Raw genomic sequence first — 226,651 nt, forward strand, 5'->3', positions numbered from 1 at the left:
CTGACCCTGCCCCTGGACCCTGCGCGCCTTGAACAGCCGCCTGCTGACCCCGACGGTCCCCTGCGCGATGCCCGCGTGCTGGTCGTGGACGACAACGACACCTGCCGCAAAGTACTGGTGCAACAATGCAGCGCCTGGGGCATGAACGTGAGTGCAGTGCCCTCAGGCAAGGAAGCATTGGCTTTATTGCGCACCAAAGCGCACCTGCGCGACTACTTCGACGCCGTGCTGCTGGACCAGAACATGCCTGGCATGACCGGTATGCAACTGGCCGCCAAAATCAAGGAAGACCCAAGCCTCAATCACGACATCCTGGTGGTGATGCTCACAGGTATCAGCAACGCACCGAGCAAGGTCATCGCCCGCAATGCAGGGGTCAAGCGTATTCTGGCAAAACCGGTGGCCGGGTATACCCTCAAAACCACACTGGCCGAGGAGCTGGCCCAACGCGGCCGTGAGCAGACGTTGCCCGTATCAGTGCCGAGTTCGCAACCCTCGCTGGAACTCCCCGGCGACTTCCGCGTATTGGTCGCCGAAGACAACACCATTTCCACCAAGGTAATCCGCGGCATGCTGGGCAAGCTCAACCTTGAACCAGACACTGCCAGCAACGGCGAAGAAGCCCTGCAAGCCATGAAAGCCCAGCGCTATGACCTGGTGCTGATGGACTGCGAAATGCCGATACTCGATGGCTTCTCCGCAACCCAGCAACTGCGCGCATGGGAAGTCGCCAATCAGCGCCAGCGCACCCCGGTAGTGGCGTTGACAGCGCACATTCTTGCCGAACACAAGGAGCGCGCACGGTTGTCTGGCATGGATGGCCATATGGCCAAGCCTGTGGAGCTGTCGCAACTGCGAGAGCTCATTCAATACTGGGCTTGTCACAGAGAAGCCAAGGCGGATGACCCCCTGCAAACCTCCTGATCTATAGTGGCTGCATCGGCCCCGCCAGGAACACTTCCCATGCTCCATGAGTTATTCAGCGTCTACCTCAAGATGCTTGTGCTCTACAGCCCGTTTTTCGTGCTGTCCTGCTTCATCAGCCTTACCCGTGGCCACTCCAGCAAAGAGCGCAAGCACCTGGCCTGGAAGGTGGCATTCGCCGTGCTGGTCGCCAGTGTGTTGCTGTATCTGTTTGGCAGGGTGATTTTTGGCGTTTTCGGCATCACGGCCGATGCCTTCCGCATTGGTGCCGGCAGCGTGTTGTTCATTTCGGCCTTGGGCATGGCCCAAGGCAAGCCAGCCGTACAGGCGGACAATGTGCAGCAGGATGTAACCATCGTGCCCTTGACCATCCCGCTGACGGTAGGCCCGGGCACCATCGGTGCCCTGCTGGTAATGGGGGTTGGCCAGCCGCATTGGGACGATAAACTGCTGGCCATCATCAGCATCGCGCTTGCCAGTTTTACCGTGGGCCTGGTGCTGTACCTTTCGCACGGTATAGAGCGGCTGCTTGGCGACCAGGGCCTGCAGATCGTCAGCCGCCTGATGGGGCTGTTCGTCTGCGCCCTGGCGGCGCAGATCATCTTCACCGGGATCAAGGGTTACCTGGCACTTTGACTTGTGTGGCTTAATTACGACACATCGTTAAGCAGTGATACGGGAAATTTACCCTCGGTTTCCAACGTGAGTGATACCCGGAAGTAAAATGGGGCAGATGTACTGATCACGCAGATCCTCTAACCGCTCCTCCAACAGCGGGCTGATTTCGCGCAGCACACTTTCTTGCACCATATAAGTACCCGAGTACGTACTCACATCCCGTACATAGGTGTTTTCAAAGCACCGCCTTGGCGCTGAATGCACCACTGGCTCGGAGCTGCAAAATGAAAGCTCACTGCTGACAATCAGCGCATCGGGTAAGAGCACCCGGCATTCCAGCGTTATCCGGGCGCCGCTCGAGCAGCCCATGGCGTTAATGCATTCCGCCCATAAAGCCTGTTGTGCAGGGCGCCCCTCCAGCGCAACGAATGCGTTCAGACAGGTGTCTACCTTGGGATGCCACTTTCTGGCCAATTGCCTGGACAAGTTGCGGTGCAAAGTATCGAACACGTCCAGCGCCGGTTCGTTTTTCAGCGTTGATGCCGTATGGCTATCCGAGACGGTACTTACGCACCCAAGTGAAGCCTGGGTGGCATGGTAATGCCTGTACCAATCGCTGATATCACCTGGCGCGGATACGTTGTTTTTGGTATCGAGGTAAGCGCACAACTGTACGTTCAAAAGGTCTTTAACCTGATGGTCACTCAACGCTGCCGATGCCAGCACCAGACTGTTGCCGTTGAGCCAAAGCTTGAAATCCTGCGACATGGGGCCTCCTGGGTCAGAAGCACCGGCGCTGGAGCACCGGTGCGGCATATCAGCGCTTGAGTTTCAGCGACAGCAGCGTTGCACGGGCATTACCGTGAACACGGCTGATCAGGACATCGCGATTCGCTTCATACAGGCTACGATGCAAGGAAAGCGCCGCCGAGCCCGTATAGTTGCTGGTACCACTGCTGCTCCACTTGAACAGCAGATAGTTCGCATCTTTATCAGGTTCGGCATCGGTCTGAATTGCACTCAGCAGCATGACCACTTCGCCCGAAGCAGACTCGTCGCACTTGGCGAGCGAGAGCCCGGTTCTATCTTCTTCGTGGCTTTTACGGTTCAGAATTTCGACGGCTTCCTCGCTGTTCGCGAGCGTCGAAATGATCGACTTGCCCAAATCCAGCGCGCCTGCGGCACCATTCCCGGAAATGAAGCCAATTGCAGCTTGCAGCCCTTTACCGACAAGATTGCTCAGGTCAAGCTTCATGTTGCTGTCAGAAATCTGGGACAGTTCGTAATTGATGGGCAACCAGCCGCACTGCTGCATGACCTGGATGTACATGTCGAACCACTCGGCAGTCTGCTTCTTCGGATGGTACTCAGCAGTTGCCGCCTGGTTAGCAAAAACATGGCACTCTTTTGCCGCGTTTTTGCTCGCCTCGCTCATGTGATCCTGAAACAAGAACACATTCTTGTCTTCGAGCACTTCGATGTGGTGATTGGCGTCGGTCATTACAAACTCCTTGGTAGATTTAGGCAGGCGTATTGCCCCCTGCGCCTAATCAACCTACGAGAAGTAACCCGCTCATCCTTGAGCGAAATGCTTCCTTTGACACAGGGTTTACTACCTGTGTCAGGGTTTGCTGCCATACCAGCGAGGTGTATATACCCAACGCTTGCCGTCTGGGCGCTCGAAGGTGCAGGTAGTCGATGAGCCCACCAGCACCATGGTGCGCATATCGACCATTTCCGGCACCAGTTCGGCCAGTTCGATGACACGCAGCGTCTGCCCCGGCCTACCAATGTCTCGGCCAAGGACTACCGGGGTATGCCCGTCGCGGTGTCGGCGCACTACCTCAAGCGCCACCCCCAACTGGTTGGGCCTGGCTTTGGAGATCGGGTTGTAGAATGCCAACACCAAGTCCGCCTGGGAGGCCAGGTCCAGGCGTTTCTCAATGATTGACCACGGTTTGAGGTTGTCCGACAGCGAAATGACGCAGAAATCGTGCCCCAACGGCGCACCCGCTTGCGCTGCTGTGGCAAGCGAAGCGGAAACCCCCGGCAGTATCTCCAGATCAACCCGATGCCAAGCCGGGTCCGTTGATTCATGCAACGCTTCAAGCACGGCGGCGGCCATGGCAAAGACGCCCGGGTCGCCCGAAGACACTACGACCACCGAACGGCCTTGGGCTGCCAGCTCGAACGCATGCCGGGCTCGCTGCATCTCTTCACGGTTGTCGGTGCAGTGCAGCACCTGATCGTCCCTAAACGGGCCAGCCATTCGCACGTAGGTTTCGTAACCCAGCACGTCCTCAGCGCGTGCCAATTCGGCCTTGACCGCCGGCACCATCAATTCGGCAGCTCCGGGTCCAAGGCCGATGACTGCAAGGCGACCCCGACGCCGGCCAACTCGCTCAACGTCAACAGGCGAAGAAGCCACGGCGACCACCACGCTTCCCTGTTCGATCAGCCGGGCGTTTGGCAACACCTGCGAGACCATACTCGCCAAAGTCTCGCTCTCGGCGGCAAAGCGCAACGCCACCCCGAGTTCGGCTGCAGCCCCGTGCAGCGCCGACTCAGCCATGTTCGCTTCACTGGCCAACAGGCTGGCCAGGGATGCCTGGGCAATGTTCGCCTCACGCAAAGCGCTTCGCACCTGCTCAGCCAAGCCAGTACCGCCTGCGTCAACTGCAACCACCACCGAGCGCGGGTGGATCAGCAATTCGTCCCGATGCGGCAGGCGTGCTTCGCTGCTGACATGAATGGTGCGCTGCGCCACTTCGCTGGCTGGCAGGCAGGCACCTTCGAGCCAAGGGGCTTCACCCTCGACACGCACCGACTCACCCGCCAGCAGGTCGGAGACGAAACGTTTGCCCTGCTCCAGGTCTGCCAATGCATAGCCCTGCGGAGGGTTCAGCAGGCAAGTGCCGAAGCGCAACTCGCCGCTGGTGGTGATGGCTGCGGCCACGCCCAGCGCTTCACCGATTTCACGGGCCATGACGTTGACACCACTGAGCCCGCCCAGCAACGGCACAACCGCGCTGCCATCCTCGGCCACTGCAAGCACCGGCGGCTCTTCGCCCTTGTCGCCGAGCAGGCAAGCCAGGCTACGGATGACGATGCCTGCCGCGCACAAGGCAATGATCGGAGCACCCTGCTGATAGAGTGCACGCAACGTATCGCCGAAAGCCTGATAGTAATGGTCAGCGCCTTCGACCCGACCACTCAGGCCGTATAGGGCCGCCTGTGGATAACGCTGTTGGATACGCTGCGCCGTTGCCAGGCTGCCTGCGCCCAACAGCACGATTGCCGGTGCTTTCTGCATGCTCACCCCTGCCATTTTTCACCCGGCACGATGATCAGCGAAAAATACGGGGAGGACTGCGGGTCAACCTCCTCCAGTGGCACGATCTTCTGGTTGGCCATCGTTGCGCGCTCCACGTAAAGCGCGCGCTGCGCCAGCCCCAGCTCGCCAAGCACATCACGGACCTTGGGGAAATTACGGCCCAGTTTCATGATCACGGCGGCATCGGCATCAGCCAGGCGGCGCTTGAGGTCTTCGGCAGGCAAGACGCCCGAGAGCACCGACAGGCTCTGGTTGCGGTAGACCAGCGGTGCACCCAGTACTGACGCACCACCGAGCATCGAGCAGACGCCCGGGATCACTTCGGCCTCATGGTTTTGCGCCAGCCGGTCATGCAGGTACATGTAGGAGCCGTAGAAGAACGGGTCACCTTCGCAGATCACTGCCACATCGCGGCCGGCGTTCAGGTGCTCGGCAACCTGCACGCTGGCTTCATCGTAGAAGTCGCTGATCACTTGCTCGTACGACAGCGGAGCTGGCAGCACTTCGGTGGTCACCGGGTACACCAGCGGCAGCAAAATCTGCTCTGCCTGCAAGTGTGCCTCAATGATCCCGAAAGCATTGCCCCGCTTGCCCTTGGCTACAAAGTAAGCGACCACTGGAGCCTCGCGCAGCAGGCGCAATGCCTTGAGGGTGATCAACTCAGGGTCGCCTGGCCCTACGCCCAGGCCTAGCAGACGTCCACGCGGCGCCATCATTCCACCTCCGTGGCCAGGGCGTTGACGGCAGCAGCAGCCATGGCGCTGCCCCCCAATCGGCCCTGCATGATCACAAACGGCACACCACGGCTATCGGCGGCCAGCATTGCCTTGGATTCGGCAGCGCCCACGAAACCGACCGGGAAGCCGAGAATCAACGCAGGTTTCGGCGCACCGGCGTCGAGCATTTCGAGCAGGTAAAACAGCGCCGTCGGTGCATTGCCGATGACCACCACACTGCCCTCAAGGTGCGGCCGCCACAGTTCAAGTGCCACGGCCGAGCGCGTATTGCCAGCTTCCTTGGCCAGGCCTGGAACACTTGGGTCACGCAGGGTACAGATCACCTGATTGTCGGCTGGCAGGCGGGCGCGGGTAATGCCCTCGGCGACCATGTGCGCATCGCACAGAATTGGCGCGCCATTGGCCAAGGCTTCACGCCCGGCGCGGCCTGCCCCTTCGGAAAACTGCAGGCCATCGATGGCCTCGACCATGCCGCAGGCGTGGATCACCCGTACGGCTAGCTTTTCCAGGTCGGCGGGAATCCGCTCAAGCCGGGCTTCCTCACGGATGATCCGAAAGGAATTGCGATAGATCTCCTGACCATCGCGGATGTAGTCAATCATCAAGGTGCTCCGTGGGCAGGGCGAGCATGGCGCCTGCCTCGTTCAAGGTAAGGTGGGTGGCGCGCAGGGCACCCAGGCCCGGCAAGCGCGCGTCACGCAAATAGAGGTCGTAGCGGCCCGGCGAGCGGGCCAGCAAGGTAGCCGGGGCGACATGAGCCACGGCGCAGGATCGGTGGCACCCGGACAGGTGCACGCTGGCTGGAGCACCCGGGGGCAACAGGGTTGCCAAGGTTGCAGCGTCGGCCTTTGTCTCGCCGTGGGCCTTGGCGCAGCCACTGCTGCCGGTGCAAGCGACGAGGCGCGCCAGTGGATGACCGTCCTGAAGCAGGCCGGCAACTGATAATGCTTGCCGGGCAGGCTCAATGCCCGCAGGGTCGATGTTGGTCAGCACCAGGCTTTGCCATGGGCTCATACGCAGGCTGGCGTCGCCCCATTGGCGGGCAACCTGCGCAGCGGCGCGCAGCATGGCGGGGGTAAGCCTGCCAAGGGGGGGCGCAACACCCAAAGCAGTGCCTTGATGCTGCGCCAGCACACCCAGCCACCGGCTCATCAACGCCTCACGACGCCAGTCAAGGACGGCGGCATCGCGGCGAATGCTCAAGCCAAGGCCGTCGATGAAGCGCTCGGCCGGGCAGGTTTCGAGCAACTGGCGCATGCGCGACTGCTCGGGGGTGGCCAGGTCAAGGAAGCGCTCCAGCACGGCACGTACCAGTTCCAGCCCGTTCTCGACCGGCACCGCCCCCGCTACCCGGCCATCTGCCGGGCACCCGGCCAGGCCGAATGCCAGCCAGGTACGTTGCTCCAGGCGCATCGCCGAAAGCCAAAGATCGTGGGGGTGCTCAAGCATCGCCACGCCTTCACCGCCGTCCAGTTGCACCGCGAACTTGGCCGACAGTTGGTGAAACCGCTGTGTGCCTTGAAGGGTTTGCAGAATGTGCTCGGCCAGCGGCCGCACATCCAGCAGCATGGCAGGATCATGCCCGGCCAGCGGGCTGAGCATCAGGTTGCGCACATCGTCGCTTGCCGCATCCCGAGAGCCGAGGCCGGCTGCCAGCAGGGTGTCGATCAAACCTGTGTGGTCGCTTCCGATGCCCCGAATCTGCAAGTTACCGCGGTTGGTCGCCTCGATCACGCCCGTGGCAAAACGCTCGGCGGCGTCGGCCACCGCATCCGCCTGGTCGGCCAGCAACAGGCCACCGGGCAGCTTGATGCGGCAGATGCCGCCATCGCGGGCACTGACGATACGCCACAACCCCGGGCAGGCCGAGGGGCGGAGCGAAACAGTGGGGGCGTGAGGCTGGTTCAAAAGGGCGTCCGACAATCGCTGAAAATGCGCTTGAGTGTAGAAGGCGCGGTATTATGCCTGCTTTGTCCGGCGGCATGAAAAGCCGGTGGTCGAGCATCATTGGCGGATTGGAACAGATGGCACCCTGGTTGACAGTAATTGGTATCGGCGAAGACGGCTACAGCGGCCTGGGCAAGCAGGCCCGGCGCGCCCTGCTGGCGGCTACGCGAGTCATCGGCAGCCCGCGCCAGCTGGCCTTGCTGCCCCACTGCATCAGCGCCCTCAAACAAGAATGGCCAAGCCCGTTTTCCCTGGCCCCGGTATTGGCGCTGCGTGGCGAACCGGTGTGCGTGCTGGCCAGCGGTGACCCGATGTTCTATGGCGTTGGCGCCAGCCTGGCGCGGCAAGTGCCTGCCGAAGAAATGCAGGTGCTGTCGATGCCCTCTTCCTGCTCCTTGGCCGCTGCCTGCCTGGGCTGGCCACTGCAGGACGTACAGGTGGTATCACTGGTCGCCCGTCCGCTGGCTGCACTCAATGCCCACTTGCACAGCGGCCTGCGCCTGTTGGTGCTGAGCAACGACGGTGGCAGCCCCGCCGCCATCGCCGCCCTGCTGTGTGGGCGCGGGTTCGGGCCAAGCCGCCTGCATGTGCTCGAACACCTGGGTGGCCCCGACCAACGCCAGCTGACGGGGAGTGCCGAAGACTGGCCGCACACGCAAGTGGCCGCGCTTAATCTGGTCGCAATCGAATGTCAGGCCACATCAGATGCCCCCCGCCTGCCACGCGTGGCAGGGCTACCGGACAGCGCGTTCCGCCACGATGGTCAGTTGACCAAACGGGACGTGCGCGCTATCACCCTCGCTCGCCTGGCGCCACAACCGGGCGAACTGCTGTGGGATGTTGGCGCGGGGTGTGGCTCGATTGGCATCGAATGGATGCGCGCCCACCCGGCATGCCGTGCCCTGGCCATCGAGGCCGACGAAGGCCGCCAAGGATTTATCGAGCACAACCGCGATGCCTTGGGCGTGCCGGGCTTGCACCTGGTTCGCGGCAAGGCGCCGCAGGCGCTGGCCGACCTGGAGCGCCCCGACGCCATCTTCATCGGCGGCGGCGTCACCCGTGAAGGCGTGCTACCGCTGTGCTGGGAGCGCCTGCGCCCGGGCGGCCGGCTGGTCGCCAACGCGGTGACCCTGCAAAGCGAACTGGCCCTTGCGCACTTTCGTGAACAACATGGCGGCGAACTGACCCGCATCCACGTCGCCCAGGCCCAACCCCTGGGCGCGTTCGACACTTGGCGCCAGGCCTTGCCGATCACCCTGCTCGACGTGGTGAAACCCTTCGATGCGTGAAGAAACCCGCGAGCAACCTGCCCCGCTGCGCAGCGGCCTGACCACCGGCAGCTGTGCAACCGCCACCAGCCTGGCAGCCGCACGCCTGCTGCTGACCGGCCAGCACAATGACGCGGTGGACATCACCCTGCCCAAGGGCAAGGTGGTGCAGATGCGCCTGGAGTTCTGCCGCCTGGCGGGCGAGCGCGCCGAAGCGGGCACGCTCAAGGATGCCGGTGACGACCCGGATGTCACCCACGGGGCGTTGCTGTACAGCCAGATACGCCTGCTGCCTGAACCCGGCATACGCTTTGTTGCAGGCCAGGGCGTCGGCACGGTCACCCGCCCCGGGCTGGTGCTTGCCGTGGGCGAGCCGGCGATCAACCCAGTACCCCGGCGCATGATCACTGAACACCTGCAGCAACTGGCCGACGATTGCGGCTACCCCGGTGGCTTCGAAGTCACCGTGAATGTGCAGGGCGGCGAGCAATTGGCATTGAAGACCATGAACCCGCGCCTGGGCATACTCGGCGGGTTGTCGATCCTGGGCACCAGCGGCATCGTGCGGCCATTCTCGTGTTCTGCGTACATCGCCTCCATCCATCAAGGTATCGACGTCGCCCACACCAACGGCTACACCCACATCGCCGCCTGTACCGGCAATGCCAGTGAAGACACCATGCGCCGAGTGTATGGCCTGCCGGAAATCGCCCTGATCGAAATGGGCGACTTTGTCGGCGCAGTGCTCAAGCACCTGCGCAAAGTCCCGGTTCCACGCCTGACGTTGTGCGGCGGTTTCGGCAAGATCAGCAAGCTGGCTGCCGGGCACATGGACCTGCATAGCCGCCATTCCAGCATCGACTTACCGCAGCTTGCGGGCTGGGCGGCAGACATTGGCGCCGGTGCTGACTTGCAAGCAGCCATCATCGGCGCCAATACCAGCCAGCAGGCGTTGGCGCTGGCCCACGCTGCCGGCATAGCCTTGGGTGACGCCGTGTGTGCCCATGCCTTGGCATTCACTTGCAGCGTGGTGCCGGCGCAGGTGCAAGTGGAAGTTTTCGCCATCGACCGCCAAGGCGGCATCGTCGGCAAGGCAGGTGTGCAATGACACGGCGTATCCTGCTGCTAGGCGGCGTCACCGAGGCGCTGGCCATTGCCCGCACGCTCGGGCCGGAACATGTCTACAGCCTGGCGGGCATCGGCCGGGTACCGCAAGACCTGCAATGCCAGGTGCGGGTGGGCGGCTATGGCGGGGCCGAAGGTTTGGCAAACTACCTGCGCGAGGCGGGCATCACGTTGCTGATCGATGCCACCCACCCCTACGCCGCGCAAATCAGCCGCAATGCTGCAGCGGCGGCCCAGGCCGTGGGCATTCCCTGCTGGGCCTTGCGCCGCCCCGCCTGGCAGGCACAGCCAGGGGACGACTGGCGCGAAGTGGCCGACTGGGCCGAGCTGGTTGAAGCGCTCAAGCCATTCAAGCGGCCGCTGTTTACCCTTGGGCGCGAACCGCTGCAGCATCTTGAAGAGATTCCGCCGGGGCAGTTCTGGACGTTGCGGGCATTGGAAGCGTGCCAGGGCAATGAGCAGTGTGAAGTGATTGCTGCCCGAGGGCCGTTTCACATTGACGATGAACGCCGCCTGTTCGAACGCAGGCAAATCGACGTACTGGTGAGCAAGAACAGTGGCAGCGTGGCAACTGAGCCCAAGCTTGATGTGGCGCACGAACTGGGGTTACCGGTTTTGATTCTCAAGCGGCCAGCATTGCCCTTGACCGACCAGACATTTACTGAGTTAAACGCCTTGCTGGAATGCCTGAGCTAATGAGCGCTCAACAGGCATAACGTATATCCCATTGACATATACCGACTTGCACTTAAACTTCAGTCACAGTTTTCTGCTTTCCAGGAGCCTAACCATGGAGCAAGGTGCTGTCTTCAAAAGCAACCGCAGCCAGGCAATCCGCCTACCTAAGTCCGTTGCTCTTCCCGATGAGGTCACACGCGTGGATATTGTCGCCGTAGGACGTACCCGTATCATCACACCTGCTGGCGAAGCGTGGGACAGCTGGTTTGATGGTAATGACGTGAGCCCAGACTTCATGGCTGAGCGCGACCAACCTGACGATCAGGAGCGCGAAGGGTTTTAATGCTCAGATACATGCTCGATACGAACATCTGCATCTTTACTATCAAGAACAAGCCACAACAGGTACGTGAAGCTTTCAATCGGCACCACGGCCAGATGGCAATCAGCACCGTCACTTTGATGGAGTTGGTCTACGGTGCAGAAAAATCAGCATACCCGGATCGCAATCTCACGATTGTGGAAGGTTTCGCTGCCCGCCTGGAAGTAGTCGAATATGACAGCCTCGCGGCTGAGCACAGTGGTCAGTTACGAGCAGAATTGGCCAAAGCGGGCACGCCCATTGGCCCCTATGATCAACTGATTGCCGGCCATGCCCGGGCACGAGGCCTTGTGCTCGTAACAAACAACCTGAGGGAGTTTCAGCGTGTTCCGGGACTTCGGGTGGAAGACTGGCTGATTTCTCCGACAGACTCAGCCTAAGATCCAATCCCCTACAACATTCGCCTCCATTTCTCATCAGCTACCCTGAATTTTCTGAGTGGTCATCCGCCTAGTACCGGCTTTAGACTCAAGCCCATTCTTCGGATGGTGGAACCCATATGGAAATGCAATGGTGGATCTGGCTGGTCTTCGGCATCGGGCTGATCCTGCTCGAACTGGTCCTGCCCACGTTCTTCATCATCTGGTTCGGCATCGGCGCCGTGCTGGTTTCGCTCATCTCGCTGGCAATGCCAACGCTGCAACTGGACATGCAGGTGTTGCTGTGGGTGCTTTTCTCTTCTGCCACCACGGCGCTGTGGTTCAAGCTGTTCCGGCGCAAGCAGCCGGATGTGCGCTGGACGGCCGAGAGCGTCATCGGCGAAGTGGGGCTGTTGATCACCAACGTATCGGAATTCCAGAAAGGCCGTGTGCGCTTCCAGAAGCCGATCCTCGGTAACGAGGAATGGACCTGCGTCGCCGACAGCGACATCCCGTCCGGCGAGCGCGTAAGGCTCGTCGCCATCGAAGGTAACACTGCCCGGGTGATTCGGGCCTGACTGCAGCCAAAAGGACACTGCCATCATGACCAGCCTCATCGTTGTTGCCGTACTCGCTGTATTTGTTCTCATCACCGTGTTCAAAGGGGTACGCATCGTGCCTCAGGGCGAAGAGTGGATCGTCGAGCGCCTGGGCCGCTACCACAGCACCCTCAAGCCCGGCCTCAACATCGTCATCCCGTACATGGACGTGGTTGCCTACCGCCTGCCTACCAAAGACATCATCCTCGATGTGCAGCAGCAGGAAATCATCACCCGGGACAACGCCGTGATCGTTGCCAACGCCCTGTGCTTTGCCAAAGTCGTGGACCCGCAAAAGGCTTCCTACGGGGTGCAGAACTTCTCGTTTGCCGTGACCAGCCTGACCATGACGTCGCTGCGTGCCATCGTCGGTGCGATGGACCTGGACGAGGCGCTGTCGAGCCGTGAGCAGATCAAGGCGCGCCTGCGCGAAGCAATGTCCGAACAGACCGAAGACTGGGGCGTAACCGTGCGTTCGGTGGAGATCCAGGACATCAAGCCGTCCGAGAACATGCAAATGGCCATGGAGCGCCAGGCCGCCGCCGAGCGGGAACGTAAGGCCGACGTCACCCGCGCCGAAGGCGCCAAGCAGGCCGCCATCCTTGAGGCCGAGGCGCGGTTGCAAGCGGCCAAGCTGGATGCAGAAGCGCAGATCAACCTGGCAGAAGCATCGGCACGGGCAATCGAGCTGGTCAAGGAAGCCGTAGGCAGCGAAACGGTGCCGGCAATGTACCTGTTGGGTGAGCGTTACGTAGGGGCGATGGAGAACCTGGCCAGCAGCAACAATGCCAAGGTTGTGGTGCTGCCAGCCGACCTGCAGGAAACCGTGCGCGGGTTGATGGGCCGTAACAAGGCTTGAAATTGCCGGGGCCGCTTTGCGGCCCACCTGCGTCACTTCACCGCACCCCCGCATTTTTACCTATACTCCGCCTTACAATACCGCCCACGATTCCTGACCGGATCTCTCCATGCCCCCACGTCGGCACATCGCCTGGATAGCCTGCTTGGCAGTGCTGTTCAACCTGCTGGCCATGCCGCTGTCTTCTGCCGCGCCCAAGGGCCCGGCCGAGCAGCTGCTGTGGGGGGCTTTCTGTTCCAGCGTTGCGGGCAAGGCCAAGGTTGATGTGCAGGCCCTGGCCAAGATCGACCTCGGTACGCAAAGCGACCAGCATGCCAACATGCAGCACTGCTGGTGCTGCTCTGGCACAGGCCCTGTGCTGGCCCTGCCTGGCTACCCGCCACAGTTGCACAACCCGCCCACGCTACTGGCCGGCAATGCCCCATCACTCGTAACCTACTGGCCCACACCGCGCCAGCAATGGCCTGCGCTCAATCCCCGTGCCTCTCCCATCGCCTGAGTTCATCACGCTGTCTGCCTGAACCTGAACCGATCGGAGATACACACCATGCTCAAGCAAGCTCTCGCAGTGGCCGCCTTGTTGCTACCCGCCGCCTTCGCCAACGCCCACGAATACACGGTGGGCGACCTGCACATCGCCCACCCGTGGTCGCTGGCGCTGCCACCCAACGCGCCGAACGTCGCGGCCTATTTCATCGTGCACAACAATGGCAAGGCCGATGACCGCCTGCTGAGTGTCGACAGCCCCATCAGCAACGATGCCCAGTTGCACGAACATGCCATGACTGCTGCTGGCGCCATGAAGATGCAGCAGGTGAACAGTGTGGCGGTGCCCGCCGGCAAAGACCTGACCTTCGCCCCCAGCGCCTATCACGTGATGCTCATGCAGCCTAAGGACCGCAGCCTGCTGGCCGATGGCAAGCGCTTCCCGCTGACCCTGCATTTCGAAAAGGCAGGCGACATTACCGTGGAGGTGGCCGTGCAGAAGCAGCCGCCAACGGACCAACCCCAGGCCCACGAACACGCGCACTGACCCACGCTGACAGGCGCTCGCCATCATGAGCCTGCCGCGCAACCGCCTCAGCCGTACCACCCGCCCTGAACGCAGGCGCATCGGTGGCGGCTGGCTGAGCCTGTTCGCCATGTGGATGATCTTCATCGGCCCGCTGGTTTCCCAGTCGATGCCGATGGAACACCACGCTGGCATGCAAATGCCAATGGACATGCAGATGCCCGCCGGGCACGAGCATGGTGCGCACCACGGCCACGGCAATGATGGCCAACTGCATGTGATGTGGGAAAAGTGCGGTTACTGCAGCCTGCTGTTCAACTGCCCCGCACTGCCGCAAACCCTCAGCCCGCTCAGCGTGGGCATCGTCGTACCCGCCACGCTTCTTTCTATCCCCACACACCATGGCCACGCCCGGCAGGCCGTGTTTCCGGGTGCCCGCAGCCGCGCGCCCCCACTAATGATCAGCGTCTGATACCCCCGTTGCTGCACGGAGCCTGAAGGCTTCGCGCCCACTCATGACTGATCGACTGGAATCACTATGTCCGGCTGCACCTCCGTTTTCCCTCCCGCCCTGCGCGGGACATTCGCCGCCCTGTGCGGCACCCTGCTCGCGCCCATGGCCCTGGCCGCCGACCCCGGCCATGAAGGCCATCAACACGAGCAAGCCGAACTGAGCCCGACGGTAATCACTGCCATCGCGCCCAGCTCGCCGCTGACCGTGGTCACCAACCCGAAAGACCCGCGCCAGCCGGTGCCGGCCAGCGATGGTGCCGACTACCTGAAGACCATCCCCGGCTTTTCGGCGATCCGCGCCGGGGGCACCAATGGCGACCCGGTGCTGCGCGGCATGTTCGGCTCGCGCCTGAATATCCTCACCAACGGCGGGATGATGCTGGGTGCCTGCCCCAACCGCATGGACGCGCCAACGTCCTACATCGCGCCGGAAACCTACGACCGCCTTACCGTAATCAAAGGCCCGCAAAGCGTGATCTGGGGGCCGGGCGGTTCGGCGGGCACCATTCTGTTCGAGCGCGAGCCAGAGAAGTTCGGCACCTTGGGCAGCCGGGTCAACGCCAGCCTGTTGGCCGGGTCCAACGGCCGCTTTGACAAGGTGCTGGATGCCGCAGCCGGCAACAGCCAGGGCTACGCCCGCTTTGTCGGCAACCAGTCGCGCTCGGACGACTATGACGATGGCAAAGGTGACACCGTGCCGTCACGCTGGGAAAAATGGAACGGCGACGTGGCGCTGGGCTGGACCCCGGACGAGAACACGCTGCTGGAACTGACCGCGGGCAAGGGCGATGGCGAGGCCCGTTACGCCGGGCGCGGCATGGACGGTTCGCAGTTCAAGCGCGAAAGCCTGGGCCTGCGGTTTGAAAAGTCCAACCTCGGCGAAGTGCTCGACAAGGTCGAGGCGCAGGTCTACTACAACTACGCCGACCACGTAATGGACAACTACAGCCTGCGCACCCCATCAGGCACCGGCATGATGGCCGGCCCCATGGCTGCCGCCGTAGAACGCCGTACCTTGGGTGGGCGCATCAAGGCAACCTGGCGTTGGGCAGATGTGCAACTGATCAGCGGCATCGATGCGCAAACCAACGAACACCGCGCACGCAGTGCAATGGGTGTAGACACCTACAAGAACGAGCCATGGACCAAGGACGCCGACTTCCATAACTACGGAGTCTTCGGCGAGCTCACCTGGTACGCCACCGGTGCCGATCGCCTGATTACCGGCGCCCGCCTGGACCGCGCCTCGGCACGGGACTTCCGTGAAGACAGCGCCACCAACGGCAACACCCGGGCTGACACCCTGCCCAGTGGCTTCGTGCGCTTCGAACACGACCTGGCAGCCCTGCCAGCCACCACCTACATCGGCCTCGGTCACGCGCAACGCTTCCCCGATTACTGGGAGTTGTTCTCCCCTGACCAAGGCCCGGCCGGCTCGACCAACGCCTTCGACAGCATCAAGCCCGAGAAGACCACCCAGCTCGACTTCGGCATCCAGTACCGCGACGAGCGCCTGGAAGCCTGGGCATCGGGCTACGTGGGGCAAATCCGCGACTACATCCTGTTCGACTACCGCACCGGCATGATGGGCATGAGCACTACCCAGGCGCAAAACATCGACGCACGCATCATGGGCGGCGAGCTGGGCGCGGCCTACAAGCTCACCGAAAACTGGAAGGCCGATGCCACCCTGGCCTACGCCTGGGGCAAGAACAGCAGCGATGGCAAGGCACTGCCGCAAATGCCACCACTTGAGAGTCGCCTGGGCCTGACCTACAGCCGCGACACCTGGAGCGCCGGCGCCTTGTGGCGCTTGGTGTCCGCACAAAACCGCATCGCCGAAAACCAGGGCAATGTGGTGGGCAAGGATTACGAGAAAAGTGCCGGTTTCGGCGTGTTCTCGCTTAACGGCGCCTACAAGGTCAATCAAAACCTCAAGCTCAGCGCAGGCGTCGACAACCTGTTCGACAAAACCTACGCCGAGCACCTGAACCTGGCCGGGAATGCCGGGTTCGGCTACCCGGCCACGGATCCACAGCCGGTGAATGAGCCAGGCCGTACCTTCTGGACCAAGGTCGACTTCAGCTTCTGACAACAACAACAACAACGGGCGCGGCACCTGTCGCGCCCCTCAGCTGGTCAAACAGGAGGTTCCCATGAGCGGAACACGCGTTTCCTTCTATAACCTGGCTTGGCGCTGGCACTTCTATGCCGGGCTGTTCGTTGCCCCTTTCATGATCCTGCTGGCGATCACCGGGATCATCTACCTGTTCAAGCCGCAGCTTGACCCGATCATGTACCGCGACCTGATGGTGGTCGAAGCCGGGCATCACCGCCAGGGCGCCGATGTGATGCTGGCCGAAGTCCGCCAGGCGTACCCCAAGGGCCATGTCGGGCAGTACCTGCCACCGCTCGACGCCGAACGAAGCGCGCAGTTCGTGGTGCATGACACCGGGCGCGAGCTGAACGTGTTCGTCGACCCGTACAGCGGCAAGATCCTCGGCGAGCAGGATGCCAAGCAGAACCTGCAAGCCATCGCCCGCGCCCTGCATGGCGAGCTGATGGTTGGCACGGTTGGTGACCGGCTGATCGAGCTGGCGGCGGGCTGGGGCATCGTGCTGGTGGTGTCCGGCCTGTACCTGTGGTGGCCGCGTGGCCGTAAAAGCTCGGGGGTGCTGTGGCCGCGGCTGTCGGCCAAGGGCCGAGTCTTCTGGCGCGACCTGCACGCGGTAACCGGTTTCTGGGGCTCGGCCCTGCTGCTGCTGATGCTGATCAGCGGCATGACCTGGACCGGCCTGTGGGGCAAGCAGTATGCAGACCTGTGGAACCGCTTTCCGGCGGCCATGTGGAATGACGTGCCCAAATCCGACCAACAGGCTGGCGAGCTGAACAGCGCCCATCGCCAGACGGTGCCCTGGGCGATGGAGAACACACCGATGCCGCAATCCGGTGCACACGCCGAGCATGCCGGGCACCACATGATGTCGAACATGCCGGCCGCGCCACAGGTGAGCCTGCAGCAAGTGGAAGACTTGGCCACCTTGCGCGAGGTGGAGCCGGGCTACAGCATCACCGTGCCGACCACTGCCGATGGCGTGTACACCATCGCCGTGTTCGCCGACGACCCACGCAACGATGCCACCCTGCATGTGGACCAGTACACCGGCAAGGTGCTGGCCGATGTGCGCTGGCAGGATTACAGCCCGGTCGCCCGAGCCACCGAGCTGGGGGTGATGTTGCATGAAGGCAAGATGTTCGGGCCGCTGAATCAGGTCATTATCCTGTTGGTGTGCCTGATGATTCTGCTGGGTTCGGTGAGCGGGTTGGTGATGTGGTGGAAGCGTCGGCCGGAAGGCGGGCTGGGTGTGCCGCCGCTTCGCCATGACCTGCCGCGTTGGAAAACGGCGGTGGGGGTGATGCTGGTGCTGGGGGTGATGTTCCCGCTGGTGGGGGTGTCGATGGTGGTGATGTGGGTTGTGGATAGTCTGGTGGTGCGGCGCCGCGTACTGGTTGGGGCTTGAGAGTGCCGGGGGCTGCTTTGCAGCCCATCGCGGATAAATCCGCTCCTACAACGCGCGATCGCCTGTAGGAGCGGATTTATCCGCGATGGGGCGCAACGCGCTCCCAGTATCGCGGTGTCGATCTGCCGCGCCCCGAATTGGGACACGCGTGTTAGCCTACACGGCTTTCAGAAAAAGACTGACCCGAAATGGAATGCAGCCAATGACCCGGACCTCCTCCCCTCCTGCTGAAGACCAGCACCTGCAACGCAACCTGACCAACCGCCACATCCAGTTGATCGCTATCGGTGGCGCCATCGGCACCGGCCTGTTCATGGGCTCGGGCAAGACCATCAGCCTGGCAGGCCCTTCGATCATCTTCGTCTACATGATCATCGGCTTCATGCTGTTCTTCGTCATGCGCGCCATGGGCGAACTGCTGCTGTCGAACCTCAACTACAAATCATTCATCGACTTTTCCGCCGACCTGCTAGGCCCCTGGGCCGGGTATTTCACCGGCTGGACCTACTGGTTCTGCTGGGTGGTCACCGGTATCGCCGACGTGGTCGCGATCGCCGCCTACACGCAGTTCTGGTTCCCCGACCTGCCCCAGTGGATACCCGCGCTCACCTGCGTTGCGGTACTGCTGTCGCTGAACCTGGTGACCGTGAAAATGTTCGGCGAAATGGAATTCTGGTTCGCCCTGATCAAGATCGTCGCCATCCTCGGCCTGGTCGCCACGGGCCTGTACATGGTCATCACCGGCTTTGAATCGCCCAGCGGGCGCACTGCACAGCTGGCCAACCTGTGGAACGACGGTGGCATGTTCCCCCATGGCTTGATGGGCTTCTTCGCCGGCTTCCAGATTGCCGTGTTCGCCTTTGTCGGCATCGAACTGGTCGGCACCACTGCCGCAGAGGCAAAAAACCCCGAGCGCACCCTGCCACGGGCGATCAACTCGATCCCGATCCGCATCATCGTGTTCTACGTGCTGGCGCTGGTTGCGATCATGGCCGTTACCCCATGGCGCGACGTGGTACCGGGCAAGAGCCCGTTCGTTGAACTGTTTGTGCTGGCGGGCCTGCCGGCCGCGGCAAGCATCATCAACTTCGTGGTGCTGACTTCGGCCGCTTCGTCGGCCAACAGCGGCGTGTTCTCCACCAGCCGCATGCTGTTTGGCCTGGCCCAGGAAGGTGATGCTCCACGGGCGTTCGAAAAACTGTCGTCGCGTTCAGTGCCGGCCAACGGCCTGTACTTCTCCTGCACCTGCCTGTTGCTGGGTGCGGTACTGATTTACCTGGTACCGAACGTGGTCGAAGCATTCACCTTGGTCACCACTGTTTCGGCGGTGCTGTTCATGTTCGTGTGGACGCTGATCCTGCTGTCGTACCTCAAGTACCGCACGCACCGCGCCGCGCTGCATGAGGCATCGACCTACAAGATGCCGGGCGGGCGTTTCATGTGCTACGTGTGCCTGGTGTTCTTTGCCTTCATCCTGGTGCTGCTGAGCCTGGAGGCGGACACCCGCTCGGCGCTGGTGGTAACGCCGATCTGGTTTGTGCTGCTGGCGGTGACCTATCAGTTTGTGCGTAGCAAGCGGCATCCGCGCACGGCTGTGCGTAACGGTTGATTCTGCCGGGGCTGCTTTGCAGCCCATCGCGGCTGAAGCCGCTCCTACAGGCTGTAGGAGCGGATTTACCGAGACGTCGGACCGCCGCGATGGGCTGCAACGCGGCCCCAATGCTGTGCACGCAAATGCGCCAGGCACCAACCTGGATCCACTTCACGCCCTAATACCTCGCACAACCCTTCTATTACATGCCTCCCAGACTAGGCACACCCCTTGCAACGCCCCTCCCCGCTTGCCCAACACCAAAAAAACTCAGCGGAGAGAGCACATGAAGCGTCGCAGTCTGATCAAGGCCTTTACCCTCAGCGCATCGATTGCGGCGATGGGGCTTAGCTGGAGCATCCAGGCCGCCGAAACCATCAAGGTCGGCATCCTGCATTCGCTTTCAGGGACCATGGCGATTTCCGAGACTTCGCTCAAGGACATGGCGCTGATGACCATCGACGAGATCAACGCCAAGGGCGGGGTCAACGGCAAGATGCTCGAACCGGTCGTGGTCGACCCGGCTTCCAACTGGCCGCTGTTTGCCGAAAAGAGCCGCCAGCTGCTGACCCAGGACAAGGTCGCGGTGGTGTTCGGCTGCTGGACCTCCGTGTCGCGCAAATCCGTGTTGCCAGTATTCGAAGAGCTCAACGGCCTGCTGTTCTACCCCGTGCAATATGAAGGCGAAGAGATGTCGCCGAACGTGTTCTACACCGGCGCCGCGCCGAACCAGCAGGCGATCCCGGCGGTGGAGTACCTGATGAGCGAAGACGGTGGCAGCGCCAAGCGCTTCTTCCTGCTGGGCACCGACTACGTGTACCCACGCACCACCAACAAGATCCTGCGCGCGTTCCTGCACAGCAAAGGCGTGGCCGACAAGGACATCGAAGAGGTCTACACCCCGTTCGGCCACGCCGACTACCAAACCATCGTCGCCAACATCAAGAAGTTCTCCGCTGGCGGCAAGACGGCGGTCATCTCCACCGTCAACGGCGACTCCAACGTGCCGTTCTACAAGGAGCTGGCCAACCAGGGCCTGAAGGCCACCGACGTACCGGTGGTGGCGTTCTCGGTGGGCGAAGAAGAACTGCGCGGCATCGACACCAAGCCGCTGGTGGGCCACCTGGCCGCATGGAACTACTTCGAGTCGGTGGATAACCCGGTCAACCAGAAGTTCGTCGCCGACTGGAAGGCCTACGCCAAGGCCAAGAACCTGCCGGGTGCCGACAAGGCCGTGACCAACGACCCGATGGAAGCCACCTACGTGGGCATCCACATGTGGGCCCAGGCAGCCGAGAAGGCCAAGTCCACCGATGTGGACAAGGTGCGTGAAGCGCTGGCCGGGCAAACCTTCAAGGCACCGTCGGGCTACACCCTGACCATGGACAAGACCAACCACCACCTGCACAAGCCGGTGATGATCGGTGAAATCCAGGATGACGGGCAGTTCAGCGTAGTGTGGGAAACCGAGCAACCACTGCGTGCACAGCCTTGGAGCCCGTTCATCCCGGGTAATGAGAAGCGTCCGGATTACGCGGTGAAAGGTAACTGAGTGCATCAGGGCCGCTGCGCGGCCCTATCGCGGATGAATCCGCTCCTACAGAGTTCAGCGCCGCCGTTGTAGGAGCGGATTTATCCGCGATGAATCCACTGCCGATTTACAGGATTACCCGCATGCTCAGACTCCTGCTAAGCCTCCTTCTTCTCCTCCCACTGGCGACACAGGCCAGCGAAGGCGAATTCTTCCTCACCGCCAAGCCCGCCGAGCAAGCCCGCCTGCTCGAAGGCTGGGCGGCACAACCCGATGCCACGCGCCTGCCACTGCTGGAAAACCTGCGCCAAGGCCGCATCGCAACTGACGACACCCGCAAAGTCCGCCTGAACAACCGCCTGCGCGGCCTGATCGACAACGCCCTGGCCAGCCACCAGTTGCTCAGCGACAACAGCGACACCCGCCTGGCCGCCGCCCTGCAACTGCAGAAGAGCGCCCAACCCGCCCAAATGGCCTTCCTTGACCGCCGCTACGCCAGCGAACCAGACGCCAACGTGCACGCGGCGCTTGGCCTCGCCCTGGCCAACCTGCAACTGGGCGCCAGCGAACCTGCCGTGCGCCTGGCCGCCGTACGCCTGCTTGGTGAAACCGGCGACCCGCTCGCCCGCACGCGCCTCGAAGCGCTGCTGCAACCCGACGCAGAAACAGACGCAGCCGTGCGCACCGCCGCCGAAACCAGCCTGGCCCAGGTCAAACGCAAACTGCTGGTGGGCGAACTGCTCGGCCAGGCCTTCAGCGGCCTGTCTCTGGGCTCGATCTTGCTGCTGGCAGCCCTGGGCCTGGCAATCACCTTCGGCTTGCTCGGCGTAATCAACATGGCCCACGGCGAAATGTTGATGCTGGGCGCCTACAGCACCTACATGGTCCAGGTGTTGCTGCAGCGCTATGCGCCCGGTGCCATCGAGTTTTACCCGTTGATCGCCCTGCCGGTGGCCTTCATGGTCAGCGCCGGGGTCGGCATGGCGCTGGAGCGCACGGTCATCCGCCACCTGTATGGCCGCCCGCTGGAAACCCTGCTGGCCACCTGGGGCATCAGCCTGATTCTGATTCAGGCCATCCGCCTGCTGTTCGGCGCGCAAAACGTCGAAGTGAGCAACCCGGCCTGGTTGTCGGGCGGCATTCAACTGCTGCCCAACCTGGTACTCCCTTACAACCGCCTGGTGATCATCGGCTTCGCACTGGCCGTGGTACTGCTGACCTGGCTGCTGCTTAACCGCACGCGCCTGGGCCTGAACGTGCGTGCCGTCACCCAGAACCGCAACATGGCGGCCTGCTGTGGCGTGTCCACCGGGCGCGTCGACATGCTTGCATTCGGCCTGGGCTCCGGCATCGCCGGGCTGGGTGGCGTGGCCTTGAGCCAGGTCGGCAACGTCGGCCCGGACCTGGGCCAAAGCTACATCATCGACTCGTTCCTGGTGGTGGTGCTCGGCGGGGTCGGCCAGCTGGCCGGGAGCCTCTGGGCCGCCTTTGGCCTTGGCATTGCCAACAAACTGCTGGAGCCGCAAATCGGCGCGGTGCTTGGCAAGATCCTCATCCTTGCGTTGATCATTCTGTTCATCCAGAAGCGCCCGCAAGGCCTGTTCGCCCTCAAGGGACGGGTAATCGACTGATGAACCAGCCACTGCTTGTCACCGCTTCGCAAAAAGTCGGGCCGCGCCTGACGCTGGCCATCGGCGCTGTTGTCGTGCTGCTGCTCGTGGCGCTGCCGCTGCTGTCGCTGCTGCCGGCGGATCACCCGCTGCAAGTGTCGGCCTACACCCTCACGCTGGTGGGCAAGATCCTTTGCTACGCCATCGTTGCCCTGGCTCTGGACCTGGTCTGGGGCTACGCCGGGCTGCTGTCGCTGGGGCACGGGCTGTTCTTTGCCCTCGGCGGCTATGCCATGGGCATGTACCTGATGCGCCAGGCCGCAGGTGACGGCCTGCCAGGGTTCATGACCTTCCTGTCATGGACTGAACTGCCCTGGTACTGGGCCGGCACCCAGCATTTCGCCTGGGCCATGTGCCTGGTGGTGCTGGCGCCCGGTTTGCTGGCATTTGTGTTCGGCTTTTTCGCCTTCCGCTCGCGGATCAAGGGCGTGTACTTCTCGATCATGACCCAGGCCCTGACCTTTGCCGGCATGCTCCTGTTCTTCCGCAACGAAACCGGCTTTGGCGGCAACAACGGCTTCACCAACTTCCGCACCATCCTGGGCTTTGACATCACCGCGCAAGGCACCCGGGCGGTATTGTTCCTGCTAACCGTGGGCCTGCTGCTGGGCAGCCTGTACCTGTGCTGGCGCCTCACCCAAAGCAAGTTCGGCCGCCTGCTCACCGCCGTGCGCGATGCCGAAAACCGCATGATGTTCTGTGGCTATGACCCGCGTGGTTTCAAGTTGCTGGTGTGGGTGCTCAGCGCGGTGCTGTGCGGCCTGGCTGGTGCGCTTTATGTGCCGCAGGTAGGCATCATCAATCCCAGCGAAATGTCGCCGACCAACTCCATCGAAGCCGCCGTGTGGGTGGCACTGGGCGGGCGTGGCACGCTGATCGGCCCGCTGCTTGGCGCAGGCCTGGTCAATGGCATGAAGAGCTGGTTCACCGTGGCCTTCCCGGAGTTCTGGCTGTTCTTCCTGGGTGCGCTGTTCATCCTGGTGACCCTGTACCTGCCCAAAGGCGTGGTCGGCCTGCTGAAGAAAAGGAGCCAGCCATGAAAGGCATCCCGCCGGTACACCCGGAATTCATGCTCGAACCGGTATTCGACAACCTTGGCAGCAGCCGCGACGCCATTGGCCTGGGTAGCCGCCGCGAAGCCGGCCTGGACACCCGCCACGGCACGGTGCTGAGCCTGGAAGACATCAGTGTCAGCTTCGACGGTTTCAAGGCCCTCAACGCGCTCAACCTTTACATCGGCGTGGGCGAGCTGCGCTGCATCATCGGCCCCAACGGCGCCGGCAAGACCACCATGATGGACGTGATCACCGGCAAGACCCGGCCCGACACCGGCAGCGCGTTCTTCGGTGACACCCTCGACCTGACGCGCATGAGCGAGTACCAGATCGCCCAGGCCGGCATTGGCCGCAAGTTCCAGAAACCCACGGTGTTCGAAGCGCTGACCGTGTTCGAGAACCTGGAGCTGGCGCTGAAGACAGACAAATCGGTGTGGGCCAGCCTGGCCGCGCGCCTGAGCGGTGAACAGCGCGAGCGCATCGAGGAAGTGCTGACCACCCTGCGCCTGCTGCCCCTGGCCCAGCGCCAAGCAGGGTTGTTGTCCCACGGGCAGAAGCAGTTCCTGGAGATCGGCATGCTGCTGGTGCAGGAGCCGCAATTGCTGCTGCTCGACGAGCCGGTGGCCGGCATGACCGATGCCGAGACCGAATTCACCGCCGAACTGTTCAAAGGCCTGGCCGGCAAGCATTCGCTGATGGTGGTGGAGCACGACATGGGGTTTGTGGGCAGCATTGCCGACCATGTGACGGTGCTGCACCAAGGTAGCGTGCTGGCGGAAGGGTCGCTGGAGCAGGTGCAGGCGGATGAGCGGGTGGTCGAGGTGTATCTCGGTCGTTGAACCATTGGAACCTGTGCTGGCCCTATCGCGGATGAATCCGCTCCTACAATGGCGCGTGATCCCTGTAGGAGCGGATTCATCCGCGATCAGGCCGGCACAGGCAAAGCAGATTTTCCAGGAACCACACATGCTGAAAATCGACACCCTGCACCAGTTCTACGGCGGCAGCCACATCCTGCGCGGCCTGTCCTTCGAAGCCAAAATCGGCGAAGTCACTTGCCTGCTGGGCCGCAACGGCGTGGGTAAAACCACCCTGCTGCGTTGCCTCATGGGCCTGGTACCGGCCCGCGAAGGCAGCGTTGAATGGGAAGGCAAACCCATCACCACGCTGAAGCCGCAACAGCGGGTTCACGCTGGCATCGCCTACGTGCCCCAGGGCCGTGAAATCTTCCCCCGGCTGACCGTGGAAGAGAACCTGTTGATGGGCCTGTCACGCTTCCCGGCCCGCGAGGCCAAGGAAGTGCCGGCCTTCATCTACGAATTGTTCCCGGTGCTGGAGCAGATGAAACAGCGCCGTGGCGGCGACCTTTCCGGCGGCCAGCAGCAACAGTTGGCCATCGGCCGCGCCCTGGCCAGCCGCCCGCGGTTGCTGATCCTCGATGAGCCCACCGAAGGCATTCAGCCGTCGGTCATCAAGGAAATCGGCGCAGTGATCCGCCGCCTGGCCGAACGCGGCGACATGGCCATTCTGCTGGTCGAGCAGTTCTATGACTTTGCCGAAGAGCTGGCCGACCAGTATCTGGTGATGGCCCGTGGCGAGATCATTCAGCGTGGCCGTGGTGAAAACATGCAAGCGGAGGGTGTACGCGGGCTGGTAACCATTTAATCTGCTGGCATCGACCTTGCGAGATGCAGTGATGAGTTACGAAATTCGCGACGCCTTGCCCGCCGATGTACCGGGCATTCTCGACATCTACAACGATGCCGTGCGCAACACAACGGCAATCTGGAATGAAACCCCGGTGGACCTGGCCAACCGCCAGGCCTGGTTTGAAGCACGGGCCCAGCAGGGTTACCCGATTCTGGTCGCCGTGGATGACACGGGCGTGCTGGGCTATGCATCGTTTGGCGACTGGCGGCCGTTCGAGGGTTTTCGGCAAACCGTGGAGCACTCGGTCTACATTCGCTCCGACCAGCGTGGCAAAGGGCTTGGGCCAGTGCTGATGGCAGGGTTGATCGAGCGGGCCCGGGGTTGTGGCAAGCATGTGATGGTCGCGGCCATCGAGAGTGGTAATGCGGCGTCGGTGCGGCTGCATGAGCGGCTGGGGTTTGTGGTGACCGGGCAGATGCCGCAGGTGGGGGTGAAGTTTGGGCGGTGGCTGGATTTGACGTTTATGCAGTTGGTGTTGAATCCGGGGGCTGAGCCTGGCTGATGGTGAAGGTTACAGGCCCGGCCTATCGCGGATAAATCCGCTCCTACAAGCGTACGTCCTGTAGGAGCGGATTTATCCGCGATAGGGCCGGGCCTGCAACCTTCACATCTGGGTAAACCTGCCCAACCGCTGTTTCAACATGCTGTTCTCACTGCGCAACTGCTGCACCTCCTGCAGCAGTTCCAGCGCCAGCGCCACCCCTTCCCATTCCAGCTCAAGTTCCTGATGCAGCTTGACCGCTCGCTTTGCCAACAACGGCGCCTGGTCATCGAACACCCAATCCTCCGGCGTTCGCCCCGAAGGCTCAACAATGCCGTGCTCGACGATTTCGATCACGTAGTCGGCCGTGATGTCGGCCTCCTGACACAGGGTATGCATGTCCAGTTGAACGATCAGGGTGCTGCTCATGATCACTTACTCCATTGTGTCCTCGGATTGAACGCAGCCTTCTCGGAAAGCTTGGTCCACAGTTCGCGGGTAGACGCGTCGGATGTCGGCGGCATGACCACCTTGAGCTGGGCATAAAGGTTGCCGCGCTCGCCCTGCTTGTTGGCCAGGCCCATGCCCGGTACGCGCAGGCGCTGGCCGCTCTGGCTGTCGGGGCGGATGGTCAGGTTGATCTTGCCGGTCAAGGTCGGTACTGCAACCTTGGTGCCCAGCGCAGCCTCCCACGGTGCCAGCGGCACGGTGATGATCAGGTCATGGCCTTCGACATCGAACAGCGGGTGCGGTGCCATGCGGATGGTCAGGAACAGGTCGCCATTGGCGCCACCACCACTGCCCGGCGCACCCTGGCCCTTAAGGCGGATGCGCTCGCCGTCGGTCACCCCGGCCGGGATCTTCACGTTCAGGGTCTTGGTGGTGAAGCCGGTGCGCTGGCCTGCCGCGTTGGTTTGCGGCACCTGGAAGCTGATCTGCTTCGATTCCTTGCTCAGGGTTTCTTCAAGGAAGATGGCCAGTTCCAGTTCCACGTCCTGCCCTCGCCTGCCGGCGCTACGTTGTTGACTGCGGCCACCACCGAACGGGTTGCCGCCACGGGCGCCGAAAATCGAGCTGAAGAAGTCAGAAAAATCGCCGCCCTCGAAGCCTCCGCCCGCACCACCACGGTTCTCCCAGCCCGGCGGGGCCTGGAACGGCCGGCCATGCTGGCCACCGTATTTGCGGATCTCGTCAAATTCGGCGCGCTTCTGGGCATCACCCAGCACTTCGTAGGCCTCGTTGGCCTCCTTGAATTTGTCCTCGGCGTCCCGCTCCTTGCTGACGTCGGGGTGATACTTGCGCGCCAGCTTGCGGTACGCGGCCTTGATCGCCTTCTCGTCCGCCGTGGGCTCTACGCCGAGTATCTTGTAATAGTCTTTGAAGTCCATCTGTGGATCACCAAGTGTGAATTTTCGTGTTGCATCTGAAGATAGGGTCCAAGCATAGCCTTTCAAGGTTCGCTTGGCTTTGCCCCAAGGCAGACGATCGGTCTTGATTCTGTTGCCAACTGGCATAAACTGCGCGGCCGTTTTGCCTCCGGAAGCCCTTTCCCATGTCTGACGTATCACCGGCCCGTGCCCTTGGCATCGACTTCGGCACCTCCAACTCCACGGTCGGCTGGCACCGCCCGGGCGTCGAATCGCTGATTGCCCTGGAAGACGGCAAGATCACCTTGCCTTCGGTGGTGTTCTTCAACATCGAGGAACGTCGCCCGGTGTACGGCCGCCTGGCCCTGCACGAGTACCTGGAGGGCTACGAAGGCCGCCTGATGCGCTCGCTCAAGAGCCTGCTCGGCTCCAAGCTGATCAAACATGATACCAGCGTGCTGGGCAGCGCCCTGCCCTTCAAGGACTTGCTTGGCATGTTCATCGGCGAGCTGAAAAAGCGCGCCGAAACTTCTGCAGGCCACGAATTCGACCAGGTGGTGCTGGGCCGCCCGGTGTTTTTCGTCGACGAAGACCCGGCTGCTGACCAGGAGGCCGAAGACACCCTGGCCGAAGTGGCCCGCAAGATCGGCTTCAAAGACGTGTCGTTCCAGTACGAACCCATTGCCGCGGCGTTCGACTATGAATCCGGCATCAGCCGTGAAGAACTGGTACTGATTGTCGATATCGGCGGTGGTACTTCGGACTTTACCCTCATCCGCCTGTCACCCGAGCGCCACCAGGTGGCCGAGCGCCAGAGCGACATCCTGGCCACCGGCGGCGTGCACATCGGCGGTACCGACTTCGACAAGCAGCTGAGCCTGCAAGGCGTAATGCCGCTGTTCGGCTACGGCAGCCGCATGAAAAGCGGCGCACTCATGCCCACCAGCTATCACCTCAACCTGGCCACCTGGCACACCATCAACGCCCTGTACTCGCAGAAGTCGCAGCTGGCCTTGGGCAGCATGCGCTACGACATCGAAGACACGCTGGGCATCGACCGCCTGTTCAAGCTGATCGAGCAGCGCGCCGGGCACTGGCTGGCGATGGAAGTGGAGGCCAGCAAGATCGAACTCACCGACTGCGAAAGCCGCCGTGTAGACCTCGGCCGTGTGGAGCGCGAACTGGGTGTGGACCTGACCCGTGCCGTGTTCGAAGGTGCCATTGAAGGTTTGCTGGAGCGGGTACGCGGTAGCGTCAGCGAACTGTTGGCCAAGGCAGGTGTGAGTGAGGGCCAGGTTGACACGGTGTTCTTCACCGGCGGTTCGAGCGGGATTCCGGCTTTGCGTAACAGTGTTGCGGCGATGCTGCCGAATGCGCGGCATGTCGAAGGGAACATCTTTGGCAGCATTGGTAGCGGGTTGGCGATTGAGGCGCGCAAGCGGTACGGATCGGTCTGATATCCGCGTTGGCGCCATCGCGGCTAAAGCCGCTCCTACAAGGGACGCACACCCCTTGTAGGAGCGGATTTATCCGCGATGAGGCCAGCCCCTAAATCAAACCAGCTCCGCCCGCTTCAACTCGCTCTTCAGGTAGGCATAATAAACCGGCCCCGCCACCACTCCCGGCAACCCGAACGCCGCCTCGAACACCAGCATCGCCAGCAACAGCTCCCACGCCTTGGCACTGATCTGCCCACCCACGATCCGCGCGTTGAGGAAATACTCGACCTTGTGGATAACGATCAAATACCCCAGCGCAGCCGCCGCAACCCAAATCGAAAGCGACAGGCCGACAATCGTGATCAGGGTGTTGGACATCAGGTTGCCGATCACCGGCAGCAGCCCCAGCAAAAAGGTCAGCACGATCAGCGTCTTGGTCAGCGGCAGGTGCACGCCAAACAGCGGCAGAACCACCGCCAGGAAGATGCCCGTGAACGCCGTATTCAACAGCGAAATCTTGATCTGCGCGAAAACGATGTTGCGAAACGCTTGCACCAGCAGGCTCAGGCGCTCGAATAACGCAGCCGCCAACGGTTTGCGCCGTGAAATGTCCGGAATGCGCTGCAGCGCAACGATCGCGCCGAGGATCATGCCAATCAGCAAGGTCACGAACATATGCGCCATGCCCTTGCCGACCAGTTGCAGGTCGCTCAGGTGGCTCCTGATCCATTCCCCGATGGCCACCTTGAACTCCGCCGCACTGGCCGGCAGGTAACCTTCGATGAACGGCGGCAGCTGGCCACGGGCACGCTCGACCAAGGCCATGAACTTGTCCAGCGAGGCGCCCGGGTTTTCCGCCTCGTGCAGCAGGAAGCTGAATGCCCCGGCTATCAGCAAGGTCAGGGTGCTGACCACCAGCGTGCCAAGCAGGGCAACAGCCAACCAACGCGCGCGCTGCCCGGCAATCACCGGCTGCAGGCGTGGCGTGAGCATATTGACCAGTTCGAACACCAGCAGCCCGGCCAGCAGGCTGGGCAGCAGTTTCAGGGGCAGCGCCAGCAGCAGGCCGGCAAATACGATGATCCAGCTGGCCAGGGTGACCTGGCGGGGGGTGAAGGTCATACAGCCTCAGGGGCAGACAGCGGAATTTACCCGCAGTCTGCCAGCCTTCGTCCTACACGCATAGGCGCAGGTCATTTCTTCTTCAGGCAGTCGCTCATGAAAGCCTTGCGCTCGTCACCCTTGAGGGCCTTGGTGCTGGCGTCGGCGTTGCAGGTCTTCATTTTTTCCTGCTGGGTTTGCGGCACGTCCTTCTTCAGACAGGTGCTCATGAAGGCTTTGCGCTCATCACCTTTGAGGGCCTTGGCAGTGGCGTCGGCGTTGCAGGTTGTCATCTTCTGCTGTTGTGCGGTGGCAGCAAAGCCTTGCGCACTGAACAACACAGCCAACGCCAGCAATGGCACGTGCAGCATCTTCATGGAGTGGTCTCCCGGTGCCCGCGCCCTGTGCGCGGTGGTGCTGGTGAGTGTAGCCAACATTTTCCTACAGCCCGGCAGCCTTCAGGCGTGCAGCGTGCTCGGTAAACAAACGCACAGGTTCGGCACCCTTGCCTACCGCGCCGAGAGACTGGTTGACGATGTCGAGGTGGTCTAGCGGGTAGTCGTCACCAATCACTTGGCCAAGGTGCGAGCTGAAACGCCCGACCATGCCGTCACACTGGCCCTTTTCCTTGACGAAGCTGCGTGCAAACAGGCGGCAGAAGCGGTTGCTGCCATCAAAACGATTGCGGCCCTGGTCGGTGATGCCTGGCTGCAAGGTGCCCGACCAGGAGTAGTAGCGCACGCCATTGACCTCGCCCGGCCCCTCGCCGCCCCACGTGGTCGGCAGGCCCTGTGGATAAGCCTGGTTGAACAGCGCTACCCCAGGGCTGGTCAGCGACTGGTGCGAGGCGTGCACGTCGATGGGCAGCGGATCACGACGCCAGCCGGTTTCGAGCCACACCAGCAGCACGGCCAGGCCATGCAGCACCGCCCTGAGGATGCGCCCTTGGGGTGAGTCACCCGGCGCCGTGCGTGCCAGGTGGTCGGCCAGCTCCGAACCATGGTTGGGGCCGGCCACCGAAGTCACCGACGCAACGCGATCCGGGCGCTTGGCTGCCGCGTAACGGGCACTCAACGCACCTTGGCTATGGCCAATCAGGTTGACCTTTTCGGCACCCGTGCGCTGGCAGATGTCCTCGATGATCGCCAGTAACTGCTCACCCCGTACTTCGCTGGCGTGCAACGGCGAAATCTGCACGGGGAATACCTGTGCCCCGCCTTTGCGCAAGGCCGGCACGATGCCGAACCAGTAAGGGTAAAGCACCAGCCGGACAAAACCGAGCATGCCCGGCACCAGCACCAGAGGGTATCGCGTTGCCAGTTCCTGTTGCATTGCCCCAGCCCCTTTCCGTGGTCGACCGGCCAACACTACCCCTCTGCTGATGACGATCGCAATCGAACTCCCGGCGCGCCGCGCGGTTCCAACCAAAACAGACCCTGAGCAAGGAGCGGGACCATGTACAAACAGACCCTGGCAATCCTTCTGGCAAGCGCAACCCTGGCCGCCTGCGGCAGCCGCCCGGAAAACCCGGTGGATTACGTCACCTACCGCGACGAGCCGCTGGTCAAGCAGGTGGAAAATGGCATGACCATGCAGAAGGTCATTGCCATCGGCGGCAGCCCATCCAACGTGATCGACCTGCCCCATGGCGGCACCTGCAACGACTACATCCTCAACCGCGACGGCCACCAGCAGCCTTACTACGTGCGCTTCGACGCCACCGGCCACGTGGATGCCAAGGGCTTCAAGACCTGTAAACAACGTGAAGAGGACAGCGATGCCGTAAAAGGCGCGTAAGCCTCCCGCCCACCCTGACCACCTGTCCTGATCTGTTTGGAGACAACCATGAGCAATGTTGAACTGACCGATGTGCAAACCCTGCGCAAGCGCGCCCGCCAGCATGTAGAAGATGGCGCGGTGACCGAGGGCTACCAGGCGGATCGCCAAGAGATCCTGCGCCTGCTGAATGAGTCGCTGGCAACCGAACTGGTTTGCGTGCTGCGCTACAAGCGCCACTACTTCATGGCCAGCGGTATCAAGGCGAGCGTGGCGGCCGCGGAATTCCTGGAGCATGCCACCCAGGAAGCCGAGCACGCCGACAAGCTGGCCGAGCGCATCGTGCAGTTGGGTGGCGAGCCGGATTTCAACCCGGACAACCTGACCAAGAATTCCCACGCCCAGTACGTGGCGGGCAGTTCACTAAAAGAGATGGTGCTGGAAGACCTGGTGGCCGAGCGGATTGCGATCGACAGCTACCGGGAAATCATTCAGTACATTGGTGACAAGGACCCGACCACGCGACGCATCTTCGAGGACATTCTGGCGCAGGAAGAAGAGCACGCAGACGACATGTCGGATTTGCTGCAGGGGCTGTGATTGCTGCCGCGCAGGCCAGTTGTACCCGCAGCCTCCGTCAGGCGAACAGTTCGCCCTGAATCCGCTCCAGCAGCTTCTGGATTTCTTCCAGCCGCTGCTGGGGTGAATCGATCGCCAGCAAATCGAGCTTGTCCTCTTCCATGAACGGCAACAGATACGCCAGCTGATTGGCCAACGCCTGGCGCCCATCGACCTCGCGCGGCATGTCCAGGGCCTCGACCATCGGGTGCTCGCCAAGCGCCACCAACAGCGCCAGCAGGTCGTCATCGTGCTCGGTCAAGGGGCTGTCTGGCTGCTCTGGCAACCAACTCACCTCCCCTACCAGCAGCTGGTCCTTCTGCACCTCGGTCTGGCTCAGCTCAAAGCGCCGCACACCCTCAACACGTATACCCAGCAGGCCGTTATCCTGCTGCACGAAATCGCGAATCATCGCTTCGCAGCCGATCGATGCCACCACGGGTGGTGCTTTGCCAACCTGTTCGCCTTCGACAATGCACACCACGCCAAAACCGGCGCCCTGCTTCATGCAACGGCCGATCATGTCCAGGTAGCGCGCCTCGAAGATCTGCAAATCCAGCAGGCACCCGGGAAACAGCACGGTATTCAGGGGAAACAGCGGTAGCGTCATCACAAGTCCTCAAGCCACCAGGCTGACCGCCAACGGCAGGAACACCGCCGTGGCCACCCCCATCAGGCTCATCGCCAACGCGGCAAATGCGCCGCACTCGTCACTTTCCTGCAGGGCCACCGAAGTGCCCACGGCATGTGCCGTAACGCCCAGCGACATACCACGCGCCTCGGGGCTGTGTACACCAAAGCGGCTCAACAGCGCCGGGCCGAATATTGCCCCGATCACCCCCGTGATCAGCACGAACACGGCGGCCAATGCTGCCACGCCACCAATTTGCTCCGCTACCAGCATGGCGATCGGCGAGGTCACCGACTTGGGCGCCATGGTCATGAGGATCATGTGCTCGGCACCAAACCACCAGCCCAGCAACAGGCAGCAAAGGGTGGCGAACAGGCCCCCGATTACCAGCGTAGTAAATGTGGGCCAGAACAGTTGGCGGATACGCCGCAGGTTGAGGTAGAGCGGTACGGCAAGGGCCACGGTGGCAGGCCCCAGCAGGATGTTCATGATTTCGGTGCTTTTGCGGTACTCGCTGTAGTCGATGCCGCACACCAGCAACACACCGATCACCACCAGCATCGAAACCAGCACCGGCTGCAGGAAGATCCAGCGGGTTTTCTCGTAGGCGGCGAGCACGATCTGGTACGCCCCCAAGGTAATGCCAATGCCGAACAACGGGTGGTGCACCACGGCATCAATAGCGCCATGCCAGTCGAACATCATGGCTGCTCCTCACCTTTGCCCTGGCGATGCATGAGTTTTTGCATCAACACACCAACGAACACCAAGGTGACCAGGCAAGAGATCAGCAAGGCACCGACAATGGCCCAAAAATCTGCAGCGATGTCCTTGGCATAGACCATCACCCCCACGGCAGGCGGCACCAACAGCAATGGCAGGTAACGCAGCAAGCTGCCAGCCGCCTCATTCAAAGGCTTGCCCACTTCGCCCCTGGCCATGAGAAAGGCCAACAACAGCAGCAGGCCGATGATCGGGCCCGGCAGAATCGGTACGAACAGGTGATTGATCGCCGTCCCCAGCAATTGAAACAACACCAGCCAGGTCAAACCACGCAACAGCATAAGCATCTCCTTCGGGCATGCCGGCCATTATAAGCACGCACAGCCGATAAGCCGATATTCGCCGAAAAGCAGGCAACTTGACTGAAACGCTTGGGCGTGCTGATCTTGCACCTTCGTACCAAATGACAACTTGGAGAGTCGCAGATGCCCTATGTACCGGTTAACGAGCTGTCGCAGTACGTTGGAAAGGAACTGGGACGTTCCGATTGGCTGACGATCGATCAGGAGCGCATCAATTTGTTCGCCGAGGCCACCGGTGATTTCCAGTTCATTCATGTGGACCCGGTCAAGGCGGCTAAAACACCTTTCGGCTCCACCATTGCCCACGGGTTCCTCACCCTCTCGCTGATCCCCAAGCTGATGGAAGACATCCTCGTATTGCCCGAAGGGCTGAAGATGGTCGTCAACTACGGTTTGGACAGTGTGCGATTCATTCAGCCAGTGAAGGTAGACAGCAAGGTGCGCCTGAAGGTGGACCTGGGTGAGGTGACCGAAAAGAAGCCGGGGCAGTGGTTGCTCAAGGCAACGGTGACACTGGAAATTGAAGGCGAAGAAAAGCCGGCCTACATTGCGGAACCGCTGTCGCTCTGCTTCGTCTGATCGGGCCTTTTCCCGTGGCTGGCCCGCGCCTACAAGCTCTGTAGGTGCAGGCCTACCGCACGAAGGCAGATGCCCCCATATCTGCCCCACCCCGTTCTGCGGCATACTCGGCAGACTTTTTGCCCGGATTCCGCCATGCGTCCATTGCTCCCGCTCGCCCTGACCCTGATGCTCGCCGCCTGTGGCGACGGTGAGTCGCTGTCGCCGCCAGACGCACGCCTGCCTGACGGCGGCCGCTACCGGGGCCAGGTGGTGGATGGCCTGCTGCAAGGCGAAGGGCGCATCGATTACCCCAATGGCAGCTGGTACGCCGGTGGCTTCAAGGACGGCCAGTGGCATGGCCAGGGCGAATGGCACGGCAGCAATGGCGAGGTGTATCGCGGGCAGTTTGCTGCCGGGCTGTTCCAGGGCCTGGGCGACCTGACCACACCTGGCAGCCACTATGCAGGCACCTTCAGCCATGGGCGGCGTGATGGCGAAGGCTCACTGAAGCAGGCCGACCAGACCTACCGCGGCCAGTTCAAGGACGACCAGTACGAAGGTGCAGGCGAGCTGGAGCTGGCTGATGGCAGCCGCTACCAAGGCCTGTTCGCCAAAGGTAAGCCCAACGGCGCCGGAGTGCGCAGTGACGCCAGCGGCAACCAGTTCAGCGGCCGCTTCGTCGATGGGCAGTTGCAAGGCAGCGGCACGTACGACAGCGTCGATGGCGAGCAGTACATCGGTGAGTTCAAGGACAACCGCCTCGAAGGCCGCGGCCGCTACGAAAATGCCGACGGTGATGTGTGGATTGGCGAATTCAAGGATGGGGCGCTGCTCGGTGAAGGTGAACTGCTGGGCAGCGACGGCAGCCATTACAAGGGCAGCTTCGTTGACTGGCGCCTGCACGGCCAGGGCAGCCTGCAACTGCCCGACGGCAGCAAATACGTGGGCGGTTTCGAAAACGATGCGTATCAGGGCCAAGGGCGCCTGACCTTGCCCAACGGAAAAGTCGAAGCCGGGCAATGGGCCAACGGCGTGCGCGTACGCGACCAGCACGGCAAGCTGCTGGCCGACCCACTGGACCTGGCCCTGCTTAATCAAGGCCGGCTACTTGAAGAGTCGCTGGCCCGTGTACCCCGCTCGATATCACCTATCCAGCTGTACAGCCTGGTGGTGGCCGGCGATGGCCAGCAAAGTGTGTTTCTGCGTGAAGCCGACTACGTCAGCAACATGCTCAAAGTGCGTTTCGGTGCCCGTGGCCAAGTCACGCTGGTAAACCACCGCGACCAGATGACCACGCGGCCCATGGCCACCCGCGAGAACATTACCCGCGCCGCCCGCACCTTGGCCGAGCGCAGCGGCCCGGAAGACCTGGTGTTCATCTACCTCACCAGCCACGGCAGCCACGACCACCAGTTCTTGCTCGACCAGCCGCGCCTGCAGTTGGCCGACCTGCCCGCCGACGAACTGGCCAGCGCCCTCGCCCCGCTGAAGGACCGCGACAAGGTAATCGTCATCTCTGCCTGTTATTCAGGGGGCTACATCGCCCCATTGAAGGATGAGCGAACCCTCATCATGACCGCCGCTCGGGCCGATCGGGTGTCGTTCGGCTGTTCCGAAGAAGCCGACTTCACCTACTTCGGCGATGCCTTGTTCGCCCAGGCACTGAACCAGACCGACGACCTGAAACAGGCGTTTGAACTGGCGCGCAGCAGCGTTGCCGAACGAGAACAAAGGGAAGGTTTTGAAGCCTCCGAGCCGCAAATGTGGGCGCCGCCAGCAGTACTGGCACATTGGCAGCGCCTGCGCCAGCATCAAGCTGAGGAAGCCTTGCGCAATGCGGCACAAGCCAAGGCAGAAGAGGCAAAAAAGCCCGGCGCCCACTAAGCTTGTGTGTAACAAGGGAGAGACATCATGTATTTGACGCCTCAGCATGTCCTGCTTGCCGGAGCCACCGGTCTTACGGGTGAACACCTGCTCGACCGCCTGCTCAACGAACCCACTATCAGCCGCGTACTGGCGCCAACCCGCCGGCCGCTGGCCGAGCACCCGCACCTGGAAAACCCGGTGGGTGACCCGGCCGTGTTTCTCCCGCAACTGGCCGGGCGCGTGGATATTGCCTACTGCTGCCTTGGCACCACCCTGAAGCAGGCGGGCTCCGAGCAGGCCTTCCGTGCGGTGGACCTGGACATGGTCGTGGCGTTCAGCAAGCGTGCCCGGGAGATGGGGGCACGTCATTTGCTGGTGGTGAGCGCCATTGGCGCAGACCCCAAGTCTTCGATTTTCTACAATCGGGTCAAGGGCGAGATGGAAGAAGCGCTCAAGGCTCAGGATTGGCCGCAACTGACCATCGTCAGGCCTTCGTTGTTGCTGGGTGAGCGCGTGCCGCCGCGCCTGGGTGAACAGCTGGCATCTCCGTTCATGCGCTTGATCCCCGGAAAGTATCGGGGGATTGAAGCCTGTACCCTGGCTCGGGCGCTATGGCGGCTGGCGTTGGAAGAAGAGGATGGGATTCGGGTGGTCGAGTCGGATGAGTTGCGAAAGCTGGGCAAGAAGTAATCGTTGCGCAAGGGCCCGCATATCCCCTGTAGGAGCGGCTTCAGCCGCGAAGGGCCCTCACAGGCCACCGGTTGCCTGAAACCCTACCCCTGCCGCCGTCAGCAACGACAACGGCAGCAACAACGTATCAAGCAACATGCTCCCCGGCAGGTCCAGCCCCGGATAGGCCGGAGCCTCAGCCCCGTAATGATCCTTGGGGCAACACCCGCCATTGATCACATACAAGTCCAGCCGCGTACCGGCATACACCACCGGTGCCCCCGGCTTGTTGGCATCCAGCGTGCGCACCGTGGCGCAACCGCCCAGCAGGCTCGCCGCCAGCAACCCGGCAAAGGCACGCTTCAATCATCCACTCCGTAATGGTGCTCACCCCAGCGTGGCAACATGTCTTGCGGGATATTCAGCAGGTTGAGCACCCGCGCCACCACAAAGTCGACCAGGTCATCGATGGTCTGCGGCTGGTGATAGAAGCCCGGTGCAGCCGGCAGGATCACGGCGCCCATTTGCGAAAGCTTGAGCATGTTTTCCAGGTGAATGGTCGAAAACGGCGCCTCACGCGGCACCAGAATCAACTGGCGGCGCTCCTTCAAGGTCACGTCGGCCGCACGCTCGATAAGGTTGTTGCAGGCACCGGTCGCAATGGCCGACAGCGTGCCGGTGGAACACGGCACCACCACCATCGCAGCGGGCGCGCCTGAGCCGGAGGCCACCGGCGACATCCAGTCTTCCTTGCCATACACGCGGATCTGCCCATCGGCAGCGCCGGTGTATTCGGTCAAAAAGGCCTGCATCGCCTGAGGCTTGGCCGGCAACACCACGTCGGTTTCGGTGGCCATCACCAGTTGCGCCGCCTTGGAGATCAGGAAGTGCACCTCGCGGTCTTCACGTACCAGGCAGTCGAGCAGGCGCAGGCCATATTGCGCGCCCGACGCGCCGGTCATGGCCAGGGTGATGCGTTCCGGCCCGCTCACTTCAGGGCCTCGGCCAGTTTGCCGTGCAGGCCGCCGAAGCCACCGTTGCTCATGATCACGACATGGGTGCCCGGCCGCGCCTGGCCTTTGACCCGGTCAATGATGGCGTCAAGGCTGTCGGCAACCACGCTGGGCACCGTGCACTGGGCAGCGGTGGCAGCCAGGTCCCAACCCAGGTTGGCAGGGGCGTACCAGATCACCTGGTCGGCATCGTTGACGCTTTCCGGCAGGCCATCACGGTGGGCGCCCAGCTTCATGGAGTTGGAGCGCGGCTCGATGATCGCGATCACAGGCGCCTCGCCTACCCGCTTGCGCAGGCCGTCCAGGGTAGTGGCGATGGCAGTCGGGTGGTGCGCGAAGTCGTCATAGATGGTTACGCCCTGTACTTCGGCAACCTTTTCCATGCGGCGCTTGACGCTCTTGAATGCGCTGAGGCCTTCGATGCCCATGGCCGGCACCACACCTACGTGGCGGGCAGCGGCGAGGGTGGCCAAGGCATTGGCGACGTTGTGCTGGCCGGTCAGCGCCCAATCCACAACACCTTGTGCTTCACCATCAAACAGCACTTCAAAGCGGGAGCCATCGGCACTGAGCAAACGCGCCTGCCATTGGCCACCTTGGCCGGTGGTTTGCACCGGGGTCCAGCAGCCCATGCCGATCACCCGCTCCAGCGCCTGCTCGATGGTTGGGTGAATCACCAGGCCTTCACTCGGAATAGTGCGTACCAAGTGGTGGAACTGCCGTTCGATGGACGCCAGATCCGGGAAAATATCCGCATGATCGAACTCAAGGTTATTGAGGATCGCAGTGCGTGGGTGGTAGTGCACGAACTTGGAACGCTTGTCGAAGAAGGCGCTGTCGTACTCATCGGCCTCGACCACGAAGAACGGCGTGCCGCCAAGGCGCGCAGACACCGAGAAGTTCTGTGGCACGCCACCGATCAAAAAGCCCGGGCTCATGCCCGCGTGCTCCAGCACCCAGGCCAGCATGCTGCTGGTGGTGGTCTTGCCATGGGTGCCGGCCACGGCCAGTACCCAGCGGCCCTGCAACACATGGTCCGCCAGCCACTGTGGGCCGGACACATACGGCAGGCCCTTGTTGAGCACGTACTCCACCGCCGGGTTGCCCCGCGACATGGCGTTGCCGATGACGACCAGGTCCGGTGCCGGGTCCAGCTGGGCAGGGTCATAGCCCTGGGTCAGCTCGATGCCCTGGGCTTCGAGCTGGGTGCTCATCGGCGGGTAGACGTTGGCGTCGGAGCCGGTGACGCGGTGGCCAAGTTCCTTGGCCAGCACCGCCAGCGAACCCATGAAAGTGCCGCAAATACCGAGAATGTGAATATGCATGGTCGACCTCGCAAAACCTGGACGCAGGGTAGCCCAGGGCGAGGGAAATCGCACCCGCTGTTTCGCTCAGACGCCCCGGGTAATGCCGTGTTTGCGCAGTTTTCGATACAAGGTATTGCGGCTGATGCCCAATTGCTCGGCAACCCGCGTCAGGTGCCAGTGGTTTGCCTCTATCCTGGCGACCAAAGCATCGCGTTCTGCCTGTAGGAGCGGCCTTGTGTCGCGATCGGGCTGCGAAGCAGCCCCATCGGATTCGGCGGCTGGGTTGAGAACCTGGGGCCGCGTTGCGGCCCTTTCGCGACACAAGGCCGCTCCCACAACGAGTGGGGGGAGGTCTGCGAACGTTATGTGTGAGCCCTCACATAGGGCAACCAGGGTGCGAAGTACGTTGCGCATCTGGCGCACATTGCCCGGCCAGGCAAAGTCCAGCAGCGCCTGTCGGGCTTGCGGCTCGATCTCGATCAGTTGGCCATGCGCTTCCTGACGCAGCAGAAACGCCAGCAGCTGCTGCTTGTCGCTGCGTTCGCGCACCGCGGGTAGCGCTACTTCCAACCCGTTCAGCCGATAGTAAAGGTCTTCACGAAAGCTGCCCTGCTCCACCCGCTCCAGCAAATCCCGGTGGGTGGCACTGATGATGCGCACATCCACAGCCTGAGGCTCGCCACCAATCGGCACCACCTGGCGCTCCTCCAGTACACGCAGCAAGCGGGTTTGCAGGGCCAGCGGCATATCGCCGATCTCGTCCAGAAGCAAGGTGCCACCATCGGCCTGTAGCAGCTTGCCGCGCATACCCTCCTTACGCGCCCCTGTAAAACTGCCGCCACGATAGCCGAACAGCTCACTCTCGATGAGGCTCTCGGGGATCGATGCACAGTTGACGGCCACAAACGGTTTGCCGCTACGCTGGCTGGCCTGGTGCACGGCCTGGGCGAACGCCTCTTTGCCACAGCCGGTTTCGCCGCGTAGCAACAGCGGCACGTCACGCTCGAACACACGCAGGGCCCGGTGGAAGTCGTTTTGCAGGGCCGGGTCGAGCAGGCAGATGCCGGCTTGCTCTGCCGGCCTGGCAAGCGGCTGGCTGGCAGGCACCGACCACACCGGCATGCGCGCCTGCCCCCGCACGCTGGCAAACACCTGGCGGCCATCATGGGTGTACAACGGCCAGGCCGTGCTGCCACCGGGCATCGCACGGCTGAACAACTCGTCATGGCTACAGGCGAAAAAACGCTCCATCGACTTGCCTAGCACAGCCCCGCGCACCGTGCCCAGCAGGTTGAGCGCGCTCTGGTTGGCGGCGCAAATCCGGCCTTCCCCGTCAAACGCCAGCAGGCCTTCGCTGAACAGGCCAACCGACTCGGCCTGCAAGTGAAAACGCAGCAACCATTGCTGTTCGAAGTGGCGAAGGAAGTAGCAACTCTCGATCATCTTTGCCGAGAGGTTGACCAGCGCCATGGTGTGGAACTGGCTCTGGCGTGATACGTCAGGCCGCGCAGAGGACACGTCGAGCACGGCCAGCAATTCGCCATGGGGGTCGAAGACGGGGCTGGCGGAGCAGGTCAGCCCGGTGTGGCGACCACGGAAATGCTCTTCCTGGTGGATGGTCAATGCCTGGCGCTCCACCAGGCAGGTGCCGATGCCGTTGGTGCCTTCGCGAGCCTCGCTCCAGTCGGCGCCCAGCCACAACCCCGCCCGTTCAAAGATCCGCCGTTCGCTTGGGGCTGTTACACAGTTGAGGATCACCCCGCGGGCGTCGGTCAGCAGCACCGCATGGCCAGCACCGGAAAGCTGCTGGTGCAGGCTGTTCATTTCGGTGTCGGCAATTTTAAGCACCTGCCTCAGGCGCTCGCGGCTTTCCAGCAGGCGGCCGTGCTCAAGCACCACCGGCGCCTGGGCCACTGAGGGGTCGAGGTGGTAGTCCTCCAGGCAACGCAACCATGAACGGGCAATGGAAGGGTCACTGCCGGCCGCGCCGCGGGCAACCGTATGCACCTGCTGGGCATGGCGGCTGAAGTGATTGCTCTGCATTAGTTGTTGTTCTCCGCAGATAGAGCGTGCAGCCAGCATCCTCCCCGCGGACCGCCCGGTCAAGGGCGTGCCGAAAACGGTACAAAGTGTCACGTGTGCCGTGCCAGCGCTGGCACACAGCCCGTTCCGCAACCCAGTAGAAATGATCCAAGTCATTGATTTGGCTGGCACCCAAAACGCTGGCCCAACCTTTGCTCTACGCTTTTCAACTCCCTAACAAACACAATAGCCAGGAGACACACCATGCGTTACGCACATCCCGGTACCGACGGCTCGAAGGTTTCGTTCAAGAGCCGCTACGGCAACTACATCGGCGGTGAGTTCGTAGCTCCGGTCAAAGGGCAATATTTCGAAAATACCTCGCCGGTGAACGGCAAGCTGATTGCCGAATTCCCCCGCTCCACTGCCGAAGACATCGATAAAGCGCTGGACGCCGCCCACGCCGCGGCCGATGCCTGGGGCCGCACCTCGGTGCAGGACCGCTCCAACGTGCTGCTGAAAATCGCCGACCGCATCGAGCAAAACCTCGAAGTGTTGGCCATTACCGAAACCTGGGACAACGGCAAACCAATCCGTGAAACACTGAACGCCGACATCCCGCTGGCCGTGGACCACTTCCGCTACTTCGCTGGCTGCATCCGCGCCCAGGAAGGCGGCGCGGCCGAAATCAACGAAGGCACAGTGGCCTACCACATTCACGAACCGCTGGGCGTGGTCGGGCAGATCATCCCGTGGAACTTCCCACTGTTGATGGCCGCTTGGAAACTCGCCCCGGCGCTGGCTGCCGGCAACTGCGTGGTGCTGAAACCGGCCGAGCAAACACCGCTGGGCATCACCGTACTACTCGAACTCATCGGCGACCTGCTGCCACCTGGCGTGCTGAACGTGGTGCAAGGTTATGGCCGCGAAGCCGGCGAGGCACTGGCCACCAGCAAGCGCATCGCCAAGATTGCCTTCACCGGTTCTACCCCGGTGGGCTCGCACATCATGAAGTGCGCCGCCGATAACATCATCCCGTCCACCGTGGAACTGGGCGGCAAATCGCCGAACGTGTACTTCGAAGACATCATGCAGGCCGAGCCGAGCTTCATCGAGAAGGCGGCTGAAGGCATGGTGCTGGCATTCTTCAACCAGGGCGAAGTGTGCACCTGCCCGTCGCGGGCACTGGTGCAGGAATCGATCTACCCGCAGTTCATGGAAGTGGTGATGAAGAAGGTGCTGCAGATCAAGCGCGGCGACCCGCTGGACACCGACACCATGGTCGGCGCCCAGGCATCCCAGCAACAATTCGAGAAGATCCTCTCGTACCTGCAAATTGCCCAGGAGGAAGGTGCCGAACTGCTCACCGGCGGCAAGGTCGAGAAGCTGGAAGGCTCACTGGCTACCGGCTACTACATCCAGCCGACCCTGCTCAAGGGCAACAACAAGATGCGCGTGTTCCAGGAGGAAATCTTCGGCCCGGTGGTCAGCGTCACCACCTTCAAGGACGAAACCGAAGCCCTGGCGATTGCCAATGACACCGAGTTCGGCCTGGGCGCCGGCGTGTGGACCCGCGACATCAACCGCGCCTATCGCATGGGCCGTGGCATCAAGGCCGGCCGCGTGTGGACCAACTGCTACCACCTGTACCCGGCGCATGCCGCGTTTGGCGGGTACAAGAAGTCAGGCGTTGGGCGTGAGACGCACAAAATGATGCTCGACCATTACCAACAGACCAAAAACCTGCTGGTGAGCTACGACATCAACCCGCTGGGCTTCTTCTAAACCGAGCCGCGGCCCTCGCGGATGAATCCGCTCCTACAGGCGTGCCCCTGTAGGAGCGGATTGATCCGCGATGGGCCGCAAAGCGGCCCCAACAGCTCTGGCCCACTTCCTGCAGTCCCCATCACCATCGGCCCGGAACCCCTCCGGCCACCAAGAAAAAAAACAGGTGACCCATGCCAAGCGATCACTCCGCCGACACATCGGCAGGTTCTTCCGTAGATTTCGAAAAAGTCGGCTCGGACTACTTCCAGCAACGCGAACTGAAAAAAGGCGCCGCCGGCTGGGTGCTTTTGGTTGGCCTGGGCGTGGCCTACGTGATTTCCGGCGACTACGCCGGCTGGAACTTCGGCCTCGCCCAAGGCGGCTGGGGCGGCATGTTCCTGGCCACGTTGCTGATGGCCACCATGTACCTGTGCATGTGCTTCTCGCTGGCTGAGCTGTCCTCGATGATCCCAACCGCAGGCGGCGGCTACGGCTTTGCCCGCAGCGCCTTCGGCCCTTGGGGCGGGTTTCTCACCGGCACGGCCATTCTGATCGAATACGCCATTGCTCCTGCAGCCATCGCGGTGTTCATCGGCGCTTACTGCGAGTCACTGTTCGGCATCGGCGGCTGGATGATCTACCTGGCGTTCTACATCGTGTTCATCGGCATCCACATTTTCGGTGTGGGTGAAGCTCTGAAGCTGATGTTCATCATCACTGCCATCGCGGCCATTGCGTTGGCTGTTTTCCTGGTGGGCATGGTGCCCCATTTTGATGCAGCCAACCTGTTCGACATCGCACAAACCGACGCCGCCGGCGCCAGCAGCTTCCTGCCGTTTGGCTATGTTGGCGTGTGGGCAGCTATTCCTTACGCGATCTGGTTCTTCCTGGCCGTCGAAGGTGTACCGTTGGCCGCCGAAGAAACCAAAAACCCTAAACGCGACCTGCCACGCGGCCTGATCGGAGCAATGCTGGTGCTAGTGGCCTTTGCCCTGCTGATTTTGGTGGTCGGCCCGGGCGGCGCAGGCTCCGACGCGCTGAAAGCCTCGGGCAACCCGCTGGTCGAGGCGCTGTCGATTGCTTACGGCGGCTCCACCTGGATGGGCAGCTTCGTCAACCTAGTCGGGCTGGCAGGCCTGATCGCCTCGTTCTTCTCGATCATCTACGCCTATTCGCGGCAGATTTTCGCGCTTTCCCGTGCGGGTTACCTGCCACGAAAACTCTCCGAAACCAATAAGAGCAAGGCGCCGGTACTGGCACTGATCATCCCCGGCATCATCGGTTTTGCCCTGTCGCTGACCGGCCAGGGTGACCTGCTGATTCTGGTGGCAGTGTTCGGGGCTACGCTGTCCTATGTGCTGATGATGGCCGCGCACATCACCCTGCGTATTCGCCGGCCAAAAATGGAGCGCCCGTATCGTACCCCAGGCGGCATCTTCACCTCGGGCGTTGCACTGGTGCTGGCTTGCATCGCGGTGGTCGCGGGCTTCCTTGTCGACCCACGGGTGGTGATTGGCGCCGCAGTGATTTATGCGGTATTGATTGCCTACTTTGCTTTCTACAGCCGCCACCACCTGGTAGCGGGCACGCCGGAAGAGGAATTCGCCGCAATCCAGAAGGCCGAAGAGGCCCTGCACTGATTGCCGACACCCGCCGCAGGCCTGGCCTGCGGCGCTCTGGAGATTCTGTATGGCAAGTTTCGTACACACGGTAGGCAACCTGGTCTACCGGTTCGACAGCCTCAAGGACGTGATGGCCAAGGCCAGCCCCGCACGTTCGGGGGACTTTCTAGCGGGGGTTGCCGCCAGCAACGACGGCGAGCGGGTTGCCGCGCAGATGGCACTGGCCAACATCCCGCTCAGCCATTTTCTGAATGAAGCGCTGATCCCCTACGAAGAAGACGAAGTTACCCGGCTGATCATCGACACCCACGAAGCGCAGGCCTTTGCGCCAGTCAGCCACCTTACGGTGGGCGGGTTGCGCGACTGGTTGCTGAGTGAGGAGGCCAACGAAGACAGCCTGCGCGCGTTGGCCCCGGGCCTGACACCGGAAATGGCCGCCGCCGTGTCGAAAATCATGCGCGTGCAAGACCTGGTGCTGGTGGCGCAGAAAATCCGCGTCGTCACCCGTTTTCGCGGCACCATGGGCCTGCGCGGGCGCCTGTCCACCCGCCTGCAGCCCAACCACCCGACCGATGAACCCGCCGGGATCGCCGCCAGCATTCTCGACGGCCTGCTGTATGGCAACGGCGATGCCATGATCGGCATCAACCCGGCAACCGACAGCATTGCATCCATCTGCGCGCTGCTGGAGATGCTCGACGCCATCATCCAGCGCTACGACATCCCTACTCAGGCCTGCGTGCTGACCCACGTCACCACCTCGATTGAGGCCATCAATCGGGGCGTGCCGCTGGACCTGGTGTTCCAGTCCATCGCTGGTACCGAAGCGGCGAACGCTGGCTTCGGCATCAACCTCAATGTTTTGCAGGAAGGCTACGAGGCAGGCCTGTCGCTCAACCGCGGCACCCTCGGGCAAAACCTGATGTATTTCGAAACCGGCCAGGGCAGCGCTTTGTCGGCCAACGCCCACCATGGGGTCGACCAGCAAACCTGCGAAACCCGCGCCTACGCCGTGGCCCGCCACTTCAAGCCGTTTTTGGTGAATACCGTGGTCGGCTTCATCGGTCCGGAATACCTGTACAACGGCAAGCAGATCATCCGTGCCGGCCTTGAGGACCACTTCTGCGGCAAGCTGCTGGGCGTGCCGATGGGCTGTGACATTTGTTACACCAACCATGCCGAAGCCGATCAGGACGACATGGACACCCTGCTGACCCTGCTCGGCGTTGCCGGCATCAACTTCATCATGGGCATCCCCGGTTCCGACGACATCATGCTCAACTACCAGACCACCTCGTTCCACGACGCGCTCTACGCCCGCCAGACACTGGGCCTGAAGCCAGGCCCGGAATTCGAGGCCTGGCTGGCACGCACGGGCATCTTCACCCAGGCCGATGGCCGCGTACGCTTCGGCGACAACCTGCCGCCGGCATTCCGCCAGGCATTGGCGCAGATTGCATAGGGATGACCATGGACCCGCGAACTCCAACCCCCGACAACCCTTGGCTGGCCTTGCGCACCCTCACCCCCGCGCGCATTGCCCTGGGCCGCAGTGGCACCAGCCTGCCAACCGGCGCCCAGCTGGACTTCCAGTTTGCCCACGCCCAAGCCCGCGATGCTGTGCACCTGCCCTTCGACCACGGCGCCCTGAGCGAGCAACTGAAGGACCGTGGCCGCGACAGCCTGGTGTTGCACAGTGCCGCCAGCGACCGTCACCAATACCTGCAACGCCCCGACCTGGGCCGGCGCCTGAACGACGACTCGGTCGAAGCACTGCGCGCCCATGCGCAAGCCAACCCGGGCGGCGTCGACCTGGCCATCGTGGTGGCCGATGGCCTCTCGGCGCTGGCCGTGCACCGCCATACCCTGCCATTCCTGACGCGTTTCGAAGAACAGGCGGCGGCCGATGGCTGGACCAGCGCCCCGGTGGTACTGGTGCAGCAGGGCCGCGTCGCCGTGGCCGACGAAGTGGGCCAGTTACTGGGCGCGAAGATGACCGTCATGCTGATCGGCGAGCGCCCAGGGCTCAGCTCGCCCGACAGCCTGGGCCTTTACTTCACTTATGGCCCGCGGGTAGGCCTGACGGATGCCTACCGCAATTGCATCTCCAATGTGCGCCTTGAAGGGCTGAGCTACGGCATGGCCGCCCATCGCCTGCTTTACTTGATGCGCGAGGCCTGCCGCCGGCAGCTGTCGGGTGTGAATCTTAAGGACGAAGCGGAGGTCCATACGCTCGACAGTGATAACGCTTCCAACCAAAAAGGAAATTTCCTACTCGGTGAAGGGTAAAAAACATGTCACGGAGGGCGGATTGCGCTTGTAGCCTGCATTGGGCAGCATGCACCTGAATGCTGGCAATCCGCTGTTTCCCTAAATGGACTCTGAGGGCCGCACATGCGCATCATCAAAGCAACCCTGGAACACCTCGACCTGCTCACCCCACTGTTCGTGAAATACCGCGAGTTCTATGGGCAGCTTCCTTACCCTGACAGTTCACGTGCGTTTCTGGAAAAGCGCCTCAAACGCGGCGAGTCGGTGATCTACCTGGCACTGCCGGACGATGACGACGGCAAGCTCATGGGCTTTTGCCAGCTGTACCCGAGCTTTTCGTCGCTGTCGCTGAAACGGGTATGGATTCTCAACGATATCTACGTGGCGGAGGATTCCCGGCGCATGCTGGTGGCTGACCACCTGATGCGTGAGGCGAAGAAGATGGCCCGGGAAACCCAGGCCGTGCGGATGCGGGTTTCGACCAGTGCCAACAATGAGGTGGCACGCATGACTTACGAGTCCATCGGGTTTCGTAAAGATACCGAGTTCGAGAACTACGTGTTGCCGATCAACTCCGATTGACCTGTACTGGCCTCTTCGCGGGTAAATCGCAGCGGCGAACCGCCGCTCCCACAGGTACAACACAACCCTTGTGGGAGCGGATTTATCCGCGAAAAGGCCTGCACCGAATCACGCCAGTAACCCCTCGCTACAATCTCCCCGGGCACGTTGCCCACTTCGCCGTATAATGCCTCCTCCTGACATGTATGAAATTTTACCCACCCGCAGGTCCGCGCCCGTAGCTGCGGGTCAAGAACACAGGTGCTGTACATGGAATTCAACCCGCTGGACCTTATCCTGCATCTCGATGCCTACCTCGACCTGCTTGTCACCAACTACGGCCCCTGGATCTACGCCATCCTCTTTACCGTGATCTTCTGCGAAACCGGCCTGGTGGTAATGCCCTTCCTGCCGGGCGATTCGCTGCTGTTCATCGCCGGTGCAGTGGCTGCGGGCGGCGGCATGGACCCGGTGTTGCTGGCTGGCCTGCTGATGGCTGCGGCAATCATGGGCGACAGCACCAACTACGTGATCGGGCGAACGGCGGGCGAACGGCTGTTCAACAAGCCCAATTCGAAAATTTTCCGCCGGGACTACCTGCAGCGCACCCACGAATTCTATGAACGCCATGGCGGCAAGACCGTGACCCTGGCGCGCTTCCTGCCGATTCTGCGTACCTTCGCACCGTTCGTCGCCGGCATCGCCCGCATGCACTACCCACGCTTCCTGGGCTTCAGCGTTGCGGGTTCGCTGCTGTGGGTCGGTGGCCTGGTCACACTGGGTTACTTCTTCGGCAACGTGCCATTCATCAAGCAGCACCTGTCGCTGATGGTGGTGGGCATCATCTTCCTGTCGCTGGTACCGATGGTGCTGGGCCTGCTGCGCGGCCGGCTGGGCCGCACAGCCAAGGCGCACTGACGGCCACATGTGGTCGTTCAGCGCCTGGCGGCGCAAGCGCACCCTGGCGCGCTACCCGATAAGCCCCGAGCAATGGCAGGTGGTTCGCGACCGCCTACCGATGCTTGATGGCATCACCGACGACGAGGACCGCTGGCTGCGCGAGGCCTGCATCCTGTTCCTGCTCGAAAAACACCTGACCACCCTGCCCGGCGTTGAACTGGGCGACGAGCAACGCCTGTTCCTTGCCGCCCAGGCACAACTTCCGTTGCTGCACCTGGGCGAACTGAACTGGTACCAAGGCTTTCACGAAATCATCCTTTACCCTGACGATTTCAAGAGCCCCCAACGCCACCGCGATGCCAGCGGCGTGGAGCACGTGTGGGATGCCGAGCACAGTGGCGAGGCGTGGCAACAAGGCCCGGTGATCATGGCCTGGGCCGGGGTGCTGAGCAGCGGCGGTTGGGAAGCCTACAACCTGGTAATCCACGAACTGGCGCACAAGCTCGACATGCTCAACGGCGACGCCAACGGCCTGCCGCCCTTGCACCCTGACATGCGCGTTGAGGCCTGGGCCACAGCCATGCAGCAGGCCTTTGACGACCTCAACCGCCAGCTCGACGCCAACCCCGACGCCGAAACCGCCATCGACCCCTATGCGGCAGAAAACCCGGCCGAGTTCTTTGCGGTCACCAGCGAATACTTCTTCAGCGCCCCCGACCTGCTGCACCAGGCTTATCCACAGGTGTACCAGCAGTTGGCGCTGTTCTACCGCCAGGACCCGCTCACCCGCCTTGCGCACCTGCAGGCCGAACACCCGGACTACCGCGAAAGCCACGCCTGATGCGCCCGCGCATCAGGTGGGGCGTGGCATGCCCAGGCGGAATGTGCCTATAATCGCCGCCACTTTTTTGATCAAACACGGGGGCACTGCCCAATGAGCTACAGCAAGATTCCGGCAGGCAAAGACCTGCCGAACGACATCTACGTCGCCATCGAGATCCCGGCCAACCACGCGCCGATCAAATACGAAATCGACAAGGACAGCGACACCCTGTTCGTCGATCGCTTCATGGCCACCCCGATGTTCTACCCAGCCAACTACGGCTTTATCCCGAACACCCTGGCTGACGACGGCGATCCGCTGGACGTGCTGGTTGTTACCCCGTACCCGGTTGCTCCAGGCTCGGTCATCCGTGCCCGCCCGGTTGGCGTACTGAACATGACCGACGACGGCGGCGGCGACGCCAAGGTTGTTGCTGTTCCGCACGACAAGCTGTCCCAGCTGTATGTTGACGTGAAGGAATACACCGACCTGCCAGCCCTGCTGATCCAGCAGATCGAGCACTTCTTCGAGAACTACAAAGACCTCGAAAAAGGCAAGTGGGTCAAGATCGAAGGCTGGGAAGGCGCCGACGCCGCCCGTGCCGCGATCACCAAATCGGTTGCAGCCTACAAAGGCTGATTACCGGCTTGATAAAAAACCCGCTTCGGCGGGTTTTTTTATGGTCGTACATTGGCCGGTAAAAATTCCTACGCGTTCCTACGCCGCTATCCTACAAATCGGCAAATTTCCTACAAATTAATTGATCGCACGGTTTATTTCCCCGCAAGATCGGCGCCGTTACACTCCGTTCCATGAAGAAGAACTCATCCGGTGACCGACTCAGGGCCCTTCTGCGCGAGTGCGGCCTGACCCCCTCCGATTTCGCCGCCCAGCGCCGAATCACGCCGCAACACGTGAACAACTGGTTCAGGCGTGGCGTCCCGCTGGCTCGGATCGATGAGCTGGCCGACCTCTTTTGCGTGCACCGGCGCTGGTTACGCTGTGGCGAAGGCCCCAAGTACCCCAGCGCGATCCTGCGGACGATCACATCTCAAGAGCCCCAGGAAAACGTACCGACATCCTTGGCCAGCCAAGGCGTGCAACTGGTTAAGGTGCCTTACCACGAAATACGCGATGGCCTGCTGGTTGCGCTGACTGGCCAATCACTTCGCCTGCCTAACAAAGCCTTGCGGGCATTGGGTGTCACCACCCGCAAGGCCATTTGCCTGAGCATGCCGGCCGACAACATGGCGCCGCTGATCCCGCGCGATGCCTTGCTGGCGATTGACCTGAGCCAGACCAAAGTGATCGACGGCGAAACCTATGCCTTGCTGCACAATGGTGAGTTCAGGGTGAACAGGCTCAGCCTGGGCCACAGCGGCACGCTTTGCCTGCACAGCCATGATGGGCGCAGTTATAGCGTGGAACGCTACACGGCGGCGCAACGCAGGGCACAAAAGCTGGTGGTACTTGGCTGGGTATTCCATTGGTCGCATTTTCGCCACCGCCGCCCTCGCTGACACAACCTGTGCCAATTTTTGCTGGGCATCCCGCGCCAGCCCTTGTATGCTACGCGGCACATTCAGCCCCGGCCGGCGCAAGCCGCGTTCCAGAGGGCCTGGCGACGCTCCACACGACCGTTTGCCATTTCTTTCAGGCCCTTGATGGCCACACAGTTAAGGCGGTTGCGGCTTACCATAAATTAGCCGGAAGCGTCCCCGAGAAGCCGGCCACAAGCCGGCTTTTTAATGCCCTCAGAAAGTGCCCCCTCCCGCAATCCGAAGTTTACGAAAAAGTAACCTCCAACTCAGTTTGCCGACAGCCGCCAGTCGCTAAGTTTGCCCCGAACATGACGCCGGCCTGCGCAGCAACTTCTCCAGCCCGGCCATCAGTTACTTACCTGACTGGACGCAACGGCATGCAAGGCAAAACCACAAGACGCTCCTTCGTCAAAGGCCTGGCCGCTACCGGACTGCTCGGCGGTTTGGGCATGTGGCGCGCGCCGGTTTGGGGGCTGGCCAGCACCGGCCAGCCAAACGTGTTGGCGGGTACCGACTTCGAGCTTCACATCGGCGAGTTGCCGGTCAACATCACCGGCGCTGCGCGCACCGCGATGGCGATCAACGGCTCGCTGCCAGGCCCGACGCTTCGCTGGCGAGAAGGCGATACCGTCACCCTTCGCGTGCACAACCATTTGCAACAGGACACCTCGATTCACTGGCACGGCATCATCCTGCCCGCGAACATGGACGGTGTGCCGGGCCTGAGCTTCCACGGCATTGCTCCGAACGGCATGTACGAGTACCGGTTCAAGGTCAACCAAAACGGCACCTATTGGTATCACAGCCACTCAGGCCTTCAGGAGCAGGCCGGGGTTTATGGCGCGCTGGTCATTGATGCGAAAGAGCCCGAACCGTTCATCTACGACCGGGACTACGTGGTCTTGCTCAGCGACTGGACTGATGAGGATCCAGCCCAGGTTCTGACCACGCTCAAGAAGCAATCCGACTACTACAACTTCCACAAGCGGACGGTAGGCGACTTCGTCAACGACGTAAGCCAAATGGGCTGGGCTGCCGCCATGGCTGATCGCAAAATGTGGGCCGAGATGAAGATGAGCCCCACCGACCTCGCGGACGTGAGCGGACACACTTACACCTACCTCATGAACGGCCAGGCACCAGACGGCAACTGGACCGGTGTGTTCAAGCCTGGCGAGAAAATCCGCCTGCGCTTTATCAATGGCTCCGCCATGACCTATTTCGATGTGCGCATTCCCGGCCTGAAAATGACGGTGGTTGCGGCGGATGGGCTGCACGTCAAACCGGTTTCAGTTGACGAGTTCCGTATTGCCGTTGCCGAAACCTACGATGTGATTGTTGAACCCGAAGATGCACAGGCTTACACCCTGTTCGCTCAATCCATGGATCGTACCGGTTACGCCAGGGGCACGTTGGCTATCCGCGAAGGCGTGGAGGCGCCGGTTCCGGCCACTGACCCGCGCCCGCTCATTGCCATGAGTGACATGGGCATGGACCACGGCAGCATGGCCGGCATGGACCATAGCCAAATGGCTGGCATGGACCACAGCAACATGGCTGGCATGGGCAGTACCACACAGGGCCACCCTGAGTCAGAGTCCGGCAACCCCTTGGTCGACATGCAGACGATGACCCCGACGCCAAAGCTGCGCGACCCGGGCATCGGGCTGCGCAACAACGGCCGCCGCGTGCTGACATATGCGGACCTGCACAGCACCTTCATCGATCCGGACGGCAGAGCGCCTGGCCGCACGATCGAGTTACACCTGACAGGCCACATGGAAAAGTTCGCCTGGTCCTTCGACGGCATCAAGTTTTCCGATGCCGAGCCACTGCGCCTGAAGTACGGCGAGCGCCTTCGCATCACCTTGGTCAACGACACCATGATGACTCACCCCATCCACCTGCATGGCATGTGGAGCGACCTGGAGGATGAGCACGGCAACTTCATGGTTCGCAAGCACACCATCGACATGCCCCCGGGCTCAAAACGAAGCTATCGCGTGACTGCAGATGCGCTGGGCCGGTGGGCTTATCACTGCCACCTGCTGTTTCACATGGAAACGGGCATGTTCCGTGAAGTGCGGGTGGACGAATGAACAGGAACACGACAATGAGCAAAGCCATGCAAAAAAGCGCCTTGGTCAGCCTGTTTGCCGTTTACGCCCCTTTGTCGTGGAGCGCCCAGGCGATGGATCATGGCGCGATGGACCACTCAATGATGAACCATGGCTCAGTTGAAGCCCCACCAGCCAAAAGCCACACGCCAATTCCAGCACTGACCGACGCAGACCGGCAAGCAGCATTCCCGCCGCTGGACGGGCATGAGATACACGACAGCGCAATCAACAACTTCTTACTGCTGGACCAACTCGAATACCAGGATGCCAACGACGGCAGCACGCTGGCCTGGGATGCTTCCGGGTGGATAGGCGGCGATATCAACCGGCTATGGGTCCGCTCCGAGGGTGAGCGCACCAATGGGGTTACCGAAGAGGCCGAACTGCAACTGCTGTATGGGCGCGCCGTCAGCCCTTGGTGGGATGTGGTTGCCGGGGTGCGGCAGGACTTCAAGCCGCAATCCCCTCAGACTTGGGCAGCATTCGGCATTCAGGGGATGGCGCTGTATGACTTCGAAGCCCAAGCCACTGCATTCCTTGGCGATAATGGCCAAACTGCCGTTCGCCTTGAAGGCGACTACGACATTCTCCTGACCAATCGGCTGATCCTGCAGCCAACCGCCGAAGCCAATTTTTACGGCAAGAACGACCCTGAGCGCGGCGTGGGTTCGGGCCTTGCAAACACTGAGGTCGGGCTGCGTCTGCGGTATGAAATTGTTCGCCAGTTTGCACCTTACATCGGCATCACCTGGAACCGGGTGTACGGCAAAACCGCCGATTTCACCCGCGACGAAGGGGCGAATGTGGATGAAGCGCGCTTCGTGGCGGGCCTGCGGATGTGGTTTTAAACATCGCGGCCAGGCGCATTCTTGCCAGGAATACGCCCATGAAAAACTCGAATTTCAATTTCGCCACAGGAATGCGTAGCGTGCAGTCTCCTGCATACGGAGATGAACCATGCGTTTATACGTTGATGCCCAGTTCACCAGCCCCTACGCCCTGTCGTGCTTCGTCGCGCTGCGCGAAAAGGGAATCGATTTCGAGATGCAACCGCTGAACCTGGATACGCTGGAAAACCAGGCAACGGACTACGCCCGCCTTTCGCTCACCCAACGCGTGCCCACGCTGGTGCATGGCAACTTTGCCCTGTCGGAATCATCGGCGATTACTGAATATCTGGAGGATGTGTTCCCGCAGGTGCCGGTTTACCCTCAGGCCTCGCAAAAACGCGCCAAAGCACGGCAGGTTCAGGCGTGGCTGCGCAGCGACTTGCTGCCCATTCGCCAGGAGCGTTCAACGCTGGTGGTGTTCTATGGCCAGAAATACGGCCCTTTGTCAGCGGCGGGCGAGGCTGCAAAGCACAAGTTGGTCGAAGCTGCGCAACAGTTGCTGGCCGATAATCAGGATTACCTGTTTGGCCAGTGGTCTATCGCCGATGTCGACCTTGCGCTGATGCTGAACCGGCTGATCCTTAATGGCGACAGCCTTCCGGCCCCATTGGAGGCTTACGCCCGGCGCCAGTGGCAACGCCCGGCAGTGCAGGAATGGCTCAACTTGCAACGCCCGGCCATCTGAGGGCAACGCAAGGCATGGCCATTCGGCCATGCCTCGGGGCACGCTTTAGAAGTCGTACCGCGCACCAACCATCATGCTGCGCGAAGGCCCGTAGAAGTTGAACGTCGAGGTCGACCCCACCCGCGACAGGTAGTCCCGGTCGAACAGGTTGTTGACGTTCAACGTGGCGGTCAGCTTCGAGGTAACCGGGTAAGACAGCATCGCATCTACCGTCGCGTAGCCCGGCGCATCGATGCGCACGCCGCCGTTCTCGGAGTAGAAGTTGCTCATTGCCGAAATGCCACCACCGATGGCCAGGCCATTGAGCGGGCCCTGGCTGATGGTGTACTTGCTCCACAGCGAGGCCTGGTTACGCGGCATGATGAAGAAGGTGGTTTCGTCATCACCTTTTACAGTGTCGGTCTGCATCCAGGTGTAGCCGGCCAGCAGTTCCCAGTTCGGCGTCAACTTGCCGCTGACTTCCACTTCGGCGCCTTTGACCCGGGTTTTACCGGAGGCAACGGAGAAGCCGGTGTCCACACCGTCTTCGTCATACGCGGTGGTGGCGCGGTTTTCGTCGGTCAGGCGGAACACCGAAAGGCGGGTATTGAGGTCGCCACCGAAGTAGCTGCTCTTCAGGCCGAACTCATACTGCTCACCCTCACGCGGCTTGAGCACCCGGCCATTGCTGTCGGTATCGGACTGCGGCTTGAACACCTGCGAGTAGCTGGCGTACAGCGCGTGGTTGTCGGTCAGGTCGTAGACGATGCCGCCGTACGGGGTGAAGCGCCCATCCACGCGTTTATCATCGTTGGTGGTCGCACCGCTGCTGAGAGTGGTGGTGTAGAAATCACCGCGATACCAGCTGAAGCGGCCACCCGCGATCAGCGCCAGGCGCTCGATGGGGCGGAACGTGACTTTGGAGTACAGGCCGTACTCTTCCTCTTGCATGCCCGTTTCGGTGCTGTAGTTCGGCGACGGCTTGTTGAACTGCGTCGGCGAGTACGTGTTCACGTTGATCGAGCCGAGGTTGGTGGTGCCGTTGAGGTACTCGGTGTCGTAGTTCTTGTAGTCGGTGCCCACCACGAACTCGCTGACCTGGCCGAAGGTTTCAAACGGCTGGCTGTAGCTGGCGTCCAGGGAGTAGGTGTCCTGGGTGAAGTCGCGGGCGCTGGCGCGCTCCGAATTGGCACCGGTGGTGGCGTTGGTTGCGGTGAAGGCATACAGGTAATTGGTGTCGCGGTGCGAGCCACGGGCGGCAACGCGGCCATAGCCGCCGTTGTCGAAGCGGTGGGTCAGCTCAGCGACCAGGTCGGTGGTCTTGCCGTCGAAGTAGTTCCAGTCGGCGCCCAGGAAGCGGGAATGGCTGAAGTCTGGCACTTCACCCGAGAGCGACGCCGGGTAACCGTTGTGCGGGGTGATGTTCTTCACCTCGTGCATCAGGCCGAAAGACAACGTGGTGGCGTCGTCCAGGTCAATGTCCAGCGCACCGTAGTAGGTGTTGCTGGTGTTGGCGTTGTAGTCCACTTCGCCATTGGTGTCGTCACGCGAGGCAACAAAACGCCCGCGTACACGGCCAGCGTCATCCAGCGGGCCGCTCAGGTCGATTTCTTCGTGGTTGGTGTCCCAGGTGCCGTAGGCCGCTTCGACATGGCCCTGGAACTCGGCGGTCGGGCGCTTGCGCACCATGTTGACGATGCCACCCAGCTCGCTGGTGCTGCTGAACAGGCCGGCCGGGCCGCGCATGATTTCGACGCGGTCGAACGCCGCCAGCGAAGGCACGGTGCCGAAAATACTGGCCATCGGAGCTGGCAGGCCGTCGATGTTGAATTCGCTGTACTCGTAGCCACGGGCGTAGATCGACGAACGGCCACTGTCGTTGGTCAGGGTACGCAGGCCTGCGGTGTACTTGGCCAAGTCATCCAGGTGCACGAACTGGCGGTCCTTGACGTAGTCCTGGGTGTAGACAGTGATCGACTGGGGGATGTCCTTCAGAGCGGCCGGGGTCTTGGTGCCCACGGTGGCGGCATCGACGCTGTATCCGCCGGTTTGCTCCGATGGCAGCATGTCGTACAGGCGGTTACCTTCGATGGTCAGGGCCGGTAGATCGAGCGAATTGTCCTCTGCTGCGGCCTGGGTCGCGACCGTTTCGGCCAGTGCCGATAACGAAAATGGCGCCAGCAGCCCCAGCACCAACCAGCCCCGAACCCGACGCGTGCTCCCCACACCTTTGAAACCGCTCATGACACACCTTTCGCCTAAATGATATTGAATCGCAAACGACATATTTTGCTTTTTGCGAACGATACCGGACGAAAATCGGGGTTGCAGCAGGATTAACCTTCTTAACACATCAAGGCGATTGCCCTCCCCATCTGGCAATGGGATGATCGCCAACTGATACAAGTTCTCATTCAAGGCTTCCCGTGCCCACCTCACTTCTCCTCGCCGAAGACGACCCGCGTTTGCGTCAGGACCTGGAACGCCACTTCCTCAACCGGGGTTTCGTGGTACAGGCCTGCGCCAGCGGCACCCAGGCCCTGAGTGCGATCCAGCAAACACGCTTCGATCTGGTTTTGCTCGACATCATGCTCCCCGGCATCGACGGCCTCAGCCTGCTGGACGAGCTGCGTCGCCAGCAAGCGGTGCCCGTCATGCTGATGTCGGCACTGGGCGCCGAGCAGGATCGCATCAGCGGGTTTACCCGTGGCGCGGACGATTACCTGCCCAAGCCATTCAGCCTGGCAGAGCTGAACGCGCGGGTGGATGCACTGCTGCGGCGCGTGGCGTTCGATCGCGGGGCCGCCATTCAGCCTCAAGCCCACACGGTCACGCTGGACCATGACCAGCAAGACGTTGTGCACCAGGGCAAAAACGCCGGGTTGACGGCCTCCGAGTTCCGCTTGCTGGCCACGCTGCGCGCCCACCCGGGGGAGGCCTTGAGCAAACCGTTCCTGTACCAGACCGTGCTGCACCGGGCCTACACCCGGCTGGACCGCGGCCTGGATGTGCACGTGTGCAACTTGCGCCGCAAGCTGGCCGACATCGGTGCCCAGCATCTGCAAATCCAGGCTGTGCGCGGTCAAGGTTATATCCTGGTCGACACGGAACAGCCCTGATGCGCCGCCACCCCTTGCTGTGGAAACTGGCAGCGCTGCAGGTCAGCTTCTGCCTGCTGCTGACCTGGCTGATCTGGACCTGGGGCCTGTCGGTGGAACGCAGCACCTATTTCCTGTCCCAGGCCGATCAGGACTACCTTGCGCGCTATGCGCAACAAGCGGAGCAGGCCTGGCACGACGGTGGCCAGGCCGGCGCCGAAGCGTTTCGCCGCAAACTGGAACAGGCCGAAAACACCTGGGCGGTGCTGCTCGGGCCACACCTGCAAAGCCTGGGCACCACGCCACTGAACGCCGAAGAAGCCAGCCACCTGACCTTCATGCGCAAACTCGACTGGCCGATGAGCCGGCGCCTGCAGGATGAACTGCCCTACGTCAGCATTGAGTTCCCGCAACACCCCGAAGAGGGCCGTTTGGTTCTGCAGTTGCCCGAGCGCCTGCTGCCCACCGGCCTCACGCCCTGGACCCACATCATCACCCACGGCGTTGCCCCCACGCTACTGGCGCTGCTGCTGGGCCTGGCAATCTATCGCCAATTGGTCGTGCCGCTGAACCGCCTGCGCGACCGCGCCGACGCCTTGCGCGCCGACGATCTGGACAGCCCTGGCCTGCCGCTTCAGGAGCGGCGCGACGAGCTGGGCGAACTGGCGCAAGCCTTCGAACACATGGCCGGGCGCCTGCGCCAAAGCCTGGAGCAGCAACGCTTGCTGCTGCGCACACTGTCCCACGAGCTGCGCACGCCCCTGGCCCGCCTGCGCATCGCCCACGACAGCGACTTGCCGCCCGCCCAACTGCGCGAACGCCTGGATCGCGAGGTCAACGACATGCAAAAGCTGCTCGAAGACACCCTCGACCTCGCCTGGCTGGACACCGAGCAGCCGCAACTGCCCACCGAGCCGGTGCTGATGTTGTCGGTGTGGGAAGCGCTGTGCCAGGACATCTGTTTCGAAAGTGGTTGGGACCGCGCACGCCTGCCCTGCTCACTCGGCACCGACTGCCTGGTGCAAGTGCACCTGGACAGCCTGGCCCAGGCCTTGGAAAACCTGATGCGCAATGCCATCCGGCATTCGCCGGTCGACGGTCGGGTCAGCCTCGATGGCTGGCGCGAAGGTGATTGCTGGCACCTGCGCCTGAGCGATCAGGGGCCTGGCGTGCCGCCAGCTGACCTTGAGCGCATCTTCAAGCCCTACCAGCGTCTGGCCGACAGCGGCGCAGGCTTTGGCCTGGGCCTTGCCATCGCCCGCCGAGCCATCGAATTGCAGGGCGGGCGGTTGTGGGCCAGCAACGGGCACCCCGGCTTGTGCCTGCACATGGTGCTGCCAGCGGGCGCCGAGTGTTTAGAAAGTTAAGGCGCTTTACGCTCAATCAGGACTGATTATCATCTGGCCGCACCTGCCCTTATGAGATGCGTGATGAGCAAGTTGACCCTGCCCTTGGCCCTGGCACTGGCCCTCACCGCCCCTATTGCCCTGGCACAGCCGGAGCGTGAGCAGAAGATGGACACCTCGCTGCTGCAGCGTCAGGGCCTGGCTTATCGCTTCAGCCAACTAGACCTGGACTCGGCCGATGGCCAGCGCCATTACCGCCTGTGGGTCGGCAAGCCAGACCGCCCCGCACCTGCTGCGGGGTATCCGGTGCTGTGGATGCTCGACGGCAATGCTGCGTTGGGCGTACTGGACAGCGAACTGCTCAAAGCACTGGCTGCCGGCCAGGCTCCCCTGCTGGTTGCCGTGGGCTATCAGACCGATCAGCGAATCGACCGCACCGGGCGCACCTACGACTACACACCGGCACTCCCTGGCCAGGCTGACCAGCGCGACCCGCTGACCGGGCAACCCAGCGGCGGTGTGGATGCGTTTCTAGATCTGCTGACCCAGCGCATGCGGCCGATGGTTGCAGGAGTGGCGTCGATCGACCTGAAGCAGCAGACGCTTTGGGGGCACTCCTATGGCGGTTTGGCGGTACTGCATGCCTTGTTCACACGGCCCGGCGAATTCAGTGACTTTGCAGCGGCCAGCCCTTCACTGTGGTGGCATGACGGAGCCATTGTGCGTGAAGCGCAGGGGTTGCAGGGGCGTATGGGTGATAACCGCCCCAGGCTCTTACTGATGCGTGGCGGTGATGAGCCGTCGAATCCGCGTGCGCCGGTCAAAGGTGATGTAGAACGCCCTGCGCGTGAGTTGGCGGCGGACCTGGCCAAGGTGCCGGGGTTGCAGGTGCGGTTCCAGCGGTTTGAAGGGTTGGGGCATGGGCCGATGTTGCCAGCCTCATTGAAAGCAGTGGTTGAAGAAATGTCGCGGTAATCTGTTCCGGCCCTTTCGCGGGTAAACCCGCTCCCACAGGGTGGATTGGCCTGCACCCCACCCTGTGGGAGCGGGTTTACCCGCGAAAGGGCCGGGCCTGCTTACCCCTTCACACAAACCACCTGCCGCAGCGTATGCACCACTTCCACCAACTCCCGCTGCGCCCGCATCACCGCATCGATGTCCTTGTACGCCATGGGTATCTCATCGATCACGTCCTTGTCCTTGCGGCACTCCACATGCGCCGTGGCGCGGCGCTGGTCCTCCACGGTGAAGCGGCTTTTGGCCTTGGTGCGGCTCATCACCCGGCCTGCGCCATGGCTGCATGAGCAGAACGATTCTTCATTGCCCAACCCTCGCACGATGAAACTCTTGGCGCCCATGGAGCCAGGGATGATGCCCAACTGCCCCTTTTGCGCCGACACCGCGCCTTTGCGCGTCACCAGCACTTCACGGCCAAAATGCTGCTCGCGCTGCACGTAGTTGTGGTGGCAGTTGACCGCTTCCTGGTTGGCCTCGAACGGCCTGCCCAGCACCTTTCGGGTAGCTTCGATGACCGCGTGCATCATCAGTTCACGGTTATGCCGGGCGAAGTCCTGCGCCCACTCCACCGCTTCCACGTAGTCAGCGAAATGCCGGCTGCCTTCCTCAAAGTACGCCAAGTCTTTGTCCGGCAGGTTGGCCAGGTGCTGGCGCATGTCGGCCTGGGCCAACTCGATGAACAGGTTGCCGATGGCATTGCCCACGCCGCGTGAACCACTGTGCAGCATGAACCACACGCGGTCGGCTTCATCCAGGCACACCTCGATGAAGTGATTGCCGCCACCCAGCGTGCCCAGGTGATGGCGGTTGTTGGTCTTCTCAAGGCGCGGGTATTTGTCGGTAATGGCCTTGAAACGCCCGGCCAGCTGGCGCCAACACTTATCCGCCACGCCAGGCACGTTGTCCCACGCGCCTTGATCATGCCGCCCAAAGGTCTTGCCATGGGGCACGGCCTGCTCGATGGCACTGCGCAACCCGTGCAGGTTGTCCGGCAGGTCACGGGCATGCAGCGAAGTGAGCGCGGCAATCATGCCGCAGCCAATGTCCACGCCCACCGCCGCCGGAATGATCGCACCCACGGTGGGGATCACGCTGCCAATGGTCGAGCCCTTGCCAAGGTGCACATCCGGCATTACCGCCAGATGCTTGAAGATGAACGGCATCCGCGCCGTATTGAGCAGCTGCCGGCGGGCGTCGTCCTCCACCGGTACACCATCGGTCCACAACTTGATCGGCTTGCCGCCGGCTACCTGAAGCATGTCCATCATGTCGATTCCACAAACGCCATGGCCGCATGATACCGCCTAAGGTCGTAGGCCAGTGGCTTGCCAGCGGGGTGGCACCGTGCGGTATGCTTGGCCGGTCTTCAGGGCGGGGTGAAAGTCCCCACCGGCGGTAAATCGAAAGATGAGCCCGCGAGCGCCCCGGCCATGCCGGGGGTCAGCAGATCTGGTGCAACTCCAGAGCCGACGGTCATAGTCCGGATGAAAGAAGGCGTCAGGCAGGGGCCATTCGGGCGCCCCTGCGCGCGCATTTTGTTCGCCCCGAGACGTTCATCGATCAATCACGAGGAGCGTTTCATGTCCCCTTTGCACCACCAGCAATTTCCCAATGTGTCCGCCGCCATCGCCGCCTTCAAGGCCGGCCGCCCCGTGCTGCTGCTGGACGATAACGACCGCGAGGACGAGGCCGACATCGTCGCCGCCGCTGAAAACCTGCAGTTGCAGACCATGGCCATGATGATTCGCGATTGCAGCGGCATCGTGTGCCTGTGCCTGGACGAAGCCACTGTCGACGCCTTGCAGTTGGCCCCGATGGTGCCGAACAATCAGGCCCGCCACGGCACCGGTTTCACCGTCACCATCGAAGCGGCAGAGGGCGTGAGCACTGGCGTTTCAGCGCAGGACCGCATCACCACCATCGAAGCGGCGCTGCGCTCCACTGCCGAGCAGCGGCATATCGTCAGCCCTGGCCACGTGTTCCCATTGCGCGCGCGCGATGGCGGGGTGCTGACCCGCCGTGGGCACACCGAAGGGTCGGTGGACCTGGCTCGTTTGGCCGGGTTGCGCCCGGCGGCAGTGCTATGCGAGCTGATGAACCCGGATGGCAGCATGGCCCGCGGGGATCAGGTGGCGGTGTATGCGAAGCAATACAATCTGCCGGTGCTGACCATCGAAGAGCTGGCGCGTTGCCGGGAGGCGATGGTGGAGGTGGAGATGGCTTGAGGCGCTTGCCTTCAGGGTGTGGGGGCGCTGAAACCGAGCGCCGCCCGCGCGGCGCATCGCGGCTGAAGCCGCTCCTACAATTGTTGCAACTTGCCATAACTGTTGCCTTGTAGGAGCGGATTTATCCGCGATGCGGCGCGCAGCGGCGCTCGCTCTGAGACCAAGTCGAGTTTGCTCCCCCCGCCCCGCTCTGCTAACGTCGCGCCGTTCTGACCAGCCACCGAGACTGTCGCCATGGCCCGCAAAAAAGCCTCCATCGATTTCGAGCAATCCCTCGCCGACCTGCAAGCCCTGGTCGAGCGCCTGGAGAACGGCGAGTTGTCGCTGGAAGAGTCGCTGGCCGCCTTCGAACAAGGTATTGCCCTGACCCGCGATTGCCAGGGCGCCCTGGCCCAGGCCGAGCAAAAGGTGCAGATCTTGCTGGAACGTGACGGCGAACTCGCTGCACAACCGTTCGATGCGGAGCCGGAAGCATGATCGGCACTTACCAGGCCAGCTGCCAGGCCCGTGTCGACGCAGCCCTCGAACCCTTTTTCGTAGCGCCCTCCAAAGAGCTCGAACGCCTCTACGCCGCCATGCGCTACAGCGTGATGAACGGCGGCAAGCGTGTGCGCCCACTGCTTGCCTATGCAGCCTGCGAAGCCTTGGGCGCGCCAGCTGAACACGCCAACGGCGCGGCCTGCGCGGTCGAGCTGATCCACGCCTATTCGCTGGTGCACGACGACCTCCCGGCCATGGACGACGACGACCTGCGTCGCGGCCAGCCGACCACCCACAAAGCCTTTGATGAAGCCTGCGCCATCCTCGCCGGCGACGGCCTGCAGAGCCTGGCTTTCAGCGCCCTGCTCGAGCCACGCCTGAGCCCGCAGCCCGACCACATTCGCCTGGCCATGGTCCAGGCGCTGGCCAAGGCCGCTGGCCCGGCCGGCATGGTCGGTGGCCAGGCCATCGACCTGGGTTCGGTAGGGTTGAAACTGGACCAGCAGGCCCTGGAATACATGCATCGCCACAAAACCGGTGCCCTGATCGAAGCCAGCGTGCGTCTCGGAGCCCTGGCCAGTGGCCGCGCCGAGCAAGCTCAGCTGGACGCCTTGCAGACTTACGCACAGGCCATCGGCCTGGCCTTCCAGGTGCAGGACGACATTCTCGACGTGGAAAGCGACACCGCCACCCTCGGCAAACGCCAGGGTGCTGACATAGCCCGTGACAAACCCACCTACCCGGCACTGTTGGGGCTGGACGCAGCCAAGGCCTATGCCCTTGAGCTGCGCGACCAGGCGCTGGCCGTGCTAGCCGACTTTGGCGATAACGCCGAGCCGCTGCGGGCTTTGGCGCGCTACATCGTCGAACGCCGCCACTGATCTGGGGGCCGCCTTGCGGCCCTTTCGCGACACAAGGCCGCTCCTGCAAGGCATGTGGGAGCGGCCTTGTGTCGCGAAAGGGCTGCAAAGCAGCCCCATCGCAGCACCCGTCTGAATGGGCAGCTTTTACACAATGGGGTAAACTGCCGCGTCTTCACACCTATAACGACTCGCCTGATGCCCACGACGTTTCAAGAGATCCCCCGCGAACGCCCGGTCACGCCGTTGCTCGACCGCGCTGACACGCCTGCAGGCCTGCGCCGGCTGGCCGAAGCCGACCTGGAGCCCCTGGCCGACGAGTTGCGCCAGGAACTGCTCTACACCGTGGGTCAAACCGGTGGGCATTTTGGTGCCGGCCTGGGCGTCATCGAACTGACGATCGCCCTGCATTACGTATTCGACACCCCGGACGACCGGCTGGTGTGGGACGTCGGCCACCAGGCGTATCCGCATAAAATCCTCACGGGCCGGCGCAACCGCATGCTGACCCTGCGCCAGAAGGACGGCATCGCCGCCTTCCCGCGCCGCAGCGAGAGCGAGTACGACACCTTTGGCGTCGGCCACTCCAGCACCTCGATCAGCGCCGCACTGGGCATGGCCATTGCCGCCCGCCTGCAAAATGACCCGCGCAAATCGATCGCGGTGATCGGCGACGGCGCCCTGACCGCCGGCATGGCCTTCGAGGCGTTGAACCACGCCCAGGAAGTGGACGCCAACATGCTGGTGATCCTCAACGACAACGACATGTCGATTTCGCGCAATGTCGGTGGCTTGTCCAACTACCTGGCCAAGATCCTGTCCAGCCGCACCTATTCGAGCATGCGCGAAGGCAGCAAAAAAGTGCTGTCGCGCCTGCCCGGCGCCTGGGAAATCGCCCGCCGCACCGAGGAATATGCCAAGGGCATGCTGGCCCCCGGCACCCTCTTCGAAGAATTGGGCTGGAACTACATCGGCCCGATCGACGGCCACGACCTGCCGACCATGATCGCCACCCTGCGCAACATGCGCGATCTCAAGGGCCCGCAGTTCCTGCATGTGGTCACCAAGAAAGGCAAGGGCTTCGCTCCGGCCGAAGTAGACCCGATCGGCTACCACGCCATTACCAAACTCGAGCCAGCCAACAAGCCGGCTGCACCGAAAAAGGTTGGCGGGCCGAAGTATTCGGCGGTGTTCGGCCAGTGGCTGTGCGACATGGCCGCTGCCGACAACCGCCTGGTAGGCATTACCCCGGCGATGAAGGAAGGCTCCGACCTGGTCGCGTTCAGCGAACGCTACCCGGAGCGCTACTTCGATGTGGCGATTGCCGAACAGCACGCTGTGACCTTGGCCGCGGGCATGGCCTGTGAAGGCGTCAAGCCGGTGGTGGCGATCTATTCGACCTTCCTGCAGCGTGCGTACGACCAGCTGATCCACGATGTGGCCGTGCAAAACCTCGATGTGCTGTTTGCCATCGACCGCGCAGGCCTGGTGGGCGAAGACGGCCCGACCCATGCCGGCAGCTACGACTTGTCGTACCTGCGCTGCATCCCGGGCATGCTGGTCATGACCCCAAGCGACGAGAACGAGCTGCGCAAGATGCTCAGCACCGGCCACTTGTACAACGGCCCCGCCGCCGTGCGCTACCCACGTGGCACTGGCCCCAATGCGCCGATCAGCGGCGACCTGGAGCCGCTGGAAATCGGTAAAGGCGTGGTACGCCGTCAGGGCGAAAAAGTGGCCCTGCTGGTATTCGGCGTGCAACTGACCGAGGCCTTGCAAGTGGCCGAGCAGATCAACGCCACCGTGGTCGACATGCGCTTCGTTAAGCCGCTCGACGAGGCGCTGGTGCTGGAACTGGCCGCAAGCCATGACATGCTGGTGACCATCGAAGAAAACGCCATCATGGGTGGCGCAGGCGCCGCCGTGGGTGAGTTCCTGGCCAGCCAGGCGGTGGTCAAGCCGCTGCTGCATCTGGGGTTGCCTGACATTTACGTTGAGCATGCCAAGCCTGCGCAGATGCTGGCTGAGTGTGGGCTGGATGCGGCAGGTATTGAAGCAGCCGTGAAAGCTCGGATGGACAAGCTGGGCCTGTAGATCCTTGGGGCCGCGTTGCGGCCCTTTCGCGACACAAGACGAACGCGCACTCCTGTGGGAGCGGCCTTGTGTCGCGATCGAGGGCGCAGCCCTCGCAAAAACTGGACTCCCATGAAAGCCCCAACCTTTGCCACCCTGCTGTGCCTCCCCCTCCCGCTTCTGGCCGCCGAACGCGACGACGCCCTCAAACTCCCAGACGTCCTGATCAGCGCCAGCCGCCAGGTCGAGTCTCGCACCGCCACCAGCGCTGCCAACACCGTATTCACCCGCAGCGACATCGATCGCCTGCAACCCACAAGCGTCACCGACCTGCTCACCCGCGTGCCGGGCGTTCAGGTTGCCCCTACCGGTGGCCGCGGTAGCCTGCCGGGTATCTTCATTCGCGGCACCAAGGCCGCCCAGAGCCTGGTGCTGGTGGACGGCGTGCGCATCGCCAACGCCACCTCCGGCGACAGCGGCCTGCAGTTTCTCGATATCGACCAGATCGAGCGCGTCGAGGTGCTGCGTGGCTCCCGCTCGGCGGTGTACGGCAGCGATGCGATTGGCGGGGTGATCCAGATCTTCACGCGGCGTAGCAACGGTAGCGGCCTGCAACCGCGCTTGCGCCTGGCGGCCGGCAGCAACCAGACCTGGCAGCGCAACCTGGGCCTTTCCGGAGGTGACGCAAGCACCCGCTTCAACCTGGGTGCAAGCCTGGATGAAACTGCCGGCATCGATGCCACTGGCCCGTCCTTTACCAGCGACAACGATCACGACGCCTACCGTAACAAGTCGTTCAACCTGAGCCTGAGCCACACCTTTGGCGAGCGCTTTGAAGCCGGCCTGAACCTGCTCGACAGCCGCGGCCGCAGTGAATACGACAACCCGTTCGGCCGCTTCGACCTGGCCACCTTCGAAACCTTCGAACAAAAGCCATACACCGATTTCAGCGTGAGCAGCCTGGGCACCTATTTCGATGCCCAGCTGAACGATGTCTGGCACTCGCGCCTGGAGCTCGGCCACAGCGAAAACCGTGACGATAAACGCGACAAGCTCAGCGACGAACGCTCGGTTTTCAACACCTACCGCGATCAGGTCACCTGGCAGAACGACCTGGCGTTGAATGACCAGCACAACCTGCTGATCGGCGGCGACTGGTACGAAGACCGCGTGCACGGCACTACCGATTTCAGTGAGGACAGCCGCTGGAACCGCGCCGCGTTCGCCCAGCACCGTTTCAAGGGGGAAAGCTTCTCCACCGAACTGGGCGTGCGCCGTGACCAGAACCAGCAGTTTGGCGGGCAGACCACCTGGAGCGGCAGCCTGACGGTGCCGCTGAACGCGGCGAATGATGTGCTGGTGTCCTACAGCGAAGGCTTCCGCGCCCCGACCTTCAACGACCTGTATTACCCAGATTTCAGCAATCCCGACCTCAAGCCCGAGCGGTCGAAGAGCTACGAACTGCAATGGCGCAGCCAGCTCACCCAAGACAGCCGCCTGGAAACGTCCCTGTACCGCACCGACCTGACAGACGCGATCATTTTCGGTGAAGGCTCCATACCGCGTAACGTCGCCTCGGCCCGCATCAACGGTTTTGAAATGGCCCTGGATCAACAATGGGGCGCCTGGCGCAGCCAGCTGGGCCTGGCCCTGATCGACCCGCGCGACCGCGACAGCGGCCATACGCTCGCACGGCGAGCCAAGCGCACCCTGAGCCTGGACCTGGACCGCCAGTTTGACCGTTTCAATGTGGGTGGCAGTTGGCAAGTCGTCAGCGCCAGCTACGACGATGAAGCCAACCGCAACCGCCTGGGCGGCTATGGCTTGCTGGGCTTGCGCGGCGGCTGGGCGGCAACCGATGAGCTGAAGCTGGAATTGAAGCTGGATAACCTGCTGGACAAAGGCTACAGCCGAGCGCTGTACAGCTACGACGGCAACAGCTACGGCTACCGCGAAGAAGGCCGCACGGCCCTGTTCAGCGTCACTTGGACACCGGTGCTTTAGCCGCCAGCAATGCGCACAGCTGGGCAGTGGCTTCAATCATCTGCCCGCTGGGCCGCTCCAGGCCCCTGTCTGGCACCACCAGCAAGCGGGCATCAAGGCCCGGCCAGGCCTTCCAGCTCGCCAGTTGCTCCGGGTCGCCCGCAAGAATCACTTCGGGTTTGCGCAACAACACCGATTCGACGCTCACCAGCGGCGCAGGCTGATCCAGGTCGTCGAATATGTTGCGGGCTCCGCAAACCGCCAGCGCATCACTGACAATTTGCCGACCGCCCAAAGTGTAAAGCGGCCGGTCCCAAACCTGATAGAACACGCGCAACGACTGATCACGCCGGTACAGCTGGCGAAGCTGCTGCAGCCTTGCCCGCAGCGCTTGCACATACTTGCGCCCCTGCTCCGCACGCCCAACGCGTACCGCAATGCCCTCAATTTGCTCGATCAACTGGTCAAGGCCATGGGGTTCGGCGCTGAAGGTGGCAACGCCCAGGCGCTTGAGCTGGTCGCGCTGCGCCGGGGCCACACTGTCGGGCCACAGCAGCAGCAAATCCGGTTTGAGGCTAAGCAGGCGCTCCATGTCCAGTTGCCCCAAGCGCCCCACCGAAGGCAGCCCGCGCAGCGGGGCTGGCCGCTCACCACCATCTAACACGCCCACCAGCAGGTCGTCGGCCTGCAGTTCGAGCATGATTTCAGTCATGGAAGGCGCCAGGCTGACCACGCGCAACGGTTCAGCCTTAACGGTGCAAGCCAGCAGCGCCAACAGCCAGAGCAGTGCGCGCATCAGCCCAATTGGCGCGGAATGCGATAGAGGTAGAGCAGAACGGCGGTGGATAACGCCAGCAGGACTTGCGGCACGGCCTCCAGCCCCACCAGCACCGACAGTGCCGCGACCCAGGCGGGGAAACAGGCGTAAAGCATGGCCATGCGGCGCACGCGCGCCAGTTCGATCCAGGCTGCTGGCTCTTCGGCGGTGTTGAGCACCTTGGACGTCGCGATCAACGCACGCTTGTAAGCACCGAAGCGCGGCAGGCTGAGGAACATGGTGGCGGCGCCAGCGATGAACAACGGCATGGCCAGCACCGGGATCAGCGCATCACCACCGCCAAAGGCCCAAGCCATGACCATTAGCGGCACCAGCCCAACCGCCAGGTATTGCCACCAGGCCAGCGCCAGGCGCCGCTTCACCTCGCCGCGTGTCACGCCTGAGGTACCTCGCCCTGATGCTCGTTGCCCAGCATGTGGCCGAGCTTGCCGGCTTTGGTGGCCAGGTAGTAGCGGTTGTGCGGGTTATGGCCGGTGTGCAGCGGTACGCGCTCAGCCACTTTGATGTTCATGTCGGTCAGCGCCTTGACCTTGCGCGGGTTGTTGGTCATCAGGCGCAGCGATTTGACGCCCAGGTGCTCAAGCATAGGCAGGCATATGGCGTAATCACGTTGGTCGGCGGCAAAGCCCAAGCGCTCGTTGGCTTCGACGGTGTCGGCGCCACCGTCTTGCAGTTCATAGGCGCGGATTTTGTTCAGCAAGCCGATGCCACGGCCTTCCTGACGCAGGTACAGCAGCACGCCACGGCCTTCACGGGCGATGGCCTGCAGGGCAGCCTCCAGCTGCGAACCGCAGTCGCAACGCTGGCTGAACAGGGCATCGCCGGTCAGGCACTCGGAGTGCAGGCGCCCCAGCACCGGCTCACCATCAGCGATATCACCCAGGCTGAGCACCACGTGCTCACGGCCGGTGGCTTCGTCAAGAAAGCCATGCATGGTGAACGTCGCGAAAGGCGTTGGGAGTTTAGAGGCGGCAACAAAGACGACGGGCACGTTGTGCTCCTGGAAAGTAGGAAATTTCTCGTTGGCCGATTGTATCAGCAGGTCGGCGGCTGTGCGCTGACGGAATACCGTGGGGTAAGATCGAAAAGTTCGATGCTTACGCCTGGGATAGCGTTGGCAAGCCCTTACTGGGGCTTGCTGTCCTGGGTAAACGGATAGGGCTGCTTCCAGCGCTCGAAAATCGGCTTCAACTCCCCACTGCGCACCAGCTCGGCCATGCGTTTGTCGAACAACGCCACCAGCGCCTTGGCATCAACGCTGCGGTTGAATGCCAGGTACAACGGCAACTCGGCCACATGGGTACGGCGGAAGCGCTCAGGTTGGGAGGCCTGCCCCAGCACGTAGTCGACTTCGGTCAGCGCATCGATGTAGAAATCCACGCGGTCATGTTCCAGCATCGGCAAGATGCCTTCGCGACGCTGAATTTCACGGAAGTTTTTCACGTTCGGCAGGTAGCTGCCGTAATCGTAGCCCCGCACCCAGGCCAGGCGATATTGGCCAACGTTTTCAGGGGTGGGCACCGGCTTGGTAGCAAGGCCCAACGCGTAGATATGGTCCATGTCGAAGTGCCAGCGTGGGTAGAGGTTGTCTTCGTCCTCTTCCTTGTAGGAACCCACCCAGGCATCGGCTTCGCCGCGCTTTACCAGCCCTACCGCACGGCTGTACGGCGCGCTCTGGGTCACGACCTTGACCCCTGCAGGCTCGAACACCTTGCGCAACACATCCCAGGCCACGCCGGTGCCATCGGCATTGGTGTAGTCGAGCCATTCCTCGCTGACCAGATGCACCTGCCTGGGCACGCCATCGGCCGCTGCCACCCATGGGGCAAGGCTTATCAACATTGCCAGCAGCGCAGTCCTTATGGCCATCGAATCACTCCCTGTTTCAGCCCACCACCCACACCAGAAGCTGCATGCCCAGCCAGGCGAACACGCCTGCCAGGATATCGTCGAGCATGATGCCAACACCGCCATGCACATGGCGGTCGATCCAACGAATCGGCCACGGCTTGAGGATGTCGAAGAAGCGGAACATCAGGAAGCCCGCCAAAATCCACTGCCACCCTTCCGGCACCAGCCACAGGGTGATCCACATGCCAACCATCTCGTCCCAGACAATGCCTTCATGGTCGTGCACACGCAAGTCGTTTGCCACTTTGCCGCACAACCAGAAGCCGAACAGCATGGTGATGCCCAGCAACAGCCAGTACCCCCAGTCTGGCAACATCTGCCACAGCGGGATGAACGGGATGGCCACCATCGAGCCCCAGGTGCCGGGGGCCTTGGGGATGGTGCCGGAGCCGAAGCCAAAGGCGATGAAGTGCCACGGGTTGCGCCAGACCGATGGCGGAACGAACTCCGCGGGCACCTGGTTGGGGTGGTCGGTCACGGTGTCTCCCTAAAGTGTTGATAGCCCCGTTGAACGGGGGTGATGTCGTGGCCTTGCGGGTCACGCAGGGCCACACCCTGGCCTGCAAGCACGCGGCCCACAACATGAACATCGGCCAAGCCAGTAGCTTGAACCGCAGCCAGCGCCTCTGGCGGCAAGGTAAACGCCAGCACATAGTCATCACCGCCTGTGAGTGCTGCCATTTGCGCGGCCTCCAGGCCAAGAAAGGCCTCCAGAGCAGGAGACACTGGCACCTGCGCCAGGTTCACCTCAAGTGCCACCCCGGATGCCTTGGCTATATGGCCGCAATCCGCGAGCAGGCCATCGGAGATATCCAACGCGGCAGTAGCCCGACCACGCAGCAACTGGCCCAGGTTGAGCTGCGGCATTGGCGACCAGTAATGCGCCAACAGCGGCTCGGCCAACTCGGCAGGCGCTTCACGCTCACCCAGCACCAGCGGCAATGCGCCTGCTGCTTTACCCAGTGAACCGCCTACACACAGAAGATCCCCCGGGCGGGCACCACTGCGGCGCAAGGCCTCGCCAGCCGGTACACGACCGAACACGGTAACGGTAATGCTGAGGGGGCCGCGGGTGGTGTCGCCGCCAATCAGGCTCATGCGGCAGCGGTGGGCCATGCGGCTCAGGCCGTCTGCGTAGGCTTGCAGCCAGTCGGGGCCGACGTCCGGCAAGGTGATGGCAAGGGTAAAGCCAATAGCGTGCGCTCCCATGGCCGCCAGATCACTGGCCGCCACGGCCAGTGATCGCTGGCCCAACAGGCAGGGGTCACAGACCGCAGGGAAGTGCACCCCTGCCACCAGGGTGTCGGTAGACACCGCCAGTTGCTCACCAGGGGGAAGGCTCAGCAGGGCACAGTCGTCGCCGATACCCAAGGCCACACCTTCGCCGCCCTGCGCACAGGGCGCGGCGGCAAAGTAATGGTTGATCAGCTCGAACTCACCCATGGCCAGGCTGCGCCAGGATCAGCGCTTGTTTGCCTTTACTTCTGCTTCACGCAGGGCCGGTGCAAGCTTGTCCAGCACGCCGTTGACGAACTTGTGGCCGTCGGTGGCGCCGAAGACTTTGGCCAGTTCCACGCCTTCGTTGATCACTACGCGGTACGGGACGTCGACGCGCTTGATGAACTCCCAGGTGGACAGACGCAGCACAGCCAGTTCGACCGGGTCGAGCTCTTCGAGCGCGATGGTCATGCAAGGCACCAGCGCCTTGTCGATTTCGCCTTTGATCGCCGGAACCCCATGCAGGATTTCGCGGAAATAGGCGCCATCGACATCGGTAAAATCGTTATCGACCCGGAACTGCGCTTCGATCTCGTTCAGCGAATGCTGAGCCATGTGCCACTGGTACAGGGCCTGGGTGGCCAGCTTGCGAGCCTCGCGGCGCTTGGCGCTCTTCGATGGCTTGCCGGCATCCGCAGGTTTTGGATCGCGCGGGTTGAAACGATCGCTTTCGTCGCTAATCACTTGGCCTCCAACTGCGCCAGCAGGCTGACCATTTCCAGAGCGGACAAGGCAGCTTCAGCACCTTTGTTACCGGCTTTGGTGCCGGAGCGCTCGATGGCTTGCTCGATGGAGTCGACGGTCAGTACGCCGAAGGCCACCGGAACACCGAACTCCATGGACACCTGGGCCAGGCCCTTGGTGCATTCGCCCGCCACGTATTCAAAGTGCGGGGTACCGCCACGGATCACGGCGCCCAGTGCGATGATCGCGTCGTATTCACCTTGCTGGGCGACTTTTTGCGCAACCAGCGGGATTTCGAACGCGCCCGGGGCACGGATGATGGTGATGTCGCTTTCGCTGACACCGTGGCGTACCAGGGCATCAACGGCACCGCTTACCAGGCTTTCGACGACGAAGCTGTTGAAGCGGCCAACCACCAAAGCATAGCGACCTTTGGGGGCGATGAAGGTACCTTCGATGGTCTTCAGGGTCATTCCGATGTTCTCATCTTCAAGAGCGAGGCCGCTCGCGGGCGGCCTCGGGAGGGTTTGGACTCGAGCGTGAGGGCGCAGGCGCCGCCTCAAGTCACTCGGAGGGCACGTATTCTACAACTTCCAGATCGAATCCGGATATCGCATTGAACTTCATCGGCGAACTCATCAGGCGCATCTTGCGCACACCGAGGTCGCGCAGGATCTGCGAACCGGCACCGACGGTGCTGTAGGTGGTCGGCGCCTTGGTCGGTGCATCACCCGCGCTTTCGCGGATATGTGCCAACAGCACGTCACCGTCCAGCGGGTGGCCCAGCAGCAGCACTACGCCGCTGCCAGCGTCTGCCACGGCGCTCATGGCGGCGCGCAGGCTCCAGCGGCCGGGCTGTTTGACCATCAGCAGGTCACGCAGCGGGTCCATGTTGTGCACACGCACCAGGGTCGGCTCTTCGGCGCAGATCTTGCCCAGGGTAAGGGCCATGTGCACGTCGCCTTCCACCGCGTCGCGGTAGGTCACCAGGTTGAACTGGCCCAGTTCGCTTTCGATCGGCTGTTCGGAAACCCGCTGAACGGTACGCTCGTGGATCATGCGGTAGTGGATCAGGTCGGCGATGGTGCCGATCTTCAGGCCATGCTCGGCCGCGAATACTTCCAGTTCTGCGCGGCGCGACATGGTGCCGTCGTCGTTCATCACTTCGCAGATCACGCCGCTCGGCTCAAAGCCTGCCATGCGCGCCAGGTCGCAGGCTGCTTCGGTATGGCCGGCGCGGGCCAGAGTGCCGCCGGGCTGGGCCATCAACGGGAAGATGTGGCCAGGGCTGACGATGTCATCTGCCTTGGCGTCCTTGGCGGCGGCAGCCTGCACGGTGCGGGCGCGGTCTGCAGCGGAAATGCCGGTGGTGACGCCTTCGGCGGCTTCGATCGACACGGTGAACTTGGTGCCGAAGCCCGAGCCGTTGCGCGGGGCCATCAGCGGCAGTTTCAGCGTTTCGCAGCGCTCGCGGGTCATCGGCATGCAAATCAGGCCACGGGCGTGCTTGGCCATGAAATTGATGTGCTCAGGCAGGCAGCATTCGGCTGCCATGATGATGTCGCCTTCGTTTTCGCGGTCTTCGTCATCCATGAGGATGACCATTTTGCCCTGGCGGATGTCTTCAACCAGTTCTTCGATGCTGTTGAGCGCCACGCGGCACCCCCTTCTCAATCAGGATTTCAAGAAGCCGTTGGCGGCCAGGAAGCTTTCGGTGATGCCACTGCCCTTGCTCGGCTCTGCAGCCTTGTCACCCAGCAGCAAACGCTCCAGATAACGGGCCAGCAGGTCGACCTCAAGGTTTACCCGACGCCCTGCTCGGTAGTCGGCCATGATGGTTTCGGACAGGGTGTGCGGGACGATGGTCAGCTCGAATTCGGCGCCATTGACCTCGTTTACCGTCAGGCTGGTGCCGTCGACGGTGATCGAACCCTTGTGGGCGATGTACTTGGCCAGCTCCTTGGGCGCACGCACGCGGAACTGGATGGCGCGGGCGTTATCGCTGCGCGAGATGATTTCGCCGACACCGTCGACGTGGCCGCTGACCAGGTGGCCGCCCAGGCGGGTGGTGGGGGTCAGGGCTTTCTCAAGGTTGACCTTGCTGCCGCTCTTGAGGTCGATGAAAGCGGTGCGCTTGAGGGTTTCGACACTGACGTCGGCCCAGAAGCCATCGCCCGGCAACTCGACGGCGGTCAGGCACACGCCATTGACGGCGATGCTATCGCCGAGCTTGACGTCGCCCAGGTCGAGCTTTCCGGTTTCGACATACACGCGCACGTCACCGCCTTTGGGGGTGAGGCTGCGGATGGTGCCGATGGATTCGATGATGCCGGTGAACATGGGGTCTTCCTCAAAAACGGTTTGCGCGGGGCAAGCCCGGCATTATACGCCGGGTGCTGGCAGAGGGATGGCCGTGACCCGCCAGTCATCGCCCACTGCGCGCATTTCGGTGATTTTCAGGCGTGGTGCCTGGCCCATCGCGCTCATCGGCCAGTCCAGCAGCGGGCGAGCCTGAGAGCCGAGGAAGGTACCGGCGACAAACAACTGATACTCGTCGATCAGCCCCTGTTGAGCGAACGCGCCCACCAGGCCGGCACCGGCTTCCAGCAAAATTTCGTTAACGCCACGGGCCGCCAGGGCTTGCAGCAAGGCAGGCAGGTCGACGCGGCCATCACTGCCCGGCAAGCTCAGCAGTTCGTGGCCTGCAGCGGTGTAACGCGGGTCTACTCCCATGGCGGTCACCACCAATGCCGGGCCGGCCTGGAAGAATGGCGCCTCCAGCGGCAGGCGCAGACGGCCATCGATCAGCACGCGCAGAGGCGTGCGTGTCAGAGCCAAGGCGGTTGTCTCTGGGTCCAGGCCAAGCTCGTCGCCGCGCACGGTCATGCGGGCATTGTCCATCAGCACGCTGGCAGCGCTGGTCAGCACCACGCTGGCGCGGGCGCGCAGGCGCTGCACCGCCGAGCGGGCGGCGGGGCCGGTAATCCATTGGCTTTCGCCACTGGCCATGGCGGTACGGCCATCCAGGCTCATGGCCAGTTTGGCGCGGACGAATGGCAGGCCATGTTCCATGCGTTTGAGAAAACCGGGGTTGAGTGCGCGGGCTTCGGCTTCGAGCACGCCGCTGGCCACCTCGATGCCGGCCTCGGCCAGGCGCCGCAGGCCATTGCCGGCGACTTGCGGGTTGGGGTCCTGCATGGCTGCCACCACACGCGCCACGCCCGCCTTTACCAGCGCTTCGGCACACGGTGGCGTACGGCCGTGGTGGCTGCAGGGCTCGAGCGTTACGTAGGCACAGGCGCCACGCGCACGCTCACCTGCCTGGCGCAGGGCATGCACTTCGGCATGCGGCTCACCAGCGCGCACGTGCCAGCCCTCACCGACCACTTCGCCATCACGAACAATCACACACCCTACACGCGGGTTGGGATGGGTGGTGTAGGCGCCTTTGCGCGCCAGTTCCAGGGCACGGGCCATGTAATGGGCGTCGAGAATCGCGGCTTGGCTGGGCATGCTCACTCTTTAGCCGGCTCGCGGGCCAGGCGTTCGATTTCTTCGCGGAACTCGTCGAGGTCCTGGAAGCGTCGGTACACGGAAGCGAAGCGAATGTAGGCGACTTCATCGAGCTTGCGCAGCTCGGCCATCACCAACTCGCCAACCACCAGCGACTTGACCTCTCGCTCGCCCGTGGCGCGCAATCGGCTTTTGATATGCGCCAGCGCAGCTTCCAGGCGTTCGACGCTGACCGGGCGCTTTTCCAGCGCGCGCTGCATGCCGGCACGCAGTTTGTCTTCGTCGAAAGGTTGGCGGGTGCCGTCCTGCTTTATCAACCGGGGCAAAACCAGTTCAGCGGTTTCAAAGGTGGTGAAACGCTCGCCGCAGGCGACGCACTCGCGGCGGCGGCGCACCTGTTCGCCCTCGGCGACCAGTCGCGAGTCGATGACCTTGGTGTCGTTGGCACCGCAAAAGGGACAGTGCATGGTGGCAGGCAACAAAAAAAGGGAGGGCCATGGTAGCGCATTGCACTGGCAAGACAAGCCAAAGGGGTTAACATCCATGCAATTCTGCCCGTGAAGGACGTCCCCATGCATCTACGAGCGCTCGTCGTGCTGTGCTGCGCCACCCTGCTTGCCGCCTGTGGCAGCGACCAGCCAAAGCCTCAGCAGGCCCCTGCCCCCGCCCCCGCCAAAGTGGCGAAAAGGGCCGAGCCACTGGGCCCGTTACCCGCCTACCAGCGAGAGTTGAGCGGCACTTTGGTCAACATTCCAGCCGGTGCCGACGTTGAGCTGGCCCTGCTGGTGATTGATGAGCGCGATCGCCCGCAACAATTACTGGCCAGCAGTGCCCTGACTGGCACCGGCCAGGATCTCCCTTACCAACTGCGTTTCAACCCCGAAGCCTTCCCGGCCGGCGCCCGCGTCGAACTGCGTGGCCGCGCCAGCAACTCGGGGCAACTGATCATGCACCTGCCCCCCGTGCGCATCGTGCAGGCCCAGACCCAGGCTACCGGGCCGCTGCGGTTCGAGAAGGCGCCGTAAGTGGCGCCGCTTGCCTTGCAACAGGCCCTCAGTGGCCTGATCGGCGAAGCACGGCTTGTGGTGAGCGAGCTGCCAGAGTGTGAGCTCAAGCTGTGGCTGATTGATGACCAGAACATGGACCGTGCCTTCAGCAGTGAAGAAACGCGGCGCATCCTCGAAGAGCCGCCGTACTGGAGCTTCTGCTGGGCCAGCGGCCTGGCCATGGCGCGCTACCTGGCCAAGCATCCTGAGTGGGTGGCGGGCAAGCGGGTACTCGACTTTGGCGCGGGCTCAGGTATTGCAGGCATTGCCGCAGCCCGCGCCGGGGCTGTAGAAGTGGTGGCATGCGACCTTGACCCGCTGGCATTGCAGGCCTGCCGGGCCAACGCCCTGCTGAATGACGTAACGCTAGGTTACAGCGAAGATTTTTTTGCCGAGGCCGACCGCTTTGACCTGATCCTGGTTGCGGATGTGCTGTACGACCGCGCCAACCTCCCCTTGCTGGATGCCTTCCTCAGCCGTGGCCGGCAGGCCTTGGTGGCCGATTCGCGGGTGCGTGATTTCAGCCACCCACAGTACCGGCAACTGGGCGTGCTCGACGCCTTGACCCTGCCAGACCTCGCCGAGCCGCACGAATTCCGCCGGGTCAGCCTGTACCACGCCAGCCGCGAGCCTTTATAGTGGTGCCATCCACGGATTTGCGAGAGTCGCGATGAGTCAAGAGACGCCCTACATTTTCGACGCCACCGATGCCACCTTCCAGCAACTGGTGATCGAGAACTCTTTCCACAAGCCGGTGCTGGTCGACTTCTGGGCTGAATGGTGCGCGCCGTGCAAGGCGTTGATGCCGCTGCTGGCCAAAATTGCCGAGGGTTATCAGGGCGAGTTGCTGCTGGCAAAAATCAACTGCGACGTGGAACAGCAAGTGGTTGCCCAGTTCGGCATCCGCAGCCTGCCGACCGTGGTGCTGTTCAAGGACGGCCAGCCGGTGGACGGTTTTGCCGGTGCCCAACCCGAGTCGGCCATCCGCGCCATGCTCGAACCGCACGTGCAAATGCCCGCTGCCCCTGCAGCTTCGCCGCTGGAACAGGCCAAGGCGCTGTTCGCCGAAAGCCGTTTTGCTGAAGCCGAAGCGCTGCTCAAGGCACTGCTGGCAGAAGACAACAGCAACCCGGAAGCACTGATTTACTACGCACGCTGCCTGGCAGAGCGTGGTGAGTTGGGTGAGGCTCAAGTAGTGCTTGATGCGGTGAAGACCGATGAGCACAAAGCCGCGCTGGCTGGCGCGAAGGCTCAGCTTACCTTCCTGCGCCAGGCGGCCAGCCTGCCGGAAGTTGCCGACCTGAAAAGCCGGTTGGCGCAAAACCCCCAGGATGATGAAGCGGCTTATCAGTTGAGCATTCAACAATTGGCGCGTCAGCAGTATGAAGCGGCGCTGGATGGACTGTTGAAGCTGTTCCAGCGCAACCGTGCCTATGAGAACGGGCTGCCGCAGAAGGCCATGCTGCAGGTGTTCGAGTTACTGGGTAGTGATCATCCGTTGGTTAGCGTGTATCGCCGGCGGTTGTCTTCAGCGATGTTTTGAAAATGTCTGGGGCTGCTTTGCAGCCCCAGCGTCATCCAAGCCAGTGATAAACCGGCGCATCCACGCCGCTTTCCACCTTCACATCACTGCTGTGCCGCAACCGCACCAGCAACCGCTTGCCCGCCGCCGTACTGCCCGCCAGCCCTTCCAGGCGCTCCAGCAACTCAGGCCCGCTCATCTGCCCCGCCTGGCGCAGCAGCTCCCGCGCCGCCGTCCACTGCCCATCATCCTGACGTGGTGATACTGCCGCTGGCGCGGACGCAACCTGCGCTGCTGCAGGCAACTCGACCTGCCGGCCAAGCTGCGCCCACTCTGCCGGCTCCAACTCGATGGTCAAGTCCACCGGCCAGTCACCTATCGTTCCGCGAATTCTCATGATGTGCTCCTGGCACTCAGGTCAATGGCGCCATGCTACCGCAACATGAAACCTGAGCTACACAGGCTGGCGACCCTCCAAAAACTTGTTATAACATTACCAAATATTTGAAGCCCACCTCCGGAGTCGTCACATGCGCCGCTTGTTGCTCGCCTTGCCCTTTGCCCTGCTGCCCCTGGCTGCGGCCCATGCCCACGATGATCACGACCATGACCATGCCCACGGCACGCTCGGCGCCCATGAGCACGGCGTAGCCAAGCTCAATGCCGTGCTGGACGGCAACACCCTGGAGCTTGAGCTGGACAGCCCGGCGATGAACCTGGTCGGTTTCGAGCACGCAGCCAGCACCGATGCTGACAAAGCCAAAGTTGCAGCCGTGCGCCAGCAGTTGGAACAACCGCTGAATCTGTTTGGCCTGGCGGCGGCTGCAGGTTGCAAGGAAGACGCCCAGGAGCTGGAAAGCCCGCTGTTCGGTGATGCTGCAAAAGATGATGACGGCGACAAACATGAGCATCAGCACAGTGATATCAACGCCCACTACCAGCTGAACTGCTCCGCCCCGGAAAAACTGGCCCAGATCGACCTGGCCCCGCTGTTCAAAGCCTTCCCGGCCACCCAGAAAATCAACGTGCAACTGATCGGCCCGAACGGCCAGAAAGGCGTGGAAACATCCCCAGCCAAGGCCGTGGTCGCGTTCTGAATGAACCAGCCGCTGATTGAACTGCAGAACCTGGTGTTTGCCTGGCCAGGCCAGCCGCCACTGTTGGACATCCCCGCCTTCCGCCTGGAAAGCGGGGAAGCCTTGTTCCTCAAGGGCCCGAGCGGCAGTGGCAAAACCACGCTGCTGGGCTTGCTCGGCGGCGTCAACCTGCCTGGCCAAGGCACCATCCGCCTGCTTGACCAGGAGCTGGGCGCGCTGGGGCAAGGCGCACGCGACCGCTTCAGGGTCGACCACACGGGCTACATCTTCCAGCAGTTCAACCTGCTGCCGTTTCTTTCGGTACGTGAAAACGTCGAGCTACCCTGCCGCTTCTCACGCAGCCGAGCCGAACGCGCGATGCGGCGCCATGGCAGTGTCGACCGGGCAGCCAGCGAACTGCTGGCCCACTTGGGCCTGAACGACACTGCCTTGCTGGCACGCCGCGCCGACAGCCTGTCGATCGGCCAGCAGCAACGTGTAGCTGCCGCCCGAGCCCTGATCGGCCAGCCAGAACTGGTAATCGCCGACGAGCCGACCTCGGCGTTGGATGCCGATACCCGTGAAGCCTTCATTCAGCTGCTCTTCGCCGAATGCCGGGCAGCCGGCTCCAGCCTGCTGTTCGTCAGCCATGACCAGAGCCTGGCACCGCTGTTCGACCGCCACGTGTCCCTTGCCGAGCTCAACCGCGCTGCCAAGCCCCGGGAGGCCTGATGTACCTGCTTCGCCTTGCCCTGGCCAGCCTGGCCAACCGCCGCTTTACTGCTTTTTTAACGGCCTTTGCCATTGCCTTGTCGGTGTGCCTGCTGCTGGCCGTCGAACGCGTGCGCACCGAAGCCCGCGCCAGTTTCGCCAGCACCATCAGCGGCACCGACCTGATCGTCGGCGCCCGCTCGGGCTCGGTCAACCTGCTGCTCTATTCGGTGTTTCGCATCGGCAACGCCACCAACAACATCCGCTGGGACAGCTATCAACACTATGCTCAGGACCCCCGGGTGAAATGGGCGATTCCCATTTCGCTGGGCGACTCCCACCGCGGCTACCGGGTAATGGGCACCACGGGCGACTATTTCAGCCATTACCAGTACGGGCGCAGGCAAAATCTTGAAGTGAGCCAAGGGCGAGCCTTTGCCGACGACCCGTTTGAGGTAGTACTGGGCGCCGAAGTGGCTGAAGCCTTGCATTACAAGCTTGGCGACAAGCTGGTATTGGCCCACGGCGTAGCAGCCATCAGCCTGGTCAAGCACGACGACAAACCCTTCACCGTGGTCGGCGTGCTCAAGCGCACCGGTACGCCCGTGGACCGCACGCTGCACATCAGCCTTGCAGGCATGGAAGCCATTCACGTCGACTGGCACAACGGGGTACCGGCGCGCGGTGCAGGGCGCATCAGCGCCGAACAGGCACGCACAATGGACCTGCAGCCCACCGCCATTACCGCTTTCATGCTCGGCCTGAACAACAAGATCGCCACCTTCAGCCTGCAGCGCGAGATCAATGAGTACCGTAACGAACCACTGCTGGCGATTCTGCCGGGGGTGGCGCTGCAGGAGCTGTGGAGCCTGATGGGCACCGCCGAGCAGGCATTGTTCGTGGTATCGCTGTTCGTGGTGCTGACCGGGCTGATCGGCATGCTCACGGCCATCCTCACCAGCCTGAACGAGCGACGCCGGGAAATGGCGATTCTGCGCTCGGTCGGCGCACGCCCCTGGCACATCGCGGGGCTGCTGGTGCTTGAGGCGCTGGCATTGGCCACGGCGGGCATCGTGGCCGGGCTCGGCCTGCTGTATGGCGGTATCGCGTTGGCGCAAGGCTATGTGCAAGCCAACTACGGCCTGTACCTGCCGCTGGCCATGCCAAGCGCGCACGAATGGACGTTGCTGGCTATCATCCTCGGCGCGGCGCTGCTGATGGGCAGCGTGCCGGCCTGGCGTGCCTATCGGCAGTCGCTGGCCGATGGCCTGTCGATTCACCTTTGAGAGAACACAATGCTGCGCGCGCTTTTGGTACTTATGTTTGTAATCGCCGCCCCTGCCTGGGCGGCTGAACCCCGCGAACTCGACTGGCCAGCGTTGATCCCCGAGGGCGCGCCGGTCATCCCGCCGCAACTGGCGCCACTGCACGACATGTCGCAACTGAGCAACGCACTGTCCGCGGAGTCGGCGCCGCCCGCCCGCCAGCAGGCCCCCGACGCGCCCGTGGTCAAAGGCCTGGACGGCCAGCAGATCAAGCTGCCCGGCTACATCGTGCCGCTGGAGGTGAGCGAAGAAGGCCGCACCACCGAGTTTCTGCTGGTGCCCTACTACGGCGCCTGCATCCACGTGCCGCCACCACCTTCGAACCAGATCGTGCACATCTTCAGCGAAATGGGCGTGCGCGTCGAAGACCTGTACCAGCCTTACTGGATCGAAGGAAAGATGCAGGTTAGAGCCTCCAGCAGCGAGCTGGCCGATGCCGGTTACCAGATGGAAGCCGAGAAAATATACGCTTATGAGCTGAAGTGAGAACTGTTTCTAATTTGTTCTGACGCTTCTTTGAGCTGGGTCAAACATTCTGTTTAAGCGGCTTCGTACCATTGGACTACTCAGTTACTCACGTCCTTTGGGAGCTTCCATGAACAAGTCCTTGCTCGGTGCCTCACTCGTGGCCCTTGCGCTCGCCGCCCCTGCCGCTCACGCCTACCAGGCGGGAGACATGATTTTGCGCGCAGGCGCCATCACCACCGCCCCGAACGAAAGCAGTGGCGATTTGAAGTTCGACGGCAACAAGGTGTCGGGCACCAAGGCAACCCTGGACAGCGATACCCAACTGGGCCTGACGTTCGCCTACATGCTCACCGACCACATCGGCCTTGAGCTGCTGGCGGCCACGCCGTTCAAGCACACTGTGGGCGTCAAGGGCCTGGGTGGCGGCCTGGATGGCAAGTTGGCAGACATCAAGCAACTGCCGCCGACCCTGTCGCTGCAGTACTACCCGATGGAGCCGAACTCGCGCTTCCAGCCTTATGCGGGCGTGGGCATCAACTACACCCTGTTCTTTGACGAAGACCTGAGCAGCGCGCGCAAAGAGCAAGGCTTCAGCAACCTGAAGTTACAGGACTCGGTCGGCATCGCCGGGCAATTGGGTATGGACTACATGCTCACCGACAACCTGCTGATCAACGCCTCGGTCTGGTACATGGACATCGACACCAAGGCCAGCGTCAACGGCCCGACTGCGCTGGGCTACAGCAAGACCAAGGTCGACGTGGAAGTCGACCCATGGGTATACATGGTAGGGCTTGGTTACAAGTTCTGATGATGTAACCCAGGGGCCGCTTTGCGGCCCTTTCGCGACACAAGGCCGCTCCCACAGCTTCAGTGCTTACCTCAGGCATGCGCAATCCCTGTGGGAGCGGCCTTGCGTCGCGAAAGGGCTGCGCAGCAGCCCCGGCATTCTTAAGTGAACAGCATCAGGCTAAGGCCGCCCTCGGTTTTTCAGATGCCCAGCAGCTTGGCCAAGCCATCGACCATGGAGGTCGGCTGGGGGAACTCGAACCGCGCCAGCAGGCGCTGGTTATCCGCCCGCGAATGGCGAATGTCGCCCGAACGCGCTTCGCCGTAGCTCACGGCAGGCAAACTGCCGACCACCTGTTCCAACGCTTTGAGCAACTGGTTCAGCGAAGTGGCCTGGTTCAAGCCAATGTTCACAGCCCCTTCTTCCACCTGCGCCAGCTCAAGCGCCTGCACCATCACCCGCACCAGATCGCCCACATACAGGAAGTCCCGCGTCTGCTCGCCGTCACCAAATACGGTGATCGGCAGGCCTTGGGTGGCGCGCTCGGCAAAAATGCTGATCACACCGGAGTATGGCGACGAGGGGTCCTGGCGCGGGCCAAAGATATTGAAGAAGCGGAACACCACCGGCTCGAGGCCGTGCTGGCGGCGGTAGAAGTCCAGGTATTGCTCGCTGGCCAGCTTGTCCACCGCGTAGGGCGTCAATGGCGCCTTGGGTGTGTCTTCGGCAATTGACTGGCCTTCGCCATTGTTGCCGTAAACCGCCGCGCTCGAAGCAAACAACACACGGCGCACGCCGTGCACACGCATGGCTTCACACACGTTAAGCGTGCCGATGAAATTGCTCTGGTGAGTCTTCACCGGGTCATCGACCGAAGCCTGCACCGAAGCGACCGCCGCCAGATGCACCACCGCACCGCAACCTTCAGCCGCGCGCAGGACCAGGCCAGCATCGGCCACATCACCCTCAATCAGCTCCAGCCGCGGGTGACCAAGCTGCAAATTGACCCGTTTGCCTGTGGAAAGGTCGTCAAGCACACGCACCGCGTAGCCTTTTTCAAGCAACGCATCGCACAGGTGGGAGCCGATAAAGCCGGCACCGCCGGTGATCAGGATGGGGGCGTCAGCCATGGCGGTAGAAACGGTCCAATAGAGGCGGCAAACCGGCGCGCCAGGCACGCGGCTTGATGCCGAAAGTGTGAAGAATTTTCTTGCAGGCCAGCACCGCGTGTTGCGGCTCGTCGCTGGCATCGGGCCTTGCGGCATGCGCCTGGGCGGTGGGGGCCTGTACGGCAAGCTGGCGATACTGCCCGGCCTCGGCAAGAATCACCTGCCCCAGCGCCAGGGGCGTTGTGGCCTCGTTACCGGCGTAATGGTAGGTGCCCCACAGCGGCGCACTGCAGTCCAGCTGCTTGAGCACCGACAGGATTACCCGGGCCGCGTCATCGACCGGCGTCGGGTTGCCGCGACGGTCATCGGCCAGCAGCAATTCCTGGGGCTGTTCGGCACGGGTCAGGAATCGGCCCAGTGCACCGTCAATGCTCTCGTCCAGCAACCAGCCAAAACGCAGCAACACATGCTGCGGGCAGGTAGCACGCACGCGCTGTTCGATACGCCACAACGCCTGGCCACGCACACCCAGCGGCACGGGCTCGTCCTTCTCGCTGTAGGCAGTAGCCCGCGAACCGTCGAACACCCGGTAGCTGGAAGGCTGCACCAGGGTGATCTGATGGTGCTGGCACAACTCCGCCAGCCGCTCCACTGCCCGCTCCTGTTGAGCCAGGCGCTGCTCGCTTACCGATTCGGCCTGGAACCAGTCGAAGTAATAGGCCAGGTTGACCAAGGCATCAGGGCGATGATCGTCAAGCAACTGAGTGAGGCTGGCCGGCGCCCAGCCATCTTCGGGCGGGCGTGGTGCCAGAAACGCGATGTCCTCCTCGGCCCCGAGACGAATCAGCGCTTGCCCGAGGGCATTGCCACCACCCAACAGCATCAGGCGCATACGCATAGAGTCAGCAGATCCGAACAGGTTGATTGAAGGAAAGGGCCATTTTGCGGTTTCCGGGCGGGGAAGTCCAACCCCGCCCCTGTTAGGTGCAGCCGACAATACCCTACCGCTTAGGCGCTGCCGTGCCCCCGCAGTCGCCTCGCCAAAGCCGCCAACGTCTGGTGCTCGGCCCTCGGACCATCATGTGAAGAGACAAAGCCAGAGTATTGATCGATGTAAGTCCCCACATCCGATGCGATTCGTTGGAAGTCGCTACGTTCACCCGTGCCATGCATCGGATACAACTTGGCATGAAGATGATCGACTCCATACCCTTCAAACACCATGGCAGTTCGAGCGACGCCGGTCAGCACGTCATCCAAAAGCCGAGCGACCTTTTTGGTAGCAATCAGCAATGCTGTAATCACTGCATCATCCTGATCAAACACATAACTCGAGTAGTGTTCTTTCGGGACAACCACCGTCACACCATAGGTATTTGGGTAAATTGAAAGAAAGGCCAAGTGATCCGGATCTTCCCACACGATATGGCTTTCAGCATGGCCGCTTACAATGTCGCAGAACACACACACCATTTCATCTCCTGTCCATCAGATGCGTCACACCCGTAGAGTCCCAGCGTAGGACGGTGGTTTTCTGTACACCTAATGAGTGTTTGGCCAGAGACGAGATCAGATTTCCACTCAGCACGGAAGCTAATGAAAAGTTCATGGGGCCGTAACTTGGCATGATCGCACTTGGAAGCGGAAACCAACGCTCATCTTCAAGCAAACTTGATGCATTTTCGATATCTTGCCAGTCGCCAGGCACTACATGGATTGAACAGCACAAATGATGCAAGTACCCACCTGACACCACAGGGATATTGTGTGCTTTCGCCAATCGCCAGCACTCGCGAGCCAGGGTGGGCGGATTGTCAGCTGTTATCGCAGCAGCGTCCACGCCACTGGCCGCAACCTTACAAAGTTCGTCAATACTGACGCTGGACGCCAGACAGTCCACGGAAACATCCTTGAACCTCGATTCAAGTTCTCGTTTGAGCACGTCGACTTTCTTATCACCAATATCGCCAAGCGTCCAGAAAAGCTGACGATTTAAATTACTCTCCTCAACGACATCCGCGTCAACCAGCAGGAAATTTTGCACCCCTGCTCCAGCCAATAGCATACATAGAGCACTTCCAATGCCTCCGCACCCAACGACCATGACCGTGGCACGTCGGAGAGTTTCCATATCCTCGATAACTTCCGTGCATTGTTGCGCACTGCACAGCAGATAACTGACTGTCCGACTACTGCGAGGATCACTCAGAAGATCAATGATCGCGGCGGCCTCCTCAGTTTGGCCATGAACCAACGACCCCGCATCAATCAACGCCTGACGAAAACTGGCGTCATCATTTAGCGTTGCGTCAAAAACACCCGATGGCCCATTCACAAAAACGCGATTATCAAGATAGGAAAATACAGTCGATGGGACAACCACACCCGCCACTTCGCCTTCGACATAATATACCAGGTCTTCCATTTACCCTCCTTATCATAGCCTCTTGAGCCAGGAAGTTCCCTTCCCGGCCTCGCCACTTAGTTATTGCACTGCGGCAGCATTCGTGCGTGCATACCACCGCATTTCGACCTATCAAAGCTTGCAAGAGTTAACACATGCTGACCAACTCGGCTTTCCCTGGTGGTCATCTCCTTAGGCTCGGCTTCCTTCAGCGCCGAGGCATTAACTACTGGTGCACTCAAAAGCACAACAGCTGCTACTCCAAGTACTTTCTTCATAAAACCCTCACGTTATTGAGAACGAAAATCGTTCGAGCACATTATTCGCTAGCAAATTTCCGATAGTCAATGTGAATTTATATAGGAAATTCCCTGCATTCTTGTAGGAAAAATCACCAACAACGCGACCAATATAACGACCCACACAAACGCAATAGCCCAACCCTCACATAAAAAACCAACACCAGCTTAACAAAACCTAAGAACAAGAAATTTCCTACATAAATAGAAGAATTGCCTGACTTTTACGCACAAGACAAACTCCATTGAATAGTTGACTTGCCCACTTGCGCCATCAAAAGGAGGCTGAAATGCCGAGTTCGGAAGTCATGTACCTGAGATTCAATTCACAACAGCGCCGTGCTATATCCCAAGCCAACCAAGCCCTCGCTAAAGCCGGCGGGCCAGAGATAAGGGGGGTGGCGATTCAAGCCAGCACGTTGGCTGAAAAAATCATTGGTATTCTGAGTGTCGATCAGCAATCAACACTGCAGCGATTTGGCAAAGGTCAGCATGGTGGCTTTTCACTGCGCTACAACAGCTACCGATTTTCGCTCAACCCCCAAGCCAGCAGTGCCGCTGTGCGAGCATTCAAAAACTTTGAGCACGCCTTGAACGATGCCCAGCCACTGGCATTCGTGCTGCAGCCTGACAGCGCAGTGCTTATCAACAACAGCCGAGCCTTGCATGGCCGGGATATCGTGCAGGACAACAGGCGCCTGTTGGTCCGCCAGTTCGGATATTCGCCCTTCGCGGTACCACTGGTACTTGCTGAAGACCCTTTACTGGTGCGCGGCTAACAGGACATCACCCATGATCGAACTCGACTTGACGCTGATCCTCACGCTCGCGCTGGTTGCCTTGGCAGCGGGTTGTTTTGACGCAATTGCCGGTGGTGGAGGTTTGATTACATTGCCGGTGCTGTTTATTTCCGGCATCGAGCCATTGGCAGCCATTGCCACCAACAAGTTCCAGGCCGCCTCGGCCACCGTTTCCGCTACTGCTGCCTTTGCGCGCAAGGGGATGATCAACTGGAAACAAGGCATGCCGATGGCTGTGCTGTCTTTCATGGGCGGGGCGGCGGGCGCGCTCTCTGTCAGTTTTGTGCCCAAAACCGTGCTTCAAGCCTGCATACCGGTCCTGCTGATACTGGTGGCGCTTTACTTTGCCTTTAGCCCCAAGCCGAACGAGAAAGTACGCAAAGCAAGAATATCGCTTAGCCTTTTTTGTGTAGCAGTGGCCCCGGTAATAGGCTTCTACGATGGTATTTTCGGCCCGGGTGTCGGCTCGTTCTTCCTGCTCGCGTGCATGCTGCTATTGGGCCAGCACCTGTTGCAGGCAGTGTGCACCAGCAAACTCTTGAATGCTGCATGTAATCTGGGTGCGCTGTCGGTGTTCGCACTGAGTGGGGCGATCATCTGGCCATTGGCACTGGCGATGGCCTTGGCCGCCTTCACGGGTGCGCAACTGGGCGCGCGCTGTGCAGTACGGTTCGGCCCACGGCTGATCAAGCCATTGCTGGTTTGCGTCTGTTGCATCATGGCCATCAAATTGCTGGCAGACCCGGCCAACCCGCTGGGCCAATGGCTAGGCGACCAGTTATTCGATTTCGAATAACCCGTTACTCAACGGCCCCACACTCAACCGCTCACGCACATCGTCATCGATACGCGGATCTTCCGGGCGATACAACTTCACCTGGCGGTAGGCGTTGATGCGGTTGATCTCTTCGCCCAAGAATTCCCACACCACCCGGGTACATGCCGGGTTGCGTCGATCACCGCTGGAAACGCCAGTCTTCAGGCCGTTCAGGCGAGTGATGCGGCTTTTGAAGCTGGGGATAAGGATCGTCTGGCTCATTTCATTGAGGGTCAGCGATTCGTAGTCGATCAGGAACACGCGGTCCTGCAACTGGAATGCCGCGCCCAAGTAGCGGCAACGCACTTCGGCATGCTGGTCCGTAGCGCTGGAACGCTCTTGCCGCTCCTGGCGCTCGAACAAAAACCGCCCCTGCTCTTCCCACAGATGAATCAGCGACACCAGGATAGTGCCAGGCACCGACATGCAGTTGGAGTACTCGAAGTAGTACCCACAGTAGCGCGACAGGTTGCCCGCGTGCTCATGCAACGGGCGGAACAATTCGCTGATGGGGTCGCTGGGCTGGTCGGCCACGGCAGACACGCGCGCGCCAATCAAGCGGGCAAATTGCTCGGGCGGCATGTTCAGCTCGTAATCCTCCACGCCGAAGAAATCGCCGATGCGCTTGAGGTTGAAAGCCGTTGGGCGGCTCTGGCCGCTCAGGTACTTGTTGAATTGCGCGCGATTGATGGAGAGCTGGCGGCAAACTTCGGAGATAGAGCGGTAGTGGCTGCAGGCCAGTTTCAGGTTGCTAGCGAAATGATCGCTCATGAACGTGTTCCAGGTGACGCGAATGGCGCAAGTCTAGCATCAACTCGCACCAAAACGGAGCAATCCGCGAAATTGTAACCACTCTTGTCATGGCCAACCATGCGCCCCAATACATTGCGGTGCGCCTGCCGCCCGCTTGTCCTTCCACACGAAGAATAAGAATCGAGGTCATTTTCCAATGCTCGAAGCACTCAACGATTTCCTTTCGGGGAAGCTCCTCATCGTGCTGATCGTCGGTCTCGGCAGCTACTTCACGATCCGCTCGCGGTTCGTCCAGTTCCGCCATTTCGGCCACATGTTCAGCGTCTTCAAGGAATCCTTGCGTGGCCAGGCAGGCCAACTGAGCTCGTTCCAGGCCCTGATGCTGAGCCTTGCCGGCCGCGTTGGTGCCGGTAACATCGCAGGCGTCGGTATCGCTGTGACCCTGGGCGGCCCGGGTGCGGTGTTCTGGATGTGGGTCACCGCGCTGGTGGGCATGTCCAGCAGCTTCTTCGAATGTACCCTGGCTCAGGTGTACAAGCGCGCCGACGGCGACGGCTTGTACCGTGGCGGCCCGGCCTACTACATTCAGCACGGCCTGAAGCGTAAAAGCATGGCAATCGTGTTCTCGATCCTGCTGCTGGTCACCTACGGCTTTGCCTTCATCGGCCTGCAGTCGTATACCGTGACTCACTCGCTGCAAAACGCCTTCGCCTTCGACCCAAGCCACACCGGCATTGTGCTGGCGGTGCTGCTGGCCATCACCTTCATCGGCGGCATCAAGCGTATTGCCGCGGTGTCCGACCTGCTGGTACCGGTCAAGACCCTGGCCTACATCGGCGTAACCCTGTACGTGATCGGCACCCAGATCGAGCACGTGCCTGCCATGCTGGAAACCATCTTCAAAAGCGCCTTCGGCCTCGACCCGGCCTTCGCTGGCCTGCTGGGCAGCGCCATCGTCATGGGCGTGAAGCGTGGCGTGTTCGCCAACGAAGCGGGCCTGGGCAGTGCGCCGAACGTAGCCGCCGTGGCCGCCGTGAAACACCCGGGGGCACAGGGCGTGGTTCAGGCGTTCAGCGTGTTCCTCGACACCTTCGTGATTTGCACCTGCACCGCGCTGCTGATTCTGCTGTCGGGCTTCTACACCCCGGGCTTCGAAGGTGATGGCATCGTCCTGACCCAGAACTCGCTGGCTGCTGTCGTGGGTGACTGGGGCCGCGTGTTCGTCAGCTTGGCACTGTCGCTGTTCGTGTTCACCTGCATCCTCTACAACTACTACCTGGGCGAAAACAGCCTGCAGTTCCTGACCCGTAACCGCGTGGTGCTGATGGCATTCCGTGCCCTGGTGCTGGCGCTGGTGGTGTGGGGTTCGATGCAGGACTTGTCCACCGTGTTCGCCTTTGCCGACATCACCATGACCTGCCTGGCCTTCGTCAACCTGGTGGCCCTGGCCCTGCTGTTCAAGATCGGCCTGCGCGTGATGCGCGACTACGACGAGCAGCGCAAGGCCGGCATCAAGCAGCCTGTGTTCGATTCGTCGAAGTTCGCCGACCTGGACCTGGACCGCAATGCCTGGCCTGCCAATCCTCAGGCCGAAACAGCCGCTGACAATGCTGTAGGCCACGTTCAGACTCAGCGCTGATATCCTGCCCTGCCCAGCCGCCCCGTCCGTGGGCGGCTGTTCTTTCCCCGCTCGTCGCTACGGATGCATCCCATGCGTGCAGTCAAGAATCTCTTCGTCCTCTACACCGGGGGCACCATCGGCATGCTCGAAACGGCCGAAGGCCTGGCGCCGGCCGGTGGCTTCGATGCGCGCATGCGCGAACACCTGGGCCAGCTTGCCAATGCACCGCAGGTGCCGTGGACACTGCAGGAAATGAACCCGCTGCTCGACAGCGCCAACATGCAGCAGCACAACTGGCTGGCCATGCGCGATGCCATCGTCGCGGCGGTGGATGCTGGCCATGATGGCGTGCTGGTACTGCATGGCACCGACAGCCTGGCATACAGTGCCGCGGCGCTGTCGTTCCTGCTGCTGGGCTTGCCGGTGCCGGTGCTGCTGACCGGTTCGATGTTGCCGGCCGGAGCACCGGGCAGCGATGCCTGGGACAACCTGTGCGGGGCGTTGCGCCAGTTCGAGCAAGGCCTTGAGGACGGCGTGCAGCTTTACTTCCATGGTCAGTTGCTGCACGGCTGCCGTGTGTCGAAACTGCGCAGCGAAGCGTTCGACGCCTTTGCCGCACTGCCACGCCATCGTGAAGGTGAGCGGGCCAGTGAGCTGCCTGCGGTTTTGAACTATCGCCAGCAGCGCCAGCCGGTGAATCTTGCGGTGATGCCGGTGTTCCCGGGCCTGAAGGCCGAACACCTGGGCGCCGTGCTCGACAGCGGCGTGCAAGGCTTGCTGCTGGAATGCTACGGCAGCGGTACCGGGCCGTCGGACGACCAGGCGCTGCTGGATGTGCTGCGTGCGGCACGTCAGCGTGGGGTGATGCTGGTTGCCATCAGCCAGTGCCCGGAGGGTTCGGTGGTGTTCGATACCTATGCGGCGGGTAACCGTTTGCGAGCTGCCGGGCTGGTGAGCGGTGGCGGCATGACGCGTGAGGCGGCGCTGGGCAAGATGTTTGCGCTGTTGGGTGCAGGCCTGGATGCTGAGATGACAGAGCAGTGGTTTGCCCTGGATCTGTGTGGAGAGCGGGCCTAGAAGCGAATGCGATCACCGGCACAACCGGTGCCTGCCACCGCGTCGCCTGCATCGCGGCTGAAGCCGCTCCTACAGGATTTTTGCAAGCACATGGAAATGGCGGAAGGCAGCGGGAGTCGAACCTGCCCGGGAACGGCTGCCGTCCCCAACCGGGTTTGAAGCCCGGCCGCGCCACCGGGCGCGATTGCCTTCCTTGAACTCAGTGCCTGGCCTGCTGTTGGGCCAGGGCGCTGTCGGCGCGAATGTGACGCTGGTCGGCAACCCTCCGGGTAAGGCCGATGCGGTCGAAGTATTCCAGAATCTGCACACTGCGCTTGCGACCGATGCCCAACATATCGCGAAACGCGGCCACCTGCACTATCGGTGATTCGCTTGCCTGGCCAAGCAGCATCGCAGCCATGCGTTGCAGCGTGGCCTCTGGGTAAAACAGGTCGCGCACCACTTGGTGCACCTTCCCTAACCTCGCCAGCTTGCGCAACAACAAACGTACGTCCGCTTCCGCGCAATGCTCGGCGCTGGCCAGCGTCCTCACCCACGGCGGGTCGAATTGCCCTTCCAGCAACCTCGGCTCCAGCCGCGACCATAGCGCACTGTCCGCTTCGCTCAATTGCACCTGATGGCCTGGCAGATGCAGCCAAGGGCCGCTGCTGGCGAGGGCGCCGTCATCAAGCAACTCATCCAGCAGGCTGACAAAGGCTGGCCGCTCCAACGGCAATGCCGCGAACCGGCGAAGGCGATCACGGTCCGGGCCCAATTGATCAGGCTCTTGCTCGTGAAACCGCTGCAATTGCGCCAATACTTCGCACTTGAGTGCCTGCCATTGGCTACTGGCAAACAGTAACTGCCCTTGCCGTGTGGCAATTACCAGAACATCGCCGGGTAGTTGCCACGTCTCGCGCAGGCGATTGAACTGGCGCTCCAGCCGCTGCGGGTCAATGCCGCCGGGCGCAGTGGCAAGCAAGGCCGGTAAGGCCTGCTCCACGTCATCGGCATCAAGTAGTACCGCTAACTGCTGAAGGCGCGCTTCGCTACGCCGCTGGCGGCTGGGTGCAAACGGGTCGAGCACACGGCCGCCACCCAGTGTGCGCTGGGCACGCTGGTCACGCAGCACCAGGCGATCACCATGCACGGCCTGCAGCGGCGCGTTAAGCAGCAACTGGGCGAACATGCGCTGGCCTGCCAGCAAGCTTTCACCTTCCAGCAAGGCAACGCGCGCCGTGACATCCTGGGTGCCCAAGTGCACGTGCACGGCGCTGAAATGTTCGAAGGCGCGTGTTTCCCCAGGCAAAAGGTGCAGTTCGATATCAACCCGCATGCTCGGTGCATGCAGCCACTCAGGCACCAGCCAGTCACCACGGTGCACCTGCTCAACCGCCAAGCGCTCGGCACTGACGTTCAACGCCACCCGCTGGCCGGCTTCGGCCACCAGCGCGGCCTGATTCTGCGCATGCAGGCCACGCACGCGCACCGGCTTGCCGGCCTTGCCAAGCAATAGCGTGTCCCCCGCCGTCACGCGCCCGGCCAATGCAGTACCCGTGACTACCACGCCCGCCCCCGTGACAGCGAAGGCACGGTCCACTGCGAGGCGAAAGCCTCCGCGCGAACTGCGCTGGCGTATCTGGCGCTGAGCTTGAATCAATGCCTGGCGCAACGCCTCGACACCCTCACCGGTGACACTCGACAATGCAAACTGCGGCGCCCGCGCGTAAGGGCCCGGTGCCAGCAGTTCGGCGATTTGCGCGTGCACCTGCGCCAGACGGCTCGGCTCAACCCGGTCACATTTGCTCACGGCCACCAAGGCCTGTGGAATGCCCAAAAGTTCGATGATGGCCAGATGCTCACGGGTCTGGGGCATGACACCATCGTCCGCCGCCACCACCAGCAGAACTACATCGATGCCGTGTGCGCCTGCCAGCATGTTGTGGATAAAACGCTCGTGGCCAGGCACATCGATGAACCCGGTCAACGATGCCCCTTCAGCCAGCGCCGCATAGCGATAGCCGAGGTCGATGGTCATGCCGCGGGCACGTTCTTCCTGACGCTGGTCACCGGCCTGGCCGGTGAGCGCCTGCAGCAAGGCGGTCTTGCCGTGATCGATGTGCCCGGCCGTGCCAACAATCACTGCACCGGCCCCAGCTGCAGGGCCGGTAGTTGCGCAAGCCACTGGGCCTCATCGTCCAGTTGGCGCAGGTCGAGCCACAGTGCATCGTCATCGATACGGCCAAGCACAGGCACCGGCAGATCACGCAGGACTCGCTCCAGTACATGCAGGCTGCGACCGCGCAGTTTTTTCGACACCTGTGGCCGCAGGCACAGCGCTGCACTTGGCAGGCGGGCCACCGGCTGGCTGCCACTGCCGATCATCCCAAGTGCGGGCTCAACGGTGACCGACCACTGTTCACCCAGATGGGCCTTGAGTTCCGGGGCAAGGCGCTCGGCCTGGGCATGGATGTCGGCCTGGCTGCGGGTCAACAGACGCAGGCTGGGCAGGCGTTCGGCAAGGCTGTCAGGGTTACGGTACAGCGCCAGCACCGATTCGAGCGCAGCCAAGGTGATTTTGTCGACGCGCAGCGCACGCTTGAGCGGGTTCTTCTTGATCTTTGTGATCAGGTCTTTGCGCCCCACGATAATCCCGGCCTGCGGGCCACCGAGCAGCTTGTCGCCGCTGAAGGTGACAATATCGGCACCGTCAACCAAGGCTTGGCGCACAGTAGGCTCGGCAGGCAGGCCCCAACGCGTGAGGTCGAGCAGGCTGCCGCTGCCGAGGTCCTCAAGCAGCGGCAGGCCATGCTGGTGGGCGATCCGCGCCAGCTCTGCGGTGGGTACCTGGGCGGTGAAACCCTGAATGCTGTAATTGCTGCAATGCACACGCATCAGCAACCCCGTGCGCGGGCCGATGGCGGCTTCGTAGTCCCGGGCATGGGTGCGGTTGGTGGTGCCGATCTCGTGCAGGCGTACGCCGGCGCGGGCCATGATGTCGGGGATGCGGAAGGCCCCACCAATCTCGATCAACTCACCACGGGAAATGATGCCCTCCTTGCGAGCGCCAAGGCTGTTGAGCGCCAGCAACACAGCGGCAGCGTTGTTGTTGACCACGGTAACGGCCTCTGCGCCGGTCAGCTCGCGGATAAGGCCTTCGATCAGGTCGTCACGGTCGCCGCGCTTGCCGGTGGCCAGGTCGAACTCAAGGTTGAGCGGGTAGCGGGCGGCGGTCTGCATGGCTTCGACGGCCTCCTCGGGCAACAGAGCGCGGCCGAGGTTGGTGTGCAGCACGGTGCCGGTGAGGTTGAACACCCGGCGTACCTGGCTGCGTTGCTGCATGGCCAGGCGCTCACCGGCGCGGCCCAGCAAGATTTCAGCGGCCAGTTCGGCGGCGCTGAGTTGGCCGTTGCGCGCAGGGCCGCGCAGGTCGTCGAGCAGTTGGCGCAGGGTGGCGAGGGTAGCGTTGCGGCCGTGCCGGTCGATCAGCGGGAGGCAGGCCGGGTGGCGCAGGAGGGTGTCGATTGCGGGTAGGCGTGGGGTGGAGCTGGTGGGGCTGGTAGGCATGCGGTACTACCTTGGACTTTTCCGGTGTCTGTACTGACGCTTCGCGGATAAATCCGCTCCTACAGAGAGTGTGCATCCCCTGTAGGAGCGGATTTATCCGCGATGCAGGCGACTCGGTATTGCAGTGTAGTCACTATCCCGGCGCCAACATCAGGTTCGGGGCCAAGCGATGAAAACCCTCCTCGTCCAGCCGAATATCCAGTGCCAGGCTCGCCAGGTCGTCAGCCAAGGCCTCGGCTGCGGCATCGTTCTCCAGGTAGTGCTGCTTGAGGTAGGTGTTGCACCCTGGGCAGCACTCTGCGCGCAACGGCGCCTTGCCCGGCGCATGGCGGTCATCTTCAAGGCTGGTGTAGCGCAAGTCCTTGCTCGACTCGCAATACACGCACTTCACCCGCACCACATGCCATTCACACGCACACAGCGAACAGGCCAGGTAGCGCAAGCCATTGTGCTTGCCGCGGTTGCGTACGATGCCCGCCATGGCCGGTGAACCACAGGCGGGGCACTGGGCCAGGCTGTCGGCGGGTTTGAGCTCAGGCTTGGGCAGCGCCAATAGCCAACTGGACCAGGCTGCTTGCAAGGCAGCGCCAATGAACGGTACCAAGGCTGCAGGCACTGCATCGTACTGACCGGCAAGCAATGCGATACCCCAACCTTTGTGCTGGTGCTCGTCACTCGCGCGTAGCAACTGCAAGGCATCATTCAACGGGCCGCTGGCCTCGTTATCAAACTGCGCGATCAACGCCTGCAACCACACCAGCCACGGCCCTTCGCGCACCAGACTATCGGCAGCCAACGGCGGCAAGCCATGACTTATACACAGGCGCTGGCGCTCTTCGGCCACCGGTAAAGCACTGGGCGGGTTATCCACAAGCTGCTGCTGAATACGGCACAGGCGGGCAACCAGATGCAGGTAATCGCCCAAGGCATTTCCGTCGGCCAACTGCTCAAGGCGCGCGGCGCGCAGTGCGAACAAATTACCGGGCGGCAGGTGCAAAAACGGCGGCATCACCGCCGAGGCTTCAATCTGCCCGGGTTCGAGTATCGTGCTCAAGCGCTCACCCTTCCTTACGTCCCTGATTGTGTGGCGGCTTGTCGCCGGTCACTTCGCGATACCACAGTTCATGGTGCTTGCGCGCCCAGGCACGGCTGACCCAGCCATGCAACATGGCGCCGACCGAGCCTTTGATCCAGATGCCCGCGTAGATGTGCACAATGATGCTGAGGATCAGCACGAATGCAGCGAAGGCGTGCAGCAATGTGGCCAGGCGTATGGCACCAATATCGAAATAATGGCTGAAATACGCACGCCAGATCACGACGCCACTCACCAACAGCACCAGCATGCACGCCAGCAAGGTCCAGAACAGTAGCTTTTGCCCGGCGTTGTATTTGCCGATCGGTGGCACGCCCTCCTCCTTGTTGAGCATCACCCGGTCGACCCGGCGCAACCACAAGCGGTCGTTGGCGGTGATGAAGTTGGCGCGCCAAAAGCGCACCACCAGGCCAACGAAGAACACGAACATTGCCACACCCAGAAACGGATGCAGAATGCGCGTCCACGGGCCGCCGCCGAACAAGTGGCTGAGCCAGAACAGCGCCGGGTGAAACAGCGCCAGCCCACTCAACCCTGCCGTTACGAACAGAATGGCGACGATCCAGTGGTTGGTGCGCTCGTTGGCGTTGTAACGCAGGATAGGCTTGTCATCTTTCATGGCCGCTGCTCCCCTTGCCCACCGGGCCGGTTCGGGTCATACACATGCACCGCAGGGTCTACCTGGTGCACGCTGTCGTCGGGTGCCGCGGGGTGTTCATCTTCTTCAACCCGCTGCGGGCCAACCCGCACGTAATGGAAGAACCCGGCCAGCACCGCCGCGCCCATGGCCAGCAGCGCCAGCGGTTTGGTGAAGCCCTTCCACAGCCCAACCAACGGGCTGATCACCGGCTGGTCCGGCAGGCCTGCATACAACCGGGGCGTGTCGGCGTGGTGCAGCACATACATCACATGGGTACCGCCAACGCCGTCCGGGTCGTACAGGCCGGCATTGTCGTAACCGCGGGACTTGAGGTCGACGATGCGCTCGGCGGCATGCACCTTCATCTCGTCCTTGCTACCAAACACGATTGCCCCGGTCGGGCAGGTTTTCACGCAGGCCGGCTCCAGGCCCACCGTCACGCGGTCGGAACACAAGGTGCACTTGTAGGCCTTGTGGTCTTTTTGCGAGATGCGCGGGATATTGAACGGGCAACCGGTGATGCAGTAGCCGCAGCCGATGCAATGGTCCTGGTTGAAGTCGACGATACCGTTGGCGTGCTTGATGATCGCCCCCGGGCTCGGGCAGGCCTTCAGGCAGCCCGGGTCTGCACAATGCATGCAGCCGTCCTTGCGGATCAGCCACTCCAGGTTGCCATCGTCGCGCTCGTGCTCGGTAAAGCGCATCAAGGTCCAGGTTTCTGCCGACAGGTCCTGGGGGTTGTCGTAGGTGCCATGGTTGTGGCCAACCTCGTCACGCAGTTCGTTCCACTCCGAGCACGCCACCTGGCAAGCCTTGCAGCCGATGCACTTGGTGGTGTCGATCAGCTTGGCGACTTCCTGCTGCTGGCGTACCGAAGGCGGTACGGTGGTGGTGGCCGAGCGGGCAATGATGTCTTGGCTGGCCATCAGATTTTCTCCACTTTGACGAGGAACGACTTGGACTCCGGCGTCTGCGTATTGCCATCACCCAGGAACGGCACCAGCGTGTTGGTCAGGTAGCCGTGCCGGGTGGCCCCGGTGAAGCCCCAGTGCAACGGGATACCGATCTGGTGCACGGTCTGGTTGTTGACCTGCAGCGGGCGAATACGCTTCGTCACCACCGCCACCGCGTCGATGAACCCGCGCTTGCTCGACACCCGCACCCGGTCCCCCGCCTTGATGCCTTTCTCGTTGGCCAACACTTCGCCGATCTCGACAAACTGCTCGGGCTGCACGATGGCATTGAGCGGGCAATGTTTGCTCCAGAAGTGGAAATGCTCGGTTAGCCGGTAGGTGGTCGCGGCGTGGGGGAACTCGTCATGCGTGCCGAGGGTTGCCCACACCGAGTCGAACACACGGCCCGCCGGGTTACTGACCACTTTCTTGTTCTGCGGGTGCAGCGGGTTGATGCCGATGGGCGTTTCGAACGGCTCGTAATGCTCAGGGAACGGGCCCTCGGCCATCTTGTCGATGGCGAAGAACCGCGCCACGCCCTCGGGGTTCATGATGAACGGGTTCATGCCCGCTTCCGGTGGCGAATCAGCCTTGAAGTCGGGCACATCGGTGCCGGTCCAGGCCTTGCCGTTCCACCACACCAGGCGCTTCTTCTCCGGGTCCCACGGCTTGCCCTGCGGGTCGCTGGAGGCGCGGTTGTAGAGGATGCGGCGGTTGGCCGGCCACGCCCAGGCCCAGTTCTGAACCTGGTGCATGCCGTACGGGTCGCTGTTATCGCGCCGGGCCATCTGGTTGCCCTGCTCGGTCCAGCAGCCGGCGAATATCCAGCAGCCGGACGCGGTGCTGCCATCGTCCTTGAGCTGGGCAAAGCCTGCCAATTGCTGCCCCGCCTTGAGCGTTGCGCCGGTGGCGTCGGTGACGTCGGCGACCGCCCAGCCGTTCATCTCCTTGGCCAGTTCCTCGGGGGACGGCTCCTCGGGCACCTTGTAGGGCCAGTTGATGTTCATGATGGCATCTGGGTACGCACCGCCCTCGGCCTGGTAACGATGACGCAGGCGCAAGAACAGCTCGCTCATGATGTGCACGTCGGTGCGGGTTTCCCCCGGGCCGTCGGCACCTTTCCAGTGCCATTGCAACCAACGGCTGCTGTTCACCAGCGAGCCATCCTCTTCCGCGAAGCAAGTGGTGGGCAGGCGGATGACCTCGGTCTGGATGTTGGCCGTGTCGACGTCGTTGAATGGCCCGGCATTGCGCCAGAACTCGGAGGTTTCGGTGGCCAGCGGGTCCATGATCACCAGCCACTTCAGCTTGCCAAGCGCTGCGGTGACACGGTTTTTGTCCGGCAGCGCGGCGATGGGGTTGAAGCCTTGGCAGAGGTAACCGTTGACCTTGCCCTGGCCCATCATTTCGAACATGCGCAGCACGTCGTATGCCGGTACATCGAGCTTGGGCAACCAGTCGTAGCCCCAGTTGTTTTCAGCAGTGGCATTGGCGCCGTACCAAGCTTTCATCAGGCTGACGTGGAACTTGCCGTAGTTTTGCCAGTACGAGAGCTGGCCCGGGCGCAGCGGCTTGGAGGCACGCTTGTCAATGTACGCGGCGTAGTCCTGCTCGGCATCGCCGGCCAATGTCAGGTAGCCCGGCAACGAGTTGGAAAGCAGGCCCAGGTCCGTCAGCCCCTGGATATTGGAGTGCCCGCGCAAGGCATTGACTCCGCCACCCGGCATGCCGACGTTGCCCAGCAGCAGCTGCACCATTGCCGCACTGCGGATGATCTGCGCGCCAATGGAATGCTGCGTCCAGCCAAGCGCGTACAGGATCGTCATGGTCTTGCCCGGCACCGAGCAAGTGGCGATCTCTTCCCACACCTTCATCATGGCGTCCTGCGGCATACCGCACGTCATGCTGGCGATTTCCGGGGTGTAGCGGCTGTAGTGCTGCTTCATCAACTGATACACGCAACGTGGGTGCTGCAGCGTCGGGTCGACCTTGGCAAACCCGTCCTCGCCCAGTTCGTACCCCCAACCGGACTTGTCGGCGTACACCCGCTTGGCCTCGTCGTAGCCGCTGAACAGCCCATCCTCGAAGCCATAGCTTTCTTTGACGATGAACGACACGTCGGTGTAGTTGCGCACGTACTCGTGCTGGATCTTGTCGTTGCTCAGCAGGTAGTTGATCAACCCGCCCATGAACGCGATGTCGGTACCGGTACGGATCGGTGCGTAGTAGTCCGCCACCGAGGCGGTACGGGTAAACCGCGGGTCGACCACGATCAGCCGCGCCTGGTTGTGCGCCTTGGCCTCGGTCACCCATTTGAAGCCGCACGGATGCGCTTCTGCTGCGTTGCCACCCATCACCAGGACCAGATTCGCGTTGGCGATATCGGACCAGTGGTTGGTCATGGCGCCACGGCCGTACGTCGGGGCAAGACTTGCCACCGTCGGGCCGTGTCAGACACGTGCCTGGTTATCGAACCCCAGCATGCCAGTTGCGCGGATGACCTTGTGAGTCAGGTAGCCGGCCTCGCTGGAGGCGGCGGATGCAGCCAGAAAACCGGTGGTGAGCCAACGATTGACGGTTTGCCCTTGAGCGTTCTTCTCGATGAAGTTGGCGTCCCGGTCCTGTTTCATCAAGTCGGCAACGCGATCGAGCGCCTCGTCCCAGCCCACTTGCACCCACTCCTTGCTGCCCGGCTTGCGCACTTCAGGGTATTTGAGGCGGCTAGGGCTGTGGATAAAGTCGAGCAGGCCCGCGCCTTTCGGGCACAGCGTGCCGCGGTTGACCGGGTGATCGGCGTCGCCTTCGATGTGGATGATGTTCTGTTTGACGTTTTTGCCCGCATCGCCCTGGCTGTACAGGATCAGGCCACAGCCGACCGAACAGTAGGGGCAAGTGTTACGGGCTTCTTTGGTGTGCGCCAGCTTGAAATGACGCACCTGCTCGGCGAACGCCGGCGTCGGGGCCATGCCCAACGCCGCCAGGCTCGAGCCTCCAAGGCCGACAGCGGCGACCTTGAAGAACTGCCGACGGTTGAGGTCCATCGTGCACTCCTGATCAGGTTTCGGGCGCGCGGGACATTGCCGGCGCCTCGGGTCATCACGGTGGCGGCAAAGTGATGCCGCCAACTGTTAAGACTAGTCAAGAATGGGGAAAGTGCGATTGACCCCGATCAGCACGCAGGCAGGTCGCGCACCACATTCAATGCCGCGCTAGTCTGCGCAACAGGCATGATCTCGATGGTATTGATGTTCACGTGGGCCGGCTGCTCCGCAATCCAGGCAACGGTGGCCGCGATGTCTTCGGGCAGGATCGCCTGTACGTCACGGTACAGTGCATCGACTGCAGCCATGTCGCCGTTCAGGCGCACTACGGAAAAGTCCGTGCCGGAGCACAAACCCGGCTCAATGTTGCTAACACGCACGCGGGTGCCGGCCAGGTCGGCGCGCAGGTTCAGGCTGAATTGGCGCACGAAGGCCTTGCTGGCGCCGTACACGTTGCCACCGGGATAAGGGTAAGTCCCGGCGATGGAGCCGATGTTTATGATCATGCCGCTGTCGGCCTTTACCATCTGCGGCAGCACCGCATGGGTGACCATGGCCAGGCCAGTGATGTTGGTGTCGATCATGCGCTGCCAGTTTTCAGCGCTGCTGACCTGAGCCCGCTCCACACCCAGTGCCAACCCTGCGTTGTTCACCAGCAGGTCGATACCCGGAGCAGCTTCAGTGATTTGCGCCACTGCGGCATTGATCGAATTAACATCGGTTACGTCCAGCGCCAGCGGGATGAAGTTGTCACCCAGTTCACGCTCAAGCGCCTGCAATTTTTCCATGCGTCGGGCGCCGCCGATCACACGGTAGCCATTGGCGACCAGGCGTTGGCAAATGGCGCGCCCAAAGCCGGAAGAGGCGCCGGTTACGAATGCAGTTTTCATCAGGTTGTCTCCCTTGTGGAAATGTCAGGCCAGGTACTTCACGCCCAGGCTGGTGAACAGGCACAGCATCGAGAACACCAAGGCCTTGCGAACCACCTCGTTGCCCTTGCGCAGTGCCAGGGCGCTGCCCATGTGGTTACCGAGGATGTTGCAAGCCACCAGCGGCAAGGCCAGCAGGTACAAAACCTTGCCGGCCATGATGAAGGCCACCAGCGCACCGATGTTCGAGGCGAAGTTGAAGGTTTTGGAGTTGGCCGAGCTGGAGACCAGGTCCATGCGCAGCAGGTAATGGAACGCGATGATGAACATGCTGCCCGTACCGGGGCCAAAGAAGCCGTCATAAAAGCCGATGGCCAGGCAGGTCAGCGGTACCACGGTGTAAAGCATGCGTGGAGACAGTTCGCGCTCTTCCACGGGGCGGTCTTTGGGGGTGAGGAAGATCAGGATGCCGAACGGGATCAGCGCGAGAATTATCTTGCCCACTGTCTCCTGCGAGATAGACACGATCAGGTGTGCGCCCAGATAGGCGCCGAGCAGCGAAAACGGGACGCCCATCAAAGCCACTTTCCAGACCATCTTGCTGTTGGCCAGGAAGTTGCGGATGGCGGCCAGCGTACCCAGCGTGCTGACCAGTTTTTCTTGCCCAAGGGCTACCTGTGGCGGCATGCCCACCACCAGGAAGCCGGGCACCAGGAACAAACCCCCGCCGCCGGCAATGCTGTCCACAAAGCCTGCGATGAAGGCGATGGCACCCAGCAACAGGATGGCCAGCAACCAGTGTTCCGCCCAAAAAGCGCCTAACAATTCCATAGCAATGATTCCATTGAGTCTTTCAAAGAGGTCAGGAGAGAACTTCGTAAAGGTGGTCCGCCCGGGCGAAATGCACGCGGCTCAGGTCGTTGACCGAGAACAGGCGTAGCAGCCACCGGTCGGCGCCGTCGTTCTGGGGTTCGAAACCATCGCGGGCATGCAGCACGCGCTGGTTCTTGAAGACCATGAAATCGCCCGGCAGCAGCAGGTGCGGCTCGTCGAAGCGGCGGGTTTCCAGCAGGCTGCGCAAGGTCGCCAGCGCCTGCTCGGCGCGCAGGTTCAGCCCGTGGGTGTTCTCGCTGTCGAAACGGCACAGCCACTCACCGGCGCGGCCACGAACCAGCACCGGCAACTCGGCGGTGCAACGTCGGTTACCGGTGAAAGAGTCGGGGCGGCGAATCCCGAACTGAGGCAGGTACAGCTCACGAACGGTCGCCATCGGCAATGCCGCCACGACCGCGTCCAGGTTGACCAGCGTGGTACTGATACGGGGGTCGCAGCGCATGCCGAAGAACGAGAGGTATTCTGGGCAGCACGACATCGCGCCAACGGGTTCGCTCGACAACGGCAAGTCCGGGTTGTCTACGTGGTAGGAAAACCGCAGCCGCGAACCGTGGGAGCTCTTGTGGCTGGACGAGGTACGGGCGGGGATGACATGACGGAACAAGCGCCCATCGTTCTCACCCTCGTACACCACCGGGTGTATGCCCATAAGGCTCTGCATGGTGAGGCTGACGAGGCAGGCTATCGGTGTGCTGCGCGGGCTGAGTACACCTGAATAGGGCGTTGGCGGTATCTCGCGATCCCGGGGGCAGTTGCGCACGATCATGCTGGCCAGTTGCGGGTTCTCGACGAAGCCGTGGATCTGCTGGCACAGCGTTTTGCCCAGAACCTCCTGCGCTTGCTCCTTGAGTTGCGGATACAACTCCTTGCTGGTTTCGAAATCGAGAGGGGTGTTGTTCAGCAAGGTTTGCCAGGCACTGGATACAACCCAGGGCAGGCGGATTTCCAGTGAAGTCTGAGGCTCGGCTGCGTGTTGCAGGTGTGCGCTTTCCATTTCGGGTGCTATTCCATTGAACGAGCTTGGGGCTGTGCAGTGTCGTGCTGGGCCGGGCAGAGGCGGCAGACGTTGTATTTGTATGAAACCGTTCACAGCTGGGCGATGGGCAGTGCTTGCGCATTGCATCGACGCAATCATTGTAATTACACCGATAACGTCGATTCAATCTATTTTTGTGGCCAATTACCATCAACATTGAATCGACTCAATCAACTCATTGATTTCAAATGATTTCTCAGTCGAACAATTTCTTTGCTCAGATAACGAGCACCCTCAGCGCCTGTACAAGGCCAGCCGTCATCATCACGCAACAACCCGAAAACGTATCAATCGATGTAATTTGACCGTAGGAAAACTCAATTACCTCTATCAGACCTTTCGTGTTAGGCTTCCGCGCTCTTGCAGAATCTGGTGCCATTTCCATGTGGGTTCCTCACTACAGCGACCTGGCGCAGCCGGTCTACCTGATGATTGCCGATGCGCTTGAACAGGACATCGGCGGCGGCCGACTGACGGCGGGCGACCGTCTGCCAACCCTCAAGGACCTGGCCGAGGCGTTGAACGTAACGCCCGGCACCATTGGCCGCGCCTATGACGAAGCAGCTAAAAGAGGCCTGGTGGTCGGCGAGGTAGGCCGTGGAACCTTCGTGCGGCAACAGCGCCAGTCGCCGCCCCCTGCCCCTGCAGCCCCGCTCGTATCCACATCGGCCAAAAGTGAAAGCAGCCAGATCGACCTTTCGATCATCAAGCCGAATGACGCCCACATGACCGAGTGGTTGCGCGGTGCAATCAATGAGCTTGCCGCATCGCCGGACCTGGCACAGGTGCTCGACTATGTGACCGAGGGTGGGCACGCAACCCACAAGCAAGCGGGTGCTGCCTGGATCCAGCGCTGGTTGCCCGAGGCCCGTTGGCAGCAAGTGGTGCTGACTTCAGGTGCGCAACATGGCTTGCTGGTGGCCATTAGCAGCCTGTCGAAAAGCGATGACGTGGTGTTGTGCGAATCGTTCTGCTACCCCGGCATCATTTCGCTGGCCCACAGCATGGGGCGCCGTTTGCGCGGCGTGGCCATGGACGAATACGGTCTGATTCCCGAAGCACTGCGCGCGGCCTGCCTGGAACACCGCCCTTCCCTGCTGGTATGTGTGACCACGCACCAGAACCCGACCAACTCGATCATGCCCCACGCGCGCCGCGAGGCAATCGCTGAAATCGCTCGGGAATTCGACCTGTTCATCGTTGATGACGATATCTACGGCTTCCTGGAGCCCGCGCCGGGCTACAAACCGCTGGCGGCTTACGCGCCGGAGCGTTCGGTTTACCTGACCAGCTTGTCCAAGAGCGTGCTGCCAGCGCTGCGCATCGGTTACCTGTACGCCCCACCGCAAACCCTGTCACGGTTGTCGTCGATGGTGCGCAGCAGCGTATGGATGCCGTCGCCATTGATGGCACAGTTGGCCAGCAACCTGATCAACAGCGGGATGGCCGATCAACTGGTCAAAGTGCAACAGGACGAAGCGGCTGTGCGCCAGCAGATGGCGCGGGAAATTCTGGGCAAGTACCAGATCCGCAGCCAGCCCAACAGCTTTCATATCTGGCTGGAGTTGCCCGAGCCATGGACCAGTGACGAGTTCGCCAACCTGGCGCGCAACAATGGCGTTACGGTGGTGAGTGGCAGCCAGTTCCTGCCCGAGCGCAGCACTGCCAGTTGTGGGGTGCGGATTGCACTGATGTCGCCGAGTCGGGCGGAGTTGGGGTTTGCGTTGACCAAGTTGGCGAGTTTGCTGGACTCGCCGGAGCCTCGGCTTTTTTACTGATCCAGATAGCCCAGGCAATACAGAACCGGGTGGGAACAACTGTCTTGTGCTGCCCCACAGGTTCAGTGCTCACCTCAAGGCATGCGCAATCCCTGTGGGAGCGGCCTTGTGTCGCGAAAGGGCTGCGTAGCAGCCCCAGCAATATTGGCTGCAAAGCTGAAATTCTGGGGCTGCTACGCAGCCCTTTCGCGACACAAGGCCGCTCCCACACCTACGCGTCTGTCGTCTGCGGACGTAGGATTAATCCGAACTTGAAACCAAATACTTCAGAAAAAGTGCTGTTAGGAATTATCCTACGCGCGCTGCTGAAGTATCGCTGTTGTCGGGAAAATGCCTCAGGGATAAGGTTCTCGGGTCGTTTCGGCGACCGGGTGTGAGAACCCGCATGAGACTTTACGCAGCTCCTTCATGGTGGCCCTACGTGGGCAGGCTTCGGCCTGGCCGAGTCTTTGGCGTAATTCTCCTCGGTTTCTCACCCCACGTACGGCCGCCACCCTAAATCCGTGAGAAAGATTCAGGTGGCTGCTCCTTCTATTGAGAACGGAATTACGCCATGAAAAAGCTCGTACCCGACCCACCCCGCCACAAACTGCTCAACACCCCTTTCTTCTCCATCCACAGCGATATCCCCCCAGCCGACGCCTTGGCCCACGCCTGCGAACTAATCCGCGGCGTCTCCGAGACCATCGATGAGCACTGCCGCATCCATGCCGGAGAACCTGGCCTGAACATGCTGACCAATGCCGCCCATGCGGCAGATTCAGCGCGGGCATTGGCTGAGCACGCGCTGGCCCGGCTGAACACGGAGGCCAGGCCATGAACAACGAACGCACGGTCATCGTCACCGCAGGCGTAGAAACGTTTGTAGAGGTGGGCAGCCCAGCTGTGGGCCTGTTCCGCGTTCAGCCAGGCATCCCAGTGGATGACGCCTATGAGCAGGTTTCAGTGCTACTTGGCTACATCAAACATCTTGTCCGGGAGGGCGATATGGAGGATGACCATAAGCTGCTGGGCGCAGCAGACTACCTGAGTGCGCTGGCCAAAGCCTTGATGAACGATATCGAAATGGCGAAGAACAGGCTGCACTGACCTGCCGCGGTGTCACCCACAAAAAAGCCCAGGTCATGGACCTGGGCTTTTGCTTTAGCACAACGCCGAACCGCTCTTATCAGAACGGAATATCGTCATCAAAGCTGTCAAAGTCAGCCGCCGGCTGCGGTGCAGGCTGCTGTGGCGCCGGGCGCTGCGGGGCCTGTTGCGGGCGCTGGGCCTGCTGGCGTGGCGGAGCCTGGTTGTACTGCTGCTGGCCACCACCACCTTGGTTGTAGTTGCCACCACCCTGATTGTACGGATCACCGCCCTGCTGCTGACCCTGCGGACGGCCGCCGAGCAGTTGCATGGTGCCGTTGATGTCGACAATGATTTCAGTGGTGTAGCGCTTGATGCCGTCTTTTTCCCACTCGCGGGTCTGCAGCTTGCCTTCGATGTAGCACTGCGAACCTTTGCGCAGGTACTCGCCGGCAATTTCGGCAACCTTGCCGAACAGCGACACACGGTGCCACTCGGTACGCTCGACCTTCTGGCCAGACTGCTTGTCGGTCCACTGCTCGCTGGTTGCCAGGCTCAGGTTGGTCACGGCGTTACCGTTGGGCAGGTAGCGGACTTCGGGATCCTGGCCGCAGGTGCCGACCAGAATGACTTTGTTAACCCCACGGGCCATAACGTTCTCCTAGGCTTCGCACGCCGAAGAGGCTGGGTTTACCAGTCGCTCGAGGGTCGCACGGTCCAAAATTTTCGTATCCAGTTTGATATAGATGGCGGCCTCTTCTGCCACCACCACAGCGTCGGTCACACCCGGCACAGCCATCAGGCGTTCGGTCAGGCCGGCTTCCCGGACTGCCTCAGGCGTCAGCGGCATGCGCAAGCTGGTCACATACGGCGGCTCGTTCATGCGCAAGGCCACAACCAGCCAGATGGCACACAGCACCGCGCAACCGAGAAACACCGTGTTCAGCCCGCCATGCTGGAACAACCAGCCGCCGAGGATGCCACCCAATGCAGCGCCAAGGAACTGGCTGGTGGAATACACCCCCATCGCCGTCCCTTTGCCACCTGCAGGTGACACCTTGCTCACCAGCGAAGGCAGCGAGGCCTCCAACAGGTTGAATGCGGTAAAGAATACCACGGTGCCAATCACGAGTCCGCGCAAACCGTCAGCCCACTCCCAGAAGTATATCTCTGTGAGCAGCAACACACTGACTGCGCCAGCCAGCACGCGTTTCATCTTGCGCTTTTTTTCGCCGTAGATGATGAACGGGACCATTGCAAAAAATGAGATGAACAGCGCGGTCAGGTATACCCACCAGTGCTGCTCCTTCGGCAGGCCGCCACGCTCGACAAAGGCCAGCGGCAAGGCCACGAAGCTGGCCATGAGGATGGCGTGAAGCACAAATATGCCTACGTCCAGGCGCAGAAGGTCCGGATGGCGCAGGGTCGGGCCGAGGGCCTGGCGCGCCACACCCGACTCGCGGTGCTGCAGCGTCGTGTGAGTGTTGGGCACCACGAAGGCGATCAGCAGGATACCAACCAGGGCAAGGCCTGCAGTGGCGAGGAACAATCCTGACAAACCAAAGGCACTTGTGAGTAGCGGGCCGACGACCATTGCCACGGCAAACGACAGGCCGATGCTCATGCCGATCATGGCCATGGCCTTGGTGCGGTGCTGCTCGCGGGTAAGGTCGGACAACAAGGCCATGACCGCAGCGGAAATCGCCCCGGCGCCCTGCAGAATTCGCCCGGCGATCACGCCCCAGATGGAGTCGGCCTGCGCCGCCAGGATGCTGCCCAAGGCAAAGACGATCAGCCCCAGGTAAATCACCGGGCGGCGCCCGATGCGGTCGGAAACCATCCCGAACGGGATCTGCAACACGGCCTGGGTCAGGCCATAGGCGCCAATGGCGAGGCCAATCAGCGCAGGGGTGGCACCGGCCAGGTCCATGCCGTAAGTGGCCAGCACCGGCAACACCATGAACATGCCCAGCATACGAAAGGCAAAGACCAGGGCCAGGCCGCCTGCGGCGCGGGTTTCGCTGCCACTCATGCGTTCGTTGTGGGTGTCGTGCATGGATTAACCTCGTGTGAACCGGCGGCGATTCTATCAGTCCCACGGCGTGACGGCATATACGTGACGCTTTGCCGCGTACTGGCGGGGCGCCGTATACTCCCTTGTTTATGCCCGCCGAGCGAGGCCGCAGTGGACAAGATCCTGATTCGTGGGGCACGTACCCACAACCTGAAGAACATCGACCTGACCCTGCCGCGCGACAAGCTGATCGTGATCACCGGCCTGTCCGGGTCCGGCAAGTCATCCCTGGCATTCGACACGCTGTACGCCGAAGGCCAGCGGCGCTACGTGGAATCGCTGTCGGCCTATGCCCGGCAGTTTTTGTCGATGATGGAAAAGCCCGACGTCGACACCATCGAGGGTTTGTCGCCGGCCATCTCCATCGAACAGAAGTCGACTTCGCATAACCCACGCTCGACCGTCGGCACGATCACCGAGATCTACGACTACCTGCGTTTGCTGTATGCCCGCGTAGGCACGCCACGCTGCCCGGACCACGACATTCCGCTGGAAGCGCAAACGATCAGCCAGATGGTCGACCTTGTGCTGGAGCGCCCCGAAGGCAGCAAGCTGATGCTGCTGGCCCCGGTGGTGCGCGAGCGCAAGGGTGAACACCTGGCCGTGTTCGACGAGTTGCGGGCTCAAGGCTTCGTGCGCGCCCGGGTCAACGGCAAGCTGTATGAGCTGGATGAACTGCCCAAGCTGGACAAGCAGAAGAAACACAGCATCGATGTGGTGGTAGACCGCTTCAAGGTGCGTGCCGACCTGCAGCAACGCTTGGCTGAATCATTTGAGACAGCGTTGAAACTGGCTGACGGTATTGCCTTGGTGGCACCGATGGACGACGAAGAAGGCGAAGAGATGATTTTCTCCGCGCGCTTCGCCTGCCCGGTGTGCGGCCACGCCATCAGCGAGCTGGAGCCCAAGCTGTTCTCCTTCAACAACCCGGCCGGCGCCTGCCCGACCTGCGATGGCCTGGGGGTGAAGCAGTTCTTCGACACCAAGCGCCTGGTCAACAGTGAGCTGACACTGGCGGAAGGTGCGATACGCGGCTGGGACCGGCGCAACGTTTATTACTTCCAGATGCTTGGCTCACTGGCCGCGCATTACGGTTTCAGCCTTGAGGAGCCCTTCGGTGAACTGTCGCCGGAGCATCAGAAGGTCATTCTGCAAGGCAGTGGCAAACAAAGCGTCGACTTTAAATACCTCAACGACCGGGGCGACATCGTCAAGCGTTCGCACCCCTTCGAAGGGATTGTGCCGAACCTTGAGCGGCGCTACCGCGAGACCGAATCGGCCACCGTACGCGAAGAGCTGGCCAAGTTCCTGGGCACGCAGCCATGCCCCGACTGCCGTGGCACCCGCCTGCGTCGTGAAGCGCGCCACGTATGGGTGGGCGAAAAGACCCTGCCAGCGGTAACCAACCTGCCAATCGGCGAAGCCAGCGACTACTTTGGCGGGCTGACGCTGACTGGCCGCCGGGGTGAGATCGCGGCGAAGATCCTGAAGGAAATCTGCGAGCGTTTGCAGTTTTTGGTCAACGTTGGCCTCGACTACCTGACCCTCGACCGCAGTGCCGACACGTTGTCGGGCGGTGAAGCACAGCGTATACGCCTGGCCAGCCAGATCGGTGCCGGCCTGGTGGGTGTGATGTACATTCTCGATGAGCCGTCCATCGGTCTTCATCAACGCGACAACGACCGCCTGCTGGCCACCCTCAATCACTTGCGTGACCTGGGCAATACGGTAATCGTGGTCGAACATGATGAAGACGCTATCCGCCTGGCCGATTACGTCGTCGACATCGGCCCGGGCGCGGGTGTACATGGCGGGCAGATTGTTGCCGAAGGTTCGCCGCAGGAGGTCATGAGCCACCCTGACTCGCTCACGGGTAAATACTTGTCCGGGCGCAAGAAAATCGTGGTGCCTGCCAAACGCACGCCGCGCGACAAGAAGCTACAGCTCAAGTTGAAGGGTGCACGCGGCAACAACCTGCAGAATGTAGACCTCGAAATCCCGGTCGGGTTGATGACTTGCGTGACGGGTGTATCCGGCTCGGGCAAGTCGACCCTGATCAACAACACCCTGTTCCCCCTCGCAGCAACTGCCCTCAATGGCGCAAGCAGCCTGGAAGCGGCACCACACAGCAGCATGGACGGCCTGCAGCACCTTGATAAGGTGGTGGATATCGATCAGAGCCCGATTGGCCGTACTCCGCGGTCAAACCCTGCGACCTATACCGGCATCTTCACGCCAATCCGTGAGCTGTTCTCTGGCGTGCCGGAGTCACGTTCACGCGGCTATGGCCCAGGGCGTTTTTCGTTCAACGTCAAAGGTGGCCGATGTGAAGCATGCCAGGGCGATGGCCTGATCAAAGTGGAGATGCACTTTTTGCCGGACATCTACGTGCCGTGCGATGTGTGCAAGAGCAAGCGTTACAACCGCGAAACCCTGGAGATCAAGTACAAGGGCAAGAACATCCACGAGGTGCTGGAAATGACCATCGAGGATGCCCGCGAGTTCTTCGACGCGGTACCGGCCTTGGCGCGCAAGCTGCAGACGTTGATGGATGTGGGTTTGTCCTACATCAAGCTGGGGCAGTCGGCGACCACGTTGTCGGGCGGCGAGGCGCAACGGGTCAAGCTGTCGCGCGAACTGTCCAAGCGGGATACCGGCAAGACGCTATACATTCTTGACGAACCGACCACGGGCCTGCACTTTGCGGACATCCAGCAGCTGCTGGATGTATTGCATCGCCTGCGTGACCATGGCAACACCGTTGTGGTGATCGAGCACAATCTGGATGTCATCAAGACAGCGGACTGGCTGGTGGACCTGGGGCCGGAAGGCGGCTCCAAGGGCGGCCAGATCATCGCTTGTGGTACTCCGGAAGAGTTGAGTGAGATGAAACAGTCGTACACAGGGCATTACCTGAAGCCACTGCTGGAACGTGACCGGGCCTGATCGGCCTGAGCACGAAAAAAGCCCCTGATACCAAAGGCACCAGGGGCTTTTTTTCGCCTGTGGATAACTTACATCTGCGATTGCAGGTAGTTTTCCAGGCCGATGGCTTTGATCAGGCCTTGCTGCTTCTCCAGCCAGTAGGTGTGATCTTCTTCGGTATCGGCCAACTGAGCCCTTAGCACGTCGCGGCTAATGTAGTCTTTGTGCTTTTCGCACAACTCAATGCCTGTGCACAGGGCGGCGCGCACCTTGTACTCGAGCTTGAGATCGGCCGCGATCATTTCCGGCACTGTCGTGCCTACTTCCAGGTCATCCGCGCGCATGTCGGGGGTGCCTTCGAGCATAAGGATACGACGCATCAGGGCATCAGCGTGTTGGGTCTCTTCTTCCATCTCGTGGTTGATACGCTCATAGAGCTTGGTCAAGCCCCAGTCTTCGTACATGCGCGAGTGGATGAAATACTGGTCGCGTGCTGCCAGTTCGCCCTTCAGCAACGTGACGAGGTAGTTGATTACGTCCGGGTGACCTTGCATCGCCCTGCTTCTCCGTGTGAACTCATTCAATGCACATAGTGTGAACCAGCTTTTACTCGCGGTCACGGGAAAACGCGCAATTAGAAGTAAAAAATCGGTTAAACAGTAGTGATATTCATTGAAAAACCGCCCTAATGAGGGCGGTTCTACTTCTCATTTCGACTCAGCAGAGATTTATGCCCAATGCCTCGGCAATACCCTCACCGTAGGCTGGGTCGGCTTTGAAGAAGTACTGCAGTTGACGCTGAACTACGTCTTCGCTCACACCCACCATGGTGCCGGCAATGTTGTTGATCAGCAGTGCCTTCTGTTCATCACTCATCAAACGGAACAGCGCACCGGCGTGGCTGTAGTAATCGTTGTCTTCTCGGTGATCGTAGCGGTCAGCCGAGCCACTGAGGGCCAACGCCGGCTCTGCGTGCTGTGGCGACTGCTTGGGCGCGTTTGCGTAGCTATTGGGCTCGTAGTTAGGCGCGCTACCGTAAGCACCAGTGGCCATTGCGCCATCGCGTTGGTAGCTGTTCACAGGGCTGCGTGGAGCGTTGACTGGCAGTTGCTGATGGTTGGTGCCAACGCGATAGCGGTGCGCATCAGCGTAAGCGAACACACGGCCTTGCAGCATGCGGTCAGGTGACAGGCCAACCCCCGGGACCATATTGCTTGGGCCGAAGGTGGCTTGTTCAACTTCTGCGAAGTAATTGAGCGGGTTACGGTTGAGTTCCAATACACCCACTTCAATCAATGGGAAGTCCTTCTGCGACCAGGTTTTGGTGACGTCGAAGGGATTTTCGTCCCTGTTAGCAGCTTGAGCCTCGCTCATAACCTGAATGCAAACGGTCCAGCGCGGGAAGTCTTGGCGCTCAATGGCTTCAAACAGATCGCGTTGTGCGTAATCCGGGTCGGTGCCAGCAATACGGGCTGCATCGGCTGGAGCCAGGTTCTTGATGCCTTGCTGGGTTTTGAAATGCCACTTGACCCACGTACGTTCACCACTGGCACTGATCAGGCTGTAGGTGTGGCTACCAAAGCCATGCATGTGGCGGTAACCATCCGGAATGCCACGGTCAGAGAACAGGATGGTGATCTGGTGCAACGCCTCAGGCGAGTGCGACCAGAAATCCCACATCATCTGGGCGTTTTTCAGGTTGGTTTGCGGGTGGCGCTTCTGGGTGTGGATAAAGTCCGGGAATTTCAGCGGGTCGCGAATGAAGAACACAGGCGTGTTGTTACCCACAATGTCCCAGTTGCCTTCCTCGGTGTAGAACTTGAGTGCGAAGCCACGTGGGTCGCGCTCTGTATCAGCTGAGCCGCGCTCGCCACCCACCGTGGAGAAACGCAGGAAGGTCTCGGTCTGCTTGCCAACCTCTTCGAACAGCTTGGCCTTTGTATAACCAGTGATATCGCGGGTAACGGTGAAAGTGCCAAACGCGCCGGAGCCCTTGGCGTGAACACGACGTTCCGGGATATTTTCACGATTGAAGTGAGCCAGCTTTTCGATCAGGTGGAAGTCATCGAGCAACAGCGGGCCACGCGGGCCGGCGGAGCGGGAATTCTGGTTGTCGGCTACAGGTGCACCGCTGGCGGTGGTAAGAATTTTGCTCATGGGCTCTCCTTATCGGTCTTGAATTGCCGGCTAAACGGCTTGAGAAGGAGTATTGCGGAGCGCCTGCCTCATAACAAATTCATTACATGACTTATATCAATAGAAATTAACAATACATGAAGACACAAAAAACCGGGCACTAGGCCCGGTTCTTTGTAGCAGACAGAACGTCTTACTCAGCAGCTTCTACAGCACCGACGACCGGACGATCAACCAGCTCGACGTACGCCATAGGCGCGTTGTCGCCAGCGCGGAAACCGCACTTCAGGATGCGCAGGTAGCCGCCCTGACGGGTGGCGTAACGCTTGCCCAGGTCGTTGAACAGTTTGCCAACAGCGGACTTCGAACGGGTACGGTCGAAGGCCAGACGACGGTTAGCAACGCTGTCTTCCTTGGCCAGGGTGATCAGCGGCTCGGCAACGCGGCGCAGTTCCTTGGCTTTCGGCAGGGTGGTTTTGATCAGCTCGTGCTCGATCAACGACACTGCCATGTTCTGGAACATAGCCTTGCGGTGAGAGCTGGTACGGCTCAGGTGACGTCCACTTTTACGATGACGCATGATTCATTCCTTACCAAACACTACGTTCGGTGATTACGACGATCAGGCGGTCGCCTTGTCGTCTTTCTTAAGACTTGCAGGCGGCCAGTTGTCGAGGCGCATGCCGAGAGACAGACCACGAGAGGCCAGGACGTCCTTGATTTCAGTCAGGGACTTCTTGCCCAGGTTAGGAGTCTTCAACAACTCTACTTCGGTACGCTGAATCAGGTCGCCGATGTAGTAGATGTTCTCCGCCTTGAGGCAGTTGGCCGAACGTACAGTCAGTTCCAGGTCGTCAACCGGGCGCAGCAGGATCGGATCGATCTCGTCTTCCTGCTCGACTACGACAGGCTCGCTGTCACCTTTGAGGTCGACGAACGCGGCCAGCTGCTGTTGCAGGATGGTCGCAGCGCGGCGGATAGCCTCTTCAGGATCCAGGGTGCCGTTGGTTTCCAGATCAATGACCAGCTTGTCCAGGTTGGTACGCTGTTCAACACGGGCGTTCTCGACCACATAGGCGATACGACGCACCGGGCTGAACGAAGCGTCCAGCTGCAGACGGCCAATGCTACGGCTTTCGTCTTCGTCGGTTTGACGGGAGTCGGCCGGCTCGTAACCGCGACCACGAGCTACGGTGAGCTTCATGTTCAGGGCGCCGTTGGACGCCAGGTTCGCGATTACGTGATCGGGGTTGACGATCTCGACATCGTGATCCAGCTGAATATCGGCAGCGGTAACCACCCCCGAACCCTTCTTCGACAAGGTCAGCGTAACTTCGTCACGACCGTGCAGCTTGATAGCCAGGCCTTTCAGGTTCAACAGGATTTCAATTACGTCTTCCTGTACACCTTCGATCGCGGAGTACTCATGGAGTACGCCATCGATCTCGGCCTCGACTACTGCACAGCCAGGCATGGAGGACAACAGGATGCGGCGCAGCGCGTTGCCCAGGGTATGGCCGAAACCACGCTCGAGAGGCTCGAGCGTGATTTTAGCGCGGGTTGGACTGACTACTTGCACGTCGATGTGACGAGGAGTCAGGAACTCATTTACCGAAATCTGCATGGATGCACCTATTTTCTAGCCCTTACTTGGAGTAGAGCTCGACAATCAGGTTTTCGTTGATGTCGGCAGACAGGTCGCCGCGAGCAGGAACGTTCTTGAAAACGCCCGACTTTTTAGCAGCATCTACGTCTACCCACTCAACGCGGCCACGCTGGGCGCACAGTTCAAGGGCTTGAACAATGCGCAGCTGGTTCAGCGACTTCTCGCGAACCGAGACCACGTCACCCGGACGAACTTGGTAGGATGGAATGTTTACAGTCTTACCGTTGACGCTGATCGCTTTGTGCGAAACCAGCTGACGGGACTCGGAACGAGTCGAGCCGAAGCCCATACGGTAAACGACGTTATCCAGACGGCACTCGAGCAGTTGCAGCAGGTTTTCACCAGTTGCGCCTTTTTTCGAGGCAGCAGCTTGGTAGTAACCGCGGAACTGACGCTCCAGAACACCGTAGATACGACGGACTTTTTGTTTCTCGCGCAGCTGGGTACCGTAGTCGGACTGACGGCCACGGCGCTGGCCGTGGATACCTGGGGCTGCTTCGATGTTGCACTTCGATTCCAGAGCGCGAACGCCGCTCTTCAGGAACAGGTCAGTGCCTTCACGACGAGACAGTTTGCATTTTGGACCAATGTAACGTGCCATTCTTCTGTCTCCTGATTACACGCGGCGCTTCTTCGGCGGACGGCACCCGTTGTGCGGGATTGGCGTCACGTCGGTGATGCTGGCGATCTTGTAGCCACAGCTGTTCAATGCACGAACGGCGGACTCACGACCTGGACCTGGACCCTTGACGTTAACGTCGAGGTTTTTCAGACCGTATTCCAGCGCAGCTTGACCAGCACGCTCAGCAGCGATCTGAGCTGCGAACGGGGTGGATTTGCGCGAACCACGGAAACCCGAACCACCGGAGGTCGCCCAGGACAAAGCATTGCCCTGACGGTCGGTGATGGTCACGATGGTGTTGTTGAAAGACGCATGGATGTGGGCGATGCCATCAACCACTGTCTTTTTGACTTTCTTACGAGGACGAGCAGCAGGTTTTGCCATGTCTATATTCCTGGGCGATTACTTGCGGATCGGCTTACGCGGGCCCTTACGGGTGCGTGCGTTGGTCTTGGTGCGCTGACCGCGAACCGGCAGACCTTTACGATGACGCAGGCCGCGGTAGCAACCCAGGTCCATCAAGCGTTTGATCTTCATGTTGATGTCACGACGCAGGTCACCTTCGGTGGTGAACTTCGCAACTTCGCCACGCAGGGTTTCGATTTGCTCGTCGCTCAGATCCTTGATCTTAGCGGCTGGGTTTACACCAGCGTCTGCACAGATCTTCTGTGCAGTTGTGCGACCGACACCATAGATGTAGGTCAGCGAGATAACAGTATGCTTGTTATCTGGAATGTTGACGCCTGCAATACGGGCCATTCAGTGGGACTCCAATTGACAGCTACCTACGCCCCGGAAGCCAAGAAATAGGGCGCGAGATAATATCGCTGTAGAAACGAATAATCAACCCAGCAGCACACTAGCTGCTGGGTTTGAAGCGCAGATCACACTCAGCCTTGGCGCTGTTTGTGACGCGGTTCCGCGCTGCAGATCACTCGTACGACGCCTTCGCGACGGATGATCTTGCAGTTACGGCACAGCTTTTTCACCGATGCACGAACTTTCATTACCGACTCCTCGAACCTTAGGGGCGTATCAGCGCAGCAGACCGCTGCCACCGTAGCCTTTCAGGTTGGCTTTCTTCATCAGGGATTCGTACTGGTGCGAAACGAGGTGCGATTGTACTTGGGACATGAAGTCCATCACAACCACTACCACAATCAGCAACGAGGTCCCGCCAAGGTAGAACGGCACATTTGCTGCCACCACCAGGAACTGGGGCAGAAGGCAGACGGCCATCATGTAAAGAGCACCGAACATGGTCAAACGGGTCAGAACGCCATCAATGTAGCGCGCCGACTGCTCACCAGGACGGATACCCGGAATAAAGGCACCGGACTTCTTCAGGTTTTCCGCTACGTCTTTCGGGTTGAACATCAACGCTGTGTAGAAGAAGCAGAAGAAAATGATCCCTGCACTAAACAGCAGAATGTTCAACGGCTGACCAGGAGCGATCGACTGCGAGATGTCCTGCAGCCAGCCCATACCTTCAGACTGACCGAACCAGGCACCCAGCGAAGCCGGGAACAGCAGAATGCTGCTCGCGAAAATGGCCGGGATTACGCCCGCCATGTTCACTTTCAACGGCAAGTGGCTGGTCTGCGCGGCGAAGACCTTGCGGCCTTGCTGACGCTTGGCGTAATGAACAGCGATACGACGCTGACCACGCTCAATGAACACCACGAAACCGATAATCGCTACTGCCAGCAAACCGATTGCGACCAGGGCGAAAATGTTGATATCGCCTGTGCGTGCAGACTCGAAAGACTGCCCGATTGCTCTCGGAAGACCGGCAACGATACCTGCGAAGATCAACATCGAGATACCGTTGCCCACACCGCGCTCGGTGATCTGTTCGCCCAGCCACATCATGAACATCGCGCCAGCCACAAAGGTGGAGACGGCGACGACATGGAAGCCCAGACCTACAGAAAACGCCACGCCCTGGTTGGCCAGGCCAATGGACATGCCAATGGCTTGAACCAGCGCCAGGATAACGGTGCCGTAGCGGGTGTACTGGCTGATCTTGCGACGGCCAGCTTCACCTTCCTTCTTCAACTGCTCCAGCTGTGGGCTGACAGCGGTCATGAGCTGCATGATGATCGACGCCGAAATGTACGGCATGATCCCCAGTGCAAAAATACTCATGCGCTCCAGCGCACCGCCGGAAAACATGTTGAACAAGCTAAGAATGGTCCCCTCATTCTGCCGGAACAGATCCGCGAGACGGTCAGGGTTGATGCCTGGTACCGGGATGTGCGCGCCAATCCGATAGACGATGATCGCCATGAACAGAAAGCGCAGACGAGCCCAGAGTTCCGACATCCCGCCCTTACCGAGCGAAGAGAGAGCACCTTGCTTAGCCATTTATTCCTCGAACTTGCCGCCAGCTGCTTCGATAGCCGCACGCGCACCCTTGGTGGCTGCGATGCCCTTGATGGTGACTGCGCGAGTAACTTCGCCAGACAGCATGATTTTCACACGCTGAATGTGCTGGTTGATCACGTTGGCATCCTTCAGGGACTGCACGGAGATCACGTCGCCTTCCACTTTAGCCAGCTCGGACAGACGCACTTCAGCGCGGTCCATGGCCTTCAGGGAAACGAAGCCGAACTTCGGCAGACGACGGTGCAGCGGCTGTTGACCGCCTTCGAAGCCTGGAGCGATCGAACCGCCCGAACGGGAGGTCTGACCTTTGTGGCCACGGCCGCCAGTCTTACCCAGACCGCTACCGATACCACGACCTGGACGATGCTTCTCGCGACGGGAACCCGGCGCTGGACTCAGATCATTGAGTTTCATCGATTAACCCTCGACCTTCAGCATGTAGTAAGCCTTGTTGATCATCCCGCGGTTCTCGGGAGTATCCTGGACTTCTACAGTGTGACCGATACGACGCAGACCCAAGCCTTTAACGCACAGTTTGTGGTTAGGCAGACGGCCCGAGACGCTCTTGATCAGCGTTACTTTTACGGTTGCCATGATCAGAAGATCTCCTCAACGCTCTTGCCGCGCTTGGCAGCAATGGACTCAGGAGATTGCATGGCTTTCAGACCCTTGAAGGTGGCGTAAACCACGTTCACTGGGTTGGTCGAACCGTAGCACTTGGCCAGGACGTTCTGAACACCAGCAACTTCCAGGACAGCACGCATGGCGCCGCCGGCAATGATACCGGTACCTTCCGAAGCAGGCTGCATGTAAACCTTCGAGGCGCCGTGGGCAGCCTTGGTGGCGTACTGCAGGGTGGTGCCCTTCAGGTCAACCTGGATCATGTTGCGACGAGCAGCTTCCATGGCTTTCTGGATCGCGGCAGGTACTTCGCGCGATTTGCCACGGCCGAAACCAACGCGACCCTTGCCATCACCCACCACGGTCAGCGCGGTGAAGGTGAAGATACGGCCGCCTTTAACGGTTTTGGCTACGCGGTTAACCTGAACCAGCTTCTCGATGTAGCCTTCGTCGCGCTTTTGATCGTTATTTGCCATAACTTAGAACTCCAGCCCGCCTTCACGAGCAGCATCAGCCAGCGCTTTGACGCGGCCATGGTACTTGAAGCCGGAACGGTCAAAGGCAACTTGAGATACACCGGCGGCTTTCGCACGCTCAGCTACCAGCTTGCCAACCTTAGTGGCCGCGTCGATGTTGCCAGTGGCGCCATCACGCAGGTCTTTGTCCAAGGTCGAGGCGCTTGCCAGAACCTTGCTGCCGTCGGCCGAAATGACCTGGGCGTAGATGTGCTGCGAGGAGCGGAACACGCACAGGCGCACGACTTCGAGTTCGTGCATCTTGAGACGTGCTTTGCGAGCGCGACGCAGTCGAGTAACTTTTTTGTCGGTCATTTGCTAGGCCCTACTTCTTCTTGGCTTCTTTACGACGGACTACTTCGTCCGCGTAACGCACACCCTTGCCTTTGTAAGGCTCTGGCGGACGGAAATCGCGGATTTCAGCGGCCACCTGACCTACCAGCTGCTTATCGATACCCTTGATCAGGATGTCGGTTTGGCTAGGAGTTTCAGCGGTGATACCGGCTGGCAGTTCGTAGTCCACTGGGTGCGAGAAGCCCAGAGCCAGGTTCAGGACGGTGCCTTTAGCCTGTGCCTTGTAACCAACACCGACCAGCTGGAGCTTACGCTCGAAGCCTTGGCTTACGCCTTGGACCATGTTGTTCACCAGAGCGCGGGTGGTACCGGCCATGGCGCGAGCTTGCTGGTCACCGTTGCGAGCGACAAAGCGCAGCTCGCCAGACTCTTCGGTAACTTCAACAGACGAGTGAACGTTCAGTTCGAGAGTGCCTTTGGCACCCTTAACCGAAAGCTGTTGGCCGGCGAATTTAACTTCGACGCCAGCTGGCAGCTTAACGGGGTTCTTAGCGACGCGAGACATGCCTATCTCCCCTTAGAACACTGTGCACAGAACTTCGCCGCCGACACCGGCAGCGCGCGCAGCGCGGTCAGTCATCACACCTTTGTTGGTGGAGACGATAGACACGCCCAGGCCGCCACGTACTTTCGGCAGATCTGTGACGGACTTGTACTGGCGCAGGCCTGGACGGCTGGAGCGCTTCAGTTCCTCGATGACCGGACGGCCTTCGAAGTACTTCAGTTCAATCGACAGAGAAGGCTTGGCCTCACCAGTTACCTGGTAGCCAGCGATGTAACCTTCGTCTTTCAGAACTTTGGCAACCGCGACCTTCAGGGTGGAGGAAGGCATGCTTACGACGGACTTTTCAGCCATCTGGGCATTACGGATGCGAGTTAGCATGTCCGCTAACGGGTCCTGCATACTCATGGGCTAGATGCTCCTGATACAAGAATTATTAGCCTTGCGGCTATCACAACCACCCGAACGAGCAGGGCAAAAAACCCAGGCTCGGGTGAGCCGGTCATTCTAGACACAAGCCAGAAACGAAACAAGCCCCACGAGGGGGCTTGTTTCTTGGCGAGGTCACCGACGGTCGGAAGATTGCTCCCCTTCCGCCGGGATCACACCTGCAGCGATTACCAGGAGGCTTTGACCAGACCTGGTACGTCACCGCGCATTGCAGCTTGACGCAGCATGTTACGGCCCAGGCCGAACTTACGGTATACACCGTGAGGACGACCGGTCAGGCGGCAACGGTTGCGCAGGCGAGCAGCGCTGGCATCACGTGGCTGCTTCTGCAGAGCGACAACGGCAGCGAAACGCTCTTCTGGAGAGGCGTTCAGGTTGACGATGGTCGCTTTCAGCTCAGCACGCTTTTTGGCGAACTTGGCTACCGTGAGCTGACGCTTCAGCTCGCGGTTTTTCATGCTCTTCTTGGCCATTTTCCTACTCCAATCAGTTGCGGAACGGGAATTTGAATGCACGCAGCAGAGCGCGGCCTTCGTCATCCGAACGAGCAGTGGTGGTCAGGGTGATGTCCAAACCGCGCAGAGCATCGATCTTGTCGTAATCGATTTCCGGGAAGATGATCTGCTCTTTCACGCCCATGCTGTAGTTGCCACGGCCATCGAAGGACTTGGCATTCAGGCCGCGGAAGTCGCGAACCCGAGGCAGGGAGATCGCCAGCAGGCGGTCCAGGAATTCGTACATTTTTTCGCGACGCAGGGTCACCTTGACACCGATCGGCCATCCTTCACGGACTTTGAAGCCCGCAATGGATTTACGAGCGAAAGTCACAACCGGCTTTTGACCGGTGATCTTTTCCAGGTCGGCAACAGCGTGCTCGATGACTTTCTTGTCGCCGATCGCTTCGCCCAGACCCATGTTCAGGGTGATCTTGGTAACGCGCGGAACTTCCATCACGTTCGACAGCTTAAGTTCTTCCTTAAGCTTAGGAGCGATTTCGTTCCGGTAAATCTCTTTCAGTCGTGCCATGGTCTTCTACCTAGCAGTGTTCAAGCATCAACCGCTTTTTGGGTCGACTTGAAGACACGAATTTTCTTACCGTCTTCTACTTTGAAACCAACGCGGTCAGCCTTGTTGGTTTCGCCGTTGAAGATGGCAACGTTGGAAGCGTGCAGAGGCGCTTCTTTTTCGACGATACCGCCCTGAACGCCCGCCATCGGGTTAGGCTTGGTATGACGCTTGACCAGGTTCACACCACCGATGACCAGACGGTCATCAGCCAGAACCTTCAGCACCTTACCGCGCTTACCTTTGTCTTTGCCGGCGATCACGATGATCTCGTCGTCACGACGAATCTTTTGCATGTCGGATCTCCTTACAGCACTTCAGGGGCGAGCGAGACGATCTTCATGAACTTCTCAGTACGAAGTTCACGGGTCACTGGCCCGAAGATGCGAGTGCCGATCGGCTCTTGCTTGGTGTTCAGCAGAACAGCAGCGTTGCCGTCGAAACGAATGATGGAACCGTCAGCGCGACGTACACCGTGACGGGTACGGACGACAACAGCGGTCATCACCTGGCCTTTTTTGACCTTACCGCGCGGAATTGCTTCCTTTACGGTTACTTTGATGATGTCACCGATGCCGGCGTAACGGCGGTGCGAACCGCCGAGCACCTTGATGCACATGACGCGACGAGCGCCGCTGTTATCGGCCACATCGAGCATGGATTGAGTCTGAATCATAAAATTTCTCCGACCCCTAGCCCTTAGACTTCAACAGCGCGTTCGAGGACTTCAACCAGTGCCCAGGACTTGGTCTTGGCCAGCGGACGGGTTTCACGAATGGAAACCTTGTCGCCGATTTTGCACTGGTTGGATTCGTCGTGCGCGTGCAGCTTAGTCGAACGCTTAACGTATTTACCGTAGATCGGGTGCTTAACGCGACGCTCGATCAGAACGGTGATGGTCTTGTCCATTTTGTCGCTGACGACACGGCCAGTCAGCGTACGGACGGTTTTTTCAGCTTCAGCCATGATCACTTACCTGCCTGCTGGTTGAGCACAGTTTTCACGCGAGCGATGTCGCGCTTAACTTGCGAGAGCAGGTGCGACTGACCCAACTGGCCAGTTGCTTTCTGCATACGCAGATTGAACTGGTCGCGCAGCAAGCCGAGCAGTTGCTCATTCAGTTGCTGTGCAGATTTTTCACGAAGTTCATTCGCTTTCATCACATCACCGTCCGCTTAACAAAGGAGGTGGCGAGAGGCAGCTTTGCAGCAGCCAGGGCGAAAGCTTCGCGCGCCAGCTCTTCAGAAACACCCTCGATCTCGTACAGGACTTTGCCTGGCTGGATCTGGGCAACCCAGTACTCCACGGAACCCTTACCTTTACCCATACGAACCTCGAGAGGCTTCTTGGAGATCGGCTTGTCCGGGAACACACGGATCCAGATCTTACCGCCACGTTTAACGTGACGGGTCAGCGCACGACGTGCGGACTCGATCTGGCGAGCGGTGAGGCGACCGCGAGCAACAGCCTTCAGGGCGAATTCGCCGAAGCTGACTTTGCTACCGCGCAGTGCCAGACCACGGTTGTGGCCGGTCATCTGCTTGCGGAATTTTGTACGCTTTGGTTGCAACATTTGGCGTACCCCTTACTTAGCAGCTTTTTTACGAGGCGCTGGTGCTTGTGGTTTCAGTTCTTCTTGGCGACCACCAATAACTTCGCCTTTGAAGATCCAAACCTTCACACCGATCACACCGTAAGTGGTGTGAGCTTCGTAGGTGTTGTAGTCGATATCGGCACGCAGGGTGTGCAGAGGCACACGACCTTCGCGATACCACTCGGTACGAGCAATCTCAGCACCGCCGAGACGACCGCTCACCTGGATCTTGATGCCCTTGGCACCAATACGCATGGCGTTCTGTACGGCGCGTTTCATGGCGCGACGGAACATTACGCGGCGCTCCAGCTGCTGAGCTACGCTCTGCGCAACCAGCATAGCGTCGAGTTCCGGCTTGCGGATCTCTTCGATGTTGATGTGCACAGGCACACCCATCTGCTTGGTCAGGTCCTGACGCAGCTTCTCGACATCTTCACCTTTCTTACCGATAACGATACCGGGACGAGCGGTGTGGATGGTGATGCGTGCAGTTTGAGCCGGACGATGAATATCGATACGGCTTACGGACGCGCTTTTTAGTTTGTCTTGGAGGTACTCACGCGTTTTCAGATCCTTCAACAGGTAATCTGCGTAAGTAGCACCGTCTGCATACCAGACGGAGGTGTGCTCCTTGACGATTCCCAGGCGAATGCCAGTGGGATGTACTTTCTGACCCATCTGATCGACTCCGTTACTTGTCCGCAACCTTGACAGTGATATGGCAAGACCGCTTGACGATGCGATCAGCACGGCCTTTGGCACGTGGCATGATGCGCTTCAGCGAACGCCCTTCGTTGACGAAAACGGTGGAGACCTTCAGGTCATCAACGTCTGCGCCTTCGTTGTGTTCGGCGTTGGCTACGGCCGACTCGAGGACTTTCTTCATGATTTCAGCGGCTTTTTTGCTGCTGAAGGCCAACAGGTTGAGCGCTTCGCCCACCTTCTTCCCGCGGATCTGGTCGGCGACCAAGCGGGCTTTCTGGGCGGAGATGCGAGCGCCCGACAACTTAGCGGCTACTTCCATTTCCTTACCCCTTAACGCTTGGCTTTCTTGTCAGCCACGTGCCCGCGGTAGGTGCGGGTACCGGCGAACTCGCCCAGTTTGTGGCCGACCATGTCTTCGTTCACGAGAACTGGGACGTGTTGGCGACCGTTGTGTACCGCGATGGTCAGACCGACCATTTGTGGCAGGATCATCGAACGGCGCGACCAGGTTTTAACTGGCTTGCGATCGTTCTTCTCCACCGCCACTTCGACCTTCTTCAGCAGGTGAAGATCGATAAAAGGACCTTTTTTCAGAGAACGTGGCACTGTCGTATCCCTCTAGTTACTTGCGACGACGGACGATCATGTTGTCGGTACGCTTATTACCACGGGTTTTAGCACCCTTGGTTGGGAAGCCCCATGGCGATACCGGATGACGACCACCGGAGGTACGACCTTCACCACCACCGTGTGGGTGGTCAACCGGGTTCATGGCAACACCACGAACGGTTGGGCGAACGCCGCGCCAGCGTTTGGCACCAGCTTTACCCAGCGAACGCAGGCTGTGCTCGGAGTTCGAGACTTCGCCCAGGGTCGCACGGCACTCAGCCAGGACTTTACGCATTTCACCAGAGCGCAGACGCAGGGTCACGTAGACACCTTCGCGAGCGATCAGCTGAGCCGAAGCACCAGCGGAACGAGCGATCTGTGCACCTTTACCCGGCTTCAGTTCGATGCCGTGAATGGTGCTACCCACTGGAATGTTGCGCAGCTGCAGGGAGTTACCGGCCTTGATTGGGGCCAGTGCACCTGCGATCAGCTGGTCGCCAGCGCTCACGCCTTTAGGGGCGATGATGTAGCGACGCTCACCGTCTGCGTAGCACAGCAGGGCGATGTGAGCAGTACGGTTTGGATCGTATTCGATACGCTCGACAGTGGCTGGGATGCCATCTTTGTCGTTGCGACGGAAGTCGACCAGACGGTAATGCTGCTTGTGACCACCACCAACGTGACGAGTGGTAATACGGCCATTGTTGTTACGACCACCAGACTTCGATTTTTTCTCGATCAGCGGTGCGTGAGGAGCGCCTTTGTGCAGCTCCTGGTTGACCACCTTGACCACGAAACGGCGGCCAGGGGAAGTCGGTTTGCATTTAACGATTGCCATGATGCACCCCTTCCTTACTCAGCACTGCTGCTGAAATCGAGATCTTGGCCTGGCTGAAGGGAGACGATCGCCTTCTTCCAGTCATTACGCTTGCCCAGACCACGTGCGGTACGCTTGGTTTTACCCAGAACGTTAACAGTCGACACGTTTTCAACTTTTACGTTGAACAGGCCTTCGACAGCTTTCTTGATTTCCAGCTTGGTTGCATCGGTAGCAACCTTGAATACGAACTGGCCTTTTTTCTCAGCCAGAACGGTAGCCTTCTCGGAAACGTGCGGGCCAAGGAGGACTTTAAATACGCGTTCCTGGTTCATCCCAGCAGCTCCTCGAATTTCTTCACGGCCGAGACAGTGATCAACACTTTCTCGTATGCGATCAGACTGACCGGGTCGGAACCCTGGACGTCACGTACATCGACGTGCGGCAGGTTGCGAGCAGCCAGGTACAGGTTCTGATCAACAGCGTCCGAAACGATCAGTACGTCGCTCAGACCCATGCCGTTCAGCTTGTTCAGCAGGTCTTTGGTTTTCGGAGCTTCAACAGCGAAGTCCTGAACCACGACCAGACGGTCGCTACGCACCAGCTCAGCGAGGATGGAGCGCAGGGCTGCGCGATACATCTTCTTGTTGAGCTTCTGCGAGTGATCTTGAGGACGAGCTGCGAAGGTTACACCACCGCCACGCCAGATCGGACCACGAGTGGTACCAGCACGAGCACGGCCAGTACCCTTCTGACGCCATGGGCGCTTACCGCCACCAGCCACGTCGGAACGGGTCTTCTGCTGCTTGGTGCCCTGACGGCCGCCGGCCATGTAGGCCACGACTGCTTGGTGTACCAGCGTCTCGTTGAATTCGCCACCGAAGGTCAGTTCGGAAACTTCGATCGCCTGAGCGTCATTTACATTAAGTTGCATGTCAGTTTCCCCTTAACCGCGAGCCTTGACAGCTGGACGTACAACCACGTCGCCGCCAGTAGCGCCAGGAACGGCACCCTTGACCAGCAGCAGGTTGCGTTCAGCGTCCACGCGAACTACTTCCAGGGACTGAACAGTCACGCGCTCGGCGCCCATGTGACCGGACATTTTCTTGCCCTTGAACACACGACCAGGAGTCTGGCACTGGCCGATGGAACCTGGGACACGGTGCGACACGGAGTTACCGTGAGTGTTGTCCTGGCCACGGAAGTTCCAGCGCTTGATGGTACCGGCGAAGCCTTTACCTTTGGACTGACCAGTAACGTCTACCAGCTGGCCTGCAGTGAAGAGTTCAGCTTTGATCAGATCGCCAGCCTGGAAATCGCCTTCTTCAAGACGGAACTCCCAAACACCGCGACCAGCGGCAACGTTAGCCTTGGCGAAGTGACCTGCCTGAGCGGCAGTCACACGCGAAGCACGACGCTCGCCGACAGTGACTTGCACTGCACGGTAGCCATCGGTTTCTTCAGTTTTGAACTGGGTGACACGATTCGGCTCGATCTCGATGACCGTGACCGGAATGGAGACACCTTCTTCGGTGAAAATGCGGGTCATACCGCACTTGCGACCGATTACACCAATAGTCATGTTGTAAACCTCATGAGTGTACGGGGCTTTCACCCGCTATGGCCGCCCATTTCAGAGCGTTACACGACCAGACCGAAGTCTTAGCCGAGGCTGATCTGTACTTCCACACCTGCCGCCAGATCAAGCTTCATCAGCGCATCAACGGTTTTATCCGTTGGCTGGACGATGTCCAGAACACGCTTATGAGTGCGAATCTCGTACTGGTCACGCGCGTCTTTGTTGACGTGCGGAGAGACCAGAACGGTGAAACGCTCTTTGCGGGTAGGCAGTGGAATTGGACCACGCACTTGTGCACCAGTACGTTTCGCGGTTTCCACGATTTCCTGGGTGGATTGGTCGATCAGGCGATGGTCGAAAGCCTTCAACCTGATACGGATTTGCTGATTTTGCATTGGATTTCAGACTCCAGGCTGTTCCCAACGGACGCACTACGCCCGCTAAAAGGAGGCGTGATTCTATAGACGCCCCCATTTAGTGTCAACCCAATAAAAAAAACCCCCGCTGAGCGGGGGTTTTTTCAATCGGTCGAGTGATTACTCGATGATTTTGGCCACAACGCCGGCGCCGACGGTACGACCGCCTTCACGGATAGCGAAGCGCAGACCGTCTTCCATTGCGATGGTCTTGATCAGGGTAACAGTCATCTGAATGTTGTCACCTGGCATTACCATTTCAACGCCTTCCGGCAGTTCGCAGTTACCGGTCACGTCAGTGGTACGGAAGTAGAACTGAGGACGGTAGCCTTTGAAGAACGGAGTGTGACGACCGCCTTCTTCTTTCGACAGAACGTAAACTTCTGCGGTGAACTTGGTGTGCGGCTTGACCGAACCTGGCTTGACCAGAACCTGACCACGCTCAACGTCGTCACGCTTGGTACCACGCAGCAGAACGCCGCAGTTCTCGCCAGCACGACCTTCGTCCAGCAGCTTGCGGAACATCTCAACACCGGTGCAGGTGGTGGTGGTGGTGTCACGCAGACCAACGATTTCCAGCGGGTCTTGTACGCGAACGATACCACGCTCGATACGACCGGTAACAACGGTACCACGACCCGAGATCGAGAATACGTCTTCGATCGGCATCAGGAATGGCTGGTCGATAGCACGAACTGGCTCAGGGATGTAGGCATCCAGAGTTTCTACCAGCTTCTTAACAGCGGTAGTACCCATTTCGTTGTCGTCTTTGCCTTCCAGCGCCATACGAGCCGAACCGATGATGATCGGGGTGTCGTCGCCTGGGAAGTCGTAGGTGGACAGCAGGTCGCGAACTTCCATCTCGACCAGTTCCAGCAGCTCAGCGTCGTCTACCAGGTCAGCCTTGTTCAGGAAGACCACGATGTACGGAACGCCAACCTGACGGGACAGCAGGATGTGCTCACGGGTTTGTGGCATCGGACCATCGGCGGCCGAGCAAACCAGGATCGCGCCGTCCATCTGGGCAGCACCGGTGATCATGTTCTTCACGTAGTCAGCGTGACCTGGGCAGTCAACGTGAGCGTAGTGACGAATGTTCGAGTTGTACTCGACGTGAGCGGTGTTGATGGTGATACCGCGCGCTTTTTCTTCCGGAGCCGAGTCGATCTTGTCGAACTCAACGACTGCCGAACCGAAAACTTCGGAGCAGACGCGAGTCAGAGCTGCGGTCAGAGTGGTCTTACCGTGGTCAACGTGGCCGATAGTGCCGACGTTAACGTGGGGAAGGGAACGATCAAATTTTTCTTTAGCCACGACAGTGAACCTCTTGCCTAAAGGGGATTAGCCTTGTTTTTTAACGAGTGCTTCGACGATGTTCGACGGAGCTTCGGCGTATTTGGAGAATTCCATGGAGTAGCTTGCGCGACCCTGAGACATGGAACGAACGTCGGTCGCGTAACCGAACATCTCTCCGAGCGGTACCTCAGCAGTGATTACCTTGCCGGACACCGAGTCTTCATTACCCTGGATCATCCCGCGACGACGGCTCAGGTCACCCATCACGTCACCCAGGTAGTCTTCCGGGGTTACAACTTCGACCTTCATGATCGGCTCAAGCACCACGCCACCGCCCTTCTGGGCCAGTTGCTTGGTCGCCATCGAAGCAGCGATTTTGAACGCCATTTCGTTGGAGTCGACGTCGTGGTACGAACCGTCGAATACCGTAGCCTTCAGGCCGAGCAGCGGATAACCGGCAACAACGCCGTTTTTCATCTGCTCTTCGATACCCTTCTGGATCGGGGCGATGAATTCCTTAGGAATCACACCACCAACGACTTCGTTGGTGAACACCAGACCTTCGGTGATGTTGCCTTTCTCGTCCACGTCCGGTTCCGAGAAACGGATCCAGCAGTGACCGAACTGACCACGACCACCCGACTGACGAACGAACTTGCCTTCGATCTCGACGTTGGACTTGGTGATCTTCTCGCGGTACGAAACCTGCGGCTTGCCGACGTTGCACTCGACGTTGAACTCGCGCTTCATGCGGTCAACGAGGATGTCCAGGTGCAGCTCACCCATACCGGAGATGATGGTCTGACCGGTTTCTTCGTCGGTCTTGACGCGGAACGACGGGTCTTCCTGAGCCAGCTTGCCCAGTGCGATACCCATCTTCTCCTGGTCAGCCTTGGTTTTCGGCTCGACGGAGAGCGAGATTACAGGCTCCGGGAAGTCCATACGCTCAAGGATGATCGGCTTGTCGGCGTTGCACAGGGTGTCACCAGTGGTGACGTCCTTCATGCCGATCAAAGCAGCGATGTCACCAGCGCGTACTTCTTTGATCTCTTCACGCTGGTTAGCGTGCATCTGCACCATACGACCAACGCGCTCTTTCTTGCCCTTGACCGAGTTGATGACGGAGTCACCGGAGGTCAGGAAGCCCGAGTAAACGCGAACGAAGGTCAGAGTACCCACGAACGGGTCAGTGGCAATCTTGAACGCCAGCGCCGAGAACGGCTCGTTGTCGTCAGCAGGACGCTCGTCGTACTGTTCCGGCTGGACTTCATCCTTCGGCACGTCGATCAGATCAGGGTGAATACCCTTGATCGCAGGGATCTCGGTTGGCGCAGGCAGGAAATCAATGACGGCATCGAGAACCAGGGGAACGCCCTTGTTCTTGAACGAGGAACCGCAGACAGCAGGAACGATCTCGCTCGCCAGGGTACGGGCGCGCAGACCAGCCTTGATGTCTTCGACGGACAGGTCACCTTCTTCAAGGTACTTGTTCATCAGCTCTTCGTTGGCTTCGGCAGCAGCTTCCACCATGTTCGAGCGCCACTCTTCGGCCAGCTCAAGCATGTCCGCAGGAATTTCTTCCTCGCGGTAGGTGGTGCCTTTGTCGTCGTCGTTCCAGTAGATGGCTTTCATCTTGATCAGGTCAACCTGACCCTGGAAGTCATCCTCTGCACCGATGGCCAGCTGGACCGGAACCGGGGTGTGACCCAGACGGTTCTTGATCTGACCAACAACGCGCAGGAAGTTGGCACCGGCACGGTCCATCTTGTTCACGTAAACAACACGTGGAACGCCGTACTTGTTGGCCTGACGCCATACGGTTTCGGACTGCGGCTCAACGCCGGAGGTACCGCAGAACACAACGACCGCGCCGTCGAGTACACGCAGCGAACGCTCTACTTCAATGGTGAAGTCAACGTGGCCGGGGGTATCGATAACGTTTACGCGGTAGTTGTCGTACTGACCACGGGAACCCTTCCAGAAGGTAGTAACGGCAGCGGAGGTAATGGTGATACCCCGCTCCTGCTCCTGCACCATCCAGTCGGTGGTCGCGGCGCCATCATGCACCTCGCCCATCTTGTGGCTCAGACCTGTGTAGAACAGGATCCGCTCGGTAGTGGTGGTCTTGCCCGCGTCAACGTGGGCACAGATACCAATGTTACGGTAGCGGTTAATTGCTGTAGTACGAGCCATAAAGCCCTCGCAAAATGATTGATGCTTGAATTAGAAGCGGTAGTGCGAGAACGCTTTGTTGGCTTCAGCCATACGGTGAACGTCTTCACGCTTCTTGACTGCAGCACCTTTGCCTTCGGCAGCATCCAGCAGTTCACCGGCCAGGCGCAGGGCCATCGACTTCTCGCCGCGCTTGCGGGCGTAGTCTACGAGCCAGCGCATTGCCAGAGCGTTACGACGGGATGGACGAACTTCAACCGGAACCTGGTAAGTGGCACCGCCGACACGACGGGACTTTACTTCGACCAGCGGAGCGATGGCGTCGAGAGCTTTCTCGAAGATTTCCAGGGGGTCGCTGTTCTTGCGTGCTTTGACAGTATCCAGGGCACCGTAAACGATGCGCTCGGCTACGGCCTTCTTGCCGCTTTCCATCACGTGGTTCATGAACTTGGCGAGGATTTGGGATCCGTATTTAGGATCGTCCAGAATCTCACGTTTTGCTGCTACACGACGTCTTGGCATGATAAGCCCTCAAACGGTCTTCAGGTTAGCCCGGGACGTGGGTCTTCGACCCCTGCCCGACCTTACTCTTATCGACTCAAAAAAATGGATGTCTGCAAACGGCCGATTACTTCGGACGCTTGGTACCGTATTTCGAACGACCCTGGTTACGGCCTTTAACGCCCGAAGTATCCAGAGAGCCGCGAACGGTGTGGTAACGAACACCTGGCAAGTCTTTTACACGGCCGCCACGGATCAGGACGACGCTGTGCTCCTGCAGGTTGTGGCCTTCACCACCGATGTACGAGGAAACCTCGAAACCGTTGGTCAGACGCACACGGCATACTTTACGCAGTGCCGAGTTAGGTTTTTTCGGCGTGGTGGTGTACACACGGGTGCACACGCCACGACGTTGCGGGCAGTTCTGCAGCGCAGGAACGTCGGACTTCTCGACCGAACGCTTACGCGGCTGACGTACCAGCTGGTTGATAGTTGCCATCTACTAGCTCCACTGATTGTCTTGCGACTCTATTGTCTTGCAAGAAAGCCAAAAATTGGCGAGACGGAGCCTCACCAAATTTAAGGGTACAAAAGTCTAAAGAGGATCTTGCACCCAGTCAAGACAAGGCCCCGGCCCTCCTCGCCCGATCATCGGCAACATTTTATGTCGCCGATGCCCGTTCGAGGCTAGCCGGGGCCCTGCCCTGTACTTAGTTACCGCTGGAATTCAGCGCTTCGGTCAGTGCGGCTTCCACCTCACTGGCACTCACGCGCAGCGGTTTGTCGGCATCACGGCGACGCTTGCGCTCGCTGTGGTAAGCCAGACCAGTACCAGCCGGGATCAGACGACCCACGACCACGTTCTCTTTCAGGCCGCGCAGGTAATCGCGCTTGCCGGTTACGGCCGCTTCGGTCAGTACGCGGGTAGTTTCCTGGAAGGAAGCCGCGGAGATGAACGACTCGGTCGACAGCGAAGCCTTGGTGATACCCAGCAGCACACGGGTGAACTTGGAGATGAACTTGTCTTCGCCGGCGAGACGCTCGTTCTCAACCAGTACCTGAGTCAGTTCCATCTGGTCGCCCTTGATGAAGCTGGAATCGCCCGACTCGGAGATCTCGACCTTACGCAGCATCTGACGCAGGATGGTCTCGATGTGCTTGTCGTTGATCTTCACGCCTTGCAGACGGTAAACGTCCTGGATTTCGTTGACGATGTACTTCGCCAGCGCACTCACACCCAGCAGACGCAGGATGTCGTGCGGATCGCTCGGGCCGTCGGAGATAACTTCGCCGCGGTTTACCTGCTCACCTTCGAAGACGTTCAGGTGACGCCACTTCGGAATCAGCTCTTCGTACGGATCGCTACCGTCGGTCGGGGTGATTACCAGGCGACGTTTGCCCTTGGTCTCTTTACCGAATGCGATGGTGCCGCTGACTTCAGCCAGAATCGAGGCTTCTTTCGGGCGACGCGCTTCGAACAGGTCGGCAACGCGTGGCAGACCACCGGTGATGTCACGGGTCTTCGACGTTTCTTGCGGGATACGCGCGATAACGTCACCAACACCGATCTGAGCGCCGTCAGCCACACCGACGAGGGCGTTAGCCGGAAGGAAGTACTGGGCAGGTACGTCGGTACCCGGCAGGTACAGATCCTTGCCAGCAGCATCGACCATCTTGATGGCCGGACGGATTTCCTTGCCAGCGGCAGGGCGATCCTTGACGTCCAGGACTTCAATGTTGGTCAGACCAGTGAGTTCGTCGGTCTGACGCTTGATGGTGATGTTTTCTTCCATGCCCACGAAGGTCACGGTACCTTTCAGCTCGGTAACGATCGGGTGGGTGTGCGGGTCCCACTTGGCGACGATTGCGCCAGCTTCGACCTTCTCACCTTCCTTGACCGAAATCACCGCACCGTAAGGCAGCTTGTAGCGCTCACGCTCACGACCGAATTCGTCGGCAATGGCCAACTCGCCGGAACGGGATACGGCAACCAGGTTACCGTCGGCACGCTCAACTTGCTTCAGGTTGTGCAGACGCACCATACCGCCGTTCTTCACCTGGACGCTGTCGGCAGCCGAAGTACGGCTTGCAGCACCACCGATGTGGAACGTACGCATGGTCAGCTGGGTACCCGGCTCACCGATCGACTGGGCAGCGATAACGCCGACAGCCTCACCGATGTTCACCTGATGACCGCGAGCCAGGTCACGACCGTAGCACTTGGCGCAGATGCCGTAGCGGGTTTCGCAGTTGATCGGCGAACGCACAATCACTTCGTCGATGCTGTTCAGCTCGATGAATTCGACCCACTGCTCGTCCACCAGGGTACCGGCCGGAACGATGACGTCCTCGGTGCCTGGCTTGAACACGTCGCGGGCGATGACACGGCCCAGTACACGCTCACCCAATGGCTCTACAACGTCACCGCCTTCGATGTGCGGGGTCATCAGCAGGCCTTGGTCGGTGCCGCAGTCGATCTCGGTAACAACCAGATCCTGCGCAACGTCTACCAGACGACGAGTCAGGTAACCGGAGTTCGCAGTCTTCAATGCGGTATCCGCCAGACCCTTACGAGCACCGTGAGTCGAGATGAAGTACTGAAGTACGCTCAGACCCTCACGGAAGTTCGCGGTGATCGGCGTCTCGATGATGGAACCGTCCGGCTTGGCCATCAGACCACGCATACCGGCCAGCTGACGGATCTGGGCTGCGGAACCCCGCGCACCCGAGTCAGCCATCATGTACATCGAGTTGAAGGACTCTTGGTCGACTTCCTTGCCTTCACGGTCGATGACCTTCTCTTTCGAGAGGTTGGCCATCATCGCCTTGGACACTTCGTCGTTCGCCTTGGACCACAAGTCGATGACCTTGTTGTACTTCTCGCCCTGGGTTACCAGGCCGGAGGCGTACTGACTTTCGATCTCTTTCACTTCATCGGTAGCGCTGTTGATGATGCGCGCTTTCTCATCAGGGATGACAAAGTCGTTCACACCAATGGACACGCCAGAGATGGTGGAATAAGCGAAACCGGTGTACATCAACTGGTCAGCGAAGATAACGGTCTCTTTCAGACCAACCACGCGGTAGCACTGGTTGATCAGTTTGGAGATCGCCTTCTTCTTCATCGGCTGGTTGACCACGTCGTACGGCAGACCTGCCGGCACAACTTGGAACAGCAATGCACGGCCGACAGTGGTGTCGACGATGCGGGTGTTCTTGGTGACGCTACCATCGCGATCTTTCACGGTTTCGTTGATACGAACCTTGATTTTCGCGTGCAGGGCGGCTTCGCCAGCGCGGAATACGCGGTCGACTTCCTGCAGGTCAGCGAACACGCGACCTTCGCCCTTGGCGTTAATGGCTTCGCGGGTCATGTAGTACAGACCCAATACAACGTCCTGCGACGGAACGATGATTGGCTCACCGTTGGCTGGCGACAGAATGTTGTTGGTCGACATCATCAGCGCGCGCGCTTCAAGCTGGGCTTCCAGCGTGAGCGGCACGTGAACGGCCATCTGGTCACCGTCGAAGTCGGCGTTGTACGCGGCACAGACCAGCGGGTGCAGCTGAATAGCCTTACCTTCGATCAGAACCGGCTCAAAGGCCTGGATACCCAGACGGTGCAGGGTCGGTGCACGGTTGAGCAGTACGGGGTGTTCGCGAATCACTTCAGCGAGAACGTCCCAAACCTCTGGCAGCTCGCGCTCGACCATCTTCTTGGCAGCCTTAATGGTGGTCGCCAGACCACGCATTTCCAGCTTGCCGAAAATGAACGGCTTGAACAGCTCGAGAGCCATCTTCTTCGGCAGACCGCACTGGTGCAGACGCAGGGTCGGGCCTACGGTAATTACCGAACGGCCGGAGTAGTCCACGCGCTTACCGAGCAAGTTCTGACGGAAGCGACCTTGCTTACCTTTGATCATGTCAGCCAGCGACTTCAGCGGGCGCTTGTTCGAGCCAGTGATGGCGCGACCGCGACGGCCGTTGTCCAGCAGGGCGTCAACCGCTTCCTGCAGCATGCGCTTTTCGTTGCGCACGATGATGTCCGGCGCCGACAGATCGAGCAGGCGCTTCAGACGGTTGTTACGGTTGATCACCCGACGATACAGGTCGTTCAGGTCGGAGGTCGCGAAGCGGCCACCATCCAGTGGAACCAGCGGACGCAGGTCCGGCGGCAATACTGGCAGGACGGTCAGAACCATCCACTCAGGCAGGTTGCCCGAGCCCTGGAAAGCTTCCATCAGCTTCAGGCGCTTGGACAGCTTCTTGATCTTGGTTTCCGAGTTGGTCTGCGGAATTTCTTCACGCAGGCGACCGATCTCGTGCTCCAGATCGATAGCGTGCAGCAGTTCGCGGACAGCCTCAGCACCCATACGGGCGTCGAAATCGTCACCGAACTCTTCCAGCGCCTCGAAGTACTGCTCGTCGTTCAGCAGTTGACCTTTTTCAAGAGTGGTCATGCCCGGATCGATAACGACGTAGCTCTCGAAGTAGAGCACGCGCTCGATGTCACGCAGGGTCATGTCCATCAGCAGGCCGATACGGGACGGCAGCGACTTCAGGAACCAGATGTGGGCAACTGGCGAGGCCAACTCGATGTGAGCCATACGCTCACGACGAACCTTGGCCAAGGCAACTTCAACGCCGCACTTCTCGCAGATTACGCCGCGGTGCTTGAGGCGCTTGTACTTGCCGCACAGGCACTCATAGTCCTTGACTGGGCCAAAGATTTTGGCGCAGAACAGGCCGTCACGCTCAGGCTTGAACGTACGGTAGTTGATGGTTTCCGGCTTCTTAACTTCACCGAACGACCACGAACGGATCATTTCAGGCGACGCCAGACCGATGCGGATGGCGTCGAACTCTTCGACTTGACCCTGGTTTTTCAGCAAATTCAGTAGGTCTTTCAAGGCCTTTCCTCCTGGCGGAGCAGGGAGCGGGCATTACCTGCCCACTCCCCTTCGCGTCACGTGTTATTCGGTTTCCAGATCGATATCGATACCGAGCGAACGGATCTCTTTGATCAACACGTTGAAGGACTCGGGCATGCCCGGCTCCATACGGTGATCGCCATCCACGATGTTCTTGTACATCTTGGTACGGCCGTTCACGTCGTCCGACTTCACTGTGAGCATTTCTTGCAGGGTGTATGCCGCGCCGTATGCTTCCAGCGCCCACACTTCCATCTCCCCGAAACGCTGACCACCGAACTGCGCCTTACCACCCAGCGGCTGCTGGGTAACCAGGCTGTAGGAACCAGTGGAACGCGCGTGCATCTTGTCGTCCACCAAGTGGTTCAGCTTGAGCATGTACATGTAACCTACGGTCACAGGACGCTCGAACTTGTTGCCGGTACGGCCGTCAAACAGCACCATCTGGCCGCTTTCTGGCAGATCTGCCAGCTTCAGCATGGCCTTGATCTCACGCTCCTTGGCACCATCGAAGACCGGAGTAGCCATCGGCACACCTTTCTTCAGGTTGTTCGCCAGAGCGATGATCTCTTCGTCAGTGAACTCTTCCAGGTTCTCCTGACGACCACCGATCTCGTTGTAGATCTCGGTGAGGAAGGTACGCAGTTCAGCGGCTTTACGCTGCTCTTCGATCATACGGTCGATCTTCTCGCCCAGACCTTTGGCGGCGAGGCCCAGGTGGGTTTCGAGAATCTGACCAACGTTCATACGCGAAGGTACGCCCAGCGGGTTCAGTACGACGTCGACAGGAGTACCGTTGGCGTCATGGGGCATGTCTTCGACCGGCATGATCACCGAGACAACACCCTTGTTACCGTGACGACCGGCCATCTTGTCACCCGGCTGGATGCGACGGCGGATTGCCAGGTAAACCTTAACGATCTTCAGTACGCCCGGTGCCAGGTCATCGCCCTGCTGCAGCTTGCGCTTCTTGTCTTCGAACTTGTCGTCCAACAGGCGACGGCGGTCGACGATGTACTGCTGAGCCTTTTCCAGCTGCTCGTTCAGTGCATCTTCGGCCATGCGCAGTTTGAACCACTGACCGTGCTCCAGACCATCCAGCACTTCATCAGTGATCACGGTGCCTTTTTTCAGGCCCGCGCCGCCATCAACCACTTGGCCGTTAAGGGCCGCGCGCAGACGCTCGAAGGTTGCACCTTCAACGATGCGGAACTCTTCGTTCAGGTCCTTGCGGATTTCGTCCAGCTGCATCTTCTCGATGGCCAGGGCGCGGCTGTCGCGCTCCACGCCATCACGGGTGAAGACCTGAACGTCAATGACAGTGCCCTTGGTGCCAGTCGGCACACGCAGGGAAGTGTCTTTAACGTCGCTGGCCTTCTCACCGAAGATTGCACGCAGCAGTTTTTCTTCCGGCGTCAGCTGAGTTTCGCCTTTTGGCGTAACTTTGCCGACCAGGATGTCACCAGCACCTACTTCGGCACCAACGTAGACAATACCGGCTTCGTCCAGCTTGTTCAGCGCAGCCTCACCCACGTTCGGAATGTCCGCGGTGATTTCCTCTGGGCCAAGCTTGGTGTCACGCGCCACACAGGTCAGTTCCTGAATGTGGATAGTGGTGAAGCGGTCCTCCTGAACCACACGCTCGGACAGGCAGATGGAGTCTTCGAAGTTGAAGCCGTTCCACGCCATGAACGCGATGCGCATGTTCTGACCCAGTGCCAGTTCACCCATGTCGGTGGACGGGCCGTCAGCCATGATGTCACCACGCGCAACCTTGTCACCTTTGCTGACCAGCGGACGCTGGTTGATGCAGGTGTTCTGGTTGGAGCGGGTGTACTTGGTCAGGTTGTAGATATCCACACCTGCTTCGCCGGTCTCGACTTCGTCGTCCGCAACGCGAACAACAATTCGGCTGGCGTCGACCGAATCGATCACACCACCGCGACGAGCAACCACGCAGACACCGGAGTCACGGGCAACGTTGCGCTCCATGCCGGTACCAACCAGAGGCTTGTCAGCGCGCAGGGTCGGTACAGCCTGACGCTGCATGTTCGAACCCATCAATGCACGGTTGGCGTCGTCGTGCTCAAGGAACGGAATCAGCGAGGCAGCAACCGAAACAACCTGCTTCGGCGACACGTCCATCAGGGTGACGTCTTCCGGCGCCTTGACGGTGAACTCGTTGAGGTGACGGACCGCTACCAGCTCATCGATCAGTTGCTTCTTCTCGTTCATCGCGGCCGAAGCCTGGGCGATCACGTGATCAGCTTCTTCGATAGCCGACAGGAACACGATGTCATCGCTGACAACACCCTCTTTCACCACACGGTAAGGGCTTTCCAGGAAGCCGTACTGGTTGGTGCGGGCATAGGCCGCCAGGGAGTTGATCAGACCGATGTTCGGACCTTCAGGGGTCTCGATCGGGCAAACACGACCGTAGTGGGTCGGGTGTACGTCACGGACTTCGAAGCCGGCGCGCTCACGGGTCAAACCACCTGGGCCGAGTGCAGAAACACGGCGCTTGTGGGTGATCTCGGAAAGCGGGTTGTTCTGGTCCATGAACTGCGAGAGCTGGCTGGAGCCGAAGAACTCTTTCACCGCCGCCGCGACTGGCTTGGCGTTGATCAGATCCTGCGGCATCAGGCCTTCGCTTTCAGCCATCGACAAACGCTCTTTGACCGCGCGCTCTACACGCACCAGGCCCACGCGGAACTGGTTCTCGGCCATTTCGCCGACACAACGGACGCGACGGTTACCCAGGTGGTCGATGTCGTCGACGATGCCTTTGCCGTTACGGATGTCGACCAGGGTCTTCAGAACCTCGACGATATCTTCCTTGCTCAGCACGCCCGAACCTTCGATCTCGGTGCGACCGATACGACGGTTGAACTTCATGCGGCCAACGGCGGACAGGTCGTAACGCTCGGCGCTGAAGAACAGGTTGTTGAACAGAGTTTCGGCAGCATCCTTGGTTGGCGGCTCACCTGGACGCATCATGCGGTAGATCTCGACCAGCGCTTCCAGTTGGTTGCTGGTGGTGTCGATCTTCAAGGTATCCGAGATGAACGGACCGCAGTCGATATCGTTGGTGTACAAGGTCTCGATGCGAACAACCTGAGCTTTGGCGATCTTGATCAGCAGCTCGGTGGTCAGCTCGGTATTGCACTCAGCCAGGATCTCACCGGTTGCCGGGTGCACGATGGCCTTGGCAGTGGTGCGACCCAGGACATACTCCATCGGAACGTCCAGCTGGTTGACACCAGCCTTCTCGAGCTGGTTGATGTGACGCGCAGTGATGCGGCGACCCTGCTCGACAATGACCTTGCCGCTGCCATCATGGATGTCCATGACCGCAACTTCGCCACGCAGACGTTGAGGCACCAGTTCCAGGCTGAGCTTCTCGCCGGAAATGTGGAAGACGTTGGTGGTGTAGAAGGTGTTGAGCACTTCTTCAGTGCTGTAGCCCAGCGCGCGCAGCAGCACCGAGGCCGGCAGTTTACGGCGACGGTCGATGCGCACAAACACGCAGTCTTTCGGGTCGAACTCGAAGTCCAGCCACGAACCGCGGTAAGGGATGATACGAGCGGAGTACAGCAGCTTGCCGGAGCTGTGAGTCTTGCCACGGTCGTGGTCGAAGAACACACCAGGCGAACGGTGCAGCTGGGAAACGATTACTCGTTCAGTACCGTTGATAACGAAGGTACCGTTTTCAGTCATCAGGGGGATTTCACCCATGTAGACTTCTTGCTCTTTGATGTCCTTGATCGCTTTGTTCGACGATTCCTTGTCGAAGATGATCAGGCGCACCTTGACCCGCAGTGGGACCGCGAAGGTCACGCCACGCAGGACACATTCCTTCACATCGAAGGCGGGATCGCCCAGGCGGTAGCCTACATACTCCAGGGCAGCATTGCCGGAGTAGCTGATGATCGGGAATACCGACTTGAAGGCCGCGTGCAGGCCGACGTCACGGAACTGATCCTTGGATGCTCCCGCTTGCAGGAATTCGCGATACGAATCCAGCTGGATGGCCAGAAGGTATGGCACATCCATGACGTCCGGCAACTTGCTAAAGTCCTTGCGGATACGTTTTTTCTCAGTGTATGAGTAAGCCATCAGCGTTCCCCAGCTTGGTCACCTGCTTGTTTGGCTTCTCCCGGCGGGAGCAGCCAGAAAATCGTGCAAACCCCTTGGTTTGCGCCACCCACATGGGTGTCTTGCAGCTTGTTATCGGGGCCGGAATGACCGGCCGCCAATAACGGAAAAAGGCCGGTGGCATAAGCCACCAGCCGTCAGCCTTCGCTCAACGCTCCGGCTGGAGTCGCAAGGTCGAGATTACTTCAGCTCGACTTTAGCGCCTGCTTCTTCCAGCTTCTTCTTAGCGTCTTCAGCGGCTTCTTTCGAAACGCCTTCAGCTACAACCTGAGGAGCGCCGTCGACTTTCTCTTTGGCTTCTTTCAGGCCCAGACCGGTCAGTTCGCGAACGGCTTTGATCACGTTCACTTTCTTGTCGCCAGCTTCAACCAGAACAACGTTGAACTCGGTCTGCTCTTCAACTACGGCAGCAGCAGCAGCTGGGCCAGCAGCGGCAACAGCAGCGGTAACGCCGAAGGTTTCTTCCATAGCTTTGATCAGCTCAACAACTTCCAGAACGGTTTTCTGGCCGATTGCTTCGATGATTTGTTCGTTAGTCAGAGACATGACTTAAATCCTGTATTGGGGTGACAGCCTACGCAGCCATCAAATTAAACGTATGATTTTGAAAGAGTTCCGCTTGCCTTAGGCTGCGGTAGCTTCTTTCTGGTCGCGAATGGCTGCCAGAGTACGAGCCAGCTTGCTGGTAGCGCCTTGGATCACGCTCATCAGTTTCGCAATAGCTTCGTCGCGGGTCGGCAGGGTAGCCAACACGTCGATCTGGTTCGCTGCAATGAAATTGCCGTCAAACGCAGCTGCCTTGATCTCGAACTTGTCCTGACCCTTGGCGAACTCTTTGAACAGACGAGCAGCAGCGCCCGGGTGTTCGTTGGAGAAAGCGATGAGGGTCGGGCCTTTGAACGCGTCGTTGAGGATCGAGAATTCGGTGCCTTCAACAGCGCGCTTGAGCAGGGTGTTACGCACAACACGTACGTATACGCCAGCTTCGCGGGCCTCTTTACGGAGTCCGGTCATTGCGCCTACAGTCACACCACGGGCATCAGCCACGACAGCGGACAGAGCGACTTTGGCAGCCTCGTTGACTTCAGCGACGATGGCCTTCTTGTCTTCGAGTTTAATTGCCACGGGTTTACTCCTGGTTTTTACCGTTTCATCTGGCCGGAGCCTGATGTCGTTTTGGTGTCTGATTCGGTAACGAATCGGGAGCACCATCTGCGTGGGCTGGTGTTTTAAGGCTTGCGCCGCCTACGGTCTTGGATAGCCCCCGCCAGGCAGGGACCCCAATTTCTGCTGGTGGCGCGACAGGTCGCGCCACCATGTTCTTACACGTTCAGCGAGCTCTGATCGATGACCAGACCTGGGCCCATGGTGGTGCTCAGGGTAACGCGCTTGACGTAGATACCTTTCGAAGAAGCCGGCTTGATACGCTTCAGGTCAGCGATCAGGGCTTCAACGTTTTCCTTCAGCTTGCCAGCTTCAAAGCCGACTTTGCCAACGGAGGTGTGGATGATACCGTTTTTGTCGGTACGGTAGCGAACCTGACCAGCCTTGGCGTTTTTCACGGCAGTGGCTACGTCTGGAGTCACAGTACCAACTTTCGGGTTAGGCATCAGGCCGCGAGGACCCAGAACCTGACCCAGCTGACCTACAACGCGCATGGCATCTGGCGATGCGATGACGACGTCATAGTTCAGGTCGCCGCCTTTCATTTCGGCAGCCAGATCGTCCATACCTACGCGGTCAGCGCCGGCAGCCAGAGCGGCTTCAGCAGCTGGACCCTGGGTGAAGACAGCAACACGTACAGTCTTGCCAGTGCCGTGTGGCAGCACGGTAGCGCTACGAACGACCTGGTCGGATTTACGTGGGTCAACGCCCAGGTTGACGGCGATGTCGTACGACTCGACGAACTTGGCGGCAGGCAGCGAAGCCAGCAGGGTTGCAGCTTCTTCGAAGTTGTAGGCCTTGCCTGCTTCGATTTTCTCGGCGATAGCCTTTTGGCGCTTGGTCAGCTTAGCCATTACACACCCTCCACGTTCAGGCCCATGCTGCGGGCAGAGCCAGCGATGGTGCGTACAGCTGCGTCCAGGTCAGCGGCGGTCAGATCAGCCTGTTTTGCCTTGGCGATATCTTCCAGCTGAGCACGGGTAACGGTACCGACTTTAACGGTGTTCGGGCGAGCCGAACCACTGGTCAGGCCAGCAGCTTTCTTCAGCAGAACCGAGGCAGGGGTGCTCTTGGTCTCGAAGGTGAAGCTACGGTCGCTGTATACAGTGATGATTACAGGAGTCGGCAGACCGGCTTCTTGACCCTGAGTACGGGCGTTGAAGGCCTTGCAGAACTCCATGATGTTCACACCATGTTGACCCAGTGCTGGACCAACGGGTGGGCTTGGGTTGGCCTGGCCGGCCTTAACTTGCAGCTTGATGTAAGCCTGAATCTTCTTAGCCATGAGCTACTCCAAAATCGGGTACGAACGCCAGATGGCTCCCCGTATGACTTGCGTTTTATCCCAGTGACGACAAAACCCCGCAGCACACAGGGCTGCGGGGTATGGGATGCTTTGTCCGCCTAGACCTTTTCGACCTGGCTGAACTCGAGCTCCACCGGAGTAGAGCGACCGAAAATGAGCACCGCCACCTGGAGGCGACTCTTTTCGTAGTTAACCTCTTCAACACTGCCATTGAAGTCAGCGAACGGACCATCAATGACTCGAACCACTTCACCCGGCTCGAACAGCGTCTTCGGCTTCGGCTTATCACTACCGTCAGCTACGCGACGCAGGATTGCTTCAGCCTCTTTATCGGTAATCGGCGCAGGCTTGTCTGCGGTACCACCAATAAAGCCCATCACACGAGGGGTATCCTTGACCAAGTGCCAAGTCCCTTCGTTCATCTCCATCTGGACCAGAACATAGCCAGGGAAGAATTTACGCTCACTCTTACGCTTCTGACCGTTGCGCATTTCGACGACTTCTTCGGTCGGAACGAGAATCTCGCCAAACCCGTCTTCCATGCCAGCCAGCTTTACACGCTCGATCAGGGAGCGCATTACATGCTTCTCGTAACCCGAGTAAGCATGAACAACATACCAACGCTTAGCCACGGGACACCTTTAGCCTACGATCAAGGAGACCGCCCAGCCGAGCAGGGAATCGAGACCCCACAACAGCAGTGCCATTACCAACACGACAGCCACAACAATCAGAGTGGTCTGGGTGGTTTCCTGGCGGGTCGGCCACACGACTTTACGAATCTCGGTACGAGCTTCCTTCGCCAACGCAAAGAACGACTTACCCTTCGCGGTCTGCAGAGCTACAAAGCCAGCGACAGCTGCCAGGGCGAGAAGTGCAAGGACGCGATACAGGATTGGAGATGCGGAGTAATATTGATTACCCACGACACCAACAACCACCAAAGCCACTACAGCCAGCCACTTGAACAGATCAAAACGCGATTCTTGGGCTTCAGTTTTGGGGGTCATCGAGGAGGATCCTGTAAGAAGAAAGCCATCACACCGAGGTGAAATGGCAGGTCAGGAGGGAATCGAACCCCCAACCTACGGTTTTGGAGACCGTCGCTCTGCCAATTGAGCTACTGACCTGTAACGCTGTATCAGGCCGGCCATTATACCGGCCTGATTAGGAAAATCAACTACTTATTCAATAATTTTAGCTACGACGCCGGCGCCGACGGTACGACCGCCTTCACGGATAGCGAAGCGCAGACCGTCTTCCATTGCGATGGTCTTGATCAGGGTAACAGTCATCTGAATGTTGTCACCTGGCATTACCATTTCAACGCCTTCCGGCAGTTCGCAGTTACCGGTCACGTCAGTGGTACGGAAGTAGAACTGAGGACGGTAGCCTTTGAAGAACGGAGTGTGACGACCGCCTTCTTCTTTCGACAGAACGTAAACTTCTGCGGTGAACTTGGTGTGCGGCTTGACCGAACCTGGCTTGACCAGAACCTGACCACGCTCAACGTCGTCACGCTTGGTACCACGCAGCAGAACGCCGCAGTTCTCGCCAGCACGACCTTCGTCCAGCAGCTTGCGGAACATCTCAACACCGGTGCAGGTGGTGGTGGTGGTGTCACGCAGACCAACGATTTCCAGCGGGTCTTGTACGCGAACGATACCACGCTCGATACGACCGGTAACAACGGTACCACGACCCGAGATCGAGAATACGTCTTCGATCGGCATCAGGAATGGCTGGTCGATAGCACGAACTGGCTCAGGGATGTAGGCATCCAGAGTTTCTACCAGCTTCTTAACAGCGGTAGTACCCATTTCGTTGTCGTCTTTGCCTTCCAGCGCCATACGAGCCGAACCGATGATGATCGGGGTGTCGTCGCCTGGGAAGTCGTAGGTGGACAGCAGGTCGCGAACTTCCATCTCGACCAGTTCCAGCAGCTCAGCGTCGTCTACCAGGTCAGCCTTGTTCAGGAAGACCACGATGTACGGAACGCCAACCTGACGGGACAGCAGGATGTGCTCACGGGTTTGTGGCATCGGACCATCGGCGGCCGAGCAAACCAGGATCGCGCCGTCCATCTGGGCAGCACCGGTGATCATGTTCTTCACGTAGTCAGCGTGACCTGGGCAGTCAACGTGAGCGTAGTGACGAATGTTCGAGTTGTACTCGACGTGAGCGGTGTTGATGGTGATACCGCGCGCTTTTTCTTCCGGAGCCGAGTCGATCTTGTCGAACTCAACGACTGCCGAACCGAAAACTTCGGAGCAGACGCGAGTCAGAGCTGCGGTCAGAGTGGTCTTACCGTGGTCAACGTGGCCGATAGTGCCGACGTTAACGTGGGGAAGGGAACGATCAAACTTTTCCTTAGCCATCGATACAATCCTCCGCAGAAGAAATAGTCAAAGCGCTGATAAAACAAAGGCAGATATTTTCATATCTGCCTTGTTTATATGGAGCTCTTGAGCGGACTTGAACCGCTGACCTCACCCTTACCAAGGGTGTGCTCTACCAACTGAGCTACAAGAGCGAAACACTTTCTGCAAAATCCAGCAAACTTGGAGCGGGTAGCGGGAATCGAACCCGCATCATCAGCTTGGAAGGCTGAGGTTCTACCACTAAACTATACCCGCGGAGCTTGCGGCTCTCGCTAAAACTGGTGGAGGGAGAAGGATTCGAACCTTCGAAGCTCTCGCAACGGATTTACAGTCCGTCCCCTTTGGCCGCTCGGGAATCCCTCCAGATGTGGCCGGCATTCTATTTGCCTGCCGCCCTAGTGTCAAGCTTTTTTTCAAATTTTCTCAATCAAATCTGAAACTTAGCTACTTTGACACTGCCTCCAGATCTACCGCCTTAGCGGTGTTCCCTGTGAAGCGGGCGCCATTCTATCAAGCTATTCGCCAGTTGCAATACCCTGGCAGAAAATAATTTTATGTTTTAAGTCTTTGAAATCGTTGGAAAGTGTCGCTAGAACCGTTTGATCCAGCAAACGCTCGCTTTCCGGGGCAATCTTCACCCATAGCCCATCCGCCCCAGGCACCTGCCCCACGACCGGAGCTGCCGAAATATCCAGGCTCAATAGACGCTGGCGCAGCGCGTCAAGCTGCTCGCGCCCAGGCAATCCACCGACGATCAGACACTCATCTCGGCGGCGCGGCACGTTAGAGGCGCCCGTTTCACGCAACAACCGAATTTCTTGCTGATTTCCTTTGTATAAAGAAAGCGGGGCAACATCCTTGGCCTTGAGTGGAGCTTGCTGTTGGTGCCATACGTAATAGAAGGCGTTGAGTACCAACAGCAGTAGAAACAACCAGCGCATAAGCACCTCAGCCCAATGGGCAAGCCATTGCCAAGCCCACAAAAACCAAATCAGGCACGACACGCGCGTGTGGCGCCGCCCCACGCACCAACGGCGCATCGCCACCGGTTAAAAATACGGTAAAGTCAGCCCCCAAGAGCGCCTCTGCCTGCGCAAGCTGAGCATGGACAAAGCCTTGCAGCATGAGCACACAGCCACGCTCGACGGCCTCTACGGTCGACCGCCCCGGTGCCAAGCTGCTCAAAGCGCGCTCGGCAGATGCATCGTCGTATCGAATCCTTCTGGTATGGGTGCGCAACTGGCTGCGCATCAATGGCATACCAGGACAGATATAGCCACCCAGATGCTCGCCATTGGCCGCAACGAAATCTGCCTTGGCTGCAGTCCCGAGATCAATCACCAGACAAGCGCCCCTCGCCAGGTGAAACGCGCCAAGTGTCGCTAACCAGCGATCCATGCCCAGACGCTGGAAATCAGCATAGCCATTGCGCACGCCTGCCATTTGCTGAGCAGGGGCTGCCACTTTTGCGTCAATGGTAAAAGCCTGAGCAATCAACGCACAGAGTGCAGCCGTCTCCTCCTCACTGCGCACACTGACCATACGGCAGCCCGAAAGCCGCAGAGACACGAGAGCACTGACGTCTTCCAGCAGCGCTTTATCGGTGTCAACAATGCCACCACCCACGATGGTCGCGTCAGCAGCATGAATCACACGCCACTTGATGAAGCTATTTCCGCAATCGAGCTCAAGTATCATCACGCAACCTCAAACTGAGCTCACCACCACTGAAGCTCTTTTCCATACCATCAACCTGAAGGCGCAAACCGCCCTGCCCGTCCACCCCAAGTACCACACCATCAACTTGAGTAGTGCCAGCGATTAGCGATACGTTCCGCCCCTGCCAAGCATGCGCCAGTTCCCACTCTTCCTGGAATGCAGCAAAGCCGTAGCGGCGATGGCGCTCAAGTTCATGCTGAAGCTGGCTATTAAGCTTGGCCACCAAACGGTTGCGATCTATTAATGCCCCTAGCTCACGACACATCGAGGTCCATTGCTGATCGACCTGCGTATTCGACTGCATATTCACATTGATGCCAATGCCGAGCACGACGTGGCAGACATCTGCCGGATCTCCCACCAACTCAAGGAGAATGCCAGTGATCTTCTGACCTCCAACCAACACATCATTTGGCCACTTCAGCCCAACGTCCTTGATGCCAAAAGCCTGGAGGGTGCGCATCACGGCCAAACCCACTACCAGGCTCAAACCCTCTAGCTGACGCATTCCTCCGTCGACACGCAAAACCAAGCTGTAATACAGGTTTTCAGCGAAGGGACTGACCCATGCTCGGCCTCTGCGACCACGCCCGGCATTCTGACGCTCAGCCAGCACCAAAAATGGAGCCGCTTGACCTTCGCCGGCAAGCCTGAGGCCTTCGGCATTGGTCGAGCCAATGACTTCATGAATGAAAACTGGCCACTGCTCACCCTCCGCCAATTCGGCAATCATCTGGGCGTCCAGCAGGGTCAAAGGCGCGGCCAACTGATAGCCGCGTCCACGCACCTTATGAATAGTGAGGTTCAGTTCGCTTTCCAGGTGTTGCAGCTGCTTCCAAACAGCGCTGCGACTTACCCCGAGGGCTGCCCCCAAGGCTTCTCCGGAGTGGAACCGGCCATCCCTGAGGAGATTCAACAACTTCAGCATGCCAGTCTCGACTTGGAATTAGGCTGGCATGATAGCTATGGGTAGTGGGCTTGCATAGGAAAAGGGCGAGCACTGATCGCCGTTATCGAGGATCGCTTCAACCCGAAAAGACAAAACCCCTACCTGCTCGCGCAGATAGGGGTTTTGCGAAATGAATCTTGACGATGACCTACTCTCACATGGGGAAACCCCACACTACCATCGGCGATGCATCGTTTCACTACTGAGTTCGGGATGGGATCAGGTGGTTCCAATGCTCTATGGTCGTCAAGAAATTCTGTTGCCAGAATGTCCAGCTGGACAGCCTAGCGAATTCGGATATGCGATTTGTGATGTTGCGAACTTTCGGGTCTTTCGTCTTCACCACCACAATTTGGCGCTTCTTGTTCAGAGGCCTGCGCAAATTGCTTGGGTGTTATATGGTCAAGCCTCACGGGCAATTAGTATTGGTTAGCTCAACGCCTCACAGCGCTTACACACCCAACCTATCAACGTCGTAGTCTTCGACGGCCCTTTAGGGGATTCAAGATCCCAGTGAGATCTCATCTTGAGGCAAGTTTCCCGCTTAGATGCTTTCAGCGGTTATCTCTTCCGAACATAGCTACCCGGCAATGCCACTGGCGTGACAACCGGAACACCAGAGGTTCGTCCACTCCGGTCCTCTCGTACTAGGAGCAGCCCCTCTCAAATCTCAAACGTCCACGGCAGATAGGGACCGAACTGTCTCACGACGTTCTAAACCCAGCTCGCGTACCACTTTAAATGGCGAACAGCCATACCCTTGGGACCGGCTTCAGCCCCAGGATGTGATGAGCCGACATCGAGGTGCCAAACACCGCCGTCGATATGAACTCTTGGGCGGTATCAGCCTGTTATCCCCGGAGTACCTTTTATCCGTTGAGCGATGGCCCTTCCATACAGAACCACCGGATCACTAAGACCTACTTTCGTACCTGCTCGACGTGTTTGTCTCGCAGTCAAGCGCGCTTTTGCCTTTATACTCTACGACCGATTTCCGACCGGTCTGAGCGCACCTTCGTACTCCTCCGTTACTCTTTGGGAGGAGACCGCCCCAGTCAAACTACCCACCATACACTGTCCTCGATCCGGATAACGGACCTGAGTTAGAACCTCAAAGTTGCCAGGGTGGTATTTCAAGGATGGCTCCATGAGAACTGGCGTCCCCACTTCAAAGCCTCCCACCTATCCTACACAAGCAAATTCAAAGTCCAGTGCAAAGCTATAGTAAAGGTTCACGGGGTCTTTCCGTCTAGCCGCGGATACACTGCATCTTCACAGCGATTTCAATTTCACTGAGTCTCGGGTGGAGACAGCGCCGCCATCGTTACGCCATTCGTGCAGGTCGGAACTTACCCGACAAGGAATTTCGCTACCTTAGGACCGTTATAGTTACGGCCGCCGTTTACCGGGGCTTCGATCAAGAGCTTCGCTTGCGCTAACCCCATCAATTAACCTTCCGGCACCGGGCAGGCGTCACACCCTATACGTCCACTTTCGTGTTTGCAGAGTGCTGTGTTTTTAATAAACAGTCGCAGCGGCCTGGTATCTTCGACCGGCGTGGGCTTACGCAGCAAGTGCTTCACCCTCACCGGCGCACCTTCTCCCGAAGTTACGGTGCCATTTTGCCTAGTTCCTTCACCCGAGTTCTCTCAAGCGCCTTGGTATTCTCTACCTAACCACCTGTGTCGGTTTGGGGTACGGTTCCCAGTTATCTGAAGCTTAGGAGCTTTTCTTGGAAGCATGGCATCAACCACTTCGTCGCCTAAAGGCAACTCGTCATCAGCTCTCGGCCTTGAGATCCCGGATTTGCCTAAGATCTCAGCCTACCACCTTAAACTTGGACAACCAACGCCAAGCTGGCCTAGCCTTCTCCGTCCCTCCATCGCAATAACTGGAAGTACAGGAATATTAACCTGTTTTCCATCGACTACGCTTTTCAGCCTCGCCTTAGGGACCGACTAACCCTGCGTCGATTAACGTTGCGCAGGAAACCTTGGTCTTTCGGCGTGCGAGTTTTTCACTCGCATTGTCGTTACTCATGTCAGCATTCGCACTTCTGATACCTCCAGCAAGCTTCTCAACTCACCTTCACAGGCTTACAGAACGCTCCTCTACCGCATCACCAGAGGTGATACCCGTAGCTTCGGTGCATGGTTTGAGCCCCGTTACATCTTCCGCGCAGGCCGACTCGACTAGTGAGCTATTACGCTTTCTTTAAAGGGTGGCTGCTTCTAAGCCAACCTCCTAGCTGTCTAAGCCTTCCCACATCGTTTCCCACTTAACCATGACTTTGGGACCTTAGCTGACGGTCTGGGTTGTTTCCCTTTTCACGACGGACGTTAGCACCCGCCGTGTGTCTCCCATGCTCGGCACTTGTAGGTATTCGGAGTTTGCATCGGTTTGGTAAGTCGGGATGACCCCCTAGCCGAAACAGTGCTCTACCCCCTACAGTGATACATGAGGCGCTACCTAAATAGCTTTCGAGGAGAACCAGCTATCTCCGAGCTTGATTAGCCTTTCACTCCGATCCACAGGTCATCCGCTAACTTTTCAACGGTAGTCGGTTCGGTCCTCCAGTCAGTGTTACCTAACCTTCAACCTGCCCATGGATAGATCGCCCGGTTTCGGGTCTATACCCAGCGACTAAACGCCCTATTAAGACTCGCTTTCGCTACGCCTCCCCTATTCGGTTAAGCTCGCCACTGAATATAAGTCGCTGACCCATTATACAAAAGGTACGCAGTCACCTAACAAAGTAGGCTCCCACTGCTTGTACGCATACGGTTTCAGGTTCTATTTCACTCCCCTCTCCGGGGTTCTTTTCGCCTTTCCCTCACGGTACTGGTTCACTATCGGTCAGTCAGTAGTATTTAGCCTTGGAGGATGGTCCCCCCATGTTCAGACAAAGTTTCTCGTGCTCCGTCCTACTCGATTTCACTGGCAAGAGATTTTCGTGTACGGGGCTATCACCCACTATGGCCGCACTTTCCAGAGCGTTCCACTAATCTCAAACCAGCTTAAGGGCTGGTCCCCGTTCGCTCGCCACTACTAAGGGAATCTCGGTTGATTTCTTTTCCTCAGGGTACTTAGATGTTTCAGTTCCCCTGGTTCGCCTCTTGCACCTATGTATTCAGTACAAGATAACCAGCTTATGCTGGCTGGGTTCCCCCATTCAGAGATCTCTGGATCACAGTCTGTTTGCCGACTCCCCAAAGCTTTTCGCAGGCTACCACGTCTTTCATCGCCTCTGACTGCCAAGGCATCCACCGTATGCGCTTCTTCACTTGACCATATAACCCCAAGCAATCTGGTTATACTGTGAAGACGACATTCGCCGAAAATTCGCATTTCGCTCATTACTGAGCAGAACTCACAAATTTTACCTTAGCCTGATCCACCAGCAGTGAAACTGGTGTTCAGTCTATATCTATCACATATCCGAATTTTTAAAGAACGATCTGACAAAAGTCAGAAATCAACATTCAAACTGAATGTTCATTTCTGAGTTCTGACCAGGAACATCATTAGACCCACGCAGGGCCTAAGTCGCCTTTACATCTGAATCAAGCAATTCGTGTGGGAGCTCATCAGCAGGCTGATGTCGTCGATTAAGGAGGTGATCCAGCCGCAGGTTCCCCTACGGCTACCTTGTTACGACTTCACCCCAGTCATGAATCACACCGTGGTAACCGTCCTCCCGAAGGTTAGACTAGCTACTTCTGGTGCAACCCACTCCCATGGTGTGACGGGCGGTGTGTACAAGGCCCGGGAACGTATTCACCGCGACATTCTGATTCGCGATTACTAGCGATTCCGACTTCACGCAGTCGAGTTGCAGACTGCGATCCGGACTACGATCGGTTTTGTGAGATTAGCTCCACCTCGCGGCTTGGCAACCCTCTGTACCGACCATTGTAGCACGTGTGTAGCCCAGGCCGTAAGGGCCATGATGACTTGACGTCATCCCCACCTTCCTCCGGTTTGTCACCGGCAGTCTCCTTAGAGTGCCCACCATTACGTGCTGGTAACTAAGGACAAGGGTTGCGCTCGTTACGGGACTTAACCCAACATCTCACGACACGAGCTGACGACAGCCATGCAGCACCTGTGTCAGAGTTCCCGAAGGCACCAATCCATCTCTGGAAAGTTCTCTGCATGTCAAGGCCTGGTAAGGTTCTTCGCGTTGCTTCGAATTAAACCACATGCTCCACCGCTTGTGCGGGCCCCCGTCAATTCATTTGAGTTTTAACCTTGCGGCCGTACTCCCCAGGCGGTCAACTTAATGCGTTAGCTGCGCCACTAAAATCTCAAGGATTCCAACGGCTAGTTGACATCGTTTACGGCGTGGACTACCAGGGTATCTAATCCTGTTTGCTCCCCACGCTTTCGCACCTCAGTGTCAGTATCAGTCCAGGTGGTCGCCTTCGCCACTGGTGTTCCTTCCTATATCTACGCATTTCACCGCTACACAGGAAATTCCACCACCCTCTACCGTACTCTAGCTTGCCAGTTTTGGATGCAGTTCCCAGGTTGAGCCCGGGGCTTTCACATCCAACTTAACAAACCACCTACGCGCGCTTTACGCCCAGTAATTCCGATTAACGCTTGCACCCTCTGTATTACCGCGGCTGCTGGCACAGAGTTAGCCGGTGCTTATTCTGTCGGTAACGTCAAAACAGCAAGGTATTAACTTACTGCCCTTCCTCCCAACTTAAAGTGCTTTACAATCCGAAGACCTTCTTCACACACGCGGCATGGCTGGATCAGGCTTTCGCCCATTGTCCAATATTCCCCACTGCTGCCTCCCGTAGGAGTCTGGACCGTGTCTCAGTTCCAGTGTGACTGATCATCCTCTCAGACCAGTTACGGATCGTCGCCTTGGTGAGCCATTACCCCACCAACTAGCTAATCCGACCTAGGCTCATCTGATAGCGCAAGGCCCGAAGGTCCCCTGCTTTCTCCCGTAGGACGTATGCGGTATTAGCGTTCCTTTCGAAACGTTGTCCCCCACTACCAGGCAGATTCCTAGGCATTACTCACCCGTCCGCCGCTGAATCAAGGAGCAAGCTCCCGTCATCCGCTCGACTTGCATGTGTTAGGCCTGCCGCCAGCGTTCAATCTGAGCCATGATCAAACTCTTCAGTTCAATACTGCTTGGGTTTTTAAGAAACCCTAAACTTGGCTCAGCAATCTCAAATGACTATGTGATTTCTCGCATGGCCACTTGTGATGCTGATAATCTTATTGACTATCAGTCCGTACTCACAAGCACCCACACGAATTGCTTGATTCAATTTGTTAAAGAGCGTTTGGTTAAGAGCATTTCGTCTCAACCGAGGCGCGCATTCTACGCTTTCCTCATTGCCTGTCAAGCGTTTATTTTGAAGTTTTTTGCGAGAAACTCGTTTAGCTTCAAACACTTGACTCGCTGCGATCTCTCGTAGCGGGAGGCGAATCATACAGCATTCGAAAACGCTGTCAACCACCTCTTTACAACCCTCCACTTTCGACCGAATCGCTCAACCTGTTGATTAACAAGGAGTTTTTCGTTCCGGCTACGCTGGAAGTGGGGCGCATTATAAGGAGATTCGAAACCACGTCAACCGTTAATTTCAACAAAGTGAAACATTCCCTCAAAAACAAAGCGGGGGAGGCCTGCCGGCCTCCCCCGCTTCTATATAGCTACAACGCCGTTCAATCACTCAGGCTTGAGCGTAACCCGGCCAAATGACTTCTTACCCGCCTGGCACACGTGCGTCGCCCCCAATGCAAACATGAAGTCGCGACTAACCACCTCGCCATCAACCTTCACTGCACCACCACTGAGCAAATCCTTGGCTTGAGCCGAGTTTTTCACCAGCCCTGCGCGGTTAAGCACAGCAGCAATCGGCAAGCTCTCAGCCGCAACTACCTCAATCTCCGGCAAGTCCTCTGGCAACTCGCCATCTTTCATGCGATTACCAGCCGCACGATGGGCGTTGGCCGCGGCCTCTTCACCATGGAAGCGAGCCACAATCTCTTCCGCCAGCTTGATCTTGATATCCCGAGGGTTCGCACCCTGCTCAACATCAACGCGGAACTGATCGATCTCTTCCATCGAACGGAAGCTCAGCAGCTCGAAGTAACGCCACATCAGGGTGTCCGGGATCGAAACCAGCTTGCTATACATCACACCTGGCGCTTCCTGGATACCAACATAGTTACCCAGGGACTTGGACATTTTCTTCACGCCATCAAGCCCTTCGAGCAATGGCATGGTTACGATGTTCTGCGCTTCCTGCCCATAAGCACGCTGCAGCTCACGCCCCATCAGCAGATTGAACTTCTGATCGGTACCACCCAGCTCAACGTCAGCCTTCAGCGCCACCGAGTCATAGCCTTGCACCAGCGGGTACAGGAACTCATGGATAGCAATCGGCTGGTTGGAGGTGTAACGCTTGTCGAAGTCATCACGCTCCAACATGCGCGCCACGGTGTACTGCGAAGCCAGGCGGATGAAGTCGGCAGGTGTCAGCGTATCCATCCAGGTGGAGTTGAACGCGACTTCGGTCTTTGCCGGGTCAAGAATCTTGAAAACCTGCTGCTTGTAGGTTTCGGCATTGTCCAGCACCTGCTCGCGGGTGAGCGGGGGGCGCGTAGCGCTCTTGCCGCTCGGGTCACCGATCATGCCGGTGAAGTCACCGATCAGGAAGATGACCTGATGCCCCAGCTCTTGGAACTGGCGCAGCTTGTTAATCAGTACCGTGTGCCCCAGGTGCAGGTCGGGCGCAGTCGGGTCGAAGCCTGCCTTGATACGCAGAGGCTGGCCGCGCTTGAGCTTCTCGACCAGTTCCGACTCGACCAACACCTCTTCCGCACCGCGCTTGATAAGCGCCAGCTGCTCTTCAACCGACTTCATAGACAGACCCGCAAGGCTCAGATTCAAAGGGAGCCAACCATACAAGATCGGCCATCAAATACAAGTTTTGCAATGGAATGTGACCTGACCGCAACCCTGCGGCGTCTACGCGCCCTTGCGTGAAAATGGATTTGGTTATATTTTATACAGTTATTTCATCTTCATCATGTCATTCATCTTTTCCATATTCACTTTTCTTCAAAGTCACCACGCTTATGACCAACGAAACGCCTAAAGCGCCACCGCTTTATCCGAAAAGCCATCTGTTGGCCGCCAGCGGCATTGCCGCGCTGCTCAGCCTGGCCCTGCTGGTATTCCCCTCCAGCGAAGTCGAAGCCAAGAAAACCACCCTCAGCCTCGAGCTTGAAAGCCCAGCCGAGCAGTTGAAGGACGAAACCAACGCCGCTCCCTTGGTACAGACCGGCACCGATCAAGGTTCACCGTTCGCACAGATCGAAGGCGCCGAACCCAAAACGGAACAGGCGACCCAAGATGCACCCTCCACCGAGGCAAAACCTGAAGCCAAGGAGCCTGGCCACCGCGAGGTAACCGTAGCGCGTGGCGATACCTTGTCGACACTGTTCGCCAAGGTAGGCCTGCCAGCCAACGTGGTTCATGACGTTCTGGCGAGCAACAAGCAAGCCAAGCAGTTCAGCCAGCTCAAACATGGCCAGGTGTTGCAGTTCGAACTGGACAAGGATGGCCAACTGGCCAGCCTGCACAGCAAAGTCAGCAACCTCGAAACCATTCGCCTGAACAAAACTGAAAAGGGCTACACCTTTGACCGCGAAATCAGCAAGCCTGTAGTGCGCACCGCCTATGCTCACGGCGTGATCAAAAGTTCCCTGTCAGCATCCGCCCAACGTGCAGGGCTGTCGCACAGCCTGACCATGGACATGGCGCGAGTGCTGGGCTACGACATCGACTTCGCTCAGGACATCCGCCAAGGCGACGAATTTGACGTGGTCTTCGAGCAGAAGGTCATGGACGGCAAAGTCGTCGGCACCGGCAACATTCTGTCCGCCCGCTTCACCAACCGCGGCAAAACCTACACCGCCGTGCGCTACACCAACAAGCAGGGCAACACTAGCTACTACACCGCTGACGGCAATAGCCTGCGCAAGGCATTCATCCGCACCCCGGTTGACTTTGCGCGCATCAGCTCGCGCTTCTCCGCCGGCCGTAAACACCCGATTCTGAACAAGATCCGGGCGCACAAGGGTGTCGACTACGCAGCCCCGCGCGGTACGCCTATCAAAGCAGCAGGCGACGGCCGCATTGAACTGGCCGGCCGACGTGGCGGCTACGGCAATACCGTCATCATTGCCCACGGCAACAGCTACAAGACGCTTTACGGCCACATGCAAGGCTTCGCCAAAGGCATCAAGACCGGCAGCAGCGTAAAGCAGGGGCAAATCATTGGTTACATCGGCACCACCGGCCTGTCCACTGGCCCGCATCTGCACTATGAGTTCCAGGTAAATGGTGTACACGTCGACCCGCTGAGCCAGAAGGTACCAATGGCAGACCCGATCGCCAAAGCCGAGCGCCAGCGCTTCCTGCAGCAGAGCCAACCACTGATCGCACGCATGGATCAGGAAAAGGCTACGCAGCTCGCTGCAAACAAGCGCTGATCCTATGGCGCTCTACTTGGGGGTGATGTCCGGCACAAGCCTTGATGGCCTGGACGTCGCCCTGATCAAGCAAGGCGAGCAGCTCAAACTGCTCGCTTCCCACTACCTTCCCATGCCCTCCGATCTACGCCAGGAACTGCTCAGCCTTTGCAGCAGTGGCCCTGACGAGATTGCCCGGGCAGCTCTTGCTGAAAACCGCTGGGCCAGCCTCGCAGCCGAAGGTATAACGCAACTACTCGCTCAGGAAGGGTTACAGCCCACTGATATCCGCGCAATTGGCAGCCATGGCCAGACCATACGCCATGAGCCTGCCCGCGGCTTCACAGTGCAGATTGGCAACCCCGCGTTGCTCGCTGAGCTCACTGGTATCAGCGTGGTCGCAGACTTCCGCCGGCGCGATGTGGCGGCTGGCGGCCAGGGAGCGCCGCTAGTGCCGGCGTTCCACGACTCGCTGTTCAGCCATATAGGCAAACACGTCGCAGTCTTGAACGTAGGAGGGTTCAGCAATCTCAGCCTGCTGCAGCGGGATAAGCCCGTGCATGGCTTCGACTGCGGCCCCGGCAACGTTCTGCTGGATGCCTGGATTGAACGCAAACGTGGGCTGACCTTCGATGCCGGCGGTGCTTGGGCTGCCAGCGGCAAAGTCCAACCCGATTTGCTAGAGGCAATGCTGAGCGACCCGTTCTTTGCTGGCAGTGGCCCTAAAAGTACGGGACGCGAAGTGTTTAACCTGCCTTGGCTGGACAGCCATCTTGCAGAGTTGCCGGCTTACCGTGGCGAGGATGTGCAAGCGACGCTGCTGGAATTGACGGCGCGCTCCATCATCGAGTCGCTGAACAATGCCCAGGAAAACACCGAGGCACTGTTGGTATGCGGCGGCGGAGCCCGAAACGGGGCTCTGATGTCACGCCTGGCTGCATTGCTACCAAACGCCAAGGTTTCCACCACTGGCGCCTATGGCGTAGACCCCGATTGGGTAGAAGCAATGGCCTTTGCCTGGCTCGCCCATTGCTGCCTTGAGGGCATCCCAGCAAACCGCCCCAGCGTCACTGCAGCCAAGGGCCTTAGGGTGCTCGGGGCGATTTACCCGGCTTGAGCCCATAATGCAAAACGCCGCGCAATTGCGCGGCGTTTTCTTACAGCAGGTGTTAGATCGAGAACGAAGAGCCACAGCCGCAAGTAGTTGCAGCATTAGGGTTCTTGATCACGAAGCGCGAACCTTCCAGGCCTTCCTGATAGTCCACCTCTGCGCCAGCCAGGTACTGGTAGCTCATTGGGTCGACGACCAGCGACACACCTTCGCGCTCAACGATGGTGTCATCTTCAGCCACATCCTCATCGAAGGTGAAGCCGTACTGGAAACCCGAGCAGCCACCGCCCGTCACGAAGACGCGCAGCTTCAGACGCTCGTTACCTTCCTCGGAAACCAGAGTCTTCACCTTGTGCGCGGCGCCTTGAGTGAACTCCAAAGCCGTGGGGGTGAAGGTTTCGACGCTCATGTTGATTCTCCCGGCGCGGTAGCCGCCATAAAACTCGATGCGCGCATTATCCGCTTCTCCGAGAAAATCGGTCAAGAATTGTGCGGCTTTAGTCGCGAGATAAGAAAAAGCCCGCGCTGGGCGGGCTTTTTCAAAGCATCAACCGTTACGGCAGCAGGCCGGCGTGGGACAGCCCCATCCGCTCATCGAGGCCAAACAGGATGTTCAAGTTCTGCACAGCCTGGCCCGACGCGCCCTTGACCAGGTTGTCGATGACCGACAGTACCACCACCAAATCACCACCCTGCGGGCGATGAACCGCGATACGGCAGACGTTTGCACCGCGCACGCTGCGAGTTTCAGGGTGGCTACCAGCGGGCATTACGTCGACGAACGGTTCGTCGGCATAGCGTTTCTCGAACAGTGCCTGCAAATCGACCGATGTATCGACAACAGTTGCGTACAAGGTCGCGTGGATGCCTCGAATCATAGGGGTCAGGTGCGGAACAAAGGTCAAGCCGATGTCCTTGCCGGCAGCCTGGCGCAGGCCTTGGCTGATTTCGGGCAGGTGGCGGTGCCCTTTGACCGCATAGGCCTTCATGCTTTCGCCCGCCTCGCAGAACAGCGACCCGACAGCCGCGCCACGGCCGGCACCACTAACCCCGGACTTGCAGTCGGCGATCAAGCGTGACGGGTCGGCCAGGCCTGCTTCCAGAAGCGGCAGGAAACCAAGCTGCGTAGCGGTAGGGTAGCAACCCGGCACTGCAATCAGGCGCGCCTGACGAATCTTCTCGCGGTTGACCTCCGGCAGGCCGTAAACCGCATCTTTGAGCAGTTCTGGCGCGCCGTGCGGCTGGCCATACCACTTACCCCACTCCACCGCATCCTGCAGGCGGAAGTCGGCGGACAGGTCGATTACTTTGGTGCCAGCGGCCAGCAGCTCACCGGCCAGTGCATGGGCAACACCGTGCGGGGTTGCAAAGAACACCACATCGCAAGCAGCGAGGGTTTTGCTGTCCGGTACGCTGAAGGCAAGCCCATCATAATGGCCGCGCAGGTTCGGATACATGTCAGCGACCGCCACGCCCGCCTCGGAGCGCGAAGTGATGACCGCCACTTCGGCCTGTGGATGCTGTGCCAGCAGACGCAACAGTTCGACGCCGGTGTAACCCGTGCCGCCGACGATACCGACCTTGATCATAACGCTTGCCCCTTATCAACGAACCGTCTGGAAAGCGCACGATGATAGGGGTGCAAGGCGTCTGTAACAACTCTTCAGGTGACCCTTCGGGCGCTGGAACACTACTATCTGACGACCGTGAATACCTGAAGGAACTCCCTCAATGCTTTACCTATGGATCAAAGCGCTGCACATCGTCAGCGTGGTCTGCTGGTTTGCCGGCCTGTTCTACCTGCCGCGGCTATTCGTCTACCACTCCCAAAGTCAGGACAGCATCAGCCAGGAACGCTTCGTGACCATGGAGCGCAAGCTGTACCGGGGCATCATGAACCCCGCGATGATTGCTACCTACGTGTTTGGCGCCTGGATGCTCTACCTCAACCCAGGCTGGCTCAGCCAAGGCTGGCTGCACGCCAAACTGACCTTGGTGATTCTGCTGACCGGCTACCATCACATTTGCGGCGCCCAGCGCAAACGCTTCGCCAATGGCACCAACACTCGCAGCCACGTGTACTACCGCTGGTTCAACGAGGTGCCTGTGCTGTTCCTGCTGGGCATCGTAATTCTCGTGGTGGTCAAACCGTTCTGATTTCAAGCGTTCTGTACTGGAGCCCAACCCATGCCATTGCCCGCCTCGCTCGATCAACGCCTGCGTTTACCGGTGGTTGCCGCGCCGATGTTCCTGATCTCCAACCCCCAGTTGGTGCTCGCCTGCTGCGGTAATGGTGTGGTGGGTAGCTTTCCAGCACTCAACCAACGGGACAGTGCGGGTTTCAAAGCATGGCTTGAAGAGATAGAGGCTGGCCTGGCGCAGCTGAGTGAAGCTGCGCCTTACGCCGTCAACTTGATCGTGCACCCCACCAACCCACGTCTGGAGGCTGACCTGGCGCTGTGCGTGGAGCATCGTGTGCCGATTGTCATCACCAGTCTTGGGGCAGTGAAAGAAGTCGTGGATGCGGTACATAGCTATGGAGGCCTGGTGTTCCACGACGTCACCACCCGGCGCCACGCAGAAAAAGCCGCCGAAGCGGGCGTAGATGGCCTGATTGCCGTTGCTGCAGGTGCTGGCGGGCATGCTGGCACCTGGAGCCCTTTTGCGCTGGCTGCAGAAATTCGACAGTTCTTCGACAAAACCTTGTTGCTGGCAGGCTGCATCAACCACGGAAAGGAGATTCTTGCCGCCCAGCTTCTGGGCGCAGATTTGGCGTACATGGGCACACGCTTCATCGCCACCCAGGAAAGCCGGGCGCAAGAGGCCTACAAACAAATGCTGCTAGACGCCCATGCCGCCGACATCATCCACACCCCAGCAGTATCGGGGATCCCTGCAAGTTTCCTGCGAGCAAGCCTTGAGCAGGCCGGTTTTGACATGGCAGCGCTAAAGAGCGGCCATGAGCAAGGCAAACTCAAGCCCATCGATGAGGAAGCCAAAGCCTGGAAAACGGTGTGGTCGGCAGGCCAGGGTGTAGGCGACATCCATGACCTGCCAAATGCAGGAGTGCTGATTGCGCGACTGCACCAAGAGTATCAGGACGCCCTGAGTTACACCCGAACACTGCAAGGTAAAGCCTTGTAGCAAAACGCAACACCTTCCCCGGCCAAGCTGTACACTAGCCGCCCTCTTCAACCCCCAGGAGCCTTGCATGACCCGTTACGCCATGATCACCGGTGCTTCCAGCGGCCTGGGCCTGGCCCTGGCGGAAGCCCTGGCGAGGCGCGGGCGCAATCTGATCCTGGTGGCACGTCACCGTGAAACCCTTGAGCCCGTGGCCATCGAGCTGACCCAGCGTTTCGGCGTCGAAGTACTCTTCCGTGCCTGCGACCTGAGCCAGCCCTTGCGTCTTTCAGGGTTTGTTCTGGAACTGGAAGAAGGCGAGCGACGCATCGACCTGCTGGTCAACTGCGCCGGCCAGCGCACTTATGGCCCGTTCCTGGCCCATGAATGGGCTGATGAACAGGACCTGCTGGAGGTCAATGTTCTGGCCATGAGCCGGTTGTGCCATGCAATCGGTAACTTGATGGCCGTACAAGGCGGCGGGCAAATACTCAATGTCGCGAGCCTTGCCGCCGTAGCGCCCGGCCCAAGCATGGCAACCTACGCAGCCAGCAAGGCTTATGTCATGAACTTTACCGAGGCCTTGCGCGAAGAACTCAGGCCCACTGGCATCAAAGTCTCGGTCTTGTGCCCCGGCCCGGTACGCTCATCGCGACGGCGTATTCCCAGGCTTGAGGGCAGCCGACGCTGCCTGAGCCCGGAGGAAGTCGCGCTCTATACCGTGCGCGCGCTGGACAAGAATCGCGCACTGATCATGCCCGAAAGGCGCAACCGCTGGCTGGCATTTACCCCTCGCCTGTTACCTCGCTGGCTGGTGCGCAAGCTTGCCGGTTTTATCCACCGCCGCTACTGCCCCGCAGGCATGGAATAGCCACTGGGCGCCGGGCTGAGTACACTCGGGCCCAACCCTCACCATGGAGCAAGTGCTGTGGAAGACCTATTCATCAAGATCATCAACCGGGAAATCCCGGCCAAGATCATCTACGAGGACGACCAGGTTCTGGCGTTCCACGATATTGCGCCCCAGGCGCCGGTGCATTTTCTGGTTATCCCGAAAAAGCACATCCGTACCCTTAATGACCTGACTGAAGAAGACAAAGGCCTGGCCGGGCACATTCTGTTCACTGCGCAGCGCTTGGCCAAGGAGCTGGGCTGCGAGGACGGCTTCCGCGTGGTCATGAACTGCAATGAGCTGGGCGGCCAAACCGTTTATCACATCCACATGCATGTACTGGGTCAGCGCGCCATGCACTGGCCGCCGGGCTGATTCAACGCAAGCGACCCCTCCTCGATTGCGGTAAACTGTCGGGCACACTCTAGCGGAGGTGCCCGATGGCTACCGAACGTCACTATTCGCCGCTCGACCGCTTGTTGCTGCAGGCCGATACCGCCATGCGCACCTTGCTGCCCTTCAGCGGCCAACCGTCCCGGCCCTCCCCGGCCATCGTGCAGCCGGATGCCGAGCTGGACGACACCCAGACCCGCCACATTGCAGGGCTGATGCGGATCAACCACACCGGCGAAGTCTGCGCCCAGGCGCTGTACCAGGGCCAGGCCCTTACCGCCAAGCTGCCGGAAGTGCGCAAGGCCATGGAACATGCCGCCGAGGAAGAAATCGACCACCTGGCCTGGTGCGAACAACGCATCCGCCAGCTGGGCAGCCACCCAAGCGTGCTCAACCCGTTGTTCTACGGCATGTCGTTCGGCATCGGTGCCCTCGCGGGCCTGGTCAGCGACAAAGTCAGCTTGGGCTTCGTGGCGGCTACCGAGCATCAGGTGTGCAAGCATCTGGATGAACATCTGGAGCAACTTCCGCACGAAGACGAAAAATCTCGCGCCATTCTTGAGCAGATGCGCGTGGATGAGGAGCAGCACGCCGAATCCGCGCTGGAAGCGGGCGGCTACCGCTTCCCGGCACCGGTGCGCTTTGGCATGAGCCTGATGGCCAAGGTCATGACCAAGAGCACCTATCGCATCTAAAGGCACGCCCATGACGGACCGTATCGACGCCAAGGACCTGGCGCGCGCCGTGCAAGCCGGCATTCTCCAGCCAGGCCAGGACCAAGCTCTTCTGGCCTTTCTGCACAGCCAGCAGCCAATTCGCGGCAATTTCCAACTGGCGCATGTCGCATTCTATTTTGGCGCCCTGCTGATCATGGGTGCGATGGGCTGGTTGCTCACCGAAGCCTGGATGCGTGTCGGTGACTGGGCGCTATTGGCCATTGCCACCACTTACGTTGCACTGCTCACCCTGTTCGCCCTTAGCCTTCAAGGCCGGGGGCAGCCCATTGCTGCAGGGGTATTGGCAGCTGTAGCGGTCAGCATCGTGCCCTTGGTGGTGTTCGCCATCCAGCGGCTGGCCGGCTGGTGGCCGCTGGATGATAGGCAGACGGACTACCACCAGTACTTCACCTATGTTCAGGGTGGCTGGCTACTGATGGAAGCAGCCACCGTGGTTGCCGGGCTGCTGATGCTGCGCCTCATCCCCTACCCCTTCATCGTCATGCCAATCGCTGTCGCGTTGTGGTTCATGTCGATGGATTTGAGCGAATGGGTTTACGGCTCGCCGTTCACCTGGGATCAACGACGCACGGTTTCTTTGTGGTTCGGGTTCGGATTGCTGCTGGCCTTTCTCGTCGTGGACGGGCGTACGCGAGAAGACTACGCGCGCTGGGGCTATCTCGCAGGGCTGGCGGCGTTCTGGGGAGGCCTGACGATGATGGAAAGCGACAGCGAATTGGGCAAAGCGCTTTACTGCCTGATCAACCTTGGATTGATGGGGATGGCGGTGCTGCTGCGCCGGCCGGTCTTCATGGTGTTTGGCGCGCTGGGGGTGGCTGCGTATCTGGGGTATCTGTCTTACGAGGTGTTCGCCGAGTCGCTGATGTTCCCGGTAGTGGTAACCCTGATCGGGCTGGGGGTTATCGGGCTGGGATTGGGGTATCAGAAGCGGCGGGAGCAGTTGAGCCGAGCGGCCAGAAACTGGCTGCCAGGGTGGTTGAAGGCTGCGTTACCAGCCTTGCGTGAGTGAGCCATTTTTTGGGGCCGCGTTGCGGCCCATCGCGGCTGAAGCCGCTCCTACAAGGGATAGCGGCTTCAGGCGCGAAAAAGCTGCCCATCAGTAGCTAAAGCTCGAATCAGCCCAGTTCTACGATTTCATAACCGTGGGTGATTTCTACGTTTGCGCGCTCAAGCATGATGGATGCCGAACAATACTTCTCAGCCGACAGCTCAACCGCCCGCTTCACCTGCGCTTCTTTCAGCCCGCGCCCCTTCACCACGAAATTCATGTGGATCTTGGTGAATACTTTCGGGTCTTCGCTGGCACGCTCAGCTTCCAGAAACGCCTCACAACTTTCCACCGCCTGGCGAGATTTCTTGAGAATACTCACCACGTCGAAACTGCTGCAGCCACCCAAACCCAACAGGAGCATTTCCATCGGGCGCACGCCCAGGTTGCGGCCACCCGCTTCAGGCGGGCCGTCCATCACCACCACGTGGCCGCTCCCCGATTCACCGAGGAACATCGCTTCACCGGCCCACTGGATGCGTGCCTTCATCTTCCGTACTCCTGGATTTCGCAAAAGGGTGTCAGCTTAAGCCTTGTGTGCTTGTCGGAAAAGCTCAATACGCGTCGTATTTCTGCCGTAACATTCAGCGCTGTCTGATAAGCTGGCGCCAATTGACTGGCGCGTCGCGTCAGGCAGTTGCTAACAAGAGCCTATGCGTCGCATCGAACAGGATTTCGTGATGGTTGCCTCCGCCCTACCCGCCAAGATCAAGAACATCGACAAGCTGCTGGTCCACTGCCAGCGTCGCCGGTACACCGCCAAGAGCAATATCATTTGCGCCGGTGACCGCGCTGAAACGTTGTCGTTCATCGTCAAAGGCTCGGTCACCATCCTGATCGAAGACGATGAAGGCCACGAGATGATCATTGCCTACCTCAATAGTGGTGACTTCTTCGGCGAATTGGGCCTGTTCGAACCTGCGGGCAGTGAACAACAGCGCAGCGCCTGGGTACGGGCCAAGACCGAATGCGAAGTGGCCGAGATCAGCTACGACAAGTTCCGCGAGCTGGCCCGCCTCGACCCTGACATCCTCTACGCCCTCGGCAGCCAGATGGCTCAGCGCCTGCGCAATACAACGCGCAAAGTTGGCGACCTGGCCTTCTTCGACGTCACCGGCCGTGTAGCCCGCTGCTTGCTCGACCTGTGCAAGCAGCCGGACGCCATGACCCACCCGGACGGCATGCAAATCAAGATCACCCGCCAGGAAATCGGGCGGATTGTCGGTTGCTCGCGGGAAATGGTCGGCCGCGTCCTCAAAGATCTGGAAGAACGCAGCCTGGTGCAGGTCAAGGGCAAGACCATGGTGGTATACGGCACCCGCTAATCTTTGGGCCGCGCTGCCAGCACTTCGCTGTAGGCCTGCGAAAGGCGCTCGAACCAGGGCGCCTCGGGCACTACTTCGTGCAGGGCGATGTGGCTGTCGGCACGGCAGCGCTGCTCAAGTTCACAGCATTCGTTGAAGCGGTTGACTGCTGCAATCATCGACTCCCGTTCGTTATCCAGCAGCAATGCCCCGTGTACCAGTACTACCGGGCGTTTTCCACCCAAGCCCTGGCGCCAGCGCTGGGCGGTACCGACCAACTTCCGGCCATTGAGATTGACGTTGTAGCGGCCGTCGCAGAAGGCGCCGTCGATCTCGCCGACCGAGGCCACGCCACCCCACTCTCGCAACACATCGCACAGCGGCAGGCAAAGGCGCTCGTAGGCGTTTTCGATGCGGCCATGGTCGCCTTCGCTGCGCGGGGCGACATAAACCAATGCGATGTTCACGGTGGAATGGGATTGGGGGACAGGTTCGCCACCGGTTTCACGCAGCAGCACTGGCCAGCCTGCAATGGCAAGTTCCGAACAGGCTGCTTCGAAGTTGTCCAATCGGCTCATGCGGCGGGGCATGACCAGGGCGTGGTCAGTGGGGCGCCAGAACAACACGCCATTATCGCGCTCGCCTCGGCAGACGGCGGCCAGCAGGTCCTGTTCGGCGTGCAGGCCCTGTTCGACGGTCAGGGCCAGGGGTTGATCGGTCATTGATCCACCTTTTTTGTTGGTTTGCCTCTTCGCGGATAAATCCGCTCCTACAGGTCGTGCATGCTCCCTGAGAGCGGCGCGATTCCTGTAGGAGCGGATTTATCCGCGAGAGGCCGGTACAGGCTTACAAAAAAGCCGGCAATAGTGCCGGCTTGGTTAGTCGATCAGTCCAGTTGCTGAACAGTCTTCTTCACTTGATCAGGGAAAAACAACCGCTGCAACTCCAGCCCCGGCTGCTCAGCCCGCATGAACGCCTCACCAACCAGGAACGAATACACCTCGTTGATTTCCATCAGCTCGACGTCGGCACGGTTCAAAATGCCACTCTCGGTAATGGCCAGCCGGTCACGCGGAATACGCGGCAGCAGGTCGAGCGTGGTGTCCAGGCTGACTTCAAAGGTATGGAGGTTACGGTTGTTTACACCCACCAGCGGCGTATCAAGCGTTTTCAAAGCGCGGTCCAGCTCATTACCGTCATGCACTTCAACCAGCACATCAAGGCCGACGTCCTTGGCAGTGGCTGCCAGTTCGGCCATCTTCACGTCATCCAGCGCCGACACGATCAACAGCACGCAATCGGCGCCCAAGGCCCGGGCTTCGACGATCTGGTACGGGTCAACCATGAAGTCCTTGCGGATAACCGGCAACGAAACGGCAGCACGTGCCTGTTGCAGGTACTCATCAGCTCCCTGGAAGTAATCCACATCCGTCAGCACCGACAGGCAAGTCGCCCCGCCCTTCTCGTAACTGACGGCAATTTCCGATGGTACGAAGTTCTCGCGGATAACACCTTTGCTCGGCGATGCCTTCTTGATTTCGGCAATGACCGCAGGCTTTTTGCGGTTGGCCTGCTCGATCAAGGCGTTGGCGAAGCCACGCGGCGCATCAGCGGCCTTGGCCAGGCGCTCCAGTTCGGCAAAGCTGACGCGCGCACTGCGCTCGGCCACTTCCTGAAACTTACGGGCAATGATCCTTTCCAGCACCGTCGGCACGCTCATGCTTCGTTCTCCACTTTGAATACCGCGGTAAAGGCGCCCAGCTCCTGCAGTTTTTCCCAGGCAAGGCCGGTGTGCAGCACATCGTGGGCCAACTCAACGCCCGCTTTCAGGCTCATGGCATGGTCAGCGGCGTAGAGTGCCGCGCCAGCGTTGAGCACAATCATCTCGGCCGCCTTCTGACCGTTTTCGGTTTTGCGACGGCCAAGGGCATCGCGAATCAGCTCCAGCGAGGCCTGCGGGTTTTCCACAGCCAAGCCATGCAGGCTCTGGCTCTTCATACCGAGGTCTTCAGGTTCGACCCAATACTCAGTGATCTGGTCGTTCTTCAGTTCAGCTACAAAGGTTGGCGCTGCCAGGCTGAACTCGTCCAGGCCGTCTTTCGAGTGCACTACCAGCACATGCTTGCTGCCCAGCCGCTGCAGTACTTCGGCCAGAGGGCGGCACAGCGCCTGGTTGAATACGCCGACCACCTGGTGCTTCACACCGGCCGGGTTCGTAAGCGGGCCTAGCATGTTGAACAAGGTACGCAGCCCCAGGTCACGACGCGGGCCGGCAGCATGCTTCATGGCACTGTGATGGCTCTGCGCGAACATGAAGCCGATACCCAGGCTGTCGATGCAACGTGCAACCTGAGCAGGCGTAAGGTTCAGATAGATGCCGGCCGCTTCCAACAGGTCAGCGCTGCCGCTTTTGCCCGAAACCGCACGGTTACCGTGCTTGGCTACCGTGCAGCCAGCTGCCGCCAGCACAAACGAAGATGCCGTGGAAACGTTGAAGATGTTGGCACCATCACCACCGGTGCCAACGATGTCGACCACTTTATCCAGGCTTTTGAGTTCAACCTTGTCCGCCAGCTCACGCATCACCGAAACGGCGCCGACGATTTCGTCGATGCTTTCGCTTTTCATGCGCATGCCCATCAGGAAAGCGCCAATCTGCGCCTCGCTGCATTGGCCTGTCATGATCTGGCGCATCACATCGCGCATTTCTTCGGTGGACAGGTCCAGGTGGCCGACGATACGGCCCAACGCGGTCTTGATATCCATGTTCGGTCCTTAGCGGTGGCCGCCGGTCTGCTTGAGGAAGTTGGCGAACAGCTCGTGGCCCTGCTCGGTGAGGATGGACTCAGGGTGGAACTGCACCCCTTCAATGTTCAGCGTCTTGTGGCGCAGGCCCATGATTTCGTCGACTGAGCCATCGTCATGAGCAGTCCAGGCAGTGACTTCCAGGCAGTCCGGCAGTGTCTCGCGCTTGACCACCAAGGAGTGGTAGCGGGTCACGGTCAGCGGGTTGTTAAGCCCGGCGAACACGCCCAGGTCGCGGTGGTGCACCGGGCTGGTCTTGCCGTGCATCACCTGGCGCGCGCGCACCACATCGCCGCCAAAGGCCTGGCCGATGGACTGGTGGCCCAGGCACACGCCCAGGATCGGCAGCTTGCCGGCAAAGTGCAGGATGGCCTCGATGGACACGCCGGCCTCGCTCGGGGTGCAAGGCCCGGGGGATACGACGATGCGCTCGGGGTTGAGGGCTTCGATCTGGGCGATGGTCATTTCGTCGTTGCGAATGACCTTGACCTCTGCACCCAGCTCGCCAAGGTACTGCACGACGTTGTAGGTGAAGGAGTCGTAGTTGTCGATCATCAGTAACATCGGGTGGAACCTCTTGAATCTACTGACTTTGGATTCGAACCTTCCCCATTGGCCACGGCGCGATGCGGCGGCTGTTTAAACGGATGGGAAGGTAAACGGGGGCGGGCCGGACGAACCGGCAAGAGAAAAAGTCAGGCGCGCCAACGCCAACGGGCGTGGGCCTTGATTACGCGCATCAAGAGTTTGCTGACGATCAACACAGGATAGGTCTCGCTCATACGTCCCGGCACAGTAGCCTACCGGGGCGACGCGTGCAATATGCCGATAAACACGGGGAAACGGACACCCTTGCAAGGTAAGCCCTTCAATTTGCTAAGGTCCACCGGGTTGTCCCTATAAAAACAATGAAAAAGGATATTCATCGATGCGCAAAGCACCGTTGCTACGCTTTACCCTTGCCAGCCTGGCCTTGGCCTGCGCCCAGGCAATCGCTGCACCCTCTCCTTATTCAACCTTGGTCGTGTTCGGCGACAGCCTTGCCGATGCCGGTCAGTTTCCCGACCTGACGGGCGGTACAGCCGGGTTGCGATTCACCAACCGAGATGCCGATGGCAACTTCGCGCCGGTCTCACCGATGATTCTCGGTGGCAGGTTGGGTTTGGGCGCCAGCGAGCTTGGCCCCTCCACCTCCATCGGCAACCTCGTGGGCGGCCAGCCGGACGGCAACAACTGGGCGGTTGGCGGGTACACCACCGAGCAGATCCTGGCGTCGATCATCAACTCGTCCCAAGCCGTCATACCGCCCGGCCAACCGGGTGCTGGTACGGTTTTGAGAGAACGCCCGGGCTACCTCGCCAATGGCCAACTGGCTGACCCCAACGCGCTCTACTACCTGACTGGCGGGGGCAACGACTTCCTCCAGGGCCTGGTGAACAGCCCCGCCGATGCCGCAGCAGCAGGTGCACGGCTGGCCGCCAGCGCCCAAGCCCTGCAACAAGGAGGCGCCCGCTACATTGTGGTCTGGTTGCTGCCTGACCTTGGCCAAACCCCTAACTTCAGCGGCACGCCGCAACAAAGCCCACTGTCGCAACTGTCCAGCGTGTTCAACCAGTCGCTGGTCAATCAGCTCGCGGGGATCGATGCCGAGATCATCCCGCTGAACATCCCGGTGCTGCTCAGCGAGGCAATCGCCGACCCGGCCCAATATGGCCTGGCCAGCGGGCAGAACTTGGTCGGTACCTGCTACAGCGGCGACGGCTGTGTGGAAAACCCGCTGTACGGCATCAACAGCGCCACGCCCGACCCGACCAAACTACTGTTTGACGACTCCGTTCACCCAACCATCGCCGGCCAGCAACTGATTGCCGACTACGCCTACTCGATCCTGTCCGCCCCCTGGGAGCTGACCCTACTGCCGGAAATGGCCCACACCACACTTCGCGCTCATCAGGACGAACTGCGTAACCAGTGGCAAACGCCCTGGCAGCCGATCGGCCAATGGCAAGCCTTTGTCAGTACCGGCGCCCAGAGCCTGAACATCGATGATCAGAGCAGTAGCACAGATGCCGACGGGCGCGGCTATAACCTGACCTTGGGTGGCAGCTATCGGCTGAACGAAGCCTGGCGTCTTGGCTTGGCCGGTGGCGTGTATCGGCAGAAGCTGGAGGCTGGCGAACAGGATTCGGACTACAAACTGGACAGCTACCTAGCTACGGCATTTGCCCAATTCCGCCAAGACCGCTGGTGGGCCGATGCTGCCCTCAGCGCCGGGCACCTGGACTATCACGACCTCAAGCGCACGTTTGCACTAGGCGTGAATGACCGCAGCGAGAAAGGGGATACAGACGGCGAGGCGTGGGCCATCACCACTCGCCTGGGCTTCAACCTTGTGCAGGATGCCAGCAACTGGCAGTTGGCTCCGTTCATCAGCGCCGACTACGCGCGGGTCAAGGTCGATGGTTACGAAGAAAAGAGCGGGCGCTCCACGGCGCTGGCGTTCGGTGACCAGGAGCGTACGTCACGACGCCTTGGCGCCGGGCTCTTGGGTAGCGTGCAGATATTGCCCACCACGCGGCTGTTTGCCGAAGTGGCGCAGGAGCACGAGTTCGAGGATGACCAGCAGGATGTGACCATGCACTTGAGCACGCTTGCGGGGAATGACTTCACGTTGACCGGGTTTACGCCGGACAGTGACATGACGCGCGCAAGCCTTGGGGTTAGCCATGAGCTGGTGGCGGGGGTGCATGTGCAGGGGAATTACAACTGGCGCAAGAGTGGGGAGCTGGCGCAGCAGGGGGTGAGTTTGGGGGTTAGTGTGGACTTCTGAGATCTTGGGCCCGCTTTGCGGGCCATCGCGGATGAATCCGCTCCTACAGGGATTGCGAAATACCTGTAGGAGCGGATTTATCCGCGATGGGCCGCCTTGCGGCCCCAAACAATTACTCGCCGGACGTCTGCTCAGCCAGCGCCACAGCCCGGAACATCGCACGGCGCTTGTTGATGGTTTCTTCCCATTCCAGCGCCGGCACCGAATCTGCCACGATGCCGCCACCGGCCTGCACGTGCAGTTCGCCGTCCTTGATCACCGCCGTACGGATGGCAATTGCCGTGTCCATGTTGCCGTTCCAGGCAAAGTAACCCACCGCACCGCCGTAAACACCGCGCTTGACGGGTTCGAGCTCGTCGATAATCTCCATCGCCCGGATCTTTGGCGCGCCCGACAAGGTGCCCGCTGGCAGAATGGCACGCAACGCGTCCATCGCCGTCAGCCCTTCACGCAGTTGCCCGGTGACGTTCGAAACGATGTGCATCACGTTCGAGTAACGCTCGATCACCATTTTCTCGGTCAGGCGCACGCTGCCAGTGGACGACACGCGCCCCACATCATTGCGGCCCAGGTCGATGAGCATCAGGTGCTCGGCAATTTCTTTCTCGTCCGACAGCAGGTCGTCTTCAAGCGCGCGGTCTGCTTCCTCGGTAGCGCCGCGTGGGCGGGTGCCGGCGATCGGGCGTACCGTGACCAGGTTGTCCTCCACCCGCACCAGCACCTCGGGCGAGCTGCCAACCACATGGAAGTCGCCAAAGTTGAAGAAATACATGTAAGGCGTCGGGTTGAAGCAGCGCAGCGCACGGTACAGGTCGATGGGCGCAGCCTTGAAATCGATCGACATACGCTGCGACGGCACCACCTGCATGCAGTCACCCGCCAGGATGTACTCCTTGATACGGCCAACCGCGTTTTCGTAGTCGTCACGGGTGTAGCTCGAGCGGAACTCCGGCTCGGCCGCCATCGGGCCGCTCAAATCGAGGCCGCGACGAGGGGTGATCGGCTGACGCAGCGTTTCGAGCAAGGCTTGCAAACGTGCCTGGCCCTGTTCGAAGGCGTGATCTTCAGCCGGGTCTACCAGCACGATGGCGTGCATCTTGCCAGCCAGGTTGTCGAACACCACCACGGCGTCAGAAACCATCAGCAAAATGTCCGGTACACCCAACGGGTCCGGGTTGGGGCTCGCACCCAGGCGCTTTTCTACATAGCGCACGCAGTCATAGCCGAAGTAGCCGACCAAGCCACCGTTGAAACGCGGCAGGCCCGGGATGTCTGCAACCTTGTAGCGGTCCTTGAAGGTCTCGACGAAGGCCAGCGGGTCTTCGACATCGTGGCTCTCCACCTCAACGCCGTCTTGCAGGATGCTTACATGGTAGCCGTGCACCCGCATGACGGTGCGCGATGGCAAACCGATCATCGAGTAACGGCCCCACTTCTCGCCGCCCTGCACGGACTCAAGCAGGTAGGAGTTGGGCTGGTCAGCCAGCTTCAGGTAAATCGACAGCGGTGTGTCGAAGTCGGCCAGGGTTTCACAGGCCAGGGGGATGCGGTTATAGCCGGCAGCGGCCAGGCGCAGGAATTCTTCGCGGGTCATGGGTAGCCTCGTGGCAAGCAGCAATAGGGTCGGGCAAGCGGACGGGCCGGCAGGCGCCGGCGGGCAAATGTCAGGCGCGCCAGCGCCAACGGGCCAATGCCTTGATGACTTTCATCCACAATTTGCCAGTGACTGCCACGTTGGACGCTCTGCTTGGTGAGGCTTCAAGATCCGCCAACGTTATCCCAGTGGCAGGGTCTGCGCAACCGGGCAGCAGTGCGCGCAGGTCGTCGATCACCAGGCTGGGCGCTTCGTCGTCAATGGGGCGGCCATGGTTATAGCCGTACGTCAGGCCGACGCACTTCACACCAGCAGCCTTGGCAGCCAGTACATCACTACGCGAGTCACCAACGAACAGTGATTCCTGCGGGGTAACACCGGCCATTTTCATGACGAACAGCAAGGCAGCCGGGTCTGGCTTTTTCTGCGGCAGGGTGTCACCGCCGATAATCCAGCGGAAGTAACGGCCAATCTTCATCTGGTCCAGCAGCGGGCCGACGAAGCGCTCGGGCTTGTTGGTGATGAGCGCCATTTCCACCCCCTGCTTGCGCAGCCAGCGCAGAGTGTCCTGCACGCCGGGGTAAATGACGGTCAGTTCATGGCTTTCGGCATAGGCCTCCATGAACAGCGCCAGGCCCTGTTCGGCCAGTTCATCATCCACGCTGGCGTGGTCGATGCTGCCGGCCAGGGCCCGGCGCACCAGCACCGGGGCACCATTGCCGACCCACTGGCGCACGGCCTCAAGGCCGGCCGGTGGCCGACCGAGTTCGAGCAGCATGCGGTCCACGGCAGCGGCCAGGTCTGGTACCGAGTCGATCAGGGTGCCATCCAGATCGAACATCACCAGCCTGGGCAGCGTCCCCGGAAACAGCTGCTCGAAGCCGCTCATGGGCGTGCCTGAGCCAGTTCGGCGCGCATCTTGGCGATCACTTCCTGGTAATCCGGCGCATTGAAGATGGCGGAACCGGCCACGAAGGTGTCGGCGCCAGCGGCAGCGATTTCGCGGATGTTGTTTACGTTGACGCCGCCGTCGATTTCCAGACGGATGTCACGGCCACTGGCATCGATCAGCGCACGCGCTTCGCGCAGCTTGTCCAGGGTGCCGGGGATGAACTTCTGCCCGCCAAAGCCCGGGTTGACGCTCATCAGCAGCACCATGTCGACTTTGTCCATCACGTACTTCAGCGCATCGAGGCTGGTAGCCGGGTTGAACACCAAGCCAGCCTTGCAGCCGCCGTCCTTGATCAGTTGCAGCGAACGGTCGATGTGCTGCGAGGCTTCCGGGTGGAAGGTGATGTAGGTGGCGCCGGCTTCGATGAAGTCGCCGATGATGCGATCGACCGGGCTGACCATCAGGTGCACGTCGATCGGTGCGGTGACGCCGTACTTGCGCAGGGCGGTGCAGACCATCGGGCCGATGGTCAGGTTGGGCACGTAGTGGTTGTCCATGACATCAAAGTGAACGATGTCGGCACCAGCGGCCAGTACCTTGTCGACGTCCTCGCCCAAACGGGCGAAATCGGCGGAGAGAATGGAGGGGGCAATAGCGTAGGGCTGCATGGCGCACCTGTTGGCAGAATCACGGTGGCGCGCATTGTAACCGTTTTAGCCTGTTGCGGCCTCTTCGCGGCTAAAGCCGCTCCTACAGGGACCACACAATTCCTGTAGGAGCGGCTTTAGCCGCGAAGAGGCCGGCTCAGGCAACCTCTATCAGGCAGGCTGTTGGGTCCTCAATTTCTCGCTGCGCCCCCGCAACCACTCCAGGGTCAACAGCAGCACCACCGAAAACGCAATCAGCAAGGTCGCTGCCGCAGCGATGGTCGGGCTCAGGTTCTCGCGGATGCCGCTGAACATCTGCCGCGGCAGGGTCGCTTGCTCCGGCCCGGCCAGGAACAGCGTCACCACCACTTCGTCGAACGAGGTGGCAAACGCAAACAGCGCCCCGGAAATCACCCCCGGCGCAATCAGCGGCAGAGTAACGCGACGGAAGGTCAGCAATGGCGACGCCCCAAGGCTCGCCGCAGCGCGTACCAGGTTGTAGTTGAAGCCCTGCAAGGTCGCCGACACAGTAATGATGACAAACGGCACACCCAGCACCGCATGCACCAGAATCAGCGAGATGAAGCTGTTACCCATCCCCAGCGGAGCAAAGAACAGGTAGCTGGCCACACCGATGATCACCACCGGCACCACCATCGGCGAAATCACCAAAGCCATCACCAGCGACTTGCCCGGGAAATCGCCACGGGTCAGGCCGATGGCGGCCAAGGTGCCGAACACCATGGCCAGCACCGTGGCCGCCGGGGCCACGATGATGCTGTTCTTCAATGCCCGCATCCATTCGGCTGAGGCGAAGAAGTCCTGGTACCACTGCAGCGAGAAGCCCTGCAACGGGTACACCAGGAAGCTGCCACTGTTGAACGACAACGGCACGATCACCAACACCGGCAAAACCAGGAACAACAGGATCAGGCCGCACAGAATACGCAGGCTGTAGAACCACACCCGCTCGACGGGCGACATGTATGGGCTCAGCATCACAAGGCTCCTCAGCTCAGGCGCAGGCGGCTGGCGCCGACCAGCCAGCTATAGATCAGGTACAACAGCACGGTCGCCAGCAGCAACAGCCCACCCAACGCGGTGGCCATGCCCCAGTTGATGCTGGTGTTGGTGTAGAAGGCCACGAAGTAGCTGACCATCTGGTCGTTGGGGCTGCCGAGCAGCGCCGGGGTGATGTAGTAGCCGATGGCCAGAATGAACACCAGCAAGCAACCGGCCCCCACGCCTGCGTATGTCTGGGGGAAGTAAACCCGCCAGAAGCTGGCGAACGGGTGGCAGCCGAGCGAAATGGCTGCACGCATGTAGCTGGGCGAGATGCCTTTCATCACGCTGTACAGCGGCAGAATCATGAATGGCAGCAGGATGTGCACCATCGAGATGTAGACACCAGTGCGGTTGAACACCAGTTCCAGCGGCTGATCGATGATACCCATCGCCATCAGCGCGCTGTTGATCAAGCCACCCGACTGCAACAGCACGATCCACGCGGCAACGCGCACCAGGATGGAGGTCCAGAACGGTAGCAACACCAGGATCATCAGCAGGTTGCTCTGCCGGGTCGGCAAGTTGGCCAGCAGATAAGCCAACGGGTAGGCAAGCACCAGGCAGATGGCCGTGATCACCACACCCATCCACAGGGTGCGGGCAAAGATATCCAGGTAGATGGCCTGGTCGGGCGTGGTTTTGGCCAGTTCACCCAAGTCATCGATGCGATGGTCGACCGAAGCCAGCAGGTAGAACGAGGTCACCGAACTGGTGTTGCGGCGAATGGCCTGCCAGTAGGCCGGGTCGCCCCAACGCTCGTCCAGCGCCTGCAAGGCGTCTTTATAAGAAGCAGGCTCTGCCTTGAACGGCAACGCCCGTGCGGTCTTGGCCAACAGGCTGCGGTAGCCGGCCAGCTCCATGTTCAAGCGCTTGGACAGGTCGCCCAGCGTCTGATTTTTCCGTGACTCGGCCAAGTCCAGGCTCAAGGCCTTGTAGACCTCCTCGCCCGGCAGGCTCTTGCCGTCCCACAGCTTCACGGCCTCGACCGTTCGTGGCAGGCCGCTGACCACTTCCGGGTTGCCGACGCTCTTGTACAGCAGCGCGGCGATCGGCACCAGGAACACCAGCAGAAGAAACAGCGCCAGCGGCGCGATCAACGCCTGCGCCTTCCAGCGGTTGACCCGCTCGGCGTGCTTGAGGCGCTGCTTGAGACTTGGACCGGCGCCTTCGTTGAGGGGCACTGCAATGGCCATGGCGAACTCCGCAAAACAGGGGAACGGGGGGCGCCAGCCAAATGGCCGACGCCCCGGCAAGGCGCTTTACTTCTTCGCCGCCCAGGCGTTGAAGCGTTGCTCCAGTTGCTCGCTGTTGTCAGCCCAGAAGGCCACGTCGATCTGCACCTGGTTGGCAATGTTTTCAGGTGTGGTCGGCATGTCCTTCTTCACCTCGTCCGACAGCAGGCTGACGGCCTTGGAATTGGCCGGGCCGTAAGCGATGTTCTCGGAGTAGGTTTTCTGCTGATCGGGCTGCACGCTGTAGGCGATGAATTTCTTCGCCTCTTCTGCATCCTTGGCGCCTTTCGGGATGGCCCAGGCGTCGAAGTCGTAGATGCCGCCGTTCCATACCACCTTCAGGTTGCTCTCCTTCTGCACGGCAGCGATGCGGCCGTTGTAGGCGGAGCTCATGACCACGTCACCCGAGGCCAGATATTGCGGCGGCTGGGCGCCGGCTTCCCACCACTGGATGCTCGGCTTGAGTTCATCGAGTTTCTTGAAGGCGCGGTCCACGCCCTCTTTGGTGCCCAGCACCTGATAGACATCCTTCGGCGCAACGCCATCGGCCATCAGTGCGAACTCGAGGGTGTATTTGGCGCCTTTGCGCAGCCCGCGCTTGCCCGGGAATTTCTTGGTATCCCAGAAATCGGCCCAGCTGGTCGGGGCGGTCTTGAGCTTGTCGGCGTTATAGGCCAGCACGGTCGACCACACGAAGAAGCCAACACCGCACGGCTGGATGGCACCCTTCACATAATCACTTTCGTTACCGAACAGGGCTGGGTCCAGCTCTTCGAACATCCCCTCGTCGCAACCACGCGCCAACTCTGGCGACTCCACCTCCACCAGGTTCCAGGACACACTGTTGGTGTCGACCATGGCTTTGATCTTGGCCATTTCACCGTTGTATTCACCGGCCACGATCTTGCCCTTGCCGGCTTTCTCCCAAGGTTCATAAAACGCTTTGACCTGGGCTGCCTTGTTGGCACCACCGAAGGACACCACGGTCAGGTCCGCCGCCATGGCCTGGCCGGCGGCGAACAGGCCAAGGGCCAGGGCGGTCAGTTTCAACTGCTTGCGCATTCTTATTCTCTCCACAGTACAGGGTTGGTGAAGCAATCCATCAGTGGGCTTCGGCAATCGGATCGAGCGCGCGAGCGTGCTCCACCTCCCAGCCCAGCGGTACCACATCGCCCACGGCCAATGCCGGGTCGAGTTCGGCGATTGGCTGCTTCACGAAGAAGTCAGCCTTGCCACAGACTTCCAGGCGCACCCGCACGTGGTCGCCCAGGTAGATGAATTCGGCCACACGGCCAGAGAAGCGGTTTACGCAGCTTTCGCTGTGGCCGTTGAGGCGCACGCGCTCCGGGCGCACCGACAGGGTCACCGGCTCGCCGGCCTGGCCGACGTTCACCGCCAGCGCCTCGACCCGCTCACCCCGGGCCAGCTGCACCTGGCAGCGCTTGCCATCGCTGGCCAGCAGCGTGCCGTTGATGCGGTTGTTTTCGCCGATGAAGTTGGCGACGAAGGTGTTGCAGGGTTCTTCGTAGAGGGTGCGCGGGTCGGCAATCTGCTGGATCTCGCCCTGGTGGAACACCGCCACCCGGTCAGACATGGTCAGCGCCTCGCCTTGGTCGTGGGTCACATAGACCACGGTCACGCCCAAACGCTGGTGGATGTGCTTGATTTCCATCTGCATGTGTTCACGCAGCTGCTTGTCGAGGGCGCCGAGCGGCTCGTCCATCAGCACCAGCTGCGGCTCGAACACCAGCGCACGGGCCAGTGCCACCCGCTGCTGCTGGCCTCCGGACAACTGGCCGGGGTAGCGCTTGGCGAAAGCGTCTAGCTGGACCATGTTCAGCACGCGCTTGACCCGCTCGCTGATGTCGGTTTTGCTCAAGTTGCGCACGCTCAGCGGGAAGGCCAGGTTTTCGGCCACGGTCATGTGCGGGAACAGCGCGTAGTTCTGAAACACCATGCCGATGTCGCGCTTGTGCGGCGGCACGTTGTTGATGGAGCGGCCGGCCAGCTGGATTTCACCGGCGGTGGGGGTTTCGAACCCGGCCAGCATCATCAGGCTGGTGGTCTTGCCCGAGCCGGATGGGCCGAGCAAGGTCAGGAATTCACCTTTGCGAATGTCCAGGTTGAGGTCTTTGACGATCAGCGACTCGCCGTCGTAGCTCTTCTGCACACCACGGAAGCTGACCAGCGTCTCGCTGGTTGCCGCGTTCGAATTCGCCTCGCTCATGCCTGCACCTTCGTTGTTGGATGACTGCGTAGGCAAAAGACTAAATAAACGGCAAGCGCCCGAAAATCGGGGGGGCTGAGAGAATGCCCTCATCCGGATGGAAGATTACGTGTAGGGAATGCCCTACAAGGATGACGCTCCCAGAACACATACTGCGCACTGTAGGAGCGGCCTTGCCGGGGCGCCGGACCGGTCGGAAAGGGCCGACGTCCCGGCAAGGCCGCTCCTACAGGCACCGATGACTGCCGGGTGTATGTCGCATTCAGACCAGCTTGTGCTCCATTGCGTACTTCACCAGCTCCGCCAGCGAGTTGACCTTGAGCTTCTGCATCAGCCGGGCCTTGTGGGTACTGATGGTCTTGCTCGACAGCGCCAGCTGCTGGGCGATGTCGTTGACGTTGGCGCCCTGGGCCAGGCGCTCGAACACCGAAAACTCACGCTCCGACAGCAATGTATGCAGCGGTCGGCTTTCGGTCAGCCCCACTTCGAATACCATGCGGTCGGCCAGCGCCGGGTCGATATAACGCCCCCCGCCCGCGACCCGGCGAATAGCCGTGAGCAGCAAGGCCGGGTCGCTGTCCTTGGTGGCATAGCCGGCCGCGCCAGCCTTGAGTGCCCTGGCGGCCATCTGTGCTTCATCGTGCATCGACAGCATCAGGATCGCAGGCGGGTTGTTCAGTGCGCGAATGCGCGGGATCGCCTCCAGCCCGTTCACGCCGGGCATGGAGATATCCAGCAACACCACTTCGCACGGTGTGTGGCGCAGGGTGTCGAGCAGTTGCTCGCCGTTACCGGCCTCCCCCGCCACTTGCATGTCCTTGGCCAGGCCGATCAACTGCTTGATGCCTTCACGCACAATGGTGTGGTCTTCAGCCACCAGCACTCGAATCACGATCGCTCTCCTACTCCAACGGAATGGCCACGCTCAGGCTGGTGCCCTCACCCGGCTCACTGTTCAACGCCATGCTGCCGCCCAGCATCAGTACCCTTTCACGCACACCCACCAGGCCAAACGACGTTGGCCTGGGCTGATCGCGGCAAAACCCCACGCCATCATCACTGACCGTCATGCGCAGTTGCCCGCCCTCGCGCACCAGTTCGATCTCCACGCTGTGCGCCTGGGCGTGGCGCATCACGTTGGTCAGCGCCTCCTGCAAAATGCGGAACAGCCCGGTGGCCTTGGCATCACTCAATGCTGGCAGATTATCAGGCACCTGCACCAGGCAAGGGATTTGCGTACGCGCCTCAAAACGCCGCGCCTGCCACTCGATGGCCGAGGCAATGCCAGCATCGAGAATCGGCGGGCGCAAGGCTGTGGCTACGTCGCGCACCAACTGGAACAGCTGGGCAATCAGGCGTTTCATGCTGGTCAGCCGCTCATTCAGCCCCGGGTCCAGTTCGGCGAAGGCCAGCTCGCACATCGACACTTCAAGCTTGAGCACGGTCAGCATTTGCCCGAGCTCATCATGTACTTCCCGGGCAATGCGGGCTTTTTCCTCTTCGCGCACGCTCTCCAGGTGGGCGGACAGTTCCCGTAGCTGCTCCTGGGAGTTGGCCAACGCCAACTCCGCCCGTTTGCCTTGGGTGATGTCCCAGACCACACCGTCCCAAGCCACTCGGCCATTGGCCAGCAGCCTTGCACTGGCCTTGATGTCGGCCCAGCGCTCGCCGCCGTCTCGCGTCAGGATGCGACCTTGCCAGGACCAGTCCTGATCGTGGGCAATGGCCAGGTCTTGCACTTGGTGATAGTCCGCCCGGTCGTCCGGGTGCACGAGGTTGCGCAGCCCCATTTGCGGGTGCTGGATTTGTGCCGGGGTGTAACCGACCAACGCCTCGCTGCCTTCACTGATGTAAGGAAACTCCAGCGCGCCTTCAGCCGGCGCGGGTTCAAGGCGAAACACCAGCCCCGGCACATTGCCCGCAATGCCCTTGAGGCGCGCCTCACTCTCGCGCAATGCGGCCAGGGCGCGATGGCGCTCTGTGACATCGGCGATGTAGACCACCAGATACTCGGCATCCCGAAAACGTAAAAAACTCAGCGACAACTCCACTGGCAACAGCGTGCCGTCGGCGCACAAGCATTGCGTTTCGAACTGGCGCACGCCCTCCCCGGCCCGCGCCGCTTTCCAGATTTGCAGCCAGCGATCCATGCTCAGGTTCGGCTCGAAGTCGATCAGTGGGCGCTCGAGCAGTTCAGCATCGGCGTAGCCAAGCATGCGCTCCGCAGCATGGTTGGCATAGCGCACGTGGCTATCCCAGTTCACCCACAGAATGCCCACGGTGCTCTGGTCGATGGCGAATTGGCTCAGGCGCAATGCTTCTTCGCGGGATTGACGCTGGGCCAGGTTTTCCCGGGTGGCCAGAAAGCTGCGCTCCAGTTGCCGTTGCTGACGGCGCTGCCACACCAAAGTGGCCAATGCACACAGCAGCAACAGGCCGAACAGCAAGGCCAGGTTCTGCCAGAAACCCGGGGACTCGCTCAGGCGTGGGTACTTGGGCTGCAGCCAACGCTGGTGCATCTGCTCCAGCTCCTTGGCCGGCATGGCTTGAAGCCCACGCTCCAGCACATCGGCCAACACCGGCCAGTCCCGCCTCGACCCCACCCGCAGCAACTGTGGCAAGCCGATATCACCCACCACCGCCAACTCACCGAACTCGCTTTCGCGAGACAGGCGGCTGAGCTGAGCCTCGTCGATCACCGCGTAACTGGCCTGGCCGCCGACCACCAGCTGCAATGCTGCCCGCTCGTTGGGCACGCCCTGCAGGTTAAGGTTGCTGTAATTGCCACGCAGATAGTCGGCCAGCACGCTGGGCATGCGCACCGCCACGCGGTAGTCGCGGTCGAGCTTTTCCAGCTCCACTGCCATGGCGCCGGTGCGCGGCCCCACCACCAGTTGCGGCACCCGCATGTATGGGTCGCTGAACAACCACAAACGCAAGCTGGCCGGGGTTTGCGTAAGCCCCGGCGCAAAGTCGATTTCGCCCGCCTGCAAAGCATGTTCAAGGCTGGCCTGGTCGGTGAAGTTACGCCAGGTGAGGTCAAGCTTGAGCGCCTGGCCCAGCCAGTTCACCAACTCGACGTTAGCCCCATACAGTTGCTGCAAGCGGCGATCGAATTGGGCGTAAGGCGCTTGCAGCACCAAACCGACGCGCAAGCTGCGGTGAGCGTCCAGCCACTGCTGCTGGGCCGGGTCGAGGGTGACCGAAGGCGCGGCATCCGACTTGGCCACAGCCATCAAGGGGAACCACAAGCAGCCGATAACCAACAGGCGCCGCAATCGCTTCATCTAAACGCTCGTCTTGGCAAGGGCGGCCATGCAGCATGGCCGTCACGGGCAAATACCATTACGCTGCCGGTATCATTCTGGCCTTGGATTGATTCATGTCCACACTTTATCGCACGACGCTGGCAATGTGCTGCCTGGCCTCGCTACTCCCCCTTGGCACCCAGGCCGCCGATGCCGAAAAACCAGAGGCTGCTGCCGAGGCACCTGCCGCTCCTGCACCTCGCCCACCCCTGCTGGAGCGCAGCCAGGAAGATGCCCAAGCCCTTGAACGGCTGGTGCCCAAGGCTGAGCAACAAACCCTGCAGGCCGGCAACGAGAGCTTCCTGGCCCTGTGGAAACCGGCCAACGACAGTGACCCGCAAGGCGCGGTGGTGATCGTACCCGGGGCCGGTGAAACAGCAGACTGGCCTAACGCGGTGGGCCCGTTGCGGCGCAAGTTCCCCGATGTTGGCTGGCACAGCCTGAGTGTGAGCCTGCCCGACCTGCTGGCCGACAGCCCACAAGCGCGAGTCGACGCCAAACCTGCTGAAGAGCCGGCCAAGGAAAAGGGCGAGAGCGCACCGGCCAAAGATACCCCGGCCGATGCCAATGCCAACGTCGCCCAAGCCACCGCGGCCGACGCCGATGCGGCAGAAAGCACCGACGCCGTTCAAGCCAGTGAGCAGAAAGATGAAGCCGACGCCGAGCGTATTTTTGCCCGCCTTGATGCTGCAGTGGCCTACGCCCAGCAGCACAATTCCCGCAGCATCGTGCTGATAGGCCATGGCAGCGGTGCTTACTGGGCAGCGCGGTACATGAGCGAAAAGCAGCCGCCCCAAGTACAGAAGCTGGTGATGGTCGCCGCGCAGACGCCGGCGCGGGTGGAGCATGACCTGGAAAGCTTGGCCCCGACGCTCAAGGTGCCCACCGCAGACCTTTATTACGTGACGCGTGCAGCAGACCGCAATGCTGCCCAACAGCGCCTGCAGGCCAGTAAGCGGTTGAAGGACAGCCAGTACAAACAGTTGTCGCTGATGGCTATCGCGGGCAACAAGGATGCAGAGCAGGAGCAGTTGTTCCGCCGCGTGCGAGGGTGGATGAGTCCGCAGGAGTGATTGCCCGCGAAGGGGGCCCTCAAAACCCCCGACGCTTGCGAATCAGCGCATAGGCTTGATGCAGCTCGCGGGTTCGCTCGGTTGCCTCGCGCACCTGTGCTTCAGTAGCGCCGCTGCCCGCCAGTTTGTCTGGGTGATGCCGGCTGACCAGCCGACGATACGCCTGCTTGATCTGGTCACTCTCGGTATCCGCCTCTACCGCCAACAGCCGCATTGCCGCCACATAGGTCATGGCCCCGCCGCTTGGTGGCATCTTGCGCGGCTCATACTCCCCCGAAATCGCCTGCACCTGGCGCGCGCTCATGCCGAGTTTGCGCCCCCAATCCAGCAGCAACGCCCTTTCGTGATGGCCTGCCTTGCCATCAGCCCAGGCCATGCGCCAGCAGGCACGCAAAGTCCCCTCAGCCGCATTGGGCTGTTCACGGATGCGATGCAGGTGACGGGTGAGCCGGTCTTTACCCGCCTTGCCTCGATTGAACGCGGCAATGGCCCGCAACCGTGCCGCCTCGGCCATGTCCAGCCTGACCATTTCCTGGCGGGCCTGCTGGATGTGTTGCTCCGCCACCCGCCCGTCGCTTTTTGCCAGGCGGCCAAGCAACACAAACAGCAACTCGTCGTCGCGCATCGCCGGGCGGCCGCCCAGCCGTTCGCGCATGTCCTCCCAGCCACGCACCCGCAAGCGTCGGTCCATGGCCTGGCCCAGCAGCCCACCGAGCAGCGCACCCGGTATGCTGGCCACAACAAAACCTGCACCCAAGCCGATCAGCGTGCCTGGCCACCACATGTCAGGGGCGCTCGCCAATCAAACGTTCAACTTCGGCAAGCCGCTCAAGGGTGCCGACATCGACCCAGCGCCCGTGATAGTGCTCGCCGCTCACCTTGCCGTCTGCCATGGCCTGGCGCAAAAGCGGTGCCAGCTTGAAGGCGCCGGCCTTGCAGCCTTCAAACAGTGCCGGGTGCAGCACGGAAATGCCACTGAAGGTCAATGTGCCAGCTGCCTCATCACCATCTACCACCTGAGCGCCCTGCAGGCGGAAATCGCCGCGCCCGTGATGGCCAGGGTTATCCACAAGCACCAGATGCGCCAGCCCCTGCAGCGGCTTACGCAGTTGATTGAAGTTGTAGTCAGTCCAGACATCGCCATTGACCAGCAGGAACGGCCCATCACCCAGCATAGGCAGCGCCTTGAAGATGCCACCTCCCGTTTCCAGCGGTTCGCCTTCCGGCGAGTAGCGAATGCTCAGGCCGAACCGGCTGCCATCGCCCAGATGCGCCTCGATCTGCTCGCCCAACCAAGCGTGGTTGATCACCACGTCGGTAACGCCCGCAGCGGCCAAGGCGCGCAGGTGGTACTCGATCAGCGGCTGGCCGGCGACCGGCACCAGCGGCTTGGGCGTGTGCAAGGTCAGCGGGCGCATGCGCTCGCCCTTCCCTGCCGCCAGGATCATTGCTTTCATGCACGGGCTCCGGCCTTGAGTTCGGCAATCAGCTCACCCAACTCGACCAACTCAGGACGACGGCTGATCACTTCATCTATATAGGCGAAGAAACGCGGTACGTCTGTGAGGTAACGGGGTTTGCCATCACGATGGCAGATGCGCGCGAAGATGCCGATCACCTTCAGGTGGCGTTGCACACCCATCAGGTCGCTGGCACGCTGGAACGCTTCGAACGAAGGTTGCACCGGAATACCGGCAGCCTGCGCCTTCTCCCAATAGCTATTGAGCCAACCTTCAACCCGCGCTTGTGGCCAGCTCAGGAATGCATCCTTGAACAGGCAGGTGATGTCATAGGTGACCGGGCCGTATACTGCATCCTGGAAATCCAGCACCCCGGGGTTGGGTTCGCTTTCCATCAAATTGCGCGGCATATAGTCGCGATGAACCAGCACTTTGGGTTGCGCCAGCGCGCTGTCGATCAGCAATTGGCTGACGCGCTGCCAGGTCGCCTTTTGGGTATCGCTGAAGGCCAGGCCCAGTTCACGGCCAACGTACCACTCGGGGAACAGCTCCACTTCACGGCGCAGCAGAGCATCGTCATAGCTTGGCAATGGCGCGTCCATCGGCAGGCGCTGGAACTTCAGCAAGGCCTCGATGGCGTCGTCGAACAGGGCATCGGCGTTATCGGCGTTGATGATGTCCAGGTAGGTCTGGCGCCCCAGGTCGCCCAGCAGCAGGAAGCCGCGCTCAAGGTCCTGGGCGTGGATTTGCGGTACGTGCACGCCCGCGCTGGCCAACAAATGATCAATGGCGACGAACGGTCGGCAGTTTTCCTGGGGCGGTGGCGCATCCATGATCACGAATGTGTGCCCGGCGCCCTCCCAACGAAAGTAGCGGCGGAAGCTGGCGTCGCTGCTGGCGGCGGTCAGGCTGCCGTCAGCGGCATTGATATTGAAAAGTTCAGTGAGCTGCTCTTTGAGCCAGACAGTCAGTTGTTGCAGGCGTACATCATGTTCAGGCATTACAAGGGTCTCCGACGGCCCTAGCCGTCAAGCGGGTCATGCTTTATTATCCAGCATCTTTTTCAGACCATCGAGAGGCGTGCGGCCCCACACGCGGGCAGATGGCACGCAGGAAGCCCGGACTAATAAGATGGCATTGAAATCCCCCGCGTTTCGTAGAAAGTTTCCGTTGCTGGTAACCGGCGGTCTGCTGGCCCTGCAACCATTGGCCACATCGTACGTGGTGGCAGCCGAGCAGTTCGACTGCCAAGTGTCCGCCTCCGGTGGTTGGGACTGCAAGCCCAAAACCCCAGCCAACAACCTGCCGCCTCGCCCTGTGCACGACGGCGCCGCGCTCACGTCCGGTTCCGAAGCCCCTGCGGCCGAAGCCGAGAGCGCTGACAAGCCCATGCTCGTTACCGAGAGCAAGGGCCGTGGCCTGAAGTCGCGCAGCGAAGACTACAGCCACCTGGACTGGGTCCCACGCGAAAAGCTCACTGCAGCCCAACTGGCCGAAACCGGCCCGTACTGCGGCGGCGCGTACGTCGAACCTACCCGCCCGGGCATGGCCGACACCACGCCGAAGGACGAGTCGCCGACCTACATCAACGCCAAGGTCTCCAAGTACCAGCAGGAGCAGCAGATCGCTACCCTGGCTGGCGACGTGGTCATGCGCCAGGGCAGCATGCAGGTGGAGGCCGACGAGGCCAACCTGTATCAGGCCGAGAACCGTGGCGAGCTCAAAGGCAACGTCAAGATCCGCGACAATGGCTCGCTGGTGGTCGGTGACGAGGCGCAAATTCAGCTCGACACCGGTGAAGCCCAGGTCGACAACGCTGAATATGTGATGCACAAGTCGCACATTCGCGGCAATGCCCTGTACGCCAAGCGTGGTGAAAACGCCATCATCCGCCTCAAGGACGGTACGTACACCACCTGCGAACCGGGCAGCAACGCCTGGCAGCTGAAGGGCAACAACATCACCCTGAACCCGGCCACCGGCTTTGGTACAGCGACCAACGTCACCCTGCGGGTCAAGGATATCCCGGTGTTTTACACACCGTACATCTACTTCCCGATCGACGACCGTCGCCAGTCCGGCTTCCTGCCGCCGTCGTTCAGCAGCACCAGCGACACCGGCTTCATGCTGGTCACGCCGTACTACTTCAACCTGGCGCCCAACTATGACGCCACGTTGTACCCGCGCTACATGACCAAGCGCGGCCTGCTGATGGAAGGCGAATTCCGCTACCTGACCAAGTCCAGCGAAGGGCAGTTCGGCGGCGCGTACCTGAACGACAAGAACGACGACCGCAAAGACCAGACTGACTACGAAAAGCAGCGCTGGATGATCAACTGGCAGCACAAAGGTGGCCTGGACGAGCGCCTGATGACCGAGGTTGATTACACCGACATCAGCGACCCGTTCTACTTCCAGGACCTGGAAACAGACCAGATTGGCGTCAAGAGCCATGACGTGGTCAACCAGCAGGGTGCCCTGACCTGGCGTGGCGACAGCTACACCGCCCGCCTGAATGCGCAAGCGTACGAGATGGCGACCCTGTCGCAGATCACCCCGTACAACAAGCTGCCTCAGCTCACGCTGGATGGCATGCTGCCGTACCACCCGGGTGGTTTCGACTTCAGCTACCAGACCGAAGCCGTGCGCTTTGATCGGGACCTGAAAGACGGCACGGTATTCAACGAGGATGGCGAGCTGGACACCACCGCAGGTGCGGATGGCCGCCGGCTTGACCAGAACATAAGCGGCATTGCTCGCGCCAACGGCAACCGCCTGAACTTTGCCCCGGCAATCAGCTTGCCAATGCAGGCCAGCTACGGTTATGTCACGCCGAAGCTGAAGTACATGTACACCAGCTACGACCTGGACCTTGACAGTCAAGGCAAGCAACAAGCCTTGGCGCAATCGTCGCAAGCCGGATACGGCAGCTATAACAGCTCCATCAATCGCGACGTACCTATTTTCAGTGTCGACAGCGGCCTGTACTTCGACCGCAATACCTCGCTGTTCGGCACCAACTACCGCCAGACCCTCGAACCGCGCCTGTTCTACCTCTACGTGCCGTATGAGGACCAGAAGGACATCCCGCTGTTCGACACCAGCGAAACCCTGTTCAACTTCGACTCGCTGTTCCGCGACAACCGCTTCAGCGGCACCGATCGCATCGGCGACGAGAACAAGCTGTCGCTGGGCGTGACCACCCGCTACATCGAAGACAACGGCTTCGAACGCCAGAACTTCAGCATCGGTCAGGCCTACTACTTCAAGGACCGCAAAGTCCAGCTGCCGGGTATCGACTACCGCGAACGCGATGACGCGCAATCCGACGTATCGCCATACGCCTTGGTGTACAACTACTACTTCAACCGCGACTGGCGCTTCAATTCGGACTTCAACTGGGACCCGGACAGCCGCAGCACCCGCTCGGGCAGCGCGATGTTCCACTACCAGCCGGAAGACAACCCGAACAAGGTGGTCAACCTCGGTTATCGCTACCGCAACGACACCATCGCCTTCGACTCCACCACCGGTACCTGGAAGGTGGGCGGCGGCGACTATGGCACGCCGGGCGACCCGAACTACATCAAGGATTACTACAAGATCCAGCAGCACGACTTCTCGGTCATCTGGCCGATCGTGCCGCAATGGAGCGTCATCGCACGCTGGCAGCATGACTACAACCGCAACCGCACCCTGGAAGCCATGGGCGGTTTCGAGTATGACAACTGCTGCTGGAAGCTGCGCCTGATCAACCGTTACTGGATCGATTACGACGACTTCAGCCAGGCCACGCCACAGAACGAAAAAGGCGACCATGGCATCTTCCTGCAGATCGTGCTTAAAGGTCTCGGTGGTGTAGTCGGCAACAAGGTCGAATCTTTCCTCGACCAAGGCATTCAAGGTTACCGTGAACGTGAAGACCAAGCTTATTGATCGTCTGCGCCCAGTGTTGCTGGGTGCTGCATTGCTGAGTGGCGCGGTGCATGCCGCGGTACAACCTCTGGACCGTGTGGTGGCCATCGTCGACAACGACGTGGTCATGCAAAGCCAACTGGACCAGCGCGTCCACGAGGTACAGCAAACCATCGCCAAACGTGGTGGCGGCGTGCCGCCAACCGGCGCCCTGGAACAACAGGTGCTCGAGCGCCTGATCGTCGAGAACCTGCAATTGCAGATCGGCGAGCGTTCCGGCATCCGTATCACCGACGAAGAGCTGAACCAGGCCATCGGCACCATTGCCCAGCGCAATGGCATGTCGCTGGAGCAGTTCCGTGCGGCACTGGCCCACGACGGCCTGTCGTTCGATGACGCCCGCGAGCAGGTCAAGCGCGAGATGATCATCAGCCGCGTACGCCAGCGCCGCGTGGCCGAGCGCATCCAGGTGTCCGAGCAGGAAGTGAAGAACTTCCTGGCCTCGGACATGGGCAAGATGCAGATGTCGGAAGAGTACCGCCTGGCCAACATCCTGATCCCGACCCCGGAAGCCGCCAACTCGGACGATATCCAGAAGGCTGCACGCAAGGTTGGCGATGTGTACCAACAGCTGCGCAGCGGCGCCGACTTCGGCCAGATGGCGATTGCCAACTCGGCCAGCGAAAACGCCCTGGAAGGCGGTGAGATGGGCTGGCGTAAAGCCGCCCAGCTGCCGCCGGAGTTCGCCAAACTGCTCAGCAGCATGGAAACCGGCAGCATCACCCAGCCACTGCGCATCCCTAGCGGCTTCATCATCATCAAGCTCGAAGAGAAGCGCGGCGGCAGCGAGAACGTGCTGCGTGACGAAGTGCATGTACGCCACATTCTGATCAAGCCAAGCGAAATTCGCAGCGACGCCGCCACCGAGCAGCTTGCTGACCGCCTCTACGACCGCATCCAGAACGGTGAAGACTTCGCCGAACTGGCCAAGAGCTTCTCGGAAGACCCGGGCTCCGCGCTCAACGGCGGCGACCTCAACTGGGTTGACCCGAACAGCCTGGTGCCTGAGTTCCGCGAGCAGATGGCCAACGCCCAGCAAGGTGTGGTGACCAAGCCGTTCAAGACCCAGTACGGCTGGCATGTGCTGGAAGTGCTGGGCCGTCGCGCCACCGACAGCACCGAGCAAGCGCGCGAGCAACAAGCCATGAACGTGCTGCGCAACCGCAAGTACGACGAAGAGCTGCAGACCTGGCTGCGCCAGATCCGCGACGAAGCCTACGTTGAAATCAAGCTGCCTGGCGCTGACCAGGCCGCACAGTGAAGCCCCTGCGCTTCGCCGTCACCCCCGGCGAACCAGCCGGCATAGGCCCCGACCTGTGCCTGCTGCTCGCCGCCGACGCCCAGCCCCACCCCCTGATCGCCATCACCAGCCGTGACCTGCTCGCCGAGCGGGCCACGCAGCTGGGGCTGGCTGTCAGCCTCGTGCCGGTTACGCCAGAGCAATGGCCCGACCAACCAGCCCCAGCCGGTAGCCTGTATGTCTGGGATACCCCGCTGGCCGCACCGGTGGTGCCAGGTGAGCTGAACAAGGCCAATGCCGCCTTCGTGCTACAAACCCTGACCCGCGCCGGGCAAGGCTGCCTTGACGGGCATTTTGCCGGCATGATCACCGCCCCGGTACACAAGGGCGTGATCAACGAAAGCGGCATCGCCTTCTCCGGCCATACCGAGTTCCTGGCTGAACTGACCCAAACGGCACAAGTGGTGATGATGCTGGCCACCCGTGGCCTGCGCGTGGCCCTGGTGACCACGCACCTGCCATTGCGGGACATCGCCGACGCCATCACTGCCGAACGTGTGGAGCGGGTCACCCGCATTCTGCATGCCGACATGCGTGACAAGTTTGGCATCGCCAACCCGCGCATCCTGGTTTGCGGCCTCAACCCGCACGCCGGGGAAGGCGGCCATCTGGGCCGCGAAGAAATCGACATCATCGAGCCGACGCTGCAACGCTTGCGCGCCGAAGGCATGGACCTGCGTGGCCCACTGCCGGCCGATACCCTGTTTACCCCCAAATATCTGGAGCACTGCGACGCAGTGCTGGCGATGTACCACGACCAAGGCCTGCCCGTACTCAAATACAAAGGCTTTGGCGCAGCGGTCAACGTGACATTGGGCCTGCCGATCATCCGCACCTCGGTTGACCACGGCACCGCCCTGGACCTTGCCGGCACCGGCAAGGTCGACACTGGCAGCCTGCGCGTCGCCCTTGAAACTGCCTACCAGATGGCCGAGACCCGACCATGAACGAGCAATACCAACACCGGGCGCGCAAACGCTTTGGCCAGAACTTCCTGCACGACGCGGGCATCATCGACCGCATCCTGCGCGCCATTCACGCCAAGCCAGGCGAGCACCTGCTGGAAATCGGCCCGGGCCAGGGCGCCCTGACCGAAGGCCTGCTGGGCAGCGGTGCGCAGCTGGACGTTGTGGAGCTGGACAAGGACCTGGTGCCGATCCTGCAACACAAGTTTGCAGGCCGCGACAACTTCCGCCTGCACCAGGGCGACGCCCTGAAGTTCGACTTCAACCAATTGGGCGTTCCGCCGCGCAGCCTGAAGGTGGTTGGCAACCTGCCCTACAACATTTCCACCCCGCTGATTTTCCACCTGCTCAGCCACGCCAACCTGATCCGCGACATGCACTTCATGCTGCAAAAGGAAGTGGTCGAGCGCATGGCGGCTGGCCCGGGTGGCGGCGACTGGGGCCGCCTGTCGATCATGGTGCAGTACCACTGCCGGGTCGAACACCTGTTCAACGTTGGCCCAGGCGCGTTCAACCCGCCGCCGAAAGTGGACTCGGCCATTGTGCGCCTGGTACCGCACGAGGTGCTGCCGCACCCGGCCAAAGATGCGCGGTTGCTGGAGCAAGTGGTACGTGAAGCGTTCAATCAGCGCCGCAAGACACTGCGCAATACCATGAAAGGCTTGCTCGACAGCCAGGCCATTGAGGCTGCTGGCGTTGACGGTAGCCTGCGGCCAGAGCAGCTGGACCTGGCGGCGTTTGTTCGATTGGCTGACCAGTTGGCTGATCAGCAAGGCTGATGGCCCCATCGCGGATGAATCCGCTCCTACCGCGGCCACGTTCGTAGGAGCGGATTTATCCGCGAAAGGCCACCACACGCGACACTCCTCCCCGTCAAGCTGGCTTCCAGCCCAGCCAATGGCCTAGACTGCATCCATTGCCGTATTCGCATGTTTGCTCAAGGCCCCCGCATGTCCGACCCCCGCTATCAGATCGACGTCAGCGTCGTGACCCGCTACCTGAAAGACCAATCCGACCCCGAAAGCAGTCGTTTCGCCTTCGCCTACACCATCACTGTGCAAAACAACGGCTCGGTCACGGCCAAGCTGATGTCCCGCCACTGGCTGATCACCAACGGTGACGGCGAGGTTGAAGAGGTGCGCGGCGCTGGCGTCGTCGGCCAGCAGCCGACCATAGAACCCGGCCAGAGCCACACCTACAGCAGCGGCGCAGTCATCAGTACCCGTGTAGGCACCATGCAGGGCAGCTATCAGATGTTTGCCGAAGACGGTAAGCGCTTCGACGCCGAGATCGCCCCCTTCCGGCTTGCTGTGCCGGGGGCCCTGCACTGATGGCCACCTACGCCGTTGGTGACCTGCAAGGCTGCCTGCAACCGCTCAAATGCCTGCTGGAACGCGTTAAATTCAACCCGGCAGTCGATCGCCTGTGGCTGGTCGGTGACTTGGTCAACCGCGGCCCCGAGTCGCTGGAAACGCTGCGCTATCTCTATTCGATCCGTCAGTCACTGGTATGCGTACTGGGCAACCACGACCTGCACTTGCTGGCCGCCTGGCACAACGTCGAACGCCTGAAAAAAAGCGACACCCTGCGCGAAATCATCGATGCCCCCGACGCTGACCAATTGTTCGACTGGCTGCGCCATCAAAAACTGCTGCATTACGATGAGCCGCGCGGCATTGCCCTGGTACATGCCGGTATTCCGCCGCAATGGACCCTGGGTAACGCCCTGGAGTTGGCAGGCGAAGTCGAGGAAGTATTGCGCGATGACGGCCGCCTGAAGCTCTACCTTGATGGCATGTACGGCAACGAACCCAACAAGTGGAGCAAGAAGCTCAGCGGCGTCGAACGCCTGCGCGTGATCACCAACTACCTCACACGCATGCGCTTTTGCACCGCCGAAGGCAAACTCGACCTCAAGAGCAAGGAGGGCCTGGGCACCGCGCCAAAAGGCTACAAACCCTGGTTCGCCCACAAGGACCGCCGCTCACGCCATGTGAAGATCATCTTCGGGCACTGGGCAGCCCTTGAAGGGCGCGTCGACGAGCCTGGCATCATCGCCCTGGACACCGGCTGCGTATGGGGTGGCGCCATGACCCTGTACAACGTCGACAGCGGTGAATACCACCGCTGCGACTGCGCCGACGACGGCACCGTGCGCGTGCCGGCGCAACCCACTAAACTCAACGATCACCCCTGAAGGAAGCCGTACCCATGAGCGAATTCAAGCGCATCCCCCCCGAGCAGGCCCTGGCCCTGCGCGCCCAAGGTGCGGTCGTCGTCGACATTCGCGACCCACAGGCCTTCGCCGCTGGCCATATCACTGGCGCCCAACACCTCGACAACCATTCGGTTGCCGATTTCATCCGTAATGCCGACCTGGATGCCCCGACGCTGGTGGTTTGCTACCACGGCAACTCCAGCCAGAGCGCTGCTGCTTACCTGGTGGGCCAAGGCTTCTCGGACGTCTACAGCGTCGATGGCGGCTTCGAGCTGTGGCGCGCCACCTACCCTGCCGAAACCGCCCAAGGCACTGCCGAATAATTTTTTCATTTTCACTGCAGCCCGCGCTCTTAGCGGGCTCGCGCCTCACCTGACGAACGGTCGTTCATATCTTTGGCGCCGCTTCCCCTTGACCTTGCCGATTACCAACTATCCTTAAGCGCAGGCCATCCAAAAAAAGGGGAGAGCCGGTACACCGGCGTGCGGGTCATCGGTAGCGTTACAGGGTGTTCTGGGGGGTATACAGCAGCCGGCAAAAACCGGTTGCATGCCAGCATCAGCTGACTGATCCGGCGTCGTCTCCACGTATCGAGCGAGGTGACGTCATGAGTATTTTTAGCCACTTCCAACAACGCTTCGAGTCCACGCGTCAGGAAGAACTCTCGCTGCAGGAGTACCTCGAGCTGTGTAAAGAGGATCGCAGTGCCTATGCATCGGCGGCAGAACGGCTGTTACTGGCCATCGGTGAGCCGGAGCTGATCGACACCTCTACCAACTCCAGGCTGTCGCGAATTTTTTCCAACAAAGTCATACGCCGCTATCCGGCCTTTGCCGACTTCCATGGCATGGAAGAGTGCATCGACCAGATCGTGTCCTACTTCCGCCACGCCGCCCAAGGCCTGGAAGAGAAGAAACAGATCCTCTATCTGCTGGGCCCGGTGGGCGGCGGCAAGTCGTCGCTGGCCGAAAAACTCAAGCAGCTGATGGAAAAGGTGCCCTTCTACGCGATCAAGGACTCGCCGGTATTCGAGTCGCCGCTGGGCTTGTTCAACGCCACCGAAGATGGCGCCATTCTTGAAGAAGAGTACGGCATCTCGCGGCGCTACCTGAACACCATCATGTCGCCGTGGGCCACCAAACGCCTGCAGGAGTTCGGCGGGGACATCAGCAAGTTCCGCGTGGTGAAACTCTACCCTTCGATCCTGAACCAGGTTGCCATCGCCAAGACCGAGCCGGGGGACGAGAACAACCAGGACATTTCAGCCCTGGTCGGCAAGGTGGATATCCGTAAACTCGAAGAATTCCCGCAGAACGACGCCGACGCCTACAGCTACTCGGGCGCGCTGTGCCGGGCCAACCAGGGCCTGATGGAATTCGTGGAGATGTTCAAGGCGCCAATCAAGGTGCTGCACCCACTGCTGACCGCCACCCAGGAAGGCAACTACAACAGTACCGAAGGCCTGGGCGCCATCCCCTACTCCGGCATCCTGCTGGCGCACTCCAACGAATCGGAGTGGCACACCTTCCGCAACAACAAGAACAACGAGGCGTTCATTGACCGGATCTACATCGTCAAGGTGCCGTACTGCCTGCGCGTCAGCGACGAGATCAAGATCTACGACAAGCTGTTGATCAACAGCTCGCTGGCCAAGGCTCACTGCGCGCCGGATACGCTCAAGATGCTGGCCCAGTTCACCGTGCTCTCGCGCTTGAAAGAGCCGGAAAACTCCAACATCTACTCCAAAATGCGTGTTTACGACGGCGAAAACCTCAAAGACACTGACCCGAAAGCCAAGTCGATCCAGGAGTACCGCGATTCTGCGGGCGTCGATGAAGGGATGAACGGCCTGTCGACACGGTTCGCCTTCAAAATTCTCTCCAAGGTGTTCAACTTCGACCCCCATGAAGTGGCCGCCAACCCGGTACACCTGCTGTATGTGCTGGAGCAGCAAATCGAACAGGAACAGTTCCCGGCCGAGGTGCGCGAACGTTACCTGCGCTACCTGAAGGAATACCTGGCGCCGCGCTACATCGAGTTCATCGGCAAAGAGATTCAGACGGCCTACCTCGAATCCTACAGCGAGTACGGCCAGAACATTTTCGACCGCTACGTGCTTTACGCCGACTTCTGGATTCAGGACCAGGAATACCGCGACCCCGAAACCGGCGAAATCCTCAACCGCATTGCCCTGAACGAGGAGCTGGAGAAGATCGAAAAACCGGCAGGCATCAGCAACCCGAAAGACTTCCGCAACGAGATCGTCAACTTCGTGCTGCGTGCCCGTGCCAACAACAACGGCAAGAACCCGAGCTGGCTGAGTTATGAAAAGCTGCGGGTGGTGATCGAGAAGAAAATGTTCTCCAACACCGAAGACCTGCTGCCGGTCATCAGCTTCAACGCCAAGGCCAGCAAGGAGGACCAACAGAAACACAACGACTTCGTCACGCGGATGGTGGAGCGTGGCTACACCGACAAACAGGTGCGCCTGTTGTCGGAATGGTACCTGCGGGTCAGGAAATCGCAATAAAGCGGCAAGCTACACGCCGTGCGCCTCGGGCTGGCCTGTCAGCCCCAGGCGTCGGCGGCTGCTTTTACGTGCAGCTCGTAGCTTGAAGCGTGCAGCTGTTCCCAGCTACCGGAGGGACCATGAGCTACGTTATCGACCGACGCCTGAACGGCAAGAACAAGAGCACGGTTAACCGCCAGCGTTTCCTGCGGCGTTACCGTGAGCACATCAAGAAGGCCGTCGAAGAAGCCGTGAGCCGCCGCTCCATCATGGACATGGAGCATGGCGAGCAAATCAGCATTCCCGGTCGCGATATTGATGAACCGGTGCTGCACCATGGCCGTGGCGGCAAGCAGACCATCGTGCACCCAGGCAACAAGGAGTTCACTGCTGGCGAACACATCCCAAGGCCCCAGGGCGGTGGTGGTGGCGGTGGGCGCGGCAAGGCCGGCAACTCCGGCGAGGGCATGGACGATTTCGTCTTCCAGATTACCCAGGAAGAGTTCCTCGAATTCATGTTCGAAGACTTGGAACTGCCCAACCTGGTCAAACGCCACCTCACCGGCACAGACACCTTCAAAACCGTTCGTGCAGGCGTTGCCAACGAAGGCAACCCGTCACGCATCAACATTGTTCGCACCCTGCGTTCGGCACATGCGCGGCGAATCGCGCTGACCGGCAGCAGCCGGGCACTGCTGCGAGAGGCGCAAAAAGAACTCGCACGGCTTAAAGTCGAAGAGCCCGACAACTTCACGGATATCCAAGAAACAGAACAAGAGATCGAACGCCTGAAGGCGCGCATTAACCGCCTGCCCTTCCTCGACACGTTCGACCTCAAGTACAACCTGCTGATCAAACAACCCAACCCCAGCTCCAAGGCCGTGATGTTCTGCCTGATGGACGTGTCCGGCTCAATGACTCAGGCCACCAAGGACATCGCCAAGCGCTTTTTCATCCTGCTGTACCTGTTCCTGAAGCGGAACTATGACCGCATCGAAGTGGTGTTCATTCGCCATCACACCAGTGCCCGCGAGGTGGACGAGGAAGAATTCTTCTATTCCCGGGAAACCGGCGGCACCATCGTATCCAGCGCGCTCAAGCTGATGCAGGAAATCATGGCCGAACGCTACTCGGCCAGCGAATGGAACATCTACGCGGCCCAGGCCTCGGATGGTGACAACTGGAACGACGACTCGCCCATCTGCCGCGAGATCCTCTCCAAGCAGATCATGCCCCACGTGCAGTACTACACTTACGTCGAGATCACCCCGCGTGAGCATCAGGCGTTGTGGTACGAGTACGAGCGGATCGGCGAAGCCTTCCCCGACACATTCGCCCAGCAGCAGTTGGTTTCGGCCGGCGATATCTACCCGGTCTTCCGTGAACTCTTCCAGCGCAGGTTAGCCACATGACCGCCAGAGCACAGAGACGCCAACCCATTTCCATCGGGTCCGAGTGGACGTTCGAGCTGATCCAGACCTACGACCGGGAAATCAGCCGCCTGGCCGAACGTTACGCTCTGGACACCTACCCCAATCAGATCGAGGTGATCACCGCCGAGCAGATGATGGACGCCTACGCGTCCGTCGGCATGCCCTTGGGTTATCACCACTGGTCCTACGGCAAGCAGTTCCTCAGTACCGAAAAATCTTACAGCCGCGGCCAGATGGGCCTGGCCTACGAGATCGTGATCAACTCCGATCCGTGCATTGCTTACCTGATGGAAGAGAACACCATGTGCATGCAGGCACTGGTGATCGCCCATGCCTGCTATGGCCACAACAGCTTCTTCAAGGGCAACTACCTGTTCCGCACCTGGACCGACGCCAGTTCGATCATCGATTACCTTGTGTTCGCCAAACAGTACATCGCCCAATGCGAAGAACGCCATGGTATCGATGCAGTAGAAGACCTGATCGACTCTTGCCACGCCCTTATGAACTATGGCGTGGACCGTTACAAACGCCCCTACCCGATCTCCGCCGAGGAAGAGCGGCGCCGCCAGAAGGAGCGCGAAGAGCACCTGCAGCGGCAAATCAACGACCTGTGGCGCACCATCCCCAAAGGCGCGGAAAAAGGCGGCGAGCGTGATGATGCGCGCTTCCCCGCCGAACCTCAGGAAAACATTCTTTACTTCATCGAAAAAAACGCGCCACTGCTAGAACCTTGGCAGCGCGAAGTGGTGCGCATCGTGCGCAAGATAGCGCAGTACTTCTACCCGCAACGCCAGACGCAAGTGATGAACGAGGGCTGGGCTACCTTCTGGCACTACACGCTGATGAACGACCTGTATGACGAGGGGTTGATCACCGAAGGTTTCATGATGGAGTTCTTGCAGTCGCACACCAGCGTGGTCTTCCAGCCAGGCTTTGACAGCCCCTACTACAGCGGCATCAACCCCTATGCTTTAGGGTTTGCCATGTACACCGACATCCGCCGCATGTGCGAAAACCCGACCGAGGAAGATCGCCGCTGGTTCCCTGAAATTGCCGGCAGTGACTGGCTTTCTACCATCAAATTCGCCATGAGCAGCTTCAAGGACGAGAGCTTCATCCTGCAGTACCTGTCGCCTAAAGTCATGCGTGACCTCAAGCTGTTCAGCATCCTCGACGACGACCAACGTGACGATTTACTGGTACCAGCCATCCACGATGAAGCTGGCTATCGGATCATCCGCGAGCAACTGGCTGCCCAATACAACCTCGGCAACCGCGAACCCAACGTGCAAATCTGGAGCGTCGACCGCCGGGGAGACCGCTCCCTGACGCTGCGCCACCAGCAACACAACCGCAAACCGCTGGGCGACTCCACCGAGGAGGTGCTCAAGCACCTGCACCGTCTCTGGGGCTTTGATATCCATCTGGAAACCGTGCAGGGCGACCAGATCATCAAGACCCACCACATGCCACCACGCGGCGAACACGGCGAGAGTGCCGACTACGGCCGCATGGACCTGGCCGTCATTCACCACCTCTAACCGCAAAGCACCGCCGTTACTGCCGACAGGGTATCCTGTGGGCAGTAATGGAGGCTGCATATGCACATCTACAAAGTTGGCGGCGCGGTGCGCGACCGCCTGCTCGGGCGCCCGGTCAGCGATATCGACTGGCTGGTGGTTGGCGCCACTGTCGAGGAAATGCACGCCAAGGGCTTTCGCCCGGTGGGGGCTGACTTCCCGGTTTTCCTGCATCCCAAAACAGGTGAGGAGTACGCCCTGGCGCGTACCGAGCGCAAGAGCGGACGCGGTTATGGCGGGTTCACCTTCCACGCCAGCCCGGGCGTGACACTGGAAGAAGACCTGATCCGCCGCGACCTGACCATCAATGCGATGGCCGAGGATGAGCAGGGCAACGTGTACGACCCCTATCACGGGCAGCGCGACCTGACCGCACGTATTTTGCGCCACGTTTCCCCGGCATTTGCTGAAGATCCCTTGCGAGTACTGCGTGTTGCCCGCTTTGCTGCACGTTATGCGCCATTGGGTTTCAAGGTTGCCGATGAAACGTTGGCGCTGATGCGCCAGATCAGCGCTTCAGGGGAGTTGCAGGCGCTTACCGCCGAGCGGAGCTGGAAGGAAATCGAGCGGGCATTGATGGAGGCCGAACCGCAAGTGTTTGTGCAGGTGTTGCGCGCATGTGGCGCCCTGACAGACCTCATGCCAGAGCTTGCAGCTCACGAGCAGAACCTGGCTGCGTTGCAACGTGCCGCCGAACGCCAGCAGCCTTTGAACGTGCGCTGGGCATGCCTGCTGCGAGGGTTGGAACCGGCACAGATCAAAGCGCTTAACCAACGGCTCAAAGCACCTCGCGAATGCCAGGAACTGGCGTCACTGGTCGGCGAATTTGCCGACAAAGGTGACAAAGCGCTGGAACTGGATGCCGAAAGCTTGCTCGAGATGCTGCAAAAGTTCGATGTGTACCGGCGGCCGCAGCGTTTTGAGGAATTCATTGCCGCGTGCGAGATGGCGGCGCAGGGACAAAGCTATCCACAGGGCGAGTATCTGCGCGGCGCGGTAGCCATCGTCCGCGCTGTGGATGTGAAGCCACTGGTGGAGGCTGGGTTTACTGGCCAAGGGTTGGGGGCGGCACTTAGAGAGAAGCGGCTAGAAGCGCTCAAGGCTTACAAAAATGGCTGAGGCTTGCGGCCTCATCGCGGCTGAAGCCGCTCCTACAGGGATGGCATAGCTCTTGTAGGAGCGGCTTTAGCCGCGATCAGGCCGCCACAGGTTCACTCCGGGGTGAATTGCAACCCCCGCCACTCAAACGCCACGGGTGCCAGCACCTGATCGATGCTTGCCTCCTGCCACAATTGCGCCATGCTCTTCCCCGCCCCCGGGTGCACAAGCTCAGGCGCCAACAGCGACAGCGGCCACAGCACGAACGCATTCTTCAGAATCTCAGCCCTTGGCAGCACCAGCCCATTGAACGTGCCGAGCAAGTCGTCATACATCAGCACGTCGATATCCAGCGGCAAGCCCTTGCGATCTGGTGCGTAACGCCCGTTGTCAGCCTCGATGAACTTGAGCCGGCGGTCCAGCTCCATCAATGGCAGATCAGTCTTGCCGCTGACCACGAAATTGATGAATGGCCCGCTCCTGATCCCCACGGCCTGGCTCTCGAATGCCGGCGAGCACCGCATATCCGTGAGGATGGCCGCCAAGGCATCGAGCCCCGCACACAAGTGCTTGTGGCGCTCGATGTTACTGCCCAGCCCCAGGTAAACCGTGCTCAGAGACATCCGCGCTCGATCTCCACGCCAACACCGCCCCGCGCCGCTGGCACTGCGCCCGGCTTGGTCAGCTTCAACCGCACCCAAGGAATGTTGAACTCCTGCATGAGCGTCGCAACCAGGCGTTCGGCAAAGGTTTCCACCAGTTCGAACCGCGCCTGCTCGGCAAATGCCTGGATCCGTGCGGAAATCGTGGCATAGCACAGCGCCTTGCTCAGGTCGTCGTCGGCCGCCGCCGGGCGGTTGTCCCAGGCAAAACTCAGGTCCAGGCGCAGGCACTGGCGAATATCCCGTTCCCAGTCATAGGCACCGATGACGGTATCGACTTCCAGGCCTTCGATGAACACTCTGTCCAAGCACTTCTCTCCACAGCACGACAAGGGCGACTGGCGCCGTTAGAATCAGGGCGTCCTCGCCCGGAATAGTTAGCATGTTTTGGTTACTGGCGCTGCTCGCCTACCTGCTCGGCTCGCTGTCCTTCGCCATTCTTCTCAGCCGCCTTACAGGCAGCCCGGACCCGCGTTCCAGCGGCTCAGGCAATGCCGGCGCCACCAACATGCTACGCCTGGCAGGCCGTAAACTGGCGATCCTGACCCTGCTTGGCGACCTGTGCAAGGGCTTGTTGCCAGTATTGCTTGCACGTTTCGCCGGGCTAGGGCTGCAAGAGCAGGCCTGGGTTGGTGTTTGCGCAGTGCTCGGCCATTTGTTCCCTGTTTACTTCCGTTTTCAAGGTGGCAAGGGCGTGGCGACGGCAGCCGGCATGCTCATGGGGCTGTACTTCCCGGCAGCCCTGCTGGCCATCGGGGCCTGGCTGCTGACGTTCTACCTTACCCGTACCAGCTCGCTGGCTGCGTTGGTGGCCACCCCCCTGACCCTGCCATTGCTGGCGTGGCGCGAGCCGGAAGCACTGCTGCCAATCAGTGTACTCACACTGATGATCGTCTGGCGCCATCGCAACAACCTGCGCGACCTGTTTGCCGGGCGCGAGCGGCATTTCTGACGCCCACACCCGATACCGTCACACCGGCGGCAATTGCTCCATCGGCCAACGTGCCTGCACGCTGATTGCCAGATCCTGCTGCTGCCCGGCCAACAAACGCTGGCAACCGGCATAGGCGATCATCGCGCCGTTGTCGGTGCAAAATTTCGGGCGTGCGTAGTAGACGTTGCCCTTGATGCTGGCCAGCATGTCTTCCAGCGATGCACGCAGCGCCTTGTTGGCACTCACGCCCCCCGCAATGACCAGCCGCTTGAGCCCGGTCTGCTTCAGGGCGCGCTTGCACTTGATGGTCAAAGTCTCCACCACCGCCTGCTGGAACGCCAGCGACACGTCGCAACGGGTTTGCTCGTTGTCGTCGCCAGCATCGCGGCATTGCTGCCAGGTGTTGAGGGCGAAGGTCTTGAGGCCGCTAAAGCTGAACGCAAGGCCCGGGCGATCGGTCATTGGCCGCGGGAACACGAAGCGGCCAGGCACACCCCGCTCTGCCAGGCGAGCGATTTCGGGGCCACCCGGGTAGTTCAGGCCGATCAGCTTGGCAGTTTTGTCAAACGCCTCACCCGCGGCATCGTCCAGGCTCTCGCCCAGCAGTTCGTATTGGCCAATGCCATCGACGCGCACCAGCTGCGTATGGCCGCCCGACACCAACAAAGCGACGAACGGAAATTCGGGCGGGTTTTCTTCCAGCATCGGTGCCAGCAAGTGGCCTTCCATGTGGTGCACACCGATGGCCGGGATATCCCAGGCGAACGCCAGTGCCTGAGCACATGAGGCCCCCACCAGCAGCGCCCCCACCAGGCCAGGGCCCGCGGTGTAGGCGATGGCGTCGATCTCGGTGGCGACGCAGCCCGCCTCGTCCAGCACCTGGCGGATAAGTGGCAGCATGCGCTTGACGTGATCGCGCGAGGCAAGCTCGGGCACAACACCGCCAAATACGCGGTGCAGGTCGATTTGGCTGAACAGCGCGTCGGCTAACAAACCGCGCTCACTGTCGTATAATGCGACGCCGGTTTCGTCGCAGGATGTTTCCAATCCCAGTACTAGCATGGGCTCGTCCCTTGTGGGGGCTGAATTCGAAGCCGCGCATGATAGTCCCCGTGCCGGGTGCCGACCAGCGGTTTTCGATCAGAGGCTTTGCATTCCGGCGCGCCAAGGGTTAACATCCGCAACCCTTGAAAACCGACGTTCTCCAGCACACCTTTGTTTTGCCAGGAGCACGTCTACCCCGGTAATGAATTAAGGTAGCCCTGGATGCCAGCCGTCAAAGTTAAAGAGAACGAACCCTTCGACGTAGCTCTGCGTCGTTTCAAGCGCTCCTGCGAAAAAGCCGGTGTACTGGCTGAAGTTCGTAGCCGCGAGTTTTACGAGAAGCCGACCGCCGAGCGTAAGCGTAAAGCAGCTGCTGCTGTTAAGCGTCACGCCAAGAAAGTTCAGCGCGAACAGCGCCGCGCCGTTCGTCTGTACTAATACAGACGTTCTACGCAAAGCTTCTGCCCTGCCCGGCTCACCGCCGGGCCGATGGCAGATGTTTGTTTCAACCTTGAGCAGCTAGCCCAAGGCATCTACTGCACTTTGCAGCGGATAAAGCATTAAAACGTCAGATCTGGTCCTGGACCAGGCGTGCACGTCCTTACTGACGAGCCCTCGCGGCTGCCGACGAGCACATATTCCCTCGCACTTCCCCTCGCAGCATTCGCCACTAACCGGCGCGTTAGCGATTAGACTTGCCAGTTGCCAGATGACGAGACTGCCATGGCCGGGCTGATTCCACAGAGCTTCATTGACGACCTGATCAACCGCCTCGATATCATCGATGTGGTGAGTTCGCGCGTTCAGCTGAAAAAAACCGGCAAGAACTACTCCGCCTGCTGCCCGTTCCACAAGGAGAAGACCCCCTCCTTCACGGTCAGCCCCGACAAGCAGTTTTATTACTGCTTCGGCTGCGGCGCCGGCGGTAACGCGCTTGGTTTCGTCATGGACCACGACAACCTGGACTTCCCCCAGGCTGTCGAAGAACTGGCCCGCGCAGCGGGCATGGAAGTACCGCGCGAGGAGGGCCGACGCGGGCAAAAACCCCGCCAGCCAACCGACTCACCGCTCTACCCACTGCTCAATGCCGCCGCCGAGTTTTATCGGCAGGCCCTGCGCAGCCATCCCACCCGCAAGGCCGCGGTGGATTACCTAAAGGGCCGAGGCCTGTCGGGTGAAATCGCACGCGACTTCGGCTTGGGTTTCGCGCCACCAGGCTGGGACAACCTGCTCAAGCACCTCGGCGCTGACAGCCTGCAGCAAAAGGTGATGATCGACGCCGGCCTGCTGATCGAGAATGCCGAAAGCGGCAAACGCTATGACCGCTTCCGTGACCGGGTAATGTTCCCGATCCGCGACAGCCGTGGGCGCATCATCGCTTTTGGCGGCCGGGTGCTGGGCGACGACAAGCCGAAGTACCTCAACTCGCCGGAAACCCCCGTATTCCATAAGGGCCAGGAGCTTTACGGCCTTTACGAGGCACGCAAGCACAACCGCAACCTCGACGAAATCATCGTCGTCGAGGGTTACATGGATGTCATCGCTCTGGCCCAGCAAGGCCTGCGCAATGCCGTGGCCACTTTGGGCACGGCCACAAGCGAAGAACACCTCAAGCGCCTGTTCCGGGTGGTGCCCAGCGTGCTGTTCTGCTTCGACGGCGACCAGGCCGGCCGCAAGGCTGCATGGCGCGCCCTTGAATCGACACTGTCGGCCTTGCAGGATGGGCGCCGTGCACGCTTTCTGTTCCTGCCCGAAGGCGAGGACCCGGACAGCCTGGTGCGCGCCGAAGGTACCGACGCGTTCATGGCCCGCATCAACCAGCACGCCCAGCCGCTGGCCGACTATTTCTTCGAGCAACTGAGCAATGAAGCGGACCCGCGCTCGCTGGAAGGCAAGGCGCACATGGCAACCCTTGCTGCACCGTTGATCGAAAAAGTCCCGGGTGCCAACCTGCGTCAGTTAATGCGCAATCGCCTGCGCGAAATTACCGGCCTCGACCCGCAGCAAGTCGAACAACTGGCCCAGCATGCACCGGCAGCGAACAACGTGCCGGACTATGACCCCGGCTACGACTATGACGCGATGGCCAGCTACACCCCCGACTACGGCGACGTGCCGCAGCACGACTATGCCCCTGTGCACCAGGAGCAAGAGTGGAAGCCGAACAAGGGGGGCGGCAAAAAGCAGTGGAGCGACAAGCCCTGGGACAAGAACCGCAAGGGTGGCAAGCCTTGGCAGCAACGTGACGAGGCACCGCCGCGCGTTCCAGCGCCTGTGGAACCGCCAACCCTGGCTGCCCTGCGCACCTTGCTGCACCACCCGCTGCTGGCTGGCAAGGTTGACGATGCCAGCCACTTCGCCGACGAAGAGCACCTCTACAGCCAACTGCTGGTGGCGCTGATCGAAGCTGCGCAAAAGAATCCTGGGCTAAGCTCAATGCAGTTGATCGCACGCTGGCACGGCACCGAACAAGGGCGCCTGCTGCGCGCCCTGGCGGAAAAGGAATGGCTGATCGTGGCCGACAACCTTGAACAACAGTTTTTCGACACTATAACTAGCTTGACCGCCCGCCAACGCGAGCGAAGCCTGGAACAACTGCTCAGGAAATCACGTCAAAGCGAGTTGACCAGCGAGGAAAAATCGCAGCTCCTCGCCTTGCTGAGCCGGAATGTTCCCGCACAAACGCCGACCTCATCTGGCGCGTGAGGCCCATGCTCGGGTATAATCCTCGGCTTGTTTTTTGCCCGCCAAGACCTTCAGTGGATAGGGTGTTATGTCCGGAAAAGCGCAACAGCAGTCTCGTATCAAAGAGTTGATCACCCGCGGTCGTGAGCAGGGCTACCTGACTTACGCGGAGGTCAACGACCACCTGCCTGAGGATATTTCAGATCCGGAACAGGTGGAAGACATCATCCGCATGATCAACGACATGGGGATCAACGTATTCGAGAGTGCTCCGGATGCGGATGCCCTTCTGTTGGCGGAAGCCGACACCGACGAAGCCGCGGCCGAAGAAGCCGCTGCTGCGTTGGCGGCAGTTGAAACCGATATCGGCCGCACGACCGACCCGGTGCGCATGTACATGCGCGAAATGGGTACCGTCGAGCTGCTGACCCGCGAAGGCGAAATCGAAATCGCCAAGCGTATCGAGGAAGGCATTCGTGAAGTCATGGGCGCCATCGCCCACTTCCCGGGCACTGTCGATTACATCATCAGCGAATATGACCGCGTCACCACCGAGGGTGGCCGTCTGTCGGATGTTCTCAGCGGTTACATCGACCCTGACGACAACATCGCCGCCGAAACCGAAGAAGTGCCGATCCCTGGCACCAAGGCTGCCGCTGCGAAAGAAGAGTCCGACGACGACGAAGAAAGCGAAGACGGCGGTGATGACGAGGAAGAGGCCGAAAGCGGCCCGGACCCGGTTATCGCAGCCCAGCGTTTCGGTGCCGTTTCGGACCAGCTCGCCATCACCCTCAAGGTGTTGAAGAAGCACGGCCGTACTCACGCCGAAAGCATTGGCGCCATGCAAGCCCTGGCCGATCTGTTCATGCCGATCAAGCTGGTGCCAAAGCAGTTTGACGCCTTGGTAGAGCGCGTACGTGACTCGCTGGCCCGCCTGCGTCAACAAGAACGCGCCATCATGCAACTGTGCGTGCGTGACGCACGCATGCCGCGCGCCGACTTCCTGCGCCTGTTCCCGAGCAACGAAACCGACCAGACCTGGTCTGGTGACCTGGCCAAGCGCAACACCAAGTGGGCTGCCGCCCTGGGTGAAAAGGACGCCGCCATCGTCGCATGCCAGCAGAAACTGATCGACCTTGAGACCGAAACCGGCCTGACCGTTGCCGAGATCAAGGAAATCAACCGCCGCATGTCCATCGGTGAGGCCAAGGCCCGCCGCGCCAAGAAAGAAATGGTCGAGGCGAACCTGCGTCTGGTGATTTCCATCGCCAAGAAGTACACCAACCGTGGCCTGCAGTTCCTCGATCTGATTCAGGAAGGCAACATCGGCTTGATGAAGGCGGTGGACAAGTTCGAATACCGTCGCGGCTACAAGTTCTCCACGTACGCCACGTGGTGGATCCGCCAGGCAATCACCCGTTCGATCGCCGACCAGGCGCGCACCATCCGTATTCCGGTGCACATGATCGAAACGATCAACAAGCTCAACCGTATTTCCCGCCAGATGCTGCAGGAAATGGGCCGTGAACCGACCCCGGAAGAGCTGGGTGAGCGCATGGAAATGCCTGAGGACAAGATCCGCAAGGTATTGAAGATCGCCAAAGAGCCAATCTCGATGGAAACCCCGATCGGTGACGACGAAGATTCGCACCTGGGCGACTTCATCGAGGACTCGACCATGCAGTCCCCGATTGATGTGGCAACGGTCGAAAGCCTCAAGGAAGCTACCCGCGACGTGCTCTCGGGCCTGACCGCACGTGAAGCCAAAGTACTTCGCATGCGCTTCGGTATCGACATGAACACCGACCACACCCTCGAAGAGGTGGGCAAGCAGTTTGACGTGACCCGCGAGCGGATCCGTCAGATCGAAGCGAAGGCGTTGCGCAAATTGCGCCACCCGACTCGCAGCGAGCACTTGCGCTCCTTCCTCGACGAGTGATGACAAACCCCGGCCCAGGCCGGGGTTTTTCTTATGTGACAAAAGGTTGTGGCCACTCGCTACCCACCGTAGCAATTGCGCGTCTACACTCGACTTCAGACCACCTGAATGCGAGGCCGCTATGCCGCCGATGCCGGCCATTCTGTTGCTGCTCCTGATGTTGTGGAACACAACGGCCGGCGCCCTGACCCTGACAGACGAGGAAAAAACCTGGCTTGCTGCCCACCCGCAGCTGAAGCTGGGCGTCGACGCTTCCTGGCCACCATTCGAGTTTCGTGACCAGGAGGGCCGGTACCAGGGATTGGCCGCCGATTACATCGCCTTGCTTCAGGAACGCCTTGGAGTAACGCTGAAGCCGGTCGAGCCTAGCAGCTGGACGGAGGTGCTCGCGCAGGCACGCGACAGCCGTATCGACCTGCTGCCGGGCATCATGTCGACACCGGAGCGTCAGGAATATCTGGCATTTACCCGGCCTTATCTGGATTTTCCCATCGTGATTCTCGCCCACGACGGCGGCCCTCAGCCTCACACGCTGAAGGACCTGTACGGGTTGAAAATCGCAGTTGTGGAAAACTACGCCCCCCACGAACTGCTACGCACCCACCACCCGGACCTCAACCTGGTGGCCATGCCCAACGTCAGCTCTGCCCTGCAGGCCTTGGCCACCGACGAAGTGGACGCTGTGGTCGGCGACCTGGCCTCCAGCATCTGGAGCTTGCGCCAACTGAAGCTCGACGGCTTGTACGTCAGTGGCGAAACACCCTATCGCTATCAATTGGCCATGGCCGCGCCCCGAGACAAGAAGATGCTGATCGGCATTCTCGACAAGGTGATGGCCGACATGACCAGCGAGGAAATCAGCAAGATCCAGCAACGCTGGGTCGGCAATGTGGTTGACCAGCGCACCTTCTGGCACGACATGCTGCTATACGGCCTGCCCGGCGTGCTGGTACTGATTGCCATCCTTGGCGGGGTGATTCGAATCAACCGCCGCCTAAGCTCGGAAATTTCCAGGCGGATTGCCCTGGAACAGGAACTGCGCAGCAGCGAGTACCACTATCGCGGCCTGATCGAAAGCCTGTCGGCAATTGCCTGGGAGGCTGACGCCAACGACTTTACCTACAGCTATGTTTCGCCCCACGCCGAGGATCTGCTCGGTTATCCGCTGCATGAATGGCTTAAACCTGGGTTCTGGCGCGGCATCCTGCACCCTGAGGACGCACTGTGGGCCCAAGCCTACTGCGAAAGCGAAACCGCCGCGGGGCGCGACCATAGCCTTGATTACCGGGTAATTCGTGCGGACGGCCAGGCGCTTTGGATACGAAACATCGTCAGCATGATCGAACATGGGCACCGGCCGGTGATGCGCGGGCTGATGATCGACATCAGCGAAACCAAACGCACCGAGGATGCCCTGCGGTTGTCGGAACAGAAGTTCGCCTCGGTGTTCCAGCAATGCCCCGATATCCTGCTGATAGCCCGCCACAGCGACGGCTGCCTACTGGAAGTCAACGAAGCTTTCGAAGAACAGATTGGGCTGACCCCAGGCCAGGTTATAGGCCGCACCGCTACCGAGCTGAACCTGTGGGGCGTGCAAGGCGCCGGGCCACTGATGCTCGAACGCCTGCATCAAGGTGGTATCCGCAACCTGGAGATGAGCTTCCGCCGCAGCAATGGCCAGTTGTTCACCGGCCTGACCTCTGCGGAAACGTTCGAACTGGACGGCACCCTGGCGTTCGTAGTGGCCGTGCGTGACATCAGCCAGCTGAAAGAAACCCAGCAACAACTGCAAACCTCGGAAGAGAAGTTCGCCAAAGCCTTCCACGCCTCCCCCGATGGCTTGTTGCTGTCGCGCCAAAGCGACGGCCTGCTGCTGGAAGTGAACGAAGGCTTCTGTCGCCTGACCGGTTACGACCTCAACCCGACTATTGACCAAACGTCGTTCGACCTGGGTATCTGGGTCGACCTCAACGAACGCAAACGGCTGATCGACACGCTTGCCCGGGACGGTTTCGTACGCGACTTCAGTTGCCATATCCGGCGCAGCGACGGGCAGATCAGGCTGTGTGAGCTGTCCGCGAGGCCGCTACCCATCGCTGGCGTCGACTGCATGCTGACCATCGCCCGGGACATCACCGAACGCCACCTGATGCAAGAGAAACTGCAACTGGCGGCCACCGTCTTCGAGAATACCGCTGAGGGTGTACTGATCACCGACATCGACCAGCGCATCAGCGCGGTCAACCGCGCGTTCAGCGAAATCACCGGCTACAGCGAGGTTGAAGCGCTTGGCCAAACCCCTCGCCTGCTGGCCTCCGGGCAGCACGACAGTGCCTTCTACGCCGCCATGTGGTACCAACTGACTGCGGAAGGCCACTGGCAAGGCGAGATCTACAACAAGCGCAAGAACGGCGAACTGTACCCCGGCTGGCTGACCATCAGTGCCGTGCGCAACAGCGAGCGCGTGATCACCCATTTCGTTGCGGTGTTCGCCGACATTTCCAGCCTCAAGCATGCCCAGGCCAAGCTCGATTACCAGGCCCACCATGACCCGCTCACCGGCTTGCCCAACCGCGCGTTGTTTGAAAACCGGTTGCAGGCCGTGCTGACCTGCGCCCAAGTATCCAACCGCCAAGGCGCAGTACTGTTTCTGGACCTGGACCGTTTCAAGCATATCAACGACAGCCTGGGCCATCCGGTTGGTGACCTGTTGCTCAAGGGTATCGCCCAACGCCTTAAGGAGCAGGTCCGCGACGTCGACACAGTGGCGCGCCTGGGCGGCGACGAATTCATTATCTTGCTTCCAGGCCTGCACAAGCCCAGTGACGCCGACGCCATCGCCAACAAATTGCTGACGTGCTTCAGCGCCCCCTTCCAGGCGGGGGAGCATGAGTTCTTCACCAGCGCCAGCATCGGCATCAGCCTTTATCCACAGGACGGCACCGACGTTGCCACCCTGATCCGCAATGCCGATGCCGCCATGTATCGCTCCAAAGCCAAGGGGCGCAATCGTGTCGAGGCCTACACCCGCGACCTCACCGCACAGGCCAGCGAACGCATAGCGCTGGAACATGAATTGCGCCGCGCCATCGAGCGCAACGAAATGAGCCTGTGCTACCAGCCCAAGTTCAGCCTCAAGACCCAAACGCTGGTCGGTGCCGAGGCTCTGATCCGCTGGAACCACCCGACCTTTGGCGAAGTACCGCCCGAGCATTTCATCCACCTTGCAGAGGAAAACGGCACCATCCTGCAACTCGGTGATTGGGTACTGGAGCAAGCCTGCAGGCAGATGCACCGCTGGAAACTGCAGTACAAAAGCTTTGGCCCGCTGTCGGTCAACCTGGCCGGCGCGCAGCTGCGCCACCACGGCCTGGCCAAGCGTATCGAGCAGTTGCTCAAGACCTACCAACTCAAGGCCGGCGACCTGCAGCTGGAAATTACCGAAAACTTCATCATGAGCCAGGCCGAGGAGGCCCTGGCCGTGCTCCACCAACTCAAACAGCTGGGCGTACAGTTGGCCATTGATGATTTTGGTACCGGCTACTCTTCGCTCAGCTACCTCAAGCGCTTGCCGCTGGACATTCTCAAGATCGACAAGTCGTTCATCCGCGGCCTGCCCGACGACCCCCACGACGCCGCCATCGCCCGCGCCATCATCGCCCTGGGCCGCAGCATGCAGCTCACCATCATTGCTGAAGGGGTTGAGAACCAGGCGCAGCAGCGCTTCCTGGCAGCAGAAGGGTGCGAACAGATCCAGGGCTACATCGTCAGCCTGCCGCTGCCGCCCGATGAATTCGCCGCGACCTTTCTTCGTATAGCACTAAGCGATCTTTCGGATGGCACGCTTTCAAAACCCTCGTTATAATCCGGGCACTTACTGAGGGCCTATAGCTCAGTCGGTTAGAGCAGAGGACTCATAATCCTTTGGTCCACGGTTCGAGTCCGTGTGGGCCCACCAGATACGACGAAGCCGCGCTATTGCGCGGCTTTTTTTTCGTCGACAACTCTTCCTGAATCACGCCCTGCGTTTTAACGACGTACCTTTCCGGCCACCAAGGATGGCATCCAGACGATTACTGACTTTTTTGCGTTCGGAAGCCTTCTTGGGCGGCGCCTTCACCGACTGAAGTGCTTCCCACCCCTTCATCGCCAGAGCAACAGTTCTGGGGACCGGTTTTTCTCCACTGCGATAGTACGCAAGCATGCGTCGACTCAAGCCTAGCTCATGAGCAGCCTGATCCAACGTCAGCCCGTTCCGACCCATCCAGTTCCATACAAGTTCATGGGAACATTCACCCGCCTGCTCAAGCGCCCGCGCGCGGAGATTATCGCTTGCAAGCTCCAGATTATCGTCGTCTGCCCAGATGACCGTATCCCGCCACTCGCCCACTGTAGCGGTAGCAAAAATGCAGGGGTCGGCAAGCGGCTGCAGGGACGTGTGCCTGGTGATGATGTCGTCCAGGCACACAGGGAACTGCTCACCATCTGCAAAAGAGAGCATTAACGAACCAGGGCCCGTTACTGAAACATCTGTCAGTAAAAAATGCTTGCCAGTCATTCGTTCAACTCCCTCCACTTGGCGCGCAGCTGAGGCTTGTTCTGCGAGGCCCAATCCATCGCTTCGCTCAACTCTCGTTTCATTACCTTGGCGCTCCCCAATCCAGTCAACAATGACAGATCTTCAATGGCAATCAATGCCTGACGACCATCACTGAATCGCAGATGGAAATGAGGTGGCGCATGATCATTGGCGTACATACAAATCGAGCAATTGGACAGCCGGTGAATCGTAGGAATAGGCAAAGTATAGAGTGCAATGGTTGCATCTGAAAGTACCATTCAACTACCAGCCACTCACCCCAAAAAATGTAAGCGCAGCTTTCTCATTCTCTCGGCCGAACCGACCTCTGCCGCGGATTGTAAAACGTCATCCCGCCCGGAATATCCCGCACCACCAACGACATCGCCCCAATCACCACATCGTCACCAATGCTGATCCGGTCCGCCACAATGCAGCTTCCGGCCCCCAGGCTGACGTTGTCGCCAATGCTTAACGCATACGCATCCAACCCCAAGGTCTTGATACCAATCGAGCAGTTTTGACGAATGAGGAAGTTGCGCCCAATGCTCACATGCCGGGTAATCACCACGCCCGGCAAATGGGCGATGCGAAAGCCGGGGCCAATCTGTGCACCGATGTCGATGTCCACGGCGTACTTGAGGTTCAGCCGCTGCTGCATACGCCGGGCGTAGGCCTTGGCCACGCCGCCACGGCGATCCAGGTACTGGGCCAGGCGAAAGGCAAAGAGAAAGCGCAGCTTGTTGTCTTTGCGCGCCCTGCGCAGGGCACAGAAGAGCAGGCTGATGCGGCGTCCTGGCCTTTTCTTGTTGGCGACTTCCAATTGCCAACACTCGAACAGGTTGTTTAGGTTCACGCAGCACATCCAATTGAATCAGCACAACCATGATGCCGAATCAGGGCGCTGCGCACCACCCTCTCAGAAATTAAGCCGTAAAGCCGTACGCCACAGGTTCTTCAGCGGCGAGCGCCAGTGCTTGCGCCAGTTCTTTTCCCACCAGGCATCTTCATTGCGCACCACGGTTTCCAGGTCACTGCCAGTGACGCAGGCCGCATGCTGGCGGAACATCATCGGGAACACGCAATGCTGCTTGATGCGGTGCTTGAACATGACATCGACAGGCTGGCCGTCGTAGGGAGTGTTGGCGAGAATCTGGCAGCCCTCGCGGGAGAGCACGTAGGCATGCAACGCCACTACGCGGCCGCGGGCAATGAACGGGAACCAGGTCAGCCAGGTTCGCCCCATGCTGTAACCCAAGTGCAAGGCCTGAAAGCGGCGGCTACGCATGAAGCGGTTGATCCAGCGAACGCGCTCGGGCTTGAGCTCGTCCGGGTACACCATCACGTCGTCCTCAAAGATCAGGACGCGCTCAAACCCCTGATCAAGCGCCAGCCGTGCCAGCTGCTGGTGTGACTCGTAGCAACCTTGCACCGGGTCGCGGTGCTTCTCAACAAGGTGAAATTGCACAGGGTTGGCGATCAGGCCTGCGATGGTCGAGTTGAACAATTCGCGCCGATCATCACGGTTCGCAAGGGAAATGCAGTACACGGCATCGACTTCAAAACGGACATTCTTCACTTCAGCGAACCTTGAAAACAATTCTGCCTGGCTGGCAACGACTGGCCGCGAATCATACGGGGCTGTCGCAGCAGCATAAAGCCATCATCGCGACAGGATTGTTGTAAAACGTAAACGCCGGTGGCTAGGCTAGCGGGCCCATCACCGAGACTAACCATGACTGAAGCTCGCCCGATCACCCTCGACGAAATCGACCGCCAGCTGATTGCCCTGCTGCAGATCAACGCCCGCGAAAGCGTCGCCACCCTCGCCCGCCAACTGGGTATCGCGCGGACCACGGTCAACTCGCGCCTGGCGAGGCTGGAAAAAGGCAAGGTCATCACCGGTTATGGCGTACGCCTGGGCCAGCGTTTGATCGACGGCGGCTTGCAGGCCTATGTGGGGATCAAAGTGCAGCCTCGCTCCGGCAAGGAAGTGGTCAGGCGCCTGAGTGCAATGGGCCAGGTGCAGCAGCTGTGCGCGGTGAGTGGCGAGTTTGACTATGTGGCGTGGTTGCGCAGCGACTCACCCGAGCAACTGGACCAGTTGCTGGACCAGATAGGCAATGTCGAGGGGGTCGAGAAGACGACGACGTCGATCATCCTGAGCAGCAAGGTGGATCGCGGTTAGTCCCAGCCCAAGGCATAGCTCTCGTCAAAAATGATATTTCGTTCGTCATTTTGATCAAACTAAAGTCAATACGTCACCACTTTGCACCTTAATTACGAAAACTCCGCCGCCTAAAATGACCTGCAGCCATCTCCTATACTCAGGCTCCGCTACCCGCGCAGCCGCTCTGGCAAGGTCATTCCATGAACAAGAACAACCGCCACCCCGCCGACGGCAAAAAGCCCATCACCATCTTCGGCCCGGACTTCCCGTTTGCCTTTGACGACTGGCTGGAACACCCGGCGGGCCTGGGCAGCATCCCGCTTGAACGCCAGGGTGAAGAGGTTGCGATTGTCGGGGCAGGCATAGCAGGCCTGGTCGCTGCCTACGAACTGATGAAACTGGGCCTCAGGCCCGTGGTGTACGAGGCCTCCAAACTGGGTGGCCGCCTGCGATCACAGGCGTTCAACGGCACTGATGGCATCATCGCCGAGCTTGGCGGCATGCGCTTCCCGGTGTCATCCACCGCCTTCTATCACTACGTGGATAAGCTCGGCCTGGAAACTAAACCCTTCCCCAACCCCTTGACCGCCGCCTCCGGCAGCACGGTGATCGACCTGGAAGGGCAAACGTACTACGCCGAAAAGGTCAGCGACCTGCCCAAGCTGTTCCACGAAGTGGCTGACGCCTGGGCCGACGCACTGGAAAGCGGTGCCCAGTTCGCTGACATCCAGCAGGCGATCCGCGACCGTGACGTGCCGCGCCTGAAGGCGCTCTGGAACAAACTGGTGCCGTTGTGGGACGACCGCACTTTCTACGATTTTGTTGCCACCTCGCGTTCGTTCGCTCAGCTGAGCTTCCAGCACCGGGAGGTGTTCGGCCAAGTCGGCTTCGGCACCGGCGGCTGGGACTCGGACTTCCCCAACTCCATGCTGGAAATCTTCCGCGTGGTAATGACCAACTGCGATGATCACCAACACCTGATCGTCGGCGGTGTGGAGCAGGTACCGCAAGGCATCTGGCGCCATGTGCCGCAACGATGCGCTCACTGGCCTGAAGGCACCAGCCTGAGCTCGCTGCATGGCGGCGCGCCACGTACGGGTGTAAAGCGAATCGCCCGGGCCGCCGATGGCCGCCTGGCAGTGACTGACAACTGGGGTGACACCCGCCATTACGGCGCCGTGCTGGCCACCTGCCAAAGCTGGCTGCTGACCACCCAGATCGACTGCGAAGAGTCGCTGTTCTCGCAAAAAATGTGGATGGCCCTGGACCGCACCCGCTACATGCAGTCGTCAAAAACCTTCGTCATGGTCGACAGGCCGTTCTGGAAGGACAAAGACCCGCACACCGGCCGCGACCTGATGAGCATGACCCTCACTGATCGCCTGACGCGCGGCACGTACCTGTTCGACAACGGTGACGACAAGCCGGGGGTGATCTGCCTGTCGTACGCATGGATGAGCGACGCACTGAAGATGCTGCCGCACCCAGTGGAAAAGCGCGTACAACTGGCCCTGGATGCATTGAAAAAGATCTACCCGAAAACCGACATCGCCGGGCATATCATCGGCGACCCGATCACCATTTCCTGGGAAGCCGACCCGCACTTCCTTGGCGCCTTCAAAGGTGCCTTACCCGGCCATTACCGTTACAACCAGCGCATGTACGCGCACTTCATGCAGCAAGACATGCCCGCCGAGCAACGTGGCATGTTCATCGCGGGCGATGACGTGTCGTGGACACCCGCCTGGGTGGAGGGCGCCGTGCAGACCTCGTTGAATGCCGTGTGGGGTATCATGAACCACTTTGGTGGCCGCACCCACCCGGACAACCCGGGCCCTGGCGACGTGTTCGACGAGATCGGGCCGATTGCCCTGGCCGACTGACACCAGGAGGCAACATGCGCATCGCTCTGTACCAAGGCACCCCGCAACCGCTGGACGTGCCTGGCAACCTGCAACGGCTGCGCCACCGGGCGCACCTGGCTGCCGAGCAGGGTGCGCAGTTGCTGGTGTGCCCGGAAATGTTCCTGAGCGGCTACAACATCGGTTTGGCGCACGTCGAGCGCCTGGCCGAGGCCGAAGATGGCCCATCGGCCATGGAGGTGGTCGAGATTGCCCAGGCGCACCGCATCGCGATTGTCTACGGCTACCCGGAGCGCGGCGAAGACGGCGCGATCTACAACAGCGTGCAATTGATCGACGCCCATGGCCGCAGCCTGTGCAACTACCGCAAGACGCATTTGTTTGGCGAACTGGACCGGTCGATGTTCAGCGCGGGGGCGGATCATTTTCCTGTTGTGGAGTTTGAAGGCTGGAAGGTCGGGCTGCTGATCTGCTACGACATTGAGTTCCCGGAAAACGCTCGGCGCCTGGCGTTGAACGGTGCCGAGCTGATCCTGGTGCCCACGGCCAACATGGCGCCTTACGACTTCGTCTGCCAGGTAACCGTGCGCTCACGGGCGCAGGAAAATCAGTGCTACCTGGTGTACGCCAACTACTGTGGCGCGGAAGGCGAAATCCAGTACTGCGGGCAAAGCAGCATCATCGGGCCGGATGGCGGTGTACTGGCCATGGCTGAGCGGGAAGAGTGCCAGTTGCAGGCAGAGCTGAAGCGCGAAACCCTGATGAAAGGGCGTGAGGCATTTCCCTATTTGAAGGACCTGCGTCAAGAGCTGCATCTGCGCAGAAGCTGAGACTGAACATGCGTCACACCACCCGCCACATCACACTCGCCAGCGGCCTGCAACTGAGCCTGCGCCACGCCCCGCACCTCAAGCGTGCGGCCGCCGCCCTGCGGGTGCATGCTGGTAGCCACGATGCACCGGCCAAATGGCCTGGCCTGGCACATTTCCTTGAGCATCTGTTCTTCCTTGGCACTGCGCGCTTCCCGCTGGAAGACGGCCTGATGCGCTACGTCCAGGCAGTAGGTGGCCAGGTCAATGCCAGCACGCGCGAGCGCACTACCGATTTTTTCTTCGAGGTGCCACCCACCAGCCTGGCCGGTGGCCTGGAGCGCCTGTGCCAGATGCTGACCTCGCCAGACCTTGGCATCGATCGCCAGCGCCGTGAGCGCGAGGTGATTCACGCCGAGTTCATCGCTTGGTCACGCAACCCGCAGGCGCAACTGCAATTCGCCCGGTTGCAGTCAGCAGCACCCGGCCATCCGCTTAGCGGTTTCCATGCGGGTAACCGCTACTCGCTACCGTTGCAGGATGCGGCCTTTCAAGAGGCCCTCGCAGGTTTTCACCAGCGCTACTACCAGGGTGGCCAGATCACCCTGAGCCTTTGCGGCCCGCAATGCCTGGACGAACTGGAGCAGCTTGGCAAAGCGTACGCGGAGCAATTCGTCGCGGGCGAGCGCGTTACCCAATTGCCACCGCCCCCCTTGGCGAGTACGGCATCTGGCTTGGTGTTCACCCACAATGCCCTCCCGGCAGGTGCAGAACAGGCACTTGAGTTGCTGATCGCCTACCTGAGCGATAGCAGGCCCGGCAGTTGGTTGAATGCGGTCCAGCAACGTGGCTGGGTGCGAGATTTCACCCCTGAATCGCTCTATGCCTTCGCTGGGCAAATGCTGTGGCACGTCGGCCTGCAACTGACCTCTGACGACTTTTTAGACGAGGCTCAAGCCCTGCTGAACGGCTGGTTCGGCTTCATTCGGCAGTGCGACCCGGCCCAACTGAACGCCGGCTTCGGTGTGTTGCAGCTCAGCCGCGAACACTGCGCCAGTGCGCTTGAGCTGGCCCGCCGTGATGGCACAAACCAACCCTTCGCGGCACTGGATGCCCAAGGCCTGCATGCCCTGAAAGTACTGCTCGACAGCCTGCCATACCGTGAGCACGGGCAATGGCAGTTGCCGCCAGCAGAGCCTTTGCTGAGTACCGACCTGCCATCGCAAAGGGATCGACGCCAACCAGCCGCACTGGCGGTGAGCCAACAACTTCCCGCCGCTCGCCAGCATGCCGCGCTGTACCTTCGATGGCAGGTGAAATCACCCGTACGCAAAGCCTTGTTCGAAGTACTCGAACACACGCTGCAGCCACTGCAGCAGCGGTGCCAGCGCGCCTCGCTGCAATTGCAATTCAGCGCCATGGGCGATCACTGGCAATTGCGCTGCAGCGGTATGCCTGCTGGCGTAATTCGGGCCGTTGATGAGGCGCTGACCTGTTTGCAGTCTCCTATCAACTGGCAACCAACTGGCCATTCAAAGCCCGCGTTGATACCGATCCGAGCATTGCTCCAACAGTTGCCAGCTGCCATGTGCGGCACGAAGCAGAAGCACTTACCGGCGTCCCGGCCTGACCGGGCGATGCTCGAAGAAGCGTGGTTGAGCAGCCAGTGGCACGGCCTGGCTTCAGGTTTCGACAACACCTCAATGGAAGCACTGAATGCGGTACTGCAGGGATGCCCAGGCCGGGCCGGCATCCCAATGCCAGTACCCACCTGGCACGGCCGGCATTGGTTGCACCAGGAAGTGCCCGGCAGTGAACATGCGCTGCTGCTGTTCTGCCCGCTGCCGCCAGCCAGGCAAGCCGCTGGCCGACTGCTCGCACAGCTGCTGCAAGGGCCGGTTTACCAACGGTTGCGGGTAGAGCTGCAATTGGGCTATGCGGTATTCAGTACCTTCCGTCAGATAGAAGGCTTGGGTGGCCTGCTGTTCGGCGTGCAGTCTCCCCATGCCACTCAGGCAGAGATCCTTCAGCACTTACGAGATGTCCTGGCCCGGGGCGCGTCCCTTACTCCAGCCACCCGCACAACGCTGGCCGCTCAATACGACGAACCCGCCATGGGCAATGACGACATCGCCGAATGGGCGTGGCAGACACACCTGGCTACACAACCCGACGACCTGCAGGCGCTACGCAAGTCTATTCTGGGCACAGAGCAAAGCGACATCGACCAATTGTTGCTAGACCTTTTACACGGCAACAGCACCTGGATTTGCCTGGCCAACAGCGGTGCGCCGGATCTGTCATGGCACTGAGCTGCTGTGATTATTACTTTTCATGCAATGGCCCTTATCAAAGAATTAACCTTTCGGTACACAGAATTCTTGTAAGATAACGCTATCTCAGCCTACGGAACCTCTGGCCCGAGGCGTGACCCAATTTGTAGCTGAACCACCCACCCCATCCGGAAGGAGAAAGCCCATGTGGACCAAACCTGCATACACTGACCTGCGTATCGGCTTCGAAGTCACCATGTACTTCGCCAACCGCTAAGCCCTGCTTGCGGTTCGACGCCTCGGTCCGCCGGGGCGTTTTTGTTTTTCGGATACGGCCAGGAGCGTGAGCAGCCATGTACATCCAGATTCTCGGTTCCGCCGCCGGCGGAGGCTTCCCGCAGTGGAACTGCAACTGCGTCAACTGCAAGGGCTACCGCGATGGCACCTTGCGCGCCACCGCGCGTACCCAGTCGTCGATCGCTCTGTCCGATGACGGTGAGCACTGGATCCTGTGCAACGCTTCGCCCGATATCCGTGCACAGCTGCAAGCCTTCGCGCCCATGCAGCCAGCCCGGGCCCTGCGCGACACCGGCATCAATGCCATCGTGCTGCTCGACAGCCAGATCGACCACACCACCGGCCTGCTCAGCCTGCGCGAGGGCTGCCCGCATCAGGTCTGGTGCACCGACATGGTCCACCAGGACCTGACCACCGGTTTTCCGCTGTTCAACATGCTCAGCCACTGGAACGGTGGCCTGCAGTGGAACCGCATCGAGCTGGAAGGCAGCTTCGTCATTGCTGCATGCCCTAACCTGCGGTTCACCCCGTTCCCCCTGCGTAGCGCCGCACCGCCCTACTCGCCGCACCGCTTCGACCCACACCCTGGTGACAACCTGGGCCTGCTGGTCGAGGACACCCGTACCGGCGGCAAACTGTTTTACGCCCCCGGCCTGGGCCAGGTCGACGACAAACTGCTGACGATGATGCACGACGCCGACTGCCTGCTGGTGGACGGCACGCTGTGGGAAGACGACGAGATGCAGCGTCGTGGCGTCGGCACCCGCACCGGCCGCGAGATGGGCCACCTGGCACAGAACGGCCCTGGCGGTATGCTCGAAGTGCTGGACGGCTTTCCACGTCAGCGCAAGGTGCTAATCCACATCAACAACACCAACCCGATCCTCGACGAAGACTCTGCGGAGCGTGCCGAAGTGCAGCGCCGCGGCGTGGAAGTGGCCTTCGACGGCATGAGCATCGAGTTGTAAGGAGGCGCCATGAGCGACGCACTGCCAATGTCCCCCGCCGAGTTCGAACAGGCCTTGCGCGCCAAAGGCGCGTATTACCACATCCACCACCCGTATCACGTGGCGATGTACGAAGGCCGTGCCACCCGTGAGCAGATCCAGGGCTGGGTCGCCAACCGCTTCTATTACCAGGTGAACATCCCGCTGAAGGATGCCGCCATCCTGGCCAACTGCCCGGACCGCGAAGTACGCCGCGAGTGGATCCAGCGCCTGCTCGACCACGATGGCGCCCCCGGTGAGGACGGTGGCATCGAGGCATGGTTGCGGCTCGGCCAGGCCGTGGGCCTGGACCCGGACCAACTGCGCTCCCAGGAACTGGTGCTGCCCGGCGTACGCTTTGCCGTGGACGCCTATGTCAACTTCGCCCGCCGCGCCAGCTGGCAAGAGGCCGCCAGCAGCTCGCTGACCGAGCTGTTCGCCCCGCAAATCCACCAGTCGCGCCTGGACAGCTGGCCCCAGCACTACCCTTGGATCGACCCGGCCGGCTACGAGTACTTCCGCACCCGCCTGGGCCAGGCGCGGCGTGACGTGGAGCACGGCCTGACGATCACCCTGCAGCACTACACCACGCGGGCCGCCCAGGAGCGTATGCTGGAAATCCTGCAGTTCAAGCTGGATATCCTCTGGAGCATGCTTGACGCCATGAGCATGGCCTACGAGCTGAACCGCCCGCCCTACCACACCGTCACCCCAGAGCGGGCCTGGCACAAGGGGATCGCCCTATGAGTTTCGACCGCAAACAAGTACCTAACTGGCGCCCGGGTTACCGCTTCCAGTATGAGCCCGCGCAAAAGGGCCACGTACTGCTGTACCCCGAGGGCATGATCAAGCTCAACGACAGCGCAGGCCTGATCGGCGGCCTGATCGACGGCGAGCGTGATGTGGCGGCCATCATTGCCGAACTCGAACAGCAATACCCTGGTGTGCCCGAAGTCGCCGACGACATCGAGCAATTCATGGAGGTGGCCCGTGGCGAACACTGGATCACCCTCGCCTGAGGTGCCGGTCGGCCTGCCGCTTTGGCTGCTGGCCGAGCTGACCTACCGCTGCCCGTTGCAGTGCCCTTACTGCTCCAACCCGCTGGACTTCGCCGAGCAGGGCAAAGAGCTGACCACCGCACAATGGTTCAAGGTGATGGCCGAAGCGCGGGAGATGGGCGCGGCACAAATCGGTTTTTCAGGTGGTGAGCCGCTGGTGCGCCAGGACCTCGCCGAACTGATCGGTGAGGCCCGCCGCCTGGGCTACTACACCAACCTGATCACTTCCGGCATCGGCCTGACCGAAACCCGCATTGCTGACTTCAAAAAAGCCGGGCTGGACCACATCCAGATCAGCTTCCAGGCCAGCGACGAGCAGGTGAACAACTTGCTGGCCGGGTCGAAAAAGGCCTTTGCGCAAAAGCTGGAAATGGCCCGGGCAGTCAAAGCTCATGGCTACCCGATGGTGCTCAACTTCGTGACTCATCGGCACAACATCGACAAAATCGACCGCATAATCGAGCTGTGCATCGCGCTGGAAGCGGATTTCGTGGAACTCGCCACCTGCCAGTTCTATGGCTGGGCGCACCTCAACCGCCTGGGTCTGCTGCCAACCCGCGAACAGCTTGAACGCGCCGAACGCATCACCAATGAATACCGCGACAAACTCAAGGCAACGGGCAACCCCTGCAAGCTGATTTTCGTCACCCCCGATTACTACGAAGAACGGCCCAAGGCCTGCATGAACGGTTGGGGCAGCCTGTTCCTCACCGTGACGCCGGACGGCACTGCCCTGCCCTGCCACGGCGCACGGCAATTGCCGGTGCAGTTCCCCAACGTGCGCGACCATGACCTGCGGCATATCTGGTACGACTCGTTCGGCTTCAACCGCTTCCGTGGCTACGACTGGATGCCCGAGCCCTGCCGCTCGTGCGACGAAAAGGAAAAGGACTTCGGCGGCTGCCGCTGCCAGGCCTTCATGCTCACAGGTGATGCCAGCAACGCCGACCCGGTCTGCGCCAAGTCGGCGGATCACGGCATCATTCTCAAGGCCCGCGAGGAAGCGCAAACCGCTCAACTCGCCATTGAAGAGATGACCTTCCGCAATGAGCGTAACTCTCGTGTCATCGCCCGCGGCTGAGTTTACCGCCGCACAGGCCGTCGCTGCCGGCACCGACTTTGCCGAACTCAAGGCCAGTGCCGAGGGGGTGTTCTGGAACGAATTCCGCCCCGCCGATGGTGCCTGCCGAATCTGGCACTGGCGCGACCAGCAGGCACGGTGCCTGACGCCGGACGGCTTCAGCGTACGCAGCCGAGTGTATGAATATGGCGGTGGTAGTTTTTGCCTGGGTGGCGATGGGCTGCTGTTCGTGAATGAAAAGGACCAGCAGCTGTATACCCAAGGCCTGGATGCGGGCCGGCCACGCGCACTCACGCAAGATGAGAAGTGCAGATACGGCGATGTGCAATGGCACGCGGGCAGTGTTCTGGCGGTGCAGGAACGGCACGCCGAGGGCGTTGAACATCGGCTGGTCGCTCTGACAGACGGCACAATGGAAGTGCTTGCCCAAGGTGCCGACTTTTATGCCACGCCAACGTTGAGTGCAGATGGCCAAAGGCTGGCCTGGGTGGAGTGGGACCGGCCTGCCCAGCCTTGGACGCGCACCCGCCTGATGTGTCGCGAGCGGGGCCAACTGGGTGATTGGGGGGCCGCGCGCTGCATAGCGGGTGCCGATGAATCGCTGCAGCAGCCGCGCTTCGATGCCGAGGGGCACTTGTACTGCCTGTCTGACCGCAATGGCTTCTGGCAACCCTGGGGCGAGGTCGAGGGCCGCTGGCAGGCATTGCCTGCCGAGCCTGCCGACCACGCGGGAGCGCCCTGGCAATTGGGCGCCAGCACTTGGCTACCGCTTGGCCCACACACGTATCTGGCTACCTGGTTTGAACAGGGCTTCAGCAAGCTGGGGCTACGTGACGCCGACAACAGCGTGGAGCGTTTCGCCAGCGCCTATAGCCGTTTTCGTAGCCTTGCAATGGATGCCGACCACCTCTACGCGATCGCCGCCTCACCCATAAGCCCACCTGCGGTCATCGCCATAGACCGAGCAACTCATGAAGTGCGCGTTTTGGCGGGCGGCGCCGAAGTCTTGCCAGCTTCAAGCATCAGCCTGCCACAACCGATCAGCTACAACAGTGGCGGTAGCTTGGCTCACGGTTTTTTCTACCCCGCCGTTCGCTTGAAAGGGCCTGCGCCGTTGGTAGTTTTCATTCATGGCGGCCCGACTTCAGCGTGCCACCCGGTGTTCGAACCCCGCATCCAGTACTGGACGCAACGCGGCTTCGCGGTTGCCGACCTGAACTACCGAGGCAGCACGGGTTATGGGCGCGCATACCGCGAGGCGCTGCATCTGAACTGGGGGCAATGCGATGTGCAGGATGCCTGCTCGGCGGTGGCCTACCTTGCCGAAAAGGGCCTGATCGACCGGCACAAGGCATTCATCCGCGGCGGCAGCGCAGGCGGGTACACGACGCTTTGCGCGCTGGCCTTCCATAACGTGTTCCGGGCAGGCGCAAGCCTTTACGGCGTCAGCGACCCTATCGCACTAGGCCGTGCTACGCACAAATTCGAGGGCGATTATCTGGACTGGCTCATCGGTGACCCGAACCAGGACGCCGAGCGCTACCGGCAGCGTACGCCGCTGCTACATGCGGTGCAGATCAAGGTGCCGGTGATTTTCTTCCAAGGCGAACTGGATGCGGTCGTGGTGCCAGAACAAACCCGCTCCATGCTAGATGCGCTGAAGGCAAACGGCATCGAAGCTGTAGGCCACTTCTACGCCGACGAGCGACACGGTTTTCGCAACGCCGAAAACCTTGCGCATGCGCTGGAAGAGGAGTGGAAGTTTTACTGCAACGTGCTTGGCAGGTAATGGGTGTGCAAGCCCATTTACTGGGCTTGCACCGCTTCAACCTTACCTTTTGGCGATGATGTACACCGCATGCACAATCCCCGGAATGTACCCCAGCAACGTGAGCAAAATGTTCAGCCAGAACGCCCCGCCAAACCCCACCTGCAGAAACACGCCCAGCGGCGGCAGAATGATTGCGATGATGATACGAATGAAGTCCATGCGGGTCTCTCCTGAAGGGGTTTAAACAGAGACTAGTCGCGACTCGCAGAGGTTCCACAGGCAAAAAAAACGCCCCGGGCCAAGTACTACAGGCCAGGGGCGATGCGCAGGAACGCCAGACGGTTCGTAAAATTCGTATCAGGCCGGCACGTCGCGGCGGGCCTGTTGTTGCGCGTGCAGGCGGGTGAAAGCGCGGGCCAGGCGCAGCAGCATTTCGTCGATGTTGCCCTTGCTCACGGTCAAGGCTGGCGAAAACCGCACCACATCCGGTTGCGGTGCATTGAGCAGCAAGCCTTCATGCAAAGCGGCTTTGACCAGGTCGCTGGCCACGTGCTCCTGCAACTGCAGCGCCCATAGCAAACCCTGACCGCGCACTTCACCCTGGCCGTAACGGCCTGCCAGCCGGCTGAGGCCATCGCGCAGGTGGCGGCCACTGTCTTGAACATGCTCGAAAAAGCCGGGCTCCAGCACGGTTTCCAGCACCGCCAGCCCGGCAGCACTCATCAGCGCATTGCCATGGTGGCTGCCCTCCAGCTCACCTGGCTCGGCACAGCACGCCGTACCTCGGGCCAACAAAGCGGCCAGTGGCACACCCCCGCCCAACCCTTTACCCAACGTGATGATGTCGGCACGCACGCTGTAGGTTTCTTCTGCCAGCATCGCGCCGCAACGGCCTACCCCGGTCTGCACTTCATCGAGGATCAGCAAAATACCAAGCTCACGGCACAGCTTTTCAACGCCCTGCAGGTAGTCTCTTGTAGCCGGAATTACTCCAGCCTCACCCTGAATCGGCTCCAGCATGATGGCCACGGTGCGCGAATCAACCTCGGCATGCAGTGCTTGCAAGTCATTGAACGGCACCTTGCTGAAGCCCGGCAGGCCGGGCTCACAGCGGTTGCACGGCAGCGGATCGGACGCCGACAGCGCGCCCAGGCTCCTGCCGTGGCAACCTTGGGTCGCGGTGATGATGTGGTAGGCGCCATTGCGGTGTATCTGGCCCCATTTGCGCGCCAGCTTGATGGCACCTTCGCACGCCTCGGCTCCGCTGTTGAGCAGGTAGGCCTGATCGCTGCCAGTGCTTTGGCAAAGACGGTTGACCAGCGCCAGCAAGCCACGGCTGTGATAGCCCGCACCCGGGTTGATCAGCGCCTGGGCCTGACTGCCCAACGCCTTGACCAGTACGCCAGGGCTGTGGCCAAGGCTGTTGACCGCGCAACCTTGGGTGAAATCCAGGTAGGCACGCCCCTCGTTGTCCCATAACCAAGACCCCTGCCCACGCACAAAAACCTGCTCGGCACGCTCAGTGCCAGGCATCAGGCGCTCGCGGGAAAGCTGCGGCGCCTCCGGCACATTCACCGGCGCACGCTTGGGCTCGGCAACCGCGGCAGTGGCCGAGCGGCGCAAGTTGAACAGGTTCATCAGGGCTCCAACCAATCACGGTAAAGGGCGGCCAGGGTCCGGTCTTTACGCCGGCGCTCGATAATTCAGCCTTGCCTATCAAAAGTGTTTCTCAAACCGGGTAACAATGCGCTGCATGATCGCTGTAACCCGTTGGAATACGGCGATAGACTAGGCTTCAGGTGCGCTTGCGGCCATTTCGTTTTTCCAGCTTTTTCGATAAGTGTTTCTTATGGATTATCGCCAACTGCGTTATTTCGTCGCTGTGTATGAAGAAGGCCATGTTGGCCGCGCTGCAGAGCGGCTGTCACTGTCCCAGCCAGCGCTCTCGCAACAGATTCGCCAACTTGAGCACAGCCTGGACCTGAGCCTGTTCGAGCGCAGCAACAAGCGCCTGCTGCCAACGCTGGCTGCGCATACCTTGTACAACCATGCAGTGCCCTTGCTCGACGGCCTGCAGCGTGCCCACGAAGCCATGCGCAACTTCAAGGGCCAGTCCCTGCGTACGCTGGCCATTGGGGTACTGCAGACCGTGCGCCCAAGCCTGGTGCCTCAGTTGCTTGAGCGTGTGCGCAAGGCCCAGCCGCACTTGGTGGTGCAGATCTACGAATTGTCAGGGCTGGAAATTGAACGGCGCCTGCTCAATGGCAACCTGGACATCGGCATCAGCTACCTGCCACCGCGACAGCCCGGGCTGCATGGGTTGCTGCTGTACGAAGACGAGCTGCAGTTGGTAATCCCCGATACCCACCCCCTGAAGGATTTCAAGAAGGTATCGATCAGGCAGGCTGCCGAATTGCCGATGCTGGTGCTCGGCGAAGAATTCCAGATTCGACAAATCTGGAAGGAGCAACTGGCCAACCAAGGGCGTCGGCCGCAGGTTCAGGCAGAAATGAACAACATGGCGGGGATTCTGGACAGCCTTGCGCACACGGCGCTGGCAACCATCCTGCCCGGGCGTGCCAAGGATGCCGCCGAAGATGATCAAGGGCTTTTGTGGAAGCCTTTGAGCGAGCCGCGTGTACCGCTGAAGGTCGGCTTGGTGTTCCGTGATGCACAGCGCCAGCAGGCTTCGGTGGAACTGCTTCGCACGTTGCTGGAAGAAGAAACCGATGCGCGGCAACTGGGGGCATCGCCACTTGGCTGAAAAACACACGCGCAAAGAAAACCCCGCCGAAGCGGGGTTTTCCAGACTGTTTCCCTGTGACATCCGTATCGCCCCACCGTCCTGGCAGGAAATCCCTTCGTTGTCCCTGTTCTGTCCTTTGCGCTTCCTGCGCAACGTCCATGTAAGAGAGATTAGCGGTGGATCCAATCTGATACCAGTGGCGAAAAGTCACCACGTCATGTAGGAAAAAGCTTACAA

At 60.5% G+C, this 226,651-nt stretch carries 224 protein-coding genes, 6 tRNA genes, 3 rRNA genes, 1 pseudogene and 1 riboswitch (1 of these 235 running past the window's edge); of the genes and pseudogenes, 102 read left to right on the forward strand and 132 right to left on the reverse strand.

From position 1 onward, the window contains the following. Both PVV54_RS23190 and PVV54_RS23195 read left to right on the forward strand, forming a co-directional pair. Positions 1-924, forward strand: partial view of a hybrid sensor histidine kinase/response regulator gene (locus PVV54_RS23190; protein ID WP_274907463.1) — the final stretch only. The gene continues 1,851 nt to the left of window position 1, outside the view; only the last 924 of its 2,775 coding nucleotides appear in the window; its start codon lies beyond the left edge, outside the window; the stop codon is at positions 922-924. 39 nt (positions 925-963) lie between these two features. Beyond that, complete coding sequence (locus tag PVV54_RS23195) at positions 964-1,560, forward strand: MarC family protein (protein ID WP_274907464.1); 597 nt, start codon at positions 964-966, stop codon at positions 1,558-1,560. 48 nt (positions 1,561-1,608) lie between these two features. Here PVV54_RS23195 and PVV54_RS23200 read toward each other — a convergent pair whose 3' ends face one another. From PVV54_RS23200 to cobG, 6 genes are all read right to left on the reverse strand, one after another. Beyond that, complete coding sequence (locus PVV54_RS23200; protein WP_274907465.1) at positions 1,609-2,310, reverse strand: hypothetical protein; 702 nt, start codon at positions 2,308-2,310, stop codon at positions 1,609-1,611. 49 nt (positions 2,311-2,359) lie between these two features. Continuing rightward, complete coding sequence (locus PVV54_RS23205) at positions 2,360-3,043, reverse strand: hypothetical protein (RefSeq protein ID WP_274907466.1); 684 nt, start codon at positions 3,041-3,043, stop codon at positions 2,360-2,362. 120 nt (positions 3,044-3,163) lie between these two features. Next, a complete protein-coding gene (gene cobJ / locus PVV54_RS23210; RefSeq protein ID WP_274907467.1) occupies positions 3,164-4,870 on the reverse strand; it encodes a precorrin-3B C(17)-methyltransferase in 1,707 nt (568 codons plus the stop codon). Next, on the reverse strand, positions 4,858-5,589 hold the full coding sequence (locus PVV54_RS23215) for a precorrin-2 C(20)-methyltransferase (protein WP_274910488.1): 732 nt from the start codon (positions 5,587-5,589) through the stop codon (positions 4,858-4,860). The genes cobJ and PVV54_RS23215 overlap by 13 nt, the downstream gene beginning before the upstream one ends. After that, positions 5,589-6,215: a precorrin-8X methylmutase gene (locus PVV54_RS23220; RefSeq protein WP_274907468.1), complete on the reverse strand. Its 627-nt coding sequence runs from the start codon at positions 6,213-6,215 to the stop codon at positions 5,589-5,591. Before PVV54_RS23220 ends, PVV54_RS23215 begins: the two co-directional genes overlap by 1 nt. Continuing rightward, on the reverse strand, positions 6,208-7,536 hold the full coding sequence (cobG, locus tag PVV54_RS23225) for a precorrin-3B synthase (RefSeq protein ID WP_274907469.1): 1,329 nt from the start codon (positions 7,534-7,536) through the stop codon (positions 6,208-6,210). Before cobG ends, PVV54_RS23220 begins: the two co-directional genes overlap by 8 nt. A 101-nt stretch (positions 7,537-7,637) precedes the next feature. Between cobG and cbiE the strand changes: the two genes are divergently transcribed. The 19 genes from cbiE (at position 7,638) to PVV54_RS23320 (ending at position 25,935) form a co-directional block, all read left to right on the forward strand. Further along, positions 7,638-8,849 carry a precorrin-6y C5,15-methyltransferase (decarboxylating) subunit CbiE gene (cbiE, locus tag PVV54_RS23230; protein ID WP_274910489.1) on the forward strand — a complete coding sequence of 404 codons (1,212 nt, stop codon included), beginning with the start codon at positions 7,638-7,640 and terminating at the stop codon, positions 8,847-8,849. Then, positions 8,842-9,936, forward strand: a complete 1,095-nt coding sequence (locus PVV54_RS23235) for a cobalt-precorrin-5B (C(1))-methyltransferase (protein WP_274907470.1) — start codon at positions 8,842-8,844, stop codon at positions 9,934-9,936. The genes cbiE and PVV54_RS23235 overlap by 8 nt, the downstream gene beginning before the upstream one ends. Further along, complete coding sequence (locus tag PVV54_RS23240) at positions 9,933-10,649, forward strand: cobalt-precorrin-6A reductase (RefSeq protein ID WP_274907471.1); 717 nt, start codon at positions 9,933-9,935, stop codon at positions 10,647-10,649. The genes PVV54_RS23235 and PVV54_RS23240 overlap by 4 nt, the downstream gene beginning before the upstream one ends. 94 nt (positions 10,650-10,743) lie before the next feature. Then, on the forward strand, positions 10,744-10,974 hold the full coding sequence (vapB, locus tag PVV54_RS23245; protein ID WP_274907472.1) for a type II toxin-antitoxin system VapB family antitoxin: 231 nt from the start codon (positions 10,744-10,746) through the stop codon (positions 10,972-10,974). Further along, positions 10,974-11,393 (forward strand): type II toxin-antitoxin system tRNA(fMet)-specific endonuclease VapC, encoded by a 420-nt coding sequence (gene vapC / locus PVV54_RS23250; RefSeq protein ID WP_274907473.1) that lies wholly within the window; start codon positions 10,974-10,976, stop codon positions 11,391-11,393. Before vapB ends, vapC begins: the two co-directional genes overlap by 1 nt. A 119-nt stretch (positions 11,394-11,512) precedes the next feature. Continuing rightward, positions 11,513-11,950 (forward strand): NfeD family protein, encoded by a 438-nt coding sequence (locus PVV54_RS23255; protein WP_274907474.1) that lies wholly within the window; start codon positions 11,513-11,515, stop codon positions 11,948-11,950. Between the two features lie 25 nt (positions 11,951-11,975). After that, complete coding sequence (locus PVV54_RS23260; protein ID WP_274907475.1) at positions 11,976-12,830, forward strand: SPFH domain-containing protein; 855 nt, start codon at positions 11,976-11,978, stop codon at positions 12,828-12,830. A gap of 109 nt (positions 12,831-12,939) precedes the next feature. Then, positions 12,940-13,329: a DUF2946 domain-containing protein gene (locus PVV54_RS23265; RefSeq protein WP_274907476.1), complete on the forward strand. Its 390-nt coding sequence runs from the start codon at positions 12,940-12,942 to the stop codon at positions 13,327-13,329. 48 nt (positions 13,330-13,377) lie between these two features. After that, a complete protein-coding gene (locus tag PVV54_RS23270; RefSeq protein ID WP_274907477.1) occupies positions 13,378-13,863 on the forward strand; it encodes a copper chaperone PCu(A)C in 486 nt (161 codons plus the stop codon). A 25-nt stretch (positions 13,864-13,888) separates the two neighbouring features. Continuing rightward, on the forward strand, positions 13,889-14,314 hold the full coding sequence (locus tag PVV54_RS23275; RefSeq protein ID WP_274907478.1) for a DUF2946 domain-containing protein: 426 nt from the start codon (positions 13,889-13,891) through the stop codon (positions 14,312-14,314). A 66-nt stretch (positions 14,315-14,380) separates the two neighbouring features. Further along, the gene (locus PVV54_RS23280; protein ID WP_274907479.1) at positions 14,381-16,447 is read left to right on the forward strand and encodes a TonB-dependent copper receptor; all 2,067 of its coding nucleotides are present in this window, start codon (positions 14,381-14,383) and stop codon (positions 16,445-16,447) included. A 64-nt stretch (positions 16,448-16,511) separates the two neighbouring features. Then, positions 16,512-17,876 (forward strand): PepSY-associated TM helix domain-containing protein, encoded by a 1,365-nt coding sequence (locus tag PVV54_RS23285; protein WP_274907480.1) that lies wholly within the window; start codon positions 16,512-16,514, stop codon positions 17,874-17,876. Positions 17,877-18,078: 202 nt separating this feature from the next. Next, positions 18,079-19,485: a D-serine/D-alanine/glycine transporter gene (gene cycA / locus PVV54_RS23290; protein ID WP_274907481.1), complete on the forward strand. Its 1,407-nt coding sequence runs from the start codon at positions 18,079-18,081 to the stop codon at positions 19,483-19,485. 268 nt (positions 19,486-19,753) lie between these two features. Further along, complete coding sequence (gene urtA / locus PVV54_RS23295; protein WP_274907482.1) at positions 19,754-21,019, forward strand: urea ABC transporter substrate-binding protein; 1,266 nt, start codon at positions 19,754-19,756, stop codon at positions 21,017-21,019. A 98-nt stretch (positions 21,020-21,117) separates the two neighbouring features. Further along, complete coding sequence (gene urtB / locus PVV54_RS23300) at positions 21,118-22,629, forward strand: urea ABC transporter permease subunit UrtB (RefSeq protein ID WP_446731479.1); 1,512 nt, start codon at positions 21,118-21,120, stop codon at positions 22,627-22,629. Continuing rightward, the gene (gene urtC, locus PVV54_RS23305; protein ID WP_274907484.1) at positions 22,629-23,708 is read left to right on the forward strand and encodes an urea ABC transporter permease subunit UrtC; all 1,080 of its coding nucleotides are present in this window, start codon (positions 22,629-22,631) and stop codon (positions 23,706-23,708) included. Before urtB ends, urtC begins: the two co-directional genes overlap by 1 nt. Next, positions 23,705-24,562: an urea ABC transporter ATP-binding protein UrtD gene (gene urtD / locus PVV54_RS23310; protein WP_274907485.1), complete on the forward strand. Its 858-nt coding sequence runs from the start codon at positions 23,705-23,707 to the stop codon at positions 24,560-24,562. The genes urtC and urtD overlap by 4 nt, the downstream gene beginning before the upstream one ends. 127 nt (positions 24,563-24,689) lie before the next feature. After that, entirely contained in the window at positions 24,690-25,388 is a 699-nt protein-coding gene (urtE, locus tag PVV54_RS23315) for an urea ABC transporter ATP-binding subunit UrtE (RefSeq protein ID WP_274907486.1), read from the forward strand. 31 nt (positions 25,389-25,419) lie between these two features. Beyond that, positions 25,420-25,935, forward strand: coding sequence for a GNAT family N-acetyltransferase (locus tag PVV54_RS23320; RefSeq protein ID WP_274907487.1), 516 nt, complete (start codon positions 25,420-25,422; stop codon positions 25,933-25,935). 102 nt (positions 25,936-26,037) lie between these two features. Here the strand turns inward: PVV54_RS23320 and PVV54_RS23325 are convergent, their stop codons facing one another. Further along, entirely contained in the window at positions 26,038-26,343 is a 306-nt protein-coding gene (locus PVV54_RS23325) for a chaperone modulator CbpM (protein ID WP_274907488.1), read from the reverse strand. Between the two features lie 2 nt (positions 26,344-26,345). Further along, the gene (gene cbpA, locus PVV54_RS23330; RefSeq protein WP_274907489.1) at positions 26,346-27,302 is read right to left on the reverse strand and encodes a curved DNA-binding protein; all 957 of its coding nucleotides are present in this window, start codon (positions 27,300-27,302) and stop codon (positions 26,346-26,348) included. Positions 27,303-27,466: 164 nt separating this feature from the next. Between cbpA and PVV54_RS23335 the strand changes: the two genes are divergently transcribed. Next, the gene (locus PVV54_RS23335) at positions 27,467-28,738 is read left to right on the forward strand and encodes an Hsp70 family protein (protein WP_274907490.1); all 1,272 of its coding nucleotides are present in this window, start codon (positions 27,467-27,469) and stop codon (positions 28,736-28,738) included. A gap of 96 nt (positions 28,739-28,834) precedes the next feature. Here PVV54_RS23335 and PVV54_RS23340 read toward each other — a convergent pair whose 3' ends face one another. From PVV54_RS23340 to PVV54_RS23350, 3 genes are all read right to left on the reverse strand, one after another. Continuing rightward, complete coding sequence (locus PVV54_RS23340) at positions 28,835-29,842, reverse strand: AI-2E family transporter (protein ID WP_274907491.1); 1,008 nt, start codon at positions 29,840-29,842, stop codon at positions 28,835-28,837. A 71-nt stretch (positions 29,843-29,913) separates the two neighbouring features. Beyond that, positions 29,914-30,198, reverse strand: a complete 285-nt coding sequence (locus PVV54_RS23345; protein ID WP_274907492.1) for a PsiF family protein — start codon at positions 30,196-30,198, stop codon at positions 29,914-29,916. Positions 30,199-30,262: 64 nt separating this feature from the next. Then, the gene (locus PVV54_RS23350; protein WP_274907493.1) at positions 30,263-31,153 is read right to left on the reverse strand and encodes an esterase/lipase family protein; all 891 of its coding nucleotides are present in this window, start codon (positions 31,151-31,153) and stop codon (positions 30,263-30,265) included. A 123-nt stretch (positions 31,154-31,276) separates the two neighbouring features. Between PVV54_RS23350 and osmE the strand changes: the two genes are divergently transcribed. Both osmE and PVV54_RS23360 read left to right on the forward strand, forming a co-directional pair. Continuing rightward, positions 31,277-31,618, forward strand: a complete 342-nt coding sequence (osmE, locus tag PVV54_RS23355) for an osmotically-inducible lipoprotein OsmE (RefSeq protein WP_274907494.1) — start codon at positions 31,277-31,279, stop codon at positions 31,616-31,618. Positions 31,619-31,666: 48 nt separating this feature from the next. After that, positions 31,667-32,197, forward strand: a complete 531-nt coding sequence (locus tag PVV54_RS23360; protein ID WP_274907495.1) for a ferritin-like domain-containing protein — start codon at positions 31,667-31,669, stop codon at positions 32,195-32,197. A gap of 37 nt (positions 32,198-32,234) precedes the next feature. Here PVV54_RS23360 and PVV54_RS23365 read toward each other — a convergent pair whose 3' ends face one another. From PVV54_RS23365 to PVV54_RS23375, 3 genes are read right to left on the reverse strand one after another with little or no spacing between them, the layout of a single operon-like run. Continuing rightward, the gene (locus PVV54_RS23365) at positions 32,235-32,825 is read right to left on the reverse strand and encodes an LON peptidase substrate-binding domain-containing protein (protein WP_274907496.1); all 591 of its coding nucleotides are present in this window, start codon (positions 32,823-32,825) and stop codon (positions 32,235-32,237) included. A gap of 9 nt (positions 32,826-32,834) precedes the next feature. Next, positions 32,835-33,551 (reverse strand): LrgB family protein, encoded by a 717-nt coding sequence (locus tag PVV54_RS23370; RefSeq protein ID WP_274907497.1) that lies wholly within the window; start codon positions 33,549-33,551, stop codon positions 32,835-32,837. Then, positions 33,548-33,910 carry a CidA/LrgA family protein gene (locus PVV54_RS23375; RefSeq protein ID WP_274907498.1) on the reverse strand — a complete coding sequence of 121 codons (363 nt, stop codon included), beginning with the start codon at positions 33,908-33,910 and terminating at the stop codon, positions 33,548-33,550. The genes PVV54_RS23370 and PVV54_RS23375 overlap by 4 nt, the downstream gene beginning before the upstream one ends. Before the next feature lie 144 nt (positions 33,911-34,054). On the opposite strand from PVV54_RS23375, the gene PVV54_RS23380 reads away from it, so the two are divergent. From PVV54_RS23380 to PVV54_RS23390, 3 genes are all read left to right on the forward strand, one after another. Further along, on the forward strand, positions 34,055-34,510 hold the full coding sequence (locus PVV54_RS23380) for a MaoC family dehydratase (RefSeq protein WP_274907499.1): 456 nt from the start codon (positions 34,055-34,057) through the stop codon (positions 34,508-34,510). 135 nt (positions 34,511-34,645) lie between these two features. Next, positions 34,646-36,376: a C13 family peptidase gene (locus PVV54_RS23385; RefSeq protein WP_274907500.1), complete on the forward strand. Its 1,731-nt coding sequence runs from the start codon at positions 34,646-34,648 to the stop codon at positions 36,374-36,376. 27 nt (positions 36,377-36,403) lie between these two features. After that, positions 36,404-37,048, forward strand: a complete 645-nt coding sequence (locus PVV54_RS23390; RefSeq protein ID WP_274907501.1) for an oxidoreductase — start codon at positions 36,404-36,406, stop codon at positions 37,046-37,048. A gap of 57 nt (positions 37,049-37,105) precedes the next feature. Here PVV54_RS23390 and PVV54_RS23395 read toward each other — a convergent pair whose 3' ends face one another. The 4 genes from PVV54_RS23395 to PVV54_RS23410 all read right to left on the reverse strand — a co-directional run bounded on the left by PVV54_RS23395 (position 37,106) and on the right by PVV54_RS23410 (position 41,390). Next, entirely contained in the window at positions 37,106-37,393 is a 288-nt protein-coding gene (locus PVV54_RS23395) for a YceK/YidQ family lipoprotein (RefSeq protein ID WP_274907502.1), read from the reverse strand. Continuing rightward, entirely contained in the window at positions 37,390-38,019 is a 630-nt protein-coding gene (ubiX, locus tag PVV54_RS23400; RefSeq protein ID WP_274907503.1) for a flavin prenyltransferase UbiX, read from the reverse strand. Before ubiX ends, PVV54_RS23395 begins: the two co-directional genes overlap by 4 nt. Further along, on the reverse strand, positions 38,016-39,365 hold the full coding sequence (mpl, locus tag PVV54_RS23405) for a UDP-N-acetylmuramate:L-alanyl-gamma-D-glutamyl-meso-diaminopimelate ligase (protein WP_274907504.1): 1,350 nt from the start codon (positions 39,363-39,365) through the stop codon (positions 38,016-38,018). Before mpl ends, ubiX begins: the two co-directional genes overlap by 4 nt. 66 nt (positions 39,366-39,431) lie before the next feature. Further along, positions 39,432-41,390, reverse strand: coding sequence for a sigma-54-dependent Fis family transcriptional regulator (locus PVV54_RS23410; RefSeq protein WP_274907505.1), 1,959 nt, complete (start codon positions 41,388-41,390; stop codon positions 39,432-39,434). A gap of 243 nt (positions 41,391-41,633) precedes the next feature. Here PVV54_RS23410 and exaC point away from each other — a divergent pair, with 243 nt between their 5' ends. The 12 genes from exaC (at position 41,634) to yfcF (ending at position 54,549) form a co-directional block, all read left to right on the forward strand. Then, the gene (exaC, locus tag PVV54_RS23415) at positions 41,634-43,154 is read left to right on the forward strand and encodes an acetaldehyde dehydrogenase ExaC (protein ID WP_274907506.1); all 1,521 of its coding nucleotides are present in this window, start codon (positions 41,634-41,636) and stop codon (positions 43,152-43,154) included. Between the two features lie 173 nt (positions 43,155-43,327). Further along, complete coding sequence (eat, locus tag PVV54_RS23420) at positions 43,328-44,776, forward strand: ethanolamine permease (protein WP_274907507.1); 1,449 nt, start codon at positions 43,328-43,330, stop codon at positions 44,774-44,776. A gap of 49 nt (positions 44,777-44,825) precedes the next feature. Then, a complete protein-coding gene (locus PVV54_RS23425; RefSeq protein ID WP_274907508.1) occupies positions 44,826-46,220 on the forward strand; it encodes an ethanolamine ammonia-lyase subunit EutB in 1,395 nt (464 codons plus the stop codon). An 8-nt stretch (positions 46,221-46,228) separates the two neighbouring features. Beyond that, on the forward strand, positions 46,229-47,047 hold the full coding sequence (gene eutC / locus PVV54_RS23430) for an ethanolamine ammonia-lyase subunit EutC (protein WP_274907509.1): 819 nt from the start codon (positions 46,229-46,231) through the stop codon (positions 47,045-47,047). Positions 47,048-47,152: 105 nt separating this feature from the next. Beyond that, the gene (locus PVV54_RS23435; RefSeq protein WP_274907510.1) at positions 47,153-47,611 is read left to right on the forward strand and encodes a GNAT family N-acetyltransferase; all 459 of its coding nucleotides are present in this window, start codon (positions 47,153-47,155) and stop codon (positions 47,609-47,611) included. Positions 47,612-47,860: 249 nt separating this feature from the next. After that, on the forward strand, positions 47,861-48,508 hold the full coding sequence (locus PVV54_RS23440) for a DedA family protein (RefSeq protein ID WP_274907511.1): 648 nt from the start codon (positions 47,861-47,863) through the stop codon (positions 48,506-48,508). A 7-nt stretch (positions 48,509-48,515) separates the two neighbouring features. Next, a complete protein-coding gene (locus PVV54_RS23445; protein ID WP_274907512.1) occupies positions 48,516-49,331 on the forward strand; it encodes a M90 family metallopeptidase in 816 nt (271 codons plus the stop codon). Between the two features lie 93 nt (positions 49,332-49,424). Further along, entirely contained in the window at positions 49,425-49,952 is a 528-nt protein-coding gene (gene ppa, locus PVV54_RS23450; RefSeq protein WP_274907513.1) for an inorganic diphosphatase, read from the forward strand. A 173-nt stretch (positions 49,953-50,125) separates the two neighbouring features. Next, the gene (locus PVV54_RS23455) at positions 50,126-50,833 is read left to right on the forward strand and encodes a LexA family transcriptional regulator (RefSeq protein ID WP_274907514.1); all 708 of its coding nucleotides are present in this window, start codon (positions 50,126-50,128) and stop codon (positions 50,831-50,833) included. A 398-nt stretch (positions 50,834-51,231) separates the two neighbouring features. Beyond that, a complete protein-coding gene (locus tag PVV54_RS23460; RefSeq protein WP_274907515.1) occupies positions 51,232-52,953 on the forward strand; it encodes a copper resistance system multicopper oxidase in 1,722 nt (573 codons plus the stop codon). A 26-nt stretch (positions 52,954-52,979) separates the two neighbouring features. Next, a complete protein-coding gene (locus PVV54_RS23465; RefSeq protein ID WP_274910490.1) occupies positions 52,980-53,822 on the forward strand; it encodes a copper resistance protein B in 843 nt (280 codons plus the stop codon). Positions 53,823-53,931: 109 nt separating this feature from the next. Further along, the gene (gene yfcF, locus PVV54_RS23470) at positions 53,932-54,549 is read left to right on the forward strand and encodes a glutathione transferase (protein WP_274907516.1); all 618 of its coding nucleotides are present in this window, start codon (positions 53,932-53,934) and stop codon (positions 54,547-54,549) included. A gap of 45 nt (positions 54,550-54,594) precedes the next feature. Here the strand turns inward: yfcF and PVV54_RS23475 are convergent, their stop codons facing one another. Beyond that, positions 54,595-56,772, reverse strand: a complete 2,178-nt coding sequence (locus PVV54_RS23475; protein ID WP_274907517.1) for a TonB-dependent siderophore receptor — start codon at positions 56,770-56,772, stop codon at positions 54,595-54,597. A 182-nt stretch (positions 56,773-56,954) separates the two neighbouring features. On the opposite strand from PVV54_RS23475, the gene PVV54_RS23480 reads away from it, so the two are divergent. The 3 genes from PVV54_RS23480 to PVV54_RS23490 all read left to right on the forward strand — a co-directional run bounded on the left by PVV54_RS23480 (position 56,955) and on the right by PVV54_RS23490 (position 59,947). Next, the gene (locus PVV54_RS23480; protein ID WP_274907518.1) at positions 56,955-57,647 is read left to right on the forward strand and encodes a response regulator transcription factor; all 693 of its coding nucleotides are present in this window, start codon (positions 56,955-56,957) and stop codon (positions 57,645-57,647) included. After that, complete coding sequence (locus PVV54_RS23485; RefSeq protein ID WP_274907519.1) at positions 57,647-58,993, forward strand: HAMP domain-containing sensor histidine kinase; 1,347 nt, start codon at positions 57,647-57,649, stop codon at positions 58,991-58,993. The genes PVV54_RS23480 and PVV54_RS23485 overlap by 1 nt, the downstream gene beginning before the upstream one ends. Before the next feature lie 63 nt (positions 58,994-59,056). Then, positions 59,057-59,947 carry an alpha/beta hydrolase gene (locus tag PVV54_RS23490; RefSeq protein WP_274907520.1) on the forward strand — a complete coding sequence of 297 codons (891 nt, stop codon included), beginning with the start codon at positions 59,057-59,059 and terminating at the stop codon, positions 59,945-59,947. A gap of 101 nt (positions 59,948-60,048) precedes the next feature. Here the strand turns inward: PVV54_RS23490 and PVV54_RS23495 are convergent, their stop codons facing one another. Next, positions 60,049-61,254: an RtcB family protein gene (locus tag PVV54_RS23495; protein ID WP_446731480.1), complete on the reverse strand. Its 1,206-nt coding sequence runs from the start codon at positions 61,252-61,254 to the stop codon at positions 60,049-60,051. Between the two features lie 93 nt (positions 61,255-61,347). Further along, a riboswitch (FMN riboswitch) is annotated at positions 61,348-61,489 on the forward strand. Between the two features lie 80 nt (positions 61,490-61,569). On the opposite strand from PVV54_RS23495, the gene ribB reads away from it, so the two are divergent. The 5 genes from ribB to PVV54_RS23520 all read left to right on the forward strand — a co-directional run bounded on the left by ribB (position 61,570) and on the right by PVV54_RS23520 (position 67,631). Further along, entirely contained in the window at positions 61,570-62,214 is a 645-nt protein-coding gene (ribB, locus tag PVV54_RS23500) for a 3,4-dihydroxy-2-butanone-4-phosphate synthase (RefSeq protein ID WP_274907521.1), read from the forward strand. A 234-nt stretch (positions 62,215-62,448) separates the two neighbouring features. Next, entirely contained in the window at positions 62,449-62,691 is a 243-nt protein-coding gene (locus PVV54_RS23505) for an exodeoxyribonuclease VII small subunit (protein WP_011531978.1), read from the forward strand. Then, the gene (gene ispA, locus PVV54_RS23510) at positions 62,688-63,575 is read left to right on the forward strand and encodes a (2E,6E)-farnesyl diphosphate synthase (RefSeq protein WP_274907522.1); all 888 of its coding nucleotides are present in this window, start codon (positions 62,688-62,690) and stop codon (positions 63,573-63,575) included. Before PVV54_RS23505 ends, ispA begins: the two co-directional genes overlap by 4 nt. 177 nt (positions 63,576-63,752) lie before the next feature. Continuing rightward, positions 63,753-65,648 (forward strand): 1-deoxy-D-xylulose-5-phosphate synthase, encoded by a 1,896-nt coding sequence (gene dxs / locus PVV54_RS23515; protein ID WP_274907523.1) that lies wholly within the window; start codon positions 63,753-63,755, stop codon positions 65,646-65,648. Positions 65,649-65,759: 111 nt separating this feature from the next. Further along, a complete protein-coding gene (locus tag PVV54_RS23520) occupies positions 65,760-67,631 on the forward strand; it encodes a TonB-dependent receptor domain-containing protein (RefSeq protein WP_274907524.1) in 1,872 nt (623 codons plus the stop codon). On the opposite strand, the gene PVV54_RS23525 is transcribed toward PVV54_RS23520, so the two are convergent. From PVV54_RS23525 to nrdR, 12 genes are all read right to left on the reverse strand, one after another. Then, positions 67,609-68,406, reverse strand: coding sequence for a cobalamin-binding protein (locus tag PVV54_RS23525; RefSeq protein WP_274907525.1), 798 nt, complete (start codon positions 68,404-68,406; stop codon positions 67,609-67,611). The two genes, PVV54_RS23520 and PVV54_RS23525, sit on opposite strands and share 23 nt — an antisense overlap. Further along, positions 68,406-68,825: an MFS transporter gene (locus tag PVV54_RS23530; RefSeq protein WP_274907526.1), complete on the reverse strand. Its 420-nt coding sequence runs from the start codon at positions 68,823-68,825 to the stop codon at positions 68,406-68,408. Before PVV54_RS23530 ends, PVV54_RS23525 begins: the two co-directional genes overlap by 1 nt. Further along, on the reverse strand, positions 68,822-69,439 hold the full coding sequence (gene ribA / locus PVV54_RS23535) for a GTP cyclohydrolase II (RefSeq protein WP_274907527.1): 618 nt from the start codon (positions 69,437-69,439) through the stop codon (positions 68,822-68,824). The genes PVV54_RS23530 and ribA overlap by 4 nt, the downstream gene beginning before the upstream one ends. A gap of 134 nt (positions 69,440-69,573) precedes the next feature. Next, positions 69,574-70,317, reverse strand: a complete 744-nt coding sequence (locus PVV54_RS23540; RefSeq protein WP_274907528.1) for a substrate-binding periplasmic protein — start codon at positions 70,315-70,317, stop codon at positions 69,574-69,576. Between the two features lie 16 nt (positions 70,318-70,333). Beyond that, on the reverse strand, positions 70,334-70,837 hold the full coding sequence (locus tag PVV54_RS23545) for a phosphatidylglycerophosphatase A family protein (RefSeq protein WP_274907529.1): 504 nt from the start codon (positions 70,835-70,837) through the stop codon (positions 70,334-70,336). Continuing rightward, positions 70,834-71,802, reverse strand: a complete 969-nt coding sequence (gene thiL, locus PVV54_RS23550) for a thiamine-phosphate kinase (protein WP_274907530.1) — start codon at positions 71,800-71,802, stop codon at positions 70,834-70,836. Before thiL ends, PVV54_RS23545 begins: the two co-directional genes overlap by 4 nt. 18 nt (positions 71,803-71,820) lie before the next feature. Beyond that, the gene (nusB, locus tag PVV54_RS23555) at positions 71,821-72,321 is read right to left on the reverse strand and encodes a transcription antitermination factor NusB (protein ID WP_274907531.1); all 501 of its coding nucleotides are present in this window, start codon (positions 72,319-72,321) and stop codon (positions 71,821-71,823) included. After that, positions 72,318-72,794 (reverse strand): 6,7-dimethyl-8-ribityllumazine synthase, encoded by a 477-nt coding sequence (gene ribH / locus PVV54_RS23560; protein ID WP_008092356.1) that lies wholly within the window; start codon positions 72,792-72,794, stop codon positions 72,318-72,320. Before ribH ends, nusB begins: the two co-directional genes overlap by 4 nt. 91 nt (positions 72,795-72,885) lie before the next feature. Next, positions 72,886-73,977: a bifunctional 3,4-dihydroxy-2-butanone-4-phosphate synthase/GTP cyclohydrolase II gene (ribBA, locus tag PVV54_RS23565; protein WP_274907532.1), complete on the reverse strand. Its 1,092-nt coding sequence runs from the start codon at positions 73,975-73,977 to the stop codon at positions 72,886-72,888. Between the two features lie 18 nt (positions 73,978-73,995). After that, positions 73,996-74,661, reverse strand: a complete 666-nt coding sequence (locus PVV54_RS23570) for a riboflavin synthase (protein WP_003255399.1) — start codon at positions 74,659-74,661, stop codon at positions 73,996-73,998. Between the two features lie 42 nt (positions 74,662-74,703). Then, positions 74,704-75,834, reverse strand: coding sequence for a bifunctional diaminohydroxyphosphoribosylaminopyrimidine deaminase/5-amino-6-(5-phosphoribosylamino)uracil reductase RibD (gene ribD / locus PVV54_RS23575; RefSeq protein WP_274907533.1), 1,131 nt, complete (start codon positions 75,832-75,834; stop codon positions 74,704-74,706). A gap of 2 nt (positions 75,835-75,836) precedes the next feature. After that, positions 75,837-76,301, reverse strand: coding sequence for a transcriptional regulator NrdR (nrdR, locus tag PVV54_RS23580; RefSeq protein WP_274907534.1), 465 nt, complete (start codon positions 76,299-76,301; stop codon positions 75,837-75,839). 105 nt (positions 76,302-76,406) lie between these two features. On the opposite strand from nrdR, the gene PVV54_RS23585 reads away from it, so the two are divergent. The 3 genes from PVV54_RS23585 to trxA are packed head-to-tail and all read left to right on the forward strand — an operon-like array spanning position 76,407 to position 78,423. Beyond that, complete coding sequence (locus tag PVV54_RS23585; RefSeq protein ID WP_274907535.1) at positions 76,407-76,859, forward strand: YbaY family lipoprotein; 453 nt, start codon at positions 76,407-76,409, stop codon at positions 76,857-76,859. Continuing rightward, complete coding sequence (locus tag PVV54_RS23590; RefSeq protein ID WP_274907536.1) at positions 76,860-77,519, forward strand: class I SAM-dependent methyltransferase; 660 nt, start codon at positions 76,860-76,862, stop codon at positions 77,517-77,519. It abuts the gene before it with no gap. 31 nt (positions 77,520-77,550) lie between these two features. Beyond that, the gene (gene trxA / locus PVV54_RS23595; protein WP_274907537.1) at positions 77,551-78,423 is read left to right on the forward strand and encodes a thioredoxin; all 873 of its coding nucleotides are present in this window, start codon (positions 77,551-77,553) and stop codon (positions 78,421-78,423) included. Positions 78,424-78,454: 31 nt separating this feature from the next. On the opposite strand, the gene PVV54_RS23600 is transcribed toward trxA, so the two are convergent. Then, entirely contained in the window at positions 78,455-78,799 is a 345-nt protein-coding gene (locus PVV54_RS23600; protein ID WP_274907538.1) for a DUF3322 domain-containing protein, read from the reverse strand. A 133-nt stretch (positions 78,800-78,932) separates the two neighbouring features. Between PVV54_RS23600 and PVV54_RS23605 the strand changes: the two genes are divergently transcribed. The 5 genes from PVV54_RS23605 (at position 78,933) to PVV54_RS23625 (ending at position 82,793) form a co-directional block, all read left to right on the forward strand. Further along, positions 78,933-79,499, forward strand: coding sequence for a DUF2796 domain-containing protein (locus tag PVV54_RS23605; protein WP_274907539.1), 567 nt, complete (start codon positions 78,933-78,935; stop codon positions 79,497-79,499). Continuing rightward, positions 79,500-80,210 (forward strand): ATP-binding cassette domain-containing protein, encoded by a 711-nt coding sequence (locus PVV54_RS23610; RefSeq protein ID WP_274907540.1) that lies wholly within the window; start codon positions 79,500-79,502, stop codon positions 80,208-80,210. It abuts the gene before it with no gap. Next, positions 80,210-81,475, forward strand: a complete 1,266-nt coding sequence (locus PVV54_RS23615) for an ABC transporter permease (RefSeq protein ID WP_274907541.1) — start codon at positions 80,210-80,212, stop codon at positions 81,473-81,475. Before PVV54_RS23610 ends, PVV54_RS23615 begins: the two co-directional genes overlap by 1 nt. Positions 81,476-81,484: 9 nt before the next feature. Further along, the gene (locus tag PVV54_RS23620) at positions 81,485-82,000 is read left to right on the forward strand and encodes a DUF3299 domain-containing protein (RefSeq protein WP_446731432.1); all 516 of its coding nucleotides are present in this window, start codon (positions 81,485-81,487) and stop codon (positions 81,998-82,000) included. 109 nt (positions 82,001-82,109) lie between these two features. Then, the gene (locus PVV54_RS23625) at positions 82,110-82,793 is read left to right on the forward strand and encodes an OmpW/AlkL family protein (RefSeq protein WP_274907542.1); all 684 of its coding nucleotides are present in this window, start codon (positions 82,110-82,112) and stop codon (positions 82,791-82,793) included. 179 nt (positions 82,794-82,972) lie between these two features. Here PVV54_RS23625 and PVV54_RS23630 read toward each other — a convergent pair whose 3' ends face one another. From PVV54_RS23630 to PVV54_RS23645, 4 genes are all read right to left on the reverse strand, one after another. Then, positions 82,973-83,902 (reverse strand): NAD-dependent epimerase/dehydratase family protein, encoded by a 930-nt coding sequence (locus tag PVV54_RS23630; RefSeq protein WP_274907543.1) that lies wholly within the window; start codon positions 83,900-83,902, stop codon positions 82,973-82,975. Continuing rightward, on the reverse strand, positions 83,895-84,779 hold the full coding sequence (locus PVV54_RS23635; RefSeq protein WP_274907544.1) for a sugar nucleotide-binding protein: 885 nt from the start codon (positions 84,777-84,779) through the stop codon (positions 83,895-83,897). Before PVV54_RS23635 ends, PVV54_RS23630 begins: the two co-directional genes overlap by 8 nt. Positions 84,780-84,889: 110 nt before the next feature. Further along, positions 84,890-85,354 carry an HIT family protein gene (locus PVV54_RS23640; RefSeq protein ID WP_274907545.1) on the reverse strand — a complete coding sequence of 155 codons (465 nt, stop codon included), beginning with the start codon at positions 85,352-85,354 and terminating at the stop codon, positions 84,890-84,892. 1 nt (position 85,355) lies between these two features. Then, positions 85,356-86,306 (reverse strand): HesA/MoeB/ThiF family protein, encoded by a 951-nt coding sequence (locus tag PVV54_RS23645; protein WP_274907546.1) that lies wholly within the window; start codon positions 86,304-86,306, stop codon positions 85,356-85,358. 769 nt (positions 86,307-87,075) lie between these two features. Between PVV54_RS23645 and PVV54_RS23650 the strand changes: the two are divergent. Next, positions 87,076-87,363 (forward strand): annotated as a pseudogene (locus tag PVV54_RS23650) (hypothetical protein); the annotation flags it as partial. A gap of 13 nt (positions 87,364-87,376) precedes the next feature. Further along, positions 87,377-88,180: a TSUP family transporter gene (locus tag PVV54_RS23655; RefSeq protein WP_274907547.1), complete on the forward strand. Its 804-nt coding sequence runs from the start codon at positions 87,377-87,379 to the stop codon at positions 88,178-88,180. Here the strand turns inward: PVV54_RS23655 and PVV54_RS23660 are convergent. After that, the gene (locus PVV54_RS23660) at positions 88,163-88,972 is read right to left on the reverse strand and encodes a helix-turn-helix domain-containing protein (protein WP_274907548.1); all 810 of its coding nucleotides are present in this window, start codon (positions 88,970-88,972) and stop codon (positions 88,163-88,165) included. The two genes, PVV54_RS23655 and PVV54_RS23660, sit on opposite strands and share 18 nt — an antisense overlap. 178 nt (positions 88,973-89,150) lie before the next feature. On the opposite strand from PVV54_RS23660, the gene PVV54_RS23665 reads away from it, so the two are divergent. After that, positions 89,151-90,593: an alanine/glycine:cation symporter family protein gene (locus PVV54_RS23665; protein WP_274907549.1), complete on the forward strand. Its 1,443-nt coding sequence runs from the start codon at positions 89,151-89,153 to the stop codon at positions 90,591-90,593. A gap of 72 nt (positions 90,594-90,665) precedes the next feature. Then, the gene (locus PVV54_RS23670; RefSeq protein ID WP_274907550.1) at positions 90,666-91,652 is read left to right on the forward strand and encodes an asparaginase; all 987 of its coding nucleotides are present in this window, start codon (positions 90,666-90,668) and stop codon (positions 91,650-91,652) included. 97 nt (positions 91,653-91,749) lie between these two features. On the opposite strand, the gene PVV54_RS23675 is transcribed toward PVV54_RS23670, so the two are convergent. From PVV54_RS23675 to PVV54_RS23720, 10 genes are all read right to left on the reverse strand, one after another. Then, positions 91,750-91,845: transfer RNA gene (locus PVV54_RS23675), tRNA-Sec, on the reverse strand. Positions 91,846-91,851: 6 nt separating this feature from the next. Then, complete coding sequence (gene selB / locus PVV54_RS23680; protein WP_274907551.1) at positions 91,852-93,774, reverse strand: selenocysteine-specific translation elongation factor; 1,923 nt, start codon at positions 93,772-93,774, stop codon at positions 91,852-91,854. Continuing rightward, the gene (selA, locus tag PVV54_RS23685; RefSeq protein ID WP_274907552.1) at positions 93,771-95,198 is read right to left on the reverse strand and encodes an L-seryl-tRNA(Sec) selenium transferase; all 1,428 of its coding nucleotides are present in this window, start codon (positions 95,196-95,198) and stop codon (positions 93,771-93,773) included. The genes selB and selA overlap by 4 nt, the downstream gene beginning before the upstream one ends. Positions 95,199-95,331: 133 nt before the next feature. After that, entirely contained in the window at positions 95,332-96,252 is a 921-nt protein-coding gene (gene fdhE, locus PVV54_RS23690; protein ID WP_274907553.1) for a formate dehydrogenase accessory protein FdhE, read from the reverse strand. Between the two features lie 4 nt (positions 96,253-96,256). After that, on the reverse strand, positions 96,257-96,913 hold the full coding sequence (locus tag PVV54_RS23695; RefSeq protein WP_274907554.1) for a formate dehydrogenase subunit gamma: 657 nt from the start codon (positions 96,911-96,913) through the stop codon (positions 96,257-96,259). Then, positions 96,910-97,860, reverse strand: coding sequence for a formate dehydrogenase subunit beta (fdxH, locus tag PVV54_RS23700; protein WP_274907555.1), 951 nt, complete (start codon positions 97,858-97,860; stop codon positions 96,910-96,912). Before fdxH ends, PVV54_RS23695 begins: the two co-directional genes overlap by 4 nt. Beyond that, the gene (gene fdnG, locus PVV54_RS23705; RefSeq protein ID WP_274907556.1) at positions 97,860-100,928 is read right to left on the reverse strand and encodes a formate dehydrogenase-N subunit alpha; all 3,069 of its coding nucleotides are present in this window, start codon (positions 100,926-100,928) and stop codon (positions 97,860-97,862) included. Before fdnG ends, fdxH begins: the two co-directional genes overlap by 1 nt. 128 nt (positions 100,929-101,056) lie before the next feature. After that, positions 101,057-101,818 (reverse strand): SDR family NAD(P)-dependent oxidoreductase, encoded by a 762-nt coding sequence (locus PVV54_RS23710; RefSeq protein ID WP_274907557.1) that lies wholly within the window; start codon positions 101,816-101,818, stop codon positions 101,057-101,059. A 24-nt stretch (positions 101,819-101,842) separates the two neighbouring features. Next, the gene (locus tag PVV54_RS23715) at positions 101,843-102,628 is read right to left on the reverse strand and encodes a sulfite exporter TauE/SafE family protein (RefSeq protein WP_274907558.1); all 786 of its coding nucleotides are present in this window, start codon (positions 102,626-102,628) and stop codon (positions 101,843-101,845) included. Between the two features lie 31 nt (positions 102,629-102,659). Next, positions 102,660-103,685, reverse strand: a complete 1,026-nt coding sequence (locus PVV54_RS23720) for a TauD/TfdA family dioxygenase (protein WP_274907559.1) — start codon at positions 103,683-103,685, stop codon at positions 102,660-102,662. 425 nt (positions 103,686-104,110) lie between these two features. Here PVV54_RS23720 and PVV54_RS23725 point away from each other — a divergent pair, with 425 nt between their 5' ends. The 3 genes from PVV54_RS23725 to PVV54_RS23735 all read left to right on the forward strand — a co-directional run bounded on the left by PVV54_RS23725 (position 104,111) and on the right by PVV54_RS23735 (position 106,594). Then, a complete protein-coding gene (locus PVV54_RS23725; RefSeq protein ID WP_274907560.1) occupies positions 104,111-105,505 on the forward strand; it encodes an aminotransferase-like domain-containing protein in 1,395 nt (464 codons plus the stop codon). 553 nt (positions 105,506-106,058) lie between these two features. After that, on the forward strand, positions 106,059-106,325 hold the full coding sequence (locus PVV54_RS23730; RefSeq protein ID WP_274907561.1) for a hypothetical protein: 267 nt from the start codon (positions 106,059-106,061) through the stop codon (positions 106,323-106,325). Further along, on the forward strand, positions 106,322-106,594 hold the full coding sequence (locus PVV54_RS23735) for a DUF3077 domain-containing protein (RefSeq protein WP_274907562.1): 273 nt from the start codon (positions 106,322-106,324) through the stop codon (positions 106,592-106,594). The genes PVV54_RS23730 and PVV54_RS23735 overlap by 4 nt, the downstream gene beginning before the upstream one ends. A gap of 79 nt (positions 106,595-106,673) precedes the next feature. Here PVV54_RS23735 and PVV54_RS23740 read toward each other — a convergent pair whose 3' ends face one another. Together PVV54_RS23740 and PVV54_RS23745 are read right to left on the reverse strand one after the other, a co-directional pair. Beyond that, positions 106,674-107,225, reverse strand: a complete 552-nt coding sequence (locus PVV54_RS23740) for a single-stranded DNA-binding protein (RefSeq protein WP_274907563.1) — start codon at positions 107,223-107,225, stop codon at positions 106,674-106,676. 9 nt (positions 107,226-107,234) lie between these two features. Then, the gene (locus PVV54_RS23745; protein ID WP_274907564.1) at positions 107,235-108,629 is read right to left on the reverse strand and encodes an MFS transporter; all 1,395 of its coding nucleotides are present in this window, start codon (positions 108,627-108,629) and stop codon (positions 107,235-107,237) included. Positions 108,630-108,758: 129 nt separating this feature from the next. On the opposite strand from PVV54_RS23745, the gene uvrA reads away from it, so the two are divergent. After that, positions 108,759-111,593 (forward strand): excinuclease ABC subunit UvrA, encoded by a 2,835-nt coding sequence (uvrA, locus tag PVV54_RS23750; RefSeq protein WP_274907565.1) that lies wholly within the window; start codon positions 108,759-108,761, stop codon positions 111,591-111,593. Between the two features lie 68 nt (positions 111,594-111,661). Here uvrA and bfr read toward each other — a convergent pair whose 3' ends face one another. From bfr to tyrS, 54 genes are all read right to left on the reverse strand, one after another. Beyond that, entirely contained in the window at positions 111,662-112,126 is a 465-nt protein-coding gene (bfr, locus tag PVV54_RS23755) for a bacterioferritin (RefSeq protein WP_274907566.1), read from the reverse strand. A 163-nt stretch (positions 112,127-112,289) separates the two neighbouring features. Next, entirely contained in the window at positions 112,290-113,729 is a 1,440-nt protein-coding gene (locus tag PVV54_RS23760) for a catalase (protein WP_274907567.1), read from the reverse strand. A 172-nt stretch (positions 113,730-113,901) separates the two neighbouring features. Beyond that, positions 113,902-114,288 carry a 50S ribosomal protein L17 gene (gene rplQ, locus PVV54_RS23765; protein ID WP_274907568.1) on the reverse strand — a complete coding sequence of 129 codons (387 nt, stop codon included), beginning with the start codon at positions 114,286-114,288 and terminating at the stop codon, positions 113,902-113,904. Between the two features lie 42 nt (positions 114,289-114,330). Next, positions 114,331-115,332 (reverse strand): DNA-directed RNA polymerase subunit alpha, encoded by a 1,002-nt coding sequence (locus PVV54_RS23770; protein WP_003255452.1) that lies wholly within the window; start codon positions 115,330-115,332, stop codon positions 114,331-114,333. A gap of 22 nt (positions 115,333-115,354) precedes the next feature. Continuing rightward, positions 115,355-115,975: a 30S ribosomal protein S4 gene (gene rpsD / locus PVV54_RS23775; protein WP_274907569.1), complete on the reverse strand. Its 621-nt coding sequence runs from the start codon at positions 115,973-115,975 to the stop codon at positions 115,355-115,357. Positions 115,976-115,990: 15 nt separating this feature from the next. Continuing rightward, positions 115,991-116,380, reverse strand: a complete 390-nt coding sequence (rpsK, locus tag PVV54_RS23780; RefSeq protein WP_003255454.1) for a 30S ribosomal protein S11 — start codon at positions 116,378-116,380, stop codon at positions 115,991-115,993. Between the two features lie 18 nt (positions 116,381-116,398). Beyond that, positions 116,399-116,755 (reverse strand): 30S ribosomal protein S13, encoded by a 357-nt coding sequence (rpsM, locus tag PVV54_RS23785; protein ID WP_003255457.1) that lies wholly within the window; start codon positions 116,753-116,755, stop codon positions 116,399-116,401. 131 nt (positions 116,756-116,886) lie between these two features. Beyond that, complete coding sequence (rpmJ, locus tag PVV54_RS23790) at positions 116,887-117,003, reverse strand: 50S ribosomal protein L36 (RefSeq protein ID WP_002555468.1); 117 nt, start codon at positions 117,001-117,003, stop codon at positions 116,887-116,889. A 28-nt stretch (positions 117,004-117,031) separates the two neighbouring features. Then, positions 117,032-118,363: a preprotein translocase subunit SecY gene (gene secY / locus PVV54_RS23795; protein WP_003257108.1), complete on the reverse strand. Its 1,332-nt coding sequence runs from the start codon at positions 118,361-118,363 to the stop codon at positions 117,032-117,034. Next, entirely contained in the window at positions 118,364-118,798 is a 435-nt protein-coding gene (gene rplO / locus PVV54_RS23800; RefSeq protein WP_003255461.1) for a 50S ribosomal protein L15, read from the reverse strand. A gap of 3 nt (positions 118,799-118,801) precedes the next feature. Beyond that, positions 118,802-118,978, reverse strand: coding sequence for a 50S ribosomal protein L30 (gene rpmD / locus PVV54_RS23805; protein WP_003255463.1), 177 nt, complete (start codon positions 118,976-118,978; stop codon positions 118,802-118,804). Positions 118,979-118,980: 2 nt separating this feature from the next. Then, entirely contained in the window at positions 118,981-119,481 is a 501-nt protein-coding gene (rpsE, locus tag PVV54_RS23810; protein ID WP_003255465.1) for a 30S ribosomal protein S5, read from the reverse strand. A 3-nt stretch (positions 119,482-119,484) separates the two neighbouring features. After that, entirely contained in the window at positions 119,485-119,835 is a 351-nt protein-coding gene (rplR, locus tag PVV54_RS23815) for a 50S ribosomal protein L18 (protein ID WP_008089801.1), read from the reverse strand. A gap of 10 nt (positions 119,836-119,845) precedes the next feature. Beyond that, entirely contained in the window at positions 119,846-120,379 is a 534-nt protein-coding gene (rplF, locus tag PVV54_RS23820; protein ID WP_009681972.1) for a 50S ribosomal protein L6, read from the reverse strand. A 12-nt stretch (positions 120,380-120,391) separates the two neighbouring features. Beyond that, positions 120,392-120,784, reverse strand: a complete 393-nt coding sequence (gene rpsH / locus PVV54_RS23825) for a 30S ribosomal protein S8 (protein ID WP_008089805.1) — start codon at positions 120,782-120,784, stop codon at positions 120,392-120,394. A 209-nt stretch (positions 120,785-120,993) separates the two neighbouring features. After that, positions 120,994-121,299 (reverse strand): 30S ribosomal protein S14, encoded by a 306-nt coding sequence (gene rpsN, locus PVV54_RS23830; protein ID WP_012316516.1) that lies wholly within the window; start codon positions 121,297-121,299, stop codon positions 120,994-120,996. Between the two features lie 13 nt (positions 121,300-121,312). Then, entirely contained in the window at positions 121,313-121,852 is a 540-nt protein-coding gene (rplE, locus tag PVV54_RS23835) for a 50S ribosomal protein L5 (protein WP_012316517.1), read from the reverse strand. Between the two features lie 20 nt (positions 121,853-121,872). Next, on the reverse strand, positions 121,873-122,187 hold the full coding sequence (gene rplX / locus PVV54_RS23840) for a 50S ribosomal protein L24 (protein WP_003255476.1): 315 nt from the start codon (positions 122,185-122,187) through the stop codon (positions 121,873-121,875). Positions 122,188-122,198: 11 nt separating this feature from the next. Continuing rightward, on the reverse strand, positions 122,199-122,567 hold the full coding sequence (gene rplN / locus PVV54_RS23845) for a 50S ribosomal protein L14 (RefSeq protein WP_008089810.1): 369 nt from the start codon (positions 122,565-122,567) through the stop codon (positions 122,199-122,201). Positions 122,568-122,590: 23 nt separating this feature from the next. Next, on the reverse strand, positions 122,591-122,857 hold the full coding sequence (gene rpsQ, locus PVV54_RS23850) for a 30S ribosomal protein S17 (RefSeq protein WP_008089812.1): 267 nt from the start codon (positions 122,855-122,857) through the stop codon (positions 122,591-122,593). Positions 122,858-122,859: 2 nt separating this feature from the next. Beyond that, on the reverse strand, positions 122,860-123,051 hold the full coding sequence (gene rpmC / locus PVV54_RS23855) for a 50S ribosomal protein L29 (protein ID WP_002555481.1): 192 nt from the start codon (positions 123,049-123,051) through the stop codon (positions 122,860-122,862). Beyond that, positions 123,051-123,464: a 50S ribosomal protein L16 gene (gene rplP, locus PVV54_RS23860; RefSeq protein WP_003255479.1), complete on the reverse strand. Its 414-nt coding sequence runs from the start codon at positions 123,462-123,464 to the stop codon at positions 123,051-123,053. Before rplP ends, rpmC begins: the two co-directional genes overlap by 1 nt. Positions 123,465-123,476: 12 nt before the next feature. Further along, a complete protein-coding gene (rpsC, locus tag PVV54_RS23865; RefSeq protein ID WP_003255481.1) occupies positions 123,477-124,163 on the reverse strand; it encodes a 30S ribosomal protein S3 in 687 nt (228 codons plus the stop codon). A 13-nt stretch (positions 124,164-124,176) separates the two neighbouring features. Then, positions 124,177-124,509: a 50S ribosomal protein L22 gene (gene rplV / locus PVV54_RS23870; RefSeq protein WP_003103908.1), complete on the reverse strand. Its 333-nt coding sequence runs from the start codon at positions 124,507-124,509 to the stop codon at positions 124,177-124,179. A gap of 11 nt (positions 124,510-124,520) precedes the next feature. After that, positions 124,521-124,796: a 30S ribosomal protein S19 gene (rpsS, locus tag PVV54_RS23875; protein WP_003255482.1), complete on the reverse strand. Its 276-nt coding sequence runs from the start codon at positions 124,794-124,796 to the stop codon at positions 124,521-124,523. 16 nt (positions 124,797-124,812) lie between these two features. Then, positions 124,813-125,637 carry a 50S ribosomal protein L2 gene (rplB, locus tag PVV54_RS23880; protein ID WP_015268750.1) on the reverse strand — a complete coding sequence of 275 codons (825 nt, stop codon included), beginning with the start codon at positions 125,635-125,637 and terminating at the stop codon, positions 124,813-124,815. Between the two features lie 14 nt (positions 125,638-125,651). Next, a complete protein-coding gene (gene rplW, locus PVV54_RS23885) occupies positions 125,652-125,951 on the reverse strand; it encodes a 50S ribosomal protein L23 (RefSeq protein ID WP_003255484.1) in 300 nt (99 codons plus the stop codon). Continuing rightward, on the reverse strand, positions 125,948-126,550 hold the full coding sequence (gene rplD, locus PVV54_RS23890; RefSeq protein ID WP_003255485.1) for a 50S ribosomal protein L4: 603 nt from the start codon (positions 126,548-126,550) through the stop codon (positions 125,948-125,950). Before rplD ends, rplW begins: the two co-directional genes overlap by 4 nt. A gap of 12 nt (positions 126,551-126,562) precedes the next feature. After that, positions 126,563-127,198: a 50S ribosomal protein L3 gene (gene rplC / locus PVV54_RS23895; protein ID WP_003257089.1), complete on the reverse strand. Its 636-nt coding sequence runs from the start codon at positions 127,196-127,198 to the stop codon at positions 126,563-126,565. An 80-nt stretch (positions 127,199-127,278) separates the two neighbouring features. Continuing rightward, positions 127,279-127,590 carry a 30S ribosomal protein S10 gene (gene rpsJ / locus PVV54_RS23900; protein WP_003186070.1) on the reverse strand — a complete coding sequence of 104 codons (312 nt, stop codon included), beginning with the start codon at positions 127,588-127,590 and terminating at the stop codon, positions 127,279-127,281. 141 nt (positions 127,591-127,731) lie between these two features. After that, positions 127,732-128,925, reverse strand: a complete 1,194-nt coding sequence (gene tuf, locus PVV54_RS23905) for an elongation factor Tu (RefSeq protein ID WP_010951775.1) — start codon at positions 128,923-128,925, stop codon at positions 127,732-127,734. A gap of 27 nt (positions 128,926-128,952) precedes the next feature. Then, on the reverse strand, positions 128,953-131,100 hold the full coding sequence (gene fusA / locus PVV54_RS23910) for an elongation factor G (protein ID WP_274907570.1): 2,148 nt from the start codon (positions 131,098-131,100) through the stop codon (positions 128,953-128,955). A gap of 30 nt (positions 131,101-131,130) precedes the next feature. Next, positions 131,131-131,601: a 30S ribosomal protein S7 gene (gene rpsG / locus PVV54_RS23915; protein WP_003246741.1), complete on the reverse strand. Its 471-nt coding sequence runs from the start codon at positions 131,599-131,601 to the stop codon at positions 131,131-131,133. Positions 131,602-131,707: 106 nt separating this feature from the next. Further along, positions 131,708-132,079, reverse strand: coding sequence for a 30S ribosomal protein S12 (rpsL, locus tag PVV54_RS23920; RefSeq protein ID WP_003255492.1), 372 nt, complete (start codon positions 132,077-132,079; stop codon positions 131,708-131,710). A gap of 211 nt (positions 132,080-132,290) precedes the next feature. Further along, positions 132,291-136,490 carry a DNA-directed RNA polymerase subunit beta' gene (gene rpoC / locus PVV54_RS23925; protein WP_274907571.1) on the reverse strand — a complete coding sequence of 1,400 codons (4,200 nt, stop codon included), beginning with the start codon at positions 136,488-136,490 and terminating at the stop codon, positions 132,291-132,293. Positions 136,491-136,553: 63 nt separating this feature from the next. Further along, entirely contained in the window at positions 136,554-140,627 is a 4,074-nt protein-coding gene (gene rpoB / locus PVV54_RS23930; protein WP_274907572.1) for a DNA-directed RNA polymerase subunit beta, read from the reverse strand. A 219-nt stretch (positions 140,628-140,846) separates the two neighbouring features. After that, positions 140,847-141,212: a 50S ribosomal protein L7/L12 gene (gene rplL, locus PVV54_RS23935; protein WP_003255496.1), complete on the reverse strand. Its 366-nt coding sequence runs from the start codon at positions 141,210-141,212 to the stop codon at positions 140,847-140,849. Positions 141,213-141,290: 78 nt separating this feature from the next. Further along, a complete protein-coding gene (gene rplJ, locus PVV54_RS23940; protein WP_009681245.1) occupies positions 141,291-141,791 on the reverse strand; it encodes a 50S ribosomal protein L10 in 501 nt (166 codons plus the stop codon). 197 nt (positions 141,792-141,988) lie between these two features. Then, positions 141,989-142,684: a 50S ribosomal protein L1 gene (gene rplA / locus PVV54_RS23945; protein WP_009681244.1), complete on the reverse strand. Its 696-nt coding sequence runs from the start codon at positions 142,682-142,684 to the stop codon at positions 141,989-141,991. Next, positions 142,684-143,115 (reverse strand): 50S ribosomal protein L11, encoded by a 432-nt coding sequence (gene rplK / locus PVV54_RS23950; protein WP_003255500.1) that lies wholly within the window; start codon positions 143,113-143,115, stop codon positions 142,684-142,686. The genes rplA and rplK overlap by 1 nt, the downstream gene beginning before the upstream one ends. A 119-nt stretch (positions 143,116-143,234) precedes the next feature. Then, the gene (gene nusG / locus PVV54_RS23955; RefSeq protein ID WP_003255501.1) at positions 143,235-143,768 is read right to left on the reverse strand and encodes a transcription termination/antitermination protein NusG; all 534 of its coding nucleotides are present in this window, start codon (positions 143,766-143,768) and stop codon (positions 143,235-143,237) included. Between the two features lie 9 nt (positions 143,769-143,777). Further along, entirely contained in the window at positions 143,778-144,146 is a 369-nt protein-coding gene (secE, locus tag PVV54_RS23960; protein WP_008089117.1) for a preprotein translocase subunit SecE, read from the reverse strand. A 44-nt stretch (positions 144,147-144,190) separates the two neighbouring features. Then, positions 144,191-144,266: transfer RNA gene (locus tag PVV54_RS23965), tRNA-Trp, on the reverse strand. Positions 144,267-144,320: 54 nt separating this feature from the next. Continuing rightward, the gene (gene tuf / locus PVV54_RS23970; RefSeq protein WP_010951775.1) at positions 144,321-145,514 is read right to left on the reverse strand and encodes an elongation factor Tu; all 1,194 of its coding nucleotides are present in this window, start codon (positions 145,512-145,514) and stop codon (positions 144,321-144,323) included. A gap of 79 nt (positions 145,515-145,593) precedes the next feature. Continuing rightward, positions 145,594-145,669, reverse strand: a tRNA-Thr gene (locus tag PVV54_RS23975). Positions 145,670-145,698: 29 nt separating this feature from the next. Next, a tRNA-Gly gene (locus PVV54_RS23980) sits at positions 145,699-145,772 on the reverse strand. 24 nt (positions 145,773-145,796) lie between these two features. Further along, positions 145,797-145,880 (reverse strand) — tRNA-Tyr (locus PVV54_RS23985). 152 nt (positions 145,881-146,032) lie between these two features. Continuing rightward, complete coding sequence (locus tag PVV54_RS23990; protein WP_274907573.1) at positions 146,033-146,458, reverse strand: hypothetical protein; 426 nt, start codon at positions 146,456-146,458, stop codon at positions 146,033-146,035. Between the two features lie 7 nt (positions 146,459-146,465). Continuing rightward, the gene (locus tag PVV54_RS23995) at positions 146,466-147,215 is read right to left on the reverse strand and encodes a pantothenate kinase (protein ID WP_274907574.1); all 750 of its coding nucleotides are present in this window, start codon (positions 147,213-147,215) and stop codon (positions 146,466-146,468) included. Continuing rightward, a complete protein-coding gene (birA, locus tag PVV54_RS24000) occupies positions 147,205-148,164 on the reverse strand; it encodes a bifunctional biotin--[acetyl-CoA-carboxylase] ligase/biotin operon repressor BirA (RefSeq protein ID WP_274907575.1) in 960 nt (319 codons plus the stop codon). The genes PVV54_RS23995 and birA overlap by 11 nt, the downstream gene beginning before the upstream one ends. Positions 148,165-148,320: 156 nt before the next feature. Next, positions 148,321-148,436, reverse strand: a 5S ribosomal RNA gene (rrf, locus tag PVV54_RS24005). Between the two features lie 147 nt (positions 148,437-148,583). Further along, a 23S ribosomal RNA gene (locus tag PVV54_RS24010) occupies positions 148,584-151,475 on the reverse strand. Positions 151,476-151,794: 319 nt separating this feature from the next. Next, positions 151,795-153,331, reverse strand: a 16S ribosomal RNA gene (locus tag PVV54_RS24015). Together the 16S, 23S and 5S rRNA genes form the textbook arrangement of a ribosomal RNA operon. Before the next feature lie 552 nt (positions 153,332-153,883). After that, positions 153,884-155,083 carry a tyrosine--tRNA ligase gene (gene tyrS / locus PVV54_RS24020; RefSeq protein ID WP_274907576.1) on the reverse strand — a complete coding sequence of 400 codons (1,200 nt, stop codon included), beginning with the start codon at positions 155,081-155,083 and terminating at the stop codon, positions 153,884-153,886. Between the two features lie 215 nt (positions 155,084-155,298). Between tyrS and PVV54_RS24025 the strand changes: the two genes are divergently transcribed. Both PVV54_RS24025 and PVV54_RS24030 read left to right on the forward strand, forming a co-directional pair. Continuing rightward, positions 155,299-156,717 (forward strand): peptidoglycan DD-metalloendopeptidase family protein, encoded by a 1,419-nt coding sequence (locus PVV54_RS24025; protein ID WP_274907577.1) that lies wholly within the window; start codon positions 155,299-155,301, stop codon positions 156,715-156,717. 4 nt (positions 156,718-156,721) lie between these two features. Beyond that, entirely contained in the window at positions 156,722-157,813 is a 1,092-nt protein-coding gene (locus PVV54_RS24030) for an anhydro-N-acetylmuramic acid kinase (RefSeq protein WP_274907578.1), read from the forward strand. 52 nt (positions 157,814-157,865) lie between these two features. On the opposite strand, the gene erpA is transcribed toward PVV54_RS24030, so the two are convergent. Both erpA and argC read right to left on the reverse strand, forming a co-directional pair. Then, positions 157,866-158,216, reverse strand: a complete 351-nt coding sequence (erpA, locus tag PVV54_RS24035) for an iron-sulfur cluster insertion protein ErpA (RefSeq protein WP_274907579.1) — start codon at positions 158,214-158,216, stop codon at positions 157,866-157,868. A gap of 145 nt (positions 158,217-158,361) precedes the next feature. Next, complete coding sequence (gene argC / locus PVV54_RS24040) at positions 158,362-159,396, reverse strand: N-acetyl-gamma-glutamyl-phosphate reductase (RefSeq protein WP_274907580.1); 1,035 nt, start codon at positions 159,394-159,396, stop codon at positions 158,362-158,364. Positions 159,397-159,538: 142 nt separating this feature from the next. Here argC and hemJ point away from each other — a divergent pair, with 142 nt between their 5' ends. The 6 genes from hemJ (at position 159,539) to PVV54_RS24070 (ending at position 163,961) form a co-directional block, all read left to right on the forward strand. Beyond that, positions 159,539-159,964 (forward strand): protoporphyrinogen oxidase HemJ, encoded by a 426-nt coding sequence (gene hemJ, locus PVV54_RS24045; protein ID WP_274907581.1) that lies wholly within the window; start codon positions 159,539-159,541, stop codon positions 159,962-159,964. A 30-nt stretch (positions 159,965-159,994) separates the two neighbouring features. Next, the gene (locus tag PVV54_RS24050; protein WP_274907582.1) at positions 159,995-160,951 is read left to right on the forward strand and encodes an NAD(P)H-dependent flavin oxidoreductase; all 957 of its coding nucleotides are present in this window, start codon (positions 159,995-159,997) and stop codon (positions 160,949-160,951) included. Positions 160,952-161,018: 67 nt separating this feature from the next. Further along, complete coding sequence (locus tag PVV54_RS24055; protein ID WP_274907583.1) at positions 161,019-161,801, forward strand: SDR family NAD(P)-dependent oxidoreductase; 783 nt, start codon at positions 161,019-161,021, stop codon at positions 161,799-161,801. A 57-nt stretch (positions 161,802-161,858) separates the two neighbouring features. Next, positions 161,859-162,197, forward strand: coding sequence for a histidine triad nucleotide-binding protein (locus tag PVV54_RS24060; RefSeq protein ID WP_274907584.1), 339 nt, complete (start codon positions 161,859-161,861; stop codon positions 162,195-162,197). Positions 162,198-162,262: 65 nt separating this feature from the next. Beyond that, the gene (gene coq7 / locus PVV54_RS24065) at positions 162,263-162,910 is read left to right on the forward strand and encodes a 2-polyprenyl-3-methyl-6-methoxy-1,4-benzoquinone monooxygenase (protein WP_274907585.1); all 648 of its coding nucleotides are present in this window, start codon (positions 162,263-162,265) and stop codon (positions 162,908-162,910) included. Positions 162,911-162,920: 10 nt separating this feature from the next. Next, a complete protein-coding gene (locus PVV54_RS24070) occupies positions 162,921-163,961 on the forward strand; it encodes a DUF2157 domain-containing protein (protein ID WP_274907586.1) in 1,041 nt (346 codons plus the stop codon). Between the two features lie 106 nt (positions 163,962-164,067). Here PVV54_RS24070 and PVV54_RS24075 read toward each other — a convergent pair whose 3' ends face one another. Continuing rightward, positions 164,068-164,490 (reverse strand): OsmC family protein, encoded by a 423-nt coding sequence (locus PVV54_RS24075; RefSeq protein ID WP_145183410.1) that lies wholly within the window; start codon positions 164,488-164,490, stop codon positions 164,068-164,070. A gap of 190 nt (positions 164,491-164,680) precedes the next feature. Between PVV54_RS24075 and crp the strand changes: the two genes are divergently transcribed. Continuing rightward, the gene (crp, locus tag PVV54_RS24080; protein ID WP_274907587.1) at positions 164,681-165,325 is read left to right on the forward strand and encodes a cAMP-activated global transcriptional regulator CRP; all 645 of its coding nucleotides are present in this window, start codon (positions 164,681-164,683) and stop codon (positions 165,323-165,325) included. Here crp and PVV54_RS24085 read toward each other — a convergent pair. From PVV54_RS24085 to PVV54_RS24100, 4 genes are all read right to left on the reverse strand, one after another. After that, positions 165,322-166,026: a lipoate--protein ligase family protein gene (locus PVV54_RS24085; RefSeq protein WP_274907588.1), complete on the reverse strand. Its 705-nt coding sequence runs from the start codon at positions 166,024-166,026 to the stop codon at positions 165,322-165,324. The genes crp and PVV54_RS24085 overlap by 4 nt on opposite strands. A 164-nt stretch (positions 166,027-166,190) precedes the next feature. Next, the gene (trpC, locus tag PVV54_RS24090) at positions 166,191-167,024 is read right to left on the reverse strand and encodes an indole-3-glycerol phosphate synthase TrpC (protein ID WP_274907589.1); all 834 of its coding nucleotides are present in this window, start codon (positions 167,022-167,024) and stop codon (positions 166,191-166,193) included. Then, positions 167,021-168,070 (reverse strand): anthranilate phosphoribosyltransferase, encoded by a 1,050-nt coding sequence (gene trpD, locus PVV54_RS24095; protein WP_274907590.1) that lies wholly within the window; start codon positions 168,068-168,070, stop codon positions 167,021-167,023. Before trpD ends, trpC begins: the two co-directional genes overlap by 4 nt. Positions 168,071-168,079: 9 nt before the next feature. After that, positions 168,080-168,673, reverse strand: coding sequence for an aminodeoxychorismate/anthranilate synthase component II (locus tag PVV54_RS24100; protein ID WP_274907591.1), 594 nt, complete (start codon positions 168,671-168,673; stop codon positions 168,080-168,082). 364 nt (positions 168,674-169,037) lie between these two features. Between PVV54_RS24100 and estP the strand changes: the two genes are divergently transcribed. After that, positions 169,038-170,939 carry an esterase EstP gene (gene estP, locus PVV54_RS24105; RefSeq protein WP_274907592.1) on the forward strand — a complete coding sequence of 634 codons (1,902 nt, stop codon included), beginning with the start codon at positions 169,038-169,040 and terminating at the stop codon, positions 170,937-170,939. 112 nt (positions 170,940-171,051) lie between these two features. Here the strand turns inward: estP and trpE are convergent, their stop codons facing one another. From trpE to PVV54_RS24150, 9 genes are all read right to left on the reverse strand, one after another. Beyond that, on the reverse strand, positions 171,052-172,533 hold the full coding sequence (gene trpE / locus PVV54_RS24110; protein WP_274907593.1) for an anthranilate synthase component I: 1,482 nt from the start codon (positions 172,531-172,533) through the stop codon (positions 171,052-171,054). A 70-nt stretch (positions 172,534-172,603) separates the two neighbouring features. Continuing rightward, complete coding sequence (locus PVV54_RS24115) at positions 172,604-173,422, reverse strand: phosphoglycolate phosphatase (RefSeq protein WP_274907594.1); 819 nt, start codon at positions 173,420-173,422, stop codon at positions 172,604-172,606. Then, positions 173,419-174,093 carry a ribulose-phosphate 3-epimerase gene (rpe, locus tag PVV54_RS24120; RefSeq protein ID WP_027917448.1) on the reverse strand — a complete coding sequence of 225 codons (675 nt, stop codon included), beginning with the start codon at positions 174,091-174,093 and terminating at the stop codon, positions 173,419-173,421. The genes PVV54_RS24115 and rpe overlap by 4 nt, the downstream gene beginning before the upstream one ends. Positions 174,094-174,243: 150 nt before the next feature. Beyond that, positions 174,244-175,071, reverse strand: coding sequence for an ABC transporter permease (locus PVV54_RS24125; protein WP_274907595.1), 828 nt, complete (start codon positions 175,069-175,071; stop codon positions 174,244-174,246). An 11-nt stretch (positions 175,072-175,082) separates the two neighbouring features. Beyond that, positions 175,083-176,330, reverse strand: a complete 1,248-nt coding sequence (locus PVV54_RS24130) for an ABC transporter permease (RefSeq protein WP_274907596.1) — start codon at positions 176,328-176,330, stop codon at positions 175,083-175,085. A 66-nt stretch (positions 176,331-176,396) separates the two neighbouring features. After that, positions 176,397-177,431: an ABC transporter substrate-binding protein gene (locus PVV54_RS24135; protein ID WP_274907597.1), complete on the reverse strand. Its 1,035-nt coding sequence runs from the start codon at positions 177,429-177,431 to the stop codon at positions 176,397-176,399. 40 nt (positions 177,432-177,471) lie between these two features. Continuing rightward, positions 177,472-178,596 carry an ABC transporter ATP-binding protein gene (locus PVV54_RS24140; protein WP_274907598.1) on the reverse strand — a complete coding sequence of 375 codons (1,125 nt, stop codon included), beginning with the start codon at positions 178,594-178,596 and terminating at the stop codon, positions 177,472-177,474. A gap of 262 nt (positions 178,597-178,858) precedes the next feature. Further along, on the reverse strand, positions 178,859-179,491 hold the full coding sequence (locus tag PVV54_RS24145; protein WP_274910493.1) for a response regulator: 633 nt from the start codon (positions 179,489-179,491) through the stop codon (positions 178,859-178,861). 7 nt (positions 179,492-179,498) lie between these two features. Further along, the gene (locus tag PVV54_RS24150) at positions 179,499-181,883 is read right to left on the reverse strand and encodes a PAS domain-containing sensor histidine kinase (RefSeq protein ID WP_274907599.1); all 2,385 of its coding nucleotides are present in this window, start codon (positions 181,881-181,883) and stop codon (positions 179,499-179,501) included. Positions 181,884-181,978: 95 nt separating this feature from the next. Between PVV54_RS24150 and PVV54_RS24155 the strand changes: the two genes are divergently transcribed. Next, positions 181,979-182,977, forward strand: a complete 999-nt coding sequence (locus tag PVV54_RS24155; protein WP_274907600.1) for an alpha/beta hydrolase family protein — start codon at positions 181,979-181,981, stop codon at positions 182,975-182,977. A gap of 19 nt (positions 182,978-182,996) precedes the next feature. Here PVV54_RS24155 and PVV54_RS24160 read toward each other — a convergent pair whose 3' ends face one another. From PVV54_RS24160 to PVV54_RS24170, 3 genes are read right to left on the reverse strand one after another with little or no spacing between them, the layout of a single operon-like run. Continuing rightward, positions 182,997-183,761: a TerB family tellurite resistance protein gene (locus PVV54_RS24160; protein WP_274907601.1), complete on the reverse strand. Its 765-nt coding sequence runs from the start codon at positions 183,759-183,761 to the stop codon at positions 182,997-182,999. 1 nt (position 183,762) lies between these two features. Next, on the reverse strand, positions 183,763-184,434 hold the full coding sequence (murU, locus tag PVV54_RS24165) for an N-acetylmuramate alpha-1-phosphate uridylyltransferase MurU (protein WP_274907602.1): 672 nt from the start codon (positions 184,432-184,434) through the stop codon (positions 183,763-183,765). Further along, positions 184,431-185,438 (reverse strand): aminoglycoside phosphotransferase family protein, encoded by a 1,008-nt coding sequence (locus PVV54_RS24170; protein ID WP_274907603.1) that lies wholly within the window; start codon positions 185,436-185,438, stop codon positions 184,431-184,433. Before PVV54_RS24170 ends, murU begins: the two co-directional genes overlap by 4 nt. A 130-nt stretch (positions 185,439-185,568) precedes the next feature. Between PVV54_RS24170 and PVV54_RS24175 the strand changes: the two genes are divergently transcribed. The 11 genes from PVV54_RS24175 to PVV54_RS24225 all read left to right on the forward strand — a co-directional run bounded on the left by PVV54_RS24175 (position 185,569) and on the right by PVV54_RS24225 (position 199,539). Then, positions 185,569-188,373, forward strand: a complete 2,805-nt coding sequence (locus tag PVV54_RS24175; RefSeq protein ID WP_274907604.1) for an LPS-assembly protein LptD — start codon at positions 185,569-185,571, stop codon at positions 188,371-188,373. Continuing rightward, positions 188,348-189,673, forward strand: a complete 1,326-nt coding sequence (surA, locus tag PVV54_RS24180; RefSeq protein ID WP_274907605.1) for a peptidylprolyl isomerase SurA — start codon at positions 188,348-188,350, stop codon at positions 189,671-189,673. The genes PVV54_RS24175 and surA overlap by 26 nt, the downstream gene beginning before the upstream one ends. Beyond that, positions 189,670-190,659, forward strand: a complete 990-nt coding sequence (pdxA, locus tag PVV54_RS24185) for a 4-hydroxythreonine-4-phosphate dehydrogenase PdxA (protein ID WP_274907606.1) — start codon at positions 189,670-189,672, stop codon at positions 190,657-190,659. Before surA ends, pdxA begins: the two co-directional genes overlap by 4 nt. Continuing rightward, entirely contained in the window at positions 190,656-191,456 is an 801-nt protein-coding gene (rsmA, locus tag PVV54_RS24190) for a 16S rRNA (adenine(1518)-N(6)/adenine(1519)-N(6))-dimethyltransferase RsmA (RefSeq protein WP_274907607.1), read from the forward strand. The genes pdxA and rsmA overlap by 4 nt, the downstream gene beginning before the upstream one ends. A gap of 171 nt (positions 191,457-191,627) precedes the next feature. Then, complete coding sequence (apaG, locus tag PVV54_RS24195; RefSeq protein WP_274907608.1) at positions 191,628-192,008, forward strand: Co2+/Mg2+ efflux protein ApaG; 381 nt, start codon at positions 191,628-191,630, stop codon at positions 192,006-192,008. Next, complete coding sequence (locus tag PVV54_RS24200; RefSeq protein WP_274907609.1) at positions 192,008-192,874, forward strand: symmetrical bis(5'-nucleosyl)-tetraphosphatase; 867 nt, start codon at positions 192,008-192,010, stop codon at positions 192,872-192,874. Before apaG ends, PVV54_RS24200 begins: the two co-directional genes overlap by 1 nt. Before the next feature lie 14 nt (positions 192,875-192,888). Then, entirely contained in the window at positions 192,889-193,218 is a 330-nt protein-coding gene (gene glpE, locus PVV54_RS24205; protein WP_274907610.1) for a thiosulfate sulfurtransferase GlpE, read from the forward strand. Between the two features lie 284 nt (positions 193,219-193,502). Then, complete coding sequence (locus tag PVV54_RS24210; RefSeq protein WP_274907611.1) at positions 193,503-195,425, forward strand: PrkA family serine protein kinase; 1,923 nt, start codon at positions 193,503-193,505, stop codon at positions 195,423-195,425. Positions 195,426-195,544: 119 nt separating this feature from the next. Next, positions 195,545-196,816: a YeaH/YhbH family protein gene (locus tag PVV54_RS24215; protein WP_274907612.1), complete on the forward strand. Its 1,272-nt coding sequence runs from the start codon at positions 195,545-195,547 to the stop codon at positions 196,814-196,816. Further along, entirely contained in the window at positions 196,813-198,381 is a 1,569-nt protein-coding gene (locus tag PVV54_RS24220) for a SpoVR family protein (RefSeq protein ID WP_274907613.1), read from the forward strand. Before PVV54_RS24215 ends, PVV54_RS24220 begins: the two co-directional genes overlap by 4 nt. Before the next feature lie 60 nt (positions 198,382-198,441). Beyond that, positions 198,442-199,539, forward strand: a complete 1,098-nt coding sequence (locus PVV54_RS24225) for a multifunctional CCA addition/repair protein (RefSeq protein ID WP_274907614.1) — start codon at positions 198,442-198,444, stop codon at positions 199,537-199,539. 92 nt (positions 199,540-199,631) lie between these two features. Here PVV54_RS24225 and folK read toward each other — a convergent pair whose 3' ends face one another. Both folK and folB read right to left on the reverse strand, forming a co-directional pair. After that, positions 199,632-200,141: a 2-amino-4-hydroxy-6-hydroxymethyldihydropteridine diphosphokinase gene (folK, locus tag PVV54_RS24230; RefSeq protein WP_274907615.1), complete on the reverse strand. Its 510-nt coding sequence runs from the start codon at positions 200,139-200,141 to the stop codon at positions 199,632-199,634. Beyond that, complete coding sequence (folB, locus tag PVV54_RS24235) at positions 200,132-200,488, reverse strand: dihydroneopterin aldolase (protein WP_274907616.1); 357 nt, start codon at positions 200,486-200,488, stop codon at positions 200,132-200,134. The genes folK and folB overlap by 10 nt, the downstream gene beginning before the upstream one ends. Positions 200,489-200,562: 74 nt before the next feature. On the opposite strand from folB, the gene plsY reads away from it, so the two are divergent. After that, entirely contained in the window at positions 200,563-201,132 is a 570-nt protein-coding gene (gene plsY / locus PVV54_RS24240) for a glycerol-3-phosphate 1-O-acyltransferase PlsY (RefSeq protein WP_274907617.1), read from the forward strand. A gap of 18 nt (positions 201,133-201,150) precedes the next feature. Here the strand turns inward: plsY and tsaD are convergent, their stop codons facing one another. After that, a complete protein-coding gene (tsaD, locus tag PVV54_RS24245) occupies positions 201,151-202,176 on the reverse strand; it encodes a tRNA (adenosine(37)-N6)-threonylcarbamoyltransferase complex transferase subunit TsaD (protein ID WP_274907618.1) in 1,026 nt (341 codons plus the stop codon). Positions 202,177-202,380: 204 nt separating this feature from the next. Between tsaD and rpsU the strand changes: the two genes are divergently transcribed. The 5 genes from rpsU (at position 202,381) to PVV54_RS24270 (ending at position 210,740) form a co-directional block, all read left to right on the forward strand. After that, positions 202,381-202,596, forward strand: coding sequence for a 30S ribosomal protein S21 (gene rpsU / locus PVV54_RS24250; RefSeq protein ID WP_003255575.1), 216 nt, complete (start codon positions 202,381-202,383; stop codon positions 202,594-202,596). Positions 202,597-202,881: 285 nt separating this feature from the next. Beyond that, the gene (dnaG, locus tag PVV54_RS24255; protein ID WP_274907619.1) at positions 202,882-204,864 is read left to right on the forward strand and encodes a DNA primase; all 1,983 of its coding nucleotides are present in this window, start codon (positions 202,882-202,884) and stop codon (positions 204,862-204,864) included. Between the two features lie 67 nt (positions 204,865-204,931). Next, positions 204,932-206,782, forward strand: a complete 1,851-nt coding sequence (rpoD, locus tag PVV54_RS24260) for an RNA polymerase sigma factor RpoD (protein ID WP_274907620.1) — start codon at positions 204,932-204,934, stop codon at positions 206,780-206,782. 121 nt (positions 206,783-206,903) lie between these two features. After that, positions 206,904-210,647: a bifunctional diguanylate cyclase/phosphodiesterase gene (locus PVV54_RS24265; RefSeq protein WP_274907621.1), complete on the forward strand. Its 3,744-nt coding sequence runs from the start codon at positions 206,904-206,906 to the stop codon at positions 210,645-210,647. 16 nt (positions 210,648-210,663) lie between these two features. Further along, positions 210,664-210,740, forward strand: a tRNA-Ile gene (locus tag PVV54_RS24270). A 57-nt stretch (positions 210,741-210,797) separates the two neighbouring features. Here PVV54_RS24270 and PVV54_RS24275 read toward each other — a convergent pair. From PVV54_RS24275 to PVV54_RS24290, 4 genes are all read right to left on the reverse strand, one after another. Next, positions 210,798-211,340, reverse strand: a complete 543-nt coding sequence (locus PVV54_RS24275; RefSeq protein ID WP_274907622.1) for a DUF2442 domain-containing protein — start codon at positions 211,338-211,340, stop codon at positions 210,798-210,800. Continuing rightward, positions 211,337-211,621: a DUF4160 domain-containing protein gene (locus tag PVV54_RS24280; protein ID WP_274907623.1), complete on the reverse strand. Its 285-nt coding sequence runs from the start codon at positions 211,619-211,621 to the stop codon at positions 211,337-211,339. Before PVV54_RS24280 ends, PVV54_RS24275 begins: the two co-directional genes overlap by 4 nt. A 44-nt stretch (positions 211,622-211,665) precedes the next feature. After that, positions 211,666-212,217 carry a serine acetyltransferase gene (locus PVV54_RS24285; RefSeq protein WP_274907624.1) on the reverse strand — a complete coding sequence of 184 codons (552 nt, stop codon included), beginning with the start codon at positions 212,215-212,217 and terminating at the stop codon, positions 211,666-211,668. Positions 212,218-212,280: 63 nt separating this feature from the next. Then, entirely contained in the window at positions 212,281-212,940 is a 660-nt protein-coding gene (locus PVV54_RS24290; RefSeq protein ID WP_274907625.1) for a hypothetical protein, read from the reverse strand. Positions 212,941-213,096: 156 nt separating this feature from the next. On the opposite strand from PVV54_RS24290, the gene PVV54_RS24295 reads away from it, so the two are divergent. From PVV54_RS24295 to PVV54_RS24340, 10 genes are all read left to right on the forward strand, one after another. Beyond that, positions 213,097-213,549 (forward strand): Lrp/AsnC family transcriptional regulator, encoded by a 453-nt coding sequence (locus tag PVV54_RS24295; protein ID WP_274907626.1) that lies wholly within the window; start codon positions 213,097-213,099, stop codon positions 213,547-213,549. A 182-nt stretch (positions 213,550-213,731) separates the two neighbouring features. After that, positions 213,732-215,414 (forward strand): flavin monoamine oxidase family protein, encoded by a 1,683-nt coding sequence (locus tag PVV54_RS24300; RefSeq protein ID WP_274907627.1) that lies wholly within the window; start codon positions 213,732-213,734, stop codon positions 215,412-215,414. A 14-nt stretch (positions 215,415-215,428) separates the two neighbouring features. After that, a complete protein-coding gene (locus PVV54_RS24305) occupies positions 215,429-216,223 on the forward strand; it encodes a carbon-nitrogen hydrolase family protein (protein ID WP_274907628.1) in 795 nt (264 codons plus the stop codon). An 8-nt stretch (positions 216,224-216,231) separates the two neighbouring features. Next, positions 216,232-218,514, forward strand: a complete 2,283-nt coding sequence (gene pqqF / locus PVV54_RS24310) for a pyrroloquinoline quinone biosynthesis protein PqqF (RefSeq protein WP_274907629.1) — start codon at positions 216,232-216,234, stop codon at positions 218,512-218,514. Between the two features lie 166 nt (positions 218,515-218,680). Further along, positions 218,681-218,752 (forward strand): pyrroloquinoline quinone precursor peptide PqqA, encoded by a 72-nt coding sequence (pqqA, locus tag PVV54_RS24315; RefSeq protein WP_003243383.1) that lies wholly within the window; start codon positions 218,681-218,683, stop codon positions 218,750-218,752. A gap of 76 nt (positions 218,753-218,828) precedes the next feature. Further along, on the forward strand, positions 218,829-219,740 hold the full coding sequence (gene pqqB, locus PVV54_RS24320) for a pyrroloquinoline quinone biosynthesis protein PqqB (protein WP_274907630.1): 912 nt from the start codon (positions 218,829-218,831) through the stop codon (positions 219,738-219,740). Between the two features lie 9 nt (positions 219,741-219,749). Further along, positions 219,750-220,505 (forward strand): pyrroloquinoline-quinone synthase PqqC, encoded by a 756-nt coding sequence (gene pqqC, locus PVV54_RS24325; RefSeq protein ID WP_274907631.1) that lies wholly within the window; start codon positions 219,750-219,752, stop codon positions 220,503-220,505. After that, positions 220,502-220,777, forward strand: a complete 276-nt coding sequence (pqqD, locus tag PVV54_RS24330) for a pyrroloquinoline quinone biosynthesis peptide chaperone PqqD (RefSeq protein WP_274907632.1) — start codon at positions 220,502-220,504, stop codon at positions 220,775-220,777. The genes pqqC and pqqD overlap by 4 nt, the downstream gene beginning before the upstream one ends. After that, positions 220,749-221,897 (forward strand): pyrroloquinoline quinone biosynthesis protein PqqE, encoded by a 1,149-nt coding sequence (gene pqqE, locus PVV54_RS24335; protein ID WP_274907633.1) that lies wholly within the window; start codon positions 220,749-220,751, stop codon positions 221,895-221,897. Before pqqD ends, pqqE begins: the two co-directional genes overlap by 29 nt. Beyond that, positions 221,863-223,686: a S9 family peptidase gene (locus PVV54_RS24340; protein WP_274907634.1), complete on the forward strand. Its 1,824-nt coding sequence runs from the start codon at positions 221,863-221,865 to the stop codon at positions 223,684-223,686. The genes pqqE and PVV54_RS24340 overlap by 35 nt, the downstream gene beginning before the upstream one ends. 42 nt (positions 223,687-223,728) lie before the next feature. Here PVV54_RS24340 and PVV54_RS24345 read toward each other — a convergent pair whose 3' ends face one another. Both PVV54_RS24345 and PVV54_RS24350 read right to left on the reverse strand, forming a co-directional pair. Next, positions 223,729-223,887, reverse strand: a complete 159-nt coding sequence (locus PVV54_RS24345) for a YqaE/Pmp3 family membrane protein (RefSeq protein WP_009681539.1) — start codon at positions 223,885-223,887, stop codon at positions 223,729-223,731. A gap of 138 nt (positions 223,888-224,025) precedes the next feature. Beyond that, positions 224,026-225,306 carry an aspartate aminotransferase family protein gene (locus PVV54_RS24350; RefSeq protein ID WP_274907635.1) on the reverse strand — a complete coding sequence of 427 codons (1,281 nt, stop codon included), beginning with the start codon at positions 225,304-225,306 and terminating at the stop codon, positions 224,026-224,028. A 211-nt stretch (positions 225,307-225,517) separates the two neighbouring features. Here PVV54_RS24350 and PVV54_RS24355 point away from each other — a divergent pair, with 211 nt between their 5' ends. Next, positions 225,518-226,432: a LysR family transcriptional regulator gene (locus PVV54_RS24355; protein WP_274907636.1), complete on the forward strand. Its 915-nt coding sequence runs from the start codon at positions 225,518-225,520 to the stop codon at positions 226,430-226,432. Positions 226,433-226,651: the final 219 nt, after the last annotated feature.

The sequence above is a fragment of the Pseudomonas sp. PSKL.D1 genome, assembly GCF_028898945.1.
Taxonomy (GTDB): Bacteria; Pseudomonadota; Gammaproteobacteria; order Pseudomonadales; family Pseudomonadaceae; genus Aquipseudomonas.

Excerpts from the sequence above, each read along its gene's own strand:
- PVV54_RS23195 (WP_274907464.1), top strand. The coding sequence starts at position 964 with ATGCTCCATGAGTTATTCAGCGTCTACCTCAAGATGCTTGTGCTCTAC.
- PVV54_RS23200 (WP_274907465.1), bottom strand. The coding sequence starts at position 2,310 with ATGTCGCAGGATTTCAAGCTTTGGCTCAACGGCAACAGTCTGGTGCTG.
- PVV54_RS23205 (WP_274907466.1), bottom strand. The coding sequence starts at position 3,043 with ATGACCGACGCCAATCACCACATCGAAGTGCTCGAAGACAAGAATGTG.
- cobJ (WP_274907467.1), bottom strand. The coding sequence starts at position 4,870 with ATGGCAGGGGTGAGCATGCAGAAAGCACCGGCAATCGTGCTGTTGGGC.
- PVV54_RS23215 (WP_274910488.1), bottom strand. The coding sequence starts at position 5,589 with ATGGCGCCGCGTGGACGTCTGCTAGGCCTGGGCGTAGGGCCAGGCGAC.
- PVV54_RS23220 (WP_274907468.1), bottom strand. The coding sequence starts at position 6,215 with ATGATTGACTACATCCGCGATGGTCAGGAGATCTATCGCAATTCCTTT.
- cbiE (WP_274910489.1), top strand. The coding sequence starts at position 7,638 with ATGGCACCCTGGTTGACAGTAATTGGTATCGGCGAAGACGGCTACAGC.
- PVV54_RS23235 (WP_274907470.1), top strand. The coding sequence starts at position 8,842 with ATGCGTGAAGAAACCCGCGAGCAACCTGCCCCGCTGCGCAGCGGCCTG.
- PVV54_RS23240 (WP_274907471.1), top strand. The coding sequence starts at position 9,933 with ATGACACGGCGTATCCTGCTGCTAGGCGGCGTCACCGAGGCGCTGGCC.
- vapB (WP_274907472.1), top strand. The coding sequence starts at position 10,744 with ATGGAGCAAGGTGCTGTCTTCAAAAGCAACCGCAGCCAGGCAATCCGC.
- vapC (WP_274907473.1), top strand. The coding sequence starts at position 10,974 with ATGCTCAGATACATGCTCGATACGAACATCTGCATCTTTACTATCAAG.
- PVV54_RS23255 (WP_274907474.1), top strand. The coding sequence starts at position 11,513 with ATGGAAATGCAATGGTGGATCTGGCTGGTCTTCGGCATCGGGCTGATC.
- PVV54_RS23260 (WP_274907475.1), top strand. The coding sequence starts at position 11,976 with ATGACCAGCCTCATCGTTGTTGCCGTACTCGCTGTATTTGTTCTCATC.
- PVV54_RS23265 (WP_274907476.1), top strand. The coding sequence starts at position 12,940 with ATGCCCCCACGTCGGCACATCGCCTGGATAGCCTGCTTGGCAGTGCTG.
- PVV54_RS23270 (WP_274907477.1), top strand. The coding sequence starts at position 13,378 with ATGCTCAAGCAAGCTCTCGCAGTGGCCGCCTTGTTGCTACCCGCCGCC.
- PVV54_RS23275 (WP_274907478.1), top strand. The coding sequence starts at position 13,889 with ATGAGCCTGCCGCGCAACCGCCTCAGCCGTACCACCCGCCCTGAACGC.
- PVV54_RS23280 (WP_274907479.1), top strand. The coding sequence starts at position 14,381 with ATGTCCGGCTGCACCTCCGTTTTCCCTCCCGCCCTGCGCGGGACATTC.
- PVV54_RS23285 (WP_274907480.1), top strand. The coding sequence starts at position 16,512 with ATGAGCGGAACACGCGTTTCCTTCTATAACCTGGCTTGGCGCTGGCAC.
- cycA (WP_274907481.1), top strand. The coding sequence starts at position 18,079 with ATGACCCGGACCTCCTCCCCTCCTGCTGAAGACCAGCACCTGCAACGC.
- urtA (WP_274907482.1), top strand. The coding sequence starts at position 19,754 with ATGAAGCGTCGCAGTCTGATCAAGGCCTTTACCCTCAGCGCATCGATT.
- urtC (WP_274907484.1), top strand. The coding sequence starts at position 22,629 with ATGAACCAGCCACTGCTTGTCACCGCTTCGCAAAAAGTCGGGCCGCGC.
- urtD (WP_274907485.1), top strand. The coding sequence starts at position 23,705 with ATGAAAGGCATCCCGCCGGTACACCCGGAATTCATGCTCGAACCGGTA.
- urtE (WP_274907486.1), top strand. The coding sequence starts at position 24,690 with ATGCTGAAAATCGACACCCTGCACCAGTTCTACGGCGGCAGCCACATC.
- PVV54_RS23320 (WP_274907487.1), top strand. The coding sequence starts at position 25,420 with ATGAGTTACGAAATTCGCGACGCCTTGCCCGCCGATGTACCGGGCATT.
- PVV54_RS23325 (WP_274907488.1), bottom strand. The coding sequence starts at position 26,343 with ATGAGCAGCACCCTGATCGTTCAACTGGACATGCATACCCTGTGTCAG.
- cbpA (WP_274907489.1), bottom strand. The coding sequence starts at position 27,302 with ATGGACTTCAAAGACTATTACAAGATACTCGGCGTAGAGCCCACGGCG.
- PVV54_RS23335 (WP_274907490.1), top strand. The coding sequence starts at position 27,467 with ATGTCTGACGTATCACCGGCCCGTGCCCTTGGCATCGACTTCGGCACC.
- PVV54_RS23340 (WP_274907491.1), bottom strand. The coding sequence starts at position 29,842 with ATGACCTTCACCCCCCGCCAGGTCACCCTGGCCAGCTGGATCATCGTA.
- PVV54_RS23345 (WP_274907492.1), bottom strand. The coding sequence starts at position 30,198 with ATGAAGATGCTGCACGTGCCATTGCTGGCGTTGGCTGTGTTGTTCAGT.
- PVV54_RS23350 (WP_274907493.1), bottom strand. The coding sequence starts at position 31,153 with ATGCAACAGGAACTGGCAACGCGATACCCTCTGGTGCTGGTGCCGGGC.
- osmE (WP_274907494.1), top strand. The coding sequence starts at position 31,277 with ATGTACAAACAGACCCTGGCAATCCTTCTGGCAAGCGCAACCCTGGCC.
- PVV54_RS23360 (WP_274907495.1), top strand. The coding sequence starts at position 31,667 with ATGAGCAATGTTGAACTGACCGATGTGCAAACCCTGCGCAAGCGCGCC.
- PVV54_RS23365 (WP_274907496.1), bottom strand. The coding sequence starts at position 32,825 with ATGACGCTACCGCTGTTTCCCCTGAATACCGTGCTGTTTCCCGGGTGC.
- PVV54_RS23370 (WP_274907497.1), bottom strand. The coding sequence starts at position 33,551 with ATGATGTTCGACTGGCATGGCGCTATTGATGCCGTGGTGCACCACCCG.
- PVV54_RS23375 (WP_274907498.1), bottom strand. The coding sequence starts at position 33,910 with ATGCTGTTGCGTGGTTTGACCTGGCTGGTGTTGTTTCAATTGCTGGGG.
- PVV54_RS23380 (WP_274907499.1), top strand. The coding sequence starts at position 34,055 with ATGCCCTATGTACCGGTTAACGAGCTGTCGCAGTACGTTGGAAAGGAA.
- PVV54_RS23385 (WP_274907500.1), top strand. The coding sequence starts at position 34,646 with ATGCGTCCATTGCTCCCGCTCGCCCTGACCCTGATGCTCGCCGCCTGT.
- PVV54_RS23390 (WP_274907501.1), top strand. The coding sequence starts at position 36,404 with ATGTATTTGACGCCTCAGCATGTCCTGCTTGCCGGAGCCACCGGTCTT.
- mpl (WP_274907504.1), bottom strand. The coding sequence starts at position 39,365 with ATGCATATTCACATTCTCGGTATTTGCGGCACTTTCATGGGTTCGCTG.
- PVV54_RS23410 (WP_274907505.1), bottom strand. The coding sequence starts at position 41,390 with ATGCAGAGCAATCACTTCAGCCGCCATGCCCAGCAGGTGCATACGGTT.
- exaC (WP_274907506.1), top strand. The coding sequence starts at position 41,634 with ATGCGTTACGCACATCCCGGTACCGACGGCTCGAAGGTTTCGTTCAAG.
- eat (WP_274907507.1), top strand. The coding sequence starts at position 43,328 with ATGCCAAGCGATCACTCCGCCGACACATCGGCAGGTTCTTCCGTAGAT.
- PVV54_RS23425 (WP_274907508.1), top strand. The coding sequence starts at position 44,826 with ATGGCAAGTTTCGTACACACGGTAGGCAACCTGGTCTACCGGTTCGAC.
- eutC (WP_274907509.1), top strand. The coding sequence starts at position 46,229 with ATGGACCCGCGAACTCCAACCCCCGACAACCCTTGGCTGGCCTTGCGC.
- PVV54_RS23435 (WP_274907510.1), top strand. The coding sequence starts at position 47,153 with ATGCGCATCATCAAAGCAACCCTGGAACACCTCGACCTGCTCACCCCA.
- PVV54_RS23440 (WP_274907511.1), top strand. The coding sequence starts at position 47,861 with ATGGAATTCAACCCGCTGGACCTTATCCTGCATCTCGATGCCTACCTC.
- PVV54_RS23445 (WP_274907512.1), top strand. The coding sequence starts at position 48,516 with ATGTGGTCGTTCAGCGCCTGGCGGCGCAAGCGCACCCTGGCGCGCTAC.
- ppa (WP_274907513.1), top strand. The coding sequence starts at position 49,425 with ATGAGCTACAGCAAGATTCCGGCAGGCAAAGACCTGCCGAACGACATC.
- PVV54_RS23455 (WP_274907514.1), top strand. The coding sequence starts at position 50,126 with ATGAAGAAGAACTCATCCGGTGACCGACTCAGGGCCCTTCTGCGCGAG.
- PVV54_RS23460 (WP_274907515.1), top strand. The coding sequence starts at position 51,232 with ATGCAAGGCAAAACCACAAGACGCTCCTTCGTCAAAGGCCTGGCCGCT.
- PVV54_RS23465 (WP_274910490.1), top strand. The coding sequence starts at position 52,980 with ATGCAAAAAAGCGCCTTGGTCAGCCTGTTTGCCGTTTACGCCCCTTTG.
- yfcF (WP_274907516.1), top strand. The coding sequence starts at position 53,932 with ATGCGTTTATACGTTGATGCCCAGTTCACCAGCCCCTACGCCCTGTCG.
- PVV54_RS23475 (WP_274907517.1), bottom strand. The coding sequence starts at position 56,772 with ATGAGCGGTTTCAAAGGTGTGGGGAGCACGCGTCGGGTTCGGGGCTGG.
- PVV54_RS23485 (WP_274907519.1), top strand. The coding sequence starts at position 57,647 with ATGCGCCGCCACCCCTTGCTGTGGAAACTGGCAGCGCTGCAGGTCAGC.
- PVV54_RS23490 (WP_274907520.1), top strand. The coding sequence starts at position 59,057 with ATGAGCAAGTTGACCCTGCCCTTGGCCCTGGCACTGGCCCTCACCGCC.
- PVV54_RS23495 (WP_446731480.1), bottom strand. The coding sequence starts at position 61,254 with ATGGACATGCTTCAGGTAGCCGGCGGCAAGCCGATCAAGTTGTGGACC.
- ribB (WP_274907521.1), top strand. The coding sequence starts at position 61,570 with ATGTCCCCTTTGCACCACCAGCAATTTCCCAATGTGTCCGCCGCCATC.
- PVV54_RS23505 (WP_011531978.1), top strand. The coding sequence starts at position 62,449 with ATGGCCCGCAAAAAAGCCTCCATCGATTTCGAGCAATCCCTCGCCGAC.
- ispA (WP_274907522.1), top strand. The coding sequence starts at position 62,688 with ATGATCGGCACTTACCAGGCCAGCTGCCAGGCCCGTGTCGACGCAGCC.
- dxs (WP_274907523.1), top strand. The coding sequence starts at position 63,753 with ATGCCCACGACGTTTCAAGAGATCCCCCGCGAACGCCCGGTCACGCCG.
- PVV54_RS23520 (WP_274907524.1), top strand. The coding sequence starts at position 65,760 with ATGAAAGCCCCAACCTTTGCCACCCTGCTGTGCCTCCCCCTCCCGCTT.
- PVV54_RS23525 (WP_274907525.1), bottom strand. The coding sequence starts at position 68,406 with ATGCGCGCACTGCTCTGGCTGTTGGCGCTGCTGGCTTGCACCGTTAAG.
- PVV54_RS23540 (WP_274907528.1), bottom strand. The coding sequence starts at position 70,317 with ATGGCCATAAGGACTGCGCTGCTGGCAATGTTGATAAGCCTTGCCCCA.
- thiL (WP_274907530.1), bottom strand. The coding sequence starts at position 71,802 with ATGGGTGAGTTCGAGCTGATCAACCATTACTTTGCCGCCGCGCCCTGT.
- ribH (WP_008092356.1), bottom strand. The coding sequence starts at position 72,794 with ATGACCCTGAAGACCATCGAAGGTACCTTCATCGCCCCCAAAGGTCGC.
- PVV54_RS23570 (WP_003255399.1), bottom strand. The coding sequence starts at position 74,661 with ATGTTCACCGGCATCATCGAATCCATCGGCACCATCCGCAGCCTCACC.
- ribD (WP_274907533.1), bottom strand. The coding sequence starts at position 75,834 with ATGCCCAGCCAAGCCGCGATTCTCGACGCCCATTACATGGCCCGTGCC.
- nrdR (WP_274907534.1), bottom strand. The coding sequence starts at position 76,301 with ATGCACTGTCCCTTTTGCGGTGCCAACGACACCAAGGTCATCGACTCG.
- PVV54_RS23585 (WP_274907535.1), top strand. The coding sequence starts at position 76,407 with ATGCATCTACGAGCGCTCGTCGTGCTGTGCTGCGCCACCCTGCTTGCC.
- trxA (WP_274907537.1), top strand. The coding sequence starts at position 77,551 with ATGAGTCAAGAGACGCCCTACATTTTCGACGCCACCGATGCCACCTTC.
- PVV54_RS23600 (WP_274907538.1), bottom strand. The coding sequence starts at position 78,799 with ATGAGAATTCGCGGAACGATAGGTGACTGGCCGGTGGACTTGACCATC.
- PVV54_RS23605 (WP_274907539.1), top strand. The coding sequence starts at position 78,933 with ATGCGCCGCTTGTTGCTCGCCTTGCCCTTTGCCCTGCTGCCCCTGGCT.
- PVV54_RS23610 (WP_274907540.1), top strand. The coding sequence starts at position 79,500 with ATGAACCAGCCGCTGATTGAACTGCAGAACCTGGTGTTTGCCTGGCCA.
- PVV54_RS23615 (WP_274907541.1), top strand. The coding sequence starts at position 80,210 with ATGTACCTGCTTCGCCTTGCCCTGGCCAGCCTGGCCAACCGCCGCTTT.
- PVV54_RS23620 (WP_446731432.1), top strand. The coding sequence starts at position 81,485 with ATGCTGCGCGCGCTTTTGGTACTTATGTTTGTAATCGCCGCCCCTGCC.
- PVV54_RS23625 (WP_274907542.1), top strand. The coding sequence starts at position 82,110 with ATGAACAAGTCCTTGCTCGGTGCCTCACTCGTGGCCCTTGCGCTCGCC.
- PVV54_RS23630 (WP_274907543.1), bottom strand. The coding sequence starts at position 83,902 with ATGGCTGACGCCCCCATCCTGATCACCGGCGGTGCCGGCTTTATCGGC.
- PVV54_RS23635 (WP_274907544.1), bottom strand. The coding sequence starts at position 84,779 with ATGCGTATGCGCCTGATGCTGTTGGGTGGTGGCAATGCCCTCGGGCAA.
- PVV54_RS23640 (WP_274907545.1), bottom strand. The coding sequence starts at position 85,354 with ATGGTGTGTGTGTTCTGCGACATTGTAAGCGGCCATGCTGAAAGCCAT.
- PVV54_RS23645 (WP_274907546.1), bottom strand. The coding sequence starts at position 86,306 with ATGGAAGACCTGGTATATTATGTCGAAGGCGAAGTGGCGGGTGTGGTT.
- PVV54_RS23655 (WP_274907547.1), top strand. The coding sequence starts at position 87,377 with ATGATCGAACTCGACTTGACGCTGATCCTCACGCTCGCGCTGGTTGCC.
- PVV54_RS23660 (WP_274907548.1), bottom strand. The coding sequence starts at position 88,972 with ATGAGCGATCATTTCGCTAGCAACCTGAAACTGGCCTGCAGCCACTAC.
- PVV54_RS23665 (WP_274907549.1), top strand. The coding sequence starts at position 89,151 with ATGCTCGAAGCACTCAACGATTTCCTTTCGGGGAAGCTCCTCATCGTG.
- PVV54_RS23670 (WP_274907550.1), top strand. The coding sequence starts at position 90,666 with ATGCGTGCAGTCAAGAATCTCTTCGTCCTCTACACCGGGGGCACCATC.
- selA (WP_274907552.1), bottom strand. The coding sequence starts at position 95,198 with ATGCCTACCAGCCCCACCAGCTCCACCCCACGCCTACCCGCAATCGAC.
- PVV54_RS23695 (WP_274907554.1), bottom strand. The coding sequence starts at position 96,913 with ATGAAAGATGACAAGCCTATCCTGCGTTACAACGCCAACGAGCGCACC.
- fdxH (WP_274907555.1), bottom strand. The coding sequence starts at position 97,860 with ATGGCCAGCCAAGACATCATTGCCCGCTCGGCCACCACCACCGTACCG.
- PVV54_RS23710 (WP_274907557.1), bottom strand. The coding sequence starts at position 101,818 with ATGAAAACTGCATTCGTAACCGGCGCCTCTTCCGGCTTTGGGCGCGCC.
- PVV54_RS23715 (WP_274907558.1), bottom strand. The coding sequence starts at position 102,628 with ATGGAATTGTTAGGCGCTTTTTGGGCGGAACACTGGTTGCTGGCCATC.
- PVV54_RS23720 (WP_274907559.1), bottom strand. The coding sequence starts at position 103,685 with ATGGAAAGCGCACACCTGCAACACGCAGCCGAGCCTCAGACTTCACTG.
- PVV54_RS23725 (WP_274907560.1), top strand. The coding sequence starts at position 104,111 with ATGTGGGTTCCTCACTACAGCGACCTGGCGCAGCCGGTCTACCTGATG.
- PVV54_RS23730 (WP_274907561.1), top strand. The coding sequence starts at position 106,059 with ATGAAAAAGCTCGTACCCGACCCACCCCGCCACAAACTGCTCAACACC.
- PVV54_RS23735 (WP_274907562.1), top strand. The coding sequence starts at position 106,322 with ATGAACAACGAACGCACGGTCATCGTCACCGCAGGCGTAGAAACGTTT.
- PVV54_RS23740 (WP_274907563.1), bottom strand. The coding sequence starts at position 107,225 with ATGGCCCGTGGGGTTAACAAAGTCATTCTGGTCGGCACCTGCGGCCAG.
- PVV54_RS23745 (WP_274907564.1), bottom strand. The coding sequence starts at position 108,629 with ATGCACGACACCCACAACGAACGCATGAGTGGCAGCGAAACCCGCGCC.
- bfr (WP_274907566.1), bottom strand. The coding sequence starts at position 112,126 with ATGCAAGGTCACCCGGACGTAATCAACTACCTCGTCACGTTGCTGAAG.
- PVV54_RS23760 (WP_274907567.1), bottom strand. The coding sequence starts at position 113,729 with ATGAGCAAAATTCTTACCACCGCCAGCGGTGCACCTGTAGCCGACAAC.
- rplQ (WP_274907568.1), bottom strand. The coding sequence starts at position 114,288 with ATGCGTCATCGTAAAAGTGGACGTCACCTGAGCCGTACCAGCTCTCAC.
- PVV54_RS23770 (WP_003255452.1), bottom strand. The coding sequence starts at position 115,332 with ATGCAGATTTCGGTAAATGAGTTCCTGACTCCTCGTCACATCGACGTG.
- rpsD (WP_274907569.1), bottom strand. The coding sequence starts at position 115,975 with ATGGCACGTTACATTGGTCCAAAATGCAAACTGTCTCGTCGTGAAGGC.
- rpsK (WP_003255454.1), bottom strand. The coding sequence starts at position 116,380 with ATGGCAAAACCTGCTGCTCGTCCTCGTAAGAAAGTCAAAAAGACAGTG.
- rpsM (WP_003255457.1), bottom strand. The coding sequence starts at position 116,755 with ATGGCCCGTATTGCAGGCGTCAACATTCCAGATAACAAGCATACTGTT.
- rpmJ (WP_002555468.1), bottom strand. The coding sequence starts at position 117,003 with ATGAAAGTTCGTGCATCGGTGAAAAAGCTGTGCCGTAACTGCAAGATC.
- secY (WP_003257108.1), bottom strand. The coding sequence starts at position 118,363 with ATGGCTAAGCAAGGTGCTCTCTCTTCGCTCGGTAAGGGCGGGATGTCG.
- rplO (WP_003255461.1), bottom strand. The coding sequence starts at position 118,798 with ATGAAACTCAATGATCTGAGTCCAGCGCCGGGTTCCCGTCGCGAGAAG.
- rpmD (WP_003255463.1), bottom strand. The coding sequence starts at position 118,978 with ATGGCAACCGTAAAAGTAACGCTGATCAAGAGCGTCTCGGGCCGTCTG.
- rpsE (WP_003255465.1), bottom strand. The coding sequence starts at position 119,481 with ATGGCAAATAACGATCAAAAGCGCGACGAAGGCTACATCGAGAAGCTG.
- rplR (WP_008089801.1), bottom strand. The coding sequence starts at position 119,835 with ATGACCGACAAAAAAGTTACTCGACTGCGTCGCGCTCGCAAAGCACGT.
- rplF (WP_009681972.1), bottom strand. The coding sequence starts at position 120,379 with ATGTCTCGCGTCGCTAAGAACCCCGTTAAGCTGCCAGCTGGCGTCGAA.
- rpsH (WP_008089805.1), bottom strand. The coding sequence starts at position 120,784 with ATGAGTATGCAGGACCCGTTAGCGGACATGCTAACTCGCATCCGTAAT.
- rpsN (WP_012316516.1), bottom strand. The coding sequence starts at position 121,299 with ATGGCCAAGAAGAGCATGAAAAACCGCGAGCTGAAGCGTCAGCTCACG.
- rplE (WP_012316517.1), bottom strand. The coding sequence starts at position 121,852 with ATGGCACGACTGAAAGAGATTTACCGGAACGAAATCGCTCCTAAGCTT.
- rplX (WP_003255476.1), bottom strand. The coding sequence starts at position 122,187 with ATGCAAAAGATTCGTCGTGACGACGAGATCATCGTGATCGCCGGCAAA.
- rplN (WP_008089810.1), bottom strand. The coding sequence starts at position 122,567 with ATGATTCAGACTCAATCCATGCTCGATGTGGCCGATAACAGCGGCGCT.
- rpsQ (WP_008089812.1), bottom strand. The coding sequence starts at position 122,857 with ATGGCTGAAGCTGAAAAAACCGTCCGTACGCTGACTGGCCGTGTCGTC.
- rpmC (WP_002555481.1), bottom strand. The coding sequence starts at position 123,051 with ATGAAAGCGAATGAACTTCGTGAAAAATCTGCACAGCAACTGAATGAG.
- rplP (WP_003255479.1), bottom strand. The coding sequence starts at position 123,464 with ATGTTGCAACCAAAGCGTACAAAATTCCGCAAGCAGATGACCGGCCAC.
- rpsC (WP_003255481.1), bottom strand. The coding sequence starts at position 124,163 with ATGGGTCAGAAAGTACATCCCACTGGCATTCGCCTGGGAATCGTCAAG.
- rplV (WP_003103908.1), bottom strand. The coding sequence starts at position 124,509 with ATGGAAGTAGCCGCTAAGTTGTCGGGCGCTCGCATCTCCGCCCAGAAA.
- rplB (WP_015268750.1), bottom strand. The coding sequence starts at position 125,637 with ATGGCAATCGTTAAATGCAAACCGACTTCCCCTGGCCGCCGTTTCGTG.
- rplW (WP_003255484.1), bottom strand. The coding sequence starts at position 125,951 with ATGAACCAGGAACGCGTATTTAAAGTCCTCCTTGGCCCGCACGTTTCC.
- rplD (WP_003255485.1), bottom strand. The coding sequence starts at position 126,550 with ATGCAACTTAATGTAAATGACGCTCAGGCGATCGAAGTTTCCGAACTG.
- rplC (WP_003257089.1), bottom strand. The coding sequence starts at position 127,198 with ATGACTATTGGTGTAATCGGTCGCAAGTGCGGTATGACCCGCATTTTC.
- rpsJ (WP_003186070.1), bottom strand. The coding sequence starts at position 127,590 with ATGCAAAATCAGCAAATCCGTATCAGGTTGAAGGCTTTCGACCATCGC.
- fusA (WP_274907570.1), bottom strand. The coding sequence starts at position 131,100 with ATGGCTCGTACTACAGCAATTAACCGCTACCGTAACATTGGTATCTGT.
- rpsG (WP_003246741.1), bottom strand. The coding sequence starts at position 131,601 with ATGCCAAGACGTCGTGTAGCAGCAAAACGTGAGATTCTGGACGATCCT.
- rpsL (WP_003255492.1), bottom strand. The coding sequence starts at position 132,079 with ATGGCAACTATCAACCAGCTGGTACGTCAGCCGCGTAAGCGTTCGGTC.
- rpoB (WP_274907572.1), bottom strand. The coding sequence starts at position 140,627 with ATGGCTTACTCATACACTGAGAAAAAACGTATCCGCAAGGACTTTAGC.
- rplL (WP_003255496.1), bottom strand. The coding sequence starts at position 141,212 with ATGTCTCTGACTAACGAACAAATCATCGAAGCAATCGGCCAGAAAACC.
- rplA (WP_009681244.1), bottom strand. The coding sequence starts at position 142,684 with ATGGCTAAGCTGACCAAGCGCCAAAAGGCTATCGCCGAGAAAATCGAA.
- rplK (WP_003255500.1), bottom strand. The coding sequence starts at position 143,115 with ATGGCTAAGAAGATTCAGGCTTACATCAAGCTGCAAGTTAAGGCCGGC.
- secE (WP_008089117.1), bottom strand. The coding sequence starts at position 144,146 with ATGACCCCCAAAACTGAAGCCCAAGAATCGCGTTTTGATCTGTTCAAG.
- tuf (WP_010951775.1), bottom strand. The coding sequence starts at position 145,514 with ATGGCTAAGGAAAAGTTTGATCGTTCCCTTCCCCACGTTAACGTCGGC.
- PVV54_RS23990 (WP_274907573.1), bottom strand. The coding sequence starts at position 146,458 with ATGCGCTGGTTGTTTCTACTGCTGTTGGTACTCAACGCCTTCTATTAC.
- PVV54_RS23995 (WP_274907574.1), bottom strand. The coding sequence starts at position 147,215 with ATGATACTTGAGCTCGATTGCGGAAATAGCTTCATCAAGTGGCGTGTG.
- birA (WP_274907575.1), bottom strand. The coding sequence starts at position 148,164 with ATGCTGAAGTTGTTGAATCTCCTCAGGGATGGCCGGTTCCACTCCGGA.
- tyrS (WP_274907576.1), bottom strand. The coding sequence starts at position 155,083 with ATGAAGTCGGTTGAAGAGCAGCTGGCGCTTATCAAGCGCGGTGCGGAA.
- PVV54_RS24025 (WP_274907577.1), top strand. The coding sequence starts at position 155,299 with ATGACCAACGAAACGCCTAAAGCGCCACCGCTTTATCCGAAAAGCCAT.
- PVV54_RS24030 (WP_274907578.1), top strand. The coding sequence starts at position 156,722 with ATGGCGCTCTACTTGGGGGTGATGTCCGGCACAAGCCTTGATGGCCTG.
- erpA (WP_274907579.1), bottom strand. The coding sequence starts at position 158,216 with ATGAGCGTCGAAACCTTCACCCCCACGGCTTTGGAGTTCACTCAAGGC.
- argC (WP_274907580.1), bottom strand. The coding sequence starts at position 159,396 with ATGATCAAGGTCGGTATCGTCGGCGGCACGGGTTACACCGGCGTCGAA.
- hemJ (WP_274907581.1), top strand. The coding sequence starts at position 159,539 with ATGCTTTACCTATGGATCAAAGCGCTGCACATCGTCAGCGTGGTCTGC.
- PVV54_RS24050 (WP_274907582.1), top strand. The coding sequence starts at position 159,995 with ATGCCATTGCCCGCCTCGCTCGATCAACGCCTGCGTTTACCGGTGGTT.
- PVV54_RS24055 (WP_274907583.1), top strand. The coding sequence starts at position 161,019 with ATGACCCGTTACGCCATGATCACCGGTGCTTCCAGCGGCCTGGGCCTG.
- coq7 (WP_274907585.1), top strand. The coding sequence starts at position 162,263 with ATGGCTACCGAACGTCACTATTCGCCGCTCGACCGCTTGTTGCTGCAG.
- PVV54_RS24070 (WP_274907586.1), top strand. The coding sequence starts at position 162,921 with ATGACGGACCGTATCGACGCCAAGGACCTGGCGCGCGCCGTGCAAGCC.
- PVV54_RS24075 (WP_145183410.1), bottom strand. The coding sequence starts at position 164,490 with ATGAAGGCACGCATCCAGTGGGCCGGTGAAGCGATGTTCCTCGGTGAA.
- crp (WP_274907587.1), top strand. The coding sequence starts at position 164,681 with ATGGTTGCCTCCGCCCTACCCGCCAAGATCAAGAACATCGACAAGCTG.
- PVV54_RS24085 (WP_274907588.1), bottom strand. The coding sequence starts at position 166,026 with ATGACCGATCAACCCCTGGCCCTGACCGTCGAACAGGGCCTGCACGCC.
- trpC (WP_274907589.1), bottom strand. The coding sequence starts at position 167,024 with ATGAGCGTGCCGACGGTGCTGGAAAGGATCATTGCCCGTAAGTTTCAG.
- trpD (WP_274907590.1), bottom strand. The coding sequence starts at position 168,070 with ATGGATATCAAGACCGCGTTGGGCCGTATCGTCGGCCACCTGGACCTG.
- PVV54_RS24100 (WP_274907591.1), bottom strand. The coding sequence starts at position 168,673 with ATGTTACTGATGATCGACAACTACGACTCCTTCACCTACAACGTCGTG.
- estP (WP_274907592.1), top strand. The coding sequence starts at position 169,038 with ATGCGCAAAGCACCGTTGCTACGCTTTACCCTTGCCAGCCTGGCCTTG.
- trpE (WP_274907593.1), bottom strand. The coding sequence starts at position 172,533 with ATGACCCGCGAAGAATTCCTGCGCCTGGCCGCTGCCGGCTATAACCGC.
- PVV54_RS24115 (WP_274907594.1), bottom strand. The coding sequence starts at position 173,422 with ATGAGCGGCTTCGAGCAGCTGTTTCCGGGGACGCTGCCCAGGCTGGTG.
- rpe (WP_027917448.1), bottom strand. The coding sequence starts at position 174,093 with ATGCAGCCCTACGCTATTGCCCCCTCCATTCTCTCCGCCGATTTCGCC.
- PVV54_RS24125 (WP_274907595.1), bottom strand. The coding sequence starts at position 175,071 with ATGCTGAGCCCATACATGTCGCCCGTCGAGCGGGTGTGGTTCTACAGC.
- PVV54_RS24130 (WP_274907596.1), bottom strand. The coding sequence starts at position 176,330 with ATGGCCATTGCAGTGCCCCTCAACGAAGGCGCCGGTCCAAGTCTCAAG.
- PVV54_RS24135 (WP_274907597.1), bottom strand. The coding sequence starts at position 177,431 with ATGCGCAAGCAGTTGAAACTGACCGCCCTGGCCCTTGGCCTGTTCGCC.
- PVV54_RS24140 (WP_274907598.1), bottom strand. The coding sequence starts at position 178,596 with ATGAGCGAGGCGAATTCGAACGCGGCAACCAGCGAGACGCTGGTCAGC.
- PVV54_RS24150 (WP_274907599.1), bottom strand. The coding sequence starts at position 181,883 with ATGAAGCGATTGCGGCGCCTGTTGGTTATCGGCTGCTTGTGGTTCCCC.
- PVV54_RS24155 (WP_274907600.1), top strand. The coding sequence starts at position 181,979 with ATGTCCACACTTTATCGCACGACGCTGGCAATGTGCTGCCTGGCCTCG.
- PVV54_RS24160 (WP_274907601.1), bottom strand. The coding sequence starts at position 183,761 with ATGTGGTGGCCAGGCACGCTGATCGGCTTGGGTGCAGGTTTTGTTGTG.
- murU (WP_274907602.1), bottom strand. The coding sequence starts at position 184,434 with ATGAAAGCAATGATCCTGGCGGCAGGGAAGGGCGAGCGCATGCGCCCG.
- PVV54_RS24170 (WP_274907603.1), bottom strand. The coding sequence starts at position 185,438 with ATGCCTGAACATGATGTACGCCTGCAACAACTGACTGTCTGGCTCAAA.
- PVV54_RS24175 (WP_274907604.1), top strand. The coding sequence starts at position 185,569 with ATGGCATTGAAATCCCCCGCGTTTCGTAGAAAGTTTCCGTTGCTGGTA.
- rsmA (WP_274907607.1), top strand. The coding sequence starts at position 190,656 with ATGAACGAGCAATACCAACACCGGGCGCGCAAACGCTTTGGCCAGAAC.
- apaG (WP_274907608.1), top strand. The coding sequence starts at position 191,628 with ATGTCCGACCCCCGCTATCAGATCGACGTCAGCGTCGTGACCCGCTAC.
- PVV54_RS24200 (WP_274907609.1), top strand. The coding sequence starts at position 192,008 with ATGGCCACCTACGCCGTTGGTGACCTGCAAGGCTGCCTGCAACCGCTC.
- glpE (WP_274907610.1), top strand. The coding sequence starts at position 192,889 with ATGAGCGAATTCAAGCGCATCCCCCCCGAGCAGGCCCTGGCCCTGCGC.
- PVV54_RS24210 (WP_274907611.1), top strand. The coding sequence starts at position 193,503 with ATGAGTATTTTTAGCCACTTCCAACAACGCTTCGAGTCCACGCGTCAG.
- PVV54_RS24215 (WP_274907612.1), top strand. The coding sequence starts at position 195,545 with ATGAGCTACGTTATCGACCGACGCCTGAACGGCAAGAACAAGAGCACG.
- PVV54_RS24220 (WP_274907613.1), top strand. The coding sequence starts at position 196,813 with ATGACCGCCAGAGCACAGAGACGCCAACCCATTTCCATCGGGTCCGAG.
- PVV54_RS24225 (WP_274907614.1), top strand. The coding sequence starts at position 198,442 with ATGCACATCTACAAAGTTGGCGGCGCGGTGCGCGACCGCCTGCTCGGG.
- folK (WP_274907615.1), bottom strand. The coding sequence starts at position 200,141 with ATGTCTCTGAGCACGGTTTACCTGGGGCTGGGCAGTAACATCGAGCGC.
- plsY (WP_274907617.1), top strand. The coding sequence starts at position 200,563 with ATGTTTTGGTTACTGGCGCTGCTCGCCTACCTGCTCGGCTCGCTGTCC.
- tsaD (WP_274907618.1), bottom strand. The coding sequence starts at position 202,176 with ATGCTAGTACTGGGATTGGAAACATCCTGCGACGAAACCGGCGTCGCA.
- rpsU (WP_003255575.1), top strand. The coding sequence starts at position 202,381 with ATGCCAGCCGTCAAAGTTAAAGAGAACGAACCCTTCGACGTAGCTCTG.
- dnaG (WP_274907619.1), top strand. The coding sequence starts at position 202,882 with ATGGCCGGGCTGATTCCACAGAGCTTCATTGACGACCTGATCAACCGC.
- rpoD (WP_274907620.1), top strand. The coding sequence starts at position 204,932 with ATGTCCGGAAAAGCGCAACAGCAGTCTCGTATCAAAGAGTTGATCACC.
- PVV54_RS24265 (WP_274907621.1), top strand. The coding sequence starts at position 206,904 with ATGCCGCCGATGCCGGCCATTCTGTTGCTGCTCCTGATGTTGTGGAAC.
- PVV54_RS24275 (WP_274907622.1), bottom strand. The coding sequence starts at position 211,340 with ATGACTGGCAAGCATTTTTTACTGACAGATGTTTCAGTAACGGGCCCT.
- PVV54_RS24280 (WP_274907623.1), bottom strand. The coding sequence starts at position 211,621 with ATGGTACTTTCAGATGCAACCATTGCACTCTATACTTTGCCTATTCCT.
- PVV54_RS24295 (WP_274907626.1), top strand. The coding sequence starts at position 213,097 with ATGACTGAAGCTCGCCCGATCACCCTCGACGAAATCGACCGCCAGCTG.
- PVV54_RS24300 (WP_274907627.1), top strand. The coding sequence starts at position 213,732 with ATGAACAAGAACAACCGCCACCCCGCCGACGGCAAAAAGCCCATCACC.
- PVV54_RS24305 (WP_274907628.1), top strand. The coding sequence starts at position 215,429 with ATGCGCATCGCTCTGTACCAAGGCACCCCGCAACCGCTGGACGTGCCT.
- pqqF (WP_274907629.1), top strand. The coding sequence starts at position 216,232 with ATGCGTCACACCACCCGCCACATCACACTCGCCAGCGGCCTGCAACTG.
- pqqB (WP_274907630.1), top strand. The coding sequence starts at position 218,829 with ATGTACATCCAGATTCTCGGTTCCGCCGCCGGCGGAGGCTTCCCGCAG.
- pqqC (WP_274907631.1), top strand. The coding sequence starts at position 219,750 with ATGAGCGACGCACTGCCAATGTCCCCCGCCGAGTTCGAACAGGCCTTG.
- pqqD (WP_274907632.1), top strand. The coding sequence starts at position 220,502 with ATGAGTTTCGACCGCAAACAAGTACCTAACTGGCGCCCGGGTTACCGC.
- PVV54_RS24340 (WP_274907634.1), top strand. The coding sequence starts at position 221,863 with ATGAGCGTAACTCTCGTGTCATCGCCCGCGGCTGAGTTTACCGCCGCA.
- PVV54_RS24345 (WP_009681539.1), bottom strand. The coding sequence starts at position 223,887 with ATGGACTTCATTCGTATCATCATCGCAATCATTCTGCCGCCGCTGGGC.
- PVV54_RS24350 (WP_274907635.1), bottom strand. The coding sequence starts at position 225,306 with ATGAACCTGTTCAACTTGCGCCGCTCGGCCACTGCCGCGGTTGCCGAG.
- PVV54_RS24355 (WP_274907636.1), top strand. The coding sequence starts at position 225,518 with ATGGATTATCGCCAACTGCGTTATTTCGTCGCTGTGTATGAAGAAGGC.